Annotated in this window: 227 protein-coding genes, 3 tRNA genes, 4 rRNA genes and 3 pseudogenes (2 of these 237 running past the window's edge); 85 read left to right on the forward strand and 152 right to left on the reverse strand. The window is 53.5% G+C overall.

Going from position 1 to position 228,361, the window contains the following annotated elements; translation table 11 throughout:
• Window positions 1–59 carry the final stretch of a helix-turn-helix domain-containing protein gene (locus tag B1H58_RS05055; protein ID WP_085068303.1) on the forward strand. The gene continues 217 nt to the left of window position 1, outside the view, so the window shows 59 of its 276 coding nt (coding positions 218–276); its start codon lies off the left edge, out of view; it ends in the stop codon at window positions 57–59.
• Window positions 60–145: 86 nt separating this feature from the next.
• Here B1H58_RS05055 and murA read toward each other — a convergent pair whose 3' ends face one another.
• From murA to mlaF, 7 genes are all read right to left on the reverse strand, one after another.
• Window positions 146–1,405 (reverse strand): UDP-N-acetylglucosamine 1-carboxyvinyltransferase, encoded by a 1,260-nt coding sequence (murA, locus tag B1H58_RS05060; protein WP_085068304.1) that lies wholly within the window; start codon window positions 1,403–1,405, stop codon window positions 146–148.
• A gap of 68 nt (window positions 1,406–1,473) precedes the next feature.
• The gene (gene ibaG, locus B1H58_RS05065; protein ID WP_085068306.1) at window positions 1,474–1,728 is read right to left on the reverse strand and encodes a BolA family iron metabolism protein IbaG; all 255 of its coding nucleotides are present in this window, start codon (window positions 1,726–1,728) and stop codon (window positions 1,474–1,476) included.
• 117 nt (window positions 1,729–1,845) lie between these two features.
• Window positions 1,846–2,151, reverse strand: a complete 306-nt coding sequence (gene mlaB, locus B1H58_RS05070) for a lipid asymmetry maintenance protein MlaB (RefSeq protein WP_085068307.1) — start codon at window positions 2,149–2,151, stop codon at window positions 1,846–1,848.
• Window positions 2,144–2,782, reverse strand: a complete 639-nt coding sequence (gene mlaC / locus B1H58_RS05075) for a phospholipid-binding protein MlaC (protein ID WP_085068310.1) — start codon at window positions 2,780–2,782, stop codon at window positions 2,144–2,146. The genes mlaB and mlaC overlap by 8 nt, the downstream gene beginning before the upstream one ends.
• A 12-nt stretch (window positions 2,783–2,794) precedes the next feature.
• Window positions 2,795–3,334, reverse strand: a complete 540-nt coding sequence (gene mlaD / locus B1H58_RS05080) for an outer membrane lipid asymmetry maintenance protein MlaD (protein ID WP_085068312.1) — start codon at window positions 3,332–3,334, stop codon at window positions 2,795–2,797.
• A 4-nt stretch (window positions 3,335–3,338) separates the two neighbouring features.
• The gene (gene mlaE / locus B1H58_RS05085; protein WP_085068315.1) at window positions 3,339–4,121 is read right to left on the reverse strand and encodes a lipid asymmetry maintenance ABC transporter permease subunit MlaE; all 783 of its coding nucleotides are present in this window, start codon (window positions 4,119–4,121) and stop codon (window positions 3,339–3,341) included.
• A 4-nt stretch (window positions 4,122–4,125) separates the two neighbouring features.
• Window positions 4,126–4,941 carry a phospholipid ABC transporter ATP-binding protein MlaF gene (mlaF, locus tag B1H58_RS05090; RefSeq protein WP_085068317.1) on the reverse strand — a complete coding sequence of 272 codons (816 nt, stop codon included), beginning with the start codon at window positions 4,939–4,941 and terminating at the stop codon, window positions 4,126–4,128.
• A 225-nt stretch (window positions 4,942–5,166) separates the two neighbouring features.
• On the opposite strand from mlaF, the gene B1H58_RS05095 reads away from it, so the two are divergent.
• From B1H58_RS05095 to npr, 11 genes are all read left to right on the forward strand, one after another.
• Window positions 5,167–6,147, forward strand: a complete 981-nt coding sequence (locus tag B1H58_RS05095) for a calcium/sodium antiporter (RefSeq protein WP_085068319.1) — start codon at window positions 5,167–5,169, stop codon at window positions 6,145–6,147.
• Window positions 6,148–6,161: 14 nt separating this feature from the next.
• Window positions 6,162–7,148, forward strand: coding sequence for an arabinose-5-phosphate isomerase KdsD (gene kdsD, locus B1H58_RS05100; protein WP_085068322.1), 987 nt, complete (start codon window positions 6,162–6,164; stop codon window positions 7,146–7,148).
• A 17-nt stretch (window positions 7,149–7,165) separates the two neighbouring features.
• Entirely contained in the window at window positions 7,166–7,732 is a 567-nt protein-coding gene (kdsC, locus tag B1H58_RS05105) for a 3-deoxy-manno-octulosonate-8-phosphatase KdsC (RefSeq protein ID WP_085068325.1), read from the forward strand.
• Complete coding sequence (lptC, locus tag B1H58_RS05110) at window positions 7,729–8,304, forward strand: LPS export ABC transporter periplasmic protein LptC (RefSeq protein ID WP_085068328.1); 576 nt, start codon at window positions 7,729–7,731, stop codon at window positions 8,302–8,304. The genes kdsC and lptC overlap by 4 nt, the downstream gene beginning before the upstream one ends.
• Window positions 8,285–8,830, forward strand: coding sequence for a lipopolysaccharide ABC transporter substrate-binding protein LptA (gene lptA / locus B1H58_RS05115; RefSeq protein ID WP_418304148.1), 546 nt, complete (start codon window positions 8,285–8,287; stop codon window positions 8,828–8,830). The genes lptC and lptA overlap by 20 nt, the downstream gene beginning before the upstream one ends.
• Before the next feature lie 5 nt (window positions 8,831–8,835).
• Window positions 8,836–9,561, forward strand: a complete 726-nt coding sequence (gene lptB / locus B1H58_RS05120) for an LPS export ABC transporter ATP-binding protein (RefSeq protein WP_085068332.1) — start codon at window positions 8,836–8,838, stop codon at window positions 9,559–9,561.
• A gap of 48 nt (window positions 9,562–9,609) precedes the next feature.
• Entirely contained in the window at window positions 9,610–11,043 is a 1,434-nt protein-coding gene (gene rpoN / locus B1H58_RS05125) for an RNA polymerase factor sigma-54 (protein WP_085068333.1), read from the forward strand.
• Window positions 11,044–11,066: 23 nt separating this feature from the next.
• Window positions 11,067–11,354, forward strand: coding sequence for a ribosome hibernation promoting factor (gene hpf / locus B1H58_RS05130; protein WP_085068335.1), 288 nt, complete (start codon window positions 11,067–11,069; stop codon window positions 11,352–11,354).
• A 191-nt stretch (window positions 11,355–11,545) separates the two neighbouring features.
• Window positions 11,546–12,028: a PTS IIA-like nitrogen regulatory protein PtsN gene (gene ptsN, locus B1H58_RS05135; protein WP_208615348.1), complete on the forward strand. Its 483-nt coding sequence runs from the start codon at window positions 11,546–11,548 to the stop codon at window positions 12,026–12,028.
• 70 nt (window positions 12,029–12,098) lie between these two features.
• A complete protein-coding gene (gene rapZ / locus B1H58_RS05140; RefSeq protein ID WP_085068339.1) occupies window positions 12,099–12,953 on the forward strand; it encodes an RNase adapter RapZ in 855 nt (284 codons plus the stop codon).
• Window positions 12,950–13,222 (forward strand): PTS phosphocarrier protein NPr, encoded by a 273-nt coding sequence (gene npr, locus B1H58_RS05145; protein WP_085068341.1) that lies wholly within the window; start codon window positions 12,950–12,952, stop codon window positions 13,220–13,222. The genes rapZ and npr overlap by 4 nt, the downstream gene beginning before the upstream one ends.
• Window positions 13,223–13,230: 8 nt before the next feature.
• On the opposite strand, the gene mtgA is transcribed toward npr, so the two are convergent.
• Together mtgA and arcB are read right to left on the reverse strand one after the other, a co-directional pair.
• Complete coding sequence (gene mtgA / locus B1H58_RS05150) at window positions 13,231–13,917, reverse strand: monofunctional biosynthetic peptidoglycan transglycosylase (RefSeq protein ID WP_237172453.1); 687 nt, start codon at window positions 13,915–13,917, stop codon at window positions 13,231–13,233.
• Window positions 13,918–14,833: 916 nt separating this feature from the next.
• Window positions 14,834–17,170, reverse strand: coding sequence for an aerobic respiration two-component sensor histidine kinase ArcB (gene arcB, locus B1H58_RS05155; RefSeq protein ID WP_085068345.1), 2,337 nt, complete (start codon window positions 17,168–17,170; stop codon window positions 14,834–14,836).
• 858 nt (window positions 17,171–18,028) lie between these two features.
• Here arcB and gltB point away from each other — a divergent pair.
• The gene (gltB, locus tag B1H58_RS05160; RefSeq protein WP_085068347.1) at window positions 18,029–22,498 is read left to right on the forward strand and encodes a glutamate synthase large subunit; all 4,470 of its coding nucleotides are present in this window, start codon (window positions 18,029–18,031) and stop codon (window positions 22,496–22,498) included.
• A 10-nt stretch (window positions 22,499–22,508) separates the two neighbouring features.
• Window positions 22,509–23,927, forward strand: a complete 1,419-nt coding sequence (locus B1H58_RS05165) for a glutamate synthase small subunit (protein WP_085068349.1) — start codon at window positions 22,509–22,511, stop codon at window positions 23,925–23,927.
• A 52-nt stretch (window positions 23,928–23,979) separates the two neighbouring features.
• Here B1H58_RS05165 and sspB read toward each other — a convergent pair whose 3' ends face one another.
• From sspB to zapE, 5 genes are all read right to left on the reverse strand, one after another.
• Entirely contained in the window at window positions 23,980–24,468 is a 489-nt protein-coding gene (gene sspB, locus B1H58_RS05170) for a ClpXP protease specificity-enhancing factor (RefSeq protein ID WP_085068351.1), read from the reverse strand.
• Window positions 24,469–24,473: 5 nt separating this feature from the next.
• Entirely contained in the window at window positions 24,474–25,115 is a 642-nt protein-coding gene (gene sspA, locus B1H58_RS05175) for a stringent starvation protein SspA (protein ID WP_085068353.1), read from the reverse strand.
• 298 nt (window positions 25,116–25,413) lie between these two features.
• Complete coding sequence (rpsI, locus tag B1H58_RS05180) at window positions 25,414–25,806, reverse strand: 30S ribosomal protein S9 (RefSeq protein WP_085068355.1); 393 nt, start codon at window positions 25,804–25,806, stop codon at window positions 25,414–25,416.
• Window positions 25,807–25,821: 15 nt separating this feature from the next.
• The gene (gene rplM, locus B1H58_RS05185) at window positions 25,822–26,250 is read right to left on the reverse strand and encodes a 50S ribosomal protein L13 (protein ID WP_006121722.1); all 429 of its coding nucleotides are present in this window, start codon (window positions 26,248–26,250) and stop codon (window positions 25,822–25,824) included.
• 225 nt (window positions 26,251–26,475) lie between these two features.
• Window positions 26,476–27,603: a cell division protein ZapE gene (gene zapE, locus B1H58_RS05190; protein ID WP_085068357.1), complete on the reverse strand. Its 1,128-nt coding sequence runs from the start codon at window positions 27,601–27,603 to the stop codon at window positions 26,476–26,478.
• A gap of 174 nt (window positions 27,604–27,777) precedes the next feature.
• On the opposite strand from zapE, the gene zapG reads away from it, so the two are divergent.
• The 3 genes from zapG to degS all read left to right on the forward strand — a co-directional run bounded on the left by zapG (window position 27,778) and on the right by degS (window position 30,807).
• Window positions 27,778–28,179: a Z-ring associated protein ZapG gene (zapG, locus tag B1H58_RS05195; RefSeq protein ID WP_085068359.1), complete on the forward strand. Its 402-nt coding sequence runs from the start codon at window positions 27,778–27,780 to the stop codon at window positions 28,177–28,179.
• A gap of 108 nt (window positions 28,180–28,287) precedes the next feature.
• Window positions 28,288–29,658, forward strand: coding sequence for a serine endoprotease DegQ (degQ, locus tag B1H58_RS05200; protein WP_085068361.1), 1,371 nt, complete (start codon window positions 28,288–28,290; stop codon window positions 29,656–29,658).
• A 93-nt stretch (window positions 29,659–29,751) separates the two neighbouring features.
• The gene (degS, locus tag B1H58_RS05205) at window positions 29,752–30,807 is read left to right on the forward strand and encodes an outer membrane-stress sensor serine endopeptidase DegS (protein ID WP_085068363.1); all 1,056 of its coding nucleotides are present in this window, start codon (window positions 29,752–29,754) and stop codon (window positions 30,805–30,807) included.
• Window positions 30,808–30,906: 99 nt separating this feature from the next.
• Here the strand turns inward: degS and mdh are convergent, their stop codons facing one another.
• Complete coding sequence (mdh, locus tag B1H58_RS05210) at window positions 30,907–31,842, reverse strand: malate dehydrogenase (RefSeq protein ID WP_085068365.1); 936 nt, start codon at window positions 31,840–31,842, stop codon at window positions 30,907–30,909.
• A 441-nt stretch (window positions 31,843–32,283) separates the two neighbouring features.
• Between mdh and argR the strand changes: the two genes are divergently transcribed.
• The 3 genes from argR to yhcN (B1H58_RS05225) all read left to right on the forward strand — a co-directional run bounded on the left by argR (window position 32,284) and on the right by yhcN (B1H58_RS05225) (window position 33,917).
• Window positions 32,284–32,754: a transcriptional regulator ArgR gene (gene argR, locus B1H58_RS05215; protein WP_085068367.1), complete on the forward strand. Its 471-nt coding sequence runs from the start codon at window positions 32,284–32,286 to the stop codon at window positions 32,752–32,754.
• Window positions 32,755–33,263: 509 nt separating this feature from the next.
• A complete protein-coding gene (gene yhcN, locus B1H58_RS05220; protein ID WP_085068369.1) occupies window positions 33,264–33,527 on the forward strand; it encodes a peroxide/acid stress response protein YhcN in 264 nt (87 codons plus the stop codon).
• 120 nt (window positions 33,528–33,647) lie between these two features.
• Window positions 33,648–33,917 (forward strand): peroxide/acid stress response protein YhcN, encoded by a 270-nt coding sequence (gene yhcN / locus B1H58_RS05225; RefSeq protein ID WP_085068371.1) that lies wholly within the window; start codon window positions 33,648–33,650, stop codon window positions 33,915–33,917.
• Between the two features lie 153 nt (window positions 33,918–34,070).
• Here yhcN (B1H58_RS05225) and B1H58_RS05230 read toward each other — a convergent pair whose 3' ends face one another.
• From B1H58_RS05230 to aaeX, 5 genes are all read right to left on the reverse strand, one after another.
• Window positions 34,071–34,358 carry a barstar family protein gene (locus tag B1H58_RS05230; RefSeq protein ID WP_085068373.1) on the reverse strand — a complete coding sequence of 96 codons (288 nt, stop codon included), beginning with the start codon at window positions 34,356–34,358 and terminating at the stop codon, window positions 34,071–34,073.
• 47 nt (window positions 34,359–34,405) lie between these two features.
• A complete protein-coding gene (locus B1H58_RS05235; RefSeq protein WP_085068375.1) occupies window positions 34,406–35,857 on the reverse strand; it encodes an NAD-dependent succinate-semialdehyde dehydrogenase in 1,452 nt (483 codons plus the stop codon).
• Window positions 35,858–35,988: 131 nt separating this feature from the next.
• Window positions 35,989–37,953 carry a p-hydroxybenzoic acid efflux pump subunit AaeB gene (gene aaeB / locus B1H58_RS05240; RefSeq protein WP_085068377.1) on the reverse strand — a complete coding sequence of 655 codons (1,965 nt, stop codon included), beginning with the start codon at window positions 37,951–37,953 and terminating at the stop codon, window positions 35,989–35,991.
• Window positions 37,954–37,964: 11 nt separating this feature from the next.
• Window positions 37,965–38,897 (reverse strand): p-hydroxybenzoic acid efflux pump subunit AaeA, encoded by a 933-nt coding sequence (gene aaeA, locus B1H58_RS05245; protein WP_085068379.1) that lies wholly within the window; start codon window positions 38,895–38,897, stop codon window positions 37,965–37,967.
• 8 nt (window positions 38,898–38,905) lie between these two features.
• On the reverse strand, window positions 38,906–39,109 hold the full coding sequence (gene aaeX, locus B1H58_RS05250) for a p-hydroxybenzoic acid efflux pump operon protein AaeX (RefSeq protein WP_085068381.1): 204 nt from the start codon (window positions 39,107–39,109) through the stop codon (window positions 38,906–38,908).
• Between the two features lie 271 nt (window positions 39,110–39,380).
• Here aaeX and aaeR point away from each other — a divergent pair, with 271 nt between their 5' ends.
• Window positions 39,381–40,301 carry an HTH-type transcriptional activator AaeR gene (gene aaeR / locus B1H58_RS05255; RefSeq protein ID WP_085068383.1) on the forward strand — a complete coding sequence of 307 codons (921 nt, stop codon included), beginning with the start codon at window positions 39,381–39,383 and terminating at the stop codon, window positions 40,299–40,301.
• Between the two features lie 33 nt (window positions 40,302–40,334).
• Here aaeR and tldD read toward each other — a convergent pair whose 3' ends face one another.
• From tldD to csrD, 8 genes are all read right to left on the reverse strand, one after another.
• Window positions 40,335–41,780: a metalloprotease TldD gene (gene tldD, locus B1H58_RS05260; RefSeq protein WP_085068385.1), complete on the reverse strand. Its 1,446-nt coding sequence runs from the start codon at window positions 41,778–41,780 to the stop codon at window positions 40,335–40,337.
• Between the two features lie 64 nt (window positions 41,781–41,844).
• Window positions 41,845–45,675 (reverse strand): AsmA2 domain-containing protein YhdP, encoded by a 3,831-nt coding sequence (yhdP, locus tag B1H58_RS05265; RefSeq protein ID WP_085068387.1) that lies wholly within the window; start codon window positions 45,673–45,675, stop codon window positions 41,845–41,847.
• 178 nt (window positions 45,676–45,853) lie between these two features.
• Window positions 45,854–47,323 (reverse strand): ribonuclease G, encoded by a 1,470-nt coding sequence (rng, locus tag B1H58_RS05270; RefSeq protein WP_085068389.1) that lies wholly within the window; start codon window positions 47,321–47,323, stop codon window positions 45,854–45,856.
• Window positions 47,323–47,910, reverse strand: coding sequence for a Maf family protein (locus B1H58_RS05275; RefSeq protein WP_157130151.1), 588 nt, complete (start codon window positions 47,908–47,910; stop codon window positions 47,323–47,325). The genes rng and B1H58_RS05275 overlap by 1 nt, the downstream gene beginning before the upstream one ends.
• Before the next feature lie 8 nt (window positions 47,911–47,918).
• Window positions 47,919–48,407: a rod shape-determining protein MreD gene (mreD, locus tag B1H58_RS05280; protein ID WP_085068391.1), complete on the reverse strand. Its 489-nt coding sequence runs from the start codon at window positions 48,405–48,407 to the stop codon at window positions 47,919–47,921.
• A complete protein-coding gene (gene mreC, locus B1H58_RS05285; protein WP_085068393.1) occupies window positions 48,404–49,462 on the reverse strand; it encodes a rod shape-determining protein MreC in 1,059 nt (352 codons plus the stop codon). The genes mreD and mreC overlap by 4 nt, the downstream gene beginning before the upstream one ends.
• 69 nt (window positions 49,463–49,531) lie before the next feature.
• Window positions 49,532–50,575 carry a rod shape-determining protein MreB gene (gene mreB, locus B1H58_RS05290; protein WP_003855260.1) on the reverse strand — a complete coding sequence of 348 codons (1,044 nt, stop codon included), beginning with the start codon at window positions 50,573–50,575 and terminating at the stop codon, window positions 49,532–49,534.
• A gap of 305 nt (window positions 50,576–50,880) precedes the next feature.
• Entirely contained in the window at window positions 50,881–52,830 is a 1,950-nt protein-coding gene (gene csrD, locus B1H58_RS05300) for an RNase E specificity factor CsrD (RefSeq protein WP_085068395.1), read from the reverse strand.
• A 213-nt stretch (window positions 52,831–53,043) separates the two neighbouring features.
• Between csrD and acuI the strand changes: the two genes are divergently transcribed.
• From acuI to B1H58_RS05385, 17 genes are all read left to right on the forward strand, one after another.
• Window positions 53,044–54,027 (forward strand): acrylyl-CoA reductase (NADPH), encoded by a 984-nt coding sequence (acuI, locus tag B1H58_RS05305; RefSeq protein WP_085068397.1) that lies wholly within the window; start codon window positions 53,044–53,046, stop codon window positions 54,025–54,027.
• A gap of 118 nt (window positions 54,028–54,145) precedes the next feature.
• Window positions 54,146–55,150: a protein-methionine-sulfoxide reductase catalytic subunit MsrP gene (gene msrP / locus B1H58_RS05310; protein ID WP_085068399.1), complete on the forward strand. Its 1,005-nt coding sequence runs from the start codon at window positions 54,146–54,148 to the stop codon at window positions 55,148–55,150.
• Window positions 55,151–55,756, forward strand: coding sequence for a protein-methionine-sulfoxide reductase heme-binding subunit MsrQ (msrQ, locus tag B1H58_RS05315; protein ID WP_085068401.1), 606 nt, complete (start codon window positions 55,151–55,153; stop codon window positions 55,754–55,756).
• 234 nt (window positions 55,757–55,990) lie between these two features.
• The gene (gene aroQ / locus B1H58_RS05320) at window positions 55,991–56,443 is read left to right on the forward strand and encodes a type II 3-dehydroquinate dehydratase (RefSeq protein ID WP_085068403.1); all 453 of its coding nucleotides are present in this window, start codon (window positions 55,991–55,993) and stop codon (window positions 56,441–56,443) included.
• A gap of 21 nt (window positions 56,444–56,464) precedes the next feature.
• Complete coding sequence (gene accB, locus B1H58_RS05325; protein ID WP_085068405.1) at window positions 56,465–56,932, forward strand: acetyl-CoA carboxylase biotin carboxyl carrier protein; 468 nt, start codon at window positions 56,465–56,467, stop codon at window positions 56,930–56,932.
• Between the two features lie 11 nt (window positions 56,933–56,943).
• The gene (gene accC, locus B1H58_RS05330; protein ID WP_085068407.1) at window positions 56,944–58,293 is read left to right on the forward strand and encodes an acetyl-CoA carboxylase biotin carboxylase subunit; all 1,350 of its coding nucleotides are present in this window, start codon (window positions 56,944–56,946) and stop codon (window positions 58,291–58,293) included.
• A gap of 60 nt (window positions 58,294–58,353) precedes the next feature.
• Window positions 58,354–58,614 carry a YhdT family protein gene (locus B1H58_RS05335; protein ID WP_237172454.1) on the forward strand — a complete coding sequence of 87 codons (261 nt, stop codon included), beginning with the start codon at window positions 58,354–58,356 and terminating at the stop codon, window positions 58,612–58,614.
• Window positions 58,604–60,055, forward strand: a complete 1,452-nt coding sequence (panF, locus tag B1H58_RS05340; protein WP_085068409.1) for a sodium/pantothenate symporter — start codon at window positions 58,604–58,606, stop codon at window positions 60,053–60,055. Before B1H58_RS05335 ends, panF begins: the two co-directional genes overlap by 11 nt.
• 11 nt (window positions 60,056–60,066) lie before the next feature.
• Window positions 60,067–60,948: a 50S ribosomal protein L11 methyltransferase gene (prmA, locus tag B1H58_RS05345; protein WP_085068411.1), complete on the forward strand. Its 882-nt coding sequence runs from the start codon at window positions 60,067–60,069 to the stop codon at window positions 60,946–60,948.
• Window positions 60,949–60,967: 19 nt separating this feature from the next.
• Window positions 60,968–61,441, forward strand: a complete 474-nt coding sequence (locus B1H58_RS05350) for a carbonic anhydrase family protein (protein ID WP_237172455.1) — start codon at window positions 60,968–60,970, stop codon at window positions 61,439–61,441.
• A gap of 278 nt (window positions 61,442–61,719) precedes the next feature.
• Complete coding sequence (gene dusB / locus B1H58_RS05355; RefSeq protein ID WP_085072236.1) at window positions 61,720–62,685, forward strand: tRNA dihydrouridine synthase DusB; 966 nt, start codon at window positions 61,720–61,722, stop codon at window positions 62,683–62,685.
• Between the two features lie 24 nt (window positions 62,686–62,709).
• A complete protein-coding gene (gene fis, locus B1H58_RS05360) occupies window positions 62,710–63,006 on the forward strand; it encodes a DNA-binding transcriptional regulator Fis (protein ID WP_000462905.1) in 297 nt (98 codons plus the stop codon).
• Between the two features lie 193 nt (window positions 63,007–63,199).
• Window positions 63,200–64,120, forward strand: coding sequence for a kdo(2)-lipid IV(A) palmitoleoyltransferase (gene lpxP / locus B1H58_RS05365; RefSeq protein ID WP_085068415.1), 921 nt, complete (start codon window positions 63,200–63,202; stop codon window positions 64,118–64,120).
• 347 nt (window positions 64,121–64,467) lie between these two features.
• Entirely contained in the window at window positions 64,468–65,493 is a 1,026-nt protein-coding gene (locus B1H58_RS05370; RefSeq protein WP_085068417.1) for an amino acid ABC transporter substrate-binding protein, read from the forward strand.
• Window positions 65,494–65,559: 66 nt separating this feature from the next.
• On the forward strand, window positions 65,560–66,738 hold the full coding sequence (locus tag B1H58_RS05375; RefSeq protein ID WP_085068419.1) for an amino acid ABC transporter permease: 1,179 nt from the start codon (window positions 65,560–65,562) through the stop codon (window positions 66,736–66,738).
• A gap of 15 nt (window positions 66,739–66,753) precedes the next feature.
• Window positions 66,754–67,854 (forward strand): amino acid ABC transporter permease, encoded by a 1,101-nt coding sequence (locus tag B1H58_RS05380; protein ID WP_085068421.1) that lies wholly within the window; start codon window positions 66,754–66,756, stop codon window positions 67,852–67,854.
• Window positions 67,855–67,865: 11 nt separating this feature from the next.
• Window positions 67,866–68,621, forward strand: coding sequence for an amino acid ABC transporter ATP-binding protein (locus B1H58_RS05385; protein WP_085068423.1), 756 nt, complete (start codon window positions 67,866–67,868; stop codon window positions 68,619–68,621).
• A 146-nt stretch (window positions 68,622–68,767) separates the two neighbouring features.
• Here B1H58_RS05385 and rrf (B1H58_RS05390) read toward each other — a convergent pair.
• From rrf (B1H58_RS05390) to B1H58_RS05420, 7 genes are all read right to left on the reverse strand, one after another.
• Window positions 68,768–68,883, reverse strand: a 5S ribosomal RNA gene (gene rrf / locus B1H58_RS05390).
• 86 nt (window positions 68,884–68,969) lie between these two features.
• A tRNA-Thr gene (locus tag B1H58_RS05395) sits at window positions 68,970–69,045 on the reverse strand.
• 14 nt (window positions 69,046–69,059) lie between these two features.
• Window positions 69,060–69,175, reverse strand: a 5S ribosomal RNA gene (rrf, locus tag B1H58_RS05400).
• Window positions 69,176–69,272: 97 nt separating this feature from the next.
• A 23S ribosomal RNA gene (locus tag B1H58_RS05405) occupies window positions 69,273–72,177 on the reverse strand.
• 172 nt (window positions 72,178–72,349) lie between these two features.
• Window positions 72,350–72,425 (reverse strand) — tRNA-Ala (locus B1H58_RS05410).
• 112 nt (window positions 72,426–72,537) lie between these two features.
• Window positions 72,538–72,614, reverse strand: a tRNA-Ile gene (locus B1H58_RS05415).
• 72 nt (window positions 72,615–72,686) lie between these two features.
• Window positions 72,687–74,228, reverse strand: a 16S ribosomal RNA gene (locus tag B1H58_RS05420).
• Together the 16S, 23S and 5S rRNA genes with 3 tRNA genes alongside form the textbook arrangement of a ribosomal RNA operon.
• A 472-nt stretch (window positions 74,229–74,700) precedes the next feature.
• On the opposite strand from B1H58_RS05420, the gene B1H58_RS05425 reads away from it, so the two are divergent.
• Window positions 74,701–75,270: a gamma carbonic anhydrase family protein gene (locus B1H58_RS05425; protein WP_085068424.1), complete on the forward strand. Its 570-nt coding sequence runs from the start codon at window positions 74,701–74,703 to the stop codon at window positions 75,268–75,270.
• Here B1H58_RS05425 and B1H58_RS05430 read toward each other — a convergent pair.
• The 6 genes from B1H58_RS05430 to dprA are packed head-to-tail and all read right to left on the reverse strand — an operon-like array spanning window position 75,231 to window position 79,011.
• A complete protein-coding gene (locus B1H58_RS05430) occupies window positions 75,231–75,479 on the reverse strand; it encodes a DUF1488 family protein (RefSeq protein ID WP_085068426.1) in 249 nt (82 codons plus the stop codon). The two genes, B1H58_RS05425 and B1H58_RS05430, sit on opposite strands and share 40 nt — an antisense overlap.
• On the reverse strand, window positions 75,476–76,294 hold the full coding sequence (aroE, locus tag B1H58_RS05435) for a shikimate dehydrogenase (RefSeq protein ID WP_085068428.1): 819 nt from the start codon (window positions 76,292–76,294) through the stop codon (window positions 75,476–75,478). Before aroE ends, B1H58_RS05430 begins: the two co-directional genes overlap by 4 nt.
• Window positions 76,295–76,297: 3 nt before the next feature.
• Window positions 76,298–76,870, reverse strand: coding sequence for an L-threonylcarbamoyladenylate synthase type 1 TsaC (gene tsaC / locus B1H58_RS05440; protein ID WP_418304140.1), 573 nt, complete (start codon window positions 76,868–76,870; stop codon window positions 76,298–76,300).
• Window positions 76,863–77,417 (reverse strand): DNA topoisomerase family protein, encoded by a 555-nt coding sequence (locus tag B1H58_RS05445; protein ID WP_085068432.1) that lies wholly within the window; start codon window positions 77,415–77,417, stop codon window positions 76,863–76,865. Before B1H58_RS05445 ends, tsaC begins: the two co-directional genes overlap by 8 nt.
• A gap of 24 nt (window positions 77,418–77,441) precedes the next feature.
• Window positions 77,442–77,915: a DUF494 family protein Smg gene (smg, locus tag B1H58_RS05450; RefSeq protein WP_085068435.1), complete on the reverse strand. Its 474-nt coding sequence runs from the start codon at window positions 77,913–77,915 to the stop codon at window positions 77,442–77,444.
• Window positions 77,887–79,011 (reverse strand): DNA-protecting protein DprA, encoded by a 1,125-nt coding sequence (gene dprA, locus B1H58_RS05455; RefSeq protein ID WP_085068437.1) that lies wholly within the window; start codon window positions 79,009–79,011, stop codon window positions 77,887–77,889. Before dprA ends, smg begins: the two co-directional genes overlap by 29 nt.
• A gap of 127 nt (window positions 79,012–79,138) precedes the next feature.
• On the opposite strand from dprA, the gene def reads away from it, so the two are divergent.
• The 5 genes from def (at window position 79,139) to mscL (ending at window position 83,897) form a co-directional block, all read left to right on the forward strand.
• Complete coding sequence (gene def / locus B1H58_RS05460; RefSeq protein WP_085068439.1) at window positions 79,139–79,651, forward strand: peptide deformylase; 513 nt, start codon at window positions 79,139–79,141, stop codon at window positions 79,649–79,651.
• A gap of 14 nt (window positions 79,652–79,665) precedes the next feature.
• On the forward strand, window positions 79,666–80,613 hold the full coding sequence (gene fmt / locus B1H58_RS05465; protein WP_085068441.1) for a methionyl-tRNA formyltransferase: 948 nt from the start codon (window positions 79,666–79,668) through the stop codon (window positions 80,611–80,613).
• Window positions 80,614–80,660: 47 nt separating this feature from the next.
• Window positions 80,661–81,950 carry a 16S rRNA (cytosine(967)-C(5))-methyltransferase RsmB gene (gene rsmB / locus B1H58_RS05470; RefSeq protein WP_085072237.1) on the forward strand — a complete coding sequence of 430 codons (1,290 nt, stop codon included), beginning with the start codon at window positions 80,661–80,663 and terminating at the stop codon, window positions 81,948–81,950.
• A 39-nt stretch (window positions 81,951–81,989) separates the two neighbouring features.
• Entirely contained in the window at window positions 81,990–83,366 is a 1,377-nt protein-coding gene (gene trkA, locus B1H58_RS05475) for a Trk system potassium transporter TrkA (protein ID WP_085068442.1), read from the forward strand.
• Window positions 83,367–83,486: 120 nt separating this feature from the next.
• Window positions 83,487–83,897, forward strand: a complete 411-nt coding sequence (mscL, locus tag B1H58_RS05480) for a large-conductance mechanosensitive channel protein MscL (protein WP_085068444.1) — start codon at window positions 83,487–83,489, stop codon at window positions 83,895–83,897.
• Here mscL and B1H58_RS05485 read toward each other — a convergent pair.
• From B1H58_RS05485 to rpsJ, 31 genes are all read right to left on the reverse strand, one after another.
• Window positions 83,894–84,157 carry an alternative ribosome-rescue factor A gene (locus tag B1H58_RS05485; protein WP_085068446.1) on the reverse strand — a complete coding sequence of 88 codons (264 nt, stop codon included), beginning with the start codon at window positions 84,155–84,157 and terminating at the stop codon, window positions 83,894–83,896. The genes mscL and B1H58_RS05485 overlap by 4 nt on opposite strands.
• Before the next feature lie 54 nt (window positions 84,158–84,211).
• On the reverse strand, window positions 84,212–84,649 hold the full coding sequence (zntR, locus tag B1H58_RS05490) for a Zn(2+)-responsive transcriptional regulator (RefSeq protein WP_085068448.1): 438 nt from the start codon (window positions 84,647–84,649) through the stop codon (window positions 84,212–84,214).
• Between the two features lie 2 nt (window positions 84,650–84,651).
• Window positions 84,652–85,020, reverse strand: coding sequence for a DnaJ family domain-containing protein (locus B1H58_RS05495; RefSeq protein ID WP_085068450.1), 369 nt, complete (start codon window positions 85,018–85,020; stop codon window positions 84,652–84,654).
• 121 nt (window positions 85,021–85,141) lie between these two features.
• Complete coding sequence (gene rplQ, locus B1H58_RS05500) at window positions 85,142–85,528, reverse strand: 50S ribosomal protein L17 (RefSeq protein ID WP_003850180.1); 387 nt, start codon at window positions 85,526–85,528, stop codon at window positions 85,142–85,144.
• 40 nt (window positions 85,529–85,568) lie between these two features.
• Window positions 85,569–86,558 (reverse strand): DNA-directed RNA polymerase subunit alpha, encoded by a 990-nt coding sequence (locus B1H58_RS05505; RefSeq protein WP_085068452.1) that lies wholly within the window; start codon window positions 86,556–86,558, stop codon window positions 85,569–85,571.
• Window positions 86,559–86,583: 25 nt separating this feature from the next.
• Entirely contained in the window at window positions 86,584–87,204 is a 621-nt protein-coding gene (gene rpsD / locus B1H58_RS05510; protein WP_085068454.1) for a 30S ribosomal protein S4, read from the reverse strand.
• A 31-nt stretch (window positions 87,205–87,235) separates the two neighbouring features.
• Entirely contained in the window at window positions 87,236–87,625 is a 390-nt protein-coding gene (gene rpsK, locus B1H58_RS05515) for a 30S ribosomal protein S11 (RefSeq protein WP_004160563.1), read from the reverse strand.
• Between the two features lie 16 nt (window positions 87,626–87,641).
• Window positions 87,642–87,998 (reverse strand): 30S ribosomal protein S13, encoded by a 357-nt coding sequence (rpsM, locus tag B1H58_RS05520; protein ID WP_008457189.1) that lies wholly within the window; start codon window positions 87,996–87,998, stop codon window positions 87,642–87,644.
• A gap of 146 nt (window positions 87,999–88,144) precedes the next feature.
• Window positions 88,145–88,261: a 50S ribosomal protein L36 gene (gene rpmJ / locus B1H58_RS05525; RefSeq protein ID WP_004160566.1), complete on the reverse strand. Its 117-nt coding sequence runs from the start codon at window positions 88,259–88,261 to the stop codon at window positions 88,145–88,147.
• A gap of 31 nt (window positions 88,262–88,292) precedes the next feature.
• Window positions 88,293–89,624 (reverse strand): preprotein translocase subunit SecY, encoded by a 1,332-nt coding sequence (gene secY, locus B1H58_RS05530; RefSeq protein WP_085068456.1) that lies wholly within the window; start codon window positions 89,622–89,624, stop codon window positions 88,293–88,295.
• A gap of 7 nt (window positions 89,625–89,631) precedes the next feature.
• Complete coding sequence (gene rplO / locus B1H58_RS05535) at window positions 89,632–90,066, reverse strand: 50S ribosomal protein L15 (RefSeq protein WP_085068458.1); 435 nt, start codon at window positions 90,064–90,066, stop codon at window positions 89,632–89,634.
• A gap of 3 nt (window positions 90,067–90,069) precedes the next feature.
• Window positions 90,070–90,249, reverse strand: a complete 180-nt coding sequence (gene rpmD / locus B1H58_RS05540; protein WP_002438695.1) for a 50S ribosomal protein L30 — start codon at window positions 90,247–90,249, stop codon at window positions 90,070–90,072.
• Window positions 90,250–90,255: 6 nt separating this feature from the next.
• The gene (gene rpsE / locus B1H58_RS05545; protein ID WP_085068460.1) at window positions 90,256–90,756 is read right to left on the reverse strand and encodes a 30S ribosomal protein S5; all 501 of its coding nucleotides are present in this window, start codon (window positions 90,754–90,756) and stop codon (window positions 90,256–90,258) included.
• 14 nt (window positions 90,757–90,770) lie between these two features.
• Complete coding sequence (rplR, locus tag B1H58_RS05550; protein WP_038629765.1) at window positions 90,771–91,124, reverse strand: 50S ribosomal protein L18; 354 nt, start codon at window positions 91,122–91,124, stop codon at window positions 90,771–90,773.
• Window positions 91,125–91,133: 9 nt separating this feature from the next.
• Window positions 91,134–91,667: a 50S ribosomal protein L6 gene (gene rplF / locus B1H58_RS05555; RefSeq protein WP_085068462.1), complete on the reverse strand. Its 534-nt coding sequence runs from the start codon at window positions 91,665–91,667 to the stop codon at window positions 91,134–91,136.
• 11 nt (window positions 91,668–91,678) lie between these two features.
• Window positions 91,679–92,071 carry a 30S ribosomal protein S8 gene (gene rpsH / locus B1H58_RS05560; protein ID WP_017374146.1) on the reverse strand — a complete coding sequence of 131 codons (393 nt, stop codon included), beginning with the start codon at window positions 92,069–92,071 and terminating at the stop codon, window positions 91,679–91,681.
• Window positions 92,072–92,104: 33 nt separating this feature from the next.
• Window positions 92,105–92,410: a 30S ribosomal protein S14 gene (rpsN, locus tag B1H58_RS05565; RefSeq protein ID WP_085068464.1), complete on the reverse strand. Its 306-nt coding sequence runs from the start codon at window positions 92,408–92,410 to the stop codon at window positions 92,105–92,107.
• Between the two features lie 14 nt (window positions 92,411–92,424).
• A complete protein-coding gene (gene rplE, locus B1H58_RS05570; RefSeq protein ID WP_038629762.1) occupies window positions 92,425–92,964 on the reverse strand; it encodes a 50S ribosomal protein L5 in 540 nt (179 codons plus the stop codon).
• A 14-nt stretch (window positions 92,965–92,978) separates the two neighbouring features.
• Entirely contained in the window at window positions 92,979–93,293 is a 315-nt protein-coding gene (gene rplX, locus B1H58_RS05575) for a 50S ribosomal protein L24 (RefSeq protein WP_038629761.1), read from the reverse strand.
• A 10-nt stretch (window positions 93,294–93,303) separates the two neighbouring features.
• Window positions 93,304–93,675, reverse strand: coding sequence for a 50S ribosomal protein L14 (gene rplN / locus B1H58_RS05580; RefSeq protein WP_038629760.1), 372 nt, complete (start codon window positions 93,673–93,675; stop codon window positions 93,304–93,306).
• A gap of 441 nt (window positions 93,676–94,116) precedes the next feature.
• On the reverse strand, window positions 94,117–94,371 hold the full coding sequence (rpsQ, locus tag B1H58_RS05585; protein ID WP_003850147.1) for a 30S ribosomal protein S17: 255 nt from the start codon (window positions 94,369–94,371) through the stop codon (window positions 94,117–94,119).
• A complete protein-coding gene (gene rpmC, locus B1H58_RS05590; protein WP_085068466.1) occupies window positions 94,371–94,562 on the reverse strand; it encodes a 50S ribosomal protein L29 in 192 nt (63 codons plus the stop codon). The genes rpsQ and rpmC overlap by 1 nt, the downstream gene beginning before the upstream one ends.
• Entirely contained in the window at window positions 94,562–94,972 is a 411-nt protein-coding gene (gene rplP / locus B1H58_RS05595; RefSeq protein ID WP_008927134.1) for a 50S ribosomal protein L16, read from the reverse strand. The genes rpmC and rplP overlap by 1 nt, the downstream gene beginning before the upstream one ends.
• A 12-nt stretch (window positions 94,973–94,984) precedes the next feature.
• Window positions 94,985–95,686 (reverse strand): 30S ribosomal protein S3, encoded by a 702-nt coding sequence (gene rpsC / locus B1H58_RS05600; RefSeq protein ID WP_085068468.1) that lies wholly within the window; start codon window positions 95,684–95,686, stop codon window positions 94,985–94,987.
• A gap of 17 nt (window positions 95,687–95,703) precedes the next feature.
• On the reverse strand, window positions 95,704–96,036 hold the full coding sequence (rplV, locus tag B1H58_RS05605) for a 50S ribosomal protein L22 (RefSeq protein WP_007891659.1): 333 nt from the start codon (window positions 96,034–96,036) through the stop codon (window positions 95,704–95,706).
• Between the two features lie 14 nt (window positions 96,037–96,050).
• Window positions 96,051–96,329 carry a 30S ribosomal protein S19 gene (rpsS, locus tag B1H58_RS05610; protein ID WP_004929772.1) on the reverse strand — a complete coding sequence of 93 codons (279 nt, stop codon included), beginning with the start codon at window positions 96,327–96,329 and terminating at the stop codon, window positions 96,051–96,053.
• 16 nt (window positions 96,330–96,345) lie between these two features.
• Window positions 96,346–97,167, reverse strand: coding sequence for a 50S ribosomal protein L2 (gene rplB, locus B1H58_RS05615; protein WP_085068470.1), 822 nt, complete (start codon window positions 97,165–97,167; stop codon window positions 96,346–96,348).
• A 17-nt stretch (window positions 97,168–97,184) separates the two neighbouring features.
• On the reverse strand, window positions 97,185–97,487 hold the full coding sequence (gene rplW, locus B1H58_RS05620) for a 50S ribosomal protein L23 (RefSeq protein ID WP_085068472.1): 303 nt from the start codon (window positions 97,485–97,487) through the stop codon (window positions 97,185–97,187).
• Window positions 97,484–98,089 (reverse strand): 50S ribosomal protein L4, encoded by a 606-nt coding sequence (gene rplD, locus B1H58_RS05625; RefSeq protein ID WP_085068474.1) that lies wholly within the window; start codon window positions 98,087–98,089, stop codon window positions 97,484–97,486. Before rplD ends, rplW begins: the two co-directional genes overlap by 4 nt.
• A 10-nt stretch (window positions 98,090–98,099) precedes the next feature.
• Entirely contained in the window at window positions 98,100–98,729 is a 630-nt protein-coding gene (gene rplC / locus B1H58_RS05630) for a 50S ribosomal protein L3 (protein ID WP_085068476.1), read from the reverse strand.
• A 32-nt stretch (window positions 98,730–98,761) separates the two neighbouring features.
• The gene (gene rpsJ / locus B1H58_RS05635) at window positions 98,762–99,073 is read right to left on the reverse strand and encodes a 30S ribosomal protein S10 (protein WP_001181005.1); all 312 of its coding nucleotides are present in this window, start codon (window positions 99,071–99,073) and stop codon (window positions 98,762–98,764) included.
• 383 nt (window positions 99,074–99,456) lie between these two features.
• On the opposite strand from rpsJ, the gene B1H58_RS05640 reads away from it, so the two are divergent.
• On the forward strand, window positions 99,457–100,239 hold the full coding sequence (locus tag B1H58_RS05640) for a prepilin peptidase (protein WP_085068478.1): 783 nt from the start codon (window positions 99,457–99,459) through the stop codon (window positions 100,237–100,239).
• On the opposite strand, the gene bfr is transcribed toward B1H58_RS05640, so the two are convergent.
• The 11 genes from bfr to fkpA all read right to left on the reverse strand — a co-directional run bounded on the left by bfr (window position 100,223) and on the right by fkpA (window position 108,430).
• Entirely contained in the window at window positions 100,223–100,699 is a 477-nt protein-coding gene (gene bfr, locus B1H58_RS05645) for a bacterioferritin (RefSeq protein WP_085068480.1), read from the reverse strand. The two genes, B1H58_RS05640 and bfr, sit on opposite strands and share 17 nt — an antisense overlap.
• Before the next feature lie 84 nt (window positions 100,700–100,783).
• Window positions 100,784–100,978, reverse strand: coding sequence for a bacterioferritin-associated ferredoxin (bfd, locus tag B1H58_RS05650; RefSeq protein WP_085068482.1), 195 nt, complete (start codon window positions 100,976–100,978; stop codon window positions 100,784–100,786).
• Between the two features lie 174 nt (window positions 100,979–101,152).
• Window positions 101,153–102,337, reverse strand: coding sequence for an elongation factor Tu (tuf, locus tag B1H58_RS05655; RefSeq protein WP_085068484.1), 1,185 nt, complete (start codon window positions 102,335–102,337; stop codon window positions 101,153–101,155).
• Window positions 102,338–102,406: 69 nt separating this feature from the next.
• A complete protein-coding gene (fusA, locus tag B1H58_RS05660; protein WP_085068486.1) occupies window positions 102,407–104,515 on the reverse strand; it encodes an elongation factor G in 2,109 nt (702 codons plus the stop codon).
• Between the two features lie 93 nt (window positions 104,516–104,608).
• Entirely contained in the window at window positions 104,609–105,079 is a 471-nt protein-coding gene (gene rpsG, locus B1H58_RS05665) for a 30S ribosomal protein S7 (protein WP_038629748.1), read from the reverse strand.
• Between the two features lie 96 nt (window positions 105,080–105,175).
• On the reverse strand, window positions 105,176–105,550 hold the full coding sequence (rpsL, locus tag B1H58_RS05670; protein WP_003852912.1) for a 30S ribosomal protein S12: 375 nt from the start codon (window positions 105,548–105,550) through the stop codon (window positions 105,176–105,178).
• A 126-nt stretch (window positions 105,551–105,676) separates the two neighbouring features.
• Complete coding sequence (gene tusB, locus B1H58_RS05675; RefSeq protein WP_085068488.1) at window positions 105,677–105,964, reverse strand: sulfurtransferase complex subunit TusB; 288 nt, start codon at window positions 105,962–105,964, stop codon at window positions 105,677–105,679.
• 9 nt (window positions 105,965–105,973) lie between these two features.
• Window positions 105,974–106,333, reverse strand: coding sequence for a sulfurtransferase complex subunit TusC (gene tusC / locus B1H58_RS05680; protein WP_085068490.1), 360 nt, complete (start codon window positions 106,331–106,333; stop codon window positions 105,974–105,976).
• The gene (gene tusD / locus B1H58_RS05685) at window positions 106,333–106,716 is read right to left on the reverse strand and encodes a sulfurtransferase complex subunit TusD (RefSeq protein WP_085068492.1); all 384 of its coding nucleotides are present in this window, start codon (window positions 106,714–106,716) and stop codon (window positions 106,333–106,335) included. Before tusD ends, tusC begins: the two co-directional genes overlap by 1 nt.
• Complete coding sequence (locus tag B1H58_RS05690; protein ID WP_085068494.1) at window positions 106,716–107,438, reverse strand: helix-turn-helix transcriptional regulator; 723 nt, start codon at window positions 107,436–107,438, stop codon at window positions 106,716–106,718. The genes tusD and B1H58_RS05690 overlap by 1 nt, the downstream gene beginning before the upstream one ends.
• A gap of 176 nt (window positions 107,439–107,614) precedes the next feature.
• Window positions 107,615–108,430, reverse strand: coding sequence for an FKBP-type peptidyl-prolyl cis-trans isomerase (gene fkpA, locus B1H58_RS05695; RefSeq protein ID WP_085068497.1), 816 nt, complete (start codon window positions 108,428–108,430; stop codon window positions 107,615–107,617).
• 274 nt (window positions 108,431–108,704) lie between these two features.
• Here fkpA and B1H58_RS05700 point away from each other — a divergent pair, with 274 nt between their 5' ends.
• Window positions 108,705–108,923 (forward strand): protein SlyX, encoded by a 219-nt coding sequence (locus tag B1H58_RS05700; RefSeq protein WP_085068499.1) that lies wholly within the window; start codon window positions 108,705–108,707, stop codon window positions 108,921–108,923.
• A 298-nt stretch (window positions 108,924–109,221) separates the two neighbouring features.
• Here B1H58_RS05700 and slyD read toward each other — a convergent pair whose 3' ends face one another.
• The 4 genes from slyD to kefG form a co-directional block, all read right to left on the reverse strand.
• Entirely contained in the window at window positions 109,222–109,785 is a 564-nt protein-coding gene (slyD, locus tag B1H58_RS05705) for a peptidylprolyl isomerase (protein ID WP_085068501.1), read from the reverse strand.
• A 198-nt stretch (window positions 109,786–109,983) separates the two neighbouring features.
• Window positions 109,984–110,178 (reverse strand): YheV family putative zinc ribbon protein, encoded by a 195-nt coding sequence (locus B1H58_RS05710; protein WP_085068503.1) that lies wholly within the window; start codon window positions 110,176–110,178, stop codon window positions 109,984–109,986.
• Window positions 110,179–110,221: 43 nt separating this feature from the next.
• Window positions 110,222–112,027 carry a glutathione-regulated potassium-efflux system protein KefB gene (gene kefB, locus B1H58_RS05715; RefSeq protein ID WP_085068504.1) on the reverse strand — a complete coding sequence of 602 codons (1,806 nt, stop codon included), beginning with the start codon at window positions 112,025–112,027 and terminating at the stop codon, window positions 110,222–110,224.
• Entirely contained in the window at window positions 112,028–112,579 is a 552-nt protein-coding gene (gene kefG, locus B1H58_RS05720; protein WP_085068506.1) for a glutathione-regulated potassium-efflux system ancillary protein KefG, read from the reverse strand. It abuts the gene before it with no gap.
• A 123-nt stretch (window positions 112,580–112,702) separates the two neighbouring features.
• Here kefG and B1H58_RS05725 point away from each other — a divergent pair, with 123 nt between their 5' ends.
• Window positions 112,703–114,604 (forward strand): ABC transporter ATP-binding protein, encoded by a 1,902-nt coding sequence (locus B1H58_RS05725; RefSeq protein ID WP_085068508.1) that lies wholly within the window; start codon window positions 112,703–112,705, stop codon window positions 114,602–114,604.
• A 289-nt stretch (window positions 114,605–114,893) separates the two neighbouring features.
• Entirely contained in the window at window positions 114,894–117,080 is a 2,187-nt protein-coding gene (locus B1H58_RS05730) for a sensor domain-containing phosphodiesterase (protein WP_085068510.1), read from the forward strand.
• 5 nt (window positions 117,081–117,085) lie between these two features.
• Here B1H58_RS05730 and B1H58_RS20980 read toward each other — a convergent pair.
• The 3 pseudogenes from B1H58_RS20980 to B1H58_RS05740 all read right to left on the reverse strand — a co-directional run.
• Window positions 117,086–117,409, reverse strand: a pseudogene (locus B1H58_RS20980) (TauD/TfdA family dioxygenase); the annotation flags it as partial.
• A gap of 54 nt (window positions 117,410–117,463) precedes the next feature.
• A pseudogene (locus B1H58_RS20985) lies at window positions 117,464–117,700 on the reverse strand (hypothetical protein); the annotation flags it as partial.
• Window positions 117,633–117,917, reverse strand: a pseudogene (locus B1H58_RS05740) (glycine betaine ABC transporter substrate-binding protein); the annotation flags it as partial. The pseudogenes B1H58_RS20985 and B1H58_RS05740, both read right to left, overlap by 68 nt.
• Window positions 117,918–118,151: 234 nt before the next feature.
• On the opposite strand from B1H58_RS05740, the gene B1H58_RS05745 reads away from it, so the two are divergent.
• Window positions 118,152–119,132 carry a LacI family DNA-binding transcriptional regulator gene (locus B1H58_RS05745; protein WP_085068512.1) on the forward strand — a complete coding sequence of 327 codons (981 nt, stop codon included), beginning with the start codon at window positions 118,152–118,154 and terminating at the stop codon, window positions 119,130–119,132.
• On the opposite strand, the gene B1H58_RS05750 is transcribed toward B1H58_RS05745, so the two are convergent.
• Window positions 119,133–119,735, reverse strand: a complete 603-nt coding sequence (locus B1H58_RS05750; protein WP_085068513.1) for a LysE family translocator — start codon at window positions 119,733–119,735, stop codon at window positions 119,133–119,135. It lies immediately after the preceding gene.
• Between the two features lie 79 nt (window positions 119,736–119,814).
• Here B1H58_RS05750 and B1H58_RS05755 point away from each other — a divergent pair, with 79 nt between their 5' ends.
• The 5 genes from B1H58_RS05755 (at window position 119,815) to B1H58_RS05775 (ending at window position 125,108) form a co-directional block, all read left to right on the forward strand.
• On the forward strand, window positions 119,815–120,804 hold the full coding sequence (locus B1H58_RS05755; RefSeq protein WP_085068515.1) for a hydrolase: 990 nt from the start codon (window positions 119,815–119,817) through the stop codon (window positions 120,802–120,804).
• A 3-nt stretch (window positions 120,805–120,807) separates the two neighbouring features.
• Window positions 120,808–121,029: a YheU family protein gene (locus B1H58_RS05760; RefSeq protein ID WP_085068517.1), complete on the forward strand. Its 222-nt coding sequence runs from the start codon at window positions 120,808–120,810 to the stop codon at window positions 121,027–121,029.
• Between the two features lie 123 nt (window positions 121,030–121,152).
• The gene (locus B1H58_RS05765; RefSeq protein WP_085068519.1) at window positions 121,153–122,022 is read left to right on the forward strand and encodes a phosphoribulokinase; all 870 of its coding nucleotides are present in this window, start codon (window positions 121,153–121,155) and stop codon (window positions 122,020–122,022) included.
• 315 nt (window positions 122,023–122,337) lie between these two features.
• Window positions 122,338–122,970, forward strand: a complete 633-nt coding sequence (crp, locus tag B1H58_RS05770; RefSeq protein ID WP_017803012.1) for a cAMP-activated global transcriptional regulator CRP — start codon at window positions 122,338–122,340, stop codon at window positions 122,968–122,970.
• A gap of 62 nt (window positions 122,971–123,032) precedes the next feature.
• The gene (locus B1H58_RS05775; protein ID WP_085068521.1) at window positions 123,033–125,108 is read left to right on the forward strand and encodes a YccS/YhfK family putative transporter; all 2,076 of its coding nucleotides are present in this window, start codon (window positions 123,033–123,035) and stop codon (window positions 125,106–125,108) included.
• Between the two features lie 29 nt (window positions 125,109–125,137).
• Here the strand turns inward: B1H58_RS05775 and argD are convergent, their stop codons facing one another.
• The 5 genes from argD to ppiA form a co-directional block, all read right to left on the reverse strand.
• Window positions 125,138–126,361: a bifunctional acetylornithine/succinyldiaminopimelate transaminase gene (argD, locus tag B1H58_RS05780; RefSeq protein WP_085068523.1), complete on the reverse strand. Its 1,224-nt coding sequence runs from the start codon at window positions 126,359–126,361 to the stop codon at window positions 125,138–125,140.
• A 91-nt stretch (window positions 126,362–126,452) separates the two neighbouring features.
• Window positions 126,453–127,040 carry an aminodeoxychorismate synthase component II gene (locus B1H58_RS05785; protein WP_085068525.1) on the reverse strand — a complete coding sequence of 196 codons (588 nt, stop codon included), beginning with the start codon at window positions 127,038–127,040 and terminating at the stop codon, window positions 126,453–126,455.
• 40 nt (window positions 127,041–127,080) lie between these two features.
• Window positions 127,081–127,674 (reverse strand): putative adenosine monophosphate-protein transferase Fic, encoded by a 594-nt coding sequence (locus B1H58_RS05790; protein ID WP_085068527.1) that lies wholly within the window; start codon window positions 127,672–127,674, stop codon window positions 127,081–127,083.
• Entirely contained in the window at window positions 127,664–127,834 is a 171-nt protein-coding gene (locus tag B1H58_RS05795) for a YhfG family protein (RefSeq protein ID WP_085068529.1), read from the reverse strand. The genes B1H58_RS05790 and B1H58_RS05795 overlap by 11 nt, the downstream gene beginning before the upstream one ends.
• 98 nt (window positions 127,835–127,932) lie before the next feature.
• Entirely contained in the window at window positions 127,933–128,505 is a 573-nt protein-coding gene (gene ppiA / locus B1H58_RS05800) for a peptidylprolyl isomerase A (protein WP_085068531.1), read from the reverse strand.
• Window positions 128,506–128,779: 274 nt separating this feature from the next.
• Here ppiA and tsgA point away from each other — a divergent pair, with 274 nt between their 5' ends.
• Window positions 128,780–129,961 (forward strand): MFS transporter TsgA, encoded by a 1,182-nt coding sequence (tsgA, locus tag B1H58_RS05805; RefSeq protein ID WP_085068533.1) that lies wholly within the window; start codon window positions 128,780–128,782, stop codon window positions 129,959–129,961.
• 217 nt (window positions 129,962–130,178) lie between these two features.
• Here the strand turns inward: tsgA and B1H58_RS05810 are convergent, their stop codons facing one another.
• A complete protein-coding gene (locus B1H58_RS05810; RefSeq protein ID WP_085068535.1) occupies window positions 130,179–131,465 on the reverse strand; it encodes a cytosine deaminase in 1,287 nt (428 codons plus the stop codon).
• Window positions 131,466–131,692: 227 nt separating this feature from the next.
• Here B1H58_RS05810 and nirB point away from each other — a divergent pair, with 227 nt between their 5' ends.
• The 3 genes from nirB to cysG all read left to right on the forward strand — a co-directional run bounded on the left by nirB (window position 131,693) and on the right by cysG (window position 136,044).
• Entirely contained in the window at window positions 131,693–134,236 is a 2,544-nt protein-coding gene (gene nirB / locus B1H58_RS05815) for a nitrite reductase large subunit NirB (protein WP_085068537.1), read from the forward strand.
• Complete coding sequence (gene nirD, locus B1H58_RS05820) at window positions 134,233–134,562, forward strand: nitrite reductase small subunit NirD (RefSeq protein ID WP_085068539.1); 330 nt, start codon at window positions 134,233–134,235, stop codon at window positions 134,560–134,562. Before nirB ends, nirD begins: the two co-directional genes overlap by 4 nt.
• 111 nt (window positions 134,563–134,673) lie before the next feature.
• On the forward strand, window positions 134,674–136,044 hold the full coding sequence (gene cysG, locus B1H58_RS05825; RefSeq protein ID WP_085068541.1) for a siroheme synthase CysG: 1,371 nt from the start codon (window positions 134,674–134,676) through the stop codon (window positions 136,042–136,044).
• 132 nt (window positions 136,045–136,176) lie between these two features.
• Here the strand turns inward: cysG and trpS are convergent, their stop codons facing one another.
• The 12 genes from trpS to pilM form a co-directional block, all read right to left on the reverse strand.
• Window positions 136,177–137,181, reverse strand: a complete 1,005-nt coding sequence (trpS, locus tag B1H58_RS05830; protein WP_085068543.1) for a tryptophan--tRNA ligase — start codon at window positions 137,179–137,181, stop codon at window positions 136,177–136,179.
• 18 nt (window positions 137,182–137,199) lie between these two features.
• Window positions 137,200–137,877, reverse strand: a complete 678-nt coding sequence (locus tag B1H58_RS05835) for a phosphoglycolate phosphatase (protein ID WP_085068545.1) — start codon at window positions 137,875–137,877, stop codon at window positions 137,200–137,202.
• Window positions 137,861–138,547: a ribulose-phosphate 3-epimerase gene (gene rpe / locus B1H58_RS05840; protein WP_085068547.1), complete on the reverse strand. Its 687-nt coding sequence runs from the start codon at window positions 138,545–138,547 to the stop codon at window positions 137,861–137,863. Before rpe ends, B1H58_RS05835 begins: the two co-directional genes overlap by 17 nt.
• Before the next feature lie 66 nt (window positions 138,548–138,613).
• Entirely contained in the window at window positions 138,614–139,426 is an 813-nt protein-coding gene (gene dam, locus B1H58_RS05845) for an adenine-specific DNA-methyltransferase (RefSeq protein WP_085068549.1), read from the reverse strand.
• A 176-nt stretch (window positions 139,427–139,602) separates the two neighbouring features.
• Window positions 139,603–140,586, reverse strand: a complete 984-nt coding sequence (locus B1H58_RS05850; protein WP_085068551.1) for an SPOR domain-containing protein — start codon at window positions 140,584–140,586, stop codon at window positions 139,603–139,605.
• 59 nt (window positions 140,587–140,645) lie between these two features.
• On the reverse strand, window positions 140,646–141,734 hold the full coding sequence (gene aroB / locus B1H58_RS05855) for a 3-dehydroquinate synthase (protein ID WP_085068553.1): 1,089 nt from the start codon (window positions 141,732–141,734) through the stop codon (window positions 140,646–140,648).
• 40 nt (window positions 141,735–141,774) lie between these two features.
• Window positions 141,775–142,296, reverse strand: a complete 522-nt coding sequence (aroK, locus tag B1H58_RS05860; RefSeq protein ID WP_085068555.1) for a shikimate kinase AroK — start codon at window positions 142,294–142,296, stop codon at window positions 141,775–141,777.
• 359 nt (window positions 142,297–142,655) lie between these two features.
• Window positions 142,656–143,879, reverse strand: a complete 1,224-nt coding sequence (hofQ, locus tag B1H58_RS05865) for a DNA uptake porin HofQ (protein WP_085068557.1) — start codon at window positions 143,877–143,879, stop codon at window positions 142,656–142,658.
• On the reverse strand, window positions 143,824–144,204 hold the full coding sequence (locus B1H58_RS05870; RefSeq protein WP_085068559.1) for a HofP DNA utilization family protein: 381 nt from the start codon (window positions 144,202–144,204) through the stop codon (window positions 143,824–143,826). Before B1H58_RS05870 ends, hofQ begins: the two co-directional genes overlap by 56 nt.
• Window positions 144,185–144,694 carry a HofO family protein gene (locus B1H58_RS05875; RefSeq protein ID WP_085068561.1) on the reverse strand — a complete coding sequence of 170 codons (510 nt, stop codon included), beginning with the start codon at window positions 144,692–144,694 and terminating at the stop codon, window positions 144,185–144,187. Before B1H58_RS05875 ends, B1H58_RS05870 begins: the two co-directional genes overlap by 20 nt.
• Entirely contained in the window at window positions 144,684–145,130 is a 447-nt protein-coding gene (locus tag B1H58_RS05880; RefSeq protein ID WP_085068563.1) for a PilN domain-containing protein, read from the reverse strand. Before B1H58_RS05880 ends, B1H58_RS05875 begins: the two co-directional genes overlap by 11 nt.
• Before the next feature lie 109 nt (window positions 145,131–145,239).
• Window positions 145,240–146,064 carry a pilus assembly protein PilM gene (pilM, locus tag B1H58_RS05885; RefSeq protein WP_085068565.1) on the reverse strand — a complete coding sequence of 275 codons (825 nt, stop codon included), beginning with the start codon at window positions 146,062–146,064 and terminating at the stop codon, window positions 145,240–145,242.
• Window positions 146,065–146,185: 121 nt separating this feature from the next.
• Here pilM and mrcA point away from each other — a divergent pair, with 121 nt between their 5' ends.
• Window positions 146,186–148,735 carry a peptidoglycan glycosyltransferase/peptidoglycan DD-transpeptidase MrcA gene (gene mrcA, locus B1H58_RS05890; RefSeq protein WP_085068567.1) on the forward strand — a complete coding sequence of 850 codons (2,550 nt, stop codon included), beginning with the start codon at window positions 146,186–146,188 and terminating at the stop codon, window positions 148,733–148,735.
• Window positions 148,736–148,789: 54 nt separating this feature from the next.
• Here the strand turns inward: mrcA and nudE are convergent, their stop codons facing one another.
• A complete protein-coding gene (gene nudE / locus B1H58_RS05895) occupies window positions 148,790–149,356 on the reverse strand; it encodes an ADP compounds hydrolase NudE (RefSeq protein WP_085072238.1) in 567 nt (188 codons plus the stop codon).
• 407 nt (window positions 149,357–149,763) lie between these two features.
• On the opposite strand from nudE, the gene B1H58_RS05900 reads away from it, so the two are divergent.
• The 4 genes from B1H58_RS05900 to hslO are packed head-to-tail and all read left to right on the forward strand — an operon-like array spanning window position 149,764 to window position 153,955.
• The gene (locus B1H58_RS05900) at window positions 149,764–151,902 is read left to right on the forward strand and encodes an intracellular growth attenuator family protein (protein ID WP_085068569.1); all 2,139 of its coding nucleotides are present in this window, start codon (window positions 149,764–149,766) and stop codon (window positions 151,900–151,902) included.
• Between the two features lie 49 nt (window positions 151,903–151,951).
• Window positions 151,952–152,623: a GMP/IMP nucleotidase gene (yrfG, locus tag B1H58_RS05905; protein ID WP_085068571.1), complete on the forward strand. Its 672-nt coding sequence runs from the start codon at window positions 151,952–151,954 to the stop codon at window positions 152,621–152,623.
• Window positions 152,624–152,648: 25 nt separating this feature from the next.
• Window positions 152,649–153,050, forward strand: a complete 402-nt coding sequence (gene hslR / locus B1H58_RS05910; RefSeq protein WP_085068573.1) for a ribosome-associated heat shock protein Hsp15 — start codon at window positions 152,649–152,651, stop codon at window positions 153,048–153,050.
• A 26-nt stretch (window positions 153,051–153,076) separates the two neighbouring features.
• Window positions 153,077–153,955, forward strand: coding sequence for an Hsp33 family molecular chaperone HslO (hslO, locus tag B1H58_RS05915; protein WP_085068575.1), 879 nt, complete (start codon window positions 153,077–153,079; stop codon window positions 153,953–153,955).
• A gap of 655 nt (window positions 153,956–154,610) precedes the next feature.
• Here the strand turns inward: hslO and B1H58_RS05920 are convergent.
• Window positions 154,611–154,826, reverse strand: a complete 216-nt coding sequence (locus B1H58_RS05920) for a hypothetical protein (protein ID WP_085068577.1) — start codon at window positions 154,824–154,826, stop codon at window positions 154,611–154,613.
• Window positions 154,827–155,405: 579 nt separating this feature from the next.
• On the opposite strand from B1H58_RS05920, the gene pckA reads away from it, so the two are divergent.
• The gene (gene pckA / locus B1H58_RS05925; RefSeq protein WP_085068579.1) at window positions 155,406–157,025 is read left to right on the forward strand and encodes a phosphoenolpyruvate carboxykinase (ATP); all 1,620 of its coding nucleotides are present in this window, start codon (window positions 155,406–155,408) and stop codon (window positions 157,023–157,025) included.
• 67 nt (window positions 157,026–157,092) lie between these two features.
• On the opposite strand, the gene envZ is transcribed toward pckA, so the two are convergent.
• Complete coding sequence (envZ, locus tag B1H58_RS05930; protein ID WP_085068582.1) at window positions 157,093–158,469, reverse strand: two-component system sensor histidine kinase EnvZ; 1,377 nt, start codon at window positions 158,467–158,469, stop codon at window positions 157,093–157,095.
• Window positions 158,466–159,185 (reverse strand): osmolarity response regulator transcription factor OmpR, encoded by a 720-nt coding sequence (gene ompR, locus B1H58_RS05935; protein WP_038629697.1) that lies wholly within the window; start codon window positions 159,183–159,185, stop codon window positions 158,466–158,468. Before ompR ends, envZ begins: the two co-directional genes overlap by 4 nt.
• Before the next feature lie 538 nt (window positions 159,186–159,723).
• Between ompR and yjbE the strand changes: the two genes are divergently transcribed.
• Window positions 159,724–159,963 carry an exopolysaccharide production protein YjbE gene (gene yjbE, locus B1H58_RS05940; protein ID WP_085068584.1) on the forward strand — a complete coding sequence of 80 codons (240 nt, stop codon included), beginning with the start codon at window positions 159,724–159,726 and terminating at the stop codon, window positions 159,961–159,963.
• Window positions 159,964–160,097: 134 nt separating this feature from the next.
• On the opposite strand, the gene greB is transcribed toward yjbE, so the two are convergent.
• Entirely contained in the window at window positions 160,098–160,598 is a 501-nt protein-coding gene (gene greB, locus B1H58_RS05945; RefSeq protein WP_085068586.1) for a transcription elongation factor GreB, read from the reverse strand.
• 201 nt (window positions 160,599–160,799) lie between these two features.
• Between greB and B1H58_RS05950 the strand changes: the two genes are divergently transcribed.
• The 4 genes from B1H58_RS05950 to B1H58_RS05965 all read left to right on the forward strand — a co-directional run bounded on the left by B1H58_RS05950 (window position 160,800) and on the right by B1H58_RS05965 (window position 167,630).
• Complete coding sequence (locus tag B1H58_RS05950) at window positions 160,800–163,124, forward strand: Tex family protein (protein WP_085068588.1); 2,325 nt, start codon at window positions 160,800–160,802, stop codon at window positions 163,122–163,124.
• Window positions 163,125–163,257: 133 nt separating this feature from the next.
• The gene (gene feoA / locus B1H58_RS05955) at window positions 163,258–163,491 is read left to right on the forward strand and encodes a ferrous iron transporter A (RefSeq protein WP_085068590.1); all 234 of its coding nucleotides are present in this window, start codon (window positions 163,258–163,260) and stop codon (window positions 163,489–163,491) included.
• Window positions 163,488–165,800 carry a Fe(2+) transporter permease subunit FeoB gene (gene feoB, locus B1H58_RS05960; RefSeq protein WP_085068592.1) on the forward strand — a complete coding sequence of 771 codons (2,313 nt, stop codon included), beginning with the start codon at window positions 163,488–163,490 and terminating at the stop codon, window positions 165,798–165,800. Before feoA ends, feoB begins: the two co-directional genes overlap by 4 nt.
• A gap of 141 nt (window positions 165,801–165,941) precedes the next feature.
• Entirely contained in the window at window positions 165,942–167,630 is a 1,689-nt protein-coding gene (locus B1H58_RS05965; protein WP_085068594.1) for an alpha-amylase family glycosyl hydrolase, read from the forward strand.
• A gap of 30 nt (window positions 167,631–167,660) precedes the next feature.
• Here the strand turns inward: B1H58_RS05965 and B1H58_RS05970 are convergent, their stop codons facing one another.
• Both B1H58_RS05970 and bioH read right to left on the reverse strand, forming a co-directional pair.
• Window positions 167,661–167,930, reverse strand: a complete 270-nt coding sequence (locus tag B1H58_RS05970) for a YdgH/BhsA/McbA family protein (RefSeq protein ID WP_085068596.1) — start codon at window positions 167,928–167,930, stop codon at window positions 167,661–167,663.
• Between the two features lie 174 nt (window positions 167,931–168,104).
• On the reverse strand, window positions 168,105–168,878 hold the full coding sequence (gene bioH, locus B1H58_RS05975; RefSeq protein ID WP_085068598.1) for a pimeloyl-ACP methyl ester esterase BioH: 774 nt from the start codon (window positions 168,876–168,878) through the stop codon (window positions 168,105–168,107).
• Window positions 168,879–168,917: 39 nt separating this feature from the next.
• Here bioH and gntX point away from each other — a divergent pair, with 39 nt between their 5' ends.
• Both gntX and nfuA read left to right on the forward strand, forming a co-directional pair.
• Window positions 168,918–169,601 carry a DNA utilization protein GntX gene (gntX, locus tag B1H58_RS05980; protein ID WP_085068599.1) on the forward strand — a complete coding sequence of 228 codons (684 nt, stop codon included), beginning with the start codon at window positions 168,918–168,920 and terminating at the stop codon, window positions 169,599–169,601.
• Window positions 169,602–169,659: 58 nt separating this feature from the next.
• Entirely contained in the window at window positions 169,660–170,235 is a 576-nt protein-coding gene (nfuA, locus tag B1H58_RS05985) for a Fe-S biogenesis protein NfuA (protein WP_085068601.1), read from the forward strand.
• An 891-nt stretch (window positions 170,236–171,126) separates the two neighbouring features.
• On the opposite strand, the gene B1H58_RS05990 is transcribed toward nfuA, so the two are convergent.
• Window positions 171,127–171,366 carry a hypothetical protein gene (locus tag B1H58_RS05990; protein ID WP_085068603.1) on the reverse strand — a complete coding sequence of 80 codons (240 nt, stop codon included), beginning with the start codon at window positions 171,364–171,366 and terminating at the stop codon, window positions 171,127–171,129.
• On the reverse strand, window positions 171,366–172,373 hold the full coding sequence (locus B1H58_RS05995) for a DUF8093 domain-containing protein (protein ID WP_085068605.1): 1,008 nt from the start codon (window positions 172,371–172,373) through the stop codon (window positions 171,366–171,368). Before B1H58_RS05995 ends, B1H58_RS05990 begins: the two co-directional genes overlap by 1 nt.
• A 613-nt stretch (window positions 172,374–172,986) precedes the next feature.
• On the opposite strand from B1H58_RS05995, the gene B1H58_RS06000 reads away from it, so the two are divergent.
• Both B1H58_RS06000 and B1H58_RS06005 read left to right on the forward strand, forming a co-directional pair.
• Window positions 172,987–173,835: a DUF3289 family protein gene (locus B1H58_RS06000; RefSeq protein ID WP_085068607.1), complete on the forward strand. Its 849-nt coding sequence runs from the start codon at window positions 172,987–172,989 to the stop codon at window positions 173,833–173,835.
• A complete protein-coding gene (locus B1H58_RS06005) occupies window positions 173,832–174,299 on the forward strand; it encodes a DUF943 family protein (protein WP_085068609.1) in 468 nt (155 codons plus the stop codon). Before B1H58_RS06000 ends, B1H58_RS06005 begins: the two co-directional genes overlap by 4 nt.
• Window positions 174,300–174,419: 120 nt before the next feature.
• Here the strand turns inward: B1H58_RS06005 and malQ are convergent, their stop codons facing one another.
• Together malQ and malP are read right to left on the reverse strand one after the other, a co-directional pair.
• Window positions 174,420–176,498: a 4-alpha-glucanotransferase gene (malQ, locus tag B1H58_RS06010; protein WP_085068611.1), complete on the reverse strand. Its 2,079-nt coding sequence runs from the start codon at window positions 176,496–176,498 to the stop codon at window positions 174,420–174,422.
• 50 nt (window positions 176,499–176,548) lie between these two features.
• Window positions 176,549–178,954 (reverse strand): maltodextrin phosphorylase, encoded by a 2,406-nt coding sequence (malP, locus tag B1H58_RS06015; RefSeq protein WP_085068613.1) that lies wholly within the window; start codon window positions 178,952–178,954, stop codon window positions 176,549–176,551.
• 371 nt (window positions 178,955–179,325) lie between these two features.
• On the opposite strand from malP, the gene malT reads away from it, so the two are divergent.
• Window positions 179,326–182,043: an HTH-type transcriptional regulator MalT gene (gene malT / locus B1H58_RS06020; RefSeq protein ID WP_085068615.1), complete on the forward strand. Its 2,718-nt coding sequence runs from the start codon at window positions 179,326–179,328 to the stop codon at window positions 182,041–182,043.
• A gap of 29 nt (window positions 182,044–182,072) precedes the next feature.
• On the opposite strand, the gene B1H58_RS06025 is transcribed toward malT, so the two are convergent.
• From B1H58_RS06025 to glpE, 3 genes are all read right to left on the reverse strand, one after another.
• Window positions 182,073–182,831, reverse strand: a complete 759-nt coding sequence (locus tag B1H58_RS06025) for a DeoR/GlpR family transcriptional regulator (protein ID WP_085068617.1) — start codon at window positions 182,829–182,831, stop codon at window positions 182,073–182,075.
• 85 nt (window positions 182,832–182,916) lie between these two features.
• Window positions 182,917–183,741 carry a rhomboid family intramembrane serine protease GlpG gene (gene glpG / locus B1H58_RS06030; RefSeq protein ID WP_085072239.1) on the reverse strand — a complete coding sequence of 275 codons (825 nt, stop codon included), beginning with the start codon at window positions 183,739–183,741 and terminating at the stop codon, window positions 182,917–182,919.
• A gap of 38 nt (window positions 183,742–183,779) precedes the next feature.
• Window positions 183,780–184,109: a thiosulfate sulfurtransferase GlpE gene (gene glpE, locus B1H58_RS06035; RefSeq protein ID WP_085068619.1), complete on the reverse strand. Its 330-nt coding sequence runs from the start codon at window positions 184,107–184,109 to the stop codon at window positions 183,780–183,782.
• A 280-nt stretch (window positions 184,110–184,389) separates the two neighbouring features.
• Here glpE and glpD point away from each other — a divergent pair, with 280 nt between their 5' ends.
• A complete protein-coding gene (gene glpD / locus B1H58_RS06040) occupies window positions 184,390–185,898 on the forward strand; it encodes a glycerol-3-phosphate dehydrogenase (protein ID WP_085068621.1) in 1,509 nt (502 codons plus the stop codon).
• A gap of 78 nt (window positions 185,899–185,976) precedes the next feature.
• Here the strand turns inward: glpD and glgP are convergent, their stop codons facing one another.
• The 6 genes from glgP to asd all read right to left on the reverse strand — a co-directional run bounded on the left by glgP (window position 185,977) and on the right by asd (window position 196,903).
• Window positions 185,977–188,424, reverse strand: coding sequence for a glycogen phosphorylase (glgP, locus tag B1H58_RS06045; protein WP_085068623.1), 2,448 nt, complete (start codon window positions 188,422–188,424; stop codon window positions 185,977–185,979).
• Between the two features lie 20 nt (window positions 188,425–188,444).
• Window positions 188,445–189,878, reverse strand: coding sequence for a glycogen synthase GlgA (gene glgA, locus B1H58_RS06050; RefSeq protein ID WP_085068625.1), 1,434 nt, complete (start codon window positions 189,876–189,878; stop codon window positions 188,445–188,447).
• A gap of 67 nt (window positions 189,879–189,945) precedes the next feature.
• Complete coding sequence (gene glgC / locus B1H58_RS06055; protein ID WP_085068627.1) at window positions 189,946–191,238, reverse strand: glucose-1-phosphate adenylyltransferase; 1,293 nt, start codon at window positions 191,236–191,238, stop codon at window positions 189,946–189,948.
• A 10-nt stretch (window positions 191,239–191,248) separates the two neighbouring features.
• On the reverse strand, window positions 191,249–193,234 hold the full coding sequence (gene glgX, locus B1H58_RS06060) for a glycogen debranching protein GlgX (protein ID WP_085068629.1): 1,986 nt from the start codon (window positions 193,232–193,234) through the stop codon (window positions 191,249–191,251).
• Window positions 193,231–195,417 (reverse strand): 1,4-alpha-glucan branching enzyme, encoded by a 2,187-nt coding sequence (gene glgB / locus B1H58_RS06065; RefSeq protein ID WP_085068630.1) that lies wholly within the window; start codon window positions 195,415–195,417, stop codon window positions 193,231–193,233. The genes glgX and glgB overlap by 4 nt, the downstream gene beginning before the upstream one ends.
• 379 nt (window positions 195,418–195,796) lie before the next feature.
• Window positions 195,797–196,903, reverse strand: coding sequence for an aspartate-semialdehyde dehydrogenase (asd, locus tag B1H58_RS06070; protein WP_085068631.1), 1,107 nt, complete (start codon window positions 196,901–196,903; stop codon window positions 195,797–195,799).
• 241 nt (window positions 196,904–197,144) lie between these two features.
• Here asd and B1H58_RS06075 point away from each other — a divergent pair, with 241 nt between their 5' ends.
• Window positions 197,145–197,738, forward strand: a complete 594-nt coding sequence (locus B1H58_RS06075; RefSeq protein ID WP_085068632.1) for a YhgN family NAAT transporter — start codon at window positions 197,145–197,147, stop codon at window positions 197,736–197,738.
• A gap of 59 nt (window positions 197,739–197,797) precedes the next feature.
• Here B1H58_RS06075 and gntU read toward each other — a convergent pair whose 3' ends face one another.
• The 7 genes from gntU to ggt form a co-directional block, all read right to left on the reverse strand.
• Window positions 197,798–199,138 (reverse strand): gluconate transporter, encoded by a 1,341-nt coding sequence (gntU, locus tag B1H58_RS06080; RefSeq protein ID WP_085068633.1) that lies wholly within the window; start codon window positions 199,136–199,138, stop codon window positions 197,798–197,800.
• 9 nt (window positions 199,139–199,147) lie between these two features.
• Entirely contained in the window at window positions 199,148–199,684 is a 537-nt protein-coding gene (gene gntK / locus B1H58_RS06085; RefSeq protein WP_085068635.1) for a gluconokinase, read from the reverse strand.
• Window positions 199,685–199,823: 139 nt separating this feature from the next.
• Complete coding sequence (gntR, locus tag B1H58_RS06090; RefSeq protein WP_085068637.1) at window positions 199,824–200,819, reverse strand: gluconate operon transcriptional repressor GntR; 996 nt, start codon at window positions 200,817–200,819, stop codon at window positions 199,824–199,826.
• Window positions 200,820–200,973: 154 nt separating this feature from the next.
• Entirely contained in the window at window positions 200,974–201,669 is a 696-nt protein-coding gene (locus B1H58_RS06095) for a pirin family protein (protein ID WP_085068639.1), read from the reverse strand.
• Between the two features lie 276 nt (window positions 201,670–201,945).
• Window positions 201,946–202,425, reverse strand: coding sequence for a putative T6SS immunity periplasmic lipoprotein (locus B1H58_RS06100; RefSeq protein WP_085068641.1), 480 nt, complete (start codon window positions 202,423–202,425; stop codon window positions 201,946–201,948).
• A gap of 2 nt (window positions 202,426–202,427) precedes the next feature.
• Window positions 202,428–202,964 (reverse strand): type IV secretion protein Rhs, encoded by a 537-nt coding sequence (locus B1H58_RS06105; RefSeq protein WP_085068643.1) that lies wholly within the window; start codon window positions 202,962–202,964, stop codon window positions 202,428–202,430.
• A 519-nt stretch (window positions 202,965–203,483) separates the two neighbouring features.
• Window positions 203,484–205,232, reverse strand: a complete 1,749-nt coding sequence (gene ggt, locus B1H58_RS06110; RefSeq protein WP_085068645.1) for a gamma-glutamyltransferase — start codon at window positions 205,230–205,232, stop codon at window positions 203,484–203,486.
• Window positions 205,233–205,434: 202 nt separating this feature from the next.
• On the opposite strand from ggt, the gene B1H58_RS06115 reads away from it, so the two are divergent.
• Window positions 205,435–205,731 (forward strand): DUF2756 domain-containing protein, encoded by a 297-nt coding sequence (locus B1H58_RS06115; protein ID WP_085072240.1) that lies wholly within the window; start codon window positions 205,435–205,437, stop codon window positions 205,729–205,731.
• Window positions 205,732–205,734: 3 nt separating this feature from the next.
• Here the strand turns inward: B1H58_RS06115 and ugpQ are convergent, their stop codons facing one another.
• From ugpQ to B1H58_RS06165, 10 genes are all read right to left on the reverse strand, one after another.
• Complete coding sequence (ugpQ, locus tag B1H58_RS06120; protein WP_085068647.1) at window positions 205,735–206,472, reverse strand: glycerophosphodiester phosphodiesterase; 738 nt, start codon at window positions 206,470–206,472, stop codon at window positions 205,735–205,737.
• Window positions 206,469–207,542: a sn-glycerol-3-phosphate import ATP-binding protein UgpC gene (locus B1H58_RS06125; RefSeq protein WP_085068648.1), complete on the reverse strand. Its 1,074-nt coding sequence runs from the start codon at window positions 207,540–207,542 to the stop codon at window positions 206,469–206,471. Before B1H58_RS06125 ends, ugpQ begins: the two co-directional genes overlap by 4 nt.
• Before the next feature lie 3 nt (window positions 207,543–207,545).
• Entirely contained in the window at window positions 207,546–208,391 is an 846-nt protein-coding gene (gene ugpE / locus B1H58_RS06130; RefSeq protein ID WP_085068650.1) for a sn-glycerol-3-phosphate ABC transporter permease UgpE, read from the reverse strand.
• Window positions 208,388–209,275, reverse strand: coding sequence for a sn-glycerol-3-phosphate ABC transporter permease UgpA (gene ugpA, locus B1H58_RS06135; protein ID WP_085068652.1), 888 nt, complete (start codon window positions 209,273–209,275; stop codon window positions 208,388–208,390). The genes ugpE and ugpA overlap by 4 nt, the downstream gene beginning before the upstream one ends.
• 84 nt (window positions 209,276–209,359) lie before the next feature.
• A complete protein-coding gene (gene ugpB / locus B1H58_RS06140; RefSeq protein ID WP_085068654.1) occupies window positions 209,360–210,679 on the reverse strand; it encodes a sn-glycerol-3-phosphate ABC transporter substrate-binding protein UgpB in 1,320 nt (439 codons plus the stop codon).
• A 353-nt stretch (window positions 210,680–211,032) separates the two neighbouring features.
• Entirely contained in the window at window positions 211,033–211,746 is a 714-nt protein-coding gene (gene livF, locus B1H58_RS06145; RefSeq protein ID WP_085068656.1) for a high-affinity branched-chain amino acid ABC transporter ATP-binding protein LivF, read from the reverse strand.
• Between the two features lies 1 nt (window position 211,747).
• Window positions 211,748–212,515: a high-affinity branched-chain amino acid ABC transporter ATP-binding protein LivG gene (gene livG, locus B1H58_RS06150; protein WP_085068658.1), complete on the reverse strand. Its 768-nt coding sequence runs from the start codon at window positions 212,513–212,515 to the stop codon at window positions 211,748–211,750.
• Window positions 212,512–213,786 carry a high-affinity branched-chain amino acid ABC transporter permease LivM gene (locus B1H58_RS06155; protein WP_085068660.1) on the reverse strand — a complete coding sequence of 425 codons (1,275 nt, stop codon included), beginning with the start codon at window positions 213,784–213,786 and terminating at the stop codon, window positions 212,512–212,514. Before B1H58_RS06155 ends, livG begins: the two co-directional genes overlap by 4 nt.
• Entirely contained in the window at window positions 213,783–214,709 is a 927-nt protein-coding gene (livH, locus tag B1H58_RS06160) for a high-affinity branched-chain amino acid ABC transporter permease LivH (RefSeq protein WP_085068662.1), read from the reverse strand. Before livH ends, B1H58_RS06155 begins: the two co-directional genes overlap by 4 nt.
• A 128-nt stretch (window positions 214,710–214,837) precedes the next feature.
• The gene (locus B1H58_RS06165) at window positions 214,838–215,953 is read right to left on the reverse strand and encodes a branched-chain amino acid ABC transporter substrate-binding protein (RefSeq protein ID WP_085068664.1); all 1,116 of its coding nucleotides are present in this window, start codon (window positions 215,951–215,953) and stop codon (window positions 214,838–214,840) included.
• 403 nt (window positions 215,954–216,356) lie between these two features.
• On the opposite strand from B1H58_RS06165, the gene panM reads away from it, so the two are divergent.
• Window positions 216,357–216,752, forward strand: coding sequence for an aspartate 1-decarboxylase autocleavage activator PanM (gene panM, locus B1H58_RS06170; protein WP_085068666.1), 396 nt, complete (start codon window positions 216,357–216,359; stop codon window positions 216,750–216,752).
• A 91-nt stretch (window positions 216,753–216,843) separates the two neighbouring features.
• On the opposite strand, the gene rpoH is transcribed toward panM, so the two are convergent.
• The 4 genes from rpoH to ftsY form a co-directional block, all read right to left on the reverse strand.
• Complete coding sequence (gene rpoH, locus B1H58_RS06175; protein ID WP_085068668.1) at window positions 216,844–217,701, reverse strand: RNA polymerase sigma factor RpoH; 858 nt, start codon at window positions 217,699–217,701, stop codon at window positions 216,844–216,846.
• A gap of 262 nt (window positions 217,702–217,963) precedes the next feature.
• The gene (gene ftsX, locus B1H58_RS06180; RefSeq protein ID WP_085068670.1) at window positions 217,964–218,947 is read right to left on the reverse strand and encodes a permease-like cell division protein FtsX; all 984 of its coding nucleotides are present in this window, start codon (window positions 218,945–218,947) and stop codon (window positions 217,964–217,966) included.
• Window positions 218,940–219,605, reverse strand: coding sequence for a cell division ATP-binding protein FtsE (gene ftsE / locus B1H58_RS06185; protein ID WP_085068672.1), 666 nt, complete (start codon window positions 219,603–219,605; stop codon window positions 218,940–218,942). Before ftsE ends, ftsX begins: the two co-directional genes overlap by 8 nt.
• Window positions 219,606–219,610: 5 nt before the next feature.
• On the reverse strand, window positions 219,611–221,248 hold the full coding sequence (gene ftsY, locus B1H58_RS06190; RefSeq protein WP_085068674.1) for a signal recognition particle-docking protein FtsY: 1,638 nt from the start codon (window positions 221,246–221,248) through the stop codon (window positions 219,611–219,613).
• A gap of 187 nt (window positions 221,249–221,435) precedes the next feature.
• Between ftsY and rsmD the strand changes: the two genes are divergently transcribed.
• Together rsmD and B1H58_RS06200 are read left to right on the forward strand one after the other, a co-directional pair.
• Window positions 221,436–222,038 carry a 16S rRNA (guanine(966)-N(2))-methyltransferase gene (gene rsmD / locus B1H58_RS06195; RefSeq protein WP_085068676.1) on the forward strand — a complete coding sequence of 201 codons (603 nt, stop codon included), beginning with the start codon at window positions 221,436–221,438 and terminating at the stop codon, window positions 222,036–222,038.
• Window positions 222,028–222,297: a DUF1145 family protein gene (locus B1H58_RS06200; protein ID WP_085068678.1), complete on the forward strand. Its 270-nt coding sequence runs from the start codon at window positions 222,028–222,030 to the stop codon at window positions 222,295–222,297. Before rsmD ends, B1H58_RS06200 begins: the two co-directional genes overlap by 11 nt.
• 4 nt (window positions 222,298–222,301) lie before the next feature.
• Here the strand turns inward: B1H58_RS06200 and B1H58_RS06205 are convergent, their stop codons facing one another.
• On the reverse strand, window positions 222,302–222,661 hold the full coding sequence (locus B1H58_RS06205) for a DUF2500 domain-containing protein (RefSeq protein ID WP_085072241.1): 360 nt from the start codon (window positions 222,659–222,661) through the stop codon (window positions 222,302–222,304).
• Window positions 222,662–222,849: 188 nt separating this feature from the next.
• On the opposite strand from B1H58_RS06205, the gene B1H58_RS06210 reads away from it, so the two are divergent.
• The 3 genes from B1H58_RS06210 (at window position 222,850) to trpC (ending at window position 226,693) form a co-directional block, all read left to right on the forward strand.
• Entirely contained in the window at window positions 222,850–223,479 is a 630-nt protein-coding gene (locus B1H58_RS06210) for a lysoplasmalogenase (RefSeq protein ID WP_085068680.1), read from the forward strand.
• Between the two features lie 85 nt (window positions 223,480–223,564).
• Complete coding sequence (locus tag B1H58_RS06215) at window positions 223,565–225,823, forward strand: zinc/cadmium/mercury/lead-transporting ATPase (RefSeq protein WP_085068682.1); 2,259 nt, start codon at window positions 223,565–223,567, stop codon at window positions 225,821–225,823.
• 84 nt (window positions 225,824–225,907) lie between these two features.
• Window positions 225,908–226,693, forward strand: coding sequence for an indole-3-glycerol phosphate synthase TrpC (gene trpC, locus B1H58_RS06220; RefSeq protein WP_085068684.1), 786 nt, complete (start codon window positions 225,908–225,910; stop codon window positions 226,691–226,693).
• Between the two features lie 3 nt (window positions 226,694–226,696).
• Here the strand turns inward: trpC and tusA are convergent, their stop codons facing one another.
• Window positions 226,697–226,945, reverse strand: coding sequence for a sulfurtransferase TusA (gene tusA / locus B1H58_RS06225; RefSeq protein ID WP_085068686.1), 249 nt, complete (start codon window positions 226,943–226,945; stop codon window positions 226,697–226,699).
• 296 nt (window positions 226,946–227,241) lie between these two features.
• Here tusA and B1H58_RS06230 point away from each other — a divergent pair, with 296 nt between their 5' ends.
• Complete coding sequence (locus tag B1H58_RS06230) at window positions 227,242–227,907, forward strand: 7-cyano-7-deazaguanine/7-aminomethyl-7-deazaguanine transporter (RefSeq protein ID WP_085068688.1); 666 nt, start codon at window positions 227,242–227,244, stop codon at window positions 227,905–227,907.
• A 122-nt stretch (window positions 227,908–228,029) separates the two neighbouring features.
• Window positions 228,030–228,361 carry the 5' portion of a DcrB family lipoprotein gene (locus B1H58_RS06235; protein ID WP_085068690.1) on the forward strand. The gene runs 223 nt beyond the window's last position, so only the first 332 of its 555 coding nucleotides appear in the window; it begins with the start codon at window positions 228,030–228,032; its stop codon lies off the right edge, out of view.

The following is a 228,361-nucleotide window of genomic DNA, read 5'->3' on the forward strand; positions in this document are numbered from 1 at the left end:
ACGATCCCATAACCGGGAAGCTGATTGATCGTAAAAAGTTGATTCGTTCCCGCTCCTGACCCCGCTTAAATAAAAAAAAACAGCCCCCGAAATCGGGCGCTGTTTTTAACAAAAACGTCTTCAGAACGCGCTACAGCAGCGAGATTTATTCGCCTTTAACCCGTTCGATTTTCGCGCCCATGGCGATCAGCTTATCTTCGATATGCTCATAGCCACGATCGATATGATAAATACGATCGACCATTGTGGTTCCTTCAGCAATACAGCCAGCCAGTACCAGGCTGGCGGAAGCGCGTAAATCCGTCGCCATCACCTGCGCACCAGAAAGCTTCTCTACGCCGTAGCAAATCGCCGTATTGCTTTCGATCTCTGCATGCGCGCCCATACGTATCAGCTCAGGAATATGCATAAACCGGTTTTCGAAAATGGTTTCGGTAATGACGCCGGTTCCTTCTGCAACCAGGTTTAGCAATGTAAACTGCGCCTGCATATCGGTAGGAAAACCCGGATGCGGCGCGGTACGCACGTTAACGGCTTTCGGACGTTTACCGTGCATATCAAGGCTGATCCAGTCTTCACCCGTTTCGATTTCCGCACCGGCTTCACGCAACTTCGCCAGTACCGCATCCAGCGTATCAGGCTGCGTTTTATGACACACAACCTTGCCGCCAGAGATCGCTGCAGCAACCAGAAAAGTTCCCGTTTCAATACGATCAGGCAATACGCGGTAAACGCCGCCGCCCAGGCGCTCAACGCCCTCAATCGTAATACGATCGCCGCCTGCACCGCTGATTTTTGCGCCCAGGGTATTCAGGAAGTTCGCGGTATCCACGATTTCCGGTTCACGCGCGGCGTTTTCAATGATGGTCGTGCCGGTCGCCAGGGTCGCCGCAGACATGATGGTAACCGTCGCGCCAACGCTGACTTTATCCATCACTATGTGCGCGCCCTTCAAACGCCCATTGACCGAGGCTTTAACATAGCCCTCTTCCAGCTTGATTTCCGCGCCCAGTTGCTCCAGCCCGGTAATATGCAAATCAACCGGTCGCGCGCCGATGGCGCAGCCGCCAGGTAAAGAGACCTGCCCCTGACCAAAACGCGCTACCAGCGGTCCCAGCGCCCAAATCGAGGCGCGCATGGTTTTCACCAGCTCATAAGGGGCGCAGTAAATATCTACTTTACTGGCATCAAGATGCACAGAGCCATTGCGCTCCGCTTTTACACCCAGCTGGCTGAGCAGCTTCATGGTGGTATCAATGTCCTTCAGTTTCGGGACATTCTGAATCTCCACCGGCTCTTCAGCCAGCAGAGCGGCGAACAGGATCGGCAGGGCGGCATTTTTAGCGCCGGAGATGGTGACTTCACCGCTTAGCCGGGTCGGACCCTGTACACGAAATTTATCCATTGCAACTGCTCTCTGTTGTCAGAACTTAAAAGGCCATCGAGTCGCGGACCATAAACCGCCTCAACAGCTTAAAAACCGTTTAGCTTACGATCCCGTTCCCACTCTTCAGGGGTGTAGGTTTTGATGGATACCGCATGAATACGGTTATCAGCGATATATTCCATCAGCGGCGCATAGACCGCCTGCTGTTTTTTCACGCGACTCAGCTCAGCGAACAATTCGCCAACGGCGATAACCTGAAAATGGCTGCCGTCACCGCTGACATGTACTTCTTTTAACGGCAGTGCGTTCATTAGCACTGTCTGAATTTCACTATTTTCCATGATTTTTTTACATTCGGTTGATGATAAACAGGCAGTCATATTAGTTGAAAGCGCATTTATCTTAAACAAACAAAAAGCCCCCGGCTGGGCAGGGGCTTATACAAAAATCCAGCGCGATTAGTCGCAATTTTCAGCAGAAACAATAATCTGCTGTAAATTGTACAGCATGATCAGGGAGTGTAATTTATCCGTGATACCGCTGAAAACGGGGCTGGCACCCTGCTGTTGCGCTATCTGACGCAGATGCACCAGTAACGCCAGACCGGCAGAGTCTACGCGCTGCAGCCCGGAAACATCGATAACCTCAATTTTTTGCATTGCGGTTTCGCGCTGCTGCCACAGGCCGAGCAGTGTTTCCCGGTCAAGCTCCCCGCGAAGGTAAAGCGTTTTTGCCTCAACCTGCCAGCTCAGAAGATCAGCCATTATTTTTCTGATCCAGAGTAATAGGCTGCGCCGCATAGTTTTTCAGCTGCTGCGTCATACCGTCGATGCCTTTGGTACGCAAAATATCGCTCCACTCATTTTGTTTGGTGGTGATCATACTGATCCCTTCAGCGATCATGTCGTAGGCCTGCCATTCGCCGGTACGGCTGTTTTTACGCCACTGAAAATCCAGGCGAACCGGGGGTCGTCCGTTGGGGTCGATAATGCTGACGCGGATGGCAATGATATTCGCATCGCCCAGCGGCTGCTCCGGCGCGATTTGATACGTTTGTCCATGGTAAAGCGCCAGCGCCTGGCCATAAGCCTGCGCCAGATAATCGCCAAACGCGTTGAAATAGGCTTCGCGCTGCGCCGGCGTCGCTTCACGGTAGTAGCGGCCCAGAACCAGCGCGCCAGCATATTTAATTTGTACATAAGGCAGCAGTTCCTGACGAACAATCTCGCGCAGATAATTGGGATCCTGCTTGATTTTCGGCTGTTCATTTTTCAGACGGGTGAATGTCTTCGCCGCTGCCTCATTCATCAGCTTATAAGGATTGGTTTGATCTGCCGCGTTTGCCGCCAGCGGCGCGATAACCAGCATAGCGACCATCAGTAAACGTTTAAACATACGTGTAGCCTCTTAAGGTTGTTCCGGGTTAGCAGAAGTCGGTGCTGCAGGTGCATTTTGTTCCTGCGCAGGGCTTTGATTACCATCGCCGCTCTTATACAAGAACTGACCAATCAGATCTTCCAGCACCAGCGCCGATTTCGTATCCTGGAGCGTATCGCCATCCTTCAGAATAGCCGTGCCCATATCAGGATCGTCAAAACCAACATTTAACGCCAGATACTGTTCGCCCAGCAGCCCCTGAGTACGAATCGCCAGTGAACTGGTATCGGGAAGATGGTTATATCTGTCTTCAATTTCCATGGTTACGCGTGGCGACAGAGATTTCTCATCCAGGGAAATATCCGTAACGCGACCAATCACCACGCCGCCAATTTTAACCGGAGAGCTAATCTTCAACCCGCCGATATTGTCAAAAGACGCGTAGAGTCTCCATGTCGGCTCGGTGCCCAGCGATTTCACATCTGCAACGCGCAGACAGAGAAACAGGATGGCGATCAGCGCCAGCAGCATGAATGCCCCTACTCCAATTTCACTTTTTTTTGTTTGCATTGTCCTAGTTCCCAAACATCAGTGCCGTCAGCACAAAATCTAACCCCAGTACCGCCAGTGAGGAATGTACTACCGTACGCGTGGTGGCCCGGCTGATCCCTTCAGAGGTCGGAATCGCATCGTAGCCGTTAAATAACGCAATCCAGGTTACCGTAATGGCAAACACCGCGCTTTTAATCAGGCAGTTAATAATATCGGTACGGAAATCTACCGCGTTCTGCATCGCCGACCAGAAGAATCCAGGGTCGATACCTTTCCAGCTGACGCCTACCAACGCCCCGCCCCAAATGCCCACGGCGGTAAAAATCAGCGTTAATAGCGGCATACTGATAAAGCCCGCCCAGAAGCGCGGTGAAATTACCCGACGCAGCGGATCTACCGCCATCATTTCCATGCTGGAAAGCTGCTCCGTCGCTTTCATCAGGCCGATTTCCGCCGTTAACGCCGAACCGGCGCGTCCGGCAAACAGCAACGCCGTGACCACCGGCCCCAGTTCGCGCAGCAGCGACAATGACACCAGCATGCCGAGGCTGGTTTCAGCGCCGTAGGTCGTTAGCACCAAAAACCCCTGCAGCCCCAGCACCATGCCGATAAACAGGCCAGAAACCAAAATGATCAGCAAGGACATCACGCCTACGCTGTATAACTGTTTGATCAGCAGCGGGGCGTGTTTGCGAAATTGCGGTTTACCGGCCAGCGCGTGAAACAGCATCAGACCGGCACGGCCAAACGAAGCACAGGTTTGGATCCCCTGGCGACCCAGTAGCGCCAGCGCATTTAAAAACATCAGCTTATTGACTCCCTGAACCGGTAAGATCGGCAAAATAGTCGCCAGCCGGATAACGGAAAGGCACCGGCCCATCAGCAATCCCATCGATGAACTGGCGTACACGTGCGTCAGGATTATCCTGAAGCGCCTGCGTTGTTCCCTGAGCAATGATTTTTTGCCCTGCAACAATATAGGCGTAATCGGCAATGCTCAAGACCTCAGGCACATCATGTGAAACCACGATACAGGTCATGCCCAGCGAATGATTCAGCTCATCAATCAGCTTAACCAGTACGCCCATGGTAATGGGATCCTGACCGACAAAAGGCTCGTCGAACATGATCAGATCCGGTTCCAGCGCAATCGCTCGCGCCAGTGCGGCGCGGCGCGCCATCCCGCCCGAAAGCTCTGAGGGCATTAATTTCGCTGCTCCGCGCAGACCGACCGCTTCCAGCTTCATCATCACGGTGCTGTGCAGTAGCGGCGCGGGCAAGCGCGTATGCTCCCGCAACGGCCAGGCGACATTCTCGTAAACATTAAGATCGGTAAACAGCGCTCCGGACTGAAACAGCATGCTCATACGCTTGCGTGTCTCATACAGGCGCGAGCGCGACAATTGGGGAATATTTTCGCCGTCGAACCAGATATCACCGGCATCTGGCTGCAGTTGGCCGCCAATAAGACGCAGCAGAGTCGTTTTACCGATACCGGAAGGCCCCATGATGGCGGTGACTTTCCCTTTTGGCACCGTTAACGAGATATTGTCGAAAATGGTGCGATTACCACGGGTAAAGCTAACGCCGTGGACTTCGACCAGATTCGTGGATGGCTGGTGCATTGATACCTCTGTTATCCATTTTAGGCGATTCAAAAGATTTATGTTAATCGCATCTAAGTAACCGTTGCCGCGAGTTTTACAGAAATCGGATGCTACTTCGTAGCGAAAACCGGCATACGTTTTACTTTTTGCTCGCAGACGGTCAAAATCATCGCCATTCTTTATATCGCCTGCAAAATGACGAGTCTGGCAAACCGACGAGTATAACCGATCCAAGGATTTTTCATGCTTTTAGCCGCTGCACTGTTAGTTATCGGTTTAGTTTTACTGGTCTATGGAGCCGATCGTTTAGTGTTTAGTGCCGCCATTCTCTGTCGTTCGTTGGGCATTCCTCCGCTGATTATTGGTATGACCATTGTGGGCATCGGCACCTCGCTGCCTGAACTGATCGTCTCTTTTACTGCCGCCACGCATGGGCAGATGGATATGGCCGTCGGCACTGCAATGGGTTCCAATATTACTAATATCTTGCTGATTCTTGGCGGTGCGGCACTGCTACATCCCCTTACGGTCCATTCGAACCTGGTGCGGCGTGAACTGCCGTTAATGCTGCTGGTAACCTTGTTAAGCGGCATCATCCTGTGTGACCACCAGTTGAGTCGCGTTGATGGCGTCGCGCTGATCGCCTTTGCCCTGCTCTATCTGCTGTTTATTATTCGTATCGCCCGCCGCGCCGAACGGGATAATAGCGATACGTTAACGCGGGAACAGCTGGCTGAACTGCCGCGTGACGATTCAGGCAACACGGTTGCTTTTCTGTGGCTGGCGGTTGCGCTGATTATTCTACCAATGTCGACCCGCATGGTAATCGATAACGCAACGGTGATTGCGGACTACTTCGGCGTAAGCGAGCTGGTGATTGGGCTAACGATTATTTCCGTCGGGACCAGCCTGCCGGAGCTGGCGACCGTGATCGCAGGCGCATTAAAAGGAGAAGATGACATAGCCATTGGCAACCTTATCGGCTCCAACATTTATAATCTGGCTATTGTACCTGGACTGCCGGCTCTGCTTCAGCCCGGGGAGTTCGACAGCGCCGCCTTTGAGCGCGATTACTGGGTTATGCTCGGCGTCAGCGCTCTGTTTATGCTTATTTGCCTACAGCGCAGCCGTCGTATTGGTCGTCGCGCCGGGGCGATTTTACTGGCCGGCTTTATAGCCTGGGTAGCCATACTTTACCTGCAGCCATTTAGTCTCAACGGATAAAGGACTGAACATCAATGACGCACATCATGCCCGAGCCGGGATTCGATTTCCAACAGGCCGGTAAAGAAGTACTTGATATTGAACGCCAGGGGCTGGAACAGCTCGATCAATACATCAACGATGATTTTACCCGCGCCTGCGAAATGATGTTCTGGTGCCAGGGAAAAGTCGTGGTAATGGGGATGGGTAAATCGGGGCATATTGGCAAAAAAATGGCGGCCACCTTCGCCAGTACCGGCACACCCGCCTTTTTTGTGCATCCCGCCGAAGCCAGCCATGGCGATTTAGGGATGGTCACCAGCAACGACATCGTGATCGCTATTTCCAACTCCGGCGAATCAAGCGAAATCCAGGCGCTGATCCCGGTGTTAAAACGGCTTAAAGTGCCGCTGATTTGCATCACCAGCCGCCCGGAAAGCAGCATGGCGCGTGCAGCAGATCTTCATCTGTGTGTTAAAGTGCCGCACGAAGCGTGTCCGTTGGGCCTGGCACCGACCTCCAGCACTACGGCAACGCTGGTGATGGGCGATGCGCTGGCGGTTGCCCTGCTGAAGGCGCGCGGCTTTACCGCCCAGGACTTCGCTCTTTCTCACCCTGGCGGCGCGCTGGGACGCAAACTGTTGCTGCGCGTCAGTGATATTATGCACACCGGCGATGAAATTCCCCACGTTACCCGCGAAGCCTCGCTACGCGATGCACTGCTGGAAATTACACGCAAAAATCTGGGTATGACGGCAATCGTAGACGATTTAATGCATATTCAGGGCATTTTTACCGACGGTGATTTACGCCGCGTTTTTGATATGGGCATCGATTTTCAAAAAGCGTCTATCGCCAGCGTGATGACGCCGGGCGGCATTCGCGTACGCCCCAATATGCTAGCGGTTGACGCTCTGAACCTGATGCAAAGTAAGCATATCACTGCCGTCATGGTTGCCGACGGCGACCAGCTTATTGGTGTTGTTCATATGCATGACATGCTGCGCGCAGGCGTAGTATAAACCGGATGGAAACAAGAATGACGCAAGAAAAAAACGTCGTGGAAACCTGCTACGGCGAGGTAAGCCAGGACGTAATACAACGCGCCAGCGAGATTCGCCTGTTGATCTGCGATGTTGATGGCGTAATGTCCGATGGCCTGATTTATATGGGCAATAGCGGCGAAGAGCTAAAAGCGTTTAACGTTCGTGATGGTTATGGCATTCGCTGCCTGCTGACCTCCGACATTGAGGTGGCGATTATCACCGGCCGCCGGGCCAAACTGCTGGAAGATCGTTGCCAGACGCTGGGCATTACACATCTTTACCAGGGGCAGTCTGATAAGCTTTTGGCCTTCAGGGAACTTCTGGATAAACTGTCGTTAGCCCCCAATCAGGTCGCCTACGTCGGCGACGATTTGATTGACTGGCCGGTGATGGCCAAAGTGGGTTTAAGTATCGCCGTAGCTGATGCTCACCCGCTGCTGCTGGGGCGCGCCAACTATGTGACCCGTATTGCCGGTGGGCGCGGCGCGGTACGCGAAGTCTGCGATCTGATTTTGATCGCCCAGGATAAGTTTGATGATGCCAAAGGGCAATCGGTATGAGTAAAACCAGGCGTTGGATAACGCTATTGTTGGCGTTGATTGCCATTATCTTGATCGGCTGGAATCTTGCCGGTAACGAAGATGAACAGGGTCAGGTGGAAACAAACGATCGGGAACCGACCTATACCAGCGCGAATTCCAGTACCGTGGTATATAACCCAACCGGCAGCCTGAGCTACAAGCTGGTGTCGGATAAGGTGACCTACTTTTCCGCCGATGAAATCAGTTGGTTTGACAGGCCGCTGATGACCACTTATGACGAAAACAAGATCCCTGCCTGGTCAGTACGGGCCGACAAGGCCAAACTGACGAAAGATCGCATGCTTTATCTTTACGGTCACGTTGAGGTCAATAGCCTGGCTAAAGATACCCAGATTGAGCGGATCAAAACCGATAATGCGCAGGTGAATCTGGTTACGCAGGATGTGATGTCTGATGACCAGGTCACTCTTTATGGCCGCAGCTTTAACTCCACTGGTATGAAGATGCGCGGTAATTTACGGACGAAAACGGCCGAGCTGATTGAAAAGGTCAAAACAAATTATGAAATCAATGCACAACAACAGCCTTAAACTACTGCTTATCAGTACCCTGCTGGCCGCCAGCGTTCCGGCTTTTGCCTTAACCGGCGACTCTGAAAAGCCGGTTAACATCAATTCGGCCAATCAGGCGCTGGATATGCAGGGCAATGTCGCGACCTTTACCGGCAACGTTATCGTTACTCAGGGTTCGATAAAAATTACCGCAGATAAAGTGGTGGTTACACGTCCCGGCGGCGACAGCAAAAAAACCGTGGTCGACGCCTATGGCAATCCGGCCACTTTTTATCAGCTACAGGACGATGGCAAACCGGTAAAAGGCCATGCGGCAAAGATGCGCTATGAGCTGGCGAAGGATTTCGTTGAGCTTACCGGCAATGCTTATATTGAGCAGCTGGACAGCAACGTGAAAGGCGATCGCATTACCTATCTGGTTAAAGAGCAGAAGATGCAGGCCTGGAGTGAAGGCGATAACAAACGCGTCACCACGGTGCTGGTTCCTTCGCAGTTGCAGGATAAACCCGCCTCCTCATCCACTAGCCAACAGAAGAGCCGCTGATCCCTATGGCAACACTAATCGCTGAAAATCTGGCAAAAGCCTATAAAGGCCGCCGCGTGGTGGAAGATGTCAGCCTGCAGGTTAAATCAGGCGAGATCGTTGGCCTGCTCGGTCCAAACGGGGCCGGCAAAACCACAACGTTTTATATGGTCGTTGGTATTGTGCCGCGTGATGCAGGCCGCATCGTTATTGATGATGAAGATATCAGTATTCTGCCGCTGCACGCTCGCGCCCGACGCGGGATTGGCTATCTGCCACAGGAAGCCTCTATTTTCCGTCGTCTGAGCGTTTATGACAACCTGATGGCGGTGCTGCAGATACGGGAAGATCTCACCACCGAGCAGCGTGAAGATCGCGCCAAAGAGCTGATGGAAGAGTTCCATATTGCGCATCTGCGCGATAGCCTCGGCCAGGCGCTGTCAGGCGGCGAGCGCCGTCGTGTTGAAATTGCCCGAGCGCTGGCGGCAAATCCCAAATTTATTCTGCTGGATGAGCCTTTTGCCGGCGTCGATCCCATATCTGTGATTGATATTAAAAAAATCATTGAGCATCTGCGCGACAGCGGGCTTGGCGTCCTGATCACGGACCACAACGTCCGTGAAACGCTGGCCGTCTGCGAACGCGCTTATATCGTTAGCCAGGGCCATTTAATCGCGCACGGAACGCCGGAAGCTATCCTGGCCGATGAGCAAGTAAAACGTGTCTATTTGGGTGAAGAGTTCAGACTCTGATATGGTGTCAGTTATGACGGTGTTTTATCAGGAATCTTTATTCTGAATATGAAGCAAGGTTTGCAACTCAGACTCAGTCAACAGCTTGCAATGACTCCGCAGCTACAGCAGGCAATCCGTTTGCTGCAGCTTTCTACGCTGGAACTTCAACAGGAGATACAGCTGGCGCTGGAGAGTAATCCGTTGCTTGAGCAGACCGATATCCATGAGGAAGTAGATTCTCTCGAATATGCTGAAAGCGAAGCGCTTGATACGCGTGAGGCGCTTGAGCAAAAGGATATGCCGGAAGAGTTGCCGCTTGATGCAACCTGGGATGAGATCTATACGGCCGGTACGCCCTCAGGCACCGGCAATGACTATCGCGATGATGAACTACCGGTTTATCAGGGCGAAACCACCCAAACCTTGCAGGATTACCTGATGTGGCAGGTAGAGCTAACGCCGTTTAGCGATACCGACCGCGCGATTGCCACCTCGATCGTCGATGCCATTGACGATACCGGCTACCTTACCGTTACGCTGGATGATATCCGCGACAGCCTTGGCGACGAGGATGTGGCGCTGGATGAGGTTGAAGCGGTTCTGAAGCGAGTCCAGCGTTTCGATCCGGTTGGGGTGGGCGCACGTAACCTGCGTGATTGTCTGCTGGTACAGCTTTCACAATTTGCGCGCGATACGCCCTTTCTGGCCGAGGCGCAGCTGATTGTCGATCAATACCTCGATCTGCTGGCCAACCATGATTTCCGCAGTCTGATGCGCGTGACGCGTTTGAAAGAAGAAGTGCTGAAAACGGCGCTGGCGCTGATTCAGTCACTGGATCCACGACCCGGCCAGTCAGTTAACACCCGCGAACCGGAATATGTCATCCCTGATGTGCTGGTGCGTAAAACAGGCAATCGCTGGACGGTTGAGTTAAACAGCGACAGCGTGCCGCGCCTGCAGATCAATCAGCAATACGCCGCGCTGGGCAATTCGGCGCGTAGCGACAGCGATAACCAGTTTATTCGCACCAATTTACAGGATGCGAAATGGCTGATTAAAAGCCTGGAAAGCCGTAATGATACGCTGCTCAAAGTGACGCGTTGCATTGTGGAACAACAGCAGGCTTTTTTTGAGCAGGGTGAAGAGTTTATGCGCCCGATGGTGCTGGCGGATATTGCCCAGGCCGTTGATATGCATGAGTCGACCATTTCCCGCGTTACCACTCAAAAATATCTGCACAGCCCACGCGGCATTTTTGAACTGAAATACTTTTTTTCCAGCCATGTTAATACCGAAGGCGGGGGCGAAGCCTCATCAACTGCCATTCGCGCGCTGGTGAAAAAGCTAATCTCGGCGGAAAACCCCGCCAAACCGCTGAGCGACAGCAAGCTCACTACCCTGTTGTCTGAACAAGGCATTATGGTGGCGCGCCGTACCGTCGCGAAGTATCGCGAGTCTTTATCCATCCCGCCATCAAACCAGCGTAAGCAATTGGTTTGATCATCACTGAGAAGGAAGACGCTATGCAACTCAATATTACCGGGCAACACGTTGAAATCACGACCGCTTTACGTGAGTTTGTGAACACCAAATTTGCCAAACTGGCCCAATATTCTGACCGGATAACCCAGGTTCATATTGTGCTAAAGGTAGAAAGAGTGCAGCAGATAGCGGAAGCGACGCTGCATGTCAGCGGCGGCGAACTGCACGCAACGTCTGAAGCCAGTGATATGTATGCGGCGATCGATGGTTTAATCGATAAGCTGGCGCGCCAGCTAACCAAGCATAAAGATAAGTTAAAACAACACTAATCACCTCGCGGCTTAAGGAAAAACAGGCCGTCAGGTTGCCGGATACGGTAACATGCACAGACCGGGGGCGAGCTTTTTCGCCCCGTTTTTCCATTCACGCCGGCTGGCGAAGTTTTTGCTGCTGTTCTCGTCGCAAGACGCGTAAAGTAGCGTGATGTGCCAGTAAATGTGAACACGCAAGTGAAACTATGATGAACAACGAACTCTCACTGGAACTCAGCTCTGTACTTAGCCTTGACTGTACCCGCAGCGGCGTGCATTGCCAGAGCAAAAAGCGGGCACTGGAAATCATCAGTGAACTGGCTGCCAAACAGCTTAACCTGCCCCATCAGACGGTTTTTGAAGCTATTCTGACGCGCGAACGCATGGGCAGTACCGGTATCGGGAACGGTATTGCGATCCCGCACGGCAAGCTGGAGGAGGATACGCTACGCGCGGTCGGCGTTTTTATCCGTCTCGATCAGCCTATCGCTTTTGATGCCATTGATAACCAGCCGGTGGATTTGCTCTTTGCCTTGCTGGTGCCGGCGGATCAATGTAAAACACATCTACATACCCTTTCGCTGGTAGCAAAGCGACTGGCTGACAAAACCGTTTGCCGTCGTCTGCGGGCTGCGCAAAGTGATGAAGAGTTATATGAAATCATCGCCGCGATGCCAGAAGAAAATCACTAAATAGTCAGCTTGCACTTTTGCCCGTACCGGGACAGCCCGGTATTCACGGGTTAAATGGGGAGATAACTTAATGGTGCTGATGATCGTCAGCGGTCGTTCAGGCTCAGGGAAATCTGTCGCGTTACGCGCGCTGGAAGATATGGGTTTTTACTGTGTAGATAACCTGCCGGTAACGTTACTGCCCGATCTGGCAAGCTCGCTGGCCGCGCGCAATATTTCTGCGGCGGTCAGTATTGATGTCCGCAACATGCCGGAATCACCGGACGTGCTGGAAAAAGCCTTAACCGGCCTGCCCAACAGCTTTTCACCTCAGCTGCTGTTTCTGGACGCCGATCGTAACACCCTGATCCGCCGCTATAGTGACACCCGCCGTCTGCATCCGCTTTCCAGTAAAAACTTATCGCTGGAAAGCGCCATTGATGAAGAGAACGATCTTTTAGAACCGTTGCGCTCACGTGCCGATCTGATTGTTGATACTTCCGAAATGTCCGTGCATGAACTGGCAGAAATGCTGCGTACCCGCCTGCTGGGCAAACGTGAACGCGAACTGACGATGGTGTTTGAATCGTTCGGCTATAAGCATGGTATTCCTATCGATGCCGACTATGTGTTTGACGTGCGTTTTCTGCCGAACCCTCACTGGGATCCCAAGCTGCGTCCAATGACCGGCCTCGATCGCCCGGTAGCGGCCTTCCTCGATCGCCATACGGAAGTACATAACTTTATTTATCAGACGCGCAGCTATCTGGAGCTGTGGCTGCCCATGCTGGAGACCAATAATCGCAGCTATTTAACTGTCGCCATTGGTTGTACCGGCGGTAAGCACCGTTCCGTTTATATTGCCGAACAATTGGCCGATTACTTCCGTTCACGCGGTAAAAATGTTCAGTCCCGTCATCGTACGCTGGAAAAACGTAAATCATGACCGTCAGACAAACCGTTGAAATCAAGAATAAGCTGGGCATGCATGCGCGCCCGGCCATGAAGCTGTTTGAACTGGTGCAAAGTTTTGATGCTGAAGTGCTGTTACGCAATGAGACAGGCACCGAAGCCGAGGCCAGCAGCGTCATTGCGCTGTTGATGCTCGACTCGGCAAAAGGCGGTCATATAGAAATTGAAGCCAGCGGCCCGCAAGAACAGCAGGCGCTGGCGGCGGTAATCGAGCTGTTTGAAGCCGGCTTCGACGAAGAGTAAGCGTGCCTCTACAGATTATGCTGCCGGATAAAGCCCATGCCGCCCAGCTGGCTCATCTGGCGCATAATCCACGCCTGACGCTGCCGTACATAGCCTGAAGGCGCATCGGCGCGAAAGCGCAGCGGGTTGGGCAGTACCGCAGCCAAAAGCGCCGCTTCTGACATAGTCAGCCTGCTGGCGGGCTTATGAAAATAGCGCTGCGCAGCGGCTTCAACACCAAAGATTCCGTCGCCAAACTCAGCAATATTCAGATAGACCGTCAGAATACGTCTCTTGCTCCATACGCCTTCCAGCCCCAGTGTTAAACCTGCTTCCAGGCCTTTACGCAGCCAGCTGCGCCCATCCCACAGAAACAAATTTTTTGCCGTTTGCTGCGTCAATGTAGAGGCGCCACGCAGCCGGCCGTTCTGGTTATCGAGTACCGACTCAATGGCTTCGACATCAAATCCCCAGTGAACCGGGAATTTTTGATCCTCAGCGGCAATCACCGCCAGCGGTAACCAGGGAGATATCTCATCTCTGGAAACCCAGTCAGAATGTGCCACCCATGCGAAATCCCCCGTTAGCCATGCAGAAACCTGCCGCTCTGCCATCACGGCTGAAAACGGTACCGGCAAAAAGGCAAAAAGCGCAATCCCGGCCAGCCAAAGCCCCCCAACAAGCAGGACTGTTCGCGCCAGCCAGCGCCGAGTCATGCTTAAGAACCCCCCTTTATTTTTCCTCATTTCTCTCTTCCATTACTGGTTTTATAACTTATTAATCACGGTTGTTACTGACTTTTTTTGTGTGGCAATCAAGGGCAAAAAAGCTGATAAAAAATGGCCTTTATTGATTCAATTTTCTGAATCACAACTTTAGAATTTGTAAAATTCTTCCTACATCAATGGTTTCCCTGTCAGCGGAATCGGTTCCAAAGTTTAGTCTATTTGTTGTTTAACGCAGTTTTACTCAAACATACCGCTGAACACCCATAAGGAAAAACATTCAAATAATTTATAAACAGAACGATAATCCAACACCTAAAAGATGAAAATGGCAAAATTAATTGAAGTAATCTTCTCTTTCATCCTCTTGCCAGTTACTGATTTTCATTTTTTAAATGCCTTTTATCCCCTGTTGTATGCGTTTCCACCACCAGTAAACAACCAGGCCACTTAAAGGGGTAGCCGCTACTTTTCTTCAGCCAGTTCCGGCCTAAAAAATTATCCACTAAAATTTAGTAATATTAAGGCTTTAATGACAAATGTTATGCTGACCCGGTACGAAGAACAGTTAAAAAACAGGAGGCGAGCTACAGCTTCTCAAAGCGAAAAGATTTTTGTAATGAAAACCTTTACAAAAGCTTAAACTGACGCCAATATAGGGCTTCAGTTAATTCCTTGCTTGACTGTGTCAGTAAATTAATGTTTTCTGTATATGAACGCTGGCGCACATCACATATTTTAATGAATCATTTAACAGATACGTTGAGATTTGCTAAGGTGTGTCAAAGCGTTAACCAATACCATGCTTGTGCCGCTTGTGAACTCTTCAAAGAAATGGCGTGAGCAACCTTTTCCCTGGTGTTGGCGCAGTATTCGCGCACCCCGGCACAAGCCGGGGTCATTTTTTTCAGCGTCCTGCTTCCTGTTGTTCAATCCATTCCCGCAATACGGCCACATCATGCCGCCATTCTTGTTTGAGCTCGTCGATCCATTCCTGCACGTTATCCCACCATGCTGGCAGTTCCGGACTCTGAATTTGCTTCGCTAGCTGCTGTAGGTGCTGTAAGCCAACCGAGCCCGCAGCGCCTTTGATTTTATGCCCTTCCTCAGCAATTCCCTTTTGATCGCGCGCCATCATGTTGGAATCCAGCACCGCCAGATAGCCGGGCAACAGCTGCTCAAACATATCAAGGCTGCGGGTAATAAGTGACGGGCCGACCAGCTCGGCATATTGCTCCAGCATTGGCAGGTCAAGTAACGCCAGTTTCTTTTCATCCAGTTGAGCGTGCGGCTCGATCGGAGCGCTCTCCTGATAGTCCCAAAACTTTTTGATCATTGCCGTTAATGCCGGCACCGCCAGCGGTTTACTGAGTACGTCATCCATGCCCGCATCCAGATACTCTTTTTTGTCTTTCAGGACATTGGCCGTCAGCGCGATCAGCGGCGGCAGGCTCTGCCCGCTAAAGCGCTGATGAATGGCGCGCGCCACATCCAAACCCGTCATATCCGGTAGCTGAATATCCAGTAACACCAGATCAAATTCATCGGGATCAAACATATCCAGCGCCGCCTGTCCGGTCATGGCGACCTCAACGCTATTCCCCAGCTTCTCCAGTACAGAACGCGCAACGACAACGTTTAACTCAATATCCTCAACCAGCAGCACATGTAGCGCAGGCAGCGGCATCTCGTCGGCCAGCATCTCATCTTCTACCTCTTCAGCGATTTGCGGCGCGTTTAGCGTCACCGTAAAGCACGCTCCTTCGCCTGGCTGGCTGCGCACGGTGATATCCCCGCCCATGGCCTGCGCTAAACGTCGGGATACCGCAAGGCCGATACCGGTGCCGGTAGCGGGTTTGCCGCCGAGCTGGTCTTTAACCTGATAATACATCGCAAAGATTTTATCCTGCTCATCAAGCGGGATCCCCATCCCGGAATCTTCCACTTCAAAGCGTAGTTTCTCTGCCTCATAGGCAACCCGCACGATAATCTCACCCTGTTGAGTGAATTTCACCGCGTTACCAATCAGGTTCCACAGGATCTGACGCAGGCGTGTGCCGTCGGCGACGATTTTATGAGGCAGCGGCAGCTGAGGTTGCAGGACAAACTTCAATCCTTTCGGCTGGGCCAGCAGGCCGGATAAATTCTCTAAATCTGCAAGAAAGCCGGTAAAATCGAGCGGCTGATTATCCAGCTGTACCTTACGGCGCTCGATCTTATCCATCTCGATCACATCATTAAAAATATTGCCCAGCGTTATCGCAGAAACATGAATGGTTTTGAGATATTTAAGCTGTTCCTGATTCAGCTCGGTATCCAGCAAAATACGGCTGAGGCCAACAATGCCGTTAAGCGGCGTACGCAGCTCGTGGCTGATGGTTGAGATAAAAGTGGTCTTCTCACGGCTGGCGTTCTCCAGCGCGTCCTGATAGCGCTTACGCTCGGTAATATCGCGACCAAAACCCATCAGGCCGCTGCGTTTGCCTACGCGGTCGTAATAAGGCACTTTACGGATCTCAAAGCAGGCTTTGCGTCCGTCGGGATATTGCAGCCACTGCTCATAGGTTAGCGAAACGTTATGCCGGAAAACTTTTTCATCCGTTTCCAGCACTTTTGTCGCGGCTTCTTCATCGTAAACATCTTTTGGCGTCAGGCCGATCAACTGTTTTTCACTTTTTCCTGTTAGCAGCTCCATTGCCCGGTTACAGCCGGAAAATTGCTGATCGATATTGCGGTAAAAAACCAGATCCGGTGAGGCATCCAGAAAGGATCTCAGGAAAGATGATTGTTGCTCCAGTTCGATTTGCGCCTGCTCGCGACGCGCCATCTCCTCTTTTAACTTATCCACTACCAGCAAACGCGCCTCTTCCGCTTTAATACGGTCGGTAATCTCCTGATTGAGCTGGCTAATGGTCTCCTTCATCTGCTGATTAAGCTCCAGATCGCGATGGCGCATCTCTTCCAGCTTCTCTACCAGCCGCGAAAGCCGCTGTCGCGACTCTTCCAGTTGTTCAACAACAACCGACAAAAAATAGACGGCCCACGGCGTAATCAGCAGCCCAAAGAACACGGAGCGCACCATATCAATACTTTCAACATGGCCGCGCAGCAGCATGGTGACCGCCATCTGCACTACCATTGCCAGTACCACCAGCGCCGAGGCTAACAGCAGGGAAAAGCGAATCAGCCCCAGCTTTACCATTAAATCGACATAATATTGCGCCAACAGACGAATTTGTTTCATATCAGCTTCCTTTGGGGTCTCTTTTTCCATCATACCCCACTTTAATGTCAACGGGACGTGACAAGCTCAAACGCGTCTTTAACAGAGAAATAGCCGAAGCTGCACTATTAAAGTGCAAATAAACCCGTTTTAGCCAGTAAAGAAGGTTAGCGGGTCAAAAGCATTGACTATTTTATTAACTCGCATACATTGAAGGGCCCTGTTGATAACAGGTTTATTTCCCGACATCTGATGCTTTTCAAGGCAATGCCTGCGCAATGTCTTTGTCCTTCCATTACCTTAACGAATAATCATTCAAATTAAGCAGCTATTTAGTCACTATTCGCTTGATTAATTTTTCTTATAACTCCGCCGTGCTTTATACAAAAAAGACGCCATAAGAAAAACAGATGCATCCTGCAGTTCATGGGGATTTAATAGCAGATAATGCTGCAATACGCGCCAGCACTAGCATGGTGCAGAGATTTGGCCACTGCACTATAGTGAGACAGCTCACACTATGCGGGTATAGATACCGTTGCCGTCTGCCACCAAAACCCCGTTAAAAACCATATTTAACAATAGCTTAATCTAAAAAACCGTAAAAAAGCACAAGCAAGAACGCTATTTGACCTCTTTGCGCTTTCCCGATAAGTTGGAAATCCGCTGGAAGCTTTTCGGATGAGTGTTCCACTCATCATATTTATGCAGTAATTGAGATTCCCTCTGAAACAAGTCCGCAATACTTGTGACACCGATGCCTGAGGCCATGAATGGGAGCACGCGACCGGTAGCGTATGATGCGCAATCCTGCCGCCCGCCCTTTCTACGCCCGCCGTCGGCGCCGGGAATCCGCAGAGCCTGGGGAGGTTCACTGAAATGTTGTACGATAAATCCCTTGAAAAGGATAACTGTGGTTTCGGCCTGATCGCTCATATTGAAGGCGAACCCAGCCATAAAGTAGTGCGCACCGCGATTCACGCCCTGGCTCGCATGCAGCACCGCGGCGCAATTCTTGCTGATGGCAAAACCGGTGACGGCTGTGGCCTGCTATTACAAAAGCCCGATCGTTTTTTCCGCATCATTGCGGAAGAACAGAACTGGCGCTTAGCCAAAAATTACGCGGTCGGCATGCTGTTCCTGAGCAAGGACGATGAGCAAGCCCGCGCCAGCCGTCGCATTGTCGAAGAAGAAGTGCTGCGCGAAACCTTATCGATTGTTGGCTGGCGCGAAGTGCCAACCAATCAGGACGTGTTGGGCGAAATCGCCCTCTCCTCTCTGCCGCGCATTGAGCAAATTTTTATTAACGCCCCCGCTGGCTGGCGTCCACGTGATATGGAACGCCGCCTGTATATGGCGCGTCGTCGTATTGAAAAGCGTATCGAAGCGCTGGGCGATAAAGAGTTCTATATTTGCAGCTTCTCCAACCAGGTCAATATCTATAAAGGTCTCTGTATGCCGGCGGACCTGCCGCGCTTCTACCTTGACCTGGCGGATCTGCGCATGGAATCGGCCATCTGCCTGTTCCATCAGCGCTTTTCCACGAATACCGTGCCGCGCTGGCCGCTGGCGCAGCCGTTCCGCTATATGGCGCATAACGGTGAAATTAATACCATTGCCGGTAACCGGCAGTGGGCACGCGCACGCGCCTATAAATTCCAGACGCCGCTGATCCCCGATTTGCAGGATGCCTCACCGTTTGTGAATGAAACCGGCTCTGACTCCAGCTCCATGGATAATATGCTGGAACTGTTCCTGAATGGCGGGATGGATCTGATCCGCGCGATGCGTCTGCTGGTGCCGCCTGCCTGGCAAAATAATCCAAATATGGATCCTGAGCTGCGCGCCTTTTTTGACTTTAACTCCATGCATATGGAACCGTGGGACGGCCCGGCCGGCATTGTAATGTCTGATGGTCGCTATGCAGCCTGTAACCTCGACCGTAACGGTCTGCGGCCGGCGCGCTATGTGATCACCAAAGATAAGCTGATCACCTGCGCCTCTGAAGTCGGTATCTGGGATTATCAGCCAGATGAGGTGCTGGAAAAAGGCCGCGTTGGGCCCGGCGAACTGATGGTTATCGATACCCGAGCGGGCCGTATTCTGCACTCCGCCGAAACCGATAACGACCTGAAAAGCCGTCATCCCTACCAGTCATGGATGGAGAAAAACGTTAAGCGCCTGATCCCGTTTGAGGATCTGCCTGACGATCAGGTTGGCCGCCGCGAGCTGGATGACACCACGCTTGCCACTTACCAGAAACAGTTCGCCTACAGCAGCGAAGAGTTGGATCAGATTATTCGCGTGCTGGGTGAAAACGGTCAGGAAGCGGTGGGCTCAATGGGCGATGATACCCCGTTCGCCGTGCTTTCCAGCCGTCCACGCATTATTTATGACTATTTCCGCCAGCAGTTCGCACAGGTCACTAACCCGCCGATCGATCCGCTGCGTGAAAATCATGTTATGTCGCTGGCGACCAGCATCGGTCGCGAGATGAATGTCTTCTGCGAAGCGGAAGGCCAGGCACATCGCGTCTCGTTTAAGTCGCCTATCCTGCTCTATTCCGACTTCCGTCAGTTGACAACGATGGAAGGCGAATACTATCGCGCCGATACGCTTGACTGCACCTTTAATCCCGCAGAGCAAACGCTGGAAGCGACGATGCATCAGCTTTGCGATCGGGCTGAAAGCATGGTGCGTAACGGTACCGTACTGCTGGTGCTCTCCGATCGGGCTATTGCAGAAGATCGTCTGCCGGTGCCGGCACCGATGACGGTGGGGGCGATTCAGGCGCGCCTGGTTGAGAAAAACCTGCGCTGCGATGCCAATATCATTGTCGAAACCGCCAGCGCGCGCGATCCGCATCACTTCGCCGTACTGCTGGGATTCGGCGCGACCGCTATCTACCCTTACCTTGCCTATGAATCACTGGCGAAAATGGCGGATAGCGGCGTGATTGAGAAAGATTACCGTACGCTGATGTTGAACTACCGTAACGGTATCAACAAAGGCCTGTATAAGATCATGTCCAAAATGGGCATCTCAACCATCGCCTCTTACCGCTGCTCCAGGCTGTTTGAAGCGGTTGGCCTGCATAAAGAAGTCTCTTCGCTCTGCTTCCAGGGCGTGGTTAGCCGTATCAATGGCGCCAGCTTCGCGGATTTCCAGCAGGATCTAATTAATCTGGCAAAACGCGCCTGGCTTCAGCGCAAGCCGCTGGAACAGGGCGGTCTGCTGAAATATGTGCATGGCGGGGAGTACCATGCGTATAACCCCGACGTGGTGGCAACGCTGCAAAAAGCGGTGCAGAGTGGAGAATATAGCGATTACCAGCTCTATGCCCGCGAGGTAAACGAGCGTCCGGTCGCTACGCTGCGCGATCTGCTGGCGATCCAGCCAGGCACCCAGCCGGTAAGGCTGGATGAGGTTGAGCCTGCCAGCGAACTCTACAAGCGTTTTGATACCGCTGCGATGTCCATTGGCGCGCTGAGCCCGGAAGCCCATGAATCGCTGGCTGAGGCGATGAACAGCCTGGGCGGCTACTCTAACTCCGGCGAAGGCGGTGAAGATCCGGCGCGTTACGGAACCAATAAAGTGTCGCGCATCAAACAGGTTGCTTCCGGCCGCTTTGGCGTTACGCCCGCTTATCTGGTTAACGCAGATGTTATCCAGATCAAAGTGGCGCAGGGCGCGAAACCTGGCGAAGGTGGACAGCTGCCGGGCGATAAGGTGACACCTTATATCGCTAAGCTGCGTTATTCCGTACCGGGCGTGACCCTGATTTCACCGCCGCCGCATCATGATATCTACTCGATTGAAGATTTGGCGCAGCTGATTTTCGATCTGAAGCAGGTTAACCCGAAGGCGATGATTTCCGTGAAGCTGGTTTCAGAACCGGGCGTGGGAACGATCGCTACCGGCGTGGCAAAAGCCTATGCCGATTTGATCACTATCGCTGGCTATGATGGCGGTACCGGTGCCAGCCCGCTCAGCTCGGTGAAGTATGCTGGCTGCCCATGGGAACTGGGGCTGGTGGAAACGCAGCAGGCGCTGGTGGCCAACGGCCTGCGCCATAAGATCCGTCTGCAGGTTGATGGCGGTCTGAAAACCGGGCGCGATATCATCAAAGCGGCGATTCTCGGTGCAGAGAGCTTTGGCTTTGGCACCGGCCCTATGGTGGCGCTCGGCTGTAAATATCTGCGTATTTGCCATCTGAATAACTGTGCAACCGGTGTGGCAACCCAGGATGAAAAGCTGCGTAAGAATCATTACCACGGTCTGCCGTATCGCGTAACCAATTACTTCCAGTTTATCGCACAGGAAACGCGGGAAATTATGGCGGAGCTGGGTGTTAAACGGCTGGTGGATCTGATTGGCCGCACTGACCTGTTAACCGTGCTGGAAGGCTTCACAGCGAAACAGCAGAACCTGGATCTCTCTTCATTGCTGGTAACGGCTACGCCGATGCCGGGTAAAGCGGTGTACTGCACTGAAAGCAGTAACCCGCCGTTTGATAATGGCGACCTTAACAAAGCGCTATTGCAACAGGCGATGCCTTACGTAGAAGCGAAGCAGAGCAAAACTTTCTGGTTTGACATTCGCAATACCGATCGCTCCGTTGGCGCGACGCTCTCCGGCGCTATCGCCGCAATCCATGGCGATCAGGGACTGGCAGCCGATCCAATCCGAGTGCACTACAGCGGCACAGCAGGACAAAGTTTTGGCGTATGGAACGCCGGCGGCGTTGAGCAGATCCTTACCGGCGACGCCAATGACTATGTGGGCAAAGGGATGGCTGGCGGCACACTGGCTATCCGTCCGCCAGTGGGTTCAGCATTCCGCAGCCACGAAGCCACCATTGCCGGCAATACCTGCCTGTATGGCGCGACCGGCGGTAAATTGTTTGCGGCAGGCCGCGCAGGCGAACGTTTCGCCGTGCGTAACTCAGGTGCGATTACTGTGGTAGAAGGCATCGGCGATAACGGCTGTGAATATATGACCGGCGGCATTGTTTGCATCCTGGGTAAAACCGGCGTCAACTTTGGCGCAGGGATGACCGGTGGTTTTGCCTACGTACTGGATGAAGATGGCGAATTCCGCAAACGGGTTAACCCGGAGCTGGTAGAAGTGCTGAATGTGGACGAGCTGGCGATTCATGAAGAGCATCTGCGTGGTTTAATCACCGAGCATGTTCAGTATACCGGATCGGCGCGCGGCGAAGAGATCCTGGCTAACTGGCCGGAGTGGGCTTCCCGGTTTGCGCTGGTCAAACCAAAATCCAGTGATGTCAAAGCCTTGTTGGGGCATCGCAGTCGTTCCGCAGCCGAGCTGCGGGTGCAGGCGCAGTAAGAGGTAATCAATGAGCCAAAACGTTTATCAGTTTATCGACTTGCAGCGCGTTGATCCGCCGAAAAAACCGCTCAAGATCCGTAAAATTGAGTTTGTAGAAATCTACGAACCTTTTTCGGGAAGCCAGGCGAAAGCCCAGGCGGATCGCTGTTTGTCATGCGGTAACCCCTACTGCGAATGGAAATGTCCGGTACACAACTACATCCCGAACTGGCTTAAGCTGGCCAATGAGGGAAGAATTATCGAAGCGGCTGAGCTATCGCACCAGACAAATAGTCTGCCTGAAGTATGTGGGCGTGTTTGCCCGCAGGATCGCCTGTGCGAAGGCTCCTGTACGCTTAACGATGAGTTTGGCGCTGTCACCATCGGCAACATTGAGCGTTATATCAATGACAAAGCGATGGAGATGGGCTGGCGTCCCGATTTGTCGCACGTTAAGCCCACCGGTAAACGCGTAGCGATCATCGGTGCGGGTCCGGCTGGCCTGGCCTGCGCTGATGTCTTAACCCGCAATGGCGTCAAAGCGGTGGTTTACGATCGTCATCCGGAAATCGGCGGCCTGCTCACCTTTGGTATCCCGGCTTTCAAGCTGGAAAAAGAGGTTATGACGCGTCGCCGTACAATGTTTACCGAGATGGGCATTGAGTTTCAGCTGAATACTGAAGTTGGCCGTGATGTTCAGCTAAGCGATCTGATCAGTGATTTTGATGCGGTGTTCCTGGGCGTTGGCACCTATCAGTCAATGCGTGGTGGACTGGAAAATGAAGATGCGCCGGGCGTGTACGATGCCCTGCCGTTCCTGATCGCCAATACGCGTCAAATCATGGGCTTTGACGAGCTGGCTGAGCAACCTTATATCAATATGCAAGGCAAACGCGTGGTGGTATTGGGCGGCGGCGATACGGCGATGGACTGCGTACGCACCTCTATTCGTCAGGGCGCTACGCACGTAACCTGCGCCTATCGCCGGGATGAAGAGAACATGCCGGGCTCACGTCGGGAAGTTAAAAACGCGCGTGAAGAAGGTGTGGAATTCCAGTTCAATCTGCAGCCGTTAGGCGTGGAGATAAACGGTAACGGTCGCGTCTGTGGCGTCAGGGTTGCCCGCACTGAAATGGGCCAGCCCGATGCGCAAGGCCGTCGTCGTGCTGAAATTGTTGCCGGTTCTGAGCATATTCTGCCCGCCGACGCGGTAGTCGTCGCCTTTGGCTTCCGTCCGCATAAAATGGAATGGCTGGAGCAGTTTAGCGTCGAGCTTGACGCACAGGGCCGAATCATTGCGCCGGAAGCAGAAGAAAATGCTTTCCAGACCACTAACCCGAAAATTTTTGCTGGCGGTGATGCGGTACGCGGCTCTGACTTAGTGGTGACTGCGATTGCTGAAGGGCGTAAAGCTGCTGAAGGGATTATGAACTATCTTGAAGTTTGACCGGACAGCCCAATAAAAAAAGCCCGCCTGATTATTGGCGGGCTTTTTATTTTTATTTAACGACGCGTAATGCAGGACGGCCACCGCGTGGCGGCGGATCGTCATCAGGATTATCGCCTTCGGGTTCGGCATCATCAGGACGGTCGCCGTCAATCACGGACATGACCGTCTCTTCCTGTCCCTGAGACAGCTCATCCATATCCTGCAGCTCATAAGCGGGCTCTGGCTCAAACATGGTGCCAGCGCCATTCTCACGCGCATAGATAGCCAGCACTGCCGCAATAGGCACGCTAACCTGGCGAGGAACGCCGCCGAAGCGCGCGTTAAAGCGCACCTCATCATTACCCAGCTCCAGATTGCCGACAGCACGCGGCGCGATGTTCAATACAATCTGTCCATCGCGTGCATACTCAAGCGGCACTAACACGCCAGGCAGATTGATATCCACCACTAAATGCGGCGTGAGCTGGTTGTCCAACAGCCACTCATAAAAAGCGCGCAGCAGGTAAGGACGGCGAGCGGTAAGCTGAGACATTTCCATAGCCGTTAGCCCCGGGCTTGCAGGCGCATTTCGCGTTCTGCTTCGGTCAGCGAAGCGAGGAAAGAGTCACGCTCAAATACGCGCGTCATATAGCCTTTAAGTTCTTTCGTTCCGCTGCCCACCAGTTCCACGCCAAGCAGCGGTAAACGCCACAGCAGCGGAGCCAGATAGCAGTCGACCAGGCTGAACTCTTCGCTCAGGAAGAAAGGCGTGCGCGTAAACAGTGGCGCAATCGCCAGCAGCTCTTCACGCAGCTGCTTACGTGCCGTTTCCGCCTGCTGAGCGGAGCCGATTTCGATAGTGCGCATCAGGCTGTACCAGTCTTGCTCAATACGATGCATCATCAGACGGCTTTCACCACGTGCAACCGGATAAACAGGCATCAGCGGTGGATGCGGGAAGCGCTCGTCGAGGTATTCCATAATGATGCGTGATTGATACAGCGTCAGCTCACGATCGACCAGCGTAGGTACGGTACGATACGGGTTGAGGTCAATCAGATCCTGCGGCAGATTATCCATTTCAACCTGCTCGATCTCAACGCTGACACCTTTTTCTGCCAGTACGATACGCACCTGATGGCTGAAAATGTCAGTCGGACCAGAAAACAGCGTCATTACCGAACGTTTGTTGGCAGCGACAGCCATGAAAACCTCCAAGTTTATCCAGAATACAGTGCGAATAGCCAACCGCGCGGCGACTAACCTGCTTGACGAAACCACCCGCAGCGGAGCGACGCCAATCCTTTCCTGTCAGGACGCTCTCCGTTTAACGGGCGCAAAGTGACAGTCAGTTTACCAGATTTTAGGCAGCTTGTGGGGATGGGCAAAAAGAATTGCCGGTAAAAAGGCGGGATTTACCTCTGTTTTACGGCTTTTTACGCATAAAAAAACCCAGCGCAAAGCGCCGGGTTTTTTGTAACTGTTGCTGCCGAAGCAGAAACAATTAACGTTTGGAGAACTGCGGACGACGACGTGCTTTACGCAGGCCGACTTTCTTACGTTCAACTTCACGAGCATCACGAGTAACGAAGCCAGCTTTACGCAGTTCGCCACGCAGGGACTCGTCGTACTCCATCAGAGCGCGGGTGATACCGTGACGGATCGCACCAGCCTGACCAGAGATACCACCACCTTTAACGGTGATGTAGAGATCGAATTTACCAACCAGATCCAGCAGTTCCAGCGGCTGACGAACTACCATGCGGGCAGTTTCACGACCGAAGTACTGTTCCAGAGAACGCTGGTTGATAACGATGTTACCGCTACCCGGCTTGATAAAGACGCGAGCGGAAGAGCTTTTGCGGCGACCAGTGCCGTAGTTTTGATTCTCAGCCATTGCCTGTAATCCCGATTAAATGTCAAGAACTTGCGGTTGCTGTGCCGCATGGTTGTGCTCGTTGCCCGCGTAAACTTTCAGTTTACGGTACATAGCACGACCCAGCGGGCCCTTCGGCAGCATACCTTTAACCGCGATTTCAATTACGCGCTCAGGACGGCGAGCAATCATCTCTTCGAAGGTCGCTTGCTTGATACCACCGATATGACCGGTGTGATGGTAATAGATCTTATCGCTACGCTTGTTACCGGTTACGGCAACTTTTTCTGCGTTCAGAACGATGATGTAATCACCAGTATCAACGTGCGGAGTGTATTCCGCTTTATGCTTGCCACGCAGACGGCGAGCCAGTTCAGTCGCTAAACGACCTAAAGTTTTGCCCGTCGCGTCAACGACATACCAGTCACGTTGGACGGTTTCTGGCTTAGCTGTAAAAGTTTTCATCTAAAAGCTTACCCAAATTAAGTTACACGTTGGTGAAATCCCAAACGCTTGAATAAACGGTTGAGGCTCACACGACCTTATCGACCAGCAAGCCACCCCCTCGGACAGTTTTGCCGGTGCTACAAAGTTTCTGGGAAAAAAAACTTTGCCGTAACGTGGGGTCGCAAGATTATAGAGAAGTCGCCGCCAAAGATCGATCACTTTTCAACAAAAAAAGCGCCAGGCTCAGGTGAGATGCTTTAAGCGCAAATACTCTTCGCTTTGCATCTCCTGCAGACGCGACAGGCAGCGCTGATACTCGAATTTCAGCCGCTCGCCCTGATAAATATCAAACAGCGACGCCTCAGCGGAAACCACCAGCTTTACGTGCCGTTCGTAAAACTCATCCACTAACGCCAGAAAACGCCGCGCACGGTCTTCGCTGCGCGCCTGCATAACCGGGACATCCAGCAGTAGCACGCTATGAAAACGCCGCGAAAGTTCAATGTAATCATGCTGGCTGCGCCCTTCTCCGCACAGCGTGGCGAAGTCGATCGCCAGTACGCCCTTTTCCACGCCCTGCGTCGGTAACTGACGGTGATTGATTTCCAGCACCGGCCGCTCTTCGGCAGCCTGCCCTGTCAGCGCGATAAACATGCGGCTCATTGCCTGACGCGTTTCTTCACTTAACGGCGACATCCAGAGATGCGCTGACGTTAACGTACGCAGGCGGTAATCGATGCCTGCATCGACGTTCATGATTTCGCAATGCTGCTTGATCTGCTCAATAGCAGGTAAAAAGCGCGCGCGCTGCAGGCCGTTGCGGTAGAGCTCATCAGGCGGGATATTGGAGGTGGCGACCAGAGTAATGCCACGGGCAAACAGGGCTTCCATCAGGGTGCCCAGCAGCATGGCATCCGTAATATCAGAGACAAAAAACTCATCGAAACAGAGCACATCCGCCTGGGCTTTAAAGCGGTCCGCCACAATTTCCAGCGGATCGCTTTCGCCCTGCAGCGCGGTTAACTCTTCATGCACCCGCAGCATGAAACGATGAAAATGAAGCCGCAGCTTGCGCTCGCCAGGAATAGACTGAAAAAAGAGATCCATCACCCAGGTTTTGCCGCGCCCGACGCCGCCCCACATATAGAGGCCGCGCACCGGCGGCTGATGACTGTTTTTCTCTTTTCCCAGCAGCTTATTGAGCTTGCCGCGCCAGCCTGAAATGGGTTGCTGCTCTGAAGGTTGACGGGCGATAAGCGCCTGCTGAATCGCATCCAGGCGGCTTATCGCCGTATGCTGAACTTCATCAGGCTGATATTCACCTTTATCCAGCGCCTGCTGATAACGCGCCAGCGGAGACATCGTTTGCATTCTTGATCCTGCTTCCCTAAAAAATGTCAGGCAACTGCCTGTTTGTCGAAAAAAAGTTCGTTCTACACTAAGCGATGCTGCCGCAGGATTCCACTTCCATTAGATTAACGGTTATAGTGGCTACTATTGAAGTGGAACGCCCTACGGAACAACGAGGACAATACGGGAGTCATTATGACCTGGGAATACGGGCTAATTGGTTTAGTTGTTGGCATTATTATCGGCGCTGTCGCCATGCGTTTTGGTAATAAGAAATTGCGCGAGCAGCGCAGCCTGCAGTATGAACTGGAGAAATCCAAAGCGGAGCTGGCGGATTACCGCGAAGAGTTGACCAATCACTTTGCTCATAGCGCAGAGCTACTGGATAACATGGCGCGTGATTATCGTCAGCTTTATCAGCATATGGCGAAAGGTTCTAACGATCTGCTGCCTGACCTGCCGGGTGAGAAAAACCCGTTCTCTTATCAGCTTACCGAAGCGGAAGCGGATAACGATCAGGCACCGGTGCAGATCCCGCGTGATTATTCAGAAAATGCGTCCGGTCTGCTGCGTGGTGAGCGCACGCCACGCAATTGATTCACGGGGCGCGCCAGCGCCCTGTTTTCTTTTGCTTTTTCAGGCCAGCTACCTGAGCTGGCAAGTCACTCTGTCAATCCCCTGTTAAGCAGCGAGAGCGTCGTAACGATGAAGAAAAAATCATTATTGTTGAGCGCGGTAGCCTTATCCGTTGGTTTAAATTTCAGCCTGGCACCTTCAGCCATGGCTTCGCTGCCTTCCCAGGTCCAGAATCAGGCCCTGCCCAGTCTGGCACCTATGCTGGAGAAAGTGTTGCCGGCCGTGGTCAGCGTTCATGTTGAAGGCACGGCGACCGAAAACGCGGCGCAGGACCTGCCTGAGCCGTTAAAACGCTTTTTCGGTCAGGGACAGGGGGATGCGCAGCCTCAGCCTTTCGAAGGACTGGGTTCGGGCGTGATTATTGATGCCCAGAAAGGCTATATCTTAACCAATAACCATGTGGTTAACGGCGCTGATAAAATCAGCGTTCAGCTGAGCGATGGCCGTGAATATGACGCTAAACTGCTGGGCCGCGATGCTCAGACTGACATTGCGCTTATTCAGGTGTTGAATGCAAAAAACCTGACGCAGGTTAAAATCGCAGATTCAGACCAGTTACGGGTCGGCGACTTCGCTATCGCCATCGGCAACCCCTTTGGCCTCGGTCAGACAGCAACTTCAGGCATTATCTCTGCGCTGGGTCGTAGCGGGCTGAACCTGGAAGGCCTGGAGAATTTTATTCAGACCGATGCTGCCATTAACCGCGGTAACTCCGGCGGCGCGCTGGTAAATCTTAACGGTGAGCTGATCGGCATCAATACCGCTATTCTTGCCTCCAGCGGCGGCAACATTGGCATCGGCTTCGCTATTCCGGGCAATATGGCTATGGAGCTGGCTAAGCAGCTGATTGAGACCGGCGAAGTAAAACGTGGTCAGCTGGGCATTAAAGGCACGGAAATGACCGCTGATATGGCGCGCGCCTTTAATGTGGATGCCCAACGCGGCGCCTTCGTCTCTGAAGTGCTGCCTAAATCTGCGGCGGCGACCGCTGGAATCAAGTCTGGCGATATTATTACTTCTGTAGACGGCAAGCCGATTACCAGCTTTGCTGAACTGCGGGTGAAAATCGGTACCACGCCGCCGGGCAAAGAGGTAAAAATCGGCCTGCTGCGCGAAGGGAAACCGCTTAGCGTCACGGTGAAGCTTGATGCCAGCGCGCGTACCATGACCAGCGACGAACTGATGACGCCTGCGTTACAGGGCGCGTCGCTCAGCGATGGTCAGTTGCCTGACGGTAATAAAGGCGTTAAGGTAGATAGCGTACAAAAGGCGACGCCAGCCGAGCAGATCGGTTTGCAAAAAGATGATATCATCATTGGCGTTAACCGCACGCGCGTTCAGAACCTGGATGAGATGCGTAAGGCACTGGCCAGCAAGCCGCCTTTCCTGGCACTAAATATCGTACGCGGCGGGGAAAGCCTCTATCTGCTGCTGCGCTAAAAAGCGCCATATCATGTTGCGGACACAAGCCCGTGTGTGTCCGCGCAACTCATGATATTCTGCCCCAGTTCTTTTCCGATATAGCTTAACATCATGTTTCTTAAACTCTTGCGCTCGGTAGTTCTGGGGCTGATCGTCGCAGGTATTTTACTGGCGGTGATGCCCGCGTTGCGCATCGGCAGCAGCCTGCTTTCTGTGCCGGAAAGCAGCGCCGATCAAACGCCTTTTAGCTTTAATCAGGGAGTACGCCGCGCCGTTCCGGCCGTGGTAAACGTCTATAACCGCAGCGCGTCTAGCAGTAACGGACGAGGCATTACTACGCTTGGCTCCGGCGTAATAATGAATAATAAAGGTTATATCCTGACCAACCGTCACGTTATCAACGGTGCCGATCAGATTATTGTCGCGTTACAGGACGGGCGTTTTATTGAGGCTATGCTGGTTGGCTCTGACAGCCTGACCGATCTGGCGGTACTGAAAATCACCGCCACTAACCTGCCGGTTATTCCCATTAACCCGGAACGCATCGCGCACGTGGGCGATATCGTGATGGCTATCGGCAACCCTTACAATCTTGGGCAAACCGTCACCCAGGGCATTATCAGCGCCACTGGCCGCGTTGGCTTAAGCCCTTCCGGGCGGCAAAACTTTCTGCAAACCGATGCCTCGATTAACCGGGGCAACTCTGGCGGCGCGCTCATTAACTCACTGGGCGAGCTGATGGGCATCAATACGCTTTCGTTTGATAAAAGTAACGATGGCGAGACGCCGGAAGGGATCGGCTTTGCAATCCCTACCGCGCTGGCGACAAAAATCATGGATAAGCTTATTCGTGACGGGCGCGTTATTCGCGGCTACATCGGGATTACCGGTCGTGAAGTGCCACCGCTGCATGGACAGAATGCCAGTGTGGATCATATTCAGGGAATTGTAGTGAATAACGTTGCGCCGGAAGGCCCGGCAGCCAAAGCCGGTATTCAGGTGAATGATCTGATTACCAGCGTTAACGGCAAGCCCGCCGTTTCTGCGCAGGAAACCATGGATCAGGTGGCCGAGATACGTCCCGGTTCGGTGATTGATGTGCAGGTTATTCGTAACGACAGGAAACTGACGCTGAAAGTCACCATTCAGGAATATCCGGCGCAATAGCGACGCCGTAACAAGACGTTCGAAGGCTCCTTTTAAAACGGTCTTCTGCTGCGTAATAAAAAAGGGAGCCCTGTGGCTCCCTTTTTAACATCAGTGATATTACTTAACGAACTCTTCGCCCAGCTGAATATCTTTCTTCAGTGTCTCCAGCATGCCTTCCAGCGCTTTTTGCTCAAAGTCGCTCAGTTGGCCAATGGGACGATACTCGGCCACGCCCTCTTTGCCCAGCAGCAGCGGCTGCGAGAAGAATCGTGCATATTCACCATCACCCTCAACATAGGCGCACTCTACCACATTGCTTTCACCCTGCAGCGCACGTACCAGTGACAGACCAAAGCGCGCAGCCGCCTGTCCCATTGACAGCGTAGCGGATCCGCCGCCCGCCTTGGCCTCAACCACTTCCGTACCCGCGTTCTGAATACGTTTGGTCAGATCGGCTATTTCTTGTTCGCTGAAAGAGACGCCAGGCACCTGTGAAAGCAGCGGCAGAATGGTGACGCCGGAGTGTCCGCCCACTACCGGTACATTCAGTTCGGTCGGCTGTTTGCCTTTCAGCTCTGCCACAAAAGTGTTTGAGCGGATAATATCCAGCGTAGTCACGCCGAACAGACGATTTTTATCGTAAACGCCGGCTTTTTTCAGCACCTCTGCGGCAATGGCAACGGTAGTGTTTACCGGATTGGTAATGATACCAATCAGCGCTTTAGGAGAGGTTTTAGCCACCTGCTCGATCAAATTGCGTACGATACCGGCATTAACATTAAACAGATCGGAGCGATCCATACCAGGCTTACGTGCCACGCCGGCAGAGATCAATACCACATCGGCGCCCTGCAGCGCAGGCGTTGCATCTTCACCGCTGAAACCTTTGATTTTAACCGGCGTAGGAATGTGGCTTAAATCAACGGCCACACCGGGCGTTACGGGAGCAATATCATACAGAGAGAGTTCTGAACCCGCAGGTAACTGGGTTTTCAGCAGAAGTGCGAGTGCCTGGCCGATACCACCAGCCGCACCGAGAACTGCAACTTTCATCCTAAACTCCTTATTATTGTGAGCATAAAAATGTCGGAATCCAGCGGGGTACTATGCTGGACGACCTGAGAAGTAATAGCGAGGACGTTGTCATCGTTTTACCTGGCCGATAAAAGCCAGCAGAAACGGGTGAAAATGACCGCATTACGTACAGGCCTGACACTGGGCGTAACCGGATACAGATAAATTAATCAACAATACCTTACACCGTCCGCGCTTAGCAGAACAACATCAATTTTATAACAATCCCTTCACTTCGTCTGCCATAGCTATGCGCTTCGCGTAAATTTTATCTGCGCCGAAAGTCTGGTAAAATGCGCGCCCACTGCGCGGTAACGCCACTGTTCACCGCAGCGTATTTGCATAAACATTCATTTAAATGCATAATAATGTATTGCCTGCTGGACGGGCTTCACAGCATTTTTATATTATCGGTAGCCTATGCGTAACCCATCGAAACAAGAAGATCTGATTAAAGCATTCAAGGCTTTATTGAAAGAGGAAAAATTCAGCTCGCAGGGTGAAATTGTGACAGCCCTGCAGGATGAAGGCTTCGACAATATCAACCAGTCGAAAGTCTCTCGTATGCTGACCAAGTTTGGTGCGGTGCGTACCCGTAACGCGAAGATGGAAATGGTTTACTGTCTGCCAGCCGAACTGGGGGTGCCCACCACAACCTCTCCGCTTAAAAACCTGGTGCTGGATATTGATTACAACGAGGCGCTGGTGGTGATTCATACCAGTCCCGGCGCAGCACAGTTGATTGCCCGCCTGTTGGACTCATTAGGCAAAGCGGAAGGGATCCTTGGTACGATTGCAGGCGACGACACCATTTTTATCACGCCAGCGCGCGCCTTTACCGTGAAACAACTTTATGAAGCTATCCTGAATCTGTTTGAACAGGAACTGTAAGCAAAGCGGGATCGCTGGCTTTTAGTAGGCGATCCTGTTTTTCTGTTAATTCGGCATGGTTGTGTTCTGCGCTTATTATCCTCTACCCGTTCTTCTCTTGCTTTCTGCCTCTCTGTGTTTCAAACGTCACTGTCAGCGTTAAATGGAATAAGAGCGCCTTGTTTTATTGGCTGCCATCTCAACACATTCGCATATCGTGCTGCCTTCCTCATAACAATACAGGAGATATGACTGCCTGAGAATTTTTACTGGCTGATTCGACCAGAAGGCAAAGCACAAATAGATAAAGTCACTTATAACACTGTTTTAATTAAAAAATAACCAATTCTGCACAATAAATAACCTCCCTATATAACTTCTGGTTATAAAAAAAGCGCCATTAGCTAAAGCGTAACAACAAAACATTATTAGCAGAATATTAATTTCATACGTGATTAGATCTATACTTGTTTTCGTGATGTGGATCACAGAGCAAACAAAGACAAAAATAGAAGACGAGGAACAGATCAATGAACATTAAAACTATCATCGCAACCGTAGGACTTGCTTCTACTCTCTCATTCAGTGCTTTTGCAGCAGAATCTATCAACGCCGATCAGGCGCAGAATCTGCAGCCAATCGGTACGGTAAGCATTAGCGGCATTGCAGGTACGCCGATGGATATTCATCAGGCGCTGCAGGCAAAAGCTGAGCGTCAGGGTGCCAGCGCTTATCGCATTATCGAAGCGCGTAACAACGACAACTATCACGTTACTGCTGAGCTGTATAAATAAGCGCAATGTGACTGCCGGGTGCATACCGGTTTAATGCATGAACGACTCAGGCAGCCTCAGAAATAATAATCGCTATCAAGCCATCCCGGCTGCCGTAACATCGATATTCAGGAGTAAGAAATGAAAACTACATTTACCTTTGCTGCTTTAGGTCTGGCTTCCGTCCTTTCATTCGGCGCAGCTGCAGCCGATCTGGTTACTCAGCAAGACGTCGCCAGCCAGAATCTGCAACCCATCGGCACCATTTCCGTAAGCGGTATTGATGCCAGCCCAACAGCTATTCGTCAGCATCTGTCCCGGAAAGCAGATAAAGAAGGCGCTTCTGCCTATCGCGTTGTTGAGGCTTATACCAACGGTAACTATCACGCGACTGCTGAAATCTACAAATAATTACCGGGCCGACGGCCTCAACGTGATATCCAGTAAAAATACCTGAATTATTAGCGGGTCTGACAGGCTGAACGTGACATTGAATAAAGCGCTATAAATAATTCCTCGTCAGCTGTTTGACGAACCCCTTGGCCCTGCTGTTTAGGGCCTTTTTTATTGGCTTTTTTGCGTCTGACGGACATTAAAGCGAAGCTGACCTTCCAGCTCCTCTTCTGCTTCATCGAACAGCAAAATCAGCGCACCATAGCGGCGTTTTTGCCCGGCGCCTAAATGGATAAACTCAATTTCTACCGGTAATGGCAGTTGCGATTGCGTAACAGCGTCCCATAATGAATCCAGATCAACAATTAACCGATCGTTAAGCGCAAAGCGTTCGCTAAACTGGCGATAAAAGTGCGCCTGATCGACGATCTCATTAAAGTCAAAAATCTCTTTCTTCATGCCGGTTGCTCCTTACCAGGATATTGGGCGCCACGCGCCCAATCTGCTTACAGGCCACCAATATGCAGGGCTTTTACTTCCAGATACTCTTCCATACCTAATACCGAGCCTTCACGTCCCAGGCCGGACTCTTTTACGCCACCGAAAGGTGCCAGTTCGGTTGATACTGCACACTCATTGATACCGATCATGCCGCTTTCCAGCGCGGAAGATACGCGAAAGATCCGTTGCAGGTTTTGCGTATAAAAATAGGCTGCAAGGCCATATTCCGTGGCGTTTGCCCGACGGATAACCTCATCTTCATCAGTAAAACGAAAACAGGCTGCTACCGGGCCAAAAGTCTCTTCATGCGCTAACTTCATCTCTTCACTGGCCTCGGCGATAACCGTGGGCTGCCAGAAATTACCGCCTAAAGCATGCCGTGCGCCGCCGGTCACGATACGTCCGCCCTTCGCCTGCGCATCTTTTACATGCTCCTCAACTTTTTCTACCGCAGCATGATTGATTAACGGGCCAACCACTACGCCCTCCTCCATGCCGTTGCCGACCTTGAGTTTGTTAACCTCCTCTGCCAGCCGCTCAACAAAGCGCTCATAAACCGCATCGTGAATAAAAAAGCGATTCACGCTAACGCAAACCTGGCCGGCATTACGGAATTTATTGGCGATCGCCCCTTTAACCGCAGCCTCAATATCCGCATCCTCAAACACGATATAAGGCGCGTTGCCGCCCAGCTCCATAGAAATTTTTTTCATGGTTTCTGCAGCGTTACGCATCAGGGTTTTGCCTACGGCAGTGGAGCCGGTAAAGGAAATTTTACGCACCGCGCCGCTGGCCATAATGGCATCGCTGATAGCATGGGTATCACCAGCAACGCCGTTCAGCACGCCATCGGGTACGCCTGCCTTTTGCGCCAACGCCAGCAACGCAAAAGCGGAAAGCGGCGTATTATTGGCAGGCTTGATAATGCCGGTGCAGCCTGCTGCCAGCGCGGGGCCCAGCTTCCGCGTCAGCATTGCCATTGGAAAATTCCACGGCGTAATGGCAGCTACCACGCCCACCGGTTCCCGGGTGACCAGAATGCGCGCGCCGCTTTTGGCCGGTGGAATGATTTCGCCATTGACGCGTTTGGCCTGCTCGGCAAACCACTGAATAAAGCTGGCGGCATACTCCACTTCACCTTCAGCCTCTTTCAGCGGTTTGCCCTGTTCAGCGGTCATCAGCTGCCCGAGCCAGCTTTTATTCTCAATAATCAGCTGATACCAGCGATAAAGAATCTCCGATCGCTGTTTCGCGGCCAGGGCACGCCAGGCGGGAAAAGCTTGCCCGGCTGCCGCGATCGCCTGTTCGGTTTCGCGCTTGCCGCCTTTAGCTACGCGCGCGATCGCCTCGCCGGTAGCCGGATTTAGCACCTCAAAGGTTTCGCTCAGGTTTTGCCACTGGCCGTTAATCAGACAGCCCGTCTGGAAAAGTTCATGATCTTGCAGGGAATGGGTCATTTTACGCTCCTGTTTTCACTGTCCTGTTGTGCCAAGTATAGTTGGCAAAGCGTGGGCCTTCGGTTTCAGCACGGCAGGAAAACAGGGAAAACGGGCGCAAAGGCCGGTGCCTGAGGGCACCGACGGCAGGATTAAATATTGATCAGGGTATTCTGATATTTTTTCAGCATATCGGCCAGGCGCTTAACCGGCTCGGTAACGCTTAGCGGCGCCTGATAGAGCTGGAGCTTTTCCTGATAGGTATCAAACTCGCGCAGTAGCTTTTGATAATAATAACGTCGCTTGTCATCGCTACGTGAAGCGATCACCCGGTCAGCGGTATAACGCAGCTGCTTATGAAACGCCGAGAGATCGGCATTCACCGGGATCTCTGCATTCCGCAAACGCTGATGACCAATAATCAAAGTCAGTGCCAGACGGTACTTATCAATATCGCCAGGGAACAGATTCAACAGTAAAAACAGCTGTTGATAAAGCGCAGGCAGATGGTTCTCTTTACGTCGCGCCTGATTGGTCGTCAGAGCCGATACTGCTGCATACATAAACCGATTCAGCAAGGTGCGTCCGGTGCGGGCGCGTGAGTTGTCGCGAATAATCAGGATCACCATCAGCGCCACAAAACAGCCGATAACCTGGCCCAGCGCATTATCAAGGAAGGAATTTACCGAGAACGTCATTGGATTATCCAGCACCAGAATATTCAGCGTGCCGACAAATGCACCGAGCGTACCCAACTGACGCCGCTGGATAAAGATACCGGCGACAAACGCCAGTGTACCGAGCGCGATACAGAGCAGCAGCATACTCTGCTGCGTAGAGGGCATAATCACCATAAAATAGAGCGCCCCCAGCGGTACCGCCACCGTCATCCCGTAAAGAAAGTCTTTCGCCATCATCAGCGGATTCGGTGCACGCATCGCCAGCGCGGTAATCACCGCCAGCATCAGCATACAGCCGCTGCCGGACGTCCAGCCGCTATAGAGCCAGAAGAGCGTCCCCAGCGCCGTAGCAACGAAAGTACGGATGCCGTTAATCATCGCATGATGGGTTTCCGCTGAGCGCGCGCGCACCACTTCCACTTCATGGTTCAGCAAAGCCTCTTCCTGCTGACTCATGCTGCTATTGGTTTGTACGCCCTTTAACAGCATCAAATATTGCGTCGCAGCGCCTGTCCAGCTCACCAGCGTCATCGGCGTGCTTTTACTGCCGGATGCGCTTATCACGCGTCGCAGATTTTTCAGATGCTTGTGCAGATCGCTAAGGTTGTTGACCTCTTTTTCCAGCAGAACACGATACTGCGGCGGTATAAATTCAGGACGCGAGTTTTGGATCAGGAACGTTTCCGCTGCCTGCGTAATCAATGTCAGCGAAAGCGTGTGTATCCCTTTCAGGCGGCGGTTTGCCCGCTGCCAGCGTGACGACTCCATATTCAGCTGGCTGCGCATGCCGTTAAGGGTCGTGGTGCGCCGCACCAGGTTGCCCCACGCCTTATCCACCTCTTCTTTATCGCCATGAGCCACGCAGAGCTGCAGCAGGCGATACTGCTCTAACAGCAGAGTTTCGATCTCTTTATCGATCACCTTTTTGATCGAGCGCGGCGAGAACACCATATCCGCCAAAATTGCTGAGATGATGCCAATAATAATCTCACTGCAGCGTTCTACCGCAAACTGCGGAGCCAGCATCGGCGTGCTAGCGGTTAAATCCACGCTGATCACAATAATCAATGCGGTGTAACCCGCCAGCCCCAGCGCATAGGAGTTTTCTACACGCATCAAAGAGGAAACCCAAACGCAGAACCCAGCCCAGATACAGCAGAGCAGCATCATGACCACCGGCGCGCGAATGGTGGCGATCATAATCACCAACGCCGCCAGACAGCCCAGGAAGGTGCCGATGATACGCAGCATACCGCGATGGCGCAGCGCGCCAGAGTAAGGGTCGCCGCCTGCGGCAAAGGCGGTACCGCCGGCGACGATCCCGGCAGTCATCACCGCCCAGCGCGGCGTTTCCAGATTAAAATGAAAGCCAATCAGTAGCGCGGTAAGAATGGCAAAAGTCAGCTTAACCGGAAAGCGTAATCGTTCGAGTTGCATCACGCCCTCGCTTAGCCGAACTCACGCAGGCGATGCAGCAGCCGGGTCAGAGGATTTTCCGGTTTCTGCTCGCGATCTTTCTCGCCGGTGATAACGATAGTGGCAGTAGTGCCCGCAGGATAGAGGTTACCCTGCTGCCGATCGAGGCGGATCTTGACCGGCACGCGCTGCGCCAGACGCACCCACTCCAGATTCGAATCGATGGTAGCCATACCTTTGCTGTCGACGCTGCTGCTGCTGTTGGTCACGCCAGCAGCCACCGAATCAACCGTACCACGCAGCACGCGATCGCTGCCCAGCGGTGTGATCTCAGCACGATAGCCGGGACGAACACCTTCCAGCTTGGTCTCTTCCATGTAGGCCATCACGTAGTAGGAGTTCTGTTTTACCAGCGCCACGGAAGTTGTGCCGCGCGTAATAAACTCACCGGTAAATACATTGAGGTTGGTAACCCAGCCATTAGCCGGCGCCCGGATAACCGTACGTTCCAGATCCAGCTTCGCCAAATCGCGCGAGGCCTGCGCCTTCGCCAGCTGATGTTCGGCAGTTTGCAGATCGTTATTGGATTGTTCGATCGCTTCGCGTGACATGGCGATCACGCCCAGCTTGTTGCGGCGGGCCGCTTCACGACGTTTCTCATTAACCAACGCCTGGTAATACTGAACATCCGCATCCGCTTCCGCGAGCGCTTTCTCGAAACGCGGCTGGTCGATGGTAAACAGCACGTCGCCCTTTTTTATCAGCTGGTTATCATGCACGCGCACGTCAGTAATCAGACCGGTGACGTCAGGGGCGATAGCCACCACGTCAGCGGCGAATTTAGCATCTCGTGTCCAGGGCGATTCGGTATAAAAAGCCCAGGCGCGGAAAACAACCACCACGGCGATAACAACCAGAATCAGGGTAATGGCATAGCGCGCAATTTTTCTTATTAGAGCTTTCACTTAAAACCTCAGACGAACAGACAGGATACTAAATAGAACAGGCAACAATAGAGTGCGGTATTAAACAGCGCCGGATGCCAGACAAAATCATACAAACCAACCGGCTGCAATACGCGACGTACCAGCCAGAACAGCAAGAGCGAGACAATGATTTCAAAAAATATGGGCGGAAAAGAGAGCCCAAATATGACAATAACCGGTAACACACTCATCTTTTATCCTTGTTGATACGTAACCGGGCCATACCGTGATGCCAGCGCGAAACGGCCTGCATATACAGGTAGTTTCATATTACGGGTTGATGATGATCGGACGACAGGTACACTGTCAGACGAATATCAGCACCTAAAGCATAGCGTGTACTTAAGTGTCCTGGCACAAAAGGTGAGTCACCAGACGGCAACCCGGCGTCATATAGTAACGCGCCTGACTATAAGTTATCTACATAATGTGATCTAAATCACTTTTAAGCCAGAGTGAATAATGGAACGACTCAAGGGTATGTCGGTTTTTGCCAAAGTGGTTGAATTGGGGTCGTTTACTGCCGCTGCGCGTCAGTTACAGATGAGCGTTTCCTCAATAAGCCAGATTGTCTCTAAACTGGAAGATGAACTGCAGGTTAAATTACTCAATCGCAGCACCCGCAGCCTTGGGCTGACCGAGGCGGGCCGCATCTACTATCAGGGGTGTCGCCGGATGCTGACGGAAGCGCATCAGGTACATGAACAGCTGTATGCTTTTAATAACTTGCCGATCGGCACGCTGCGCATCGGCAGCTCATCCACCATGGCGCAAAACGTGTTGGCGAATATGACGGCGGAAATGCTGCAGGAATATCCCGGCCTGACGGTGAATCTGGTAACCGGTATTCCGGCACCCGATCTGATTGCCGATGGGCTGGACGTGGTGATCCGGGTCGGGGCGTTACAGGATTCCAGCCTGTTTTCGCGCCGCCTGGGCTCAATGCCGATGGTGGTTTGCGCCGCGAAACACTACCTTGAGCAGCACGGTACGCCCGAGAAACCCGCCGATATTGCTAACTTTTCATGGCTGGAATATAGCGTGCGGCCAGACAGCGATTTCGAACTGATCGCGCCGGAAGGGATCAGCACGCATCTTTCGCCGCAGGGGCGCTTTGTTACCAATGACTCACAAACGCTGATCCGCTGGCTGAAGGCAGGCTGCGGCATCGCCTATGTTCCGCTGATGTGGGTGATCGAAGAGATTAAGGCGGGTGAAGTGGAGATACTGTTTAGTCGCTATCAGTCAGATCCGCGTCCGGTCTATGCTCTTTATACGCAGAAAGATAAGCTGCCGTTGAAAGTACAGGTGTGTATTGATTATCTCAGCGTCTGGTTTAAAAAGGTGGCGGAGATCTATCAGGAACATCGCAACAGCGGTTAAATCCCTGGCAGAGAACCTGCCAGGGAAGGCAAATCAGGCGGTGCCGCCTACGGTCAAACGATCCAGTTTCAGCGTTGGCTGGCCGACACCTACCGGCAGGCTCTGCCCTTCCTTGCCGCATACGCCCACGCCTTTATCCAGCGCCAGATCGTTGCCGACCATGGAAATTTGCTGCATCGCTTCAATACCCGATCCAATCAGCGTCGCGCCTTTTACCGGACGCGTCACTTTTCCTTTCTCGATCAAATAGGCTTCTGAAGTAGAGAAAACAAACTTGCCGGAGGTGATATCCACCTGCCCGCCGCCAAAGTTAGGCGCGTAGAGGCCATACTCCACGCTTTCAATAATTTCCTGCGGCGTCGACTGCCCCGCCAGCATATAGGTATTGGTCATGCGCGGCATTGGCAGATGCGCATAAGATTCACGGCGACCATTACCGGTGGGCTTAACCCCCATCAGGCGCGCGTTAAGCTTATCCTGCATATAGCCTTTCAATATGCCATTTTCGATCAGCACGTTGTACTGGCCCGGTACGCCTTCATCATCAATGGCTAACGAACCGCGCAGGCCATCCAGCGTACCATCATCTACCACCGTACAGAGTTCAGATGCCACCAGTTTGCCCATCTGCCCACTGAACATAGAGGTGCCGCGTCGGTTGAAATCACCTTCCAGCCCATGCCCGACCGCTTCGTGCAGCAGCACGCCAGGCCAGCCTGCGCCCAGCACCACCGGGATTGAGCCCGCAGGCGCCGCAACGGCGGAGAGGTTAACCAGCGCCATGCGTACCGCTTCGCGCGCCCAGCGCTCGGCCCGCACTTCGCCCGCTTCATCAGCAAGGAAGAAATCATAGCCGGTACGTCCGCCGCCGCCGCTGGAACCGCGCTCGCGTTTGCCATCCTCTTCCACCAGTACGCTGACCGACAAGCGCACCAAAGGACGCACGTCTGCCGCCAGCGTGCCGTCGGTCGCCGCCACCAGCACCAGTTCATATACGCCGGTCAGGCTGGCGCTGACTTCCTGCACGCGCTTGTCCGCCATACGTGCCGCGCTATCGACGCGGTGCAGCAGAGCGATTTTTTCTTCGCGCGACAGGCTTTGTAAAGGATCGAAAGCGGGATAAAGCGCCTGATGCGATACCGCAGCCAGCGCCTGCGCCTTGCCGTTGCCCTGCTCACGAACAATGCTGCGGGCAGCCTGCGCGCTTAGCTGCAGTGCGTTCAGGGTAATTTGGTCAGCATAGGCGAAGCCGGTTTTCTCACCGCTAACGGCGCGTACTCCAACGCCCTGATCGATATTCCAGGAGCCATCTTTAATGATGCGATCCTCCAGCACCCAGGACTCATGGTAGCTGGACTGGAAATAGAGATCGGCATAATCCAGGCGACGTTCTGAAAGCTGCCCAAGCAGGGTGAACAAATCCTGCTGATTGATGTTGTTCGCAGTTAGCAATTGCTCACTTACCAGATTCAGACTCATCGTTTCTCACTCGTTGTGTGACATTATTGCTATAGCCTGCGGTAATTCCCCTGCGGCGTCAAATTCACTTCGCGCTCTTTTCACGCGGTTTGCGCAACACTTCGTTAATTTCCGGTTTATCGATGGGGCCGCTGATGTGATAACGCAGCAGTGAGATTTTGTTCCATAACGGTCCCAGCACCTTGCTGGCAGCAAAAACCGCTGCGCCGACCACCGGATTGATCACAAACGCGGTCGCAACCCCCACCGATGCTGAAATTTCAGGGGCAACAACGGCTTCCATATCAATCTGCCGCTTCACCAGATCCAGCTTGCCCTGCATGGCGATATCCGCTTCCAGCCCATCTACCAGCAGATTGTCGGTTTGCATCACGCCATCTTTGATCCATGCCGTGCCGTTAATAGAGTCAAACCAGAACCCTTCGCTAAAGGTATCGCTAAAATCGAGGCGCAACTTGCGCAGCAGTGCGTCGAAGCTAACCAGCCGCAGCAGCTGACCGGCACGTCCACTGCTGACATCAGCGATTTGCCCTCTGCCAAAATGGGTTTTCAGCACGCCGCTTAGCGACGATTCCGATGGCTGCCAGGGCGCAGCACGCCAGTGCAGATCATAATCGAGCGCGAAAGGCGCATCGCGTAGCGGCGTATTCACGCCAAACCAGTTGGTGGCATTATTGATATTGCTGCCGCTGAGTTTGCCTTTCAGCGAGGTACGCTGTTCGGCGGAGCGATTAACCCACTCGCCGCTAACGGTCAGGCGCGAGCTGCCGGTATCCACCAGCCCGTTGGTCAGCATTAGCGTATCCTTCTGCGGCGTCAGGTATGCCTGGATGCGTCCGAACTTTTGTCCGCGCAGCCAGCAATCGTCACAGTTGATTTGCAGCGCCGGCCAGCCGGCAAAGTTAATCGCGCTGCTTTCCTGCGGCTGAGTGGGTGAGGCCTCTTCGCTGCCGCTTTGCCATTCCGGGTTGTAATAAAGCCAGCCAAGATGCGCGCGCCATGGCCCACTGGGGGGAATATCTAACTTGCCGTTGATTTCACGGCTCTGCGCCTCGACCTGCATTCCCCCAGCCATCAGCTGGCGCAGCGTAATCTGCGTATCGCGCCACTGCTGTCCTGCCAGCTGGAGAGCGGGCGTACTCAGCGTGATATCGCCAGGTAGCCGGTTACCGGTTATCGCACCGCCGCCGCCGGTTTTTGAGGCGGCTTTCTGCGTTCCGCCATCGGCCATCAGCAGTTTCAACCAACTGTCGCCGTCCAGCGGCGGTAGCTGCAGCACCATACCGCGCGCATCCGGCAGGGCTGGCGTGCTTTTCGCCTCGTTCAGCCAGATACCGCGATCGAGACGCAGCTGTTTACCAGGCAGCCAGCGGCTGTTAAAGCGCTGCTGATCACCTGCTACGCCCTGTAAGTCAAAGTGCTGCAGATCGCCGCTTGCCGTTATCTTTAGCGGCAGCGCTTCGCCGCGCTTTTTAGCCAGCGGAGAAGGTAAGTTACTGCTTACATTCTTCAGGTCGCCAGCAAGATCAATTTTATATTTCGCTCCGCCCTTATTTGGCAACGTGATAGCAACATCGCCCTGCCAGGGAAGCGTGCCCCTCAGCTGCTGGCTCACGCCTGCGGGCAGCGCCGCAAGTTTATTAACCTGCCACTCAGCCGCCAGACTAACGCCAATTTGATAATCCTGCGGCCGCTCTTCGGTATGAAAATTAACGCTAACCGGCTGCCCAAACCAGTTGGCCCGCAGCGTATCGCTGTGCAGGTTGCCATTATCGTAGGTAAAACTGCCGTTAAGCGCGGTAAGACGACTATTCAGCGGGGCGATAAGCAGCGTGTTATTCGCCAGCTGCACATCACCGCGCGCATGAACCTGCTCGCCATCCAGCGGAATATCCAGTTGCAGGTGCCCGCCGGTTTCTCCGCCCAACTGCAGTTCATCCAGCGCGGCACCCAGCGAAGATCGCAGCGGCGTCTGGTTAAAGTAAGCGCGGATGTCAGCCGCCTCGCCGCGCAGATCGCCATTAACGATCAGCTTCTCTTTCAGGTAATCCGGTATCACGGCGCTGACGTTGTTTGCCTGAACCTTGCCGAGCATCGCCTGCTTCGCTGTCATCCACAGGCCATCGTTAACAAAATCGAGATCGATATCCAGATTTTCAAGCGCCGGCCAGCCTGGCTGAAAAGCGTAGCTTGCGCGACGCAGCGGCACAGAGACTTCAAACATGCCTTCGTTATGGCGGAAGGGGAATAGTTTTGGATTGCCGGCAAACAGTAGCGTAGCGTTAGCGGCCTGCCCGCCTTTAATCGCCCCGCTGAGATAATCGGTTAAGTGAGTGCCCATCAGCGGTTCAGGGAAGTAACGCCAGGCATCGCCAGCATTGGTGACATGGATCCCGGCCAGAATATCGAGGCGCGGCGCCAGTCCGGTGCCCTGACGGTAGCTGAAATCCCCTTTGGCCCACAGCGAGCGCGCCTGTACATCAAGGTTTTTGCCCTGCAGCGCCAGCGCATTTTTACTTTGCTGCCAGCTCAGGGTGCCGGTGGCGCTTTTGATCTCCAGTGGTGCCCGAAACATGGTGCCGTAAGGCATTACCGCGTCTTTGATGCCAATATCCAGCCGACCATCCGGCAGGCTACCGCTCAGTGTGCCGGTAACATGCTGCGCGCCCGGCAGCAGCTGCCAGTGTTGCCAGCTTAAATCGCGCCAGCGCGCCTGAAAGCGACTTTGATCCGGCTGCTGCAGCGGAATATCCAGCGCCAGCGCATCAATTTGCCCGTGCGGCTGCAGGGTGCGCCAGTTCTCCAGCATCTGCGGCGACAGGCGGGAGAATAACGGAATTAGCGGTTCCAGCCGCTGGAGATTAAGCCCGGTGGCGCGTACGCGCAGCTCTTCCACGCTTTGCGGCTCCGGGCCGATAGCATGCTGCGGCAGCCAGGCCAGAGAAAAGTGCCCTTTTGGCCATGGCTGGCCATCGGTGCGTAAGCTGTTTTGCGGCACGGTTACCGTCCAGCCGCTGCGCCAGCGCGCCAGATGCATCGTCAGGTTATCCACCTCCAGCCGATGCGGTTGCTTATCGCCCTGCCAGCGTGCGCCGCCCTGTTTCAGCCAGACATCGCCATCATACACTTCGCCCTCTTTCAGGCTAAGCCAGGCGGCCAGGCTGAAACGCGCGCTCTGAAGCGTGGTATTATCGCGCATCCACTGCCCCAGCCAGGGCTTAACATCCACGTCGTCCGCCTGTAGCCAGATGCGTCCGTCATTCAACAGACCATTCTCATCATGCAGATCTAAGCGTACCTGTACCACGCCATGCTGGCCGGTAAAGCTGGAGAGGCTGACTTCCCCTTCTGCCCGATGGCGCGCTTTTTCATTCAGCCAGCTCAGCCGCGGTATCGCCAGCTCGGCGCGCTGCCCGGAAAGCGTTTGAAAACGAATACGGCTATCGCGCAGATCAAAATGGTCGAACTGACGCAGGAACAGATCGTTGATCTGACCCGCTTTTAGCGTGTGATTATTTTTATCATTACTGATCAGCGGCGAACGGCTATCGAGGTCGAGCTGCCAGAAAGTCAGCTCACGAAACTGCCAGCGGGCGTGCAACAGGGATTGCCAGACATCCAGCGCCAGCGTCACGCGGCCAATATCCAGCGAGCCGCCGTCGGGCAGGGAAACGGCCAACCGGCGCACATCCAGCGTCGGGCCGAAGTTTTCCCAGCGCCCCTGCAATGAGGCAGCATCCATTTTTAAACCGGTCGCGGAGGAAACGGCGCCAAGCAGCGCGCTGCGATGATGATTTAACTGCGGCATCACCAGCCGCAAGCCACTGACCAGTAGCGCAACGATAACGATTACCGCAACGCCTGTAAGTAACAGGATCCTGGGCAGTTGCCTCACACTCCTCTCCTTGTCTTGCGCAAACTGAACGGATGAATAAGCTGGCTCATATTCCCGAACGTGCCGTTGCAGCAGCCAGGGAGAATCAGGTCAGCAGAGTTTACCTGAAACAGAGGCGCATTTTTAGCGCTTGACCGGAGTGAAATCTTCAAATACAGACCAAAATATTAACCAGATTTTACATCATCACCACGTCAAACTGCTCCTGGGTATAGAGCGGTTCGATCTGCACCTTTACCTGCTTGCCGACAAACAGCTCCACTTCAGCCAGCGCATGCGACTCTTCGCTTTTCAGCGCTTCGCCAACGGTGGGTGAAACATAGACCAGAAAGCGGTCGGAGTCATAAGCATGATGAACACGTACAATTTCACGCATGATCTCGTAGCAGACGGTTTCCACCGTTTTCAGCGTGCCGCGTCCTTTACAGACCGGGCAGTCCTGACATAACACATGCTCAATGCTTTCGCGGGTACGCTTACGCGTCATCTCCACCAGCCCCAGCGCGGAAAAACCGTTGATGCTGGTTTTCACCCGATCTTTACTCAGCGCGCTGTCCAGCGAGTGCAGTACGCGACGGCGATGTTCTTCATTACTCATATCGATAAAATCGATAATGATGATGCCGCCCAGGTTACGAAGCCGCAGCTGACGTGCGATCGCCTGCGTCGCTTCGATATTGGTGTTAAAAATGGTCTCATCCAGATTGCGATGACCCACAAAAGCGCCGGTATTGATATCGATAGTCGTCATTGCTTCCGTCTGGTCGATAATCAAATAGCCGCCCGATTTCAGCTCAACCTTACGATCGAGCGAACGCTGGATCTCATTTTCCACATCATAAAGATCGAAAATCGGCTGACGACCGCTGTAATGTTCCAGCTTGGCCGTCATTTCCGGCATATATTCTGAGGTGAACTCCAGCAACAGCTCATAGGTCAGCCGTGAATCAACGCGAATGCGATCGAGCGCGGCGCCTGCGAAATCACGCAGTACGCGCTGCGCCAGCGCTAATTCGCCATACAGACGGCAGCGCGTTTTATTACGCTTTTTTCGCTCAATGACTTTGGTCCACAGGCGCTTGAGAAAAGCGGCATCCTGCGCCAGCTCCTCTTCGCCAATGCCTTCCGCCGCCGTGCGAATGATAAATCCGCCCTGCTCATCGCAATAGGCGGAAACCACGGCTTTCAGACGGTCGCGCTCGGCTTCGCTTTCAATGCGCTGTGATACACCAACGTGAGAGGCACCCGGCATAAAAACCAGATAGCGCGAAGGCAGGGTGATATCGGTAGTCAGACGTGCCCCTTTGGTGCCAAGCGGATCTTTTACCACCTGCACCATCAGATCCTGGCCCTGACGCACCAGCTCTGCGATATCGCGGACGCTGAAATTCTTCTGTTCTTCGCCAGCCACGCATTCGGTATGCGGCATAATATCGGAGGCATGCAGAAACGCCGCTTTGTCCAGGCCGATATCCACAAAAGCAGCCTGCATGCCTGGCAAAACCCGACTTACGCGACCTTTGTAGATATTGCCGACGATGCCGCGCTTCGCTTCGCGCTCAATATGGATTTCTTGCAGGATACCGCCGTCAATATAGGCCACGCGTGTTTCTGATGGCGTGACGTTAACCAGTAGCTCAGCCGTCATCATCTCCCCTTACTTACCTCACGCAACGATTGAAAATGGCTGAGCAGTTCGCTGGTTTCCACCAGCGGCAGGCCAACCACGGCGTGATAGCTTCCGTTAATTTTTCTGACAAAATTGCCGCCAAGCCCCTGTATACCGTATGCGCCGGCCTTATCCATCGGTTCGCCGCTGGCGATGTACGCCTGAATATCCTGCGGCGTCAGCAGCCGGAAGGTCACATCCGTAGTCACCAGACAGTCAAGCTCACGCTGACGATCCGCCAGCGCCACGGCCGTCAGCACCTGATGCGTCTGGCCGGAGAGACGCGTCAGCATCTCTGCAGCATGTAGCGCATCGCGCGGTTTTTCCAGCACTTCACCGTTCAGTACCACAATCGTATCAGCGCCCAGCACCGGCAGATCCTGCGGTGCCACAGCCACGCCCGCCTGCGCTTTTTCACGCGCCAGCCGACGCACATATTGCGGCGCGCTCTCGTCCTCCCGGCGCTGCTCTTCTACGTCGGTAATAACACGTTCAAAATGCAGGCCAAGCTGCGTCAGCAGTTCACGACGACGCGGTGAACCGGAGGCAAGATAAAGGGATAACATAGTTGTCCTTACTGAACAGCGAATTGACGACGAATCTTTCTCATCAATAAGAATAGCCAGGGCCACAAAATACCGTCTACCACGCTACTCCAGAAAATCTCTGGCCGAAACGAAATATTGATAACTAAAAACTCAGCCCAGAAAACAATGACATCCATTGCCAGCGACAGCACCATAACCATTAACGCCTGTTGCCACAACGCCAGGTTACGGAAAAGCTGAAATTTGAAAGCGACCAGATAGGCGATAATGCTCAGCGCCAGTGCCCGTACCCCCAGCGTGGAGCCGGAGATCAGATCCATAATGCCGCCCATGACAAAACCGGTGCCGACGCTCACCCGATGCGGTAGGGCCAGCAGCCAGTAAATCAGGATCAGCAGCAGCCAGGAGGGACGAAACATATAAAAATTGTCCGGCCACGGCATAATTTGCAGGATCAGCGCCACCAGAAAGGATAGCCAGATAACCCAGCGGCCATGGCTGCGATAACGACTCAAGGACGGCCTCCCTGCGCGGCAGGCTGGCTGCCCGGTACGGCAGTGCGGCTATCGGTTGAAGGCGTCGCTGAGGCAGGCGTTGAAGGATTTGCCTGCGCCGGCGCGCCTTCAGCGGCTGGCGGCAACGGCGGCCCCATCTCTCCGGCTGGCGGCAGCACCTGCGGCATCATCTGCATCAGGCGCTCGTTCGCTACCCGATGCACTTCATCCGGTGCCATTGGCATATCGCCGTTACGATCTGCGCCCCACAGCAGCAGTAAATAGCGCAGACGCTGCAGCCCTGCCGTTGGACGCGCCTGAATCACCGTATAGGCGCGCTGCGTATCCACTTTCACGGATGATACTACCGCGACCGGATACCCTTCCGGGAAACGCCCGCCGAGGCCGGAGGTGACCAGCACGTCGCCAACGCGAATATCAGTATTGCCCGGCAGATGCTCCAGTTGCAGATCTTCGGTGCAGCCGTTGCCGGCAGCGATAACGCGAATATCATTACGCAGCACCTGAATTGGCAGAGCATGAGACGCATCGCAAATCAGCAGCACGCGGCTGGTCATCTGCCCCACCGCAATCACCTGCCCAACCACGCCCTTATCGCTGATTACCGGCTGCCCTTCATAGACGCCATTGATGCTGCCTTTATCAATCACCACCTGATCGGTATAGGGATCGGTGCCGGTAGAAATCACCTGAGTCACCATTTTATGCTCATCCTGACGCAGCGGCGATCCTAACAGCTCGCGCAGACGCGCATTTTCCTGCCGGTATTGTCCCAGCATCAGCAGCTCAGTGTTTTTCAGAAAGAGTTCGCGCTGCAGCGCTTTATTCTCCTTTTCAAGCTGCTGGCGAGAGGCCAGCGTTTCAGCAACGCTGTCCAGAATTTGTCGTGGCCCATTGGCCAGAAAATAGAATGGACTTACGGCCGTGTCCATATAGTTACGGATTTGGGTAAACGAACCCACGCGGCTGTCGGCGATAATGATGCCGATGGCCACAATAACCGCCAGAAAAAGGCGGAGCTGCAGGGAGGGCCCCCTGCTGAAAATTGGCTTCATAAACTCTGCGTATTCCCCGACATCAAAAAAAGGGAGTGTTGCTTTCGCCGCGCACTCCCTTCTGGCAGATTATTCTTCGCTGAACAAATCGCCGCCGTGCATGTCGATCATTTCCAACGCTTTACCGCCGCCACGAGCGACACAGGTCAACGGATCTTCCGCTACCACGACCGGAATGCCGGTCTCTTCCATCAGCAGGCGGTCAAGATTACGCAATAGCGCGCCGCCGCCGGTCAGGACCATGCCGCGCTCTGAAATATCGGATGCCAGCTCTGGCGGACACTGTTCCAGCGCAACCATTACAGCGCTAACGATACCGGTTAGCGGCTCTTGCAGGGCTTCCAGGATTTCGTTGGAATTAAGGGTAAAGCCACGCGGTACGCCCTCAGCCAGATTACGGCCGCGCACTTCGATTTCGCGAACCTCATCACCCGGATAGGCAGAACCGATTTCATGCTTGATACGTTCTGCGGTTGCTTCACCAATCAGTGAGCCGTAGTTACGGCGTACATAATTAATAATAGCTTCATCAAAACGATCGCCGCCGATACGCACGGAGGAGGAGTAGACCACGCCGTTAAGAGAAATCACCGCGACCTCGGTGGTACCGCCACCAATATCCACTACCATAGAACCGGTTGCTTCAGATACCGGCAGGCCTGCGCCGATTGCGGCAGCCATTGGTTCTTCGATCAGGAAAACTTCACGCGCGCCTGCTCCCTGAGCAGATTCGCGGATTGCGCGGCGCTCAACCTGAGTAGCGCCGACCGGAACGCATACCAGCACGCGCGGGCTGGGACGCATAAAACTGTTGCTATGCACCTGCTTAATAAAGTGTTGCAGCATTTTCTCAGTAACAAAGAAATCAGCGATTACGCCATCTTTCATTGGACGAATAGCGGCAATATTGCCTGGCGTACGACCAAGCATCTGTTTTGCATCATGACCGACAGCCGCAACGCTCTTGGGAGAGCCGGCACGATCCTGGCGGATGGCAACGACTGAGGGCTCATTCAGCACGATACCCTGGCCTTTGACGTAGATCAGGGTATTCGCGGTACCCAGGTCAATGGACAAGTCGTTGGAAAACATGCCACGAAATTTTTTAAACATACTAAAGGATAATCCTGCAAGCTGGGGGCGGAAAATAAAATCCGCTTACTTTACCAACCACGCGAAGCCGCCACAAGGCGCAAAAACGTTCTACTTCGGTGAAAAATCATGCTATCTCGCGCTTGTTACCACCTCATCGAACGGATGCAGCAATATTCGGCCGAAAAAGCAGCTGAATACCCGCGAAATCGGGCTGATAAGCGGACATAACAGTTATAAAATCTAACATTTAAATTCCACGGCGGTTGGCAGCCGCAACTAGCCGCTGGCTCCTTAACCGCGCGCCATTATGTCAAATCATCCGGCTAAACCCGAACTCTTTGCGAATATTTTTTCACATTACTATTAACCAGTTGTGAAGTAGAGAAAAAGTCGCCCTGGCCACCTGCAACACCAAGCGCTGACAGCGTTTGCCACTCTTCCCGCGTTCTGACGCCTGCGGCGAAAACCTGCGCCGGCGTCATGCTACACACCTCAATTAAGCTTTTCACAAACAGCTGATTTTCAGTTCGTCGTTCAATATTACGCACCAGACCCGGATGAAGCTTAATAAGCTCAACGCCCGCCTGGGTAATATAGGCGGTGCTGACTACCGTTAAGCCAGCCTGGCTGACCGCCAGACGACAGCCAAAACCTTTAAGCAATCGCAGCGCCGGTTGCAAACGATTGAAGTGTTGACACACTTCTGCCTCAGCAAGTTCAAATAAAAAACGTTGCCGCTGCGATTTAGTACACTGCAGCAGCATATCACGCAGCGTTCGCTGAAATGTCGGCTGTAATAATGAATCAATCGTCATCGGCACCGCCAGCGTCTCTTCCGGCCAGCAGGCAGAGAGCGTCATAATACGCTGCATCAGCTGATGGTCGTACGCCTCAGCCAGTCCCATCTGCTGTACTAACGGCATAAACTCTGCTGCCTGCAGCTCTTTTTCGCCGTCAAAAATGCGCGGCAACATCTCACGATGATGCACCCGACCATCGCGCAGTACGGCCGGCTTTTGATAGAGCCGTGGGCCGCCGCGCTTCAGCGTATGCTCCAGCAGCGTACGCCATTTAACGCTGCCGCGTCCGCCATCCACATCCGTTCCTTCCGCCGTCACCCATGTGTTGCCGCCCTGCAACGCAGCATGGCGTGTGGCCTGCTCAACGCTCTCCATCACCTGTTGTGTGGTTTGTCCGCTACGCCAGGCGCTAATGCCGATATGAATCATATTTTGCCGATCGATCATTACCGTCGGCGGCAGCGCATCAACCGCTTTGATTAGCTGAGCCGCGATGCCGTCCGCCTCTTTTAGCGTGCGGTGCGGCAACAGCACCATAAAATCACTGCGAAAATAGCGCGCCAGAAGAGCGCCGGAATAGCGCATAACAAACGTCGAAAGCATATTGACCAGGGAAAAGAGATAATCCTGTACCGCCCCGCTACCCCATCTTTCACTCAGGCTGTCGAAATCGGGCAGACGGATCATCATTACCACACCGTGCGTGCCCACTTTTTCCTGATCTTCTAATAGGGTCGCCAGTTGATTATCAAAAAAGAGCCGATTATTCAGGCCGGTCGCCGCATCCTGCGCAGTAAAGGCGCGGATAAGGGTATCAATGCGGGTACGCTGCTCGCCCGCTTCCAGGAGATCGTCCAGCAGCAGATCGATAGCCGTGGAGGCTTTCGATGGCCACTCATTGACGTTGCCGCGGCCAATCCCACGCCGTTCGCCGTCAATAATGCGTTCTGCTCGCTTTTCCAGGCTCTCCATTCCTTTGAGCTGACGCCATAACCAGCGCTGTGTAGGCACCAGCAGCAGCAACATAAATGCCGCTACCAGCACAACGGCAATAATCACCGAGGAACCGATAAAAGATTTAAACCAGGTATTCGCCGGATCAAGTACCTCAACACGCAATACCCAGCCGGGCTGATGCATTAGCGGCAGATCGTAACGGCGGAAGCGATTGGGAACGTCATCAAGTAGAGGATACTGACGGTGAGAAAGCGCAAGAATGGCTTTTTCTTTCCCGAGGATCTGTAAGCGTTCTATATCCATAAGCGGCATTGTACGCCGTAGCCATGGCGTCAGCTCGGCAGGACTTTGGGTCAGCAGCGCCTGATCCACTTCTGTTTTCAGCGTCTCTATCTGCTGCTCAGCCCATTCGCTACGTAGCCAGAAAAAGCTCAGCGTGCTGCCCGCCAACATTAATACTATTGCCAGAGTAATAAGCAGCGTTACAAACGCTGAGAGTTTTGTGGTTGATCGCATCCCTGTGCCTTTTTCACTGCGTTATGACTACGCCGCCACGATGAGAAGCGGGTGTCAGAGGGTAAACATATGGAGGTTATTCGCCCGGCCAGCGCTAAAAAAATCAATAGCCTGCGATTTATTTGCGGCGGGTCAGCCTCTGCTACCATTCGGCGAGTATAGTTGCCAAAGACTTTATCGTTACCATCGACTAACAAAATTCAGGAGAATCTCATGCAGGCTTTACTGATTGAACAAGCTGACGGCGCTTATCACGCAGCGCTGAGCGATATTTCGCCACAGCAGCTGCCGCCAGGTAATGTGACCGTAGATGTTAGCTGGTCGGGCATCAACTATAAAGATGCGCTGGCAATTACCGGTAAAGGCAAAATTATTCGCCAGTTTCCGATGGTGCCCGGCATCGACTTTGCAGGCACCGTGCACCACAGCGAAGATCCACGCTTCCATGTGGGACAGCAGGTTTTACTAACCGGCTTTGGCGTGGGTGAAACGCACTGGGGCGGCCTGGCGGAACAGGCGCGAGTCGATGGCGACTGGCTGGTGCCGCTGCCGGAAGGACTGACGGCGCGTCAGGCCATGATTTTGGGCACGGCGGGTTTTACTGCCATGCTGTGCGTTATGGCGCTGGAGGAAGGCGGCATTACCCCGGATAAAGGTGATGTACTGGTGACCGGTGCCAGCGGCGGCGTCGGCAGTACGGCAGTGGCTCTGCTCAGCGCGCTGGGCTATCAGGTCACCGCCGTCAGCGGCCGGGAAAGCAATACGGATTACTTGCGTCAGCTTGGTGCTGTAAAAGTCCTGCCGCGCAGCGAGTTTGCAACTGAAAGCCGCCCGCTGGAGAAACAGCGCTGGGCAGGCGCGATCGATACCGTTGGTGATAAGGTGCTGGCCTCGGTGCTGGCGCAAATGCACTATTCCGGCGTGGTGGCCGCCTGTGGTTTGGCTGGCGGATCAGCGCTGCCCACCTCTGTCATGCCTTTTATTCTGCGCAATGTTCGTTTGCAGGGTGTGGATTCGGTGCAAACGCCAGCGCCCCGACGGATTGAAGCCTGGAAACGCCTGGTGAAAACCATACCGGCCAGTTTCTTTCAACAGGCCACCACCGAGGTGACTTTATCGGCAGCGGCTGATGCCGCCCAGCGCCTGCTGGATAATCAAGTCACGGGTCGTACGCTGGTGAAAATCGCTCAGGGATAAAGCACGCCAGGAAATTTCATATTTTCACCTGAAAAACTGCGCTGGTTCGACGTTTTGCTTCATGCTTAGTTATCTGCTCTCCGCCAGCGCTGCGGAGAGCCTGCACAGGAGTAGAACCATGAAGCCGGTAAATAAGCTCACCGAAGCGGATGTCACCCCCGAAACGATTTTCCACCAGCAGCGTCGTCAGGTGCTTAAGGCGCTGGGTTTGGGCGCGGCGGCGCTCAGCGTGCCGGGAGGCGCACGTGCCGATGTGCTTTCCTGGTTCAGGGGCAACGATCGTCCGCCTGCGCCCGCTGGCCGCCCGCTGGATTTCAGCAAACCCGAGGCGTGGCAGGCCGCGTTGCCGCTCACGCCAGAAGACAAAGTCAGCGGTTACAACAATTTTTATGAATTTGGTCTGGATAAAGCGGACCCTGCCGCCAACGCCGGCACGCTGAAAACTGAAAACTGGAAAATCCGCATCGACGGTGAAGTGGCGAAACCGCTCACGCTGGATATGGACGATATCTTTAAACGCTTTCCCCAGCAGCAGCGTATTTACCGTATGCGCTGCGTGGAGGCCTGGTCGATGGTGATCCCCTGGGTCGGCTTCGAGCTGGGCGCGTTGCTGAAAGCCGTTGAACCCACCAGTCATGCGCGCTATGTCGCTTTCCAGACGCTTTATGCGCCCGACCAGATGCCAGGTCAAAAAGATCGCTTTATTGGCGGTGGACTGGATTATCCCTATGTTGAAGGACTGCGTCTGGATGAAGCGATGCATCCGCTGACGCTGCTTACCACCGGCGTTTACGGCAAAGCGCTGCCGCCGCAAAACGGCGCTCCGATCCGCCTGACGGTACCGTGGAAGTATGGTTTTAAAGGCATTAAATCGATTGTTCATATCAGGCTAACGCGTGAGCAGCCGCCAACGACCTGGAATCAGCTGGCGCCGAATGAGTACGGCTTCTTTGCCAACGTCAACCCGCATGTGGACCATCCGCGTTGGTCGCAGGCCAGCGAACGCTTTATCGGCAGCGGCGGCATTCTGGATGTGAAACGTCAGCCGACGCAGCTCTTTAACGGCTATGCCGGGCAGGTTGCTTCGCTCTACCGCGGGCTTGATTTAAGGGAGAATTACTGAGTGCGCCTGACGTTAAAACAGATAACGGGGCTGAAGGTTCTGCTGCACCTGGCGGGATTACTGCCCTTGCTGTGGCTGATATTTTCCATCGTGCAGGGCACAGGATTTAGCGCCGATCCGGCAAAAGATATTCAGCATTTTACCGGGCGTATGGCGCTAAAGTTTTTGCTGGCTACGCTGCTGGTGTCCCCGCTGGCGCGCTATGGCCGTCAGCCGCTGCTGATTCGTGTACGCCGCCTGCTGGGTTTATGGTGCTTTGCCTGGGCTACGCTGCATCTGGTGAGCTATGCGCTGCTGGAACTGGGGATCAGTAATCTGTCGCTGCTGGGTTCAGAGCTTATTTCACGTCCCTATTTAACGCTGGGCATTATCAGCTGGGCGATTCTGCTGGCGCTGGCGGTAACCTCGTTACAAAAATTCCAGCGTAAAATGGGGACTCGCTGGCAAACGCTGCATAACTTTGTCTATCTGGTGGCGATTCTCGCGCCAGTTCACTATATCTGGTCGGTAAAAGTGATCTCTCCGCAGCCGCTTATTTACGCATTACTGGCAATAATCCTGCTGGCCTGGCGTTATAAGAAACTTCGCCGATGGTGGTCTAAATAGCGGCATAATTTGTGCCGCATCCCACATATCTGTCTAACTCCCAGGAAACTTTTGCCACCCGCGTTGATAATCTCCGCAGATACGACCAGTATTTAGCTGCGAAAAGTAACGAAATAGATATAATGCCCGGCTTCGGTTGCTATGAAAGACTCTTTTCACTTCAGAAAGGTGACAAATGGCTTTTCACGAGGTATTTTACGCGATGCCTCACTTATTGCAGGAGATAGCAGCAAAATGGCGCATGATTTTCATATTCTGCTCTTGAATGGCCCCAACCTCAATTTATTGGGGACGCGTGAGCCAGACAAATATGGGCACGACACGCTGTCCGGGATCGTAGACGATCTGACATCGCAGGCCAGCGCGTTAAATGTGAAATTAAGCCATTTACAGTCGAATGCAGAACACGTTCTGATTGATCGTATTCACGAGGCGAAAGGCAATGTTGATTACATCATTATCAACCCGGCGGCGTTCACGCATACCAGCGTAGCGCTACGTGATGCGTTGCTGGCGGTGGATATTCCCTTTATTGAGGTACATATCACCAACGTGCATGCCCGTGAGTCTTTCCGCCACCATTCCTGGCTTTCTGATATTGCTGCCGGCGTAATCTGTGGACTTGGCGTCGACGGTTACTCCTGGGCTTTACAAACGGCAGTAAAACGCCTGTCAAAATCAAATTAAACAGAGTACGGAACCACACTCATGGATATTCGTAAGATTAAAAAACTGATCGAACTGGTTGAAGAATCCGGTATCGCTGAACTTGAAATTTCCGAAGGCGAAGAATCAGTTCGTATCAGCCGCGCACCTGCAGCCGCTCCTTATCCCATGATGCAACAGGCTTACGCCGTACCGGCTCCGCAGCCGGCGCTGGCGACCGCCGTTGCCCCAGCCAGCGCGCCGGCTATCGAAGCGCCTGCCGCCGCTGAACTGAGTGGTCACATTGTTCGCTCACCAATGGTCGGGACGTTCTACCGTACCCCGAGCCCGGACGCTAAAGCGTTTGTTGAAGTGGGCCAGAAGGTGAATATCGGCGATACCCTGTGCATCGTTGAAGCCATGAAAATGATGAACCAGATCGAAGCAGACAAGGCGGGCGTGGTTAAAGCTATCCTGGTCGAGAGCGGTCAACCTGTTGAGTTTGACGAGCCCCTGGTCGTCATCGAATAACGAGGCGAACCATGCTGGATAAAATTGTTATTGCCAACCGTGGTGAGATTGCCCTGCGTATTTTGCGTGCCTGCAAAGAATTAGGCATCAAAACCGTTGCAGTACACTCCACCGCGGATCGTGATTTAAAACATGTGCTGTTGGCAGACGAGACTGTTTGTATCGGTCCGGCGCCGTCTGTAAAAAGCTATCTGAATATTCCGGCATTGATCTCCGCTGCGGAAATCACCGGCGCGGTAGCGATTCACCCGGGCTACGGCTTCCTGTCAGAAAACGCTGATTTTGCCGAGCAGGTTGAGCGCTCCGGCTTTATTTTCATCGGTCCTCGTGCCGAAACGATTCGTCTGATGGGCGATAAAGTTTCCGCGATTAACGCGATGAAAAAAGCGGGCGTGCCTTGCGTACCTGGCTCTGACGGCCCGCTGGGCGATGATATGGATAAGAACCGGGCGATCGCGAAACGTATCGGCTATCCGGTTATTATCAAAGCCTCCGGCGGCGGCGGCGGACGCGGTATGCGCGTTGTCCGCAGCGATAAAGAACTGGAAAACTCCATCAGCATGACGCGTGCGGAAGCGAAAGCCGCTTTCAACAACGACATGGTTTATATGGAGAAGTACCTGGAAAACCCGCGCCACATCGAAATTCAGGTGTTGGCTGACGGCCAGGGCAACGCGATCTATCTGGCTGAACGCGACTGTTCTATGCAGCGCCGTCACCAGAAAGTCGTGGAAGAAGCGCCAGCACCAGGTATTACCGCTGAAATGCGCCGTTATATCGGTGAGCGCTGCACCCAGGCCTGCGTTGAGATCGGCTATCGCGGCGCGGGTACTTTTGAATTCCTGTATGAAAACGGCGAGTTCTACTTTATTGAGATGAACACCCGTATTCAGGTTGAGCATCCGGTGACCGAAATGATTACCGGCGTGGATCTGATCAAAGAGCAGCTGCGTGTCGCTGCAGGTCAGCCGCTGTCGATCAAACAGGAAGAAGTGGTGGTGAAAGGCCACGCGGTGGAGTGCCGTATCAACGCGGAAGATCCGAATACGTTCCTGCCAAGTCCGGGCAAAATCACGCGCTTCCATGCGCCGGGTGGTTTTGGTGTACGTTGGGAATCGCATATTTATGCCGGTTACACCGTGCCGCCGTACTATGACTCCATGATTGGCAAGCTGATCACTTACGGTGAAAACCGTGATGTGGCGATTGCCCGCATGAAAAACGCGCTGGCTGAGCTGATCATCGACGGGATTAAAACCAACGTCGAACTGCAGATGAAGATCATGTGCGATGAAAACTTCCAGCACGGTGGTACCAATATCCACTATCTGGAGAAAAAGCTGGGTCTGGCAGAGAAATAATTTTTCTGTTGTCCTGTCTGAGGCCGGCTTGTCCGGCCTTTTTTCTTTCTGGTTTTGCTGATGATGAAAAGCACTTCTCTCGATACGCGCTTTATTCAGGCACACCGTGAGGCCCGCTGGTCCTTCTGGCTGGCAGTGGCTTATCTTACCGTCTGGGCGCTTTCAGCCTGGCTGGGCGGTGTACAACCCGGCTTTACCGGCCTGCCGCGCTGGTTCGAGCTTTCCTGTCTGTTTGCGCCCCTGCTGTTTATTTTCCTGTGCTGGTTGATGGTTCGCGTCTGCTTCCGTGATATTCCGCTGGAGGATGAGGATGCAAACTGAAGTTATTCTTCCCCTGCTTGGTTACCTGCTGCTGATTGCCCTGCTCTCGGTCTACGCCATGCGTAAACGCCGTCAGGGAAACTTTCTTAACGAATATTTTCTTGGCGGGCGCTCTATGGGCGGCTTCGTACTGGCGATGACGCTGACCACTACCTATATCAGCGCCAGCTCCTTTATTGGCGGGCCTGGCGCAGCATATAAATATGGGCTGGGCTGGGTACTGCTGGCGATGATTCAGGTTCCCGCCGTCTGGTTATCGCTTGGCGTGCTGGGTAAAAAGTTCGCCATTCTGGCGCGACGTTACAATGCGGTAACCCTTAACGATATGCTTTACGCGCGCTACCGCAGCTCGCTGGTGGTTTGGCTGGCCAGTATTAGCCTGCTGGTGGCGTTTGTTGGTGCCATGACCGTACAGTTTATCGGCGGCGCCCGGCTGCTGGAAACCGCAGCAGGCATTCCATACGATACCGGTTTGCTGATTTTCGGCGGCACCATTGCGCTCTATACCGCGTTCGGCGGTTTTCGTGCCAGCGTGCTGAACGATGCGATGCAGGGACTGGTGATGCTGATCGGCACCTTTTTGCTGCTGTTCGCCGTGATACATGAGGCAGGCGGTATGCATGCGGCGGTGAGTAAACTACAGCATATCGATCCGCGTCTGGTCACGCCGCAGGGCGTCGATAATATTATTACGCCCACTTTTCTCTCTTCCTTTATTGTTCTGGTCTGTTTTGGCGTTATCGGCCTGCCCCATACCGCCGTGCGTTGCATCTCTTATAAAGACAGCAAAGCGGTGCATCGCGGCATTATCGTTGGCACGATTGTGGTTTCGGTGCTGGTTTTTGGTATGCATCTGGCCGGTGCGCTCGGTCGTGCGCTGTTGCCCGATCTGACTATCCCGGATCGGGTTATTCCCACCCTGATGCTGACCGTCCTGCCGCCCTTTGCCGCCGGGATCTTTCTGGCCGCGCCGATGGCGGCAATTATGTCGACGATCAATGCTCAGCTGCTGCAATCCTCTGCAACGATCGTTAAAGATCTCTATCTGCGGCTTTATCCACAGCAGCTGGAGAACGAGCCACGGCTGCGCCGTCTTTCCGGCATCGTTACGCTGGTGCTGGGAATGCTGCTGCTGCTGGCGGCGTGGAATCCGCCCGATATGCTGATCTGGCTGAATCTGCTGGCGTTCGGCGGGCTGGAGGCGGTCTTTCTCTGGCCGCTGGTGTTAGGCCTCTATTGGGAAAAAGCCAATGCCGCTGGCGCTCTGAGCGCGATGATTGTCGGCGCGACCTGTTATACCCTGTTGGCAGCGCTGCAGCTGCAGCCAGCAGGCTTTCATCCTATCGTGCCGGCCCTGCTGTTAAGCCTGCTGGCATTTATTATCGGTAACCAGTTTGGTCGCCCGGCTTCAGCGTCGGACGCCTCCTCACTGTATGAATAAAGAGAATCGCTATGCCCTGGATACAAATCAAGATCAACACAACCGGCGCGGATGCAGAAGCGCTGGGTGACCTGTTAATGGAACAGGGAGCCGTGTCGGTAACCTTCCAGGATACTCACGATACGCCGGTGTTTGAGCCGCTGCCGGGCGAGACGCGCCTGTGGGGCGATACCGATGCTATCGGCCTGTTTGATGCCGAAACGGATATGGCGGAAGTGGTTAGCCTGCTGGAACAGGATCCGCTGCTGGGCCAGGGCTTTCGCCATAAGATCGAACAGATCGAAGATAAAGACTGGGAACGCGAATGGATGGAAAATTTCCACCCGATGCGCTTTGGGCAACGTTTATGGATCTGCCCAAGCTGGCGCGACGTGCCCGATCCCACTGCGGTTAATGTGATGCTCGATCCGGGTCTCGCTTTTGGAACCGGTACGCATCCTACGACCGCTATGTGCCTGAGCTGGCTTGACGGGCTGGATTTACAGGGCAAAACCGTGATCGATTTCGGCTGTGGCTCCGGTATTCTTGCTATCGCGGCCCTGAAGCTTGGCGCTGCGCAGGCGATCGGGATCGATATCGATCCGCAGGCCATTCAGGCCAGCCGCGACAATGCTGAGCGCAATGGCGTATCCGGGCGCTTATCGCTCTATCTGCCCCACCAGCAGCCAGATAACCTGAGCGCCGATGTGGTGGTCGCGAATATCCTTGCCGGACCGCTACGTGAGCTAGCACCGCTTATCAGCGTCCTGCCGAAAACGGGTGGCCACTTAGGTCTGTCGGGTATTCTTGCCAGTCAGGCAGACAGCGTTTGTGAAGCTTACAGCGAACGCTTTGAGCTTGACCCTGTGGCGGAAAAAGAGGAGTGGTGCCGCATTACCGGTATTCGCCGCTAAGCCTGCCTGCCCGCGCGTTGTGAGTGGCTATCGCAACGCGCCATTTCCTTTTTCCTCTTTTCTGCTTACAGATAGCTGTCTGTTTTTTGTACTATCAGCACGGATTAAAGACGCCTCTGATAAACAAAAAAGGGATAGCATGATGCAAAAAACAATAGCCGTGCTGCTGAGCTTGCCGCTGGCCTGGGCGGCATCGGTCCTTGCAGAAAATCAATGGTCCTATAAAGGGAGTGCTTCACCAGGGCACTGGAGCGAACTCAACGAGCAGTGGTTTTTCTGCAATAAAGGACGATACCAGTCACCCATTGATATCAGCGATCCTGTCGCGGGAAATCTGCCGAAAAACCTCTCTTTAGCGTTGCTTTTTCCGCAGGATAAACATTATTACCGGTTCAGCGGTTCCCTGACCACGCCGCCCTGTACGGAAGGCGTGATATGGCCGGCAAATCGTGGAATAAGATGGTGCCTTAACGCTATCCAGATAAAGCCATAGCGGGTTGCAGAGGCGTTATTGATGTCATATCTGTGGTTTTAAGCGCCGGAAAGACGCTTTTATCCTGTGGATGAGATCACATTTTAATAAAAATCTTTGCACACAATTTAATCGAGAAATTTTAAATGCATGTTTTTAAAGGACAAAGTTTTGAGGGTCATGGAGTAACCGACTTTTCTATGATTTTTACCCAATGATTGTTCAAAGTTTGGCCTTTCATCTTCAGTAAAAAATGCGTAATATACGCCGCCTTGCGAGTAGATACGGTCACTTCTTTCATGCGCATTGGACAACACCAGCTCCGTAATCAACTGATAGCCGCTCCGATGGCCGGTATTACTGACAGGCCTTTCAGAACGCTCTGTTATCAGATGGGGGCCGGAATGGCCGTTTCCGAGATGATGTCGTCAAACCCAGAAGTTTGGGCCAGCGATAAGTCTCGTTTGCGTATGGTACATAGTGACGAGCCCGGAATTCGCGCCGTGCAGATTGCCGGTTGCGATCCTGATGAAATGGCTGAAGCGGCACGGATTAATGTTGCGTCCGGCGCTCAGGTTATTGATATCAATATGGGCTGCCCGGCCAAAAAAGTTAATCGTAAGATGGCAGGCTCTGCGCTGCTGCAATATCCCGACGTGGTGAAGAATATTCTTACCGCTGTGGTTAATGCAGTAGAGGTGCCGGTTACCTTAAAGATTCGTACCGGCTGGGATAGAGATAATCGTAATTGCACTGAAATTGCCCAATTGGCTGAACGTTGTGGTATCCAGGCTTTGACCATTCATGGCCGAACCCGCGCCTGTTTGTTCAATGGCAACGCTGAATACGACAGCATTCGGACAGTTAAGCAGAACGTTTCCATTCCGGTTATCGCGAACGGAGACATTACTGACCCGCACAAGGCCAGGGCGGTGCTCGACTATACGGGAGCTGATGCTCTGATGATAGGACGCGCCGCTCAGGGAAGACCGTGGATCTTCCGGGAAATCCAGCATTATCTGGACACTGGGGAGTTGCTCCCACCCATGCCGCTGGCAGAAGTGAAGCGCTTGCTCATCGGGCATATACGGGAACTGCACGACTTTTACGGTCACGGCAAGGGATACCGTATTGCACGAAAACACGTTTCCTGGTATCTCCAGGAAAACGCCCCAAACGACCAGTTTCGGCGCACATTCAACGCCATTGAGGATGCCAGCGAACAGCTGGAGGCGTTGGAGGCATACTTCGAAAAACTTGCGTAAACGAAATAAAGAGCTGACAGAACTATGTTCGAACAACGCGTAAATTCTGACGTACTGACCGTTTCTACCGTTAACTCACAGGATCAGGTGACGCAAAAGCCGCTGCGTGATTCGGTAAAACAGGCACTGAAGAACTATTTTGCTCAACTGAATGGTCAGGATGTTAATGATCTGTATGAGCTGGTACTGGCTGAAGTAGAGCAGCCTCTGTTGGACATGGTGATGCAATATACCCGTGGCAACCAGACCCGTGCAGCCCTGATGATGGGTATCAACCGCGGTACGCTGCGTAAGAAACTGAAAAAATACGGCATGAATTAATTTCTTCGCTGTGAAAAAAGGCGCTCCATTCGGATGCGCCTTTTTTAATGTCTGGACCTCAAGAATTGTCCGTTTTTTGTAAATCTGGCCTGCCCGGCCTAACTTCTGTTTACCATCGTTGTCTGAGAAACTGTACCGCGACTGATTGCCATCTTTATGCGTTACATCTTTTTTTTACGCATATGAGAGCGTCATGAAATCATCACCACGTTTTACCCTTGATATGCTGCATCCCCGCCACTGGCTTACCTGGTTTGGTCTTGGCGTTCTGTTTCTGTTGGTTCAGCTTCCCTTTCCGCTGCTTGAGAAGCTGGGTGTCTGGATGGGTCGTACCTCGATGCGCTTTTTGCCGCGCCGGGTACGTATTACACGTCGTAATTTAGAGCTCTGCTTCCCTGATCTTAGCTCATCCGAGCTGGAACAACGCATCATCCATAATTTCGAATCGTTAGGTATGGGCCTGATGGAAACCGGCATGGCGTGGTTTTGGTCCGACGCACGCGTGAAGCGCTGGTTTACCGTCAATGGTTTACATAACCTCCAGGCAGCACAGAAAAACAAACGCGGCGCGCTGATTATTGGCGTGCATTTTATGTCGCTGGAGCTGGGCGGCCGCACGATGGGCCTGTGTCAGCCGATGATGGCGATGTACCGCCCGCATAACAACAAACTGATGGAATGGGTGCAAACCAAAGGCCGTATGCGCTCTAATAAAGCCATGATCGACCGTCGTGACCTGCGCGGTATGGTAAAAGCGCTTAAGCAAGGCGAGGCCGTATGGTTTGCTCCCGATCAGGATTACGGCCCGAAAGGCAGCGTATTTGCTCCGCTTTTTGCGGTTCCGCAGGCGGCGACCACTAACGGTACCTTTATGCTGGCCCGCATGGCGAAACCGGCGATGATCACCGTGGTGTTGATTCGTAAAGAGCGTGGCCAGGGATATGAACTGGTTATTCAGCCAGAGCTGGAAAACTATCCGCTGGAAGATGAACAGGCTGCCGCTGCCTATATGAATAAAATTATTGAACGGGAAATTCTGCGCGCACCAAGCCAATATCTATGGCTACACCGTCGTTTTAAAACCCGTCCGGTAGGCACTGCCTCACTCTATTAGTTAACCCGATCGATGAAAGCCCGTTAGTGGTAACACTAACGGGCTTTTTTTATGCAGATCGCGGCACAGGTGTAATGTGCGCGCCAGTTCACATTCCAGTCATCCTCTTTAACTCTTTGCACTCTTTGTGATCGCCACACCTTACGTCGCCTCATACTGGTGCGCGATAGTAGCCAAACTTTTCCGTTACCTTCCGTTATTAATCGCTTTTCTACAAAGAACCAGGATCCTGCAACTCTGGCACTCTCTTTGCACAGTTGTGAATGGCTAACCGCCGCAGACAGGAAAAGCGCAGCACAAGCGCTCGTCACCCCATAACGATATGATCACGCCACACAGGATGATTTATGAATAAAACGATGCTTTCCGCTGTGTTAGCTACCGCGTCGCTGCTGGCTATCGCAAATCAGGCTCATGCCGGCGCTACGCTTGACGCCATTAAAAAGAAAGGGTTTATTCAGTGCGGGATTAGCGATGGCCTGCCAGGATTTTCCTATGCTGATGCCAACGGTAAATTTACCGGGCTGGATGTCGATTTGTGCCGGGCCACCGCCGCCGCGCTATTTGGCGACGCAACCAAAGTAAAATATACCCCGCTTACCGCTAAAGAGCGCTTTACTGCCTTGCAATCGGGCGAAGTTGATATTTTATCGCGCAACACCACCTGGACATCCTCACGCGACGGCGGTATGGGCTTCCTGTTTGCTGGCGTCAACTACTATGACGGCATCGGCTTTCTTACCCATAACAAAGCCGGGCTGAAAAGCGCGAAAGAGCTTGATGGCGCCACCGTATGTATCCAGGCCGGGACCGACACCGAGCTAAACGTGGCGGATTACTTTAAAGCGAACAAGATGCAGTACACGCCCGTTACCTTCGATCGCTCCGATGAGTCAGCGAAGGCGCTCGACAGCGGTCGCTGCGATACGCTGGCTTCCGATCAGTCACAGCTCTATGCCTTGCGCATCAAGCTGGGCAAGCCTGACGAATTTATTGTCCTGCCTGAAGTGATTTCAAAAGAACCGCTTGGCCCGGTTGTTCGTCGAGGCGATGATGACTGGTTCACTATCGTAAAATGGTCTTTCTATGCCATGCTGAATGCCGAAGAGATGGGTATTAACTCGAAAAACGTCGACCAAATGGCGGCCAAACCCAGCACGCCGGATATGGCACATTTGCTGGGTTCAGAAGGCGATTTCGGTAAGGATCTGAAGCTGGATAATAAATGGGCTTATAACATCATCAAGCAGGTCGGCAACTATCAGGAGAGTTTCGATCGCAACGTAGGTAAAGATAGCCCGCTTAAAATAGCGCGTGGGCAAAACGCGCTCTGGAAAGATGGCGGCATCCAGTACGCACCTCCCGTACGTTAATTCCTGCCAGTACACCGGGCACCGCTTACGGTGCCCTCGCCAGAATTTTCGCTTTTGAGGTCGATCATGTCTCAACGCCCAACCGTGAAAAGGGACTTTTCATTCTCTAATCCTGCGGTTCGCGCCTGGCTTTACCAGATTTTCGCCGTTGTCGCCGTTTTCGCCGTAGTGGGATACCTCATCCATAATACCGTTCTCAATCTGGCCAACCGGGGCATTACCTCCGGCTTCGGCTTCCTGGAACGCAGCGCTGGCTTCGGGATTGTTCAGCACCTTATCGAGTATTCTGATGGTGATACCTATGCGCGTGTTTTTCTGGTTGGCTTAACCAATACGCTGCTGGTCTCTGCGCTTTGTATTGTTTTTGCTTCCGTACTGGGCTTTTTTATCGGCCTGGCGCGCCTTTCTGATAATTGGCTGCTGCGTAAAATCTCAACCTTCTATATCGAAACCTTCCGTAATATTCCGCCGCTGCTGCAAATATTCTTCTGGTACTTCGCCGTGCTGCGAAATTTGCCCGGGCCCAGACAGGCGCTGAATGCTTTAGATCTGGCGTTTATCAGTAATCGCGGGCTTTATATTCCCTGGCCGGAGTATGCTCCAGGGACGTGGCCTTTTATCGTTGCCCTGCTGTTGGCCACTATCGCTACCGTTGCCCTGTTTCGTTTTAATCGCAACTATCAGCTGAAAACCGGCAGGCTACGCCGCACCTGGCCCGCAGCTGTGGCAATGCTGGTTATTTTACCGCTGATCGCCCATTTGCTGTTCGGCGCGGCGATGCACTGGGATATTCCTGCACTGCGTGGTTTTAACTTTCGTGGCGGTTTTGTATTGATACCTGAACTGGCTGCGCTCACCCTGGCGCTCTCTATTTATACCTCTTCGTTTATCGCCGAGGTGATCCGTTCAGGCATTGAGTCAGTACCGCATGGACAACATGAAGCTGCCATGTCGTTGGGTTTGCCTAATCCGGTTAGCTTGCGACAGGTCATCCTTCCGCAGGCGATGCGGGTCATTATTCCACCGCTAACCAGCCAGTATCTGAATATCGTAAAAAACTCCTCGCTGGCGGCTGCCATCGGCTATCCCGATATGGTTTCGCTGTTTGCCGGCACGGTTCTTAACCAGACCGGCCAGGCAATAGAGACGATTGCCATGACGATGGCGGTTTATCTGACAATCAGCCTGTTGATCTCGCTGCTTATGAACATCTACAACCGCAAAATCGCTCTGGTTGAACGTTAAAAGGTACGACTTACCATGACAGTAACCACACACGATCCGTCTCCCGTCCCGACAAATGTTGTTATGCGCATGTCGCGTTGGGCACATAAAAATCTGTTTTCCAGCTGGTTCAATACGCTGCTGACTTTGCTCTGCTTATGGATTATATGGAGCGTTATTCCGCCTGCGCTGAACTGGTTGATTTTCCAGGCTAACTGGTTTGGCGAAAGCCGTGCCGACTGTACAAAAGAAGGGGCATGCTGGGTATTTATTCACGCCCGTTTTGGCCAGTTTATGTATGGGCTTTATCCGCATGAACTGCGCTGGCGTATCAATATTACATTAATCATCGGGCTGCTTTCTCTTATACCGATGTTTATCAGGCGGATGCCACGCCGTGGTCGCTATATTGCCGTCTGGGCTATGGTATTTCCCCTTTTTGTCTGGCTGATGCTCTATGGCGGTCTGTTTGGCCTTGAGCGCGTAGAAACGCGTCAATGGGGTGGTTTAACGCTGACGTTGATTATTGCAGCTGTTGGGATTGCCGGCGCTTTACCGCTGGGCATTTTACTGGCTCTGGGACGCCGCTCCACCCTGCCGGTGGTACGGGCACTGTCAGTGATTTTCATTGAGTTCTGGCGCGGCGTGCCCCTGATTACCGTACTGTTTATGTCATCCGTTATGCTGCCGCTGTTTATGGCTGAGGGAACATCGATAGATAAGCTGGTACGGGCCCTGGTGGGCGTTATTCTCTTTCAGTCGGCCTATGTTGCAGAAGTGGTACGCGGCGGATTACAGGCGTTGCCAAAAGGACAAACTGAAGCGGCGGAATCTTTGGCGCTCGGCTACTGGAAAACCCAACTGTTAATTATTCTTCCTCAGGCCCTCAAACTCACCATCCCTGGCCTGGTCAATACCATTATCGCCCTGTTCAAAGATACCAGTCTGGTCATCATTATCGGTCTGTTTGATCTGTTCAGTAGCGTACAGCAGGCTACTGTCGATCCAGCCTGGCTCGGTATGTCGACTGAAGGCTACGTTTTTGCTGCGCTGGTTTACTGGATCTTTTGCTTCGGTATGTCACGTTACAGTCAGCACCTTGAGAACCGTTTTAACACCGGGCGTAAAGCACATTAAGGAATATTCTAATGAAACCTGTGACTCATTCTGCAGATACAATGATTACGCTTGAAAATGTGAACAAGTGGTACGGGCAGTTTCATGTGCTGAAAAATATTAATCTTACGGTAAAACCGCGTGAACGTATCGTGCTGTGCGGCCCTTCCGGCTCCGGAAAATCAACGACAATCCGCTGCATTAATCATCTTGAAGAGCATCAGCAGGGACGAATCATTGTGGATGGCATTCATTTAAATAACGACCTGCGCAATATTGAAAAAGTCCGTACTGAAGTCGGCATGGTATTCCAGCATTTTAATCTTTTCCCGCACCTGACAGTGCTGCAGAACTGTACCCTTGCGCCAATCTGGGTGCGAAAGACGCCCAAAAAAGAGGCTGAGGCGTTGGCGATGCATTACCTGGAGCGGGTTCGTATCGCTGAACATGCTCATAAATTTCCCGGACAGATTTCTGGCGGTCAGCAGCAGCGGGTAGCGATTGCTCGTTCACTTTGTATGAAGCCTAAAATTATGCTGTTCGATGAGCCGACATCAGCGCTTGATCCTGAAATGGTAAAAGAGGTTTTGGATACCATGATTGGTCTGGCAGAAGATGGTATGACGATGCTTTGCGTTACGCATGAGATGGGCTTTGCCCGTACCGTAGCCGATCGGGTGATCTTTATGGATCGCGGGGAGATTGTAGAACAGGCACCCCCTGAAGAATTCTTCGCGCATCCTAAATCAGAGCGTACGCGTATGTTTTTATCGCAGGTTATTCATTAAGCCAGTTTGGAACTCTACTCCGGGCTGGGGTAGATAGTGTATAACTGCCTAACAGAGATATATCTATTAACGGCCAGCAAAAATTTCTTTGATAATCAGAAACGAAAAAGCCTCAGCTTTCGCTGAGGCTCTGTCGTTTATTTGATGCCTGGCAGTTCCCTACTCTCGCATGGGGAGACCCCACACTACCATCGGCGCTACGGCGTTTCACTTCTGAGTTCGGCATGGGGTCAGGTGGGACCACCGCGCTCTTGCCGCCAGGCAAATCTTTTTATAAGTTGTCTAAGACGACTTATTTAAACTGTTGCTTTTTAAGCATGGGCCACATTACTGCCGCCCTGATAAAACTGGTGCTGATACCCAGAGTCGAACTGGGGACCTCACCCTTACCAAGGGTGCGCTCTACCAACTGAGCCATATCAGCACACTAAATTTGATGCCTGGCAGTTCCCTACTCTCGCATGGGGAGGCCCCACACTACCATCGGCGCTGCGGCGTTTCACTTCTGAGTTCGGCATGGGGTCAGGTGGGACCACCGCGCTCTCGCCGCCAGGCAAATTCTGTTTCCGCACGCCGCCCGCAGGGCCACGCACGCATATCCGTCAACAAGGCTGAAAATACTCTCAGTTCCCAAAACGCTTCCGGCGTTGTAAGGTTAAGCCTCACGGGTCATTAGTACCGGTTAGCTCAACGCATCGCTGCGCTTACACACCCGGCCTATCAACGTCGTCGTCTTCAACGTCCCTTCAGGGGGCTCAGGGCCCCAGGGAAGACTCATCTCGAGGCAAGTTTCGTGCTTAGATGCTTTCAGCACTTATCTCTTCCGCACTTAGCTACCGGGCAGTGCCATTGGCATGACAACCCGAACACCAGCGGTGCGTTCACTCCGGTCCTCTCGTACTAGGAGCAACCCCTCTCAGTCTTCCAGCGCCCACGGCAGATAGGGACCGAACTGTCTCACGACGTTCTAAACCCAGCTCGCGTACCACTTTAAATGGCGAACAGCCATACCCTTGGGACCTACTTCAGCCCCAGGATGTGATGAGCCGACATCGAGGTGCCAAACACCGCCGTCGATATGAACTCTTGGGCGGTATCAGCCTGTTATCCCCGGAGTACCTTTTATCCGTTGAGCGATGGCCCTTCCATTCAGAACCACCGGATCACTATGACCTGCTTTCGCACCTGCTCGAACCGTCACTCTCGCAGTCAAGCCAGCTTATGCCATTGCACTAACCTCACGATGTCCGACCGTGATTAGCTGACCTTCGTACTCCTCCGTTACACTTTGGGAGGAGACCGCCCCAGTCAAACTACCCACCAGACACTGTCCCCACGCCGGATTACGGCGCCAGGTTAGAACATCAAACATTAAAGGGTGGTATTTCAAGGATGGCTCCGTGCGAACTGGCGTCCGCACTTCACTGCCTCCCACCTATCCTGCACATCAAGGCTCAATGTTCAGTGTCAAGCTGTAGTAAAGGTTCACGGGGTCTTTCCGTCTTGCCGCGGGTACACTGCATCTTCACAGCGAGTTCAATTTCACTGAGTCTCGGGTGGAGACAGCCTGGCCATCATTACGCCATTCGTGCAGGTCGGAACTTACCCGACAAGGAATTTCGCTACCTTAGGACCGTTATAGTTACGGCCGCCGTTTACCGGGGCTTCGATCAGGAGCTTCAGGTTGCCCTTAACCCCATCAATTAACCTTCCGGCACCGGGCAGGCGTCACACCGTATACGTCCACTTTCGTGTTTGCACAGTGCTGTGTTTTTAATAAACAGTTGCAGCCAGCTGGTATCTTCGACTGGCTTCGGCTCGGGGAGCAAGTCCCTCGACCTACGCGCCAGCGTGCCTTCTCCCGAAGTTACGGCACCATTTTGCCTAGTTCCTTCACCCGAGTTCTCTCAAGCGCCTTGGTATTCTCTACCTGACCACCTGTGTCGGTTTGGGGTACGATTCGTTGTTACCTGATGCTTAGAGGCTTTTCCTGGAAGCAGGGCATTTGTTGCTTCAGCACCGTAGTGCCTCGTCATCACGCCTCAGCCTTAACTTTCCGGATTTGCCTGGAAAGTCAGCCTACACGCTTAAACCGGGACAACCGTCGCCCGGCCAACATAGCCTTCTCCGTCCCCCCTTCGCAGTAACACCGAGTACGGGAATATTAACCCGTTTCCCATCGACTACGCCTTTCGGCCTCGCCTTAGGGGTCGACTCACCCTGCCCCGATTAACGTTGGACAGGAACCCTTGGTCTTCCGGCGAGCGGGCTTTTCACCCGCTTTATCGTTACTTATGTCAGCATTCGCACTTCTGATACCTCCAGCAGACCTCACAGTCCACCTTCAGCGGCTTACAGAACGCTCCCCTACCCAACAACACACAGTGTTGCTGCCGCAGCTTCGGTGCATGGTTTAGCCCCGTTACATCTTCCGCGCAGGCCGACTCGACCAGTGAGCTATTACGCTTTCTTTAAATGATGGCTGCTTCTAAGCCAACATCCTGGCTGTCTGGGCCTTCCCACATCGTTTCCCACTTAACCATGACTTTGGGACCTTAGCTGGCGGTCTGGGTTGTTTCCCTCTTCACGACGGACGTTAGCACCCGCCGTGTGTCTCCCGTGATAACATTCTCCGGTATTCGCAGTTTGCATCGGGTTGGTAAGCCGGGATGGCCCCCTAGCCGAAACAGTGCTCTACCCCCGGAGATGAGTTCACGAGGCGCTACCTAAATAGCTTTCGGGGAGAACCAGCTATCTCCCGGTTTGATTGGCCTTTCACCCCCAGCCACAGGTCATCCGCTAATTTTTCAACATTAGTCGGTTCGGTCCTCCAGTTAGTGTTACCCAACCTTCAACCTGCCCATGGCTAGATCACCGGGTTTCGGGTCTATACCCTGCAACTTAACGCCCGGTTAAGACTCGGTTTCCCTACGGCTCCCCTATACGGTTAACCTTGCTACAGAATATAAGTCGCTGACCCATTATACAAAAGGTACGCAGTCACCTAACGAGTAGGCTCCCACTGCTTGTACGTACACGGTTTCAGGTTCTGTTTCACTCCCCTCGCCGGGGTTCTTTTCGCCTTTCCCTCACGGTACTGGTTCACTATCGGTCAGTCAGGAGTATTTAGCCTTGGAGGATGGTCCCCCCATATTCAGACAGGATACCACGTGTCCCGCCCTACTCATCGAGCTCACAGCACATGCATCTTCGTGTACGGGACTGTCACCCTGTACCGTGCGCCTTTCCAGACGCTTCCACTGACACACATGCTGATTCAGGCTCTGGGCTGTTCCCCGTTCGCTCGCCGCTACTCAGGGAATCTCGGTTGATTTCTTTTCCTCGGGGTACTTAGATGTTTCAGTTCCCCCGGTTCGCCTCATGCCACTATGTATTCATGACATGATAGTGCAACGGATTGCACTGGGTTTCCCCATTCGGGTATCGCCGGTTAATAGCGGTTCATATCACCTTACCGGCGCTTATCGCAGATTAGCACGCCCTTCATCGCCTCTGACTGCCAGGGCATCCACCGTGTACGCTTATTCGCTTAACCTCACAACCCGCAAGCGTCTTGCGACACTCGTGAGTGCGAGAATTGAGAGAATCGTGAACAACAATAAAGTTGTTCCGTTTTCAATTTTCAGCTTGTTTCCGGATTGTTAAAGAGCAAAACTTCACAGTACATTCGCAAATGCACTCTGGAGTGTTCATCAACCAGCGGTTGATGGTGGAGCTAAGCGGGATCGAACCGCTGACCTCCTGCGTGCAAGGCAGGCGCTCTCCCAGCTGAGCTATAGCCCCAGATGTGTTGTAAAACCCGCGAAGAACCGAAATTCTTTTTCAGGCAAGGCGTACGTTCGGGAAGTTTACTGTGGTAAACGACCGGGCGTATAACGCAGCTTGAGAAAGAATTTGGTAGGCCTGAGTGGACTTGAACCACCGACCTCACCCTTATCAGGGGTGCGCTCTAACCACCTGAGCTACAAGCCTGCCGGGGTTTTACTGCTCATTACTTCTATCAGACAATCTGTGTGAGCACTTCACGGTCGGGATTCAGCATGGTAAGGAGGTGATCCAACCGCAGGTTCCCCTACGGTTACCTTGTTACGACTTCACCCCAGTCATGAATCACAAAGTGGTAAGCGCCCTCCCGAAGGTTAAGCTACCTACTTCTTTTGCAACCCACTCCCATGGTGTGACGGGCGGTGTGTACAAGGCCCGGGAACGTATTCACCGTGGCATTCTGATCCACGATTACTAGCGATTCCGACTTCACGGAGTCGAGTTGCAGACTCCGATCCGGACTACGACGCACTTTATGAGGTCCGCTTGCTCTCGCGAGGTCGCTTCTCTTTGTATGCGCCATTGTAGCACGTGTGTAGCCCTGGCCGTAAGGGCCATGATGACTTGACGTCATCCCCACCTTCCTCCGGTTTATCACCGGCAGTCTCCCTTGAGTTCCCGACCGAATCGCTGGCAACAAAGGATAAGGGTTGCGCTCGTTGCGGGACTTAACCCAACATTTCACAACACGAGCTGACGACAGCCATGCAGCACCTGTCTCACGGTTCCCGAAGGCACTTCCGCATCTCTGCAGAATTCCGTGGATGTCAAGGCCAGGTAAGGTTCTTCGCGTTGCATCGAATTAAACCACATGCTCCACCGCTTGTGCGGGCCCCCGTCAATTCATTTGAGTTTTAACCTTGCGGCCGTACTCCCCAGGCGGTCGACTTAACGCGTTAGCTCCGGAAGCCACGAGTCAAGCTCACAGCCTCCAAGTCGACATCGTTTACGGCGTGGACTACCAGGGTATCTAATCCTGTTTGCTCCCCACGCTTTCGCACCTGAGCGTCAGTCTTTGTCCAGGGGGCCGCCTTCGCCACCGGTATTCCTCCAGATCTCTACGCATTTCACCGCTACACCTGGAATTCTACCCCCCTCTACAAGACTCTAGCCTGCCAGTTTCGAATGCAGTTCCCGGGTTGAGCCCGGGGATTTCACATCCGACTTGACAGACCGCCTGCGTGCGCTTTACGCCCAGTAATTCCGATTAACGCTTGCACCCTCCGTATTACCGCGGCTGCTGGCACGGAGTTAGCCGGTGCTTCTTCTGCGGGTAACGTCAATGAACCAGGTTATTAACCTTGCTCCCTTCCTCCCCGCTGAAAGTACTTTACAACCCGAAGGCCTTCTTCATACACGCGGCATGGCTGCATCAGGCTTGCGCCCATTGTGCAATATTCCCCACTGCTGCCTCCCGTAGGAGTCTGGACCGTGTCTCAGTTCCAGTGTGGCTGGTCATCCTCTCAGACCAGCTAGGGATCGTCGCCTAGGTGAGCCGTTACCTCACCTACTAGCTAATCCCATCTGGGTTCATCCGATGGTGTGAGGCCCGAAGGTCCCCCACTTTGGTCTTGCGACGTTATGCGGTATTAGCCACCGTTTCCAGTGGTTATCCCCCTCCATCGGGCAGATCCCCAGACATTACTCACCCGTCCGCCACTCGTCAGCAGAGCAGCAAGCTGCTCCCTGTTACCGTTCGACTTGCATGTGTTAGGCCTGCCGCCAGCGTTCAATCTGAGCCATGATCAAACTCTTCAATTTAAAAGTCTGATGCTCGAGAAAAACGTCGTAATGAATTACGTGTTCACTCTGAGACTTGATACTGCAATAGTTTTTGCGATATCCCGTCCGTGAGTGCCCACACAGATTGTCTGATAAATTGTTAAAGAGCAGTGCGACCGGCGCTTCGTGCCGTTGTCGCGAGGTGGCGTATATTACGCTTTCCTCTTTCAGAGTCAACCCCTTTTTTCAGAAGTTTTTCTCCGGCGATTCAGACTTCGCTGAACCGCTCAACACCGCGTGGCGTAAGCCGTTGTGCCGTGTCGATGGAGGCGCATTATAGGGATCCGAATTCATTGCACAAGCCTTTTTTCGATCTTTTTTGCCGGTTGCTGACTTTTCATTCTTTTCGCTGTGATCTTATGCGATCGGCTTAAAATTACCGCACAATATCAAAGATGGTTTCATCTCTTATTCGCTACGCTGCATGACCTCACATCAAAGGAGCAATATCATGACTACTGCTTTACGTCCTTATAAGCATTTTTTTCCCCGTACAGGTAATCGTGTGATGGTTGATGCCACCAGCGTAGTCGTTGGTGATGTAACGCTGGAAGATGATGTCAGTATCTGGCCATTAGTGGCGATACGGGGAGATGTGAATAGCGTGGTTATCGGTAAACGCAGCAATATTCAGGATGGCAGCGTTTTACATGTGACGCATAAATCAGCCGCACGTCCGGAAGGCTTTCCTCTTATCATCGGAGAAGATGTGACGGTCGGTCACAAAGCGATGTTGCATGGCTGCACTATTGGCAACCGTGTGCTGGTTGGCATGGGTTCGATTCTTTTAGATGGTGTGATAGTAGAAGATGACGTGATGATCGGCGCAGGCAGCCTGGTCCCGCCAGGTAAGCGACTCGAAAAAGGCTACCTCTATCTTGGCAGCCCGGTTAAACAAATCCGCCCGCTAAATGAAAAAGAGATCGAAGGGTTACGCTATTCCGCAAACAATTATGTCACCTGGAAAGATGACTATCTGGATCAGGAAAGCCAGATCCAGCCCTCATCATCTTCTTTATGAGCTTCTATTAGCTCTTGCGCCTGATCTTCCAGATCCCAGCGGTTAGCACGGAAAAGATCCAGCGGTTCGCCTTTGCCGAACCGCTGGCAAAGTAGCTCCCCTTTAATTGCACAGGTTAATTGAAAGCCGTTCACCATGGCGGGAAAACAGACGGCCCGGCGTGTCTCATTCCACTCTTCTCTGTCGGGAAACTGAATCGCCTGATTCATGATGCCAACTCCGCCTGCAAGCGACTCAGTACTGGCGCGACGTCCGGTAATATGCCATGCCAAAGCAGGAAAGCATGTGCCGCCTGCCCCACCAACATGCCTATTCCATCTGCCGTAGCCGTTGCGCCTGCGTGCTGACACCAGTTCAGGAAAGGTGTCGCTGCCTGCTGATAAAACATATCGTAGCAGCGCGTGCCGGGAGTAATGAGTGAAGCGGGCAGCGCCGGGACAGCACCATCAACGCCACTGGAGGTAGCATTGATAATCAGATCAAACTTTTTGCCTGCCAACTCCGTCATGGCTAACGCTTCAATTTCGCCGGTATGTGCAAAAATAGCGGCCAGCTCGTTGGCTCGTGCTGGAGTGCGATTTGTTAATGTCAGAGAGCATCCAAAGGAAAGCAAGGGCAAAATGACGCCGCGCGCCGCGCCGCCAGCGCCCACTAACAGAATATTATCGCCAGGCTTAATAAAAGATAATCGTTCCAGATCGCTCAATAAACCGATCCCGTCAGTATTATCTCCCACTAATTTTCCATCCTGACGCATGTATAAGGTATTGACGGCCCCCGCCAACGCTGCCCGCTCCGTTAGCACATCAGCAAGCTCATAAGCCTGCTGCTTAAACGGTAACGTCACATTGGCTCCCTTCCCGCCCTGGCGTAAGAAGTCATGCAAACTTGCAGCAAAGCTATCGAGCGGTGCGAGCAATCTCCCATAACGATGCTCAATGCCCGTCTGTTTCGCAAATTCATGGTGGATCAAAGGCGACTTGCTGTGAGCAATCGGGTTGCCAATAACCACGAAGTTATCCATATCCTATCCCTGACGAATAATATCGCCGCTGATAATATCGCGAATCTCAGAAGGATTAAGCCGGCCACCGGTTTCACCCTGTAATACAGGAAAACTATCGCCAAACTGCTGCACAACTTCTGTAACGTTACGGCAAGGAGGCTGGCCGCTCAGGTTAGCACTGGTTGAAACCAGAGGTTTACCAAACTGACGGCAAAGTTCCTGTACTGCAGGATGATCGCTGACCCGTACCGCCAGCGTATCGAAACGCCCTGTTAACCAGCGTGGCGTATGCGGTAGCGCTGGCAATACCCAGGTTACCGGGCCAGGCCAGGAGGCAAACATTTTTTCGCGCTGCGTGACAGAAAGTTCATGGTCGGCAATATAGGGCATAAGCTGCTGATAATCAGCGGCAATTAAAATTAACCCTTTCTCTACCGGACGCTGCTTGAACGCCAGTAACTGCATAACGGCTTCTTCACTGTCCGGATCGCAACCCAGACCAAATACCGCCTCTGTGGGATAGGCAATAACCGCTTGCTGCTGAAGTTGTTCAACACACCAGCCAACTGTTCCGGGAATGATTTCTTTATTCACTTCTGTTTCCTGCATCAACGGGTTTACCGCACGCTTTGCTGGCGCAAAAACGTTTCAAACCTTGTGCTGTCTTTTTTTCGATTAATAAGGGGAAATGACAATACAGGCACGTTCCCTCTTTTGGCGTGAAATTCACTGCAAACTGGCAATCAGGATAACGATCGCAGGCGTGAAAACTCTTACCAAAACGCGAACGCCGTTGTACCAGATGCCCTTGCTCGCACTGTGGGCAAGCAATAGAGGTTTCATCTGGGCGATCGATCACTTCAGTATGCTCACATTCAGGATAGCGGCTACAGCCGATAAACATGCCATAACGCCCCTGCCGTAATACCAGATCAGCCTGGCACAGCGGACAGTGTTGCCCTTCCAGAACTTTAACAATATGCCCATCCGTCTGATTTTTCAGGGGGCGGACATAGTCACACTCTGGGTAATGTGAACAGCCAAGAAAAGGACCATGCTTTCCGGAGCGAATAACAAGATTTGCCCCACAGGTGGGGCAGGATTCATGTTTTCGCACTGTGAAAAGTGCTGGTTTACTCATTCTGTTATGTCACTGTGAAACAACTCAGTGCAGCATTCCTTCATTGACGTCGAAAAGTAACTCTTCCATTTGCTGATAAGCATTTTCACATCCTGGAATGTTGAACAGCACCATCAGCACCACCCATTTAAGATCATCCAGATCAAATTCAAACGTATCCAGGGCCATAACCCGTTCGATAACCATCTCACGCGTCTCCAGGTTCAAAACCTGAATCTGCTCCAGAAACAGAATGAAGCCGCGGCAGCTGGCATCAAGGCGCTGACTCTCTTCCTCTGTATAGATACGCATTGAGAGCGGATCGGTGGTAAGCAGTATCGGAGCGACAAGCCCGTCCTGATAGTCTGCTAATTTTTCCAACCAGTTCAACGCATTATTGATATCGTCACGATGAAAACCAGCATCAGCCAGATCATCAGTCAGTTTATCCTGGTCAACGCGCATCTCTGCTTCGCTGTGGATATAAGTTTCAAACAAGTACATTAGTACGTCGAACATGGCATGCCCTCCTCAATCGGACATAGCCGCCGGGTACAGCTGCGATCCATCCTGCTAACTCCAGCTCAAGCAGTTTAGCTATGATGGCTGGCACAGGTTGGCCGGCACGTTCAGCGACGACGTCAACAGGTGTAACCTCATCTCCTACGTTAGCCAACACCTCGGCAAATGGCAATGGACCATCAGCATTGTCTGAAGAATTAATTGTATTCTGCGCGGAAAGCGGTAGCCACTGTAGCTCACTGTTGATCTGTTCAAGAATATTATTGGGATGGGCCACTAATAACGCACCCTGCTGAATAAGCCAGTGCCCTCCCGCGCTAACGTCACTTCCCAGGGGGCCTGGCAAGGCATAAACCTCCCTGTTTTGCTCCAGCGCATAGCGTGCCGTAACCAACGAGCCACTCTTAAGTGAAGCCTCAACCACCAGAACGCCCAGGCTAAGGCCGCTGATGATACGGTTACGACGTGGAAAGTTATACGCATGCGGTAGGGTATTCAGCGGAAACTCGGACACCAGCGCGCCACCAGCCATAACAATCTCATCCGCGAGTCGTTGATGATTAGCCGGATACAGTTGTTCCAGTCCGCTTCCCAGCACAGCGACCGTTTTGCCTTTTACCGTTAAGGCGGCGCGATGGGCTACGGCATCAATTCCGCGTGCCAGACCGCTGGTGATGGTCAGCCCGCTTGCGGCCAGGATTTGAGTAAAATAATCCCCCCATTGCCGACCATAATGTGAAGCGTTGCGGCTACCCACTACTGCCAGCTGTGGTGTAGCAAGGAGATGCGGATCGCCGCGCAGCATTAAGACTGCGGGATAGCGCGCAACGTTTTTTAACAGGGGCGGGAACAAGGCATCCTCAGCCGTAATGAGATGATGATCCGGCTGTTCAAGCCAACGCACTGCCTGTTCGAGAACGGGTTCGGGCACTGACTGAAACGCCTCAATCTGTATGGCGTCGAAGCCTGCTGCGATATAATTTTGCGGTTCGTTATGGCCGCCGTGACTTAACAATTTTGCGGCTCTTAGCATTTTTTCGCCGCACAGCCCTTTTACGTTCATCAGGCGTAACCACACTTCTTCTGAAGTCATTTCGTATTCCCTGTCAATGTGCGCCAGTAGCCGCTTTCCCTGGTGCGCAATGCTGTCAATCAAGGAGTGAAATGTCTACAATAAGAGGTAACGATGGTTACTTCTCTGAATACAGATCTGGAAAGTTATGTCAGTTTTACAAGTATTACATTATCCCGACGATCGTCTGCGCATTGTCGCGAAACCGGTCGCAAAAGTGGATGCGGAAATCCAGCGCATTGTCGATGATATGTTCGAGACGATGTACGCTGAGGAAGGTATTGGCCTGGCAGCTACGCAGGTAGACATCCACCAGCGTATTATTGTTATTGACGTCTCCGAAAATCGTGATGAGCGTCTGGTGCTGATTAACCCTGAACTGCTGGAAGAAAGTGGTGAAACAGGCATTGAGGAAGGCTGCCTTTCTATTCCTGAACAGCGTGCGCTGGTTCCTCGTTCAGAGCGGGTAAAAATTCGCGCGCTGGATCGTGAAGGCAACACATTTGAACTGGAAGCGGATGGCCTGTTGGCAATTTGCATTCAGCATGAAATGGATCACCTGGTCGGGAAGCTGTTTATCGATTATCTCTCCCCGTTAAAACGCCAGCGTATTCGCCAAAAACTGGAAAAGCTGGCTCGCCTTAATACCCGAGCCTCCTGACAGTAAGGAATAGCGTGTCCGAATCACTAAAAATAATTTTTGCCGGCACCCCTGACTTTGCAGCGCGTCATCTTGCCGCGTTGCTTACGTCTGAGCATCAGGTAGTGGGTGTTTTTACCCAACCCGATCGCCCTGCCGGACGCGGTAATAAACTCACGCCCAGCCCGGTTAAGCTCCTGGCTCAGCAACATCATCTTCCGGTATTCCAGCCGAAATCGCTCCGCCCGGCAGAAAGTCAGCAGCTTGTGGCCGATTTGCAGGCGGATGTGATGGTGGTGGTCGCCTATGGCTTGATCCTGCCGCAGGCGGTACTGGATATGCCACGCCTCGGCTGTATTAATGTTCATGGTTCTCTGCTTCCTCGCTGGCGCGGCGCGGCGCCCATTCAGCGTTCGCTTTGGGCTGGCGACAGCGAGACCGGCGTCACCATTATGCAAATGGATATTGGCCTGGATACCGGTGCTATGCTGCTGAAACTGGCATGCCCTATCACCGCTGCGGATACCAGCGCAACGCTGTATAGCCGGCTGGCGGAATTAGGCCCGCAAGGATTACTGGAAACGCTGACGCATTTAAGTCAGGGTAGCGCGCAGCCACAACCGCAGGATGAGGCTCTTGCCACTTACGCAGAGAAGCTCAGTAAAGAAGAAGCTCAGCTCGACTGGTCTCTTTCAGCCGCTCAGCTTGAACGCTGTATCCGCGCGTTTAATCCCTGGCCTGTTAGCTATTTTTACATTGAAGAGCAGCCGGTGAAGGTATGGCAGGCCAGCGTACTGCCGCATCAGGCGGGTTATCAGCCAGGCGAAATTGTACAGGCTGATAAAAATGGCATTCAGGTTGCCACCGCTGAAGGCATCTTAAATATCCAAATCCTGCAGCCTGCAGGTAAAAAAGCCATGTCGGCCCAGGATATCCTGAACTCACGCCGCGAGTGGTTTACGCCAGGAACGCGCCTCGCCTGATTCACAGCCCGGTAATCACTCCGGGCCTGTTTATTGATGATCCAAATATGAAAAAAACGGTTAATCTCCGCAGTCTTGCGGCCCAAACACTTGAGCGCGTGGTAGAACAGGGACAATCACTGAGCAACCTGCTGCCGGTGGCGCAGAAAAATCTCTCCGATAAAGATAGTGCGTTGTTACAGGAACTCTGTTTCGGCGTATTGCGCACGCTACCGCTTCTTGAAGCAGCGATTAAGCAGCTTATGTCTCGCCCGTTAACCGGTAAACAGCGCTCCCTGCATTTCCTGATTATGGTCGGCCTGTATCAGCTGCTTTATACGCGTATCCCGGCTCACGCCGCGCTGGCTGAAACGGTTGAAGGCGCCACCGTATTGAAACGGCCCCAGATGAAAGGCCTGATAAATGGCGTTTTGCGTGAGTTTCAGCGCCAGCAGCCCGATTTGATGACGCAGCTTGAGCAATCTCCACAGCGCTTTTTACATCCGGCCTGGCTGTTAAAACGTCTGCAACTGGCATGGCCAGAGCAATGGCAACAAATTGTGGAGGCGAATAATCAGCGTCCTCCAATGTGGCTGCGCGTTAATCGTCAGCATCATAGCCGTGAACAGTGGCTGGCATTGCTGCAGGAAAGCGGCAACAATGCGACACCTCATCCCGTTTATCCCGATGCTTTAATGTTAGAGGCCCCTACATCGGTAGGTCAGCTACCCGGTTTTGAGCGGGGTTGGGTCACGGTACAGGATGCTTCAGCTCAGGGCTGCGTTACCTGGCTTGCGCCACAAAATGGAGAGCGTATCCTTGATTTGTGCGCTGCGCCCGGCGGCAAGACTACCCATATTCTTGAAGCAGCGCCGGATGCGCACGTTATGGCTGTAGACATCGATGCGCAGCGATTGCAGCGTGTTTATGAAAATCTTAAGCGGCTGAATATGCAGGCAGAAGTAAAACAGGGCGATGGGCGCTTCCCGGATCAATGGTGCAACGATACGCAGTTTGACCGCATTTTGCTGGATGCTCCCTGCTCTGCAACCGGCGTCATTCGTCGTCATCCTGATATTAAATGGTTACGGCGCGACCGTGATATATCCGAACTGGCCGCGCTGCAGCGCGAAATCCTGGATGCCATCTGGCCTCATCTGAAAGCTGGCGGCACGCTGGTTTATGCCACCTGCTCCATCCTGCCGGAAGAGAATCATTTGCAGATTGCAAGCTTCCTGGAGCGTCATCAGGATGCTGAACATATTCCACTTAGTGATGATTCAACCATCGGCCTGCAGTGTTTCCCGCATCCACAGGATGGCGATGGATTCTTTTACGCTAAGCTAATAAAAAGATAACGTAGTATGCGCTGCGACAACCTATAAGTTGAAACAACGATGAAAATAATCATTCTCGGAGCAGGCCAGGTAGGCGGCACGCTGGCAGAAAACCTGGTGGGCGAAAATAACGATATTACCGTGGTGGATAAAGACGCCACACGTCTGCGTCAGCTACAGGATAAGTTCGATTTACGCGTGGTTCAGGGACACGGTTCCCACCCGAGGGTATTACGTGAAGCGGGTGCGCAGGATGCCGATATGCTGGTTGCGGTCACCAGCTCTGATGAAACGAATATGGTTGCCTGCCAGGTCGCTTATACGCTGTTTAATACGCCAAACCGAATTGCGCGCATTCGTGCTGCCGACTATATCCGCGATGCAGAGAAGTTATTTATACCGGAAGCGGTGCCTATCGATCACCTGATTTCACCCGAGCAGCTGGTAATAGATAATATTTATCGTTTGATCCAGTATCCCGGCGCGTTACAGGTGGTGAATTTTGCTGAAGGTAAAGTGAGCCTGGCTGTGGTGAAAGCCTATTATGGCGGGCCGCTGATTGGTAACCCGTTATCGATAATGCGTGAACATATGCCCCATATCGATACGCGTGTTGCAGCCATATTTCGTCAGGATCGCCCTATCCGTCCGCAGGGTTCAACCATTGTCGAAGCTGGCGATGAAGTCTTTTTTATCGCTGCCAGCCAGCATATCCGCGCAGTGATGAGCGAAATGCAACGGCTGGAAAAGCCCTATAAAAGAATAATGCTCGTTGGCGGAGGCAATATCGGTTACGGCCTGGCGCTGCGGCTGGAAAAAAACTACAGCGTGAAACTGATTGAACGTAATCAGCAGCGTGCTGCCGAGCTGGCAGAGCTGTTGCAGGATACGATCGTTTTTTATGGTGATGCTTCAGATCAAGAGCTGTTAGCAGAAGAGCATATCGATCAGGTGGATCTTTTTATCGCCGTTACTAACGACGATGAAGCAAATATCATGTCTGCGATGCTGGCTAAAAAAATGGGTGCCAAAAAGGTTATGGTGCTTATTCAACGGCGCGCCTATGTCGATTTAGTCCAGGGCAGCGTAATTGATATCGCCATCTCCCCACAGCAGGCAACTATCTCAGCCCTGCTTAGTCATGTTCGTAAAGCCGATATTGTTAGTGTGTCATCGCTACGCCGCGGTGTTGCTGAAGCTATCGAAGCGATTGCACACGGAGACGAAACAACATCCCGCGTTGTTGGCCGTCTGGTTGAAGATATCAAACTGCCTCCGGGTACCATTATCGGTGCCGTTGTACGCGGTGACGACATTATGATCGCAAATAATAATCTCCGTATTGAGCAAGGCGATCATGTCATTATGTTCCTGACGGACAAAAAGTTTGTGCCTGATGTGGAACGTCTTTTCCAGCCCAGCCCGTTTTTCCTGTAAACCATCAGCAGCAAGGAAGCTGCTGATACGTTCTGCTCTGCTCCCGCTGCGTTAATTGCCGATGGCAAACACTGATTCGTTTGTTAGACTTTATGGTTTGGCAATGGAAAGGAGCTGTTTATGAGTTTTTTAAAAGAATTTCGTGATTTTGCAATGCGTGGCAACGTTGTCGATCTGGCCGTTGGTGTGGTTATCGGTGCTGCCTTTGGCAAGATTGTTTCATCTCTGGTTGCAAACATTATTATGCCGCCACTGGGATTGCTGATCGGTGGGGTAGATTTTAAACAATTCAAATGGATATTAAAGCCAGCTCAGGGAGAAACGCCACCGGTCGTGATGGAGTACGGCATCTTTTTGCAGAATATTTTTGATTTCATCATCATCGCGTTTGCGATTTTCATTGCTATCAAATTGATGAATAAACTGCACAAGAAAAAGGAAGTAGAAAAGCCGGTCGCTAAACCCAGCGCAGAAGCAACGTTGTTGACTGAAATCCGTGATTTAATGAAAGAACAGAATAATAAAGGCTAAATCCCGGCGCTATGCTGAATAAATGCATAAGTCTTCGCCGGCAGTATCGCGCCAGATGCATTCTCGCCAACTAAAAGGCCAGTGGTAAAGTCTGCTTTACCACTGGCCTCCCAGCCTGCTTTATTGTGTTTTGCTTTACGCCGATAGCTGCCTTTACCTTTTACATTCACCTCGACCCGCGTTTTGAACAGAGGGTCATGCAGTAAAGCCTCTATGGCATTGTTTTTGATTTTACCTTTTTTATGCTGATAACCAGACATAACGTCTCCTTTGATGAAAGTCGGATATGTATATAGATCTAATTTTTGCTGAAATCAATGTTTGCCAGGGTTCAGCTCACCTTTTTTTACCGTTCCCCGTTCCAGGCTTTCCAGGATAGAACAGTCAAGGCTGGTATGTGCCGAACCGCAGCAGGCATCACTTAAACATTGCAGGGAACGTTGCATCATCTGTAGTTCCGCAATACGAATTTCAACTTCATGCAGGCGAGCCTGTACGATATTTTTAGACTCCTGACAGGTATGGTGTGCCGGATCGATACGGATCGAGAGTAAATCCCGGATCGCATCTAACGTTAACCCTAGCTGCTTAGCGTGCCGGATGAATTTAAGACGCCGCAGGTCATCATCGTTATATAACCGGAATCCCCCAGCCGAGCGGGCTGGCGCATCCATCATATTCTCTTTTTCATAATAACGAATGGTATCTGGCGTGACGGCAGCCAACCGGGCAAGCTCACCGATACGGTACATATTTACTCTCCTGCAAAACGTTGGGCAATCGCATTACGATACTCCCCGGAAAGAAAATCGGTGTTCAAACCTGCCTGCAACAGTTTTATTTCAAGCAGGCGCAGGCGTTTTAGATGGTCACTTTGGGCTATCTCGTCGGGATCAAGCTGTTTCAATAAGTCATTGAGTTCCAGCGCTTCACGCCGTATTTCCAGTTCCGGCGGTAAATAACCGGCATTCTTTAACATGCGGTAGCCAGCACGAAGCTCTGGTGGAACATGACTGTCATCATCCAGTATGAGTGGAGCACCTTCTCCAGGCAAACCTTGAAGCTCGCCCCTCTGCTGTGCTTCGCGAATATGTTGTTCAGCCAGTTGATCGATTAGCCACATGTCATGCTCCGGAAAATATCAGAGCTTCAGGATAGCGCAGATGAGTGGGAGGTAAAGCAGAGATAAAATGAGAATATAAAAAAACCGGGCACCAGGCCCGGTTTCTTTAACATACAGCAGATTACTCTGCTGCAGCTTCTGCTTGAGCTTCTGGACGATCAACCAGCTCGATGTAAGCCATCGGAGCGTTGTCACCAGCGCGGAAGCCACACTTCAGAATGCGAGTGTAACCACCGGCACGGCTCGCGAAACGCGGGCCCAGCTCGTTAAACAGTTTTGCCACGATCTCGTTATCACGAGTGCGGGCGAATGCCAGACGACGATTAGCTACGCTGTCGGTCTTGGCAAGAGTAATCAGCGGCTCAACTACGCGACGCAGCTCTTTCGCTTTCGGCAGGGTCGTCTTGATGATCTCATGACGAACCAAAGAGCCGGCCATGTTGCGGAACATAGCCTGACGATGGCTGCTGTTGCGGTTCAGTTGACGACCACTCTTACGATGGCGCATGACCTTATCCTTCTCAGTAAAACCTTAACCTGCGATCTGGTTATTCATCAGCAATGCTTGCCGGCGGCCAGTTTTCCAGGCGCATGCCCAGAGACAGACCACGCGAAGCCAGCACGTCTTTAATCTCAGTAAGAGATTTTTTACCAAGGTTAGGCGTTTTAAGTAGCTCAACCTCGGTACGCTGTACCAGATCACCGATGTAGTGGATAGCTTCTGCCTTAAGGCAGTTAGCAGAGCGGACAGTCAATTCCAGATCGTCAACAGGGCGCAGCAGGATCGGATCGAATTCTGGTTTCTCTTCTTTAACTTCCGGCTGACGCACATCACGCAGGTCAACGAAAGCTTCCAGTTGTTCAGCCAGAATGGTAGCCGCACGACGAATCGCCTCTTCAGGATCGATTGTGCCGTTGGTTTCCATTTCGATGACCAGCTTATCCAGGTCGGTACGCTGTTCCACGCGCGCAGCTTCAACATTGTAGGCGATACGGTCTACAGGGCTATAGCAAGCGTCGACTAACAGACGACCGATTGGGCGCTCATCTTCTTCCGAATGAATTCGGGCAGAAGCCGGCACATAACCACGGCCACGCTGAACTTTGATACGCATATTAATAGATGCGTTTTCATCGGTCAGATGGCAGATCACGTGCTGCGGCTTGACGATTTCGACATCACCATCATGGGTAATGTCGGCTGCAGTCACAGGGCCAATGCCAGATTTATTCAGCGTAAGGATGACTTCATCTTTACCCTGAACTCTTACCGCCAGCCCTTTCAGGTTAAGCAGGATTTCCAGGATATCTTCCTGTACGCCCTCTTTTGTGCTGTACTCATGAAGTACACCATCAATCTCAACCTCGGTCACCGCGCAACCCGGCATGGATGACAGCAGAATACGGCGCAGTGCGTTACCAAGAGTATGGCCAAAGCCACGCTCTAAAGGCTCAAGGGTCACCTTGGCGTGCGTCGAACTCAGTTGCTCGATATCTACCAGGCGCGGTTTTAGAAACTCTGTCACAGAACCCTGCATTGTGTCCTCTCTTTGGTACTAAGCTTTACTTGGAGTAAAGCTCGACGATCAGGTGTTCGTTAATGTCCGCAGACAGATCAGTACGTTCAGGAATACGTTTGAACACACCTTCCATCTTAGTTGCATCAACTTCCAGCCAGGTTGGCTTTTCACGCTGCTCAGCCAGCTCCAGAGCGGCTTTCACGCGAGACTGCTTTTTGGCTTTCTCGCGGATGCTGACTACGTCATTCGGAGATACCTGATAAGAAGCGATGTTAACAACGCGACCATTTACCATGATGGATTTATGGCTAACCAGCTGACGTGCTTCTGCACGAGTGGCACCAAAGCCCATACGATAAACTACGTTGTCCAGACGACCTTCCAGCAGTTGTAACAGGTTTTCACCGGTGTTGCCTTTCAGACGCGCTGCTTCTTTGTAATAGTTACGGAACTGACGCTCAAGCACGCCGTAGATACGACGAACTTTCTGCTTTTCACGTAACTGACCGCCGTAGTCAGACAGACGCGGTTTACGCGCACCGTGCTGGCCAGGGGCTTGTTCAATCTTACACTTGGAATCAATCGCGCGAACGCCAGACTTCAGGAATAAGTCTGTGCCCTCACGACGGCTCAGCTTGAGCTTAGGACCCAAATATCTTGCCATTTTCTTTCTCCAACTATCCTAAAAACGGGCGTTATACGCGACGTTTTTTCGGCGGACGACAACCGTTGTGAGGGATCGGAGTCACATCAGTAATATTAGTGATGCGGAAACCTGCGGCGTTCAGAGCACGAATGGTAGATTCGCGACCCGGACCCGGACCCTTAACCATAACTTCCAGATTCTTGATACCGTAATCTTTCACGGCCTCTGCGCAACGCTCAGCAGCAACCTGTGCAGCGAACGGCGTAGATTTACGAGAACCACGGAAACCGGAACCACCGGCAGTTGCCCAACCCAGTGCGTTACCCTGACGGTCAGTAATGGTAACGATGGTGTTGTTAAAAGAAGCATGGACATGAGCCACGCCATCTGAGACTTGTTTTCTTACACGCTTACGTGCACGAACTGGTGCCTTTGCCATTATTCAATCACCCCGATTATTTCTTGATCGGTTTGCGCGGACCCTTACGGGTACGGGCGTTGGTCTTGGTACGCTGACCGCGCACTGGCAGACCACGACGATGACGCAAACCGCGATAGCAACCAAGGTCCATCAGACGCTTGATGCTCATGCTCACTTCACGGCGCAGATCACCTTCAACGACAAATTTGGCAACTTCGTCACGCAGCGTGTCGATTTGTTCTTCAGACAGCTCACTGATCTTAACATCTTCAGCGATACCCGCAGCAGCACAGATGGCCTTGGAGCGAGTTTTGCCGACACCGTAGATCGAAGTTAATGCGATTACGGCATGTTTCTGATCAGGAATGTTAATGCCTGCTATACGGGCCACTATGCACTCCTACTATTTAATATGTACGCACCATGCTGAAAAGCCCGTTTTCAGGATACTCAAATGGAAACGTACAGACATACAAAAGATTGGCTGGCTAATCTAGCCAGCTCAACCCAACTTTGCAAGAAAAATATGCGAGAAAATCAGCCCTGGCGCTGTTTATGCTTAGGCTCGGCACTGCAAATCACACGAACGACGCCGTCGCGACGAATGATTTTGCAGTTACGACATAATTTCTTGACGGAAGCACGAACTTTCATTTTTACTCTCCGTAACTTCTCAAGCGCCTGATTAGCGGCTATAGCCTTTCAGGTTTGCTTTCTTCAATGCAGACTCGTACTGACTGGACATCATCAGAGTTTGCACTTGAGCCATAAAGTCCATGATGACCACAACGACGATAAGCAGTGAGGTTCCACCGAAGTAGAACGGTACTTTCATCGCATCACGCATGAACTCCGGGATCAGGCAGATGAAAGTAATGTAGAGCGCACCAACTAGCGTCAGACGCGTCATCACTTTATCGATGTACTTCGCCGTTTGCTCTCCCGGACGAATTCCTGGTACAAATGCACCAGACTTCTTCAGGTTATCTGCTGTTTCTCGCGGATTGAAAACCAACGCCGTATAGAAGAAACAGAAGAAGATGATTGCAGTCGCATAGAGTAGCACATAAAGCGGCTGTCCTGGCTGCAAATACATCGAAATAGTTGTCAGCCAGTTCCACCCTGTACCGCCACCAAACCATGAAGCAATGGTAGCTGGAAACAGAATAATGCTTGAGGCGAAAATTGCCGGGATAACCCCTGCCATATTCACTTTCAATGGTAAATGTGTACTCTGTGCAGCATAGACACGACGGCCTTGCTGACGTTTCGCATAGTTCACCACAATGCGGCGTTGACCACGCTCAACGAAAACAACGAAGAAGGTCACTGCAAATACGAGAACTGCAACCAACAGCAACAGAAGGAAGTGCAGGTCGCCTTGCCGCGCTTGCTCGATGGTATGGCCAATGGCCGGCGGAAGCCCCGCAACAATACCAGCAAAGATTATGATCGAGATACCGTTACCAATACCTCGTTCAGTAATCTGCTCGCCCAGCCACATCAGGAACATCGTCCCTGTAACCAGACTCACAACAGCGGTGAAGTAGAAAGCAAAGCCTGGATTGATTACCAGGCCCTGCATTCCAGGCATATTCGGTAAACCGGTAGCAATACCGATCGACTGGAATATAGCCAACACCAGAGTACCGTAACGGGTGTACTGACTAATCTTACGACGGCCAGCCTCCCCTTCTTTCTTTATTTCTGCCAGGGCGGGATGAACCACCGTTAACAGCTGGATAATAATTGATGCCGAAATATACGGCATAATACCCAGAGCAAAGATAGAAGCACGGCTTAATGCACCACCAGAGAACATGTTAAACATTTCAATGATGGTGCCACGCTGTTGTTCAAGCAGTTTGGCAAGTACAGTGGCATCGATACCAGGGATCGGAATAAAAGAGCCAATGCGGAATACAATCAGCGCACCGATGACAAACAAAAGTCTGCGTTTCAGTTCGCCGAAACCGCCCTTGGCACTTTGAAAATCTAATCCTGGTTGCTTAGCCATCTGCTACTTATTCCTCAATTGTACCGCCAGCAGCTTCGATTGCAGCACGAGCGCCTTTAGTGACACGCAGACCGCGAACCGTAACCGGTGCAGAAACTTCGCCAGACAGAATCACTTTCGCGAATTCGATCTGAGTACCGATGATGTTTGCTGCTTTCAGCGTATTCAGGTCAACGATACCGCCTTCCACTTTCGCCAGCTCGGACAGACGAACTTCCGCTGTTACCATTGCTTTACGAGAAGTGAAGCCGAATTTCGGCAGACGACGGTACAGCGGCATCTGGCCGCCTTCGAAACCACGACGTACGCCACCGCCAGAACGAGAGTTCTGACCTTTGTGACCACGGCCGCCGGTTTTACCGAGACCAGAACCGATACCACGACCCAGGCGTTTACCCGCCTGTTTTGAGCCTTCGGCGGGAGACAGAGTATTCAAACGCATCTGTTACTCCTCCACTTTAACCATATAGGAAATAGCGTTAACCATACCGCGTACAGCAGGCGTGTCTTCACGCTCAACGGTATGACCAATGCGACGCAGACCCAGGCCAAGCAGCGTTGCCTTATGCTTAGGCAAACGGCCGATTGCACTACGGGTTTGTGTAATTTTGATCGTCTTTGCCATGGTCAATTACCCCAGAATGTCTTCAACGGATTTACCACGCTTGGCAGCGACCATTTCCGGAGATTTCATATTTTCCAGGCCATCAATAGTTGCACGAACCACGTTAATCGGGTTGGTGGAACCATAGGTTTTAGCCAGAACGTTATGAACTCCAGCGACTTCCAGGACGGCGCGCATTGCACCACCGGCAATAATACCGGTACCTTCAGAAGCCGGTTGCATGAACACACGGGAACCTGTGTGTGCACCTTTAACCGGGTGCTGCAGGGTGCCGTTAGTCAGCGCGACGTTAATCATGTTGCGACGGGCTTTTTCCATCGCTTTCTGGATCGCTGCCGGTACTTCACGCGCTTTACCGTAACCAAAACCTACGCGACCGTTACCATCACCCACTACAGTCAGTGCGGTGAAGGAGAAAATACGGCCACCTTTAACAGTTTTAGATACACGGTTTACCGCGATCAGTTTTTCCTGCAGTTCGCCAGCTTGTTTCTCGATGTGTGCCATCTTAGACCTCTACCTTAGAACTGAAGGCCAGCTTCACGGGCAGCTTCTGCCAGTGCCTGGACGCGACCATGATATTGGAAACCGGAACGGTCGAAAGCAACGTCTTTGATGCCTTTTTCCAGCGCGCGCTCAGCGATAGCTTTACCTACAGCAGACGCAGCGTCTTTGTTGCCGGTGTACTTCAGTTGTTCAGAGATAGCTTTTTCTACAGTAGAAGCAGCAACCAGAACTTCAGAGCCGTTCGGGGCGATGACCTGTGCGTAAATATGACGCGGGGTACGATGTACCACCAGGCGAGTAGCACCCAGCTCTTTGATCTTGCGACGTGCGCGGGTCGCACGACGGATACGAGCAGATTTCTTATCCATAGTGTTACCTTACTTCTTCTTAGCCTCTTTGGTACGCACGACTTCGTCGGCGTAACGAACACCCTTGCCTTTGTAAGGCTCAGGACGACGGTAGGCGCGCAAGTCAGCCGCAACCTGGCCGATCAGCTGTTTATCAGCACCTTTCAGTACGATTTCAGTCTGAGACGGACATTCTGCAGTGATTCCCGCAGGCAGAGCGTGTTCAACCGGGTGAGAAAAACCCAGTGACAGATTCACGACATCGCCTTTAACGGCTGCACGATAACCTACACCAACCAGCTGCAGCTTCTTAGTGAAGCCTTCGGTAACACCGATAACCATTGCGTTCAGCAGCGCACGGGCAGTACCCGCCTGCGCCCAGCCATCAACGAAGCCTTCGCGCGGAGCGAAAGTCAGAGCGTTGTCAGCATGCTTAATTTCAACAGCATTATTGATAGTACGAGTCAGCTCGCCGTTTTTACCTTTGATCGAAATTTCCTGACCGTTGAGTTTTACCTCTACGCCGGCAGGAACAACGACAGGTGCTTTAGCAACACGAGACATTTTTTCCTCCGTTAAGCTACGTAGCAGATAATTTCGCCACCAAGACCAGCCTGGCGCGCTGCACGATCAGTCATAACACCTTTAGAGGTAGAAACAACAGCAATACCCAGTCCAGCCATTACCTTCGGCAGCTCATCTTTTTTCTTATAGATGCGCAGGCCAGGACGGCTAACACGTTGAATGCTTTCTACCACAGCTTTACCCTGGAAATACTTAAGAGTCAGTTCCAGTTCCGGCTTGATGTCGCCTTCGATTTTGAAATCTTCAATATAACCTTCTTCCTTCAGCACGTTGGCGATTGCCACTTTCAGCTTGGAGGAAGGCATGGTGACCGCAACTTTGTTCGCGGCCTGACCGTTACGGATACGGGTCAGCATATCCGCGATCGGATCTTGCATGCTCATCTGTCTTTACTCCCGTGATTCAATTGGTGACAATTACCAGCTAGCCTTTTTCAGACCCGGGATTTCACCGCGCATAGCGGCTTCACGGACCTTGATACGGCTCAACCCGAACTTCCGCAGGAAACCATGCGGACGACCTGTTTGACGGCAGCGGTTACGCTGACGAGACGGGCTGGAATCACGCGGCAGACTCTGCAGCTTGAGAACAGCATTCCAACGATCTTCGTCGGAGGCGTTCACATCAGAAATGATCGCTTTCAGTTCAACGCGTTTTGCGAAGAATTTGTCTGCTAATTTCTCACGCTTGACTTCGCGTGCTTTCATTGATTGCTTAGCCATTAAGTAACCCTACCTTACTTGCGGAACGGGAAGTCAAAAGCAGCCAGCAGAGCACGGCCTTCATCATCAGATTTCGCAGTAGTGGTAATGGTAATATCCAAACCACGAACGCGATCGACTTTGTCATAGTCGATTTCTGGGAAGATGATCTGCTCACGGACGCCCATGCTATAGTTACCACGACCATCGAAAGACTTCGCAGACAGGCCACGAAAGTCACGAATACGCGGTACAGCAATAGTGACCAGACGCTCAAAGAACTCCCACATGCGTTCGCCACGCAGAGTTACTTTACAGCCGATCGGATAGCCCTGACGGATTTTGAAGCCTGCAACTGATTTGCGTGCTTTGGTGACCAGCGGTTTTTGACCGGAGATTGCTGCCAGGTCAGCTACTGCGTTATCCAGCAGCTTTTTGTCAGCGATCGCTTCACCAACACCCATGTTCAGGGTGATCTTCTCGACCCGAGGGACTTGCATGACAGAATTGTAGCCAAACTCAGTCATGAGTTTTTTAACTACTTCGTCTTTGTAGTAATCATGCAGTTTCGCCATCGTACTACTCCAAATTACTTGATAGTTTCGCTGTTAGACTTGAAGAAACGGACTTTTTTGCCGTCTTCGAATCTAAAGCCTACACGGTCAGCCTTGCCGGTAGCCGCATTGAAGATAGCAACGTTAGAAACCTGAATTGCAGCTTCTTTTTCAACGATGCCGCCCGGTTGGTTCAGAGCCGGAACCGGCTTCTGATGTTTCTTCACCAGGTTGATACCTTCAACAATGACCTTGCCAGAAGACAGGACATTTTTTACTTTACCGCGCTTACCTTTATCTTTACCGGTCAGCACGATAACTTCGTCATTACGACGGATTTTCGCTGCCATTGCTCGCTCCTTAGAGTACTTCTGGTGCCAGGGAGATAATTTTCATGAACTTTTCATTACGAAGTTCACGAGTTACCGGCCCAAAAATACGCGTTCCGATAGGCTGCTCGCTGTTATTGTTCAGAATAACGCATGCATTACCATCGAAGCGAATGACAGAACCGTCAGGGCGACGAACACCCTTCCTGGTGCGCACCACTACCGCCTTAAGCACATCACCTTTTTTCACTTTACCACGCGGAATTGCTTCCTTGATGGTAACTTTGATGATGTCGCCTACGCCTGCGTAGCGACGGTGCGAGCCACCCAGAACCTTGATACACATTACGCGACGTGCACCGGAGTTGTCGGCGACGTTCAGCATAGTCTGTTCTTGGATCATTTTAGTGCTCCGCTAATGTCAACTACTACTTCGGGACCCAAACAGAGGGTCGTTAGAAAGCCCCATAATTGAGGGCGCGGCATTATAACACCGGTCCCCGCAGATGGGTAGAAAAAATAAACGGCTCATGTCGAGCCGATATTTGAACCTGTAAATTAAGGAACGCGACATTCTAAGGAATTGTTCACTATGTAGCAATCGTAATCTGCACACTTCTTCATCTTATTGCTGGTTATTCTTCAACGCGGGGCTTGATAAGGGGATTAAGGCACTGAGTAAACGCTAAATGTTAACCACAGCGTTAACTTCGCCATGTTAAACGGCAAGTACAACCTTGCTAATTAAGATCATTAGGTCGTGGGCAGCGGACAGATACACAATCGCAGGCAAAAAAAAACCCTCTGCCAGAGGCAGAGGGTTTCAATAAGAAAGGAGATTCTATTACAGAACCGCTTTCTCAATAACGCGAACCAGAGTCCAGGACTTAGTCTTGGACAGCGGGCGGCATTCGCGGATTTCTACCACGTCGCCGATACCGCATTCGTTGTTCTCGTCATGGATGTGCAGCTTAGTCGTACGCTTAATGAATTTACCGTAGATCGGGTGCTTCACGAAACGCTCGATAGCAACAACTGCAGATTTCTGCATTTTGTCACTAACAACACGACCTTGCAGAGTACGAATTTTATCGGTCATTACGCACCCGCCTTCTCAGTCAGTAAAGTTTTAACGCGTGCAACATCACGGCGCACATTCTTCAGCAGATGACTCTGCTGCAGCTGGCCAGATGCTGCCTGCATGCGCAGGTTGAACTGCTCGCGCAGCAGGTTAAGCAGCTCAGTGTTCAGCTCTTCAACGCTTTTTTCACGCAGCTCTTTTGCTTTCATTACATCACCGTCTTAGTAACAAAGGTGGTTTTGATAGGCAGTTTTGCTGCTGCCAGCTTGAATGCTTCACGGGCCAGCTCCTCCGGTACGCCGTCCATTTCATACAGGACTTTACCCGGCTGGATCAAGGCAACCCAATACTCCACGTTACCTTTACCTTTACCCATACGCACTTCCAGCGGCTTCTCGGTGATCGGTTTGTCCGGGAATACACGGATCCAGATCTTACCTTGACGCTTAACTGCACGGGTCATAGCACGACGTGCTGCTTCGATCTGACGAGCAGTCAGACGACCACGGCCAACAGCTTTCAGACCGAAAGTACCGAAGCTCACATCCGTACCGGCAGCCAGACCACGGTTGCGGCCTTTATGCACCTTACGGAATTTTGTACGCTTTGGTTGTAACATCAGCGACTCTCCTTACTTACGGCCTTTACGCTGCTGCTTTTTCGGTTGAGCAGCCGGTTTTTCCGGTTGTTCAACAGCAGCCATACCACCCAGGATCTCACCTTTGAAGATCCATACCTTAACGCCGATTACACCATAAGTGGTGTGCGCTTCTGAGGTGTTGTAGTCGATGTCAGCACGCAGGGTGTGCAGCGGTACGCGACCTTCGCGGTACCATTCGGTACGTGCGATTTCTGCGCCGCCCAGACGGCCACTAACTTCAACTTTAATACCTTTAGCGCCCAGACGCATTGCGTTCTGTACAGCACGCTTCATCGCACGACGGAACATCACGCGACGCTCCAGCTGAGAAGTGATGCTGTCAGCAACCAATTTCGCGTCCAGTTCCGGTTTACGGACTTCGGCGATATTGATCTGCGCCGGTACGCCAGCGATATTCGCTACGACGTTACGCAGTTTTTCTACGTCTTCGCCTTTTTTACCGATAACGATGCCCGGGCGAGCGGTGTGAATGGTCACACGGATGCTTTTAGCCGGACGTTCGATAACGATGCGCGAAACAGACGCTTTAGCCAGTTCTTTAGTCAGGAACTGACGCACTTTAAAATCGCTGTCCAGGTTGTCAGCGAATTCTTTGGTATTAGCGAACCAGGTAGAGTTCCAGGGTTTAACAATACCCAGTCGAATACCATTAGGATGTACTTTCTGACCCATTGCTAGTCTCCAGAGTCTCAGCGATCGGACACAACCACAGTAATGTGGCTGGTGCGCTTCAGGATGCGATCTGCACGACCTTTCGCACGCGGCATAATGCGCTTCATGCTTGGGCCTTCGTCGACGAAAATTTTCGCGACTTTCAGATCGTCGATATCAGCGCCATCGTTGTGTTCTGCGTTAGCAATGGCAGATTCCAGAACTTTCTTGACCAGTACAGCCGCTTTTTTATTGGTGTAGGTCAGGATGTCCAGAGCCTGCGACACTTTCTTACCGCGAATCAGGTCAGCCACCAGGCGAACCTTTTGAGCAGAAGAACGAGCGTGGCGATGTTGAGCAATAGTTTCCATCTCTTCCTCCTGCCTTAGCGTTTCTTGGCTTTTTTATCAGCCGCGTGACCGCGATAAGTACGAGTCGGCGCGAATTCACCCAGTTTGTGACCAACCATTTCGTCGGAAACAAAGACAGGTACGTGCTGACGACCATTATGGACAGCGATGGTCAAACCGATCATATTTGGAAAGATCGTTGAACGACGGGACCAAGTGCGCAGGGGCTTCTTGTCACCGCTTTCCACCGCTTTCTCTACCTTCTTCAGCAAGTGCAGGTCAATAAATGGACCTTTCTTGAGAGAACGTGGCATGGCTTATCCTCTAATATTATTTGCTACGGCGACGTACGATAAATTTATCAGTACGCTTGTTGCTACGGGTCTTCTTACCTTTGGTCTGAACGCCCCACGGAGTTACCGGGTGCTTACCAAAGTTACGACCTTCACCACCACCGTGCGGGTGATCAACTGGGTTCATCGCAGTACCACGAACGGTCGGACGAACACCACGCCAGCGGGCAGCACCTGCTTTACCCAGAACGCGCAGCATATGCTCAGCGTTACCGACTTCGCCCAGAGTAGCGCGGCAGTCAGATTCGACTTTACGCATTTCACCTGAACGCAGACGCAGGGTTACGTAGGAACCTTCACGCGCAACGATCTGCACGTAAGCACCAGCAGAACGAGCAATCTGACCGCCCTTGCCTGGTTTCATTTCTACGTTATGAACAGTGGAACCAACTGGGATGTTACGCATCGGCAGGGTGTTACCTGCTTTGATCGCAGCATCAACGCCAGACTGAATCTGGTCGCCAGCTTTCAGGCCTTTAGGGGCCAGGATATAACGGCGTTCGCCATCTTTGTACAGAACCAGCGCGATGTTCGCGGAACGGTTCGGATCGTACTCAAGACGTTCAACAACTGCCGGGATACCGTCTTTGTTGCGTTTAAAGTCAACGATACGGTAAGCCTGCTTATGACCACCACCAATGTGACGCGTGGTGATGCGGCCATTGTTGTTACGGCCACCGGATTTGCTGTTTTTTTCCACCAGCGGAGCAAATGGTTTGCCCTTGTGCAGCTCTGGGTTCACCACTTTAACTACGTGGCGACGACCCGGAGATGTCGGTTTACATTTAACAATTGCCATTGTTCTTCTCCTCCGACTTACTCTGCGCCGCCGACGAAGTCCAGATTCTGGCCTTCTTTCAGGGTGACGTAAGCTTTCTTCCAGTCGCTACGACGACCAATACGCTGTCCATGACGCTTAACCTTGCCCTTAACGACCAGGGTGTTTACGTCTTTGACTTCAACTTCGAAAAGTTTCTGCACAGCGGCTTTGATTTCTGCTTTGGACGCGTCTTTCGCAACTTTGAGAACGATGGTATTGGTTTTTTCCATCGCGGTAGACGCTTTTTCAGAAACGTGCGGTGCGCGCACTACTTTCAGCAGACGTTCTTCACGGATCATGCCAGCATCTCCTCAACTTGCTTAACTGCGTCAGCAGTCATAACGACTTTGTCGAAGGCGATCAGGCTAACCGGATCGATACCCGCTGCATCGCGCACGTCAACCTTGTACAGGTTACGCGCAGCCAGGAACAGATTCTCATCCAGTTCACCGGTGATGATCAGCACGTCTTCCAGCGCCATATCTTTCAGTTTCTGTACCAGCAGCTTGGTTTTCGGCGCTTCTACAGAGAACTGCTCGACAACGATCAGACGATCCTGACGTACCAGCTCGGACAGAATGCTTTTCAGCGCGCCGCGGTACATCTTTTTGTTAACTTTTTGACTGTGATCCTGCGGCTTCGCAGCGAAAGTCACACCACCTGAACGCCAGATTGGGCTCTTAACAGAACCTGCACGCGCACGGCCGGTGCCTTTCTGGCGCCACGGTTTTTTACCGGAACCAGTTACTTCAGCACGGGTTTTCTGGGCACGAGTACCTTGACGGGCACCAGCTGCATAAGCAACAACAACCTGATGTACCAGCGCTTCGTTGAAATCACGACCGAAGGTAGTTTCGGAAACAGTCAGCGCGCTTTGCGCGTCTTTCAATACTAATTCCATTGCTATCCCCTTACGCCTTCACAGCTGGTTTAACGATCAGGTCGCTACCGGTAGCACCGGGAACTGCACCTTTAACCAGCAGCAGGTTGCGCTCAGCGTCAACACGTACTACGTCCAGGCTCTGAACGGTTACGCGCTCATTACCCAGCTGACCTGCCATTTTTTTGCCTTTGAACACTTTGCCCGGAGTCTGGTTCTGACCGATAGAACCCGGAACGCGGTGAGACAAGGAGTTACCGTGTGTAGCATCCTGGGTACGGAAGTTCCAGCGCTTAACAGTACCGGCGAAACCTTTACCTTTGGAGGTACCAGTCACGTCAACTTTCTTAACTTCAGCGAAAATTTCAACGCTGATGTCCTGGCCAACGGTATATTCTTCACCTTCAGCGGTGCGGAATTCCCACAGACCACGGCCAGCTTCTACGCCAGCTTTAGCAAAATGACCTGCTTCAGGTTTGGTCACACGGTTTGCTTTTTTAGCACCGGTGGTAACCTGGATGGCGCGGTAACCGTCGCTGTCCAGACCTTTAACCTGAGTAACGCGGTTTGCTTCAACTTCGATAACGGTTACAGGGATAGAAACGCCTTCTTCAGTGAAGATGCGGGTCATACCCACTTTTTTACCGACTAAACCAATCATTGTTTCAACCTCTCAATCGCTCGATGACCTGATTAACCCAGGCTGATCTGCACGTCTACACCGGCAGCCAGATCCAGACGCATCAGAGCATCAACGGTTTTTTCAGTTGGCTCAACGATGTCAACCAGACGCTTGTGAGTGCGGATTTCATACTGATCGCGCGCGTCTTTGTTAACGTGCGGGGAGATCAGAACGGTAAAGCGCTCTTTGCGGGTCGGCAGCGGGATCGGACCACGTACCTGCGCACCAGTGCGCTTGGCAGTCTCAACGATTTCCGCGGTTGATTGATCGATCAGACGATGATCAAACGCTTTAAGACGGATACGGATTCTTTGGTTCTGCATGAGACCAGAGCTCCAATTATTTTATAAACGAAAAAAATTACTCCTCACACCCATTACGATTGATGGGGGAGTGTAATCGTTCAGCATATAACTCCCCAATCGGGAGTATTGTCAGGCCAGGCGAGATCCGACCAGCCTGCGATTCTGCTCGAATCGCGCTTGCAATATTAGCAGGCCCGCGCATTATACGGGAATTCGCTCAGATAGCAACCCATCGAACAATATTGCCCTAAAAAAGTGGAAGCCAAAGCGCATGCTTATTGGGTGCAGCGCAACCGTCGCTTTTTCTTTGCGACTCCACTTCAGTGTCAGGTAAGCGGCAGGAGACAGCATTTGTGTCAGGCCTTATCCTGAAATAACTATCAGGGATAAAAGGGAATTTTATGTTGGCGCTTTTTCTTTCAGGGCTGGCTGGGCTCGCTACAGGAAGCTTTCTCTGCCTGGCTGCCGATCGCTATCAGCCCGGCTTTACCTCACGGCAATGGCTATCAACGCTTGCCCTCCCCGCTTCGCACTGCGCCGGGTGTGGCCACCGTCTTCAAATCAGCGAGCTGGTGCCGGTTTACAGTTGGTGCAGATACCGGGGCAAATGCCGTTACTGTCAGATAACGCTTCCGCTGCGTTTGGTTATCACGGAGGCGCTAACCTGCCTGCTCTTTGTCTTACTGGCAGGTTGTCAAAGTTCTCTGGTCCCGCTGATGTTTCTACTGCTGTTCAGTGCAGCACTGATTGTGCTCAGCCTTATTGACCAGCGTCATTTCATATTGCCTGACGCAGTTACGCTTCCTCTGTTATGGCTGGGCCTGCTATATCATTTGACGCTGTGTCAGGAGCGGTTAGCCTCGGCGGTAGCAGGCGTTTTACTCGGCTGGCTTTCCCTGTGGGCGCTCTACTGGGGATTTTTGGCATTATGTCGTCAGGAAGGGATTGGATATGGCGATATAAAACTCTTTGCTGCATTAGGCGCGTGGAGCGGCTGGCAAACGCTGCCTTTGATTGCAACCATTGCAGCATTATCTGGCCTGACGCTTTTTGTCTGTTGTGGTCTGTGTAACAAAGCTGCCGGCTGGCAACGCCGACAGCCATTTGGCCCTTGTCTGGCTATAGCTGGCTGGGCTGTACTCTTCTGGCAAACGCAGGCGGGTAACGTTACTCCTCTTCCCTGATTTGCGCCTGAAGATAGTTCTGGATACCCATTTTTTGGATTAAATCCAGTTCGGTTTCCAGCCAGTCGATATGCTTCTCTTCATCTGCCAGGATTTCAATCATCATATCCCGGCTGACGTAGTCATAAATCTTATCTGCCCAGGCGATGGCTTCACGCAGATCTTTTGCCCCTTCCATCTCAAGCGCCAGATCGGACCGCAGCATCTCCTCTACATCTTCACCAATGCGTAAACGGCCCAAATCCTGAAGGTTTGGAACACCCTCCAGAAAAAGTATGCGTTCAATGTATTTGTCCGCATGCTTCATCTCATCAATGGACTCGTGATACTCCACATCATTCAAGCGCATCAGTCCCCAGTTTTTGAACATTCGCGCATGAAGAAAATACTGATTAACCGCAACCAGTTCATTTCCTAATAGTTTATTCAAATGGCTTATGATTTTTGCATCGCCTTTCATTACGCTTCCTCCGCTTCCAGTTAATTAGAGCGTAGATGCGGTTAGAAAGAAGTCAAAAAGGCAACGGAAAAACTGTGGGTATACTCAGGCGATCTCTTTATACATCGGCGGATTCTTCAGCTCTTCATCCATGATTTCACGTACTGCACGAATACACTTACCGCATTGCTTACCAACCGGCACCAGATGACGCAGTTGTTGAATAGATTTTGGCTGATAACGCCGAACAACTTCACGTACGGTTTTATCGCTTATCGCATTACACAGGCAGACGTACATTTATATGCTCCAGTACAAATACTGAACGCATTTTAAATGAGAATGATTTTTATTTCAAACCTGCACTTTGTGGGGATTAAGAGGGGAACTAACGAAGGGAAGGGATAAAAAAAGGGCGCCGAAGCGCCCTTTTCATTGAATAAATACCGAAGCATTTATTCGCATTAAAGCTTATTAAGCAATAATTTTAGCAACAACGCCCGCGCCTACGGTACGGCCGCCTTCACGGATTGCGAAACGCAGACCGTCGTCCATCGCGATCGGGTGGATCAGGGTAACAACCATTTTGATGTTGTCGCCCGGCATTACCATCTCAACGCCTTCCGGCAGTTCAACGGAACCAGTCACGTCAGTAGTACGGAAGTAGAACTGAGGACGGTAGCCTTTGAAGAACGGAGTGTGACGGCCGCCTTCGTCTTTGGACAGAACGTAAACTTCTGATTCAAAGGTGGTGTGCGGCTTGATGGAGCCCGGCTTAGCCAGAACCTGGCCACGCTCGATCTCTTCACGCTTGATACCACGCAGCAGAACACCAACGTTCTCACCAGCCTGGCCCTGATCCAGCAGTTTGCGGAACATTTCAACGCCGGTACAGGTAGATTTCGCAGTATCTTTGATACCAACGATTTCAACTTCTTCACCAACTTTGATCACGCCACGCTCAACACGACCGGTAACAACGGTACCACGGCCAGAGATTGAGAATACGTCTTCGATCGGCAGCAGGAACGGCAGATCGATAGCGCGCTGCGGGTCAGGGATGTAAGAATCCAGGTGACCAGCCAGCTCGATGATTTTCTCTTCCCACTCTGCTTCGCCTTCCAGCGCTTTCAGCGCGGAACCGCGAACGATCGGAGTGTCGTCGCCCGGGAAGTCGTACTGTGACAGCAGGTCACGCACTTCCATTTCAACCAGTTCCAGCAGCTCTTCATCATCAACCATGTCGCATTTGTTCAGGAACACGATGATGTAAGGAACGCCAACCTGACGACCCAGCAGGATGTGCTCACGGGTCTGCGGCATCGGGCCGTCAGTCGCAGCAACAACCAGGATAGCGCCGTCCATCTGAGCAGCACCGGTGATCATGTTTTTCACATAGTCGGCGTGGCCCGGGCAGTCAACGTGCGCGTAGTGACGGGTCGGGGTTTCATATTCAACGTGAGAGGTGTTGATGGTGATACCACGAGCCTTCTCTTCCGGCGCGTTATCGATCTGATCGAATGCACGAGCCTGGCCACCGTAAGTTTTAGACAGAACGGTGGTGATAGCTGCAGTCAGAGTGGTTTTACCGTGGTCAACGTGGCCGATAGTACCAACGTTAACGTGCGTTTTGTTACGCTGAAATTGCTCTTTCGCCATGGCGATATTCCTTACTGTTATGCCCTCATCCATGATGAGGGCATCTGTTCAATATTCTAAAACCGTAGCTTATTTGCTACGAGATTCAATAACGGCCTGAGCGACGTTGTTCGGCGCTTCCGCGTACTTCAGGAACTCCATGGAGTAAGAAGCACGGCCCTGGGTCTGAGAACGCAGGTCAGTAGCATAACCAAACATTTCAGACAGCGGTACCTGAGCGCGAACGGTCTTACCGGTAGCGGTGTCATCCATACCTTCGATGATACCGCGACGACGGTTCAGGTCACCGATTACGTCACCCATGTTCTCTTCCGGCGTTTCAACTTCAACCTTCATGATAGGCTCAAGCAGAACCGGCTTCGCTTTCTTAAAGCCATCTTTAAACGCCAGAGAAGCAGCCAGTTTAAATGCCAGTTCAGAGGAGTCCACATCATGGTAAGAACCGAAGTGCAGACGAACGCCAAGGTCAACTACCGGATAACCAGCCAGCGGACCAGATTTCAGCTGTTCCTGGATACCTTTGTCAACCGCAGGGATGTATTCACCAGGAATCACACCGCCTTTGATGTCGTTGACAAATTCGTAGCCTTTGCCGCCCGGCTCCAGCGGGTACAGGTCGATCACAACGTGACCGTACTGACCACGACCACCAGACTGTTTCGCGTGTTTACCTTCGACATCCTTAATGGTGTCGCGGATAGTTTCACGGTAAGCAACCTGCGGTTTACCTACGTTCGCTTCAACGTTGAACTCACGCTTCATACGGTCAACGATGATGTCGAGGTGCAGCTCACCCATACCAGCGATGATGGTCTGGTTAGATTCTTCATCAGTCCATACGCGGAATGACGGGTCTTCTTTCGCCAGACGGCCCAGAGCCAGACCCATTTTTTCCTGGTCAGCTTTGGTTTTCGGTTCAACCGCGATAGAGATAACCGGCTCCGGGAACTCCATACGTTCCAGGATGATCGGGTTGTTCGGATCACACAGGGTATCACCAGTGATCACATCTTTCAGACCGATCGCCGCTGCGATATCGCCCGCGCGAACTTCTTTGATCTCTTCACGTTTGTTGGCGTGCATCTGTACGATACGACCAAAACGCTCACGCTGTGATTTCACAGAGTTCAGTACGGTATCACCTGAGTTAACCACGCCTGAGTAAACGCGGAAGAAGGTCAGGTTACCAACGAACGGATCGTTCGCAATTTTGAACGCCAGAGCAGAGAACGGCTCTTTATCGTCAGAGTGACGCTCTGCCGGAGTATCTTTACCGTCGTCCAGAATACCTTTGATAGCCGGAACGTCGGTCGGTGCTGGCAGGAATTCAACTACTGCATCCAGCATCGCCTGAACACCTTTGTTCTTGAATGCAGAACCACAGGTAACCAGGATGATTTCGTTGTTCAGCACGCGCAGACGCAGTGCTTTTTTGATCTCTTCTTCAGTCAGCTCTTCGCCGCCGAGGTATTTCTCCATCAGCTCTTCAGAGGCTTCTGCTGCAGATTCGATCAGGTTCTGATGCCATTCTTCAGCCAGGTCAACCATGTCAGCCGGGATCTCTTCATAAGTGAAGGTCACGCCTGCATCTTCTTCGCTCCAGTTGATGGCTTTCATTTTAATCAGGTCAACAACACCGGTGAATTTCTCTTCTGCACCGATAGCCAGTTGCAGAGGAACCGGGTTTGCACCCAGACGGGTTTTGATCTGACCAACAACTTTCAGGAAGTTAGCGCCCATGCGGTCCATTTTGTTAACGAACGCGATGCGCGGAACTTTATATTTGTTAGCCTGACGCCATACGGTTTCAGACTGCGGCTGAACACCACCAACCGCACAGTAAACCATTACCGCGCCATCAAGAACACGCATGGAACGTTCAACTTCGATGGTGAAGTCAACGTGTCCCGGGGTGTCGATGATGTTGATGCGGTGCGGCTCAAACTGCTTGGCCATACCTGACCAGAACGCGGTGGTTGCAGCAGAAGTAATGGTGATACCACGTTCCTGCTCCTGAGCCATCCAGTCCATGGTTGCAGCGCCATCATGTACTTCACCGATTTTGTGGTTAACGCCGGTGTAGAACAGGATACGCTCGGTGGTAGTGGTCTTACCGGCGTCGATGTGAGCACTGATACCGATGTTACGGTAACGTGAAATGGGTGTTGTACGAGCCATTTGATTCCTCTGATTCTCGGACGTTCAAAATAAGTCATCCCCAGCGGGTTGGCTAATTGAGCGCCCGCTGGGTTAACAATAACTACGCGGTTATTACCAGCGGTAGTGAGCGAACGCCTTGTTGGCTTCGGCCATACGGTGAACGTCTTCACGTTTCTTCACTGCAGTACCTTTGTTCTCAGCAGCATCAGAAAGTTCGTTCGCCAGGCGCAGAGCCATCGATTTATCACCGCGTTTACGAGCAGCTTCTACGATCCAACGCATTGCCAGAGCATTACGACGGACCGGACGGACTTCAACTGGTACCTGATAAGTAGAACCACCAACGCGACGAGACTTAACTTCTACAGTCGGGCGTACGTTGTCCAGAGCTACTTCGAAAGCTTCCAGTTCGGTTTTACCTGAACGCTGAGCCAGGGTCTCCAGCGCGGTATATACGATTGCTTCAGCGGTAGATTTTTTACCGTCTACCATCAGGATATTTACAAATTTGGCCAGCAGCTCAGATCCGAACTTAGGATCCGGCAGAATTTTACGTTGACCAATGACGCGACGACGTGGCATGGAAATACTCCGTTGTTAATTCAGGATTGTCCAAAACTCTACGAGTTTATTTTGACATTTAATTTAAAACGTTTGGCCTTACTTAACGGAGAACCATTAAGCCTTTGGCTTCTTCACGCCATACTTGGAGCGAGCCTGCTTACGGTCTTTAACACCAGAGCAGTCAAGCGCGCCACGAACGGTGTGGTAACGCACACCTGGCAGGTCTTTAACACGACCGCCACGAATCAGGATTACGGAGTGTTCCTGCAGGTTGTGGCCTTCACCACCAATGTAGGAAGTCACTTCGAAACCGTTGGTTAAACGAACACGGCATACTTTACGCAGTGCGGAGTTCGGTTTTTTCGGGGTAGTGGTGTACACACGGGTACAAACACCACGTTTTTGCGGGCAAGCTTCCAGCGCCGGCACGTTGCTTTTAGCAACTTTGCGTACGCGCGGTTTGCGAACCAGCTGATTAACTGTTGCCATTAAATAGCTCCTGGGATTTAGCTTTTGCTTCGTAAACACGTAATAAATCGCCTCGTATTAATACGAGGACGCAGAATTTTAGGGCTGAGCAGAAAAGGTGTCAAGAAATAACCAGGCGTCTTATGTTCACCAGGGCATTTGTTGTTGCTGTTTTACCGTCAGCATGACGAAATCATTATAGTCGATAACGGTGATTTTGGATGAAATTTGCGCAGCCAATCCACGCGCGTCAACATCCTCTTTCAGCGCCCACAGCCGCGCTGGCGCTTGCAACAGCTGTGGTAGCAGACGATTATTTTGCAGACCGGCCAGCACACCATCCTGCATCAACAATAGATCGTCATCCGCCTGTAGCATGCGCAGTAATAAATTATAATCGCACTGCCAGGGAGAACTCATCAGCGTATGCAACATTAGCGCTCCTTAAAAGGTCAGGATATGGTCAGCCTGCGACAGACGCGCACGTAGCGCAGCGCTATCAAGGACCTCAGCAGGCAGCACGCGTGGGCTCTCCGGCGTTAGCCCGCGCTCCGCAAGCGAGTCCGCGCAAATATAACATTCCTCAACGTCATACAGCGGCAGTACGCCAAACGTGGCGATATAATTACGCGCCAGCACTTTTTCCGGCTGTTGATGTTCGCTTAGCTGTAGCACGCCATCACCGATAAAAAAGAGTGAAACCTGTTCACACAGGGCCGCAGTAGCCAGCGCCGCGTCCAGCCCTTCTCTTCCGCTGCTGTTGCCGTGAGGCGCGCGGGTAAAAACAAAGGCAATCGATTTCATCAGAACTGCACCACTCTGTCACTGGTGAGCATCGCTTCAGCTAATGCGCCAAGCCCTGCCAGCGTAAAACCAGGCTGAAGATTCGCCGCAGCTAATCCCAACCCAGTGGCCTCCTGCTCATCGGTTACGCCGCGCCTTAATGCTGCCGCCACGCAGATGTTCAGCGTCACGCCCTGCTGCTGCAACGCCTGCCAGGCGCGCACGATATCAAATTCATCGCCAGCGGGAGCGGTAAGCTGATTACCGTTGAGCACGCCTTCCCGATAAAAAAAGATGCTGTTCAGCTGATGGCCGGCTTTCAGCAGCGCACGTGCAAAAAGCAGCGCACTGCTCGCTTGCTGCGTGCCGTAAGCGGGCCCCGTTACCAAAAGCGTGTAATGCATTAACGTTCCTGCCCCTGCATATCGCCACTTTTAAACTGGCGGATATAGAGGTAGACCGTATGTTTGGAAATATTCAGACGGTCGGCGACCTGGTTAATCGCATCTTTAATATCGAAAATGCCTTTTTCGTACAGATTAAGAACAATCTGACGATTCTTCATATTGTTTGCTACGTTGCGATCGGCGCTAACTTCTTCAATGGTGAACTCCAGCGTTTGCGTCACCAAATCCTCTACTGAGGAGGCGAAGTTAACCTGTGAAGCAACATCCGGCGTTTCCGGCGGCATAAAGGTCGACATAATCTGTGAGAATGGAACGTCCAGATTCATGTTGATGCACAGCAGGCCGATCACACGTTGCTGGCGATTACGGATAGCGATGGTTACCGACTTCATCAACACCCCGCTTTTCGCGCGGGTGAAATAGGCCCGGGAGACATTACTGTCGGCCCCGGTCATATCATGCAGCATACGCAACGCCAGATCGGTAATCGGCGAGCCGACTTTACGGCCAGTATGTTCACCATTGGCGATACGCACTGCGGAACATTTCAAATCTTCCAGCGAGTGCAGCACGATTTCACAATGAGAGCCAATCAGCATCGCAAGGCCATCAACGACGGCTTCGTAAGATTTCAGGATATCGTAGTCCGTTTGATCGAACGGATGTTGCTCCAGTAAATCGATATCGGTCAGATCGCCTGGATTGAATGGATTAGACATGAAAGACATTACCCTAATTGGCTGGAGCCTGTCTCAGCGCGGCCAGGGCAGACTCATCATACAAATTTGCGCAGCGCTAGTCTGGCAAATGTCTGCAGGTTATGCCAGATTTTTGTCCAGCCGGGGAGTACGAGTCATACAAATAAAACCGCCGCGTTAACGCGGCGGTTGCAGAATTACTGTGCTTTCTCGTCGGCGACCGGGGCCTGCGCTTTCGCGTCAGCTTTCGGTGCCGGTTTGATATCCAGTAATTCAACATCAAACACCAGCGTGGAGTTAGCCGGAATTCCCGGCACGCCGTTTTTACCGTAAGCGAGCTGCGGTGGAATAACCAGCTTGATTTTCCCGCCTTTCTTCACGTGCTTCAGGCCTTCGGTCCAGCCTGGGATCACGCCGTCAAGACGGAAAGAGAGCGGCTCGCCACGCGTGTAAGAGTTATCGAACTCCGTACCATCAATCAGCGTGCCTTTATAGTTAACCACAACGGTATCGCTATCTTTCGGCGCGTCGCCGCTACCCGCTTTTTCTACCAGATAGAGCAGGCCGCTGTCAGTTTTCTTCACGCCCTTCTGTTTAGCGAATTTTGCGGTGTAGGCATCCCCTTTCTCCGCGTTTTCTTTCGCATCTTTTTCCATCTTCGCCTGAGCGGCACCCTTCACACGGCCTTCAAAAGACTGCAGGGTTTGTTCAATTTCCTGATCGGATAATTTGCTCTTACCGGCGAAGGCGTCCTGAACGCCAGCAATCAGCTGTGCTTTATCTAACTGAATGCCCAGTTTTTCCTGTTCTTTCAGCGAATTTTCCATATAGCGGCCCAGCGATGCGCCCAGTGCATAAGCGGACTGCTGGTCTTCGTTGTTGAAAGCCGCATTTTTAGGGGCCTGAGGCGCAGCTTGTTCAGCCGGTGCGGAGTCTGCTGCCAATGCCACAGATGCATTGAGCGTGGCGGCCATCGTGGCGGCTAACAGCGTAATTTTAAACAGTGATTTCATCCATTATCTCCAAAACCGAAGCCTCTCACCTCGGCAATCGTTGCAGACCATCAGGCCTGTACTATAACTGTGCGGAACAACTTATCATGCCCGCCCGGCAAACTTAAGTGTACATCCGACCCTTTTTTGTGTCGGGAAGTTCCAACAGATATGACGATAAGGCTGTGCTTTTTCAACCATCGCGGGCAAAATCGGACAATCTAACGTCGGATATGCGGTTTTATCTTACACAAGGCAAGCCGACATGTCTGGCACGGGCAACAGGGGAACAGCTATGCAGCAATATACCTTTGAACAACAGTTGGAACGGCTGGAAAGCAAACTCGCCTTTCAGGAACAAACCATTGAAGATCTGAACCAAACGGTTGTACAGCACGAAATGGAAATGGCGAAGATGCGTGAGCAAATACGGCTGCTGATAGATAAACTAAAAGCTGCGGCACCTTCAATGGTCGCACATCCATCGGAAGAAACGCCGCCACCGCACTATTAACTGTCCCGCAGTCACTAACGCTGCGGCACCTTATTGGGGGTCGCTGCGTAGCTCGCTTGCTGCCAGCTCTGTTAGTTAGTCATGGTGGGTTTTCTTTCAGAGAAGGCCAACGCGGGCATAAAATGGAAGGATCGATGCGGCCTGACGCATTTTATTGCGTTTAATGCCAGGGATAGACTGAAGGGAAACCATACTATCAGGCTGTGCAAAATGCATCCGCTCTGGAAAGCATTAAGGCGCAAATAATAAGGGCAGAGAGCGCACCGCTCCCTGCCCCACTATCATGCTGTACGTACGATTAGTGACAGCCGCAGCCGCCAGTACCGCAGCCGCCTTTACCATGTTCATGACCGTGGTCATGATCATGGTCATGGTCATGGTCATGGTGGTGATCGTGTTCGCCGTGTACATGACCATGAGCCAGTTCTTCCGGCGTCGCTTCACGGATAGCAACCACTTCTACGTGGAAGTTCAGGTTCTGGCCCGCCAGCATATGGTTACCATCAACCACAACGTGTTCGTCTTCCACTTCGGTGATTTCTACCGGTACCGGACCCTGATCGGTTTCAGCCAGGAAGCGCATGCCAACCTGCAGTTCATCCACGCCCATAAACACATCTTTAGGCACACGCTGAACCAGGTTGTCATCATACTGGCCGTAAGCGTCATTGGCGGCAATATGCACGTCAAAGTTGTCGCCGACTTCATGATCTTCCAGTGCCTTTTCCAGACCAGAAATCAGGGAACCATGACCGTGCAGATAGTCCAACGGTGCGCTCACCGGAGACTCGTCGACCAACACACCGTCTTCTGTACGTACCTGGTAAGCCAGGCTGACCACCAGGTCTTTTGCTACTTTCATGATATCTCCTAACCGTTGAGAGCTTTGATCCCGACTCATTGGTCTATTTTTGCGTGCAATAACACCAACCAGAAAGATCCAGATGCTGACCCTTTGCGTGCCATACAGGCAATACGCTCAGGCAATGTTAACGATGCCGATTGTAACGGAATTCAGTGCCGCTGTAAGGGTAAGCTTAAAAAAAGCTGCGCTGTTCCGCTACTCTGGATGAAAAATTCCGATGACTTGCTCCTGACTGCGGATCTGATCGCGTACCTGCTTATCCGCCTCGCGCATTTGATGACCGCATTTCACGCACTCCACCACATCGACATTATTTTCACGCCACATTGCCAACGTATCTTTCTGTTGGCAGTGCGGGCAGGTTGCATCAGCAATAAAACGTTTACGCATTTTTCTTTCCTGCATTTTGGGTCAACGCGCTCAGCGGCGCCAGTTATTCAAATTCATCCCAGCTGTCCAGCTGGCGCTTCTCCTGCTGCATTTCGCGCTGGAAAATATCTTCAAGCTCGCGCCGCGCCTCACGCGCACGGGAGATTTGCGCATTATCCGTATGGACAGGCATCAGTTCGCGCAGCATACGCATATCCAGCCGCCGGAAGTGCTGCTGCGCGCGGTGCGCCTGATGCGGATGCATGCCCAGCGACATCAATGTTTTACGTCCCAGCTCCAGTGCGCTGGAGAACGTCTCGCGGGAAAATTGCGTTACCCCCGCCTGCAGCAGTTCATGGGCCTCAACGCGCCCGCGCGCGCGCGCCAGAATATGCAGATGCGGAAAATGCTGCTGACAGAGATGAACAATATTCATGGTATCTTCTGGTGTGTTACAGGTAATCACGATCGACTGCGCGCTGGCAGCGCCTGCGGCCCGTAGCAGCTCCAGTTCTGTTGCATCTCCATAGTATACTTTATAACCATACTTGCGCATCAGACTTACGGCGCTGATGTCCCGTTCAAGCACGGTAATGCGTTTTTTATTCGCCATCAGCAGACGTCCAATCACCTGACCGAAACGACCAAATCCCACCACAATCACCTGCGGCTGATCGTCATCTACCCAGGGTTTTTCCGTTTGCTCATCCCCATCGTTAAAACGCCGCACCAGAATGCGGTCTACGCTCCGCATCAGTAACGGCGTGGTCATCATAGAGAGGGTAACGGTCACCAGCAGCAGCGGCAGTTGATCGTCATGAAACAGCCGCACTGCCGAGGCGGCAGAAAACAGTACAAACGCGAACTCACCGCCCTGACTCAGCACGCTGGCGAACTGTAAACGCTCTGAGCTACGCAGACCATAAATCCGCGCCAGCAGATAAAGCACCAGCGTTTTGACTGCCACCAGCACCAGCACGCCAAGCAGCACCGTGAAAATATGCGTATAGAGCACACCCAAATTCAGCGCCATGCCAACGGAAATAAAAAACAGCCCAAGCAGCAAGCCTTTGAATGGCTCAATGGCGATCTCCAGTTCGTGGCGATATTCGCTTTCCGCCAGCAGAATGCCGGAAATAAAGGTGCCCAGCGCCATCGACAGCCCCAACGCATCCATAAACAGCGCCGAGCTGAGCACCAGCAGCAGCGCCGCAGCGGTAAAAACTTCGCGTACGCCGGAAGCGGCGATATAGCGGAAGATGGGTCGCAGCAGTAGCCTGCCGCCAATCAGCATGCCCGCAAAAGCCAGCACCTTAATGCCTACCTTCATCCAGTCGGTATGGCCGCTATCAGTGCCAGCCAGCAGCGGCACCAGCGCCAGCGCTGGGATCACCGCCAGGTCCTGAAACAGCAGTACGGAAAAGCCCAGTTGCCCCGCCTCGCTGCGATTCATTCCCTTATCGCGCATTAGCTGTAAAGCCATCGCCGTTGAGGACATCGCCAGGCCGATCCCGCCAACCAGTGCCGCCTGCCATGAAAAATCGGTTAACAGCAGCAGCCCGGCCAGCACCGCAGCGCTAAAGATAACCTGAGCGGCACCTACGCCGAAAATCGAGCGGCGCAGCGCCCATAGCTTCGAAGGATTCAGCTCCAAGCCAATCAGGAACATCAGGAATACTACGCCGATTTCCGAAAAGTGCAGGATCTCGTCAACGTCACTGATAAAGCCCAGGCCCCAGGGGCCAATTGCAATACCCGCCAGCAAATAGCCCAGTACCGCGCCAATTCCCAGCCGGGCGGCGATGGGGACCGCGACCACGGCGGCAAACAGATAGACCACGCCTGCCGACAGTAAAGTATGCCCTTCCATTTATAACGCTCCAGCAGACAAAGGAGAGGAAAGCCAGCTGCCATAGGCCTCGGCATAATTTTTCATAATTTCCGGCGGTTGACGACGCGCCCAGTAAACAATCATCGGCGATAACCAGTGCATACGACACATCTGTGCCGTCAGCTCAAAGGGCCGCATAATCTCCGTCATGGGATAGCGATTAAGGCCATCCTGATGATAGGCCGCCTCCGGTTCGCCGGTAGTAATCACGCTGCGCCAATATTTTCCCTTCAGCGCATCACCGCCGACGCCGCTGGCAAAGCCACGCGAAAGCACGCGATCCAGCCACTCTTTCAGCAATGCCGGACAGCTCCAGGTATAAAGAGGATGCTGGAAAATAATGATCTGATGCTCCCGCAGCAGCTGCTGTTCAAAATGAATATCGATAAAAAAATCGGGATAGTGTGCGTACAGGTCGTGTACGGTAACGTGGGATAATTGCTGCGCCGGCTGCAGCAAGATCCGATTGGCTATCGAATCTTGTGATTCCGGATGGGCATACAGCAGCAAAACCTTAGGCGGCTGCGCCATCTCTCTCCTCCAAATCGTCGTCATGATGCAGGATTTCCGCTACCATGCACGACATAACGGAATCTATGATTCCTGACTGATTATGATGACAATAAATTAACATATTCTGACAATACGGCGCTTATGATTGTATTCTCTTCGTTACAGATCCGACGCGGTACCCGCGTGCTGCTGGACAATGCCACTGCCACCATCAATCCTGGCCAAAAAGTTGGGCTGGTGGGTAAAAACGGCTGTGGCAAATCGACGCTGCTGTCGCTGTTAAAAAATGAGCTCAGCGCCGATGCGGGCAGCGTCACCTTTCCCGGCACCTGGTCGCTGGCCTGGGTTAACCAGGAAACGCCAGCGCTGGCGGTGCCCGCCATTGAGTACGTTATTGATGGCGATCGTGAATATCGACAGCTTGAAGCCGAGCTACAGCGCGCCAATGAAAAAAACGACGGCAACGCAATCGCGCTGCTGCACGGCAAGCTGGATGCGATACAGGCATGGAGCATACAGGCGCGCGCAGCCAGTCTGCTTCACGGTTTGGGCTTTAGCCAGCAACAGCTGCAGCGCCCGGTCAGTGACTTTTCCGGCGGCTGGCGCATGCGTCTCAATCTGGCGCAGGCGTTGATATGCCGTTCCGATCTGCTGCTGCTGGATGAACCCACTAACCACCTCGACCTGGATGCGGTTATCTGGCTGGAGCGCTGGCTGAAGAGTTACGACGGTACGCTGCTTCTGATTTCGCACGATCGCGATTTTCTTGATCCGGTGGTGGATAAAATCCTGCATATCGAACAGCAGTCCCTGTTTGAATATACCGGCAACTACAGCTCTTTTGAGCAGCAGCGTGCCACCAGACTCTCTCAGCAGCAGTCGCAGTATGAGCATCAGCAGCGTAAAGTGGCGCATCTGCAAAGCTATATCGATCGTTTCCGCGCCAAAGCCAGTAAAGCGAAACAGGCGCAGAGCCGTATTAAAATGCTTGAGCGCATGGAGTTTATCTCCCCCGCACATGTGGATAATCCTTTCAGTTTCAGCTTCCGCGCGCCGGAAAACTTGCCCAACCCGATACTGAATATGGAGAAGGTTACCGCTGGCTATGATGATCGCGTTGTGCTGGATTCGATCAAACTGAATCTGGTGCCCGGTTCGCGTATTGGCCTGCTCGGCCGCAACGGTGCGGGGAAATCCACGCTAATTAAACTGCTGGCGGGCGAACTCGCGCCGCAAAAAGGGGAGATCGGCCTGGCGAAAGGAGTCCAGCTGGGTTATTTCGCACAGCATCAGCTGGAATTTTTACGCGCCGGAGAGTCTCCTCTGCAGCATCTGGCACGTCTGGCGCCAAAACTGCCGGAGCAGCAGCTGCGCGATTACCTTGGCGGCTTCGGCTTCCAGGGCGATAAAGTCAGCGAACCGACCGAGCGTTTTTCCGGCGGCGAAAAAGCGCGTCTGGTGCTGGCGCTAATCGTCTGGCAGCGTCCCAATCTGCTGCTGCTGGATGAACCAACCAACCATCTCGATCTTGATATGCGTCAGGCATTAACCGAAGCGCTGATCGATTTTGAGGGCGCGCTGGTGGTGGTTTCGCACGATCGTCATTTGCTGCGTTCCACCACTGACGATCTTTATCTGGTGCATGACGGCAAAGTGGAAGTGTTCGCCGGCGATCTGGATGATTATCAGCAGTGGTTAAGCGATTTACAAAAACGGCAGACGCAAGTGAGCGAGCCAAAACAGGATAACGGCAACAGTGCTCAGGCGCGTAAAGATCAGAAGCGCCGCGAAGCCGAGCTGCGTGCGCAAACGCAACCGCTGCGTAAACAGATCGAAAAGCTGGAAAAAGAGATGGAGAAGTTTAACGCTCAGCTCTCCGCTGCAGAGGCGAAGCTGGCCGATGCGGCTATTTACGATGCGAGTCGTAAAGCCGATCTGACCGCCGCGTTACAGCAGCAGGCCGCAGCGAAATCGGCACTGGAAGAGTGCGAAATGGCCTGGCTGGATGCTCAGGAACAGCTGGAAATCATGCTGACTCATTAACTCTCGCTCCGGCCTTATTCTGCTGAGGTTGTTAAATGCAAAATAAGGCCGGGCTTTTAACTGGCGAGCAGCGCCTGTTAACAATTTAAAGCGGCGAAGTGCTTTTCAAATAAAAAGAAACGGTTCGCCGAACTTCACCTGGCTGCGTTGTACTTTTTCCGCATCATTTTCTTCATAAACAACCAACGTTTATCGAATTTTTTACGTTCTGTTTCCTTGTGCGCAGAGTTCAATGTTTTTACTATTGCGCCCTGCATAAGTTGCTTATTTTTTGAACTCAGGGTAAACCGTGTCAGAGCGTTGCGTAAATTTACTGAAAAAAAACCTGACGGCTTTTGGGCTGTTGGTTTTTTTCACGCCACTTGCCCATTTTTTATCACCCTTGTACCTGGTTGCGGATCGCACTGTTTACCTTTGCTATTTGCCCTACGGTTTGGCGATCGCCGCCATTTATATTTTCGGCCGCTCGGCCGTGGTTCCCCTTTATCTGGCTTTCTTTATTACTTTCCAGCTCTGCTTTCCGCTATTCTCGCTGGCGGCGGCGCTCGCCTTTGCTTTTTTAACGCCGTTGTTTGTTAGCTGTTGGCTGACTCGCCGCTGGCTTGGTCGCCGCTGGCGCTATAACCTTGGAAACCAGGGACTGGGTGTCCGGCTGCTCCTGCTGAATACGCTGGCCCCTGTCCTGACAATGCTGCTGCTGGCAGCGCTCGGGCAAAAACTGCCGGCGATCCCGGAGATGCCCGGCAGCTATTTTACCGGCAGGCTGGATATGTTCAGCGTACTCAGTCTGCAAAACCTGATGCTCTCCGCGACGCTGTTTACCATTCTGTTTTACTTTCCGCTGCGTATGCTGGCCGCGCCGCGCAGCGGCTTTACTTTCTGTCGTCGGGCCAGTCAAGCCCTGCATGGAAACTGCCTGAGCGCGCTTTGGTGGGGCTGCCTGCTGGCCGCGCTGATGCTGATGCTTTGCTTTCCGGTGCGCCATATGCTGATTTCCAGCTATCTGGTCCCGCTGGTTTTCGTTATCTTCACTTACGGCATTATGCGCTTCACCTCACGGAGCGTGCTCTGGCTCTGGGCACTCTGCTGTCTGTTGCTGATGCACTTTAACCTTGATGTGCTGCCGTTAAGATCCATCTTTTCCGCCACCTTTTTATCCTCAGCGTTTATCGCTTTTACCATCAGCCTGCTTTATATCGCGGCGGGATACTGGAAAAGCCGTCGCCTGCAGCGCATTGCGCTTAACCTTGCCGTGACCGATCCGGTGGTCCAGCGGCTTAATCTGCGAGCGCTACAGAAAAAACTTAAACAGCATCCATCGGGCACCCTTTGCTATCTCCATCTGCATCAGCTGAAATTTCTTGGCTGCCATTATGGCCTGATGATGAAAACCTATACCAAACGCTGCATTATTGATGAGATCGGCACGCATCTGCAGCAAAATGAAGGGGTTTACCAAATCACCTGCGATGGCGTTATTGTGCTGCTACAGGGTGAAGGCATCGGCGAGCGTCTGTCGCAGCTACGCACGCGCCTAAAACAGCAACGGATTTTCTGGCACAACCAGCTGATAGATATCGATTATGCTTTTGCCGCCGGTAAATTCACCAGGGAAAACAGTAATCTTTATCGTCTGGCAGGGCAGCTAAATTATCTGGCGGAACAGGCCCTGATGGCGGGCGGCGTAGCGCTGCTGGATGAGGATAATTCACGCTTGCTTGGTCATGTCTCCGCCCAGGTTTTACTGCTACAAAAAATCAAACAGGCGCTAACCGGGCAGGATATCGTGCTGTTTGCACAGCCGATTGTCCCCTGTAAACAGGGTTGTCTTTATTACGAAGTGCTGGCGCGGCTACGTTCGGCAGACGAACTTATTATGCCGGATCGGTTTATTCCGCTGATTGCAGAGTTTCGCCTTAGCGCCCAGTTTGATCGCCTGGTAGTAAAGGAAACCGTGGCGTTTATTCATCAGCGTCAACGCGTGAATAACCCGCCGCCGCGCCTGGCCATTAATCTGTTGCCAATGACGCTGACCGAGCCGGGAGTAGCGGAGGAGATCATTGCCCTTTTTCAGCGCTTTTCCGTCTCCTCTGAAGCGGTTATTTTCGAAGTGACCGAGGAGCAGGGATTGATCAATAACCCGCAGGTCAATAATGCGATTGCCACGCTGCGTCAGGCAGGCTTTCGTATTGCGATAGATGATTTCGGTACCGGTTTCGCCAACTATGAGCGCGTAAAACACCTTAGCGCCGATATTATTAAAATTGACGGCCTGTTTGTTAAAAACAGCCTTGATGACAATATCGATCGCATTATTATTAAATCGATCTGCGCCATCGCCCGGGAAAAACGCGTATCCGTTGTAGCGGAGTATGTGGAAACCGAGGCGCAAAAAGCGCTGTTAACCGAGCTGGGCGTTGATTATATACAGGGCTGGCTAACCGGTCAGCCAGCCCCGCTGCTTTCCCTGCCCTGATCGGCTCAGGTGGGACGATAAAACGGCTTATCACCCAAAATGGTGGCGCGGTGCATGATGCGTCTGGCGGGCAGGTAGTCGGCGTTCGCATAGTGCTGCGTGACCCGGTTATCCCAGATGGCAACATCGTTAGCCCGCCAGCGCCAGCGTACCTGGAACTCCGGCTTGTTTATATGGGCAAACAGAAAGCCCAGCAGCGCGTCGCTCTCTTTCGGTGTTAAATCAACAATTCTTGTTGTAAACCCCTGATTTACAAATAAGGCCTGCTGGCCGCTAACCGGATGGGTGCGTACCACCGGATGCAGCAGCGGTGGATGGTTCGCCGCCGCCAGCGTTGACCAGCCGACGCCTAAACCGATGCGCAGACCGGTAAGGATTTCCGGCAGCGCGCCGGGCAAAATAACCAGACGTAGCAGCTGCCAGCGGCTGGCTCCCAGCGACAGCGCCGCCCGCAGCCGTACCTGCTGCGGCGGCGATAAAAACAGCGGCGCAATCAGCTGCAGCGCGGTAACCAGCCACCACAGCGCCAGCAGCAACGCTAAGGTTGTCAGGCTCAGCGTCAATTGACGGGAAAGCGGCGACCGCCAGCGGACTGGAGCCGATATTGCCGATTTGTACATCACCGGATGCCAGCGCACGGACTACACTGGAGCCACTGTCGAATTTACGCCAGTTGACCTGCGCGCCGCTTTGCTGAGCGAAAGTGTTATCCGCCTGAGCGACTTTCGCGGGTTCCGCCGAGGTCTGATAAGCCACCGTAACCTCAACGGCGTGCGCCTGGGTCGCCAGCAGCAATAACGACACTGCCCATGCCAAAAACCGCGTGATCCTCACCATCTTACGTTCCGCCTGTTGTTATCATCGTGATGGCTCAGTTGTAGCTGAGAGGCGGATACAGCATGAAGTAATTAAAAATTATGTTTAATCGCTAAATTGCCTTAGAAGAGATATCGCTATCTTTATCTCAAAATTAAAAAAGTCTGATTTTTCTGATGAAAAATGGACCTGAATCGGCCACTGTATAACGATGTTCTACAGGCTATTCATTGGTGAGTTGTCAGAGGGTTTTCCATGTCGATTGAGAAAGTTGCCCGTTTCGCTGGTGTATCGACCGCGACCGTTTCACGTGTGCTGAACGGTTATAAGGGCGTTCGGCCTGCAACCCGTGAACGCGTTTTAGCCGCTATTGCCGCCTGTCAATACCAGCCTAACCTGCTGGCGCGCCAGCTACGTACCTCTCAGAGCCATATGTTGCTTGTGCTGGTTTCCAATATTATCAATCCTTTCTGTTCGCGCGTGGTGCGCGGCATCGAGGCAGAAGCGGAGGCGCACGGCTACCATATTCTGCTGTGCAATTCCGATTCACAAACCCAGCGCGAATCTGCTTATCTCACGCTGCTGAGCGGCAAAGTGGTGGATGGCGTTATTACCATGGATGCGGCAAGCAATCTGCCTGAACTGCGCCAAATGATTGGCGATTCCCCCTGGATACAGTGTGCCGAAGGCGATCCTGATGTCGCTGGCTCATCGGTCACTATTGATAATCAACAGGCCGCGCGGGCGGCAGTGCAGCATCTGGCGCAGCGCGGACGACGACGGATTGCGATGATCAATGGCGATCCGCGCTATCTCTATGCGCAACAGCGTGAGTTGGGATATCGGGCGGCGTTAGCCGAACTGGGTTTGTCATGGTCCGGCGTTGAGTATGCTAATGAAGTAGAGTGCGAGGCGGGCTTTGCGGCCATGAAACGGCTGCTGGAAGCGAAAGAGCCGCCAGACGCCGTGTTTACCGTATCTGATGTACTGGCAGTAGGCGCGATACACTGCGCACGTCAGCACCAGCTCGCCATCCCTGAGGATATTGCCGTGCTGGGCTTTGACGGCCTTCCATGGAGCGCAATGCTTTCGCCGCCGCTCAGTACGCTGGAACAGCCAATGCATCAGTTGGGCACGCGCAGCGTACAGCTGCTGTTACAGCGCATTCAGGATCCGCTGGCACCACAGGTTCATGAGCGGCTCCCCTGTGAGCTGGTGGTACGCGCCTCCAGCTAATCAGTGCCATATCAACAGTACACAGGCGGCAGTCAGCACGCCCATCGTCAAATTAAAAATTTTCCATGCGCGGCGGCTACGCAGCAGACGGCCTATCAGGGTGCCGAAGCCAAGCCAAAGAATGCCAGCGACCAGATTAACCAGCGCCATACCAATGCTGATAGCCACAACTGAACTGCGATAGGCTTCACCTGCCAGGCTAAAGCTGGCCACGGCCCCCAACGCCATTAACCAGGCTTTGGGATTAACCAACTGCAGCAGTCCTCCCTGCCATAAAGGCATGGGACGAGGCGGCGCTTCACCCATCTCAATTTTTTCATAGGCCGCCGTTGCAATTTTCCACGCCAGCCACAGCAGATAGAGACTACCCACAATTTTCAAAAACAGATGCAGAGAGGGGTAAACCAGAATCAGCCCGCCCACGCCAAATGCCACCAGCAACAGCATAAGCTGCATACCGAGCATAATTCCTGCCATTAAGGGGAGCGAACGCAGAAAACCAAAATTGGCGCCGGCCGTGGTCAATAGCGTATTATTTGGCCCTGGCGTAATCGCCGCCACCCAAAGAAAACCAAGCATCGATAAAAACAGACTGAGTTCCATAAAATGGGTGCTCCTCACCCGGTAAAATGTTAACCCGTTTAAACTAACAGTGCGCCTGAATGCGTACAAGCGTGAAACGATGAGCTTTGATCACAGTCAGGAATCCTTTATTCCCCTGAAAGGACTGCATAATCCCCATCTGCAAACGGTGCTGCCGCGTCTGTTTCGCCGCCGGATCTCTTTACGCCCTCACTGGCAGCGTCTGGATCTGCCGGACGGCGATTTTATCGATCTTGCATGGAGCGAAGATCCTATGCAGGCGCGGCATAAACCGCGTGCGGTGTTGTTTCACGGACTGGAAGGAAGCTTCCATAGCCCCTATGCGCACGGCCTGCTGCAGGTGTGGCAACAGCGCGGCTGGCTGGGCGTGGTGATGCACTTTCGCGGCTGCAGCGGCGTGCCTAACCGCATGGGGCGTATTTATCACTCCGGCGAAACCGGGGATGCCAGCTACTTTTTACGCTGGCTGCGAACCACTCTGGGCCATGCGCCGACCGTGGCTGTCGGCGTGTCGCTGGGCGGAAACATGCTGGCCTGTTTGCTGGGCCAACAGGGCGATGATTGTCCGCTGGATGCCGCCGTTACGGTTTCGGCGCCGCTAATGCTGGAACCGTGCAGCGCCAAACTTGAGCAGGGATTTTCCCGCGTCTATCAGCGTTATCTGTTAAGCCAGCTCAAGCTCAACGCCCGCCGCAAACTACAGGCCTGGCCCGGCACGCTGCCGGTAGATCTGTTGCAGCTTAACGCGTTAAAGCGCCTGCGTGACTTTGATGATGCCATCACCGCCCGCGCCCACGGTTTTGCCGATGCCGGTGACTATTACCGACGGGCCAGCGCCATGCCGCTGCTGCCCGGCATACGTAAGCCGCTGTTAATTATCCATGCGCAGGACGATCCCTTTATGACCGATGAGGTGATCCCTGATATGGCGCGATTACCTGCTAACATTGAATATCAACTAACGGAATATGGTGGCCATGTCGGCTTTGTCGGCGGCACGTTACGTCGCCCGCAAATGTGGCTGGAGCAGCGTATTCCTCAATGGCTATCACCTTATCTGGATAACTAAGCTGTGATTATTCCCTGGCAAGATCTCTCCCCGGAAACCCTGGATAACCTGATTGAAGGTTTTGTACTGCGCGAAGGCACGGATTATGGCGAGCAGGAGCGCTCCCTGTCGGAAAAGGTGGAAGATGTCCGACGTCAGCTGAAAAGCGGCGAAGCCGTGCTGGTCTGGTCGGAACTGCATGAAACGGTCAATATTATGCCGCGCGGTCAGTTTCGCGAAGGATAGTGATGCGGTCAGCTCTGTGCGGCTCGTCACATTAACGTGGTCTGGCGGGCCTGCCCGATGATGACACCTCTGACCGAAACGTGATAACAATGCTCATCGCCCGATTTAATCCAGAGAGTATTTATGTCAGCCAGACATCCGATCATCGCGGTGACCGGCTCCAGCGGAGCGGGAACCACCACCACCAGCCTTGCCTTTCGTAAGATTTTTCAGCAGCTTAATCTGCATGCCGCTGAACTGGAGGGTGACAGTTTCCATCGCTATACGCGCCCGGAAATGGATATGGCGATCCGCAAAGCCCGCGATTTGGGGCGTCATATCAGTTACTTCGGACCAGAAGCCAACGACTTTGGCCTGCTTGAGCAAACCTTTGTTGAATATGGCGAAAATGGCCGTGGCCAGTCACGTAAATACCTGCATACCTATGATGAGGCGGTGCCGTGGAATCAGGTGCCAGGTACCTTTACGCCGTGGCAGCCGTTGCCGGAGCCAACGGATGTGTTGTTTTATGAAGGACTGCACGGCGGCGTGGTGACGCAGCAGCATAACGTGGCAGAAAAAGTGGATTTGCTGGTTGGCGTGGTGCCCATCGTGAATCTGGAGTGGATCCAGAAGCTGGTGCGCGATACCAGCGAGCGCGGCCATTCCCGCGAAGCGGTGATGGATTCCGTGGTGCGCTCAATGGAAGATTATATTAATTACATTACGCCACAGTTCTCACGTACCCATCTTAACTTCCAGCGCGTACCCACCATAGATACCTCAAACCCTTTTGCCGCACGTGCTATTCCTTCGCTGGATGAAAGCTTTGTGGTGATTCATTTTCGCGGGCTGGAAGATATCGATTTCCCCTACCTGCTTGCGATGCTGCAGGGCTCCTTTATTTCTCATATTAATACGCTGGTGGTGCCGGGCGGAAAAATGGGACTGGCGATGGAGCTGATTATGCTGCCGCTGGTGAAACGCCTGATAGAAGGCAAAAAAATCGAATAAGAGGCATGCCACTCTCTCTTGCCCGGCCCCTGATAAGTAAGCAAATTGTCAGCCGGGGCGTTCATCAGCTAAACGGCAATTGTCCGATTCAGCACAAGCTGAAGCGAGACAACAGGAGACAGTAAGATAAAGCTGTGCTACAAACAAAGCTGTAATATTTTCGTTCTATGAAACGAAAACGGGACGACGGCACGCCTTGAGGCCTCGCAGTTGCCCGTATAAATTTCCAGCAGGAAACGCTTGAAGATTTCAACGCCTGACAGGGAAAACTGCCCCCTGTATTTAGGGCACGATTACAACAGAGGATAATAGCGAATGGTTCTCGGCAAACCGCAAACAGACCCTACACTCGAATGGTTCCTGTCACATTGCCATATTCACAAATATCCATCAAAAAGCACATTGATTCATCAGGGTGAAAAGGCCGAGACGCTCTATTACATCGTAAAAGGTGCGGTTGCGGTACTGATCAAAGATGAAGAAGGCAAAGAGATGATTCTTTCCTATCTTAATCAGGGTGATTTCATTGGCGAGCTTGGCCTGTTTGAAGAAGGCCAGGAACGCAGTGCATGGGTACGCGCGAAAACCGCCTGTGAAGTGGCTGAAATTTCGTATAAAAAATTCCGTCAGCTGATTCAGGTTAATCCTGACATTCTGATGCGTCTCTCTTCCCAGATGGCTCGTCGCCTGCAGGTGACTTCAGAGAAAGTAGGCAATTTAGCTTTCCTTGACGTGACCGGCCGTATTGCACAGACGCTGCTCAACCTTGCTAAACAGCCGGATGCGATGACGCACCCGGACGGGATGCAAATCAAGATTACCCGTCAGGAGATCGGCCAGATCGTCGGCTGCTCACGCGAGACGGTGGGCCGTATTTTGAAAATGCTGGAAGATCAAAACCTGATCTCCGCTCACGGTAAAACAATTGTCGTTTACGGCACCCGTTAAGCTACTCTGAAGACACGGCGTGGTGCCTGGCATCACGCCGTGTCTGTTTTGGTGATGTAGCGATGTGGCGGAGAATTATTTATCATCCCGAAGTGAACTATGCCCTGCGTCAGACGCTGGTGCTCTGTTTACCGGTGGCCTTTGGCTGGCTACTGGGGGATTTGCAAAAAGGATTGCTCTTCTCGCTGGTTCCCGCCTGCTGCAATATTGCCGGACTCGATACCCCACACCGCCGCTTCTTTAAACGCCTGATCACAGGCGGCTCGCTGTTCGCACTCAGCAGTTTTCTTCTTCAGTGGCTATCGCTACAGCAGGTGCCCCTGCCCGCGACGCTGTTTGTCATGGCGTTAGTGCTGGGCGTAACCGGCGAAATCGGCCCGCTTCATGCACGTCTGCTGCCAGCTTCCTTAATTGCCGCTATTTTTACGCTCGGCCTGGTGGGCAATATGCCGATCTGGGGGCCGCCGTTGCTCTATATCGGCGGTACATTCTGGTACGGGCTGTTTAACTGGTTCTGGTTCCGGCTGTGGAAAGAGCAGCCGATGCGGGAGACGCTCAGCCTGCTCTATCGCGAACTGGCGGATTACTGCGAAGCCAAATATACCCTGCTGACGCAGCTTACTAATCCGGAAAAAGCCTTGCCCCCGTTGCTGGCGCGCCAGCAAAAGGTGGTTGATCTGATTAACACCTGTTATCAGCAAATGCATATGCTGGCCGCTAACCGCGATCATAACCATCGACGCCTGACGCGTGCTTTTCAGGTGGCACTCGATCTGCAGGAGCATATTGCCGTTAGTCTGCATCAGCCGGAAGAGGTGCAAAAGCTGGTAGAGCGAAGCCATGCGGAAGCGGTTATCCGCTGGAACGCGCAAACCATCGCCGTACGGCTGCGCGAGCTGGCGGACGACATGCTTTATCACCGGCTGCCATCACGTTTCACCATGGAAAAACCGCTGCTGGGACTGGAGAAAATTGCGCGTCGGCATCCGGAGAATCCGGTCGGCCACTTCTGTTATTACCATTTCAGCCGCATCGCCCGCGTGCTGCGTACCCAGCGCCCTCTTTATCGTCGCGATCTTATGGCCGATCGCCAGCGTCGGCTGCCGCTGCTTTCCGCGCTGCGCAGCTATCTGTCATTTAAATCTTCCGCTCTGCGTACCGCGGCACGCTTTGCGGTGATGCTGGTATTCGGCAGCGTACTGGCGCTGGCGTTCAACGTACCGAAACCCTGGTGGATCTTAATGACCATCATGTTCGTCAGTCAGAATGGCTACAGCGCAACGCGTGTGCGTATCCAGCACCGCGCGCTTGGCACGCTGGCAGGGCTGATTATCGCCGCTGCAGCCCTGCGTCTTGCGGTACCGGAATCGCTGGTGCTGTTAATCATGCTGATCATTACCTTAGTCAGCTATCTGTTTATCCGTAAATATTACGGCTGGGCAACCATCGGTTTTACCGTGACCGCCGTTTATTCATTACAGCTGCTGTCGTTAAACGGCGCGCATTTCCTGTTGCCGCGTCTGATGGATACGCTGATGGGATGCTGCATCGCTTTTGGCGGCATGGTCTGGCTGTGGCCGCAGTGGCAAAGCGGGCTACTGCGGCAGAATGCGCATGATGCACTGGAAGCGTATCAGGATGCTTTACGGATGCTGCTGGGGAGCGAGGCATCACCGCAGAAGCTTGCCTGGCAGCGGGTACGCGTTAATCAGGCGCATAATGCGCTGTTTAACTCCCTGAGCCAGGCGATGCAGGAGCCAGCGTTTAATACCCGCTATCTGAACGATATGAAACTTTGGGTCACGCACAGCCAGTTTATCGTTGAGCATATCAATGCAATGACTATTCTGGCCCGTGAGCACACCATGCTGACGCCTGCGCTGGCGCAAAGTTATCTGCAGTCGTGTGAAATTGCACTGCAGCGCTGTCAGCAGCGGCTGGCATATGACGGGCCGGGACAGGATACCAATATTCTGCAAGGAGAAGCAGAGAACCAGGAAGGGCCGATGACCATTATGGAGCGTCATGTAAAGCGTATCCTTGAGCACCTTTCAGTGATGCATACTATCTCATCTCTGGCATGGAGCCAGCGGCCGCACCACGGTAAATGGCTGGTACGCCGCCTGCGTAAAGGATAAGCGCGCCCTGACATCGGGCGCGCCCTGAATCATGCGGGTTTTAATACTTTTTCGGCAGCCCTGGCCAGACGCGCCATGCCATCACCAATATCCGCCAGCGGGATCACCAGCGAAGGCGCAAAGCGCAGAACATCGGTACCCGCCGTTAAAATCATCAGGCCTTCCGCAGCGGCGGCATTAAGAATATCGCGCGCTTTGCCCTTATGCTGCGGCTGAAGCTCCGCCCCGATCAGCAACCCTTTGCCACGGATCTCGCTGAAGAGATCCAGTTTGGCGTTGATGGCTTCCAGCGCCTCAATAAAGCGCTGACGGCGTTGCTCAATGCCATCCAGCACCGAAGGAGTATTAATCACATCCAGCGCCGCTTCCGCTACTGCGCAGGCCAGCGGATTACCGCCATAGGTGGTACCGTGTACGCCAGGCGTCATCGCCGAGGCGATCTCATTAGTGGTCAGCATCGCACTAATGGGGAAGCCGCCGCCCAGCGCTTTCGCTGAGGTCAGAATATCGGGCTGCACGCCATAATGCTGATAGGCAAACAGCTTACCACTGCGCCCCATCCCACTCTGGACCTCATCCAGTACCAGCAGCGCCTGATATTGATCGCACAGCTGGCGCAGCCCCTGCATAAATTCCTGCGTGGCGGGCATAACGCCACCCTCGCCCTGAATCGGCTCAACCACAATGGCACAGGTGTGATCGTCGATCACTGCCTTCACCGCCTCAAGATCGTTAAAAGGTACGTGGACGATATCGGCCGGTTTGGGTCCAAAACCATCAGAGTATTTCGGCTGCCCGCCGACGGAAACGGTAAACAGCGTGCGGCCATGAAACGCGTTATGGAATGCGATAATTTTACTTTTATAAGGGCTATGGCGCGTGGAAGCATAGTAGCGCGCCAGTTTGAAGGCGGCCTCGTTGGCTTCAGCCCCTGAGTTCGCAAAGAAAACGCGCTCGGCAAAAGTCGCGTCAATCAGCTTGCTGGCAAGACGCAGCGCGGGTTCATTAGTGAAAACGTTGCTGGTATGCCACAGCATTTCTCCCTGAGTTTTCAGCGCCTCTACCAGCGCCGGATGGCAGTGGCCCAGCGCGGTTACGGCAATGCCGGCGGTAAAATCGATATATTCTTTGCCCTGCTGATCCCACACCCGGCTGCCTTTGCCTTTTACCGGCACAAACTGTGCTGGTGCATAAACCGGCAATATAACCTCATCAAAGGTCTGCCGCGTAACCGCCATTTTTTCCGCTGCCATTCGCTACCTCATTTAATTTTACACTGATACGCTGTGAAAAAATAATCATTAAATATGCATAATAAGTCAAACGGAATCGCAGCGTACGGAATTAAACAGCGGCTTGTCTACGCAAAAAATTAGCCAGCAACGCATGCCCCTGCTGGCTCAGGATGCTTTCCGGATGAAACTGCACGCCCTCAACATCCAGCGTCTTATGACGTAACCCCATGATTTCATCCGGCTTACCATCACGCAGGCTCCATGCGGTGACCTCCAGGCAGGCTGGCAGCGTCTCTTTTTCCACAATCAGCGAGTGATAGCGCGTTACAGTCAGCGGCTGCGCCAATCCGGCAAATACGCCAGCCTGCTGATGAGCAATCGCGGAGGTTTTACCGTGCATAACCTGACGCGCGCGAATCACGCGTGCGCCGAAAACCTGCGCCAGCGCCTGATGGCCCAGGCAAACGCCAAGCAGCGGCAGCCGCCCGGCAAACGTGCGGATAGCGTCCAGAGAGATACCTGATTCATCAGGCGTGCAGGGACCAGGAGAGATGACCAGATGCGTCAGCGGCAGCGCGTGCATTTCCGCCAGCGTAATTTCATCATTGCGGCGCACCAGTACTTCCGCTCCCAGCTCGCAGAAGTACTGGTACAGGTTCCAGGTAAAAGAGTCGTAGTTATCAATAAGCAGCAGCATTGTTACTCCGGGCTGACCAAAACGCCGCTATTCTACGCGCTTACTTCGGCTCGCTCACTACGTTACTAAAGATATCGGTCAGCCCCTGCAGATCGCCATTCACGCTCTCTTCATTTGCCCGCAGCCAGGCTTCGCGTTCAGTCTTGCTCCAGTCAATGTCATAGCCTGCATGAATAATTAACTGTTCAAAGAAGAGGCGCTGCGCGCGGCCGTTGCCGTCGCGAAATGGATGCAGCATATTGATTTCGCAGTAATAATGCGCCAGCCGCGCCACAAACTGTTCAAAAGGAAGATCGGCCAGGCCATTCTCTTCCTCAAGCGCTTCCATCAGGGCGTTACCCTCCTTCTCAATATATTCAAAGTGGCAGAAAGGCGTATCGCCGAGATAGAGATCGATCTCGCGAATTTCTCCAGCCCAGTCATAGAGATCCTGAAATAGCGTCCGGTGGATAGCACACAGATAAGGAAACCCCAGATTGCGCGGCCCCAGCTCAATGGTTGCCGCCCGCAGCGAAGTAAATGCGACCTCCGCTTTTTGCAGTTGGGCGGTATCATGTAAATTGAGCCGGTTGCGCAGTACGTCATCGTTCTGCCAGTAGTAAGGATCGCGCCCGTTCATTGCATTAGCCGCCATATTGCCTCCGTAATGCCTCTAAACGCTGTGCGGCCTGCTCAGCATCCAGCGTCACTTCCGCAAAAGACAAGCCTTCCAGTTTACTACTGGCCAAAAAATTCGCGTTGCGCCGCTGTTGCCATAATGTGGCTTTCTGCTTTTCGGTCAGTTTTGTTGGCATACCGCCTCCGGTCAGAGAATAGGTGACCTAAGTATAAGCAGCAAATTACCGCTCTGCAGGAAGGGTGGCGTGCCGCCGCAGACGCGACGGCAGAGAAATCAGGGCAGGACTTTCGCGGAAAGGATAACAACCGGCTTGCTGGGGACATTTTGATAAGGCCCGATATTTTTGGTCGGCACCTGAGATATTTTGTCGGCTACATCCATGCCTTTCACTACTTTACCAAACACGGCATAGCCAAAATCACGCTGCCCATGATCCAGGAAAGCGTTATCGGCAACGTTGATAAAGAACTGGCTGGTAGCGCTGTCTTTTTCAGCGGTACGCGCCATAGCAATCGTGCCGCGCGTGTTACGCAGGCCGTTATCCGCTTCGTTTTTGATGGGCGCGTTGGTGGGCTTCTGCTGCATATCGGTCAGGAAGCCGCCGCCCTGGATCATAAAGCCGGGGATCACACGGTGAAAAGTCGTATTGTTATAAAAACCGTTATTAACATAATCAATAAAGTTCTTAACAGAGACCGGTGCTTTCTGATTATTCAGTTCAAGTTCAATATTACCGGCTGACGTGGTCAGGAGGACGTGCGTATCGCCCTGCGCAGCGAAAGTTGGGGCAGAAAAAGTGGACAGCGCCAAAAGTGCCGCGACCGCTGTCAAAGTACGTTTCACCATGAATAATTCCTTACTGAGGCCACAAAAACTAAACGAAATTGATTGTAAAGAGCATGCCAGGCAAGAGCCAGCATTTTACCTTTATTTACGTAAACAAACCTGATAAGCAAACGTTAACGTCGAACAAATAAAGGGTGATTTAAATCACATTATTGATGAAATCAATGAATGTGATTTCATCGTTGGTTTGATCGCGGCTGAAATTTCTTTACACTTCCGTCGACAACTCCTGCGCTGCTTCAGCCAGGCCCTTTGGCTCAAGGTTTCCCCAACTATGACTAATCGTAACCGCATTGGACTGACGTGGATCAGTTTCTTTTCCTATGCGCTCACCGGCGCACTGGTAATTGTCACCGGGATGGTTTTAGGCGATATCGCTAACTATTTCCAGCTTCCGGTCTCTGAAATGAGCAACACCTTTACTTTCCTCAACACCGGCATCCTGGTGGCGGTATTTTTAAACGCCTGGCTGATGGAAATCGTGCCGCTGAAACGCCAGCTGATTTTTGGCTTTGTGTTGATGGTGTTAGCGGTGCTGGGCCTGATGACCAGCCATAGCCTGAGCGTTTTCTCGCTGTGCATGTTTGTGCTGGGCGTGGTCAGCGGTATTACGATGTCGATCGGCACCTTCCTGATCACCCATCTTTATGAAGGGCGTCAGCGCGGATCGCGCCTGCTTTTTACCGACTCCTTTTTTAGCATGGCCGGTACGATTTTCCCGGTTATCGCCGGGATGTTGCTGGCGCGTCATCTGCCCTGGTACTGGGTTTATGTCTGCATCGGCGTGATCTACCTGGCGATCTTTGTGCTGACGCTGAGCGTTGAGTTCCCGGTATTAGGCAAGAAACAGCATAATGCACAGCCGGTAGCTAAAGAGAAATGGGGCGTGGGCGTACTGCTGCTCTCCATTGCCGCGCTCTGCTATATCCTCGGCCAGCTCGGCTTTATTTCATGGGTGCCGGAATACGCCACTAAAACCATGGGCATGGATATTAGCGCCGCCGGACAGCTGGTGGGTAACTTCTGGACCTCCTATATGATCGGCATGTGGGTGTTCAGCTTTGTGCTGCGTTTCTTTGATTTGCAACGCATCCTGATGGTGCTGGCTGCGCTGGCGACGCTGCTGATGTATTGGTTTGTCAGCAGCAGCGAGCCTGACATGCTGAAGTGGATCATTATCGCCCTTGGCTTCTTCTCCAGCGCGATCTATACCACCATTATCACGCTCGGCTCGCAGCAGACCCGCGTTTCCTCGCCGAAACTGGTAAACTTTATTCTGACCTGCGGCACCGTTGGCACCATGCTGACCTTTGTGGTCACCGGCCCGATTGTGGCAAAAGGCGGCGCCCATGCCGCACTGTTTACCGCTAACGGGCTTTACGCCGTGGTGTTTGTAATGTGTCTGCTGCTGGGCTTTGTCACTAAGCATCGTCAGTTCGGTCACGCTGACCATTGATCTTTACGGGCGGAACGGATGTTCCGCTCACAGGCGGTGAATAAACTCAAGGCGCGAACAGCCCAGGCAGAAGAGTAAAGCGTCCCGCGCTATGAACAGCGCGGGCCGAGCTGTCAGGGATGACGTTTTTTGCATCTTTACGATCGGCCTGGGCTCCCTGCGCAGGCTCCGTTACCTTCCTTTCGGCGAAACCTTGATTACGTTGGCGCTGACTTTCTTAATCACGTTTAAAATTCACCTCTTGCGCCTCATTGAGCCAGATCTGCGTACGCGCCGGTTCGGTGGCGGCAATCACCCTTCCCTGCCGGATTGAGTAACGCACCGGCACCTGACGCCGTACCGCATCAAAGCCGTTTTCCGCTGGCAAAATAATCAGGCTGGCGCTGTTGCCGACCCGGATGCCGTAATCGGTCAGCTGCAGAGTTTTTGCACTGTTGTGGGTAATTAAATCGAGTCCCTGTTCTATTTGCTCATAGCCCATCAGCTGACAAACATGCAGCCCCATATGCAGCACCTGCAACATGCTGGCGGTGCCAAGCGGATACCAGGGATCAAACACATCATCATGGCCAAAACAGACATTAATGCCTGCCTCCAGCAGCTCTTTTACCCGCGTCACGCCGCGTCGTTTGGGATAATCATCAAAGCGCCCCTGCAGATGAATATTCACCAGCGGGTTGGCGACAAAATTAATACCGGAGAGCGCCAGCAGCCGAAACAGACGCGAAGTGTAAGCGCCGTTATAAGAGTGCATTGCCGTCGTATGGCTGGCGGTAACGCGTGCGCCCATGTTTTCCCGGTGCGCCAGCGCCGCCACGGTTTCTACAAAGCGCGACTGTTCATCATCAATTTCATCACAGTGAACGTCGACCTGGCGCTGATATTTCTGTGCCAGCGCAAAGGCGATATGCAGTGATTCAACGCCATACTCGCGAGTAAATTCAAAATGCGGAATAGCGCCTGCCACATCGGCACCCAGTCGCAGCGCCTCTTCCAGCAGCTTCGCACCGTCGGGATAAGAAAGAATGCCCTCCTGCGGAAAGGCGACAATCTGTATATCGACCCACGCCGCCATCTCCTGCTTTAATGCCAGCATCGCTTTCAGTGCCGTCAGGCTGGGATCGGAGACATCCACATGCGTACGCACATGCTGAATACCGTTGGCGATTTGCCATTTCAGCGTCTGGGCGGCCCGTTGTTTCACATCTTCCGACGACAGTAGCGCCTTACGCTCGGCCCAGCGCTCAATGCCTTCAAACAGCGTGCCGGATTGATTCCAGGCGGGCTCACCGGCGGTTTGCGTGGTATCAAGGTGGATATGCGGCTCGACAAAAGGTGGCAGAGCCAGTCCGCCTTCCGCATCAAGGGCGTTAGCGCTACGATCGGCCAACGCCGGCTGCGGCCTGATTGCGGCAATTTTCCCGCCAGCGATTTCAATTTGCCACAGACCTTCACGCTGGGGCAGACGCAGATGATTAATCCATTGCAGTTCAGTGGAAGTCATGCCGGACTCCTGAAGAAAAGTGGGGGGACATTCAGGCTAGCATGGATTAGGACCAACGACGTAGATAACCCCTCACTAAGTTGCAGATATTACAAAGATTCCTGAAAAATCCCATAATTCAACCACATACCACCTTGTAGGTATATTGCTCCTCAATTGATGCATATCAATAAGCTTGCTAACAATCGCGTTATTGTGGCGCCAATTAGATCAATTTTGAGGCAAAAATGAGCACTGTCAAACTCGCCATCATTGGTAATGGCATGGTTGGCCACCGCTTCATTGAAGAACTGATCGATAAAGCCGAGCCTGGCCAGTTCGAAATCACTGTCTTCTGTGAAGAACCTCGTGTGGCATATGACCGCGTCCATCTCTCCGCATACTTTTCCCATCACACCGCTGACGAACTCTCGCTGGTTCGCGAAGGCTACTATGAAAAACATGGCGTCCGCGTGCTGCCTGGTGAACGCGCCATCACCCTGAACCGTCAGGAAAAGGTAATTCACTCCAGCAGCGGCCGCGCCGTTCAGTATGACAAGCTGATTCTGGCGACCGGTTCTTATCCGTGGATCCCACCGATTCAGGGCTCCGATGGCCCTGACTGCTTCGTCTATCGCACCATTGAAGATCTCAATGCCATTGAAGAGTGCGCGCGCCGCAGTAAAAGCGGCGCGGTCATCGGCGGTGGTCTGCTGGGTCTGGAAGCGGCCGGTGCGTTGAAAAACCTTGGTATTGAGACCCACGTTATCGAATTTGCGCCAGTTCTGATGGCTGAACAGCTTGATGTGCAAGGCGGCGGCCAGCTGCGTCAAAAAATCGAACAGATGGGCGTGCGGGTGCATACCAGCAAAAACACTAAAAATATTGCTCATCATGCGTCAGGCAAAACCCTGGAGTTTGCCGACGGCACCAGCCTGGATGTCGATTTTATCGTGTTCTCTACCGGCATTCGCGCGCAGGACAAACTGGCGCGCCAGAGTGAACTGCCGGTAGGGCCACGCGGCGGCGTCCAGATTAATGATTGTTGTCAGACCGCCGATCCGGATATTTATGCCATCGGCGAATGCGCATCCTGGAACGGGAAAATTTTCGGCCTGGTAGCACCAGGTTATAAAATGGCGCAGGTCGCCAGCGATCACCTGTTAGGCCGTGAAAACCAGTTCAGCGGTGCGGATCTCAGCGCCAAACTGAAGCTGCTGGGCGTTGACGTAGGCGGCATCGGCGATGCGCATGGCCGTACGCCGGGCGCACGCAGCTACGTTTACCTGAATGAGCAAAGCGGCGTCTACAAACGTCTGGTAGTCAGCCCGGATAATCAATATCTGCTGGGTGCGGTGCTGGTTGGCGATACCAGCGACTATGGTCAGCTGCAGCAACTGGTGCTTAACCAGATCACGCTGCCGGAGCATCCGGATAGCCTGATTCTGCCTGCGCACGCTGGCAGCGAGAAACCGGCGCTGGGTGTGGAATCGTTACCGGACAGCGCGCAGATCTGCTCCTGCTTCGATGTCTCGAAAGGCGATATCATTCAGGCCGTGGCGAAAGGTTGCCATACCGTTGCCGCTATCAAAGCGGAAACGCGTGCCGGTACCGGCTGCGGCGGCTGCATCCCACTGGTTACCCAGGTACTGAATGCCGAACTGAGCCGTCAGGGCATTGAAGTTAACAATCATCTGTGCGAACACTTCGCCTGGTCGCGTCAGGAGCTGTATCACCTGATTCGTGTGGAAGGCATTAAAACCTTCGATGAGCTGCTGAAAAAATATGGTAAAGGCTACGGCTGTGAGGTCTGTAAGCCCACCGTGGGCTCTCTGCTCGCCTCCTGCTGGAACGACTATGTGCTGCAACCCCAGCACGCGCCGCTGCAGGACAGTAACGATAACTTCCTCGGCAATATCCAGAAAGATGGTACCTATTCGGTGATCCCGCGCTCGCAGGGCGGCGAGATCACGCCTGAAGGGCTGATGGTGATTGGGCAGATTGCACGTCAGTATAACCTTTACACTAAAATCACCGGCTCACAGCGTATCGGCCTGTTTGGCGCGCAGAATGATGATTTGCCTGCGATCTGGCGTCAGCTGATTGACGCCGGATTCGAAACCGGCCACGCCTACGCGAAAGCGTTGCGTATGGCGAAAACCTGTATCGGCAGCACCTGGTGCCGCTATGGCGTTGGCGACAGCCTTGGCTTCGGGATTGAACTGGAAAACCGCTATAAAGGCATCCGTACCCCGCACAAAATGAAGTTCGGCGTCTCCGGCTGTACGCGTGAATGCGCCGAAGCCCAGGGCAAAGATGTCGGTATTATCGCTACCGATAAAGGCTGGAATCTCTATGTGTGCGGTAATGGTGGGATGAAACCGCGTCATGCCGATCTGCTGGCGGCCGATCTCGATAAAGAAACGCTGTTACGCTACCTCGACCGCTTTATGATGCTCTATATCCGCACCGCCGATAAACTGCAACGCACCTCAACCTGGCTGGAAAGTCTGGAAGGCGGCATCGGCTATGTACGCAGTATCGTTATTGATGACAAGTTAGGCCTGAATGAACAGCTGGAAAGCGATATGGCCCAGCTACGCAGCCGCGTTATTTGCGAATGGAAAGCCACGCTTGAACAGCCTGAAGCGCAGAACCGTTTCGCTCACTTTATCAATAGCCCGCAGCGTGATCCTTTGGTGCAGGTTGTTGAAGAACGTGGACAGCATCGTCCGGCGCGTCCTCACGAGCGTATCGCGATTAAACTGGTTGAAGAGGAGGAACAGGCATGAGCCGCTGGCAAACCGTCTGTAAATTAGAAGCGATCCTGCCTGCTACCGGCGTCTGCGCTCTGGTTGATGGCGAACAGGTTGCGATTTTCCGCCCGCGTGCGGACGAAGAACTGTACGCTATCAGCAATATCGATCCTTTCGCCAAAGCCAGCGTGCTGTCGCGTGGCATCATAGCTGAGCATCAACAGGATTTATGGGTCGCCAGCCCGCTGAAAAAACAGCGGTTCCGTCTGCGCGATGGTCTCTGCATGGAAGACGCCAGTCGTTCTGTACGCAGCTGGCCGGTGCGGGTGCGTGAAGGCCAGGTCGAAGTCGCCTGCGGCTAAAGCTTCGGCTCAGCGCAAGTCGTTAAAATAAGTTTGTTCCTGCCCGCGGCGCACCCTGTGCGCCGCATCACCTGCGAATCACGATAAAAACCGGCAAACCGGGAGAACACCATGGATTACCTACCGCTATTTTGTCAGCTGCGCGGCAGAACCTGTCTGCTGGTCGGCGCAGGCGATGTTGCCGCACGTAAAGCGCGGCTGCTACTGGATGCCGGCGCCCAGCTTCGGGTTTGCGCGCTCGATTTCAGTACGCCATTTTACGAGTGGCAGCAGGCTGGCGAAGTCACGCTGTTGCCCCAGCCTTTTTCCGCCGAGCTGCTGGATGAATGCTGGCTGGTTATCGCCGCAACCAGCGATGAACAGGTTAATCGGCTGGTGAGCGAGGCAGCAGAAGCGCGTCGTCTGTTTTGTAACGTTGTGGATGCCCCCGCGCAGGCCAGTGTGATTATGCCTTCAATTATCGATCGTTCTCCGCTAATGATTGCCGTTTCCTCTGGCGGGCGAGCGCCCGTGCTGGCCCGTCTGCTGCGGGAAAAGCTGGAAGCGTTGCTGCCACAGCATTTAGGCCGGTTGGCCGCGCTGGCGGGATCGCTGCGTCAGCGGGTTAAACAGCAGTATACAACCGGAGCTGAGCGCCGTCGCTTCTGGGAAAAGCTCTTTGTCAGCGATCGTCTGGCGCAATCGCTGGCAAATAATGATACAGAGCGGGCAGCTGCATTAACCGATGAACTCTTTAGTCAGCCGCTGGATAAGCGTGGCGAACTGGTGCTGGTGGGCGCCGGTCCGGGCGATGCTGGCCTGTTGACGCTGAAAGGGTTACAGCAAATCCAGCAGGCGGACATTGTGGTTTACGACCGACTGGTTTCCGATGATGTCCTGCAACTGGCGCGTCGCGATGCAGAGAAGATTTTTGTCGGTAAGCGCGCTGGTCATCACTGCGTGCCGCAGGAAGGGATCAATCAGATCCTGCTGGAGCAGGCGCGACGTGGTAAACGCGTAGTGCGGTTGAAAGGCGGCGATCCCTTTATCTTTGGGCGCGGCGGAGAAGAACTGGAGGCGTTAAAGGGCAGTAATATCCCCTTTTCCGTCGTGCCCGGAATTACCGCCGCCTCCGGCTGCTCCGCTTACAGCGGGATCCCATTAACCCATCGCGATTACGCTCACAGCGTGCGCTTTGTTACCGGCCACCGTAAGCAGGATTACCAGCCCGACTGGGCCAACCTGGCGGCAGAACAGCAAACGCTGGTGTTTTATATGGGGCTGGCACAGGCGGGTGAGATTCAGCGTCAGCTGCAGGCGCACGGCATGGCTGCATCAATGCCGGTCGCGCTGGTTGAAAACGGCACCAGCACGCGCCAACGTGTGGTAAGCGGTGAGCTGGCCCAGTTGGATACGCTGGCGACACAGGTGGTCAGCCCCAGCCTGATTATCGTTGGGCAGGTGGTTGCGCTACGCGATAGCCTGAACTGGTTCTCTTCATAGTCAAACATTCGTTCAGCTACGCTTTCTGATATGACATAAATTGTCAGCGGTCTTGCAAAGTGCCCTTTGCAAGACCCTGTTTTTTAGTGATGCCCTGCCCGCCAGTAAGATCACGCAGGCAGGGATTTTTACTTAAGGCTGAGCGACGAAGCCTACCGCTTCATAAACTTTCTTCAGCGTTTCCTGTGCGTGCGCGCGTGCTTTTGCCGCACCATCACGCATCACCTGCTCAAGGAAAGCTTCATCTTCGCGATAACGCTGGTAGCGCACCTGAAGCTCGGTCAGCATGCCGGAAACCGCCTCTGCCACCTCGCCCTTGAGATGACCATACATCTTGCCTTCAAATTCCTGCTCAAGCTGGCTGATGCTTTTGCCTGAAATGGCGGAGAGAATGTCCAGCAGGTTAGAAACACCCGCTTTGTTCTGCACGTCGTAACGCACCACCGGCGGCTCGTCGGAATCGGTAACCGCACGCTTGATCTTTTTCACTACTGCTTTCGGATCTTCCAGCAGGCCGATAACGTTATTGCGGTTATCGTCCGATTTGGACATCTTTTTCGTCGGCTCAAGCAACGACATCACGCGCGCGCCCGATTTGGGAATAAACGGCTCTGGCACCTTAAACACGTCGCCATACAGCGCATTAAAGCGCTGGGCGATATCACGGCTCAGCTCCAGATGCTGCTTCTGATCTTCGCCAACCGGCACCTGATTAGTTTGATACAGCAGAATATCCGCTGCCATCAGTACCGGATAATCAAACAGCCCGGCGTTAATGTTCTCTGCGTAGCGAGCAGATTTATCTTTGAACTGGGTCATGCGGCTCAGTTCGCCGAAATAGGTGTAACAGTTCAGCACCCAGCTCAACTGGGTATGTTCTGGCACATGTGACTGGACGAAGATCGTGCTTTTTTCGGGATCGATGCCGCAGGCAAGGTAAAGCGCCAGCGTATCCAGCGTCGCTTTACGCAGCGCGGTCGGGTCCTGACGTACGGTGATGGCGTGCAAATCGACAATACAGTAGATGCAGTGATAATCGTCCTGCATCTGTACCCACTGACGCATCGCACCCATGTAGTTACCAATGGTCAGTTCGCCGGAGGGCTGTGCGCCGCTAAATACGATGGGTTTGCTCATGCTTTTAAATCCTGATAATTACCGCCCCAATGCGGGCAAAAGGTCGTTGAAATCGTCCAGAACAAGGTTTGGTTCACTGGTCGCAATCGGCTCGCCATAGTTATAGCCGTATGACATCCCCACGCAGGGACAACCCGCCGCCTGCGCCGCCTGGATATCATTGCGTGAATCGCCAACAAACAGCAACTCCTGCGGCAGCAGACCAAACTTGCCTAACACTAAAAACAGCGGCGCCGGATGCGGCTTTTTCGCCGCCACGTCATCGCCGCCAATCACCAGCGAAAAGTAGCTTTCTATACCAAGCGCGCTTAGCAGCGGCGCAATAAAAGGCGTCGGCTTGTTGGTCACCAGCGCCAGCGGCAGCCCACTGGCGCTCAGCTTTTCCAGCGTCTGCGCCACGTGCGGGAATAGCGTCGTGCCCGTCTCCGCCGTTTCGGTATAAAACCGATCAAACAGCGCTCTGCCGTCGCGCAGTTCGTTCGCTTCGGGCTGACGATGCAGCGCCCAGCTTAGCGCTCGCTGCACCATAATATCGGCGCCGTTTCCTATCCAGGTGGTAACGCGCGGGACGCCAGCTGCAGGCAAATTTAAAGCAACCAGCGCCCGATCCACTGCCGCTGCCAGCCCCGGCACGCTATCAACCAGCGTGCCGTCAAGATCAAAGGCCAATGCGCGAATATTAGTGAAAGGCGCCATGACGACTTTTCTCCAGTTCATTACGCATATCATCAATCACTTTTTTATAGTCTGGCTGTCCAAAGATGGCCGACCCGGCAACAAACATATCCGCGCCAGCGGCAGCGATTTCGGCAATATTATCCACTTTCACGCCGCCATCAACTTCAAGCCGAATATCGTAACCGCTATCGTCAATGCGCTTACGCGCCTCGCGCAGTTTATCCAGCGTACCGGGAATGAAAGACTGACCGCCGAAGCCCGGATTGACCGACATCAACAGGATGATATCCAGCTTATCCATCACATAATCGAGATAGCTCAGCGGAGTGGCAGGATTAAAGACTAAACCGGCTTTGCAGCCATGCTCTTTAATCAGCTGCAGGCTACGGTCGATATGTTCGCTGGCTTCAGGGTGGAAGGTAATAAAGCTGGCGCCCGCTTCGGCAAACTGAGGGATCAGGCTGTCGACCGGCTTCACCATCAGATGAACATCGATCGGCGCGGTAATACCATAATCGCGCAGGGCTTTTAACACCATCGGCCCCATGGTCAGGTTGGGAACATAATGGTTATCCATAACGTCGAAATGCACCACGTCTCCTCCCGCTGCCAGGGCTTTCGCCGTGTCTTCGCCCAGACGGGCGAAGTCTGCAGAGAGGATTGAGGGGGCCAGCAAAAATTGTTTCATCCGTATCTCCCACTGTATGCGCCAGTAAAAATACTGACAGATTGCGCTGGTCGCGGACGAAACTGCCTAGCAAAAAAGGGCCAGTAGCTCGTCCACTTTAGTACGACCGCTAATGCTTCTGCTGATCGAGCGGCGCGCTTTAACCACGTGCAGCACCGCATCCTGATACCACAGCCGGGTCAGCTCGGTATCGTGGTTAGAAATCAGTACTGGAATCGCGCTTTCCTGCGCCAGTTTTACCGCCAGCTCAGCCAGATGTTGCTGCTCGCGCAGGCTAAAGCTGTTGGTATGATAGGCGGTAAAGTTCGCCGTTGTCGAAAGCGGCGCATAAGGCGGATCGCAGTAAACCACCGATCCTGCCTGCGCTTTACTCAGGGTAACATCGTACGATTCACAAACAAAAACCGCTTTTTGTGCGCGTTCGGCAAATCCGTAGAGCTCTTCTTCCGGAAAATAGGGCTTACGGTAACGCCCGAAAGGAACGTTAAACTCACCGCGCAGGTTATAGCGGCACAGACCGTTGTAACCGTGACGATTCAGATAAAGAAACAGCAGCGCCCGGCGATAAGCATCGTCGCTGGCATTAAATTCGCTGCGGTACGCGTAGTAAGCATCCGCCTCGTTGCTGCGTGGCGTAAAGAGCTGGCGTGCATCGCTGACAAACTCGACGGTGCGCCCTTTTACAATGTTATACAGACCGATCAGATCGTTATTGATATCGGCCAGCACATAGCGCGGATAATCGGTGTTAAGGAACACGGAGCCGGCGCCGACAAAAGGCTCGACTAAGCAGTCGCCTTGCGGCAAATGGCGGCGGATATCCTCCAGAAGAGGATATTTACCGCCAGCCCATTTCAGGAAAGCGCGATTTTTTTTCATGCCGTCGTTTTGGTTACTTCTGTTCATCTGGCTGTGGCTATAGCGACAGCATATCTGCGCTTATGAATCTGACTTACGACAAAAATGGCAACCAGGTTGCCATTTTAAAGCCGTTGCAACGGCTGAGATAATTCGCTGCCAGAGCGCACTATCACAGTAATATGGAGGTGAACGGCTTAGCGTCCCGCCTCTTTTTTCACCTGGCTAACCGGCTTAACCCAGGGCTTTTTCGCCTGGACTTCCGCTGGCAGCGAGGCGACAGCACGTTTAGCATCGGCTGGCGTAGCATAAGAACCACTTACCAGCACATACCACGGCTGCCCGTTGCGTGTGGTCTGATAGACATGGTAGTTACTCAGGTTCTGTTTCTTCGCCCAGGCATTCAGCGTATCTGAACGCGAGGCGCTGCTCAGCTGTAACGTATAGCTGCCGCCGGGCACACTTTGTTGCGCAGCAGGTGCAGCATGATCAGTGGCAGGCTTGCTGCTCTGCTTAGCCGCTGGCTGATGACTCTGTTTAGCTGGCGGCTGGCTGGCAACCGGCTTGCGCGTCGGCGCTGGCTTGCTGCCTGGTACGGTCGGCGCAACGTGAGCATTGCTGGTATCGACGCTGCTCCCGCTCACCGTGGCGGGCACAGTCGGCAGCGAACTGCCGTTCAACGCATCCTGGGCTGCAGAATCAATCTGCCCCTGTTGATTGGTCAACGCGCTGTTAAGATCGCCCGGCAGCTCTACGCGCTGCTGGTTTTGCGGCGTCTCAATCGGAGCAGCTTGCGTTGGCGTAGAAGAGACTGGCGGAACGGAAACCGACTGCGGCGCCTCGTTTGTTGCGCCACTGTTCACTGCAGCCTCATTACTGCCAGCCGCGCTACCGTTCTGACCGCTCATGGCTGATGAGCCAGAAAGATCGATATTCTTTTCATTGCCGCTGGAGGTAGCTGCGCCATTCTCCGTCTGAGCGGATGGCTTTTTAGAATCAGGCCCGTTTAAAGCTGAACCAATGCCAATAACCAGCAGCAAAAGGACCAGCACACCGATGCCCATCATCATACGCTGGCGCGATACCGGCGTTTTAGGTGCAGAAGACGTTTTGCGAGGCCGCGTCGGACGGCGATCGCTGGTATCAGGTTTTAACTCGTCTTCCGGTTTAAACTCATCCATTCAACCTCCCCGTCTTACGGCAAACGCCGCCAACATCCCGTTTGCGGCAGACATCACTATCAGGCCTTACGGCAATCATCAATTGCGGCAAGCACAATATCATGCGACACGCCGCTACGCACCTCGGCTTTGCCTAACGCCAGTGGCAAAACCAGACGCAGCTCTCCCGCCAGCACTTTTTTATCCCGCATCATATGCGGCAAATAGTCCTGCGCGGTCATTTCCTGCGGCCCAGTTACCGGCAGCCCGGCACGGACAAGCAACGCGATAATACGGTCAGTATCAGCAGAGCTGAACTGCCCCAGCCTTTCAGCAGTACGTGCAGCCATCACCATCCCGGCGGCTACGGCCTCGCCGTGTAGCCAGTTACCGTAGCCCATCTGCGCTTCAATCGCATGGCCATAGGTATGACCCAGATTTAACAGCGCCCGTAGTCCGGTTTCGCGTTCATCGGCGGCAACAACCTCCGCTTTCAGCTCACAGCAGCGGCGAATACAAAAGGCCAGCGCCTCCCCATCCAGCGCCATCAGCGCATCCAGGTTCTGCTCCAGCCAGTTAAAAAAGTTGCCGTCAAGGATAATGCCATATTTGATCACTTCAGCCATGCCGGATGCCAGCTCGCGAGGCGGCAGGCTACGCAGGCAGTCGAGATCGATAACCACTGAAGCAGGCTGATAGAACGCGCCTATCATATTTTTGCCCAGCGGATGATTGACGGCGGTTTTACCGCCAACGGAAGAGTCCACCTGCGATAACAGCGTGGTTGGCACCTGAATAAAGCGTACGCCGCGCTGATAGCTGGCGGCGGCGAAACCGGTCAGATCGCCAATCACACCGCCGCCCAGCGCGACCAGTGTGGTATCACGCCCGTGGGGCTTTTGCAGCAGAGCGGTAAAGACCTGATCCATTACCGCCAGAGTTTTGTACTGTTCGCCATCGGGAAGGATAACCTGATCCACTTTAACGCCCGCCGCCTCCAGCCGCTGTCGCAGCGGCGCGAGGTAAAGCGGAGCCAGCGTCTCATTGGTTACCAACATAGCCTGGTCACCTGCTTTCAGCGGCCAAAAGGCAGCCGCATCATTGAACAGACCGGCGGCGATGGTGATCGGGTAGCTGCGCTCCCCAAGGGTAACGGTGATCCTCTCCATGACGCTGTATAACCTTTTCGCTATGCCCTAAGGCGATGGATTAATTCTTTTCCAGTAAATTAATGATTTGATTAGCGACGACTTTCGCACTTTGATCATCAGTGCGGATGGTAACATCAGCGATCTCTTCATACAGGGGATTGCGTTCATCCGCCAGCGCTTCCAGCACTTCACGTGGCGGTGCATCGACCTGTAATAAAGGACGCTTTTTATCGCGCTGCGTACGCGCCAGTTGCTTCTCAATAGTGGTTTCAAGATAGACCACAACGCCACGGGCGGAGAGACGATTACGGGTTTCGCGGGATTTTACAGAGCCACCGCCGGTAGCCAGCACGATGCCCTGTTTTTCTGTGAGTTCATTAATGATTTTCTCTTCACGTTCGCGAAAACCTGCTTCGCCTTCAACGTCAAAAACCCAGCCCACATCCGCTCCGGTACGTCGCTCAATTTCCTGATCGGAATCATAAAATTCCATATTGAGTTGCTGAGCTAACTGACGACCAATAGTGCTTTTGCCGGCACCCATAGGCCCAACCAGAAAGATATTGCGTTTCTCTGCCATTTTTTCGGTATTACTAAGACAATGCGTTGATGATACCCCGTCTGCAACGGCCGAGCCGCTGGCGGGACATGAACTGAAACCTCATGAGCGATAGTGCGAGAGTCAGATGAAAAATTATCTCAACACTCAAGGTCGTTTGGCAACCGAATAAATTGCCCGGCTCAGAACGCGCAGTCTGCGCGTCACACAGTTCGCTAAGAGTCAAAACCGCCGCCCTTCAGGCAGCGTCCTGTCACGGTATCCTGGCAACAAACCATAAGTCTGTGCTGCCATAAGTCAAAATCGCTAAACCTTGTAAGCTAATTCCGCTCCTGCGTCAAACGCATATGATACCCGGTCGGGAAAAAAAACGCTGCTGGTTACTCTTCATGCACCAGGCGCGGGGTGATAAAAATTACCAGTTCCCGGCGCTTGTCATTCTGAACTTCATGGCGAAAAAGCGCACCCAGCAACGGTATATCGCCCAGGAGAGGGACTTTATCACGATTACGCGCTGATTCCTGTTGAAATATGCCGCCCAGCGTTAACGTCTGACCATCTTTCAGCGTAACCTCAGTGCTAATTTCTTGCTTATTAATAGTCAGAATTTCTCTTTCGCCGTTGTTAATGTTGCGTCCGGGCACGTTTTGACTGATGTGCAACGCCAGACGAATACGCCCGTTGGGCTGCACCGTCGGCGTCACCTCCATCCCTAAAACCGCCTCTTTAAATTCGATGCTGGTTGCGCCGTCGCTGCCGCTGGAAACTTCATAGGGTATTTCAGCGCCCTGCTTGATGCTGGCCGGTTGCTGGTGTGAGGTAATAAGATGCGGGCTGGCAATAATATCAATTTGGTTCTCCTGCTCCAGCGCGCTAAGCTCCAAATCAAGCAGCCGACCATCTACCCGCGCCAGCGTTAAGCCAGCCGCCAGCGAGGGCGAAGCCGCGGCAAGGCCGATATTGATTGTAGGGTTACGCAACGCCTGGGTGATCACCTCTTCGCCAGAGAGTTGCCAGCTGACGCCCAGCTCATGCAAATGCTCTGCGCTGATGCTAACGATATGGGCTGTCAGCTCAACCTGCTCCCGCGCCACATCCAGCGCCTGCACCCAGGTCTCAACATTTTTTAACGCCGCTGGCGTATCACGCAACAGCAGCATATTCGCACGTGCATCAAGGGTGATGCTGCCGCGCGGCGTCATTAATTTGCCGCGCTCGGCCTGCAGGCTGGCGCTGACGGCCGCGACATCCGCATGCTGCAGGGCTAATGCCAGATCCTGTAAAGGCTGCTGCTGCATTTTTTCCTGCGCTTCTTTCTGCTCCCAGCCCTGCGGGAAAACCAGCAGCACCGCATCTTCCCGCGTAATTTCCAGCCTGGCCATACGCGCCACCAGCGATAACGCCTGCTGCCAGGGGACATCCTGCAGGCGCAGCGTAATGTTGCCTTCCACGCCTGGTGCAACCAACAGATTAAACTGCTGATAATCTGCCAAAGCCTGTAAAACTTGCTCAACCGGCGCATCCTGAAAGGCCAGTGAAAGCGGCTCGTCACTGGCCTGTACCACGGTGCTCAGCAGCAGCAGCGCGACTCCGATCCTTGTCATGATATTTCCCTGTAATGTGCAACGTGACCCGCTGCGGCACGCAACTATGCGGCGCGCTAAGCGTTAAACGAAATGGGGTAAAGGCATCAATCTGCCACGCCATAAAAGGCGAAGGCTGGTCACTGGCGATTGCCACCCGCTCGCCCTGCGTTGAACGCAGCCATCCCCGATAACGGTTTCCCTTCCCCACCATGCCCTGAAGCTGCCAGCGATCTAATGACATCACTGACAAAGCACAGGGAGCCTGTAACTGAGCAAAGGGATCGCGTGCTATAGCTGGCGGCAGGCAGGCGAAAAACAGCCCACTAATCAAGAGGTGTTTCATTATCAAACGCCAGATGGAAGGTGGCGTACAGGCGATCGGCCTTACGCTGCACAATAAAAGAGGTCAGGATGGGGGCTGGTTCACAGCTCACCAGATAAGCAAACAGCCGCTTTAGCTGAGACCAGTCCAGCCAGAGCTCAAGCTGGCTGGTTCGCCGATCAGGATGCCAGTTCGCCAGTTCGCCGCCGCTCTGTTTTAGCAGGGTATAGAGGGAAAAGGGCTCTCCCTGGCGAACAATCTCTGCCAGCATCTGCTGGTTTCGCATCTCTATCTTCTGCAGCGCAGGCTGTTGCCACAGCGGCGTCATCAGCCGTTGATAGTGCAGCTGCTGTTGCTGCGTTTTATCCTGCAAACGCAGCTGCCCGGTGCGCGCTGGTGCTATCCACAAATAAACAGCCAACAGCACCATGCTGGTCAACAGACCCATCAGACTCAGCCAACGCCATTTCGCCGGCATCAGCAGCCAGCGCAGCACAATGTCACGGTTCATGACTATCGCCCTCCGCTTTTCTCGTGATTAGCGTAAAACCATATGGCCCCTCAGCGCTCTTCTTTAACGCTCCCGGCAGCCAGATCTGAAAAAAGCGCGATTTCCTGAGCCGATGATGTAACAGCTGCGTTGCCTCTGGTCGCAGGCTTAACCCATCCAGCCGTAATGTTCCCTGCTGGTGGGTTAATGAAGAAAGCCAGGCGTCATCCGGTATATCGCTCTCCAACTGCAGCATAAAGGCCTGCCACTCTGCCAGCCGTTGCTGCTTCTGCTGACGCAGCTCCGCCTGATTACGCAATGCCTGCTGCTGTTTTTGCGCGTCGTTATAACGCTGATCAAGCTGCTGTGCCTGCCGTGCCGCCTGCTGCCACAGCGTAAACTGGGCTTGCCACCGCTGCGTATTCTCTGCCAGCCCTTGCCACCAGCACAGCAGCACAGCAGCGCAATATGAACCAATACCAACAGCGCTCCGCTTAAACCCAGCCAGCGCCTTAGCTGACGTTTTCTGGCCTCCTGTCGCCAGTTCAGCAGGTTAACCGCAATCATCAGCTCTCCTCCGGGCGCAGCGCTAACCCCAGCGCCAGCGTGAACATTCCGCCATTAGCAGGCAGCGGCGGCTGCATAAACTGCAGCAGGCTTAGCGGCTGAAGAGGCTGCATTCCTGTCAGCAGTTCGCCGGAGATGTTTGTGCTGAACCAGAGGTCATGCGCGTCGGGCAGATGCTGTCGAAGCTGCTCGCTATCGGTTGATAACAGGCCGGGCACCCAGCCAGAGGCTGTTTCTTGCTCTCCCGGCAGATACCATAACCAGTGGTCGCTGAGCTGATGAATCAGCGCCGCCTCATCAGAGAGCTGCATGGCTTTGCCGACCTGCGCCAGCGCCCCACAGGTTAGTTCGACGACATCAGGGATCAGCCCGGCCAGAGCCAGCGTAGATAACCATTGCTGCAGTACGCTCTGACGCGCGGCGGTCAGATAAAGACGCGACTGCTGCTGAACGGCGACCCGATAATCCAGCGCCAGTTCGTTGACGGAAAGCGGAAAGAGCCGTTCGGCCGCCGCCGCGGCATAACGCCCCAGCTCAGGTTCGCGCAGTTGCAGTGAGGGGGCCGCCAGAGCGCGCTGCATAACCGCCTGCGGCGGAAAGCCGACGCGTAATGAGATGCTACAGGGAAGCTGTTTACGCCAGCGGCGCAAAACGGCAAGCAGCGTTGGCGAGCATTGCAGCACGCCATAAGATAACGTATCGTGCGGCAGCGCATGCTGCCACCAGTGACGCAGCTGCCAACCGTTACGGCGACGTTGAATACCTAAAGCACAGAGCTGACCATTCTGAATATCCAGCCCTACTTGCCATTTCTGAAAAGCCATGTTCGCGCGATCTCCATATCCACGTAAAAATAAAAGGACGTATCAAAGCGTCTGGCTTGCATTTATACTACCGCGCGATTGTTTATAAACTGCCCAAACGACATTAAATGGGAAATCTCAGGTGAAGTTCGTAAAGTATTTATTGATTCTTGCAGTGTGTTGCATTTTGCTGGGCGTCGGCTCGGTTTACGGGTTGTACAAATACATTGAGCCGCAGCTACCGGATGTGAACACGCTGAAGGATGTTCGTCTGCAGACGCCAATGCAGGTCTACAGCGCTGATGGCGAGCTGATCGCGCAGTATGGCGAAAAGCGCCGTATTCCTCTGACGCTGTCGCAGATGCCGCCTGAGCTGGTGAAAGCTTTTATCGCTACCGAAGATAGCCGCTTCTATGAGCATCACGGCGTCGATCCGATCGGCATCTTCCGTGCCGCCAGCGTGGCGCTGATTTCAGGTCACGCTTCTCAGGGGGCGAGTACCATCACGCAGCAGCTGGCGCGAAACTTCTTCCTCAGCCCTGAGCGCACGCTGATGCGTAAAATCAAGGAAGCGTTTCTTGCTATTCGCATCGAGCAACTGCTCAGTAAAGATGAAATTCTTGAGCTTTATCTAAATAAAATTTATCTGGGCTACCGCGCATATGGCGTTGGCGCTGCCGCTCAGGTCTATTTCGGCAAGAGCATCGATCAGCTAACGCTGAGCGAAATGGCGATGATCGCCGGGCTGCCGAAAGCGCCCTCCACGTTTAACCCGCTCTATTCTCCTGCGCGTGCTCAGGCGCGCCGTAACGTCGTGCTGTCCCGCATGCTGGATCAGAACTACATTACGCAGCAGCAGTATATTGAAGCGCGTAGCGAGCCGCTTGAAGCCAGCTATCATGTGCCGGAAATCGCTTTCTCCGCCCCTTATCTGACGGAGATGGTGCGTCAGGAGATGCTGAAGCGCTACGGCGAGAACGCCTATAGCGATGGTTTTAAGGTTTACACCACCGTGACCCGTAAGCTGCAGCTGGCGGCACAGGAAGCGGTGCGCAACAACGTGCTGGATTACGATATGCGTCACGGCTATCGTGGCCCGGCTAATGTTTTATGGCGCGTGGGTGAGTTAGCCTGGGATCATACGCGCATTCTGAAAACCCTGAAGGCGCTGCCGGTTTATGGCCCGCTGTGGCCCGCCGTTGTGACCACCGCCAACAGCAATGAAGCTACGGCGCTGATGCGTGACGGCAGCAGCGTCTCGCTGACGATGGAAGGCGTACGCTGGGCGCGTCCTTATAAGTCCGATACGTTGCAGGGCCCGACGCCGCGCAGCGTGACGCAAGTGCTGCAGCCAGGCCAACAGATCTGGGTACGCAAAGTCGAAAACAGCTGGTGGCTGGCGCAGGTGCCGGACGTTAACTCTTCGCTGATCTCTCTCGACCCGCACGATGGCGCCGTTCGCGCGCTGGTTGGCGGTTTTGATTTCAACCAGAGCAAATTTAACCGCGTAACGCAGTCGCTGCGTCAGGTCGGTTCGAATATCAAGCCTTTCCTCTACACCGCAGCCATGGATCGCGGCCTGACGCTGGCTTCGATTCTTAACGATGTGCCGATTTCGCGCTGGGACGCGGGAGCGGGCTCTGACTGGCGACCAAAAAACTCACCGGCGACCTACGATGGCCCGATCCGCCTGCGTCAGGGACTGGGACAATCGAAGAACGTTGTCATGGTTCGTGCGATGCGAGCAATGGGCGTTGATTATGCCGCAGAGTATCTGCAACGTTTCGGTTTCCCGGCGCAGAATATCGTGCATACCGAATCGCTGGCGCTGGGCGCGGCCTCCTTTACCCCGCTGCAAATGGCGCGCGGCTATGCGGTTATGGCGAACGGCGGCTTCCTGGTTGACCCTTATTTCATTAAGAAGATTGAAAATGAACATGGCGAAACGCTGTTTGAAAACCAGCCGCGCATCGCCTGCCCGGAATGCAATCTGCCAGTGATTTACGGTGAAACGAAAAAATCGGTGGCGCTGGGTGAAGAAAGCGTAGAAAACGTGGCGGTCTCTCAGGAAAATCACAATCCAGCCGTGCCGCAGCCAGTGCTGCAACAGGTAGGGGCCGGTAAGCCTGATGTCACCCAGCAGTATGCGCCGCATGTGATTAATACGCCGCTCTCCTTTTTGATTAAAAGCGCGCTGAACTCGAATATCTTTGGCGAACCGGGCTGGATGGGCACCGGCTGGCGTGCCGGCCGCGATCTGAAGCGGAAAGACATTGGCGGCAAAACCGGTACGACCAACAGTTCGAAAGATGCCTGGTTCTCTGGTTATGGTCCCGGCGTAGTGACCACTGTCTGGATTGGCTTTGACGATCATCGCCGCGACCTGGGCCGTTCGAGCGCGTCCGGCGCGATTGACGATCAGATTTCAGGTTACGAAGGCGGTGCCAAGAGTGCTCAGCCCGCGTGGGATAACTTTATGAAGGCAGCGCTGGATGGCGTGCCGGAGCAGCCGCTAACGCCTCCGCCGGGCATCGTGACTGTCACTATCGATCGTACTACCGGTAAGCTGGCTAACGGCGGCGGCAATACGCGTCAGGAGTATTTTATTGAAGGGACGCAGCCCACCGAGTATTCCGTACAAGACGTGGGGACCACGCTAATGGATAACGGCGAAGCACGCGAACTCTTTTAACAGCAAGCAGGGGCGATTTTCGCCCCTTTTACTTTTCCGCTACGATCGTCCCGCTCAGTAATCAATTCGCTGCTGCTTTGCCAGCCACTCCCGCACCAGGAACAGCGCGCTAACATTGCGAGCCTCGTTAAAGTCAGGCTCTTCTAACAGCGACATCATGTTTTCCAGCGGCCAGCGGATCACTGGCAGTGGTTCCGGCTCATCTCCTTCCAGCTTTTCAGGATAGAGCCCTTCCGCCACCACAATATTCATTTTGCTGGAAAAGTAAGAGGGAGCCATAGTGAGCTTGCTGAGCGCTTCCATCTGCTGCGCGCCAAAGCCCGCTTCTTCTTTGAGTTCGCGATTAGCCGCCTCGAATACCGTTTCGCCAGGATCAATCAAGCCTTTTGGAAAGCCCAACTCATAGGTTTCCAGCCCGACCACATACTCCTGAATCAACAACAGATGATTATCGATGATTGGCACGATCATCACCGCTTCGCGCTCTGAAGGACGCATACGTTCATAAACGCGCTGTGCGCCGTTACTGAACACCAGATCTACCGATTCAATGGTAAACAGGCGAGAGTGGGCCACAGGCTCAACGTTTAAAATTTTAGGTTTCTCTAATTTTCTTGGCATGGGGGCCCCAGATAAAGCGCGGTTGATCATCGCCTGCCTGTCATTGTCCTGAACAAAAAGCGGCAAAGAGACATTGTGCGACAGGCCTTACGGGAATCCAATCATCAGATGATTTAATTTACTTTTTTATAACAATCGTTTGCAATGTTCGGGAAAAAACTTTATGACAAAGTCAATAAGTGACAAGGAAATAGGATAATGCCGATATTCACCTTGACACTCGCCAGCTAATATTCCGGCAAGGAATTCTGTATAGTAGTTCTAATTTTATGATTTTGTGCGCTATTTTAATTATCAGGTTGGTTGCCACCACTGCCCAATCCCGCCAAAATTAGTGAACTCCCTATAACTTAGCCCGGAGCGAGCAATCACAGTGACGGCAGCAGTTTGGCTGGAATGAGCATAGCATGAGCACAATTATCATTATTCTGGGTGTAATGCTTACCTGCTCAATTATTGCAGGTATCTGTTTTTGGTACGCTATGCGGCATCGTCCGCCGTTGGCGAAACCGCTGCCGTTTATTAATCCGCCCCATCGTCTTCTGACGGGTGAAGAGCGCGATGCCGTAGAGCGCTATCTTGATATGCTGGCAAAAAAGCAGCGCGTTATTCAGCCGGGCGGCGCCAGCGCCGCGCCGGAAATGCTGACGCTTAGCTCGCAGAGCAACAAAGTTTATCCTGTTACCCGCGCCATCACCCGCTATGGACTTTCCACCGACGATCCGCAGAAATGGCGTTACTATCTTGACGCGCTTGAGGTGCATCTTCCTCCGCTGTGGGAACAGTATATCGCCGAAGAAAACTTCGTGGAGTTAATCAAAACCCACTCTATTCCGCTGGTGATCTCCCTTAACGGTCACTCGCTGGTGAACTATGCCGGTGAGCAAAGCATGCTGCCAACGGCGGTGCATCCCAGCGCTACTAATGCCTCGATCCGGCAAGAGCAGAGCGAAAACGTTGAGTTGCTTCAGGTACGTAAAGAGACGCCGGAAGAGCATTGCCTGTCACGCAGCGACGGCACCCGCGAAGCTGCGGTGATCTGCTGCGGCCTGCTGCTGTTTTTTATTAGCCTGTTAACTCCGCTGCTTCTTATGCCGTGGCTGGTCAGCGCCAGCATGGTGATGATTCTGGTTAGCCTGTGGTTTATGTATCGTCGTCCCAGCGAAAAGGATTTGCGTGAAATTCATTGCCTGCGCGGCGCGCCGAAACGCTGGGGGCTGTTTAGCGAATCCAATCAGGGACAGGTCAACAACATCTCGCTTGGGATTATCGATCTGGTTTATCCGCCGCACTGGCAGCCTTATGTTACTCACGATCTTGGCCAGACCACCGAGGTGGATATCTATCTGAACCGTCAGGTGGTACGCCAGGGGCGTTTTCTGTCGCTACAGGATGAGGTGCGCAACTTCCCTATCCAGCGCTGGAAGAAAAATATGGTGCTGGCCTGTGGCTCTCTGTTGGTGCTGGCCTTACTGATTAGCTGGGTGCCTCTGGCGATGCCGCTAAAGCTCAGCATGGCGTGGCTGACCGGCTCTGAACGCATTGAAGTTAACTCGGTGGCCGCGCTGGAGCAGGCAACGCTGCATGTGGGCGACAGCCTGAAAGTCAGCGGCACCGGGATGTGTTCCGTGCCTGCCAGCTATCAGAGCAACCGCAGTTACGCTTTTATGCCGTTCGACTGTTCAGCCATTTACTGGAATATGGCGACGCCCCTGCCGCTGCCGCAGTCGGAAATCATTGATAAAGCGTCTGCGCTGTTGAATTTGACCAATCAGCAGCTGCATCCGCAAAATAATATCGATAGCAAGCTTAACCCGCAGCTTGCTACGGCGATTGAAAAGTCAGGCATGATCCTGCTGGATGATTTTTCTGATCTGGTGCTGAAAACCCAGGAGTTATGCAGCCAGCAGCAGGACTGCGTACGACTGAAAAACGCCCTGGTTAACCTCGGTAACGCAAAGGACTGGGATACGCTGGTCAGCCGCGCCGCCTCAGGTTCGTTAGATGGCATGAACGTGCTGTTGCGTCCGGTCAGCGCTGAGGCGCTGGAAAATCTGGTGAATACCGCGACTTCAACCTTTTTTTATCGTGAAACCCATCGCGCCGCCGAGGCGCTCAATAGCCCTCCGCCTGGCGGATTTCTGATTGTCAGCGATGAGGGACGTCAGCTGGTTAGCCATCCTCAACCCACCGTTTCGCTGTTTGACTTCAACGCGCCGGATCAGTGGGACGAACTCCAGCGCCTGGCTGGCATGCTGCTGCATACGCCTTTCAGTGCCGCCGGGATCATCACCAGTATCCATACGGATGCCAACGGCACCCAGCATATCGCCCTGCACAGCGAGCCGGATATGCTGACGCTGTGGCGCTATCTGTGCACTTCGCTGCTGCTGGTTATTCTTAGCCTGAGCGTAGTGGTTAACGGTCTGCTGGCGCTGAATCGCATCCACCGCAACCGCAAACGCATCGTGGAAATTCAGCAATATTACGATAAGTGCTTTAACCATACGCTGTCGCCGATGCCGGATATGCGCCCGCTGTTCTGAGCCACTTTCAACTGTGCTACCCTGTCGCCGTTCTTTTTGGGAGGGTGGCATGGCAATCAACATTAACTGGCGCGATATTGATACCGTGCTGCTGGATATGGACGGTACGCTGCTCGATCTGGCGTTTGACAGCTATTTCTGGCTGACGCTGGTGCCTGAGAGCATCAGTCAACAGCGCGGCATCTCGCTGGAGGAAGCCAGCCAGTTAATCATGGCGAAGTATCAGGCGGTTCAGCATACGCTAAACTGGTATTGTCTGGATTACTGGAGCCGTGAACTGGATTTGGATATCCGTACCATGACCTGGGAAATGCGCAGCCGGGCGCGTTTACGCGATGATACCCTTCCCTTGCTGCAGGCGTTACGCGCCAGCGGCAAGCGCACCATTCTGCTTACCAACGCGCACCCCTGGAATCTGGAAGTAAAGCTAAAGCAAACTGGCCTTGGGCAGCACCTTGATTTATTACTTTCGACCCATACATTTGGCTTTCCGAAAGAAGATCAGCGCCTGTGGCAGGCCGTGCAGCAGCATACCGGTTTTGAAAACCAGCGAACGCTGTTTATTGATGACAGCGAGCCGGTGCTGGATGCGGCAAAGCGCTGGGGAATTGCCTGGTGTCTTGGCGTCAGCAACCCCGACTCCGGTATGCCGACCAAAACCTTCGCCCACCATCAGAGCGTGAGCGATTACCGAACGCTTCTCGGCGCGCTGGCGCTGTAGGCGCGGTAAACCGACGGGAGCAGTGATGAAAGAGAAAACCGCAGAAGGCGTCCGACTCGACAAGTGGCTGTGGGCCGCGCGCTTTTATAAAACCCGCGCGCTGGCGCGTGAAATGATCGAAGGCGGAAAGGTTCACTATAACGGCCAGCGCAGCAAACCCAGCAAACTGGTTGAGCTGAATGCCGAAGTGAAATTACGTCAGGGCAATGATGAGCGCACGGTGGTCATCTGTGCCGTTACCGATCAGCGTCGCCCCGCCGCTGAAGCACAGCTGCTGTATAGCGAAACGGCAGAAAGCGTGGAAAAGCGCGAAAAGATGGCGCAGGCGCGCAAGCTGAATGCGCTGACTATGCCGCATCCGGATCGACGGCCTGATAAAAAAGAGCGCCGCGACCTGATCAAATTCAAATTTTCTGGCGACGAATAACGCGCCGCCAATACGAGAGAAAAACTATGGCTCATCAAGACCAAATGCATCGTTACCTGTTCGAAAACCACGCGGTCCGTGGCGAACTGGTTAATCTGTCCGCGACATGGCGCGAGATTGTCGCTGGCCACGATTACCCGCAGCCGGTACAACAGCTGCTGGGCGAACTGCTGGTGGCAACCAGTCTGCTTACCGCCACGCTGAAGTTTGAAGGCGATATTACCGTGCAGCTCCAGGGCGACGGCGCGTTAACTCTGGCGGTGATTAACGGTAATAACCGTCAGGAAATGCGCGGTGTTGCGCGCGTTCAGGGTGAGATCGCCCCTGGCAGCTCGCTGAAAGAGATGGTGGGCAACGGCTATCTGGTGATCACCATTTCGCCGGAAAAAGGCGAACGCTATCAGGGCGTCGTTGGGCTGGAAGGCGATACGCTGGCAGCCTGCCTGGAAGATTACTTTATGCGTTCTGAGCAGCTGCCGACGCGTCTGTTTATCCGTACCGGCGAACATGAAGGCCAGGCGGGCGCTGCGGGTATTTTGTTGCAGGTGTTGCCGGCGCAGGATACTGATAAAGAAGATTTCAACCATCTGGCCACGTTGACGGAAACCATCAAAACCGAAGAGCTGATCGGCCTGCCGGCGAATGAGGTGCTGTGGCGTCTCTATAACCAGGAAGAGGTGACCATCTATGAACCACAGAACGTCAGCTTCAAATGTACCTGTTCGCGCGAGCGCTGCGGTGAAGTGCTGAAAACGCTGCCTCAGGAAGAAGTGGATCAAATCCTGCAGGAAGATGGCCAAATCGATATGCACTGTGACTATTGCGGCAGCCACTATATTTATGATGCGGTAGATATTGCGGCAATTCGTAATGACTCCGGTAGCGGCAGCGATCAGATTCATTAAGATATCCGGCAAATTTATAAAGGCGACGCAGGTCGCCTTTATTTTGTGTTAAAGTCCATTCGTCACCTTCCCTTCTTATTGACTCGCCTTACTGATTAACTCCACTGCGCCAGGTAGGCGTTAATGATGAAAAACTACTAGCGGCGGCGCATATAGGGAGGATCAATCTTTCTTTTACGGTTCAGTCTCCAGTGTAGAATAAAGGCGGCGATTGCCAATACAATGAGGAATACAATAACTATTAATTTAATCATTATAACCTGTTTCTTTAAGAGTTTATTGAAAGGTTTTAAATAGCATTAAAACGCCTGAGTTGGAATTAACCTTTATTTAATCACAATCAAAAATTATGACATCACTCTGGTGTTTATTCACCAGCTCACTTTCTGGCAAAAGAGAGAGGGTGCGGCAACGCGCGCTGAAGCCTCCTGTCTGAGAATATTTTTGTTGTTAACAGTAAACGTTAGCCTTCCCACTTAGTGCCAGTTTTATCGCCGAGCAAATCGATGGTGGCCTGAAAGAAGATTACCGCATGAAATTTAATCTGATTAATTTGTAGAGCAGCAAAAACTTAAGGATGCTTATCTCAACGATTTTGAGGATTAAGCCTTATGACGAAGAGCAGAAACAGCATCAATAGCCCCTGCCAAATAGATCACCAATCCTCGGGGCTTTCATCATAAATTTTACGCACAGCAAATTTAAAGATGTAGTAACCCATAACAAGCCCCAACAGGGAAAAGACAGAAAACAAATATCGGTATTCGCTGTATGAGAAAAACAGAAACCAGCCCGCATAAAGCAGGGCCAAACCACATATGCCTATGCCCTGCACTAAGCGAGATGAAATAACAAGCAGTAATTTTTTCATATTTTAACTTTCTCAAAAAAATAGCAGCAGGTTTGGTGAAATTTTTCTCCGTCAGTAAACCATAACTGTGCAGCGTCATTTAAAGCAAAGATTCCAGATTTTTTCACAGCATTCGTAAACCGGCTCAAAATAGTACAATTAACTAATATTAGTGATGCAGGCTGATATAAGCGCATCACTTACATTTGCTCAAATTTGTTAAGCTCATCAGTAAAACGGGTAGTCTGGCTCGCGTTTTTCATTAACAAACTTCAACGGCGCGGCCAGCAGAGTCTTAGCCAGGCGGATCGGTTGGAGATTGCGCTTAACGCAGCGGACAAACGCCGCTTTTCGCTGGAAAAATAAAATGATGTTTCATAATCCTTCGGCAATAGTCATAACTTTTTATCAGATTTTGACGAATTTCTATAAAAAAACGTTTCGTCTCTCATTTCTGTCACTCTCTCCTTCCGCTGCTTGTTCACAGTAGTAGACTGCCGCAATTGTAAAGCAACGTGAATCGCTTCTCGCTGCTTTACGGCAAGTGGCAGCAAGTCACCCAACATTTGTTGCAGTACAAACCGATAAAGGAACAGTAATATGCGCCCTAATGGCCTGACGCCACAGGACCTCGTCGCTTATGGCATCACTGATACGGTTGAAGTCATCCATAATCCCGATTATGAAACTTTATTTAAGGAAGAAACCCTGCCCGGCCTCACCGGTTATGAGCGCGGCACGCTAACGCAGTCCGGGGCGATCGCCGTGGACACCGGCATTTTTACCGGCCGCTCGCCGAAAGATAAATATATTGTGCGTGACGACACGACGCGCGATTCCTTGTGGTGGAACGACCAGGGCAAAGGCAAAAATGATAATCAGCCTTTGTCGCAGGAAACCTGGCAAGCGCTAAAGCGTTGTGTAACACAGCAGCTTTCCGGTAAACGCCTGTTTGTGGTTGACGCCTGGTGCGGTGCCAATCCTGATACCCGCCTGAGCGTGCGCTTTATTACCGAAGTCGCCTGGCAGGCACACTTCGTCAAAAACATGTTTATTCGCCCTGATGAAGCCAGCCTGGCCAGCTTCACGCCTGATTTTATCGTGATGAACGGCGCAAAATGCACCAACCCCAACTGGCAGCAACAGGGCCTGCATTCAGAAAACTTTGTCGCCTTTAATCTCACCGAAAAGATGCAGCTCATCGGCGGTACCTGGTACGGCGGCGAGATGAAGAAAGGCCTGTTTGCAGTGATGAATTATCTGCTGCCGCTGAAAGGCGTGGCCTCGATGCACTGCTCGGCTAACGTTGGCGAGCAGGGTGACGTCGCAGTGTTCTTTGGCCTTTCCGGCACCGGGAAAACCACCCTGTCCACCGATCCGAAACGTCAGTTGATTGGCGATGATGAGCATGGCTGGGATGATGACGGCGTGTTTAACTTCGAAGGCGGCTGCTACGCAAAAACCATTAAGCTGTCAGAGCAGGCGGAGCCGGAGATTTATCATGCCATCCGTCGCGATGCGCTGCTGGAAAACGTGGTGGTACGCAGCGATGGGTCTGTCGATTTTGATGACGCCAGCAAAACGGAGAATACGCGCGTCTCCTATCCGATTTACCATATCGATAATATCGTTAAGCCGGTATCGAAAGCGGGTCATGCGAAAAAGGTTATTTTCCTGACCGCCGATGCGTTTGGCGTACTGCCGCCGGTTTCGCGCCTCTCTTCCGATCAAACGCAGTATCACTTCCTGTCAGGCTTTACCGCCAAGCTGGCGGGCACTGAGCGCGGTATTACCGAGCCAACACCAACCTTTTCCGCCTGCTTTGGCGCGGCGTTTTTAACGCTGCATCCAACAAAATATGCCGAAGTGCTGGTGAAGCGTATGCAGGATGCGGGCGCGGAAGCCTGGCTGGTCAATACCGGCTGGAACGGCACCGGGAAGCGTATCTCACTGAAGGATACGCGAGCGATTATCAACGCGATTCTTAGTGGCGAGCTGGCACAGACGGAGACGCAGACGCTGCCTGTATTCAATCTACAGATGCCGGTCGCTGTGCCAGGCATCGATCCGCATATTCTCGATCCGCGCAATACCTGGCAAGATCCGGCGCAGTGGGAAAGTCGCGCGCTGGATTTGGCGCAGCGCTTTATCACTAATTTTGAGAAGTATACCGATACGCCTGCAGGCGCCGCGCTGGTGTCAGCCGGACCGCAAATTTAATCCTGTCGCAGTAAAGAAAACCCCCGCCGTTTGGCGGGGGGTTTTATTTTCTGACGCAGGCGTTCAGCTATTCGCTCTTAGGCAATGGCAACGGGCTCACCGGGCCGCCAGTTGGTGACGTCGATGCAGATAAGGGCAGCCAGGCGCGAATGCGTAGGCCGCCGCGCTCACTGACGCCCATCTCCAGCGATCCCTGATGCGCATCGATAATACGCTGCACAATCGCCAGTCCCAGTCCGGTGCCGCTGGTACTGCGGGCGCTGTCGCCGCGAACAAAGGGCTGTAGCAGATGCTTTAACTGTTCCGGCTTAATGCCCGGCCCATCATCTTCCACCTGGAACCAGGCGCGCTGTAGCTCATAGCCGCTGCTGACCTTAATCCAGCCGTTGCCGTAGCGCGCCGCGTTCACCACCATATTCGCCGCCGCTCGCTTGATCGAAAGCGGATTGATATCCAGTATGAGTTCTTCAGGCATGATGGCATCTTCAATTTCACGCTCGTAGCCGCTCTCCGCCGCAACAACTTCGTTCAGCACCGCGTTCAGATCGGCGCGTTCGGTCTGCATCTCCTGCCCGGTACGCAGATAATCGATGAACTGTTCGATAATCGCATTGCACTCTTCAATATCCTTATTAATCGATTCCGCCAGATAGCCATCTTCTGCGCTCATCATCTCCGTGGCCAGGCGAATACGCGTCAGCGGCGTACGCAGATCGTGACTCACGCCTGCCATCAACAGTGTACGATCGTCTGCCAACTGTTTTACGCCTGACGCCATCTGGTTAAAGGCGCGCGTCACCGAGCGCACCTCCGATGCGCCATATTCCCGCAGCGGCGGCGGAATAATGCCTTTCCCTACCTGTAACGCCGCATGCTCCAGATCCACCAGCGGACGGTTCTGAATACGGATAAACAGCCAGGCGCCGCCTATCGCCAATAGCATAATCGCCAGCGTATAACGGAACAGCGGCGAGAAGTCGCCCTGATGAATTTCGGTCAGCGGCACGCGTACCCAGATATCGGGTGAGAGCCAGGTTTTCAGCCACACTACAGGCGAGTTTTTATTGACCTCGACCCGTACATCCGTTGGCCCGCCGAGCTGGCGCGCCATCTGATCGCTTAAAAACTGGTAATGCTGTGCCCAGCGTAATCCGCTCTCCTCCGCCGCCGCGTTGGTATAGAGAGAAATTCCCAGCTCGCGGTAAATTTCACGCCGAAACGCGGGCGGCACTTCCAGTTGCGTGCCATCTTCTAACTGCAGCCGGTCGGTCATTAACATGCGCACTTCATACGCCAGCACCTTGTTAAACTGCTGCAGGCTGGGAAGAATGGCAAAGTTAAGTACCACCAGATAGGTGGTTACCAGGCTGACAAACAGTAACGTGACGATCAGCAGCAGCGTGCGTGCAAAGGAACTGCGGGGAGAAAAGCGGAGCCGCCTCATGCTTTAGTGCCGTCCGGAACAAACACGTAGCCCAGGCCCCAAACGGTCTGGATATAGCGCGGATGCGCAGGATCTTCTTCCACCATGCGGCGCAGGCGTGAAATCTGCACGTCGATGGAGCGTTCCATCGCGCTGTACTCGCGGCCACGGGCAAGGTTCATCAGCTTATCGCGTGACAGCGGCTCACGCGGATGGCTCACCAGCGCTTTCAGCACGGCAAATTCGCCGCTGGTTAACGGCATCGGCTCATCTTCGCGGAACATTTCACGGGTGCCGAGATTCAGCTTGAACTTGCCGAAGGCGATAACCGCTTCTTCCTGAGAAGGCGCGCCCGGCAGTTCATTCGCCTGACGACGCAGCACGGCACGAATACGCGCCAGCAGCTCACGCGGGTTGAACGGTTTCGGAATGTAGTCATCCGCGCCGATCTCCAGCCCAACAATACGATCGACCTCTTCGCCTTTTGCCGTCACCATAATGATCGGCATCGGATTACTTTGGCTACGCAAGCGACGACAAATCGACAGGCCATCTTCGCCCGGCAACATTAAGTCGAGCACCATCAGGTGAAAGGATTCGCGGGTTAACAGGCGATCCATTTGCTCGGCGTTAGCGACGCTGCGCACCTGAAAACCCTGTTCGGTCAGATAACGCTCCAGCAGTGCGCGCAGGCGCATGTCATCATCGACGACCAGAATTTTGTAGTTTTCTTGCATTTCGATACTCCCAAAGGCGCTATTGCCCGAGCTGGTATTGTTAAAAAAGAAGCGTAACTGTGACAGCCATTAATGGTTTATATTCTAGCCGAAATTGTTACAAAGCATATTAAACAGCAGCTTATATCGCATTTATTTTGCTTTTACCCTGCCCATTGGCCCGCCATCGGCCGATCCGTCTTTTCTGAAATACGTCCATAAACTCTGCTCATCGCTGGCTCAGAATAGCGAATGTAAACTTTTGTCATGGCAAAACAGCGGGTTAACTTAATGGCGCTTGCCGGTTTGATTGTGATGCTGCTTTAACAGGCTATTAAGTGCCAGATTACTGCGCCCTGAGTCCAACTATTAGCAGAAAAAACTGGCATTTATTTTTTTCTCTTTACGCTAAGCCAGGAATATTCGCAGCGCACAAAGGATCGATCCATTAATAAATCAAGTTAACCTTATTCGTTAGAAAACAACGCTTTTCAGCGCTGCCCTGGCAAACCTATATTCTCCCCGACAAACGTTGTTTATTTATCAGCCGGGAATAAATATGAACAAGATAATGTTGATTTGCTCGCTGGCACTGTTTATCAGCGGATACGTAATGGCTAACGAACCCACAGGCGGCGTGGCCGCAGGGGCTCAGGCAACCACCGAAGCGAAAGGCGCTTCTGATGCGGAAGGCGTTGCCGTTGTGGGCGCGCTACTGGGTCTGGCCCTTGCCACTGCAGGCGGCGGCGATGGCTCCAGCACGGCAACCACCACCACAACCAGCACCATTCCACATTAAAATTTATTAAGGCACTACCTCAGGTCAAAAATTATAAGAACTTTGTTGCTGTTGTCTTTCGCCACCGGAGAATAAGCGTTGCCCGGGCTTTCTTAAAAAAGTCATTATTCTCCGCTTCTTTTTTCCAGCGCCGGTTACACGGCGTCGCTGTCATTTTGATCCTGACGATAATCAATCCGGTTAATAAACCAGATTTTTTCCCCTTCCGGCGTATTCACGCTAACTTCGTCATCCACTTCTTTTTTAATCAACGCGCGCGCCATCGGCGAATCAACAGAGATATAATTTTTTGCGTCCCCATAGATTTCATCCGGGCCAACAATACGAAAGCACTTTACCTCACCCTGTTCGTTTTCCACCTCCACCCAGGCACCAAAAAAGACCTTGCCCTCCTGCTGTGGTGAATAATCGACAATCTTTAGCTCGGCAAGACACTTACGCAGATAGCGCACCCGTCGATCGATCTGACGCAGCAGGCGCTTGTTATAGGTGTAGTCTGCGTTTTCGGAACGATCGCCCAGACTGGCCGCCCAGGAGACAATTTTGGTGATCTCCGGGCGCTTTTCTTTCCACAGATAATCGTGTTCCGCCCTGAGCTTGTTATAACCTTCACGGGTAATCAGTTGCGTCTTCACACACCCATCCTGTCAGCTAAAACTAATGGTCCGGCAGCCTTACGCCGCCCTCTGGCGCTAATGGTACAACATCAAAAACCACCTGTGGTAAAACGCGCTCGGAATATGGCCTAAAGCGCGCCGCATCGCTGGTAATTTCGCCCTCCAGTCCGTATAACTGTCCGCTATTTCTCAAACTCTGTTAGCAAGATAGTTGAACCGATGATGAATGATTCACTGAACCGCATTATTGCAGGTGAACTTCAGGCGCGGGCTGAACAAGTTGATGCCGCAATCCGCCTGCTGGACGAAGGGAACACCGTGCCGTTTATTGCACGTTATCGTAAGGAAGTCACCGGCGGGCTTGATGATACCCAGCTGCGACAGCTGGAGACCCGCCTCGGTTACCTGCGAGAGCTGGAAGATCGCCGCCAGGCGATCCTGAAATCCGTTGCGGAACAGGGCAAACTCAGCGATGAACTCGCCGCCGCAATTAACGGTACGCTGAGCAAAACCGAACTCGAAGATCTTTACCTCCCCTATAAGCCGAAACGCCGTACCCGTGGACAGATCGCTATTGAAGCCGGGCTGGAACCGCTGGCGGAGACGCTGTGGCAGGATCCTTCTCATGAGCCAGAGCAGCTGGCCGCCCGCTTTGTGGATGCCGGTAAAGGCGTAGCCGACGTGAAGGCGGCGCTGGATGGCGCGCGCTATATCCTGATGGAGCGTTTCGCGGAAGATGCCGCTCTGCTGGCGAAAGTGCGCGACTACTTGTGGAAGAACGCGCATCTGGTGTCACGCGTGGTGGAAGGCAAAGAGGAAGAAGGCGCGAAATTTCGCGACTATTTTGATCATCACGAAGCGCTGGCAACGGTGCCTTCACATCGTGCGCTGGCGATGTTCCGTGGCCGCAACGAAGGCGTGCTGCAGCTGGCGCTCAATCCCGATCCGCAGTTTGATGAGCCACCGCGTGAAAGTTACGGCGAACAGCTTATCAGCGAGCATCTGAACCTGCGTCTGAACAACGCGCCGGCAGACAGCTGGCGTAAGGCCGTGGTGAGCTGGACGTGGCGTATTAAAGTGCTGCTGCATCTGGAAACCGAGCTGATGGGCAGCGTGCGCGAGCGGGCGGAAGAAGAAGCGATCAACGTCTTCGCCCGCAACCTGCACGATCTGCTGATGGCGGCACCGGCTGGTATGCGCGCCACAATGGGTCTCGATCCGGGCCTGCGCACCGGGGTAAAAGTTGCCGTAGTGGATGCCACCGGCAAGCTGGTCGCCACCGACACCATCTATCCGCATACCGGCCAGGCGGCGAAGGCAGCGGCGGCGGTCGCAGCGCTCTGTATCCGTCATCAGGTTGAACTGGTGGCGATTGGCAACGGCACCGCGTCACGTGAAACTGAGCGCTTCTTCCTGGAGGTGCAAAAACAGTTCCCCCAGGTCACGGCGCAAAAAGTTATCGTCAGCGAAGCGGGCGCATCGGTTTACTCAGCGTCTGAGCTGGCGGCGCTGGAGTTTCCCGACCTTGATGTTTCCCTGCGCGGCGCGGTTTCTATCGCGCGTCGTCTGCAGGATCCGCTGGCAGAGCTGGTGAAAATCGATCCGAAATCGATCGGCGTCGGCCAGTATCAGCATGACGTCAGCCAAAGCCAGTTGGCGAAAAAGCTGGATGCGGTGGTGGAAGACTGTGTAAACGCCGTTGGTGTCGATCTGAATACCGCCTCCGTGGCGCTGCTGACGCGCGTAGCCGGACTGACGCGCATGATGGCGCAAAATATTGTGAACTGGCGTGATGAAAACGGTCGCTTTCGCAGCCGTCAGCAGTTGCTGAAAGTCAGCCGTCTCGGTCCAAAAGCCTTTGAACAGTGTGCTGGCTTCCTGCGCATTAACCAGGGCGATAATCCACTGGATGCCTCAACGGTGCATCCGGAAGCCTATCCGGTGGTAGAGCGTATTCTGGAGGCAACCCGCCAGTCGCTACGCGAGCTGATGGGTAATTCGAATGAGCTGCGCAACCTGAAAGCGGTCGACTTTACCGACGAGCGTTTCGGCGTGCCGACGGTCAGCGATATTCTTAAAGAGCTGGAAAAGCCAGGCCGCGATCCGCGTCCGGAATTCAAAACGGCACAGTTTGCTGAAGGCGTAGAAACCATGAACGATCTGCTGCCGGGCATGGTGCTGGAAGGCGCAGTGACTAACGTTACTAACTTTGGTGCATTCGTGGATATCGGCGTGCATCAGGATGGACTGGTTCATATCTCCTCGCTCTCTGACAAATTTGTCGAAGATCCACATACCGTGGTGAAAGCGGGCGATATCGTTAAGGTCAAGGTGCTGGAAGTGGATTTGCAGCGTAAGCGTATTGCGCTGACCATGCGTCTGGATGAGCAGCCGGGTGAAACCGCTTCGCGCGCTGCGCCACGTAGCCAGGAGCGTACTAATAACCGCCCGGCGGCGAAACCACGCGCGCGTGGCAATAGCACTCTCTCTGGCAACAGTGCGATGGGCGATGCGCTGGCCGCGGCGCTGGGAAAAAAACGCTAACAACTTTAAGGGCGGCCAGGTGCCGCCCTTTGTATTATGTTTGTTCTAAATCAACATTAACGATAATCGTTCTCATTAATATGGTGCCGTTTTGTTCTTGCCGCCTTAAGCGACAGTCAATGAGGTGCACCCTATGCCACTATTTGCCCGCCAACACTATAAAATTCTTGGTTTTTCTTCCGCCGTCAGCCCGGCTTACCGGCAAAAACTCCTCTCTCTTGGGCTGTTGCCCGGCGCCTGCTTCCAGGTGTTGCGTATTGCACCGCTGGGCGATCCGCTCCAGATCCAGACAGGACGCGTTAGCCTGATGCTGCGCAAAAAGGATCTGTCGCTGCTGCAGCTACAGCCGATGGCGGAGGTGGCATGAAAAACTGCACTATTGGTCTGCTGGGTAATCCGAACGCCGGGAAAACCACCCTATTTAATCAGCTCACCGGCGCTCGCCAGCGTGTGGGCAACTGGGCCGGCGTCACCGTAGAGCGTAAAGAGGGCTTCTTCACCGCTGGCGAGACGCGGGTAAATTTAATTGATCTTCCCGGCACCTATTCACTCACCACCATTTCACAGCAGGCGTCGCTCGACGAACAGATCGCCTGCCACTTTGTTTTAAGCCAGCAGGCGGATCTGCTGATTAATGTTGTGGACGCCTGTAATCTTGAGCGCAACCTCTATCTTACGCTGCAGCTGCGTGAGCTGGGCGTGCCCTGCATCGTCGCGCTCAATATGCTGGATATGGCAGAAAGCCAACGCATTAACATCGATATACCCACGTTGGCGCAGCGCCTCGGCTGTCCGGTAGTGCCCGTGGTTTCAACGCGCGGCAGCGGGCTGGATCGCCTGAAACAGCTGATTGACGAAGGCATTCCTGCCTGCGCGCCGCTGGAAGTCTGCTATCCGGCTGAATTGAACAGCGCCATCGATCGGCTGGCGGCTGCGATGCCGGTCAACGAAAGCCGTCAGCAGCGGCGCTGGCTTGCGCTACAGCTGCTGGAAGGCGATGTCTACAGCCGCCAGCAGATAAGCGATGTGACGCAACAGCATTTAACCGAGCTGGAAACCCAACTCTCATCAGATATTGCGATAAATATCGTCGCCGCACGCTATGAAAAGCTGGCGTCGATTTGCGCTGAAGTCAGCAATCAACATTTGATGGCGCCGCATCGGCTGTCGCAGCGTCTGGATAATCTGGTGTTGAACCGCTGGCTGGGCTTGCCGATCTTTTTGCTGATGATGTATCTGATGTTCGTGCTGGCGATCAATATCGGCGGCGCAATCCAGCCGCTGTTCGACATCGGTTCAACGGCACTGTTTATTCATGGTATGCAGTGGCTTGGCGCTACGCTGCATTTCCCCGTCTGGCTGACGCTGTTTCTTGCTCAGGGCATCGGCGGCGGGATTAATACGGTGCTGCCGTTGGTGCCACAGATTGGTTTAATGTATCTGTTTCTCTCCTTTATGGAGGACTCCGGCTATATGGCGCGCGCTGCCTTCGTGGTCGATCGGCTGATGCAATCGCTTGGCCTGCCGGGCAAATCTTTTGTGCCGCTGATTGTTGGCTTTGGCTGTAACGTCCCTGCGGTAATGGGCGCACGCACGCTGGATGCCCCACGCGAACGGTTGATTACGGTGATGATGGCGCCTTTCATTTCCTGCGGGGCCAGGCTGGCGATTTTTGCCGTGTTCTCTGCCGCCTTCTTTGGCGCACACGGCGCGCTGGTGGTGTTTAGCCTGTATCTCACTGGCATCGTGATGGCGGTGTTAACCGGTCTGTTGCTTAAGCATACGCTGCTGCGCGGTGAAGCCTCGCCGTTCGTAATGGAGCTGCCAAGCTGGCACGTTCCGCATCTGAAAAGCCTGCTCTTGCAAGCCTGGCAGCGGCTGCACGGCTTTGTGCTGCGCGCCGGGAAAGTAATTGTGATCGCCAGCATTTTTATTGGCGGGCTGAATAGCTTCTCGTTTAATGGTCAGCCGGTTAACAGCATCAATGATTCGGCGCTGGCCAGCGTTAGCCGGGTGATCACTCCGCTGCTGGCGCCTATCGGCATCCAGCCGGATAACTGGCAAGCCTCGGTCGGCCTGCTGACTGGCGCAATGGCCAAAGAGGTGGTGGTCGGTACGCTGAATACGCTCTATACCGCCGAGGCGCTGCATGAAGAGCCGTTCAACGTCTACGACTGGAGCCTGAAGGCGGAACTTGCCGATGCGGTAACGGAAACCTGGCAGGGCCTGAAAGAGACGCTGACTTTCAGCGTGCTGGCTAACCCTATTGAGGCCAGTAAAGGCGATGGCGAAATGGCGGGCGGCGCGATGGGTAAAATGAGCCGCCAGTTTGGCAGCGATGCCGCCGCTTTCAGCTATCTGCTGTTTGTGCTGCTTTACATTCCCTGCGTCTCGGTGATGGGCGCGATTGCGCGTGAAAGCAGCCGCCGCTGGATGGGCTTTTCAATTCTGTGGGGGTTAAACGTTGCTTACTCCCTTGCCACGCTGTTCTGGCAGTTTTCGCGTATCAATGAACAGCCGCTTACCAGCAGCCTGATTATTTTACTGGTGCTGCTATTTAACAGCGCCCTGCTGCTGCTGTTACGGCGGGTTAAACTGCCGCCGCAGCGCATTCCGATTCGGGTGTTGCCGGTGGAAAGCTATCAAAAGCCGTTAAGAAGCGGAGAATGCCATTAGCCAACGAAGCGATGGCAATTTTAGCCAGGCGGCTCCCATCCTGAGAAAGGGAGTCGCTGTAGCGGTTGCGATTTTAGCCTGGCGGTCTACAGTAAAAACTAACGCCCTTGCGAACCTAACGCTGCAGCCCGCCGGATAAACATGGATATTATCAATAACTTAATCGATAAGATCTACCAGGACACTTTTCCAATGGCCGCGCGGGAGCGCCTGCTGTCACACATTCGCGCCGCCCGTGATGCGATAAAAAAACCGCGTAAGCCGCACTGGGATGAAAAAGATGTGGTGCTGATAACCTATGCCGATCAGTTCCGCGAGCCGGAAGCGCCGACGCTTGCCACTTTTTCACGCTTTTATCAGCAGCATTTGCAGTCCACTTTTAACCTGGTTCACCTGCTGCCTTTCTTCCCCTGGTCATCCGATGACGGTTTTTCCGTGATTGATTATCATCAGGTCAATCCCATATGCGGCGAATGGCGCAACGTGGCTGAACTGCATACGCATACGCGTTTGATGTTCGATTTTGTTTGCAACCATATCTCTTCACGCAGCGCCTGGTTTAAACATTATCTGGCCTGCGATCCCGGCTGGGACGATTTTTTTATCAGTATGCCGCCCGGCACCGATTTAAGCAGCGTGACCCGCCCGCGTACTTCACCGCTGCTGACCCCTTTTGAGCGTGGCGATGGCAGTACCCACTATATCTGGACCACCTTTAGCGCCGATCAGATAGACCTGAACTTCGCCAGCCCGGAAGTGCTGATTCGTATGGTTGACGTGCTGCTGGAATACCTGAAAAAAGGGGCCGATTACGTCAGGCTGGATGCGGTGGGCTATATGTGGAAAACGCCTGGCACGCGCTGTATTCACCTGGAAAATACCCATCTGCTGGTGAAGCTGTTCCGCGCCATTGCCGACGTAGTCGCGCCTGGCACCGTGATCATTACCGAAACCAATGTGCCGCATCAGGACAATATCAGCTACTTTGGCAACGGTCAGGATGAAGCGCAGATGGTTTATCAGTTCTCGCTGCCGCCGCTGGTATTGCATGCTATTCATAACGGCTCCGCGCGCGCGCTGCGCCAGTGGGCGGCGGGCCTCGATTTGGGTGGCGGCACCACGACCTTTTTTAACTTTCTCGCCTCACACGATGGCATCGGCCTCAACCCGGCGCGTGGCATTCTGCCGGAAGTCGAGATCGTTTCGCTGGTGCGTGACCTGGCGCTGGAAGGCGCACTGATCTCTTATAAAAATAATCCGGACGGCACCACCAGCCCGTATGAGATTAATGTCACCTACATGGATGCGTTGAACAAGCAGAACGATGACGATGACACGCGCATCCGACGTTTTATGCTGGCACATGCGATTCTGCTGGCTTTCCCCGGCGTTCCCGCTATCTATATCCAGAGCATTCTTGGCTCGCGCAACGATCAGGAAGGCGTCAAAGTCGCCGGTCATAACCGCGCCATCAATCGGGAAAAATATGCGCTCTCAGCGATCGAAAAAGCGCTGTCCGGCGGCAATTATCTCCGACAGCAGGTTTTTAACCGCCTCAGCGCGCTGATACAGCTGCGTACGCGTCAGCCTGCGTTTCATCCTGATAATCCAATGGAGATCCTCGACAGTGAAAATACGCTGTTAATGATGCGGCGCTATTCACCAACGGGCGATAACAGCCTGCTGTGCGTGTTTAATCTGAGCGGCAAAAACGTGGAGGCGACGCTGCCGGAAGCGAAGAAATATCGCGATATTGTTGAGCAGGCGCTGATTGATGGTTCGCAGCCGGTAACGCTGCCGCCGTGGCACTATCTGTGGCTGAAAGGTTAAGCAGGCATAACCGGTATGCCTGCTTAAAGATTACTTATAGACGTCCGCCGTAGCGCTGAAACGACCATGTTCGCGTCCGGCTATCACCAGAAAGTATTTGCCGCCCTTCTCATCCGCCAGTTTTGAAAGTTCACGTTTGGCATCCATTGGCGAGGTGGTTTCCGCCGTGGTATTCACCGTGCCGATTTTCTCCAGATTCATTTTCTGCACATCTTCTTTCGTCACTTCCTGTGCCGCGAGCGCAGAGAATGAGAGACCACCCAGCAGACAGGTTACAGCAATCGTTTTAATGATATTCATAGTACACCTTCGTCATAAGTTAACTGAAAAACTCAGACCGCCGAAGAATACAATGAGATAGGGGAATACAGCGCCCTGCTCCCTGGCAGACTCATACAGTCATGATCAGCGGCCTTGCTCAGTTACAATTATTAACGCCAGGTGATATTTTGCCAGCTAAAGGGATAAAGTTTCTTAAACTGACTCGCTGAACGCTTTGACCGCCGTACAAAATTCCTGCGTATGCGAGATAAAAGGCGCATGAGCGGCTTTTTCTATAATCAGAGAGTCGCTGGCAGGCCAGCGCTGATCCAGCAGCGTAGCGACTTTACGTGGTACCAGCCCATCCAGATAGCCATAAATACGCAGCAGCGGAACCTGAAGCCTGTCCATTTCATCGCGTAAATCCGTACTCCGTAAAATCTCCAGCCCACCCGCCAACACCTCCACCGTGGGTATCGGCTGTGACAGCACCACCTCTTTTAACGCCCGGGCATCTTGCCTGGCGCTTTGCGTGCCCAGCGTTTGCAGCGCCAGAAAACGTTCAACGGTGCGCTGATAATCCTCGCTAAGCTGTTGCTGGAAGCCGGCCAGCGTCTCTGGCTTAATCCCCGGCCAGCTCTCTTCATCGGCGGTAAAACGAGGCGATGAGGCGACGGTAATCAGGCCAGTAACCTGTTGCGGATAACGCAGCGCCAGCCAGCTGGCAACCAGACCGCCTAACGACCAGCCCAGATAGAGTGCTTTTTCCGGCAGATGTGGCAACAGAGCGTCGATCATCCCATTCAGCGTTAACGCGCCAAATCCCTGACTGCGGCCAAAACCCGGAAGGTCCACCACATGCAGCCGAAAATGCGCGCTGAGCGGCTCCGCAATGCAACGCCATACTTCCGCGTTCAGTCCCCATCCGTGTAACAGCACAAGATCGCGATTGCCGGTGCCGGTTGTATGCCAGTAAAGCTGCGCCATCGGTTATTGTCTCATCGTTGCTTAATTAAGGAGGTCGCTATGCTACCAATGCAGGGAGGCTGTTGGCTATGCCAGATACCGCTGGCGCTGCCGGTGCAGGGATTATGCAGCTACTGTTTACGCGCGCTGCCTCCGTTACCGCTTTGTTGCCCGCGCTGCGGCTTACCTGCAGGTGATGCGCTTGTCGCCTGCGGACGCTGCCTGCAGCGCCCACCGCCCTGGCAGCAGCTGATCGCCGTAAGCGATTACTGTTCGCCCTTAAGCTTGCTGAGTGCCCGTTATAAATTCTCTGGCCGTACCGCACTCTCTGTGATGCTGGCGCGGCTGATTTTGTTAAGCTGGTTAGCGGCCAGACGTCAGCGCGGCCTGCCTCGTCCCGATTTAATACTGGCCGTGCCGCTGCATCATCAGCGCGCCTGGCGACGCGGTTTTAATCAGGCTGACCTGCTGGCCCGTTCGCTGGCTCGCTGGCTAAGCTGCACTTATGACCCTCAGGCTTTAACGCGCCGCCGCGCTGCTCTTATTCAGCATCGACTTGGGGCGCAAGCGCGTAAGCGCAACCTGCGCGGCGCTTTTCAACTTGAAATCACCGTTCAGGATCGCCATATCGCCCTGATTGATGATGTGGTGACGACCGGTAACACGGTCGCGGAAGTGAGCCGTCTGCTGATGCGCGCCGGAGCCGCCAGCGTCCAGATTTGGTGCCTTTGCCGTACCTTGTAGAGCGTCGGCGATGGGCGTATTATAACCAACTAAATTAGTCAACTATTGAGCAACTGCCATGATCCGAATTACCGATGCCGCCCAGGACCATTTTGCAAAACTGCTTTCAAATCAGGAAGAAGGCACTCAAATCCGCGTGTTCGTGATTAATCCGGGCACCCCAACGGCCGAATGTGGTGTGTCATATTGTCCACCGGATGCGGTAGAGCCGAGCGATACCGAACTGAAATTTGAAAAGCTTTCCGCCTATGTGGATGAGCTGAGCGCGCCCTACCTGGAAGATGCCGAGATCGATTTCGTTACCGATAACCTTGGCTCTCAGCTGACGCTGAAAGCGCCAAACGCCAAAATGCGTAAAGTGTCTGATGACGCACCGCTGCTGGAGCGCGTTGAATATCTGCTGCAGGCACAGATTAACCCGCAGCTGGCCGGACACGGCGGCCGCGTAACGCTGATGGAAATCACTGACGAAGGCTACGCCATTCTGCAGTTTGGCGGCGGCTGTAACGGCTGTTCCATGGTCGACGTGACGCTGAAAGAAGGGATTGAGAAAGAGCTGCTGGCTGCGTTCCCTGAGCTGAAAGGCGTGCGCGACCTGACTGAACACCAGCGCGGCGAACACTCATACTATTAAGCGTGGCCTGACGGCTGCGCTGCGTTTGTTCGCCTGAAGCAGAGAAGCGTAACGTGACGAAAGGCGGCCATTGGCCGCCTTGTTAATTACCGCCAGGTTGCTGCATCGTCAGTCACATAGTTTCAGGTTTCGGTTTAATGGCTGGCAGCTCAAAATAATGGCCTCCTGACCACTCTTTTATGGAAGATAAACGTGCTGAAAGCTGTGAAATTTTTACTGCCTGTGAAATATGGGTCTGCAATCTTTCATCAATTTATTTTAAAAATATTTCGTTGCTTTTCATGAACAACCCTCTTTCTATTGAGAGTATATTAATTAGATTGCATACTCTTTCAAAGCTATTTATTGCATATTCCATAACAGATAAATAAAGGTAGTTAAACAGGATAACTGTTTATACCTGTCATAAAACCAAATGGAACATCGGTCCTGTTATCGCATCCAGAAATGAAAATACAGAAAAGGCTTCTTCACACTCCCTCTCATAGATAATATTTTGGAGTGATCCTGTTCGGTAGATTATGCTGGTGGCAATAAAAAACCGGGAATCCCCGGCTTTCCTGACTACTAAGGGATTTTTATCTCCCAGTCGGTACTGTCATAAATACCAGTGAAACCAATAATCCCATCGCCTGATCCATCATCAAGTGATTCATAATTCACTGGCTTACTCACAGCGGTATACCGCCTGCGGCAAGCAACCGGCCAACGTTTTTACTGTTAAGGGTTTCGTAAACAGCCGGCTGGTAGCACAGAGATATCATTCAGGCATACAACCTCACCACGCTCCGTCAGGGCTTTCAGTTGTTCCTTTGAACGCCTTCCGTATTCGGGAAGCGTTGCGGATGGGCGGATTTAAAATAAAATTCCGGCCAAGTGGTGGGGATGTTACTAAATAAGATCCTGCTCTTTTATTTTATCTAATCCTATCTTATCTAAAGGAATTTCATATATATCTGCTTGTTGCTGCATTAAAGTGATTACTCGATGAAAAGCAGACAAATAACCTGTTTGGAAATTTTCCTTATCTGTACCTATAGATGCAACTTTCTTAGCTTTTGCTTCTATGGCAAGTTCCTGCATTGCTTCGCCTAAAGTAACAACAAGCGCTTCATATTCGTTAAAATTCATTATTTCCTACCCTTTATAATGCCTTCAGCAATAGTTTTATATGCTTCATGCCTTTTTATATCTTGCTGCCAATGGTGAAGTAAGTTTTCCTGATGTTGATGACTTAATCTTTCCCAGTCAGGAACATGCTCCAGGCGCTTCACAGGATCATTCAAATAACCTTGATGCTCAATGATTTGCTTCTCATGTTTATAGATGGCTTTTTCCAAATTTTTATCAGGAAGTTTGTTATATTGCTCGTATTGTTTAGGATAACGATCCTTCGCAGCTTCAAAACTAATCTTATTCTGCTGTAATGCCTCCAGCTCCCGGGCGGTGTTTAGTCGCCTTATCCCCAGACCGACGGCAATGGATGCCCCGGCAATGGCCACGCCTCTGGTGGTTTCATTCAGCACCTGATTATAGCCCGCAGGCGCATCCCCACCAAGTTGTTCAGCCGTTTTACGGAACCCCTCAACGTTACCGTTGTAGATACCGCCTGCGGCCAGTAACCGGCCAACGTTTTTACTGTTAAGGGTATGGTAAACAGCCGGCTGGCTTCCTCCCCTGAGCTGCCCTGAAGAGGTGGGAGTGGGTTTTCCACCAGAATACCGGTAGTCGCGCTTACTCACCGCAAGATTGAACGCGGCGATGATGCTGTTTGCCCCGTCAAATCTGAACAGCGTCCTATCCCGGCAAATAAGCATACCGTTATCGTCGATGTAAAACAAACCGGCGGGCAGCACAGAGACATCATTCAGGCAGACAACCTCACCACGCTCCGTCAGGGCTTTCAGTTGTTCCTTTGAACGCCTTCCGTATTCGGGAAGCGTTGCGGCAAGCGGATGGGCGGATTTGGGGAAGATGTTGACGATGTAGAGCGAATTGTTCCAGCGGTCATCAAACCGGTAGTCCTGTTCGATGTGTCGCCATGCCGCAAGAGGGCTGATAATCCGTTCAAATGATTCAGGGGCAAGGGTATCCCGAGACAGACAGATAAGGCGGTTCCCTGGCAGACTCGCTCCCATATTAAACATCCTGTTTAATTTATGTGCGCGGGGAGTTTACGCCAGCCCTGGGCAAGAAATCAGTTGGTATTCTGTTTTTATATTATTTATTATATTTCATTAACTCAGGGTTATTTTGAAGCCGAAAAATTAAGATGTACACTCACGCTCTGTTATTTCTTTCCATATTAAAAACCACAAAGGCATACACAAAAATATATGAAAGGTGTCTCTCAAAAAAACGCAGCCAACCTTTTTTATCCTTACGCCTTACAAAAACAGTAAACACACAATATAAAAATAATCCAGCTTAGATATAACAGCCTCTGAGGAGGATAATTCACATACAATTTCAAAAACAACCACAGATACAACCACAAAAAGCAAAAAAACAGATAATTTCAAGAAACTTCCTCTTCATAACACCCTTCTCGCTGGCATTATTTTTATTAATTAACGGAAAACGTTACGCTGAAATACCAGCGTAACGCTATTGCGTGCTAATTCGCAGGTGGAAAATCTTCTTTTCTAAATTTAGAATTAAATTTGCCTTCATCATCCGCTACCATAGCCATGGTTAAATAAAGACTCAAATGGAAGAGTCAAGGATCGGTGTCTACAAGGAGTTAGTGACATGATTAAACTCACCTTCCCGCAAAAGCTTTATGCCACAGAACATCAATTCAACGACTATGGGACAGATGATATGCGGTATGGCGACATCACCGCCGCACGTCTTAAAAAAGAGTTCAGGCTTACCAATATCTCTAATGTGGTCGATCCCTGGACCATGACCCGGCTAACGGTTTTTGATAATCCCCAGTCGCGATTTTTCGGCGCGTATGGCAATAACCAACGCAGCACCAGGCTCAGTGCGAAACAGTGCGCCAGTCTATTATTTGAAGAGATGCAGGTGACCTCATTGCCTTTTGCATGCGTAGGCCCCTGGAAGTATCTTATTAATCGGATGCTTCAGCATTTCCAGAGTGCTAACGGTATGCCCTTTAACGATATGGCGTTGAATGCGGCCTATCAGGCGCAAATTATTAATGATAATACAAAAAACAGTACTCTGACCGCCATTCGGGAGGAGATAAGTACGCGTATCGATTACGAGAATGGTGTTTTACCATTAGATAACATCCCGTTTATATCGAAGCAGATTAAAGACAGGATTTTACCTAAGTTTGACTCAACAATAGTAGATAAAATTAATGGGTTAGGTATCACCGTACATGATGTCTACGCTACGCGCATAAATTTATTAAGTCTGGAAATCAGTAAAAAAGGCTGGTGCGCGCAAATAAAGTATAGCGGGCAGGATCATTTTGGGCTGGATGTTAACGACATTCAAAAGGTTAAATTTAATCAATTCCAGTTTTTCAGAATATGGTTTATTCTACAGCGTTTTGATCAATTCGGTTTCCGCCCCTTCTTAACCAATATGGAAGCGACTATAACTCTCGAGGGAAAGCGCTCATGAGCAGAAGAAAATCATTTAACTTTCTCATTTGCATCGTGATTGCTGCTGTGGGCTTTTATCTCTATCTGGATAACCGCAGCGTTAACATTATTAGCGCGCATCATGACCGTTACAGTGCCGAAGTATTAGTCGATCATTTACCTGTTACCGCCTCATCGGCGATTAACTGGTGGCTGGAAAACCAGAACGCTATCCGGGAAAAATATCATATTCCCTCTGAAGAGGCGGGCGGGCCATCCAACTTTACCGTTTTTGCTTTTGGCGACGGCTACCAGAAAGAGGATGAGAACGATATGCTCTGTTTTGATGATGTGCCTCCCCCTGAAAACTGCATCGTCAAAGAGATACTGTTAACGGTTGGCCGCAACCGTGAGGGTAATATCCGATTCGCTTTTGGTAATTCAGCCTATATTCGTTATGCCGATGGCCGTATTATTAAATTAAAAAAAGAAACATATCACTGACGGTAGCTGGCTTCCCATTCCGGACCCATAACGCTTTACCGGTATGATAGTAATGCTGTACTCGGGCTGCACCCGAATAGATACCCGACCCGCCTTTATCTGACCGGTCGGGCTTGATGGTTAATTGCCTTCAGCCTTGCGTCGTCGATCCAGATCCTTAATCAGCTGATTGATGCGTTCATCGCTAAACATCTCATCCAGCGTGTGGCTCAGCTTACGCCGCCAGTTGGGATATTGATCCACCGTGCCCGGCACGTTCACCGGCTGCTCCATATCCAGCCAGTCTTCCGGCTGCAGGCCCAGCAGCGCGCTGCCGCTATCAGCAATATAGCGCAGCATACCGCGATTCAGCTCCGGCGACATCACCAGCTTCTCCGCACGCTTGCCCAGCTTCTTCGGTACGCAGCCCTGCTCATGCAGCGCATTCAGCAGCGCCTGCTTCTGCCGCTCACGGTTTTCATACAGCCCTTTCAGCACCACCTTATCCGGATAAAGCCCCAGCTCCTCGCCCAGCGTCAGATCGCCCGCGCTCCAGAAACCGCGCAGCGTTGGCAAATCGTGGGTGGCGCCGCTGGCCATCGACTGGCGCGGCCACTGCTGCGGCGCGCGATAGCGATCGGCGCTCTCCTGCTCGAAATAGAGCACCTTCCAGGAGTAGATCCCGCTGCGGCGCAGCTTGCCAATGATCTCCTGCGGCACTGTTCCCAGATCCTCCCCGATCACCATACAGCGATTCCGCCGGCTTTCCAGCGCCAGGATCGCCAGCAGATCGTCAACCGGATAGGAGATATAGGCACCGTGATTCGCCGTCATCCCATAAGGGATCCACCACAGGCGCAGCAGCGACATCACATGATCGATACGCAACGCGCCGCAGCTGGCCATATTGGCGCGCAGCATCTCAATAAATGGCTGATAGGCCCGCGCTGCCATAACGTGCGGATCCATCGGTGGCAGCCCCCAGTTCTGTCCCAGCGGCCCCAGAATATCCGGCGGTGCGCCAACCGAGGCTTGCAGGCAGTAAAGCTCAGGATCGCACCAGGTTTCCGCCCCGCCCTCCGCCACGCCAACCGCTAAATCGCGATACAGACCCACCGACATGCCGCGCTGCTGACAAACCTGCCAGCACTCATCAAACTGGCGATTAGCCAGCCACTGCAGCCACAGCCAGAAATAAATCTCATCCTGATTTTTACGGCAAAACTGCTGTACCGCCTCGCTGTCGGCCCGGCGATACGCTTCCGGCCAGGCAGGCCAACCCCAGCTTTGCCCGTCTTGCTGCAGCATTGCCGCATGAAGCGCATCGTATGCTGCCTGGCTGTAAAGACTCTCACCGCCAGCGCTGACAAAATCAGCAAAATGACGCCGCGTTTCATCCTGCTCGTCACGCTCAGAGAACTGCGCCCATGCCAACCGCAGACCTTCAATTTTTAACTGATTAACCGCGCTATAGTCCACCCAGTCAGACTGGCGCGCCGCCTCTACCCGGCGCTGCGTCTCTTTCTTTTTCCACCAGCGTTGCGCCGCTGCGCTCTGCTGGAAATCGGGCACACGCTCTACGTCGATATAGATGATATTCATCCAGCGACGCGATGAAGGGCTGTAAGGACTGGCACTTTCCGGAATGGCGGGATAAAGCGAGTGAATTGGATTGAGGCCGATAAAATCGCCGCCGCGATCGGCTATCTGCATCAGCATTTCGCTTAAATCGCCAAAATCACCGATGCCCCAGTTGCGGGCGGAGCGCAACGTATACAGCTGCACGCAGGCCCCCCAAAGTTTTTTGCCCTCCAGCAGCGGCTGCGGTTCATAGCAGCGTTGCGGCGCAATAATCACCCGGCAGGCCCACTGTTTTTTGCCCTGCGTCAGCGTCAACTGGTGATAGCCCTGCGGCAGACGCGGCGGCAGGGCAAAGGCTTCACCGCCCTGCGCCTCGCCCTGATACATTTTGCCCTGCTCGGTCTGCAGCTCCCAGTGGAACTGGCCGCTGCCGTCAGGCGCCATCACGCGCTTTTGCCGTCCGCTGAATACCTTTACCGGCGGCAGCGGCGCCTGACTGGCCGCGCGCGGAAATCCCATTGCCTTTAGCAACAGCTGGCGGGTTTCTGCGCCGATCGCTTCCGGCTCCCCTTTGGCATTGATATAGCTGGCAGCAATCCCGGCCGCGTTGGCGTCCTTCTCAAGCTGAGTTAAATCCATAACGCTTCCTGAATCCGTCTTCTGTCCTGAGCGGCCTGCGCCGCTCGCCCTTAACGTTTGCTCTGCCAGATGCGCTGTTGATAATCGCGGATGGAGCGGTCGGAGCTGAACATACCGGTACGCGCTGTATTAAGAATCGCGCTACGTGTCCAGGCGTCTTGATCGCGCCACAGCGCTTCGACGCGCTCCTGCGCCACGATATAGTCGGCAAAGTCCGCCAGTACCATCCAGGGATCGCCATTTTTGGTCAGGCTCTCCAGCAGCAGATCAAAAGCATGTTTATCGCCCTGGCTGAAATGGCCTTTTTCCATCTCTTTCAGTAACCCGTCGAGATGCTTGTCTTTCTTACGCAGCTTTTTCGGATCGTAGCCTTTGGCTTTTAACGCCTTTACTTCATCCACGGTATTACCGAAGATAAAGATATTCTCTTCGCCCACCTGCCCGGCAATTTCCACGTTCGCGCCGTCAAGGGTGCCGATGGTCAGTGCGCCATTCAGCGCCAGCTTCATATTGCCGGTGCCGGACGCCTCATAACCCGCCGTCGATATCTGTTCCGAGAGATCCGCCGCCGGGATCATCAGCTCCGCAACGGTTATGCGATAATCCGGAATAAATACCACCTTCAACCGATCGCCGATCAGCGGATCGTTATTGATCACCTCCGCTACTTTATTAATGGCATAGATAATATTTTTTGCCAGGTAGTAGCCGGGCGCGGCTTTGGCACCAAATAGGAAAACGCGTGGCACTTTATCCCGTTGTGGGTTGTCGCGCAGCTGACGATAGCAGTGCAGAATATGCAGTAGCCCAAGGTGCTGACGTTTGTATTCATGCAGACGTTTGATTTGCACATCAAACAGCGCCCCGGGATTGACCTCAATGCCGGTCACCTGGCGAATGTAATCGGTCAGGCGCTGTTTATTATCTTGTTTAATCTGGCGATAGCGCTGGCGGAACGCTTTATCCTCCGCATACGGCTCCAGCGCTTTTAGCGCATCCAGCTGCGTGACCCAGTCGCTGTTGCCCAGCGTCTCGTCAATCAGCGTAGCCAGCGCCGGGTTGCACTGTTTCAGCCAGCGGCGCGGCGTAATGCCGTTGGTGACATTATGGAATTTATGCGGCCACAGCTGATGATATTCCGGGAAGAGATCCTTTACTACCAGATCGGAGTGCAGCGCCGCGACGCCATTCACCGCAAAACCGCTGACCACGCAAAGGTTCGCCATGCGCACCTGTTTATCGTACAGCACCGCCACTTTTTCCCAGATTTTCTCATCGCCGGGCCACTGCTTATTCACCAACTTTTTAAAGCGCTGATTGATCTCTTTGATAATCATGAAATGACGCGGCAGCAGCGAGCGCACCAGACGTTCATCCCAGCGCTCCAGCGCTTCCGGCATCAGCGTATGGTTGGTATAGGCGAAGACGTTACTGGTGATCTGCCAGGCCTCATCCCAGCTCAGCTGATGCTCATCCAGCAGAACACGCAGCATTTCCGGAATAGCGATAGTCGGGTGGGTATCGTTAAGCTGGATGACCTCATAATCGGGCAGTTCCGCCAGCTGGCGTCCCGCCTGATGATGGCGGCGCAGAATATCCGCCACCGAGCAGGCGCACTGAAAATATTGCTGCATCAGGCGCAGGCGCTTGCCTTCCTGATGGTTGTCGTTGGGATAGAGCACTTTAGTCAGCTTCGCCGCATCGATCCCATGCTGCTCCGCCTGCAAAAATTTACCGTTATTAAACAGTGTTAAATCAAAGGGCTCTGCATGAGACGCCTGCCACAGACGCAGCGGCTGTGCTAAACCGTTGCGATAGCCGATAACCGGCAGATCCCAGGCTTCGCCGCGCAGCCTAAATGCCGGTTCCCAGCACAGGGAGCCGTCACTGTTTTTTACCACTTTACCGCCGATGCCAACGTCAACATCCAGCGCGGCGTTATGGCGAAACCAGGGGTAGCTGGCACGCTGCCAGTCATCTGGCGCTTCGCGCTGTTGGCCGTGATCGAAGGACTGACGGAACAGGCCGTACTGATAGTTAAGCCCGTAGCCGTGAGCTGCCTGGCCCACCGTCGCCATTGAATCAAGATAGCAGGCCGCCAGCCGGCCCAGACCACCGTTGCCCAGCGCCGGATCCACTTCCTGCTCCAGCAGATCGCTAAGCGCGATGCCCTGCTGCGCAAGCAGTGCCTTTACATCGTCATACCAGCCAAGGTTAATCAGGTTATTGCCGGTCAGACGTCCGATCAGAAACTCCATCGACAGATAGTTAACGTGGCGTTGTTGTTCGTCTGGTTTCGCTACCGGCTGTTCCGCCAGAAGTTCTGCCAGCGCTGCGCTGACCGCTTGCCACCACTGATGTCGGGTCATCTCGCTGGCGCTGCTCAGCCCGAGATATTGCCACTGGCGTGTTAACGCCGCCTCAAAACGTGTGTGACTGAATTTTTGCTGCGACATACGTGTCTCTTCCGCTAAGTGAATGGTTTCGCAAATAATTGATACACATGCTGACGTTAACCCCCTGCGGCGGCATCCTCCTGTAGCCAGATTCATCAGGGAGGAGCCGCAGGGCGTAGGAAAAAGTGTGACCGATGGCAGGTTAACTTAAGATGTTATAGCGGAAAAAAACGCATGTTCAGCTGCGTTCTGTGGCTTTTTTTACAAGAAAGCGTCAAAAAACAATAAGGAAATGTGATGAGGTGCAACTTAATGGAATCTGGTCGGAGGCCATTCTTGCATTAACGCGCGGCAGCACAGAAAGTACTTAATTACGCGGCGTAAAATAATTCCCTTTGTTTCCTTCTATTTCACCACAGTGAAGTGTCGCCATGCTGATACCATCGAAACTCAGCCGTCCTCTGCGGCTTCAGAACACCATTGTTCGGGAGCGTTTGATAGCCAGGCTTGCGAACATTGCGCACTACCGTTTAGCACTGATCAGTAGCCCTGCCGGCTATGGCAAAACCACGCTGGTGGCGCAGTGGGCGGCGGATAAAAGCGATCTGGGGTGGTATTCGCTGGATGAGAGCGATAACTATCCTGAGCGTTTTGCTAACTATTTTATGGCTGCAGTACAGCAGGCCACTGACGGGCACTGCGCGCGTAGCGAAGCGCTGGCGCAGAAACGTCAGTATGCCAGCCTTAGCGCGCTCTTTTCCCAGCTGTTCGTGGAACTTTCCGAATGGCATCGCCCGCTTTACCTGGTGATTGACGACTACCATCTGCTGACCAACGATGCCATTCATCAGGCGATGCGCTTTTTTATTCGTCATCAGCCTGACAACCTGACGCTGATTATCCTTTCGCGTAATTTGCCCTCGCTGGGCATCGCTAACCTGCGCGTACGCGAGCAACTGCTGGAGATTAACAGTCAGTCGCTGGCCTTTACGCCACATGAGGCGAAACAGTTTTTTGATTGCCGCCTGCAACGCCCTATCGGCGCAGATGATTCTCAGCGGCTGTGCGATGAAGTCGCAGGCTGGGCGACCGCACTACAGTTGATCGCCTTGACGGAGCGTCAGTCCAATACCCCAACTCATCACTCCGCGCAGCGTCTGTCAGGCATTAACGCCAGCCATCTTTCCGACTACCTGGTGGATGAAGTGCTGGACTGCGTGGATGCGGCGACGCGTAACTTTTTGTTACGCAGTTCCGTGCTGCGTTCGATGAACGATATGCTGATTGCCCACCTGACCGGCGAAGAAAATGCACAGCTGCGGCTGGAAGAAACAGAGCGTCAGGGCTTATTTCTTCAGCGCATGGACGACAGCGGAAAATGGTTTAATTTTCACCCACTGTTTGCCACCTTTTTACGCCAGCGCTGTCAGTGGGAGCTGAGCAGCGAACTGCATAAGCTGCATCGGGCGGCAGCAGAGGGCTGGATGGCGCTCGGCTACGCCGGAGAAGCGATTCATCATGCGTTGGCGGCGGAAGATACCCATCTGCTGCGCGACATTTTGCTGCATCATGCCTGGTCCTTGTTTAACCATAGCGAACTGGCACTGCTGGAAGAAGGGCTTAAAGCGCTGCCGTGGCAGCTGCTGGTCGATAATCCCCGTTTGATTCTGTTGCAGGCCTGGCTGGCGCAAAGCCAGCATCGCTACGGCGAAGTGAATCTTTTACTGGCACGTGCCGAAGAAGAGATGACGCGGCAACAGATCGCTATCGATGCGGTTCTGAGCGCTGAATTTGATGCGCTGCGCGCGCAGGTGGCGATTAACGCCGGGAAGCCCGAAGAAGCGGAGCGGCTGGCTAACCAGGCGCTGGTGAACCTGCCGCTGGCAAACTACTACAGCCGTATTGTCGCCACCTCGGTAAAAGGAGAGGTTCTGCACTGTCAGGGGCAGCTGGAAGCCGCGCTGGTCACCATGCAGCAGACCGATGAGATGGCGCGCCACTATAACAGCTGTCATTACGCGCTCTGGGCGCTGCTGCAACAGAGCGAGATCCTGTTGGCGCAGGGCTTTTTGCAGACCGCTTACGATATTCAGGAAAAGGCCTTTGCGCTGATTAACGAAGAAGGGCTGGAACAGTTGCCGATGCATGAGTTCCTGCTGCGTATTCGCTCGCAGCTGCTCTGGTCCTGGGCGCGCCTCGATGAGGCAGAAGCCACCGCCCGTAAAGGGCTGGAGGTGCTGGCAAACTTTCAGCCGCAGCAGCAGCTACAATGTCTGGCGATGCTGGCGAAATGCGCGCTGGCGCGAGGCGATCTGGACAATGCGCGTCGTCACTTGATCCGCTGTGAGAATCTGCTTGGCAACGGTCAGTATCACAGCGACTGGGTGACCAACGCCGACAAACCGCGCGTGATTTACTGGCAACTGACTAACGATAAGGTCGCCGCAGCTAACTGGCTGCGGCTAACGCCAAAACCGCCTACTGCCGATAACCACTTTTTGCAGGGCCAGTGGCGGAATATCGCGCGTGTGCAAATTTTGCTGGGCCATTATGAAGAAGCCGAAGTGGTGCTGGATGAACTGAATGAAAGCGCGCGGCGGCTACGCCTGACCAGCGATCTGAATCGTAATCTGCTGCTGCTTAATGCGCTTTACTGGCAAACCGGACGTAAAAGCGAAGCCCAGCAGACGCTGATTGAAGCACTGACGCTGGCAAACCGCACCGGCTTTATCAGCCACTTTGTAATTGAAGGCGAAACCATGGCGCAGCAACTGCGTCAACTGTTGCAGCTGCATACGCTGCCGGAGCTGGAACAACACCGTGCGCAGCGCATTTTGCGCGATATCAATCAGCATCATCGCCACAAATTCGCCCATTTCGATGAGAGCTTTGTCAGCCGCCTGTTGACACACCCGCAGGTACCGGAACTGATCCGCACCAGCCCGCTTACGCAGCGGGAATGGCAGGTGTTGGGTCTGATTTACTCCGGTTACAGCAACGATCAAATTGCCGGGGAGCTGGAAGTGGCGCAAACCACCATCAAAACCCATATCCGCAATCTCTATCAGAAGCTGGGCGTTATGCATCGGCAGGAAGCCGTGCAGCAGGCACAGCATTTGCTGCACCTGATGGGCATGAGCGTGGCGTAGCGGTTAACAGGCGCGGTGAAAAAAATTACTCAGCACAGCTCCAGATGGACTTCGTGCTGTTCAATCACTTTCATCACGCTGGCGGGCGGCATTTCATTGGTAAACAGATAGTCCACCAGGCTCATATTGCCTAAGTTCACCATCGCGTTGCGGCCAAATTTAGAGTGGTCGGCAACCAGCATCGCACAGCGTGAGTTTTCGATAATCGCCCGTTTGGTACGAACTTCGTGATAGTCGAACTCCAGCAGCGAGCCATCCATATCGATGCCGCTAATGCCAAGAATGCCGTAATCCAGCCGGAACTGAGAGATAAAATCGAGCGTGGCTTCGCCCATAATGCCGCCGTCACGCGTGCGCACCTCGCCACCGGCGATAATCAGGCGAAAATCGGGCTTCGTCATCAACAGCGTGGCGACATTCAGGTTGTTGGTTACGATGCGCAGATCGTTATGGTTCATCAATGCATGCGCTACCGCTTCCGGCGTGGTGCCGATATCAATAAACAGCGTCGCGCCGTCGGGGATTTGGCTGGCTACACGCTGAGCGATGCGCGCCTTTTCCACCGACCACATCATTTTACGATCTTGCCAGGCGGTATTTTCCGAACTGGAAGGCAGCGCCGCGCCGCCGTGATGACGCTGGATTTTGTTTTGATCGGCCAGATCGTTTAGATCGCGGCGAATAGTTTGCGGACTGACGTCAAAATGCTCAACCAGCTCTTCAGTACTCACATATCCCTGACGCCGAACCATATCGATAATAGCGTCATGACGTTGCGTCTGCTTCACATAAATCTCCTGTTAATCGCGCGGCATCAGACCACAGCAACATTATTTTTTGACGGCGCCCCGCGCCAGCCTGATGCTTCTGCCATCAGCCCTTCCTCACCCGGCGCGTATCAACAAACGCCATCGCCAACCCTACCGCCAGGCCGGTGGCGTGTGCGGTGTTAGCAATTGGCAGGCCAAATGCGCCAAAATAACCAATGACCAGCCACAGAATAGCGAAAGCCATCAAACCGCGCTCCAGGAAAATCCCACTTTCGGGATCGCGCTCGCCTCGCAGCCATGCATAACCCATCAGCGCATAGACCACGCCGGAAAGCCCGCCAAACCAGGGGCCGCTAAATTTGGCCTGCATCCAGCCGCTTAACAGGGCGGAGATCAGGGTGATCACAAACAGTTTGCCGCTGCCCAGCCGCTTTTCTACCGCGCCGCCGATATACCACCACCAGAGCAGATTAAATACCAGGTGCAGCAGAGAGAAGTGCAGCAGGATATGGCTAAACCAACGCCAGGGCTGAAAAAAGGGTGAAGCATCCAGCCGCCAGGCCAGCCAGCCGAGCATAGTAAAATCGCCGACAAGCAGCATCAGGATATAAACGGCGATACAGGCAATGGCCAGCAGGATAGTGAGTGGCCCGGCACGCTGACGCAGATTAGTCAGCAGGCTGTCACGCTGATAGTGTAATTTGCTATCCGTGGTGCCGCTCTGCCAGCTGGCTGCCTGATAGCGCGGATGAAAAGGATCGCGAACAAACTGTTCAAGTTCGTTTTCGACCATTTGCTGTTTCGTCTCATCCTCCAGCAGCAGGATAAGCTGATCTTCCTTTTTGATATGCAGCGTAACGCCGCGCGTGGCCATATAGTCAACAAACGCCTGCGCCATACGCGGATTATTGAACTGAGTCAGTTGTATCATTGCCCATTTCCTGAGGTGTGATCGTAAGGCGACGCTTATTCCGTTTGCGTCTCAACCAGCTGCGGGAAGGCCGCACGCCAGGCGTCAAAGCCGCCGTCAATGCTGTAAACCTGCTCAAAACCCTGCTGGATTAAATATTGCGCCGCGCCCTTGCTGCTGTTGCCGTGATAGCACATGACCAGCACCGGCTTATCAAAATCGGCCTGCTGCATAAAGGTATTTAACGTGCCGTTTGTCAGGTGGAAAGCCCCTCTGGCATGACCTGCCGCAAAACTTTGCGGATCGCGAATATCGACCAGCAGCGCTTCGTCTTCAGCCAGACGTTGTTGCGCCGTATCGACGCTGATGCATTCAAATTGTTCCATACCGGGTTCCAAATCAACAAAGTGCGGTAAGCCGATTGCGGGGCCGCATGTGATACCTGTGCCGCCTTTCAGCCATGAAGATCTCTATTGTAACGCGAAGCGGATTAACTATAACCCAACTAACAGAAAGGTTAACGCCGCCTGGCGCGGTAAATTATGTTAACTGAATCACGCTAAGATGTTTTTATTGGGTTAAAGCTGGCATCAATGTTGGTTTACGATTATTATTATGCTCGAAAACGAACATAGACGAACTATTCCGAACATCGGGGGAGATGACGTGGAAACCAAAGATCTGATCGTTATCGGCGGCGGCATCAACGGTGCCGGTATTGCGGCCGACGCCGCAGGACGCGGACTGTCAGTGCTGATGCTGGAGGCGCAAGATCTGGCATGCGCGACCTCCTCCGCCAGCTCGAAACTGATTCATGGCGGCCTGCGCTACCTGGAACATTATGAATTCCGTCTGGTCAGCGAAGCGCTGGCCGAGCGTGAAGTGTTGCTAAAGATGGCTCCGCACATTGCCTTTCCCATGCGTTTCCGCCTGCCGCACCGCCCGCATTTACGTCCGGCATGGATGATCCGCACCGGCCTGTTTATGTATGACCACTTAGGCAAACGCACCAGTCTTCCGGGCAGTAAAGGGCTGCGTTTCGGCGCAGATTCCGTAATGAAGCCGGAAATCACGCGCGGTTTCGAATATTCTGACTGCTGGGTCGACGATGCGCGTCTGGTGGTGCTGAACGCTCAGGAGGTGGTAAAACGCGGCGGCGAAGTTCGTACCCGCACACGGGTGACTCGTGCATGGCGTGAAAACGGCCTGTGGATGGTGGAAGCGGAAGATGTCGATAGCGGTAAAACCTTTACCTGGCGCGCCAAAGGCCTGGTCAATGCCGCTGGCCCGTGGGTTAAACAGCTGTTTGACGACGGCCTGAAGCTGAAATCTCCTTACGGCATTCGCCTGATTAAAGGCAGCCATATTGTAGTGCCGCGCGTTCACACGGAAAAACAGGCTTATATTCTGCAGAACGAAGACCATCGTATCGTTTTCGTGATCCCGTGGATGGATGAGTTTTCCATCATTGGCACCACCGATGTGGAATACAAAGGCGATCCGAAACAGGTAAAAATTGACGATAATGAAATCGCCTATCTGCTGAAAGTGTATAACGCACACTTTAAAAAGCAGCTGGATCGTAGCGATATTGTCTGGACCTATTCCGGCGTGCGTCCGCTGTGTGATGACGAATCTGACTCACCGCAGGCGATTACCCGTGATTACACGCTGGATGTCCGTGACGATGCGGGTAAAGCGCCGCTGCTGTCGGTGTTCGGCGGCAAGCTGACCACCTACCGTAAGCTGGCTGAACATGCAATGGAGAAACTGGCGAAGTACTACTCCAATATTGGCCCGGCCTGGACCAAAACAGCAGTGTTGCCGGGCGGTGATATTGCCGGTACGCGTGAGGATTACGCCGCCAGCCTGCGTCGTCGTTATTCCTTTATTAGCGAAGGCATGGCGCGCCATTATGCCCGCACCTACGGCAGCAACAGCGAGCGGATCTTACAGAACGCCACTTCCCTGAGCGATCTGGGTGAAGATTTCGGCCACGGTTTCTATGAGGCTGAGCTGCGCTACCTGATGGAAAACGAGTGGGTGCGCGAACTGGATGACGCGATCTGGCGTCGCACCAAACTTGGCATGTGGCTGGATGAGGCTCAGCAGGCGCGCGTGGCGCAGTGGCTGGACGCGCACGGCAAAAAGCCGACACTCTCGCTGGCGTCATAAGCCAGCACTGTAAAGAGCATAAAAACAATCCCCTGCCAGCACTATGCTGGCGGGGGATTTTTATTGCCGATGCGGAAATTAAAGCCTGACAGGTGATATATGCCAAATCTCGTCAGCGTATTCCTGAATGGTACGATCTGAAGAAAAGTAGCCCATATTAGCGATATTCAGCGCCGCACGTCGCTGCCACTCTTCCGGCTGACGATACAGTTCATCCACTTTATCCTGCGTATCCACGTAGCTGCGATAATCAGCCAGCAGCTGATAGTGATCGCCCAGCCCAATCAACGAATCGTAGATATTGTGATAGCGTCCCGGCTCTTGCGGGCTGAACACGCCGGTAGCAATCTGTGTCAACGCCTGACGCAGCTCTTCATCCTTTTCATAATACTGGCGCGAGTTGTACCCTTCCCGCCGCAGCTTTTCCACCTGATCGGCAGTATTACCGAAGATAAAGATGTTCTCTTTGCCCACGTGTTCACGCATTTCAACATTCGCGCCATCCAGCGTACCGATGGTTAACGCGCCGTTGACGGCAAACTTCATATTACTGGTGCCGGATGCTTCGGTGCCAGCCAGCGAGATCTGTTCAGAGAGATCGGCGGCCGGAATAATGATCTGCGCCAGGCTTACGCTGTAATTAGGAATAAAGACCACCTTCAGCTTGTTCTTCACCTGCGGATCGTTATTGATCACCTGCGCTACATCGTTAATCAGATGAATAATATGCTTCGCCATATAGTAGGCGGAGGCCGCCTTACCGGCGAAGATATTGACGCGCGGAACCCAGTTGGCGTTGGGATCGGCCTTGATGCGGTTATAGCGGGTGATCACGTGCAGCACGTTCATCAACTGGCGCTTGTATTCGTGGATACGCTTGATCTGCACATCAAACAGCGCATTAGGATCCAGCACGATATCCATGTTTTTCGCCACCCAGGCCGCCAGACGCTTTTTATTCTCCAGCTTGGCATCAGCTATTTTTTCTATAAAAGCAGGGTAATCGATTTGCGGTTTGATCTCCGCCAGCTGGCTAAGATCGGTGCGCCAGTGACGTCCAATGCTTTCATCCAGCACTTCAGAGAGCGCCGGATTAGCCAGCGCCAGCCAGCGACGCGGGGTAATGCCGTTGGTTTTATTACAGAAACGCCCCGGGAACAGGCGGGCAAAATCAGCAAACAGCGACTGTACCATCAGATTCGAGTGCAGTTCCGACACGCCATTCACTTTGTGGCTGACCACCACCGCCAGCCAGGCCATACGTACCTGGCGTCCGTTGTTTTCATCAATAATCGAAATACGTGACAGCAGCTCCCACTCGTCCGGATAGTGATCCTGAATGGTTCGCAGGAAATAGTCGTTGATTTCAAAAATAATTTGCAGATGGCGCGGCAGGATCTTGCCGATCATATCTACCGACCAGGTTTCCAGCGCCTCACTCATCAACGTGTGGTTGGTATAGGAGAAGACCTGGCACACCACTTCAAACGCATCGTCCCAGCTGAACTTATGCTCATCGATCAGCAAGCGCATCAGCTCCGGGATCGCCAGCACCGGATGGGTATCGTTCAGGTGAATGGCAATTTTATCGGAGAGGTTATCGAAGGTCTGATGCATTTCCCAGTGACGGTTCAGAATATCCTGGACCGTTGCCGAAACGAGGAAATACTCCTGACGCAGTCGCAGCTCGCGGCCAGAGTAGGTAGAGTCATCCGGATAGAGCACGCGCGATACGTTTTCCGAATGGTTTTTATCTTCTACCGCAGCAAAGTAGTCGCCCTGGTTAAATTTCCCCAGGTTGATTTCATTACTGGCCTGCGCGCTCCACAGCCGCAGCGTATTGGTTGCATCGGTATCAAAGCCGGGAATAATCTGATCATAGGCCATCGCCAACACTTCTTCGGTCTCCAGCCAGCGCACCTTCGCGCCCTCATGCTGTAAACGTCCACCGAAACGCACTTTATAACGAGTGTTATAGCGCTGAAACTCCCACGGGTTGCCATATTCCAGCCAGTAGTCCGGCGACTCCGCCTGGCGTCCATCCACAATGTTCTGTTTAAACATGCCGTAATCGTAGCGGATGCCATAGCCGTGTCCGGGCAAGCCTAAGGTGGCCAGCGAATCAAGGAAACAGGCTGCCAGGCGCCCTAAACCGCCATTACCCAGCCCCGGATCGTTCTCTTCCTCAATCAGCTCCGCCAGATCCAGCCCCATCTCTTCCAGCGCGCTGTTGAGATCGTCATAGATCCCCATCGCCAGCAGCGCATTGGAGAGGGTGCGCCCCATCAGAAACTCCATTGACAGGTAATAAACCTGACGCACATCCTGCGACAGCTGAGCACGGCTGGAGCGCAGCCAGCGCTCCACCATGCGATCGCGCACCGCCAGCAGCGAGGCGTTCAGCCATTCATGCTTGTTGGCGGAAGAGGGATCTTTACCTAGCGTAAACATCAGCTTATAGGCAATAGAGTGCTTTAACGCTTCGACCGTTAGCGTAGGTGATGCATAGGTAAAAGGTGCGTTCATAGCAAGTATCCTAAATCAGGTTACAACAACCGTTGATAAAGATCCCGGTAGGCCTGTGCAGCCACCTGCCAGCTAAAATCCATCGCCATTGCCTGACGCTGCACGTAGCGCCAAAGAGAAGGACGAGACCACAGCACAAACGAACGTCGGATAGCGCGCAGTAGCGACCAGGCATTGCTGTCCTCAAAGGTAAAACCGCTGGCGATGCCGTCTGCCAGGTTCTCCAGAGAACTGTCATTAACCGTGTCCGCCAGCCCGCCGGTGCGTCTTACCAGCGGCAGCGTGCCGTACTTCAGGCCGTAAAGCTGCGTCAGGCCGCAAGGTTCAAAGCGGCTCGGCACCATAATCACATCCGCTCCGCCCATAATGCGGTGGGAGAACGCTTCGTGATAGCCAATCTGTACCCCGACGCTGCCGGGGTTTTCCGCCGCCGCCGCCAGGAATCCCTGCTGCAATACCGCATCGCCTGCCCCCAGCAGCACCAGCTGTCCGCCCTGCTCCAGCAAACTTGGCAACGCCTCCAGCACCAGATCCAGCCCTTTCTGCTTGGTCAGACGACTTACCACCGCAAACACCGGCACGCTGTCGTCAACTTTCAGCCCCATCGCAATCTGTAGCTGACGCTTGTTCTCCGCCTTGGCATCCAGCGTGTCGCGGTTGTAACGCGCGTTAAGCAGCAGATCATGCGCGGGATCCCAGATCAGCGGATCGACCCCGTTCAGAATGCCGCTCAGCCGCCCTTCCCGCATCCGCTGTGCCAGCAGCGCCTCCATGCCGTTACCATATTCCGGCAGGGTGATCTCGCGCGCATAGGTCGGACTGACCGCCGTAATATGATCGGCAAAGAAGAGCCCGGCCTTGAGATAAGAGATCTGACCGAAAAACTCCAGCCCATGCATATCGAAAAACGACCACGGCAGCTGGATTTCATCCATATGATGTGCGTAGAACAGCCCCTGATATGCCAGGTTATGCACGGTAAATACCGACTTCGCCGGACGTCCGCGCGCCGCCAGATAGGCACAGGTTAAACCGGCGTGCCAGTCATGGGCGTGCACAATATCCGGACGCCAGTTGGTATCCAGCCCGCAGGCCATTTCACATCCCATCCAGCCGAGCAATGCAAAGCGCAGATAGTTGTCCGGATAATCGAACTGGTTTTCATCGTGATAAGGGCTGCCAGGCCGATCGTACAGGCCCTCAGCTTCAATCAGATAAATGCCAACCCCATTAAAATGTCCAAAGTGCAGCCTGACCGGGCCTGCGAAAGTTTGCAGCTCAGCGACGACTTCCGTGTCGGTAATTCCCTTACGCAGATCCGGAAACGCCGGGAGTAAAACGCGCGTGTCCGTTCCATCTGCAATCTGTGCTGCCGGTAATGCCCCCACCACATCAGCTAACCCGCCGGTTTTCAGCAGCGGGAAAAGTTCTGAACAGACATGTAAAACCTGCATTCTCGGCTCCTTTAACGGAAATCTGGCGCGATCCTCGCGCAGATTGCGTGTGTTACTGTTTTGCCGGTCAGGCGGAAGTGACGGCCAGCCTGGCCAGCATTTCGCGCGTTACCAGCACGATGCCCTCTTCGGAACGGTAAAAACGGCGGCTGTCTTCATCAGGGTTTTCGCCGATTACCATGCCTTCTGGAATAACGCAGGCGCGATCGATGACGCAGCGGCGCAGACGACATGAGCGTCCAATCACCACGTCAGGTAGCAGCACTGCAGAATCAATATTGCAAAATGAGTTCACGCGTACGCGTGAGAACAGCACAGAATGAACCACCACCGAACCAGAGATAATGCAGCCGCCAGAAACCAGCGAGTTCATGGTCATGCCATGACTGCCGGAGCGATCCTGAACAAACTTAGCCGGCGGCAGAGGCTCCATATAGGTGTGAATCGGCCATTCATGGTCATACATATCCAGCTCCGGCGTTACGGAAGCAAGATCGAGATTGGCGCGCCAGTAGGCTTCCAGCGTTCCCACATCACGCCAGTAGGGCACTGCCTCATCATCGTTTTGCACGCAGGAGAGGGTAAAGGAGTGCGCCAGCGCTTCGCCGCTGGCGACAATTTTCGGCAGCAGGTCTTTACCGAAGTCATGGCTGGAACCTGGGATCTCCAGGTCTTCTTCCAGTAGCTGGTAAAGGTAGTCGGCGTTAAAAACGTAGATACCCATGCTGGCCAGCGCTTTGCTGTCATCGCCAGGCATACAGGGTGGCTGCGCCGGTTTTTCCACGAAATCCACTACGCGATTTTGCTCGTTTACCGCCATAACGCCGAATGCGGTGGCCTCATGCAGCGGCACCGGCAGGCAGGCGATAGTGCAACGCGCATTGTTATCGACATGGTCAAGCAGCATGCGCGAATAATCCATTTTGTAGATATGGTCGCCCGCCAGGATCACGATATATTGCGCATCGTAGCGGCGAATAATATCCAGGTTTTGGGTTACCGCATCGGCGGTGCCGCGATACCAGTGCTCGGTGCTAAAACGCTGCTGAGCCGGCAGCAGGTCAACAAACTCGTTCATCTCTTCATTGAAGAAAGACCAGCCGCGTTGAATATGCTGCACCAGCGAGTGGGACTGATACTGCGTAATCACCCCAATGCGCCGGATGCCGGAGTTGATGCAGTTCGACAGGGCAAAATCGATAATGCGAAATTTGCCGCCAAAATGCACCGCAGGTTTCGCGCGCGTCGCGGTCAAATCTCTCAGGCGCGTACCGCGTCCGCCTGCAAGAATGAGGGCCACAGTTTGCGTTGGCAGCTGTCTCGCCAGCATCAGGTGATCGGTACGTTCTAACTTGACCATGTCTGACTCCTTATACTTGCTTCTGGAACACACACGCGCCGTGCGCAGGCCCATGCCAGACAGTGGACGGAACAGGATTATCTTCCCCGGCAAAAGGAGGAACCGCGCGCCACTCTCCATCTGGTAGAAATAATTCGCTTACGTCTTGCGTGGCATTAATCGTGATCAACCAGCGTCCGGACAGCAGGATTTGCAGTTTATGCTCATCCCGCTCCCACTGTTGCTCATCCAGCGGCTCTCCCTGACTGTTTAGCCACTGAACATTGCCATCACCTTCCCTCCACCAGCGATCCTGCGTCAACGCAGGGATCTGCTGGCGCAAATGAATCAGCGCGGCGGTAAAGGCGTACAGCCCTTCATCCTGGTTTTCCCAGTCGAGCCAGGTGAGTTCGTTATCCTGACAGTAAGCGTTATTGTTGCCGTGCTGGGTATGCCCATGTTCATCACCGGCCAGCAACATCGGCGTGCCCTGCGCCAGCAGCAGTGAAGTCAGCAAGGCGTGCGCGCTGCGACGGCGGCGCTCCAGCACGTTAAGCGAGACCGTTAGCCCTTCGCTGCCGTGATTATGGCTAAAGTTGCCGTTATGTCCGTCACGGTTATCTTCGCCGTTGGCCTCATTGCGTTTACGCGTGAAGCTCAGCAGATCGCGCAGGGTAAAACCGTCATGGGCGGCGATCAGGTTCACCGTGGCGGATGGCAGGCGGTCGCTATGCTGGAAGGCGTCGCTGGATGCGGCGAAACGGCGCGCAAAGTCGGCGGTGGTCACCCCGCCAAGCAGCCAGTAGCGGCGCATATCGTCACGGAAGCGATCGTTCCAGTCAGCAAACGGCGACGGAAAACTGCCCACCTGATAGCCGTTCGGCCCGATATCCCACGGTTCGGCGATCAGCTTCACTTGAGAAAGAATCGGACAGGCTTTTAGCGCCGTGAAGAAAGGCGCATCGGCACGAAAATCGGGCGTTCTTCCCAGCACCGGAGCCAGATCGAAGCGGAAGCCATCGACATGGCACACCGTAACCCAGTAACGCAAGCAGTCGAGCGCCCAGTTCACTACCTGCGGATGGCGGAAATTGAGCGTGTTACCGCAGCCGGTCCAGTTGTGATAATGGCCGTCATCGGTTAACCAGTAGTAGCTGGCGTTGTCGATACCGCGCATTGAAAGCGTCGGACCGATCTCTTCCAGCTCGGCGGTATGATTCAGCACGATATCCAGCACCACCTCAATGCCCGCCGCATGCAGCGTTTTCACTGCCTGCTGAAACTCCTGTAGCGGGCTCAGGCCGCCAACGCCGGAGGCGTAACGCGGTTCCACTGACCAGAGCGCATAAGGGTTGTAGCCCCAGTAGTTACGCAATCCCAGCTGCTGCAGGCGTGGCTCATCGGCAAACTGCGCCACCGGCTGGAGTTCCAGCGTGGTGATACCGAGCTGTTTGAGATAATTGACAATAGCAGGATGCCCCAGCGCAGCGTAAGTACCACGCTGCGTTTCCGGAATTTCCGGATGCCGCTGGGTTAATCCACGCACATGCGCTTCATAGATCACCGTATTGCCCCAGGGCACACGCGGCGCGGCGTCATCACCCCAGTTAAAGGCTTCCGCAACCACCACGCTTTTCGGCGCAATCGCTGCATTATCCTGCTCATCGCGCTGCCATTCGCCACCGTTAAACAGCGGGCTGTCCACCACCTTGCCCTCAACGGCGCGGGCGCAAGGATCAACTAACAGCTTAGCCGGATTGAAGCGATGCCCCTGCTCCGGTGCCCAGGGACCATGTACCCGGTAGCCGTAGCGCTGGCCCGGCTGGAGATCGGGTACGTAGCCATACCAGATGTTATTGGTGCGTGACGGCAAGTCATAGCGTACTTCCTGCTCCTTTTCATCGAACAGGCAAAGCTCCACGCGTTGAGCGTGTTGAGAGAACAGCGTGAAGTTAACCCCGTTACCATCCCAGGTTGCGCCGGGGGGAGCAGGATTACCCGTACGCAAATGACTCATTCCGCCTCCCGAACCAGCCAAATCGTCGCCAGCGGCGGTAATGTCAGCATCAGCGAATGCTCACGGTTGTGGCTGGGTAGCGGATCGCTCCACACCACGCCGCCGTTGCCGGTATTGCTGCCGTGGTAATGAACAGAGTCGGTATTCATGATTTCGCGCCAGGCGCCGGGCTGGTTAATACCGAACCGGTAGTTGTAGCGCGGCACCGGCGTAAAGTTACTGGCAACGATGATTTCGTTACCGTCACGATCGCGGCGCGCAAAAATAAATACCGAGTTTTCGTAATCATCCACCACCAGCCATTCAAAGCCGTTACCCTCGAAATCGCACTGGTGCATGGGCGCATGATGCCGATAGGTAAAGTTAAGATCGCGTACCAGGCGCTGTACGCCGTGGTGCCAGTTGTCTTCGCCTTCCAGCAGGTGCCAGTCAAGGCTGGCGTCATGATTCCACTCACGTCCCTGCGCGAACTCGCCTCCCATAAACAGCAGCTTTTTGCCAGGGAAAGCCCACATCCAGCCGTAATAGGCGCGCAGGTTGGCAAATTTCTGCCAGGTATCGCCCGGCATGCGATCGAGGATCGAACGCTTGCCGTGTACCACTTCATCGTGCGAAAGCGGCAGCACAAAGTTTTCGGTGTAGTTGTACAACATGCCGAATGTCATCAGGTGATGGTGATGACTGCGGTAAATCGGGTCGTGCTTCATGTAATCCAGCGTGTCGTGCATCCAGCCCAGGTTCCATTTGTACCAGAAGCCCAGACCGCCGGTTTCCGGCGGACGTGATACGCCGTGAAAATCGGTGGATTCTTCAGCGATGGTGACCGCGCCCGGTGCGGTGTTGCCCAGCATCCGGTTGGTGTAGCGGATAAAATCGATCGCTTCGAGATTCTCACGCCCGCCAAAGTGGTTCGGCACCCATTCGCCCTGCGGACGGCTATAGTCGCGGTAGATCATTGACGCCACCGCATCCACGCGCAGGCTATCGATGCCAAAGCGTTCTACCCAGTAGAGCGCGTTACCGGCAAGATAGTTACTGACTTCACGTCGTCCGTAGTTATAGATCAGCGTGTTCCAGTCCTGATGAAACCCTTCGCGCGGATCTTCATGCTCATACAGCGCGGTGCCGTCAAACTGCGCCAGGCCGAAGTCATCGGAAGGGAAGTGGCCGGGCACCCAGTCAAGGATCACATTCAGGCCGGCAGCGTGCGCAGCAGCGACAAAATGGCGGAACTCATCACGCGTGCCGAAACGTCGGGTCGGCGCATACATCCCCACCGGCTGATAGCCCCAGCTACCGTCAAACGGATGCTCGTTAATCGGCATCAGTTCAATATGGGTAAAGCCCATCTCTTTAACGTAGGGGATCAGCTGCTCTTCCAGCTCTTTGTAACTCAGCCAGAAATTGTTATCGGTGTGACGACGCCAGGAGCCGAGGTGCACTTCATAGATGGAAATCGGCGCGTCAAAGGCGTTGGCCGCTTTGCGGTCCTCGCGCATAACCACCTTTTCCGGTAGCCCGCAGATTACCGAGGCGCTGTCAGGGCGCATTTGCGATTCAAAAGCAAACGGGTCCGATTTCAGACGCAGCTGCCCTTTATTATCAATAATTTCAAACTTATAGAGCTGTCCGGTGCGTGCTGCCGGCACAAACAGCTCCCAAATGCCGATTTCCTGACGGAAGCGCATCGGATGGCGGCGGCCATCCCAATAGTTAAAATCACCCACCACCGAGACACGGCGAGCGTTAGGCGCCCAAACCGAGAAGCGGGTGCCGCTAATACCGTCAATCACGTCGGCATGCGCGCCCAGCGTTTCGTAGGGGCGTAAATGGGTGCCTTCCGCCAGCAGCCAGCTGTCCAGCTCTTGCAGCAGCGGGCCGAAGCGATAGGCATCGTCAATCAGGTTCTGCTCGCCATGCCAGGTGACGGCAAGCTGATAGCGAAACGGGTTTTTACGACGGGGGATAACACCGTTAAAAAAGCCGCGTGAGTCGAGACATTTCAACTGAGCGCATTTACGCCCGGTGCTGGTTTCAATCACCCACACTTCTGAGGCGTCAGGCAACAGCGCCCGCACCTCAAGTCCGTTACTGGTCTGATGCATTCCCAACAGTGAAAACGGGTCAGCGTAGTGACCTTCAATAATCGCATTGATCGCCTGGCGATCCGGGAGCTCTGACATGACTTTCTTCCTGTGATGTATGGTAGCCGAAACGTTACGTTTAAGGACGTTAGCCTGACTACTCTTCAATGAGCCATGCGCACGCTGGCAGAGCCGCACCTTTCCCTGGAAAAAGCATTGCCGCGCGCATCAACTTTTAATCTTCAAAGCAGAAAAACAAAACAGTCCTGCTAAGCATAGACAAGGCCAACAATAAGCCTGCGAACTTTGTATAAAATAATTAGCACAATGCTAAAAAAGAGGATACGGATCACCCAGCGGTTAATTTTTGCGCCAGCCTGATGAAAAGACAGGGAAAGGAAGAGAGTGTGAAATTTCGGATTAAGGACGGAACGTTAGCCTCTTGCCCCATTCGGTCGTAGAATGGGGCAAGAGCCGATTAATCTACCAGCAAACGCAGCATGCGACGCAGCGGCTCGGCAGCGCCCCACAGCAGCTGATCGCCAACGGTAAAGGCGGAAAGATATTCCGGCCCCATATTCAGCTTACGCAAACGCCCCACCGGCGTGGTCAGCGTACCGGTTACCGCCGCAGGCGTCAGTTCACGCATTGTCAGCTCACGGTCGTTGGGCACCACTTTCACCCACTCGTTATGCGATGCCAGCAGCTGTTCAATTTCCGCCAGCGGCACATCCTGTTTCAGCTTCAGCGTGAAAGCCTGGCTGTGGCAGCGCAGCGCGCCAACGCGTACGCACAGGCCATCAACCGGGATAGTTTGCTGCGTACCCAGGATCTTGTTGGTCTCCGCCTGGCCTTTCCACTCTTCGCGGCTCTGGCCGTTTTCCAGCTGCTTATCAATCCACGGAATCAGGCTGCCTGCCAGCGGCACGCCGAAATTATCCACCGGCAGCGTGCCGGAACGGGTAAATTCGGTGACTTTACGTTCGATGTCCAGAATCGCCGACGCCGGATTTTGCAGCTCTGGCGCAACGTGATCGTGCAACATCCCCATCTGCGTCAACAGCTCACGCATATGACGCGCACCGCCGCCGGAGGCCGCCTGATAGGTAGCGACGGAAGCCCATTCAATCAGATTGTGCGCAAACAGACCACCCAGAGACATCAGCATCAGGCTCACGGTGCAGTTGCCGCCGACAAAAGTTTTGATGCCTTTATCCAGCCCTTCGCGGATGACCTGCTGGTTAACCGGGTCGAGGATAATGATGGCGTCGTCCTTCATGCGCAGCGTGGAGGCCGCGTCAATCCAGTACCCCTGCCAGCCGCTGGCGCGCAGCTTCGGGTAGATCTCACCGGTATAATCGCCGCCCTGGCAGGTGATGATAATATCCAGCGCGCGCAGCGCCTCAATATCATACGCATCCTGCAGCGTACCGCTGTGAGCGCCCACCGTCGGTGCAGCCTGCCCGTGCTGTGAGGTTGAGAAAAAAAACGGACGAATTACGTCAAAATCACGCTCTTCGCTCATGCGCTGCATCAGCACTGAGCCGACCATACCGCGCCAACCAATAAGACCTACATTTTTCATTAAACACCTGCTACAGGCTTCCGGCTGATGACTGCGTCACCAGGATAGCGCCTGACTGTCTGAAGAGTAAAAATACCGGCTCGCCAGAAAGCGAAGCCTGCCAGAGAAAATGGGTTTACCTGTGACCCTCAACTCTACAAAATGCAGCTCTGCTGGCAAGTGAATTAATTCGATTGCGTTAATCTTTTCAACAGCATTGCTAATAACGGCGCTGCTGAATTAAAAGTAAAGAGCAAAATAAATGACTGAAATGATCTCCGCGACCATATTATTGTTGTTGATTATGGATCCTCTCGGCAATTTGCCGATATTTATGTCGGTTTTAAAGCATCTGGAGCCGAAACGGCGGCGTATCGTTTTGATCCGCGAAATGCTGATTGCGCTGGCGCTGATGCTGCTTTTTTTATTTGCTGGCGAAAGAATTCTGGCGTTTCTTAACCTGCGTACTGAAACGGTCTCGATCTCCGGCGGCATTATTCTGTTTCTGATCGCCATCAAAATGATCTTCCCGTCGCCGGAAAGCAGCAGTACCGGCCTGCCGGTCGGTGAAGAACCTTTTCTGGTACCGCTGGCGATCCCGCTGGTAGCCGGGCCTTCGCTGCTGGCAACGCTGATGCTGCTTTCGCACCAGTATCCGCATCAGATGGGTTATCTGGTCGGCGCGCTGCTGTGCGCGTGGGGCATTACGGTGGTGATTCTGTTGCTTTCCGGCCTGTTTCTGCGGCTGCTGGGCGACAAGGGCGTCAATGCGCTGGAGCGTCTGATGGGGCTGATTTTGATTATGCTGGCGACGCAGATGTTCCTTGATGGCATTCGCGCCTATCTGAAGATTTAGTCTGGCGGGCGATAAAGGGCGTCAGAAGCGGGCGGATATCGGGTATCCGCCCGTAACGATCAGGAGAGCAGCTGAAAAGCGATCATGCCGACAATGGCGCCGGTGGTGCCCAGAATGGTTTCCATCAGCGTCCAGGTCTTTAGCGTTTGCGCCTCGGTTGCGCCGGTAAAGCGGCCAAACAGCCAGAAGCCCGCGTCGTTGACATGGCTGACCACAATCGAACCGCCAGCGATGCACAGCGACAGCGCCGCCATTTGCGCGCCGTTGTAGTGCAGCGGCTCAATCACCGGCATCACCAGCCCTACGGCCGTTAAACAGGCTACCGTCGCCGAGCCCTGAATAATGCGCACCGCGGCCGCAAGGATAAAGCAGGCCAGCGCAATCGGCAGGCCCGCGCCGGTTAAGGCATTGCCCAGCGCCGGGCCAACGCCGGAATCTACCAGCACCTGCTTAAACACGCCGCCCGCGCCGATTACCAGCAGAATAATGCCCGCTGGCTGCAGCGCACTGCCGCAAACCTGCATCACTTTTTCTTTATCCATCCCCTGCCGCCAGGCCAGGCCATAAATCGCCAGCAGCAGCGCCAGCAGAATTGCGGTAAACGGATGGCCAATAAACTCCAGCCACTCATACAGGCGTGAACCTTCAGAAGTAAAGCGCGCACCGATGGTTTTCAGCCCCACCAACACCAGTGGGAAAAGGATCAGCGACAGGCTGAAGCCAAAGGAGGGCAGCTTATGCGCTTCCACTTCCGGCTGCGCCACGTCTTCCGGCACGTTAAAGCTGACATGGCGGCTGATAAAGTTGCCAAACAGCGGACCGGCGATCAGCATACCGGGCAGCGCCGCGCATAGCCCCAGCAGGATCATCCAGCCGAAATCAACATGCATCTGCGACGCCAGCAGCATCGGTGCCGGACCCGGCAGCAGAAACGCCGCCGCCGCCGCTACGCCGGCAAACAGCGGGATCACCAGCCTGACGAGGTTATCGCCGGTGCGTCTGGCCACGGCGAAAGCGATGCTGATCAACAGCACCACCGCCACTTCAAAAAACAGCGGCAGCGCGCAAATCAAGCCCGCTATCCCCATCGCATAATGCGCCCGGCTTTCGCCAAATGATTTCAACATGCGAATAGCGATTTGATCGACCGCGCCGGTTTCATGCAGGATTTTGCCAAACATAGCGCCCAGCGCTACCACCACGGCGAGAAAGCCGAGCGTACCGCCCATGCCTTTTTCCATGGTTTCGGCAATTTTATCCAGCGGCATCCCGGAAAACAGGCCAGCGCCAAAAGAGACTAATATCAGGGCGACAAAGGCGTGCATACGCGCCTTCATCACCAGAAACAGCAGCAGAACAACCGAACCTGCTGCGGTTAAAACCAGGGTTGCGGTACTCATCAGAAACAACTAATCCTTTTTGATCGCACCCTCAATGGTCGCGATGGTGGCGGCAACGACATCCGGCAGGGGGTGATTGATATCCACCACCAGCACATCGCTTTCATCGGCGTCTGGCTCTTCCAGCGTATCGAACTGGGAGACCAGCATTTGCGGCTTAAAGAAATGGCCTTTGCGCGCCTTCAGGCGGCTTTCAATGGTGGCAAACTCACCTTTCAGATAGATAAAGGAGAGGTTGTTATTCCCCTGACGCAGGATATCGCGATAGCTTTTTTTCAGGGCAGAGCAGACGATGATCGAAACGGCCTGAGTACGCTGCATTGCAAATGCCGCATCGTTAACCGCCTTTAGCCAGGGACGACGATCGTCATCGTTCAGCGGATGGCCTTCCGCCATTTTTTCAATATTCGCGCGGGGATGCAGAAAATCGCCGTCGAGAAACGCGGTTTTCAGCTGGTGCGAGACTTCATAAGCAACGGCAGATTTGCCGCTGCCTGATACGCCCATCAAAATGAATACGTGATGTGACGGCGACTGATTTTGCATTATTGTTAGCTCCGGCAGATGAAGATAGCAATGTTACCGATAACATTGCCATCCCCATTCTCAGTACGTGCGTTCATCAGCGCAACCTGTCTGGCAGGAAAAGCCTGGAATTGTGAGCGAGTTCAAAAAAAGCGCAGATTCAGATGCTCTCCCCTTCCTGGATCTCAAATCCCACATCGACAGGCTGATGTTCGCGGCTTTCACCGCCAATACGCGCTAACAACAGCGCGGCGGCTTCACGCCCCATACGATCGCGCGGCGTCAGCACGGTTGCCAGGCGTGGCGTCACCACATGCGCAATGTCATGCCCGTGAAAGCCGGCAATTGCCATTTGCTGCGGCACGCGCAATCCCTGACGCTGACATTCAAACATAGCACCTATCGCCAAATCGTCATTGGTGCAGAACAGGCTGTCGGTTTGCGGGTAACGCCGCCGCGCCTCACACAGCAGCATCGCGCCCGCGCTAAAAGAAGAGGCTTCTTCCATCATGACGCTACGCGGTTCCAGCTCCGCCTCACGCATTGCCAGTTCATAGCCCCGTTGTTTTTGCAACGTGCGCTCATCCAGCCGTGCGCCCAGATAGACGGTATGTCGATGCCCTTTCGCCAGGATCGCCTGGGTCATTTGCCGCGCCGCCTCAACGTTATCAAAGCCCACTGCCATATCCAGGCAGGGTGAAACGCTGTCCATCATTTCAATCACCGGGATCCCGGCGGTTTCAATCATGCGCAGGCTGGCTGGCGTATGGGTACGTTCGGTAAGGATTAGCCCGTCAATGTTCCAGCCCAGCAGCGAACGCAGCTGTAGCTCTTCTTTTTCCGGGTTATAACCGAAGTGGCCGACCAGCGTCTGATAACCTGCCGCATCGGTTACGCTTTCAATGCCGCGCAGCACATCGGCGAATACCTGGTTAGTTAATGAAGGCAGCAGCACGCCAATTGCACGGCTGGTGGCGTTAGAAAGCATATCGGGGGCGCGGTTGGGAATGTAGCCCAGCTCATCCAGCACCACAGCAATTTGCGCGCCCAACGCAGCGGAGACCTGCTGCGGATTACGGAGGTAGCGGCTGACGGTCATTTTTGTCACGCCAACACGATCGGCAACATCCTGAAGCACGGGTCTTTTCTTTTTCATTATTATTCGCAGGCCAGAGGGAGATGGTGTGAGTTTACAAAAAAAGCGCGGCAGTAACGAGCGGGGAAAACGCGCCTTATCGGACACTTATCGCGTATTGATAAATTACAAACAGAAAAAGCCGCCGTCGGGTTGCGACAGCGGCCTGGGAGGCTTAAACCGGGGGCAGATCGAACAGCAGGATCTCTGCGTCGCTGCTCGCCTGTAGCATCAGCGCGCTCTCTTCCCAGATTGCCAGCGCGTCGCTGGTGGCGATCGGTTGGTCATTGACCTTCACCTCGCCTTTTACCACCTGGATCCAGATGCGGCGTGACGGATCCAGCGCAATGGTGTCGCTTTCACCCGCTTTCAGTACCCAACGCGACAGCGTCATATCCTGATAGACCTTCAGCGAACCCTCACGGGCATCCGGTGAAAGTATCAGCTGCCGCCCCGTGACATCGGCAAAGCGTCGCTGGTCGTAGCGCGGTTCAATACCGGTGCTTTCCGGGATAATCCAGATCTGATACAGATGCAGCGGCTCGCTGCTGCTGGCGTTATATTCAGAATGACGCACGCCGGTACCGGCGCTCATAATCTGGAACTCGCCCGCCGGGATCTGCTCTTTATTACCCATGCTGTCCTGATGCTCTACGGTGCCGGAGAGCACGTAAGTCAGGATTTCCATATCTTTATGGGGATGCGTACCAAATCCCTGACCGCCAGCAATAACATCTTCGTTAATTACCCGCAGCGCCGAGAAGCCCATGAAATTGGCATCGTAGTAACTGGCGAATGAAAAAGTGTGCCAGCTGTCCAGCCAGCCGTGGTTAGCATGTCCGCGCTCTTCAGCTTTGCGTAAATAAATCATGTTCAATGCTCCTCAACGTTTTTTTCTAGTCTGGGGCCGGAGCGGATGGAATGATAGCTGAAAAACTTCACGCCTCTGTTCAAAAAAAATGAATGGGTATGCGAAGAAGCTTAAGCACTTTGGCAAATGCAGGGCAAAAAAAAGCCAGCTTATGGCTGGCTAAAAAAATACTGGAAGCAATGTGAGCAATGTCGTGCTTTCGCAGGGAGTCCGATACCGGTCTCGCTGGAGTGCATGGCAATAATAATCATTATCATTCGTATCTGTAAAGCTTTTTTATTGCTGCTCTGGTGAGATGAGCCCGAACTCATCTGACGATCTCGCAGGCAGATTCCAGTTTGGCGGCTCCGGCTCAACTTCTTCGACCTGCAATCCGTGTGCGCCCTCAGACAGACGGAAGCGGGTAACAAAGCCTCTGCCCCAGGGAAAACGCTTCTTTTTGAATTTCTTTTCTGAACTCAGAACAACCGAAAATACATAAGCAGTATCAAGCCGAAACGGGTAAGCGGCGATATCCAGACACTCATCTGCACGAACAGTGTAAGACTTAGGTATAAAAAGCTTTTCACGGGCCATGCCTGCCATTTCATAGATGTGTATAGCGTAAACCTCCTCGTCTCCCTCCGGCTGTACGGTTACACATGGTTTATTATCTTTAATCGTCACTTGAGCAGGATAGTCAGGATGGTAATAGTCGCCCGGACCAGGGCAGCCGCTTAGCAGCAAGGCGGCTGCTATAAAGAGTAATTTTCGCATGATTATCTCTGCCTGAGAAAATGGGTTAACACACGCTCATAATCCGCTTTGATGTTTGGGTGAGCTTTACCTGTAAAAGTCCCAACAGATGGAAGTAACTTAAGCCACAGGCCATAGCCATATCGATAAAGCAAAAAATAATCAGCCACTATCTGCGCTTGCTGTTCCATAGTGTAATCATGTAAATATTTATTTTCATTAAAATCATAATGATAACTGGCTGCCCAGCTAAAAAGTCCGCGGGTTCTGACCCACATCCCTTTCTGATATTGCCAGACATGGGTCAGCTCATGGATAAACGTATGCTGTTTACCAATGTCGGAAATCGCTGAGAAGTCATGCGCATAGAGATAGTCACGCATGTATATCTCCCCGTTGGGCGCCATCGCTACATTTTGGCTCTGCAGGCCAAAAGGAAAGTAGCTGTCATAGTGGATCCAAACTCGAGAGTAAATAATCGCATTACCAAATATTGTTTTAGCCATGTTGATTTCGCCCGGTGTCATCAGGCGTAAGCTTCCTTGCTTTCCATTTTTCATTAGCGGTTGTCCATACTTTGCAGTTAATGAAATATATAACGTGAATGATTATGATTTAAATAATTCAATCTAATGGGAATGTTATTTTCTTAAAGTGTTAATAACATCCTTTAGCGCCCGGTTAATTAATAGCAAATAAACATTCAGGTGAATTTTATTTTATTCATTTAATTTCAATAGGTTACAACACAAAAAAATATCGAAATGCGGTTAATTGGCATGAACCATTACTCGTTGCCTTAATTAATCTGAAATTTGACTTTTAAAATTTATTTCATGCATCCAGAAAAACCAATAACGATTTTAACACACAAGATCAATATATATTTTCTGTTATTCGACCCCTGCCTCATTTTTTTACAATCAAAGGTTCCACTAAAAAGGCGATTAATTTTATTTATTTTTTAACGCAACTACGTGAATGTAATAGATAAAACAGCCAGATAACGGAGGGATAATATGAGCAATATTGTTGTACGTTACGCCGTGCCGAAATTCAGCTTTCGACACGGCGTACCATTAATACCCTGCCGTTAAGTCATCGACCGTACGCGGATCGGACGCGCCGTACAGCATGCCGTCAGGCCCGATCATAATGCTTTGCGTACTGCCCATCGCTGGCATTACTTCGACGTTCTGTGCTTTCGCGCTCAGCAATTTGAGCGTATCCGGGCTGAAACCTTTCTCAACGCGTAGCTGATCCGGCAGCCACTGATGATGGAATCGCGGCGCATTGGTGGCTTCAGCCACGTTCATCCCAAAATCGATGCTGTTAACCACCATTTGCAGCACGGTTGTGATAATGCGGCTGCCGCCCGGACTGCCGGTAACCAGCCAGGTTTTGCCATCTTTCGCCACAATAGTTGGCGACATTGATGACAACGGACGCTTGCCTGGCTGAACGGCGTTGGCTTCTCCGCCGACCAGGCCATAAACGTTTGGCGTGCCCGGACGAGCGGAAAAGTCATCCATCTCATTGTTCAGCAGAATACCGCTTTTGCCTGCCACGATACCGCTGCCGAAATTAGTATTCAGCGTATAGGTCACCGCGACCGCATTGCCCTGCTTATCCACCACCGAAAAGTGCGTGGTCTGGTTGCTCTCATACGGCGCCAGTTTGCCCGGCTTGATCTCTGTTGAAGGCCGCGCTTTGGCGATATCAATCTGCTGCGCCAGCGATTTCGCATAGGCTTTGCTGGTGAGCGCCTGCCACGGCACCTTAACAAAATCGGGATCGCCCAGATATTCCGAGCGGTCGGCGTAGGCATATTTCTCTGCTTCAGCCATTACCTGCATCGCGTCGGCGCTGCCGAAGCCCATTTTTGCCAAATCGAAGTTTTCCAGGATATTCAGGATCTGCACAATATGGATACCGCCGGAAGAGGGCGGCGGCATGGAGAAGACCTGATAGCCGCGATAGCTGCCGCTAATCGGCTGGCGCTCTACGGCGCGGTAGCTGGCTAAATCCGCTTTGCTAATCAGTCCGCCGTGCTGCGCCATCTCTGCGGCGATCTGATCGGCAATCTCCCCTTTGTAGAAGGCGTCCGCGCCCTGTTGTGCAATCAGCGACAGGCTGTGTGCCAGATTCGCCTGCACCAGACGTTCGCCTTTCTGGTAAGGCGTGCCGTCCGGCTTAAAGAAAATAGCTTTGCTGTTTTCATGCGACAGCAGCACCTCTTTGCCATAACTATTCAGATCGTCAGCCAGCGCATCGTTCACAATGATGCCCTTGCGCGCCAGCTCAACGGCGGGCTGTACCAGCTGGCTTAGCGGCAGCGTACCGTACTTTTGGGCCGCCAGCGCAAAGCCCGCCACCGTGCCGGGCGTACCGGAAGCCAGCGGTGAGGTCAGGGAAAGTTTACTGTCCGCATTACCCTGTTTATCCAGAAACATATCCCGGCTGGCACGAGCGGGTGCCACTTCACGAAAATCGATAGCCGTGGTACGGCCAGAAGCGGTGCGCAGCAGCATAAAGCCCCCGCCGCCCAGGTTGCCCGCCTGCGGATGGGTTACCGCCAGCGCAAAACCCACCGCCACGGCGGCATCCACCGCATTGCCGCCCTGACGCAAAATATCCACGCCAATTTGCGTGGCGGTCTCATCCACTGACGCTACCATCCCCTGCTTCGCCCGAACCGGATGGAAGGTATCCGCTTCGATACCATAGGAAACCGGTGGGGCATTTTGTACCAGCGCCAGCACCGATCCGCCCCAAAGCAGCGTCAGCAACGCAGCGGTGAGCCGCCATCCCTTTACTTTTTTCTGCATATCATCACCTTTGTTGTTGTGTTTACATTGTGTTTACTTTTCTTAAACTTGCACAAAATAAGCACAAAAAGCGAGCCTTAACGCAAATTAGCATTCAGTGACAGGCCGATCGCGGAAGGTGAGTTAAACTTAGACTGGGCAACACACAGCGATGCCGCTCTGGCGTCGTCTCCGCCGCGTTGCTAATGAAGGAGAACAGCAAGTGAAAAAACTACTGATGATTTTTATCGCTCTGCTGCCGCTAAGCGGCATGGCGAATACGCTGAACAACAACAACCCTAACCAGCCGGGTTACAACCCAAGCCAGCAGCGTCTGCAAACCCAGATGCAAACGCGTCAAACGCAGCAGCAAAACAAGTTACGTATGGATCAGCAGCAGCAGACACAGCAAATGCAGCGTCGCATGCAAGAACAGCGGAACAGCACGCAGCAGCGCGTTTTACAGTCGCAGCCCGGCAGCAATACTCCGCCGCCGGTTTATCAAAATAACACGCAGTAATATTTAAAAATCGGGGCCAATAATATCGATGCGATCGGTACAGATCGCATCTACGCCCCACTCCAGCAGCGTCCGCGCACGTTCGGGTTGATTCACGGTATAAACCAGAATTCTCAGCCCGGCCTGTTTAATCGCGGCAGTACGCTCCGCATCCAGCAAACGATGATTCAGGTGAACAGAGACACAATCCAGCGCCCGGGTCATTGCCTGCCAATCTTCATGCCATTCGTCCAGCAGCAGTCCACGCGGCAGTTCCGGCGCGGCCTGCCTCGCTGCCTCCAGCGCCACCACCGAAAATGACGAAAGCAGTGGCGCGGTTTCCCCCTGCCACAGCTCACGCGCCGCCAGCGCGATCGCTTTTCCGGTCTGCGCCTCATAACCGGTGGTAGGCTTGATTTCAATATTCGCCATCAGATGATGCTGGCGGCAACGCGCCGCAACGGCCTCCAGTAGCGGCAGGCGCTCGTTGCTAAAAGCTGAGCTAAACCAGCCGCCGGCATCCAACTGAGCCAGCTGATGCCACGGCATCTCACCCGCGATGCCCCAGCCGTTGCTGGTGCGATCGAGCGTATCGTCATGCAGCAGGAAAATATGCTCATCGCGCGACAGTTTGGCATCAAACTCAATCATGGTATGACCGTAACGCGCACCAGTATCAATTGCCGCCAGCGTGTTTTCCGGTGCCAGCTTGCCGCCGCCGCGATGGGCAACAATACGAGGATAAGGCCACTCTTTATTCATTCCAGACGCGCTCCCTGTTTAGCTGAAAAAAAGTGCAGCGCCTCCACAGGCAGATGCAGCCATAGGGTGCTGCCTGGTGCGGGACGCTCAAGATGCGGCAAGCGTACCACAAGGCGCTGTTCGCCCCACTTTCCGTGCGCCAGATTATCTGCGCCAAGGATCTCCAGCGTTTCGACAACCAGCGGAATACCGCCCGCCTCGCGACTGCTGAGCCTGATATGTTCCGGACGAATGCCCAGCGTCGCCGCCTGATTCGCCCACTGGGTTTTCGCCACGGCCAGCGGCAGCGCCAGATTATCGCCCAGCACAAACGCATTGCCGTCGCGACTGAAGCTGCCTTCCAGCAGGTTCATCGCTGGCGAGCCGATAAAGCTGGCGACAAAGCGCGTTGCCGGACGCTCATAAACCTCAACCGGCGTGCCGACCTGTTCGACAACGCCTTTATTCATCACCATCACGCGTTCCGCCAGCGTCATCGCTTCCACCTGGTCGTGGGTGACATACAGGCTGGTGGTGCGTAGCCGACGATGCAACAGCTGCAGTTCCAGGCGCATCTGAACGCGCAGCCGCGCATCCAGGTTAGAGAGCGGCTCGTCAAACAGAAACACCGCCGGTTCGCGCACAATTGCGCGTCCCATCGCCACGCGCTGACGCTGACCACCAGAAAGCTCGCGCGGTCGCCTTTTTAGCAGCGCATCCAGCTCCAGGCTGCGTGCCGCTTCCAGCACCCGCTGGCGGATCAGTTCACGTCCCATGCCGCGAATTTTCAGGCCGTAGGCCATGTTCTCTTCAACCGTCATATGGGGATAGAGCGCATAGTTCTGGAAAACCATCGCAATGCCGCGATCTTTTGGTTCCAGCTCCGTGACCCGCTGCGTATTGATATAGATGTCGCCGCTGGTGACGCGCTCCAGCCCGGCGACCATACGCAGCAGCGTCGATTTACCACAGCCGGAAGGCCCTACCATCACCATAAATTCGCCGTCGCCTATCACCACATCCAGCGGCTGAATAATTTGCTGCTTGCCGTCATAAGACTTGGTAACGGCCTGAAGGGTTACTGCTGCCATAGTTTATTTCTCACTCTCGACTAAACCACGGACAAACGCCCGCTGCATCACCATAACCACCACTACCGGCGGGATCAGCGTTAGCAGCATCGCCGCCATTACCAGATTCCATTGGGTCGTGCCTTCGCCTGAGGAGATCATGCTGCGAATGCCCGCAACCGCCGTGCCCATTTTTGTCTCGCTGGTAATCAGAATCGGCCACAAATACTGGTTCCAGCCGTAGATAAAGGTGATCACAAAAAGCGCCGCCAGGTTGGTACGCGACAGCGGCAGCACAATGTCACGGAAGAAACGCATCGGGCCTGCGCCATCGATGCGCGCCGCCTCCATGAGCTCATCCGGCAGCGACATAAAGAACTGACGGAACAGAAAAGTGGCGGTCGCTGAGGCCATCAGCGGCAGCGTCAGGCCGCTGTAGCTATCGAGTAGCTGAAGGTTAGCTACCACCTCCACCGTAGGGAAAATACGCACCTCGACCGGCAGCATCAGCGTGATAAAAATCATCCAGAACACCAGGTTACGTAGCGGAAAGCGAAACCAGACCAGCGCGAAAGCGGAAAGCATCGAGACGGTGATTTTACCGAAGGTAATACCCAGCGCCATCAGCGTACTGTTAAACAACAGCACGCTCATTGGCGCGCTGTTGCTGCTGACGCCGTACAGCCAGATCTCACGCAGGTTGTGCCATAACTGAGTACCCGGCACCAGGCTCATCGGCACCTGAAAAATCTGTTGGTTATCCAGCGTGGCGGCCACAAAGGCGACCCAGAGCGGGAACAGAATGGTCAGAATGCCCAACGCCAGCATAACGTGGCTGAAAATATCCAGCCCGCGACGATTCTCAATCATTGATAACGCACCTTACGCTCGACATAGCGGAACTGAATAATGGTTAAGACAATCACCAGGAACATCAGCACCACCGACTGCGCCGCCGATGAAGAGAGATCGAGACCGGCAAAGCCTTCCCGGTAAATCTTATAAATCAGCGTGGTGGTGGCCTGTACCGGACCGCCCTGCGTGGCGGCGTCAATCACCGGGAAGGTGTCAAAGAAGGCGTAAACCAGGTTTACCACCAGCAGAAAGAAGCTGACCGGCGCGATCAGCGGCAGCGACAGATGAAAGAAGCGGCGTACCGGCCCAGCGCCATCAATCGCGGCCGCTTCAACCAGCGAACGCGGGATCGATTGCAGCGCAGCGAAGAAAAACAGGAAGTTGTAGCTGATCTGCTGCCATACCGAGGCCAGCACCACCAGAAACATCGCCTGGCCGCTGTTCTGTGCGTGGTTCCAGTTGTAACCGATGCTCTGCAGGAAGTGGGTGATCAACCCGATGCCGGGGTTAAATAAAAACATCCACAGCACGGCGGCGATAGCTGGCGCAACCGCATAGGGCAGCAGCAGCAGCGTCTGATAAAAGCGTTTCAGGCGCAGCACATGATCCGTCAGCGCGGCGAACAGTAGCGAAATGACCAGCCCAAAGCCGGTCACCAGCGCACTAAAGATGAGTGTGGTCCAGAAGGATTCAAGATAATAGTCGTCATCCAGCAATCGGCTAAAGTTTTCCAGCCCGACAAAGGTACTGGAAAAGCCAAAGGGATCCACGCTTTGTACCGAGTACCAGAGCGCTTCGCCGGCTGGCCAGATAAAAAAGATCAGGGTAATAAGCAGCTGAGGGAAAACCAGTACCCAGGGAAGCCAGCGTGACTGGAAAACGGGACGAGAACTCGACATGCGGTAATTCCATAACAGATCGGCACAAGCGGTGCGTGACAGGATGAGGTGATAGCCGGACCGCCGCAGCGGCCCGGCATCTGCTTACTTCACCTGTTGTTCGAAACGACGCAGCAGCAGGTTGCCGCGCTGGACGGCAGAATCCAGTGCGGCCTGCGGCGTTTTGCTGCCGCTCCAGACGCCTTCCAGCTCTTCATCAACAATGGTGCGGATCTGCGGCATATTGCCGAGGCGTAAACCTTTGGTGAAAGGCAACGGCGGCTTATTCAGCATCTGACGCGTGGCGATATCCGCGCCTGGGTTCTTCTCATAGAAGCCCTGCTGGCGCGTCAGATCGTAAGCGGCGCGGGTAATGGGCAGATAGCCGGTTTTCTGATGCCATTCGGCAGCGTTTTCCGGCAGAGCGAGATACTGTAAAAACTCCGCCACGCCTTTGTAGGTGGCGCTGTCTTTGCCCTGCATTACCCACAGGCTGGCTCCGCCGATAATGGCGTTCTGCGGCGCGGAAGGCACGCTTTCGTCATACGGCATCATGCCGACGCCATAATTGAATTTGGCATGCTGACGTATATCCGCCAGCGAACCGGATGAGGCGGTGGTAATCGCACAGTCGCCGTTATAGAACTTTTCAGTAGACTCATCCTTACGGCCAAAGTAGGTGAAGTCCCCTTTTTTGTTCATCTCTTGCAGCATGGCGATATGGCGCACCTGTTCCGGCTTATTGAAAATCAGCTCGGCGCTGGTGCCACCAAAACCATTGTCCTCGGTGGCCACCGGCAAACCGTGCCAGGCGCTGAAGTTTTCAATTTGGATCCAGCCCTGCCAGCCGCTGGCGTAGCCGCACTTCATGCCCGCTTTTCGCAGCGCCGCCGTATCTTTTGCCAGCTGCTGCCAGGTTTTAGGCGGCTGTTCGGGATCTAAGCCCGCTTTCTTAAAGGCGTCTTTGTTGTAATAAAGCACCGGCGTGGAGCTGTTAAACGGCTGCGAAAGCAGGTGTCCGCTTTTCGCATCGGTATAGTAACCCGCGACCGTCGGCACAAACTGCGATTCATCGAATTTGATGCCTGCATCGTTAAACACTTCATAGACCGGCTTGATCGCTTTAGAAGCCATCATGGTGGCAGTGCCGACCTCGTAAACCTGCAAAATCGCCGGTGCTTTGCCGGTACGTACCGCAGCGATACCGGCCGCCAGGCTCTGTTCATAGTTGCCTTTATAAACCGGTACGATTTTATAATCGGGGTGCGCCTGGTTGAAACGTTGTGCCAGTGAGTCAACTTCTTTGCCTAATTCGCCTTCCATAGAGTGCCAGAACGGAATTTCCGTCGCGGCCAGGGCCTTGCCGCTCAGTGCCAGCCCCAGCACAATGCTGAGAGCGGTATGACGAAACGTAAAGGAGGACATAGCGTTTTCCTGTGACATTGTAGGTGTGCGTAACAACACGCTTTTTTAGTTCGCAACGTAACATGACACGGAAAAATGACGGTGAGATAACCAGCAGATGACAGAAAGATGACGGCGAGATTGCACTGGGCGGGCGGAGACGGGCGCTGAACGGCAAGGATTTTGCGGGACAGGCAGAGACGCAAGCGAGGCCGCAGGACGAGCGGGGAAGCAAGCGGGATTCCGGCCTTACGTAAAGACGCAACTGCCGTCATCCATGACCGGCTCGACCCGCGCCTTCCATGGCGCGGGACGCTTTACTCCTGGCCGGAACCCCGCTTGCCCTGGGCTTCGGCGTCGCCTGCGGTACGATATCAGGCACCCAGGTAAGCGCTGCGTACCGCCTCGTTAGCCAGCAGCGCATCGCCGCTGTCTTCCAGCACCACGTGACCGTTCTCCAGTACGTAGCCGCGATCGGCCAGCTTTAACGCCTGATTGGCGTTTTGCTCCACCAGGAAAATAGTCATGCCCTCCTGGCGCAGTTGCTCAATGGTATCGAAGATCTGTTGAATGATAATCGGCGCCAGCCCCAGCGAAGGCTCATCCAGCAGCAGCAGTCGCGGCTGGCTCATCAGCGCACGGCCAATCGCCAGCATTTGCTGTTCGCCACCCGACATGGTGCCCGCGCGCTGAATACGCCGCTCATGCAGACGCGGAAACAGCGCGTAAACCTGCGCAATTCGCTGCTGGTATTGCTGGCGGCTGGCGAAGAAGCCGCCCATCGCCAGGTTCTCCTCCACCGTCATCCGCGAGAACACCCGGCGTCCTTCCGGCACGATAGCAATCGCCTCACGCATAATGCGTGCCGTTTGCCAGTCGGTGATCGCTTTACCATCAAAGGTAATGGTGCCTTCAGACGCGCGCGGCTCGCCGCACAGGGTGCCCAGCAGGGTAGTTTTTCCCGCTCCGTTCGCGCCAATCAGCGTGACAATTTCGCCCTGGTTAATCTCCAGACTAACCTGATGCAGTGCCTGAATTTTGCCGTAATGCGCGCTGACCTTGCTAAGCGTTAACATCGGATTCGCCATTTTATGCCTCACCTAAATATGCGCGGATCACGTCCGGATTATTACGGATCTCTTCCGGCGTGCCGTTTGCCAGCGGCGTTCCCTGGTTAACCACATAGATGCGATCGGAAATACCCATTACCAGCTTCATATCATGCTCAATAAGCAGCACCGTGACCTTATGCTCGCTGCGCAGCTCCGCAATCAGCTCATCCAGCTCATGGGTCTCTTTCGGGTTCAGGCCCGCCGCAGGCTCATCCAGCATCAGAATTTCCGGACGCGTTACCATACAACGGGCAATTTCCAGCCGACGCTGCTGACCGTAAGCCAGATTGCCCGCCTGCCGGTTAGCCATCTCCAGCAGCCCAACGCGCTGTAGCCAGTTGGCAGCCTGATCCAGCGCCTCGTTTTCGCTACGCCGGAAAGCAGGCGTTTTCAACAGGCCAGCAAACAGGCCGCTTTTCAGATGCTGATGCTGCGCCACCAGCAGGTTTTCAATCACTGTCATTTCGCGAAACAGGCGGACATGCTGGAAGGTACGCACGATGCCCATGCGTGCAATCTGCTGGCCCGGCAACCCGGCCAGCTGGCGATCGCCTAAGCGAATCGATCCGCCGGTCGGCTTATAAAAACCGGTCAGGCAGTTAAACACCGTGGTTTTGCCCGCCCCGTTCGGGCCAATCAGCGACACGATCTCTTGTGGATGCAGCTCCAGCGCCACGTTATTGACCGCCAGCAGGCCGCCAAAGCGCATCATCAGGCCTTCCACCGTTAATAAAGGCTGACTCATGCCTGCTCTCCTTGTTGATCGCGCTTCAGCTTCAGATGCGGACGCTGCATCGGTAATAATCCCTGCGGACGCCAAATCATCATCAGCACCATCAGCGCGCCCAGCACTAACATGCTGTATTCATTCAGGTCACGCATCAGCTCACGCGAAACCACCAGCAGGATCGCCGCCAGAATCACCGCAAACTGCGAGCCCATGCCGCCCAACACCACAATCGCCAGCACAAAGGCCGATTCGGCAAAGGTAAAGGATTCCGGGCTGATAAAGCCCTGACGAGCGGCAAACAGGCTGCCGGCAAAACCAGCAAACGCGGCGCTGATAGTGAAAGCGGTGAGCTTGATGCGCGTTGGGCTGAGGCCCAAAGAGCGACAGGCGATTTCATCTTCACGCAGCGCTTCCCAGGCGCGGCCCAGCGGCATGCGCAGTAAACGGTTGATAACAAACAGCGTCAGCACCACCAGCAACAGCGCTACCAGATAGAGGAAGATAATGCGGTCGCTGGGATCATATTTCAGGTTGAAGAAGTGGTGAAACGTATCCCAGCCGCCGTCACGCGGGCTGCGGTTAAACTCCAGGCCAAAAAAGGTGGGCTTCGGGATCTGGCTGATACCGTTCGGACCGCCGGTAATAGCGGTGTTGTTCAACAGCAGAATACGGACAATCTCGCCGAACCCGAGCGTAACGATTGCCAGATAATCGCCGCGCAGGCGCAGCACCGGAAAGCCCAGCAGCAGGCCAAACAGCGCGGAAACCAGCCCCGCCAGCGGCAAACATTGCCAAAAGCCCAGCCCGTAATAGTGGTTAAGCAAGGCAAAGGTATAAGCACCGATGGCGTAAAATCCGCCATAGCCCAGCACCAGCAGGCCGGAAAGCCCTACCACTACGTTCAGTCCCAGCCCAAGCATGACGTAAATCAGCGTCAGCGTGGCAATGTCCACCGTGCCGCGTGAGACGATAAATGGCCAGATAACCGCCGCCGCGATAAGCAGCAGCGCCAGCAGCTTCTGCTTTGGCGTACTGCCGTCAAAGCTCGGCAGCACAAAACCGCTATGGCCGCTGCGTTTCAGGCGACGTCCCACCAGCGGACGCAGCAGCTGGAAAACAAACACCACGGCGCAGCCGATGGCGATCCAGTTCCAGCGCACGCTGCCCGCATTGTTGACCACCAGCCGCGTACCGTCGAGATTAAGACGCATGCCCATAAAGAATGCGGCAAGAATCAACAGCATCAGCGCCGAAATAACGGCATTAAAAAAGTGAGCGGGCTTCATACTTTTTCTACCTCCGGACGACCCAGGATCCCCGTCGGCATCACCAGCAGCACCACAATCAGCAGCGCAAAAGAGACCACATCTTTATATTCAGTGCTGAGGTAGGCGGAGGTCAGCGCCTCGGCGATGCCTAACACCAGGCCGCCCAGCATCGCGCCGGGAATACTGCCGATGCCGCCCAGTACCGCAGCGGTAAAGGCCTTCATGCCCGCCATAAAGCCGATATAAGGGTTAATGACGCCATAAAACTGCCCCAGCAGCACGCCTGCAACCGCCGCCATCGCCGCGCCGATCACAAAGGTCAGGGAAATCACCCGGTCGGTGTTGATCCCCAGCAAACTGGCCATTTTTAGATCTTCCGCGCAGGCGCGACAGGCGCGACCCATGCGTGAATAGCGGATAAACAGCGTCAACGCCAGCATGGCGAGGAAGGTTACCAGCCAGATAATCACCTGCATGGTGCTGATGGTAGCGGCAAACCCATTGCTCTCGCCCAGCGTTATTTGCCCGCTGACCAGGCCCGGCAAGGCGAGATCGCGCGAGCCCTGCGTCAGGCTGACATAGTTTTGCAGGAAGATAGACATACCGATGGCAGAGATCAGTGCAATCAGGCGTTTCGAGGAGCGCACCGGCCTGTAGGCGACGCGCTCGATGCTCCAGCCATAAGCGCTGGCGATCACGATTGCCGCCAGGAAACCGGCACCAATCAATACCCAACCGACATCGATGCCAGCCATCATCAGGGCGGCAATCACAATAAACGAGACATAGCTGCCGATCATATACACTTCGCCATGCGCGAAGTTGATCATGCCGATAATGCCGTACACCATGGTATAGCCAATGGCGATCAGCGCGTAGGTGCTGCCTAAGGTCACGCCATTAAGCAACTGCTGAAGAAAATAGAGAAACTGCTCGGACATAAGATAAACCCCAACAAAACTGCGCAGATCACTCCCGCAGCGAAAAAACGTCCGTCTTCACAAAGTGCAGGATAGAACCGGGGTTAGGCACGCCTGACCCCGGACTGCCCGCTCTTACAGAGTACGCTTTATTTCACGGCAGTTGAGGTGCCGTCGGCGTGCCATTTGAATACGCCAAATTCAAACCCTTTCAGGTCACCTTTCTGATCCCAGCTCAGGTTGCCCATAACGGTCGGCACCGGCTGGCCCTCTTTCAGGTTTTTAGCGATATCCGCAGGCTCTTCGCTTTTGCTACGTTCTATACCGGCAACCAGCGACTGCAGCGCCGCGTAGGTTGTCCAGACGAACGGACCGGTAGCGTCCAGCTTTTTAGCTTTAATCGCGTTAACAATCGGCTGGTTTGCCTCTACCTGGTCATAGCGTTTCGGCAGGGTAACCAGCATCCCTTCGGACGCTGCGCCAGCGATATTAGAGAGAGAGGCGTTGCCGACCCCTTCCGGTCCCATGAACTGCGTTTTCAGACCAGCTGCACGTGCCTGACGCAGGATCTGGCCCATTTCCGGGTAGTAACCGCCAAAGTAAACGAAATCGATATTTTCTTTTTTCAGGCGCGCAATCAGCGTAGAGAAATCTTTATCGCCTGCGGTGATCCCTTCAAACATCGCAATCGGCGCATTGGCTTTTTTCAGGCTCTCCTGTACCGAGCGCGCCAGCCCTTCGCCGTACTGCTGTTTGTCATGCACAATGGCAATGCGCTGGGGTTTAAGCGTGTCGAGAATATACTTGGCGGCAGTCGGTCCCTGATCGGAATCCAGACCGGTGGTGCGCATAATCAGCTGATAGCCACGGGAAGTCAGATCGGCTGCGGTGGCGGCAGGCGTAATCATCAGGACGCCTTCATCTTCATAGATATCGGAAGCGGGCTGCGTGGAAGAAGAGCAAAGATGACCAATGACATAACGGATGCCTTCGTTGATCACTTTGTTAGCAACCGCGACCGCCTGCTTGGGATCGCAGGCGTCATCATATTTCACCGCCACCAGCTTATTACCATTTATGCCACCTTTGGCGTTGATGTCGGCAATCGCCTGGGTAGCACCGGTAAATTGCATATCGCCGTACTGTGCGACCGGGCCGGACATCGCACCAACGATCGCGACTTTGATATCTTCCGCCAGCGCAGCCTGACTCATAGCCAGCGCCATACATCCTGCCAGCATTATGCGACCTTTACTTATTTTCATCCTGACTTCCCCATCTGTTGTGACTGTTGTGATGTGCGTTATGGTTATTTTTGGCGGGTTATAGAGCAAAACTTGTTTAATGTTAACGAGTTAGGAATACACTCACGCCATTTTTATAAATAAGGCTTTATTTTTCAGTCCATTAAACAGGAATTTTATTCTGTAAATCAACTGAGATAATCAAAATATCGCCTTTGCTACAGGACAATCATCTGGCAGTTATGGTGGCATTTTAGCCGTTCGCCCAGCGCATTATGCTGGCACTGTCGCTGGTATTAAGTGTTTACCCGGAATATCCGGGCGGCAACAAACAGATTGCTTTGTTTTCGTACAGAAAAAGTTACACGTCATTTTTTGAACATTTTCGCTACAATATGCCTTTTAACCAGGGGCCGGTTATTTTATGAAATTGACAATTATTCGCCTGCAACATCTGGGCGCGCAGGATCGTATCGATCTCGGCAAGATTTGGCCTGGCGTTGACTGTGATGCGCTGGAAAAAAAGCTAAACGAAAATCATCGGCTCTACGCCGCGCGTTTTAATGAGCGGTTGCTGGCAGCGGTGGAGTTAAACATTCGCGGTACGCAGGGCGAGCTGTCAAAGCTGGAAGTCAGGGAGGTGACCCGTCGTCGTGGCGTTGGCCACTATTTGATCGAGGAAGTGATAGCGCAGAATCCGTCGCTGACGCACTGGTGGATTGCTGATGACGGCAAGGCCGATCAGCAGGTTATTGCTGCCTTTATGCAGGCCTGCGGCTTTCGTACTCAGGCTGACGGCTGGGTATATAACGTTGAGTAAAGCCGTGCTTTTTGCTGAAGGCGGTTAATACCACCGAAAAATACCCATAAAAAAGGGCGGCCTGTTAAGCCGCCCTGACCGCAACAGAGCATTACGCTTCTATTGCCATCCGCAATTTCTTCATTGCGTTTTTCTCAAGCTGACGCACGCGCTCCGCCGAAACGCCATATTGATCGGCCAGCTCCTGCAGCGTGGTTTTATTGTCATCATCCAGCCAACGTGCACGAATAATATGCTGGCTGCGCTCGTCCAGTCCCTGTAGCGCGTCGCTCAGTTTATCAGCCGCATGGTGTTCCCAGTTATCTTCCTCAATGCCGTCGGCAAAGTCAGATGTTTTATCCTGGAGATAAAGCACCGGGGCCATGCTTTTGCCTTCGCCTGACTCATCTTCAGAAGTCAGATCGAAAGTCATATCCTGAGCGGCCATGCGCGATTCCATCTCACGCACGTCTTTACTGCTCACGCCCAGCTCACGCGCCACCATTTCCACTTCATCCTGATTAAACCAGCCCAGACGCTGCTTGGTTTTACGCAGGTTAAAGAACAGTTTGCGCTGTGCCTTGGTGGTCGCGACCTTCACGATGCGCCAGTTACGCAGCACATATTCGTGAATTTCCGCTTTGATCCAGTGAACAGCAAACGAGACCAGGCGAACCCCAACTTCAGGATTAAAGCGACGTACCGCTTTCATCAGGCCGATATTGCCTTCCTGAATCAGATCCGCCTGCGGCAGGCCGTAGCCCGCGTAGTTACGAGCGATATGAACAACAAAGCGGAGGTGAGACAGGATCAGCGTTTTAGCCGCATCCAGATCGCCCTGGTAATGCAGCCGTTCAGCCAGCGCTTTTTCCTCTTCTGCCGTTAGCATCGGCCAGGTGTTGGCAGCCCGAATATAAGATTCCAGGTTACCAAGAGGAGCAATAGCTAAAGTGTGCATTTCTTTGGTCATTCAAACCCTCACATGATTATTAAAATTGCCGCACGATTCCCTTTTGCGCGATTCACCAGGTTACAGGAATCAGCAAGGAAACCCCAAAGCAATCTGTGCTGCCTCATTAGATAATGAAGTTATCCACAAGTTCAATTTACAACGTGAATATTTTACACACAAGATACGGACGATATGATTGTGACAGACAGGGAGAAATCCGAGCGGATTTCCTCTGCAGCACAAACGTCATGCAGCAGAGGAAGATTATACCAAAAAATCGCTACTGTGGCGTAAAACGACGTAAATGTTGTACCGTCGCCAGCCAGGCCGCTATCCAGCCAATCATCGCCGACAGCAACAGCAGCAGCAGGCTCTCATCCCACGACAGCCCGCTCAGGCGGAAAGTCGTGCCAAACACCGCAGCCACCTGGGCAACCACCGACTCAAGGCGGAAAACCAAAATTTCAGACAAAATCAGTGACAGCAATGCCCCGCCGAACCCCAGCAGCGCCCCGCCATACAGAAAAGGACGCAGGATAAAGCCGTCAGTCGCGCCGATTAGCTTTTGCACGTTAATCGTATCGCGTCGGGCAAAGATGCTGAGGCGCACGCTGTTGCCGATCACCAGAAATACCGCCACCAGCATCAGGATGCCGATCATGGTCGCAACCTGCCCGACCAGGCCCGTCAGCGCAGCCAGACGCGCAAACCAGCTATCGTCCATGCGCACCTCATCCACGCCTTCAACATGCTGTACGCGATCGCGCAGCGTTTGCAGCGTTTTCTCGTTCTGGAAATTCATTTCCGGGGTAATGATCACCACCGCCGGCAATGGATTCTGCTCCAGCATATCGAGCGCGCCGCCAAAGCCTGACCAGTTACGAAATTCGCCCAACGCCTCTTCGCGCGACAGATAGTTAACTTTCGCTACGCTCGGCTCTTTCTTCAGCGTCGCCACGACATTTTCCGCCGCGCTGTCATCCAGCGTTTTTGACAGGTAAAGCGTCAGCTGCGGTGCCGGATACCATTGCTCCGCCGCCTGGCTGACGTTTTTCCATACCATATAGCAGACGCTGGGCAGCGTCAGCGAGATGGCAATTACCATTACCGTTAACAGCGTGGCCAACGGCTGACGCCACATATCGGAGAGCGTGCCGCGCCAGGCGTAACGCCACTGCTCCTGCCAGCCGCCCTTCAGCGCTTTGCTTTTCGACGGCTGTTTGGTTTTTGGCGCCGGTACGCGCTTGTTGCGTTTATTAGCCACGATCGCCTCCGTGCAGTCTTCCATTGCTGAGCGTCATTACCCGATAGTTGCGGCGACCAATTAAGCTCATATCGTGCGTAGCCATCAGCACCGTTACGCCCACGCGGTTGAACTCTTCAAACAGCCGCAAAATATCATTCGACAGCGCATCATCCAGGTTACCGGTCGGCTCATCAGCCAGCAGCACCGCAGGCTTGTTAACCACGGCGCGTGCTATCCCAACGCGCTGCTGCTCGCCGCCCGAAAGCTGAATCGGAAAGTTTTTCGCTTTGTCGAGAAGGCCAACCTTATCCAGCGCCGCTGAAACGCGACGGCGAATATCTTCCCCGCTCGCCCCGGCAATAATCAGCGGGATCGCCACATTGTCATAGACCGTGCGGTCCATCAGCAAATGGTGATCCTGAAAGATCATGCCGATCTGACGGCGCAGAAAAGGCACCTCGCTATTTTTCAGGCGGCTAATATCGTGGCCGCTAAACCAGATATGGCCCGCGCTGGGACGTTCAATGCCACAAATCAGCTTCAACAGGGTACTTTTCCCTGCGCCGGAATGGCCGGTCAGAAACGCCATCTCGCCCGGATGCAGATGAAAATCTACTCCTTGCAGCGCTTGCCGACCGCCGAGATAAGCCTTACTGACCTCTTCAAAGCGAATCATCCTGGTTAATCCTCTCGGGCAAACAGTGCCTCAATAAAATCTTCGGCCTTAAATGGCCGTAAATCATCGATGCCTTCTCCAACACCGATAAAACGAATCGGGATGCCAAACTGGTCCGCGACAGAGAAGATGACGCCACCTTTTGCCGTACCATCCAGTTTAGTCAGCGTAATCCCGGTCAGACCTACTGCCTCATGGAACAGCTTAGTCTGACTCACCGCATTTTGGCCGGTGCTGGCGTCAATCGTCAGCATCACCTCGTGCGGCGCGTTTTCATCCAACTTCTTCATTACGCGCGTGATTTTTTTCAGCTCTTCCATCAGGTGCGCTTTATTCTGCAAACGACCTGCGGTGTCGGCGATCAATACATCTACGCCACGTGCTTTAGCCGCCTGAATCGCATCGAAAATCACCGAGGCGGAATCCGCGCCGGTATGCTGCGCCACCACCGGAATATGGTTGCGTTCGCCCCATACCTGTAGCTGCTCGACCGCCGCCGCGCGGAAAGTATCGCCCGCCGCCAGCATCACCGACTTGCCTTCGGCCTGGTACTGACGCGCCAGCTTACCGATCGTGGTGGTTTTACCCACGCCGTTCACGCCAACCATCAAAATAACAAATGGCGCTTTGCCCGCCATATCCAGCGGCGCTTCAACCTTATGCAGAATCTCAGCCATTTCCGCTTTTAACAGGCCATAGAGCGCCTCGGCGTCGCGCAGCTGTTTGCGGTTTGCCTGCTGCGTAAGACTGCTGATAATGCGCTGCGTGGTATCGACGCCAACATCCGCAATGAGTAGCTGTTCTTCCAGCTCTTCAAACAGCTCGTCATCGATTTTTTTGCCCCGGAACAGACTGATAAAGCCGGAACCGAGGTTCTGCCGCGTTTTTACCAGGCTGCGCTTTAAGCGGGCAAAGAAGCCCTCTTTGGTCGGACGCTCCTGCTCAACGGGCGCGGCAACGCTCTCCGCTTCTTCTTCCGGTGCTGCAGCCAGCGCCAGCGCGGCTAATTCCTCATCGGAAAGCGGCGCCTCATCCCGTTCTTCTTCGGTTGGGGCCAGCTCTACCGCTGCTGCAACTTCCGCAGCAACCACGGCATCTTTCTCTTCGGCAGGCGCGGTTTCCTGCGCCAGCACTTCGTCTACCTGATCAACCCGTGCCTCTTCCGGCAGGATCTCTTCCTCCACCGGCGCAACAGCATCCATCGGCTGCGTCTCTTCCGGCAGGATCTCTTCCTCCACCGGCGCAACAGCATCTACCGGCTGCGTCTCTTCCGGCAGGATCTCTTCTTCCACCGGCGCAACAGCATCTACCGGCTGCGTCTCTTCCGGCAGCATCTCTTCTTCCACCGGCGCAACAGCATCTACCGGCTGTGTCTCTTCCGGCAGGATCTCTTCTTCCACCGGCGCAACAGCCTCTGTTTTCGCTTCTTGCGGCTGCGCTTCGCGCGCTACGGCTTCGGTTGTCGCCACGATCCCGGCAGCCAGCTTTTCGGCGTCCGGTTTTTCGGCCGCAGACTCTGGGTTTTCGGCCGCGTTTTCCGCTTGATCCGTTAACGTCTCTTTTTGTTCTTCTGACTGCGCAGGCGTTTCTTCACGACCAAAACCCAGCCAGGAAAAAAAGCCACGCTTTTTCTCTTTTGCCATTGTGTGACTACACTCCTCGATGGCTTTCATCCGGTCGTCTGTTGCGCCGGGCTGAAAAAATAACCTGATAAAGAATTCATTAGTCTAACACTTTCCAGCGAGCGCAACACCAGCACCCTTTTTAACGTTTCCTCAACCGCTTTCGCCCGTTAAACTACGCAACAAATTATGACGAGTTGTGAGCATCATGAATAAAAAACCCCAGGGCGGTGCCGGACAAATCCGCATAATTGGCGGACAGTGGCGTGGTCGAAAACTGCCGGTTCCGGACAGCGCCGGATTACGGCCTACCACCGATCGGGTACGCGAAACGTTGTTCAACTGGCTGGCACCCGATATTCAGCAGGCGCGTTGCCTGGACTGTTTCGCGGGTAGCGGCGCGCTCGGGCTGGAGGCGCTATCGCGCTATGCCGGTTCAGCAACGCTGCTGGAGCTGGAAAAGCCGGTAGCCCGGCAGTTAACGCAAAACTTGCAGACGCTGAAAGCCAGCAATGCCCAGGTGATCCAGACCAACGCGCTCAGCTGGCTGGCGCAGCAGGGAGAACCCTACCACATCGTGTTTATCGATCCGCCTTTCCGCAAAGGTCTGCTGGAGCAGACGCTCCAGCTGCTGGAGAACAACCACTGGCTGGCTGATGAGGCGTTGATTTACGTCGAAAGCGAAGTGGAAAACGGCGCGCCGCCGGTGCCGGTTAACTGGCAGCTGCATCGGGAAAAAATCGCCGGGCAGGTTGCCTACCGCTTATATCGCCGAGCAGGCGTCTCACAGGAGCAGGAAGATGTGGCTTAATCTGGGTCGATTGTTAATGGTGTTCGTTTGGGCGTTTCTGTTGCTGAATATCGTGCATCCTTTTCCCAAACCGCTGACATATTTTGTTAACGTTGCGCTGATTTTTATGGTGTTGATGCATGGCCTGCAGCTGGTATTGCTGAAAGCCACACAGCCGAAAGAGGGCGTTAAGCTAAGCCGCATCACCCAGATTAAGATCTTCTTTTTCGGCGTGTTTGAGCTGCTCGCCTGGCAGAAAAAACACTATCCCGGGCAATAACACCTTAAGGATGGTCAGGCGTAAAAGAGATAAAGCGGGTGCCCTGCACTTCGAGCTCGCCTTTTGCGCCTTTATCCAGCTGATGATAATCACCTTCTTTTAGCGTGAGTTTAATATCGCTATCGCCGTTTAATGGCTGAAACCAGGCCTCATAGCGCATCTCCTCTCCGGCAATCACTTCACGCTGACGTGAACGTCGGTTCGGTGCCGGAAACTCACGTTTACTTTTCACTTCTACCGACAGCTGGCGTACCGGCGCAGCGGCATTAGCCGCGTTTTCGCGTCGTTGCTTAATGAACTGACGCGAAGCCAGCACCGCAATGATCGCCAGCACAATGATAAAAATTAATGGGGGCTTACTCATCTCAGCCTCTGCCTCTGGTAATTGCGCTTTTTCTTGCAGGCAAGGATACAACCAGCGCCCTTCCATTGTCACATTACGCCCCGCTAACCTAAACTGATTGCAGGATGTTGTTAACACAACGGTGGACAGGCAGATCGCTGCGCCTGCAGGCTGATGCGGAAACCGCCCCTTTCAAAAAGGACAACGTAATGATTTGGTCGTTTCTTGCAGTACTTTTTTCCGGCTGGCTGTATGTCGATGCGTCCTATCGCGGGCCGCAATGGCAGCGCTGGCTGTTTAAACCGGTTACCCTGTTACTGCTGCTGGCCTGGGCCTGGCAGGCACCCACACGCAACCCCACCGACTACCTGATCCTGCTCGGTCTGCTGGCAACCATGGTAGGTGATGCGCTAACGCTGTTGCCGCGTCAGCGCATGATGTATGCGCTGGGAGCATTTTTCCTTGCGCACCTGCTGTATACCATCAATTTCGCCAGCCATATGACCATGAGCTTTTTCTGGCCTATCCCGCTGACGCTGCTGATCGTGGGCATTGTCTGGATCGGTGTGATCTGGTCGCGGCTGGAAGAGCTGCGCTGGCCGGTATGTACTTTTATCGGCATGACGCTGGTCATGAACTGGCTGGCAGCGGAGCTTTATTATTTCCGGCCTACCGATTACAGCTTCTCATTGATGGCGGGAGCGACACTGCTGACGCTGGCTAATCTGGTTTGGTTTATTAGCCACTATCGCAAGCGCTTTACGGCGGATAACGCCATTGTCGCCGCCTGCTATTTCGCCGGTCACTTTATGGTTGCCCGCTCGCTTTGGCTGTACTGACCATGATATTGCCTCTTGACTCTGGAGGTAGCTCCAGAGTGTAGGATGCAGCTAAGTTTATTTGCTGCATCATTAAGGAGGCGTAATGAGCAAACCTTCTACCTGCGGTCCCGGGCCATCCAGAGCCGCCCTCCGCCTTAACGGCAGACAAGGCAAAGCTCCGCTGCAGGCGGGCCAGTTTACCCTATCCCCGGCTTTGTCCACTTCAGACGCCGCGCCATCCTGCCAACAGAAATGCTGTGCCGACAGCCCGGCTGGCGCGCCAGCGCCAGGTCCGGCAACCGGTTCGCGCTATCGCTGGATCATTAACGGAATGGACTGCCCCAACTGCGCACGCAACGTGGAAAACGCGGTCCGCGTGTTGGCTGGCATACATGATGTGCAGGTGCTGTTCGCCACGCAGACGTTATTGATTCATGCAGAAAGAGATGTCAAAGCCGAGGTGGAACACACGGTAAAGCAGGCTGGTTTTCATTTGCAGGATGCCTCCGCTCCTGCAGAGAAATCAGCAGGGTTCTGGCAGGAAAATCGCCTGCTGCTGGTAATAAGCCTACTGATGCTGGCGAGCTGGCTACTGCACGCTATCTGGCCGACATGGAGTCAGACGGCGTTTATCTCTACCACGCTGGTCGGGCTCTGGCCGATTAGCCGAAAAGCCTGGCAACAGGCGCGCAACGGCAGCCCTTTCGCTATTGAGACCTTAATGACGGTTGCGGCAGTCGGCGCGCTGTTTATCGGCGCCAGCGCTGAAGCGGCAATGGTGCTGCTGCTCTTTCTGCTGGGCGAGCGGCTGGAAGGCATCGCCGCCAGCCGTGCGCGGCGCGGCGTTACCGCACTGATGGCGCTCAAGCCGGATAAAGCGATTCGCGTACGTAACGACCTGCGGGAAGAGATTGCCGCCAGCATGCTGCGTCCCGGTGATGTTATTGACGTTGCGGCGGGGGAACGTCTGCCTGCCGATGCCCGCCTGCTTTCCCCGTTTGCCAGCTTTGATGAAAGCGCGTTAACCGGCGAATCCATTCCCACAGAACATCAGCAGGATGATGTGATTGCGGCAGGCTGTATCAGCATCGATCGTCAGGTCAGGCTTTCAGTGGTCTCCCTGCCAGGTGAAAGCGCCATTGACCGCATTCTACAGCTGATCGAAGAGGCCGAGGCGCATCGGGCGCCGCTGGAACGCTTTCTCGATCGCTTCAGTCGCATCTATACACCGCTGGTTATGCTGATGGCGTTGCTGGTGGCTCTGCTGCCGCCTTTGCTGCTGGCTGCCGACTGGCAAACCTGGATCTATAAAGGGCTGACGCTGTTATTGATTGGCTGCCCGTGCGCGTTGGTTATCTCTACGCCCGCTGCGATTACTTCTGGCCTGGCCGCCGCAGCCCGACGCGGCGCGCTGATTAAAGGCGGCGCGGCGCTGGAAAAACTGGGCGGCATCCGTCTGCTGGCCTTTGATAAAACCGGCACCCTGACCCAGGGCAAACCAGAACTCACCGACATCATCCCGCTGGACGGTATTGATAAGGCGCAGCTGCTGCTGCATGCTGCCGCAGTTGAACAGGGCGCGACACATCCGCTGGCGCTGGCGATTGTCGCGCAGGCTCGTCAGCTAAATCAGCCGCTGCCGCAGGCACAAGATCAGCGGGTTCTGGCAGGACGCGGTATCGAAGCGCATATCAACGGACAACACTGGTTATTAACAGCACCCTTGCCGGGCCTGACGGATACGCTGGCAGCGCGGATTGACGCGCTGGAGCGCTCCGGCAAAACGGTAGTGGTGATTTATAAAGAACAGCAGCCGCTTGGCCTGCTGGCGCTACGCGATACGCTACGGGAAGATGTGCGGCCAGCGCTGGCCGAGCTGCAACAGCTTGGCGTAAAAGCAGTGATGCTGACCGGTGATAACCCTCGCGCCGCCGCCGCAATTGCCACAGAGATCGGGCTGGAGTATCGGGCGGGGCTGTTACCCGCAGATAAAGTTGCAGCGATCCGGCAGCTCAGTCAGGCTCACGCGGTGGCGATGGTTGGTGACGGTATTAACGATGCGCCCGCGATGAAAGCGGCAACGCTGGGCATTGCAATGGGCAGCGGCAGCGATGTGGCGCTGGAAACAGCCGATGCCGCCTTAACGCATAATCGCTTAACCGGGCTGCCCGCAATGATTCGCCTGGCGCGCGCGACTCAGGCCAATATTCGGCAAAATATCGCCATCGCGCTTGGACTGAAAGCGCTGCTGCTGGTGACCACGCTGCTTGGCCTGACCGGCCTGTGGCTGGCGGTGCTGGCGGACAGCGGCGCGACCGCGCTGGTCACCGCCAATGCGCTGCGCCTGTTGCGCAAGCGCTGAAGCTTGCGCCTGGCATGGGAAAGCATTAAAACATCGTAGCGGCCTGCATGAACCAGGCCATCACATCAGTTAAGGAAGCGCCTCATGTCTGACATTTTAAATAAAATCCTGGCGGTGAAGCGTGAGGAGATCGGCGCGGCAAAGCGTGTTTCCTCGCTTAGCACGCTGCGCGATCGCGCCCGTGCGCAGACTCAGCGTGATTTTATCGCTGCGCTGCGTCAGCATAACCAGCAGGGCAAGCCGGGCATCATCGCCGAGGTAAAAAAAGCCAGTCCGTCGAAAGGGCTAATCCGTGCGGATTTTAATCCCGCCGGAATTGCTGAAAGCTACCAGCAGGGCGGCGCGGCCTGTCTCTCCGTGTTAACCGACGTGCAGTTTTTTCAGGGCAGCGAAGACTATTTACAGCAGGCGCGCACGGCGTGCTCGCTACCGGTGCTGCGTAAAGATTTTATGATTGATAGCTGGCAAGTTGAAGAAGCGCGAGCCATGGGCGCCGACTGCATTTTGTTAATCGTCGCTGCACTGGAAGATAGCCAGATGCAGGAGCTGGAAGCGCACGCGCATCAGTTGGGCATGGCGGTGCTGGTTGAAGTACATGATGGTCATGAGCTGGAGCGGGCGCTAAACCTGACCACGCCGTTGATTGGCATTAACAACCGCAATCTGCGCACTTTTGAAACCTCCATTGATACCACGCTTGGCCTGCTGTCGCAGCTGCCGGCGGATCGTCTGGTTGTAACTGAGTCGGGCATTGGCACTGTCCAGGATGTTCAGCGGCTACGTCAGGCGGGCGTCAATAACTTCCTGGTTGGTGAAGCCTTTATGCGCGCCGCCGAACCGGGCGCGGAGCTGGCGAAGCTGTTTTTCTGACCGTCAGGAAAGGCCCTTACGCAGCAGATAGCGATAGGGCTTTTCATCCGTTTCCTGCGCCACCAGCGTATGCTCCATAAAGCGACAGAAGCCTGGGATGTCACGGGTGGTCGCCGGATCGTCAGCGATAATCAGTAGCGTTTCTCCGTCCTGCATATGGCGTACGGTTTTGCGCACCATCATTACCGGTTCCGGGCAGCGTAGCCCAAGCGCATCCAGGGTTTGATCTGGGTTATCGAAGCGATCGCTCATAGTTGTCTCAATAGTGGAAATCTGTTGCGTCTTATTCTACCCCCGGCATTCTGTTGCGCAAGCGATCGGCTAAAGGTGAACGTTTGCGTTAAAATTAACCATTGCAATGCGGAAACAACGCGGTAAGATGCCGCCGCTCTCCTGTATCGACAGGCGAGTAATATTTTCAGCGTACAGGTAACCAGGCTTTTGGAAGCCTGAGCATAAAAGTAACGCGTTCCGCTGCGTCAGCAGCAAAAAAGCGATTACGCTGATTTAACAATGGGTTCCCTCACCCCAACGTAAAAAGGTAAATTATGATCTCCTTTACACCGCGCCAGCGGAAGCATGCGCTTGTCTGGCTTTCCCTGTTTCATATTCTGGTTATCACCTCCAGTAATTATCTGGTACAGCTGCCTATTTCTGTTTTTGGCTTCCATACGACCTGGGGCGCTTTCAGCTTTCCCTTTATCTTTCTGGCTACCGATCTGACCGTGCGTATTTTTGGCGCGCCGCTGGCCCGCCGCATTATTTTATCGGTCATGGTTCCGGCGCTGTTTATCTCCTATGCCATTTCTGCACTGTTTTATAACGGTAGCTGGCAGGGAGTAAGCGCGCTGCATGAGGTAAACCTGTTTGTTGCGCGTATCGCCTGCGCCAGCTTTATGGCCTATGCGCTGGGACAGGTGCTGGACGTTCATGTTTTTAACCGACTGCGTCAGCTTCCCCAGTGGTGGATTGCGCCCGCCTGCGCCATGTTTTTAGGCAATATCAGCGATACCATCGCCTTTTTCTTTATTGCTTTTTATAAAAGTACCGATGCTTTTATGGCTCAGCACTGGGTGGAAATCGCGCTGGTGGATTACAGCTTTAAAGTGTTGATCTGCATGGTTTTCTTTTTGCCCGCCTATGGCGTACTGCTTAACGCGGCGCTGAAGCGCATGGCGGAACGCTCACAGCGTGCACAATACAATTTCGGCTAAGCGGCAATAGCCAGCTGGCGTCAGCGCGTCTAAGATCGTGACATACGATTGGTTGCTTTTATGCGCTGATTCGGTTTGTATTAAGCTTTGTATTGCCAGGCAAATAAATAATAGGGAACCTGATGCGTCAACTTACAAAATATCTTGGAATAGGTTTACTGGTAGTCGGCCTTGCCGCTTGCGATCAGCAGGATAAGGCCACGGCAGACGATAACGGTGCCAGCGCCAGCACCGCTGCGCAGACGGTATCGTTAATGGATGGCAAACTAAGCTTTAATCTGCCTGCGGGAATGTCGGATAAAAGCGGCAAGTTGGGCACTCAGGCCAATAATATGCACGTTTATGCCGATGAAAGCGGTCAGCGTGCCATTATCGTGATTGAAGGCGACGCGACAAATGAGGGGCTGGACGTTCTGGCTCAGCGTCTGGAACAGCAGCAGCGCAACCGCGATCC

This window comes from Pantoea alhagi (assembly GCF_002101395.1).
In the GTDB taxonomy this organism is placed as follows: domain Bacteria; phylum Pseudomonadota; class Gammaproteobacteria; order Enterobacterales; family Enterobacteriaceae; genus Mixta; species Mixta alhagi.

Coding starts and splice junctions, on each gene's coding strand:
- ppiA (WP_085068531.1), bottom strand. CDS start 128,505: ATGGTGAAACGTACTTTGACAGCGGTCGCGGCACTTTTGGCGCTGTCC.
- yrfG (WP_085068571.1), top strand. CDS start 151,952: ATGGCAATCAACATTAACTGGCGCGATATTGATACCGTGCTGCTGGAT.
- npr (WP_085068341.1), top strand. CDS start 12,950: ATGACCGTCAGACAAACCGTTGAAATCAAGAATAAGCTGGGCATGCAT.
- asd (WP_085068631.1), bottom strand. CDS start 196,903: ATGAAAAATGTAGGTCTTATTGGTTGGCGCGGTATGGTCGGCTCAGTG.
- livH (WP_085068662.1), bottom strand. CDS start 214,709: ATGTCCGAGCAGTTTCTCTATTTTCTTCAGCAGTTGCTTAATGGCGTG.
- B1H58_RS06000 (WP_085068607.1), top strand. CDS start 172,987: ATGATTAAACTCACCTTCCCGCAAAAGCTTTATGCCACAGAACATCAA.
- livF (WP_085068656.1), bottom strand. CDS start 211,746: ATGGCGAATCCGATGTTAACGCTTAGCAAGGTCAGCGCGCATTACGGC.
- tusC (WP_085068490.1), bottom strand. CDS start 106,333: ATGAAATCGATTGCCTTTGTTTTTACCCGCGCGCCTCACGGCAACAGC.
- zapG (WP_085068359.1), top strand. CDS start 27,778: ATGACCTGGGAATACGGGCTAATTGGTTTAGTTGTTGGCATTATTATC.
- ggt (WP_085068645.1), bottom strand. CDS start 205,232: ATGCAGAAAAAAGTAAAGGGATGGCGGCTCACCGCTGCGTTGCTGACG.
- slyD (WP_085068501.1), bottom strand. CDS start 109,785: ATGAAAGTAGCAAAAGACCTGGTGGTCAGCCTGGCTTACCAGGTACGT.
- glgX (WP_085068629.1), bottom strand. CDS start 193,234: ATGAGTCATTTGCGTACGGGTAATCCTGCTCCCCCCGGCGCAACCTGG.
- B1H58_RS05785 (WP_085068525.1), bottom strand. CDS start 127,040: ATGCTGCTGCTTATTGATAACTACGACTCTTTTACCTGGAACCTGTAC.
- tusD (WP_085068492.1), bottom strand. CDS start 106,716: ATGCATTACACGCTTTTGGTAACGGGGCCCGCTTACGGCACGCAGCAA.
- arcB (WP_085068345.1), bottom strand. CDS start 17,170: ATGAAACAAATTCGTCTGTTGGCGCAATATTATGTCGATTTAATGGTA.
- rpsC (WP_085068468.1), bottom strand. CDS start 95,686: ATGGGTCAGAAAGTACATCCTAATGGTATTCGACTGGGTATTGTTAAA.
- B1H58_RS05370 (WP_085068417.1), top strand. CDS start 64,468: ATGAATAAAACGATGCTTTCCGCTGTGTTAGCTACCGCGTCGCTGCTG.
- B1H58_RS06165 (WP_085068664.1), bottom strand. CDS start 215,953: ATGAAAATAAGTAAAGGTCGCATAATGCTGGCAGGATGTATGGCGCTG.
- csrD (WP_085068395.1), bottom strand. CDS start 52,830: ATGCGATCAACCACAAAACTCTCAGCGTTTGTAACGCTGCTTATTACT.
- rplO (WP_085068458.1), bottom strand. CDS start 90,066: ATGCGTTTGAATACTCTGTCTCCCGCCGAAGGCTCAAAACAGGCGGGT.
- bfd (WP_085068482.1), bottom strand. CDS start 100,978: ATGTACGTCTGCCTGTGTAATGCGATAAGCGATAAAACCGTACGTGAA.
- lptA (WP_418304148.1), top strand. CDS start 8,285: ATGCACAACAACAGCCTTAAACTACTGCTTATCAGTACCCTGCTGGCC.
- sspA (WP_085068353.1), bottom strand. CDS start 25,115: ATGGCTGTCGCTGCCAACAAACGTTCGGTAATGACGCTGTTTTCTGGT.
- mreB (WP_003855260.1), bottom strand. CDS start 50,575: ATGTTTAAAAAATTTCGTGGCATGTTTTCCAACGACTTGTCCATTGAC.
- rplP (WP_008927134.1), bottom strand. CDS start 94,972: ATGTTACAACCAAAGCGTACAAAATTCCGTAAGGTGCATAAAGGCCGC.
- acuI (WP_085068397.1), top strand. CDS start 53,044: ATGCAGGCTTTACTGATTGAACAAGCTGACGGCGCTTATCACGCAGCG.
- B1H58_RS06210 (WP_085068680.1), top strand. CDS start 222,850: ATGATTTGGTCGTTTCTTGCAGTACTTTTTTCCGGCTGGCTGTATGTC.
- B1H58_RS05790 (WP_085068527.1), bottom strand. CDS start 127,674: ATGGCGGCTAATGCAATGAACGGGCGCGATCCTTACTACTGGCAGAAC.
- sspB (WP_085068351.1), bottom strand. CDS start 24,468: ATGGAAATGTCTCAGCTTACCGCTCGCCGTCCTTACCTGCTGCGCGCT.
- B1H58_RS05335 (WP_237172454.1), top strand. CDS start 58,354: ATGATGAAAAGCACTTCTCTCGATACGCGCTTTATTCAGGCACACCGT.
- mreC (WP_085068393.1), bottom strand. CDS start 49,462: ATGAAGCCAATTTTCAGCAGGGGGCCCTCCCTGCAGCTCCGCCTTTTT.
- rsmB (WP_085072237.1), top strand. CDS start 80,661: ATGAAAAAAACGGTTAATCTCCGCAGTCTTGCGGCCCAAACACTTGAG.
- B1H58_RS05970 (WP_085068596.1), bottom strand. CDS start 167,930: ATGAATATCATTAAAACGATTGCTGTAACCTGTCTGCTGGGTGGTCTC.
- rplW (WP_085068472.1), bottom strand. CDS start 97,487: ATGATCCGTGAAGAACGTCTGCTGAAAGTAGTGCGCGCACCGCACGTT.
- prmA (WP_085068411.1), top strand. CDS start 60,067: ATGCCCTGGATACAAATCAAGATCAACACAACCGGCGCGGATGCAGAA.
- rpmJ (WP_004160566.1), bottom strand. CDS start 88,261: ATGAAAGTTCGTGCTTCCGTCAAGAAATTATGTCGTAACTGCAAAATC.
- malQ (WP_085068611.1), bottom strand. CDS start 176,498: ATGGATTTAACTCAGCTTGAGAAGGACGCCAACGCGGCCGGGATTGCT.
- rplC (WP_085068476.1), bottom strand. CDS start 98,729: ATGATTGGTTTAGTCGGTAAAAAAGTGGGTATGACCCGCATCTTCACT.
- dam (WP_085068549.1), bottom strand. CDS start 139,426: ATGAAAAAAAATCGCGCTTTCCTGAAATGGGCTGGCGGTAAATATCCT.
- mtgA (WP_237172453.1), bottom strand. CDS start 13,917: ATGACTCGGCGCTGGCTGGCGCGAACAGTCCTGCTTGTTGGGGGGCTT.
- ugpE (WP_085068650.1), bottom strand. CDS start 208,391: ATGATTGAGAATCGTCGCGGGCTGGATATTTTCAGCCACGTTATGCTG.
- ftsY (WP_085068674.1), bottom strand. CDS start 221,248: ATGGCAAAAGAGAAAAAGCGTGGCTTTTTTTCCTGGCTGGGTTTTGGT.
- rpsD (WP_085068454.1), bottom strand. CDS start 87,204: ATGGCAAGATATTTGGGTCCTAAGCTCAAGCTGAGCCGTCGTGAGGGC.
- rpsI (WP_085068355.1), bottom strand. CDS start 25,806: ATGGCTGAGAATCAAAACTACGGCACTGGTCGCCGCAAAAGCTCTTCC.
- glpE (WP_085068619.1), bottom strand. CDS start 184,109: ATGGAACAATTTGAATGCATCAGCGTCGATACGGCGCAACAACGTCTG.
- ugpA (WP_085068652.1), bottom strand. CDS start 209,275: ATGTCGAGTTCTCGTCCCGTTTTCCAGTCACGCTGGCTTCCCTGGGTA.
- degQ (WP_085068361.1), top strand. CDS start 28,288: ATGAAGAAAAAATCATTATTGTTGAGCGCGGTAGCCTTATCCGTTGGT.
- B1H58_RS05710 (WP_085068503.1), bottom strand. CDS start 110,178: ATGCGTAAACGTTTTATTGCTGATGCAACCTGCCCGCACTGCCAACAG.
- B1H58_RS05990 (WP_085068603.1), bottom strand. CDS start 171,366: ATGAATTTTAACGAATATGAAGCGCTTGTTGTTACTTTAGGCGAAGCA.
- malT (WP_085068615.1), top strand. CDS start 179,326: ATGCTGATACCATCGAAACTCAGCCGTCCTCTGCGGCTTCAGAACACC.
- rpoN (WP_085068333.1), top strand. CDS start 9,610: ATGAAGCAAGGTTTGCAACTCAGACTCAGTCAACAGCTTGCAATGACT.
- secY (WP_085068456.1), bottom strand. CDS start 89,624: ATGGCTAAGCAACCAGGATTAGATTTTCAAAGTGCCAAGGGCGGTTTC.
- rpsE (WP_085068460.1), bottom strand. CDS start 90,756: ATGGCACACATCGAGAAACAAGCTGGCGAACTGCAGGAAAAACTGATC.
- trpS (WP_085068543.1), bottom strand. CDS start 137,181: ATGAGCAAACCCATCGTATTTAGCGGCGCACAGCCCTCCGGCGAACTG.
- nirB (WP_085068537.1), top strand. CDS start 131,693: ATGAGCACTGTCAAACTCGCCATCATTGGTAATGGCATGGTTGGCCAC.
- envZ (WP_085068582.1), bottom strand. CDS start 158,469: ATGAGGCGGCTCCGCTTTTCTCCCCGCAGTTCCTTTGCACGCACGCTG.
- tldD (WP_085068385.1), bottom strand. CDS start 41,780: ATGAGTCTGAATCTGGTAAGTGAGCAATTGCTAACTGCGAACAACATC.
- rplB (WP_085068470.1), bottom strand. CDS start 97,167: ATGGCAATTGTTAAATGTAAACCGACATCTCCGGGTCGTCGCCACGTA.
- rplR (WP_038629765.1), bottom strand. CDS start 91,124: ATGGATAAGAAATCTGCTCGTATCCGTCGTGCGACCCGCGCACGTCGC.
- rpsG (WP_038629748.1), bottom strand. CDS start 105,079: ATGCCACGTCGTCGCGTCATTGGTCAACGTAAAATTCTGCCGGATCCT.
- dusB (WP_085072236.1), top strand. CDS start 61,720: ATGCGCATTGGACAACACCAGCTCCGTAATCAACTGATAGCCGCTCCG.
- feoB (WP_085068592.1), top strand. CDS start 163,488: ATGAAAAACTGCACTATTGGTCTGCTGGGTAATCCGAACGCCGGGAAA.
- B1H58_RS05870 (WP_085068559.1), bottom strand. CDS start 144,204: ATGAAACACCTCTTGATTAGTGGGCTGTTTTTCGCCTGCCTGCCGCCA.
- aaeX (WP_085068381.1), bottom strand. CDS start 39,109: ATGAGTGTGTTACCGGTTATTGTCATATTTGGGCTCTCTTTTCCGCCC.
- aroB (WP_085068553.1), bottom strand. CDS start 141,734: ATGGAGAGGATCACCGTTACCCTTGGGGAGCGCAGCTACCCGATCACC.
- rplE (WP_038629762.1), bottom strand. CDS start 92,964: ATGGCGAAACTGCATGATTACTACAAAGACGAAGTAGTTAAAAAACTC.
- lptC (WP_085068328.1), top strand. CDS start 7,729: ATGAGTAAAACCAGGCGTTGGATAACGCTATTGTTGGCGTTGATTGCC.
- B1H58_RS05755 (WP_085068515.1), top strand. CDS start 119,815: ATGAGCTTTGATCACAGTCAGGAATCCTTTATTCCCCTGAAAGGACTG.
- B1H58_RS05235 (WP_085068375.1), bottom strand. CDS start 35,857: ATGACCCATTCCCTGCAAGATCATGAACTTTTCCAGACGGGCTGTCTG.
- B1H58_RS05165 (WP_085068349.1), top strand. CDS start 22,509: ATGAGCCAAAACGTTTATCAGTTTATCGACTTGCAGCGCGTTGATCCG.
- B1H58_RS05995 (WP_085068605.1), bottom strand. CDS start 172,373: ATGGGAGCGAGTCTGCCAGGGAACCGCCTTATCTGTCTGTCTCGGGAT.
- B1H58_RS05950 (WP_085068588.1), top strand. CDS start 160,800: ATGATGAATGATTCACTGAACCGCATTATTGCAGGTGAACTTCAGGCG.
- argR (WP_085068367.1), top strand. CDS start 32,284: ATGCGTAACCCATCGAAACAAGAAGATCTGATTAAAGCATTCAAGGCT.
- B1H58_RS05725 (WP_085068508.1), top strand. CDS start 112,703: ATGATTGTATTCTCTTCGTTACAGATCCGACGCGGTACCCGCGTGCTG.
- rpoH (WP_085068668.1), bottom strand. CDS start 217,701: ATGACCAAAGAAATGCACACTTTAGCTATTGCTCCTCTTGGTAACCTG.
- rpmC (WP_085068466.1), bottom strand. CDS start 94,562: ATGAAAGCAAAAGAGCTGCGTGAAAAAAGCGTTGAAGAGCTGAACACT.
- rplV (WP_007891659.1), bottom strand. CDS start 96,036: ATGGAAACTATTGCTCAACATCGCCACGCTCGTTCTTCTGCTCAAAAG.
- tuf (WP_085068484.1), bottom strand. CDS start 102,337: ATGGCGAAAGAGCAATTTCAGCGTAACAAAACGCACGTTAACGTTGGT.
- smg (WP_085068435.1), bottom strand. CDS start 77,915: ATGTTCGACGTACTAATGTACTTGTTTGAAACTTATATCCACAGCGAA.
- dprA (WP_085068437.1), bottom strand. CDS start 79,011: ATGACTTCAGAAGAAGTGTGGTTACGCCTGATGAACGTAAAAGGGCTG.
- gntK (WP_085068635.1), bottom strand. CDS start 199,684: ATGCAAAATCAGTCGCCGTCACATCACGTATTCATTTTGATGGGCGTA.
- aroQ (WP_085068403.1), top strand. CDS start 55,991: ATGGCGCATGATTTTCATATTCTGCTCTTGAATGGCCCCAACCTCAAT.
- tusB (WP_085068488.1), bottom strand. CDS start 105,964: ATGTTGCATACGCTGATGAGTTCTCCCTGGCAGTGCGATTATAATTTA.
- livG (WP_085068658.1), bottom strand. CDS start 212,515: ATGAGTCAGCCTTTATTAACGGTGGAAGGCCTGATGATGCGCTTTGGC.
- B1H58_RS05795 (WP_085068529.1), bottom strand. CDS start 127,834: ATGCCAACAAAACTGACCGAAAAGCAGAAAGCCACATTATGGCAACAG.
- B1H58_RS05095 (WP_085068319.1), top strand. CDS start 5,167: ATGCTTTTAGCCGCTGCACTGTTAGTTATCGGTTTAGTTTTACTGGTC.
- bfr (WP_085068480.1), bottom strand. CDS start 100,699: ATGAAAGGCGATGCAAAAATCATAAGCCATTTGAATAAACTATTAGGA.
- hofQ (WP_085068557.1), bottom strand. CDS start 143,879: ATGACAAGGATCGGAGTCGCGCTGCTGCTGCTGAGCACCGTGGTACAG.
- B1H58_RS05700 (WP_085068499.1), top strand. CDS start 108,705: ATGCAGCAATATACCTTTGAACAACAGTTGGAACGGCTGGAAAGCAAA.
- trpC (WP_085068684.1), top strand. CDS start 225,908: ATGTCTGACATTTTAAATAAAATCCTGGCGGTGAAGCGTGAGGAGATC.
- rng (WP_085068389.1), bottom strand. CDS start 47,323: ATGACGGCTGAGCTACTGGTTAACGTCACGCCATCAGAAACACGCGTG.
- rplF (WP_085068462.1), bottom strand. CDS start 91,667: ATGTCTCGTGTTGCTAAAGCACCTGTCGTTGTTCCTGCCGGCGTAGAG.
- B1H58_RS05835 (WP_085068545.1), bottom strand. CDS start 137,877: ATGGCGCCTTTCACTAATATTCGCGCATTGGCCTTTGATCTTGACGGC.
- accB (WP_085068405.1), top strand. CDS start 56,465: ATGGATATTCGTAAGATTAAAAAACTGATCGAACTGGTTGAAGAATCC.
- rpsK (WP_004160563.1), bottom strand. CDS start 87,625: ATGGCAAAGGCACCAGTTCGTGCACGTAAGCGTGTAAGAAAACAAGTC.
- gntU (WP_085068633.1), bottom strand. CDS start 199,138: ATGAGTACCGCAACCCTGGTTTTAACCGCAGCAGGTTCGGTTGTTCTG.
- trkA (WP_085068442.1), top strand. CDS start 81,990: ATGAAAATAATCATTCTCGGAGCAGGCCAGGTAGGCGGCACGCTGGCA.
- B1H58_RS05745 (WP_085068512.1), top strand. CDS start 118,152: ATGTCGATTGAGAAAGTTGCCCGTTTCGCTGGTGTATCGACCGCGACC.
- ugpB (WP_085068654.1), bottom strand. CDS start 210,679: ATGTCCTCCTTTACGTTTCGTCATACCGCTCTCAGCATTGTGCTGGGG.
- aaeR (WP_085068383.1), top strand. CDS start 39,381: ATGGAACGACTCAAGGGTATGTCGGTTTTTGCCAAAGTGGTTGAATTG.
- fis (WP_000462905.1), top strand. CDS start 62,710: ATGTTCGAACAACGCGTAAATTCTGACGTACTGACCGTTTCTACCGTT.
- ftsE (WP_085068672.1), bottom strand. CDS start 219,605: ATGATTCGCTTTGAAGAGGTCAGTAAGGCTTATCTCGGCGGTCGGCAA.
- hslR (WP_085068573.1), top strand. CDS start 152,649: ATGAAAGAGAAAACCGCAGAAGGCGTCCGACTCGACAAGTGGCTGTGG.
- glgA (WP_085068625.1), bottom strand. CDS start 189,878: ATGCAGGTTTTACATGTCTGTTCAGAACTTTTCCCGCTGCTGAAAACC.
- B1H58_RS06205 (WP_085072241.1), bottom strand. CDS start 222,661: ATGAGTAAGCCCCCATTAATTTTTATCATTGTGCTGGCGATCATTGCG.
- yhcN (WP_085068371.1), top strand. CDS start 33,648: ATGAAAACTACATTTACCTTTGCTGCTTTAGGTCTGGCTTCCGTCCTT.
- rpe (WP_085068547.1), bottom strand. CDS start 138,547: ATGAAACAATTTTTGCTGGCCCCCTCAATCCTCTCTGCAGACTTCGCC.
- kefG (WP_085068506.1), bottom strand. CDS start 112,579: ATGGCGCAGCCGCCTAAGGTTTTGCTGCTGTATGCCCATCCGGAATCA.
- rpsQ (WP_003850147.1), bottom strand. CDS start 94,371: ATGACCGATAAAATTCGTACTCTGCAAGGTCGTGTTGTTAGTGACAAA.
- B1H58_RS05775 (WP_085068521.1), top strand. CDS start 123,033: ATGTGGCGGAGAATTATTTATCATCCCGAAGTGAACTATGCCCTGCGT.
- B1H58_RS05765 (WP_085068519.1), top strand. CDS start 121,153: ATGTCAGCCAGACATCCGATCATCGCGGTGACCGGCTCCAGCGGAGCG.
- panF (WP_085068409.1), top strand. CDS start 58,604: ATGCAAACTGAAGTTATTCTTCCCCTGCTTGGTTACCTGCTGCTGATT.
- nudE (WP_085072238.1), bottom strand. CDS start 149,356: ATGCCAAGAAAATTAGAGAAACCTAAAATTTTAAACGTTGAGCCTGTG.
- rplM (WP_006121722.1), bottom strand. CDS start 26,250: ATGAAAACTTTTACAGCTAAGCCAGAAACCGTCCAACGTGACTGGTAT.
- rpsS (WP_004929772.1), bottom strand. CDS start 96,329: ATGCCACGTTCTCTCAAGAAAGGTCCATTTATTGACCTGCACTTGCTG.
- rsmD (WP_085068676.1), top strand. CDS start 221,436: ATGAATAAAAAACCCCAGGGCGGTGCCGGACAAATCCGCATAATTGGC.
- hpf (WP_085068335.1), top strand. CDS start 11,067: ATGCAACTCAATATTACCGGGCAACACGTTGAAATCACGACCGCTTTA.
- glgB (WP_085068630.1), bottom strand. CDS start 195,417: ATGTCAGAGCTCCCGGATCGCCAGGCGATCAATGCGATTATTGAAGGT.
- ompR (WP_038629697.1), bottom strand. CDS start 159,185: ATGCAAGAAAACTACAAAATTCTGGTCGTCGATGATGACATGCGCCTG.
- kdsD (WP_085068322.1), top strand. CDS start 6,162: ATGACGCACATCATGCCCGAGCCGGGATTCGATTTCCAACAGGCCGGT.
- B1H58_RS05690 (WP_085068494.1), bottom strand. CDS start 107,438: ATGTCTAATCCATTCAATCCAGGCGATCTGACCGATATCGATTTACTG.
- gntR (WP_085068637.1), bottom strand. CDS start 200,819: ATGAAAAAGAAAAGACCCGTGCTTCAGGATGTTGCCGATCGTGTTGGC.
- malP (WP_085068613.1), bottom strand. CDS start 178,954: ATGTCGCAGCAAAAATTCAGTCACACACGTTTTGAGGCGGCGTTAACA.
- mlaF (WP_085068317.1), bottom strand. CDS start 4,941: ATGCACCAGCCATCCACGAATCTGGTCGAAGTCCACGGCGTTAGCTTT.
- gntX (WP_085068599.1), top strand. CDS start 168,918: ATGCTACCAATGCAGGGAGGCTGTTGGCTATGCCAGATACCGCTGGCG.
- tsgA (WP_085068533.1), top strand. CDS start 128,780: ATGACTAATCGTAACCGCATTGGACTGACGTGGATCAGTTTCTTTTCC.
- mlaE (WP_085068315.1), bottom strand. CDS start 4,121: ATGTTTTTAAATGCGCTGGCGCTACTGGGTCGCCAGGGGATCCAAACC.
- rpsH (WP_017374146.1), bottom strand. CDS start 92,071: ATGAGCATGCAAGATCCGATCGCGGATATGCTGACCCGTATCCGTAAC.
- B1H58_RS05445 (WP_085068432.1), bottom strand. CDS start 77,417: ATGAGTAAACCAGCACTTTTCACAGTGCGAAAACATGAATCCTGCCCC.
- B1H58_RS05230 (WP_085068373.1), bottom strand. CDS start 34,358: ATGAAGAAAGAGATTTTTGACTTTAATGAGATCGTCGATCAGGCGCAC.
- glgC (WP_085068627.1), bottom strand. CDS start 191,238: ATGGTCAAGTTAGAACGTACCGATCACCTGATGCTGGCGAGACAGCTG.
- fkpA (WP_085068497.1), bottom strand. CDS start 108,430: ATGAAATCACTGTTTAAAATTACGCTGTTAGCCGCCACGATGGCCGCC.
- ibaG (WP_085068306.1), bottom strand. CDS start 1,728: ATGGAAAATAGTGAAATTCAGACAGTGCTAATGAACGCACTGCCGTTA.
- aroE (WP_085068428.1), bottom strand. CDS start 76,294: ATGGATAACTTCGTGGTTATTGGCAACCCGATTGCTCACAGCAAGTCG.
- yhcN (WP_085068369.1), top strand. CDS start 33,264: ATGAACATTAAAACTATCATCGCAACCGTAGGACTTGCTTCTACTCTC.
- B1H58_RS06230 (WP_085068688.1), top strand. CDS start 227,242: ATGATCTCCTTTACACCGCGCCAGCGGAAGCATGCGCTTGTCTGGCTT.
- rpsL (WP_003852912.1), bottom strand. CDS start 105,550: ATGGCAACAGTTAATCAGCTGGTTCGCAAACCGCGCGTACGCAAAGTT.
- kefB (WP_085068504.1), bottom strand. CDS start 112,027: ATGGAAGGGCATACTTTACTGTCGGCAGGCGTGGTCTATCTGTTTGCC.
- ugpQ (WP_085068647.1), bottom strand. CDS start 206,472: ATGAATAAAGAGTGGCCTTATCCTCGTATTGTTGCCCATCGCGGCGGC.
- B1H58_RS06005 (WP_085068609.1), top strand. CDS start 173,832: ATGAGCAGAAGAAAATCATTTAACTTTCTCATTTGCATCGTGATTGCT.
- cysG (WP_085068541.1), top strand. CDS start 134,674: ATGGATTACCTACCGCTATTTTGTCAGCTGCGCGGCAGAACCTGTCTG.
- mlaD (WP_085068312.1), bottom strand. CDS start 3,334: ATGCAAACAAAAAAAAGTGAAATTGGAGTAGGGGCATTCATGCTGCTG.
- hslO (WP_085068575.1), top strand. CDS start 153,077: ATGGCTCATCAAGACCAAATGCATCGTTACCTGTTCGAAAACCACGCG.
- B1H58_RS05965 (WP_085068594.1), top strand. CDS start 165,942: ATGGATATTATCAATAACTTAATCGATAAGATCTACCAGGACACTTTT.
- crp (WP_017803012.1), top strand. CDS start 122,338: ATGGTTCTCGGCAAACCGCAAACAGACCCTACACTCGAATGGTTCCTG.
- ptsN (WP_208615348.1), top strand. CDS start 11,546: ATGAACAACGAACTCTCACTGGAACTCAGCTCTGTACTTAGCCTTGAC.
- B1H58_RS05750 (WP_085068513.1), bottom strand. CDS start 119,735: ATGGAACTCAGTCTGTTTTTATCGATGCTTGGTTTTCTTTGGGTGGCG.
- nirD (WP_085068539.1), top strand. CDS start 134,233: ATGAGCCGCTGGCAAACCGTCTGTAAATTAGAAGCGATCCTGCCTGCT.
- B1H58_RS06095 (WP_085068639.1), bottom strand. CDS start 201,669: ATGATTTATTTACGCAAAGCTGAAGAGCGCGGACATGCTAACCACGGC.
- rpsJ (WP_001181005.1), bottom strand. CDS start 99,073: ATGCAGAACCAAAGAATCCGTATCCGTCTTAAAGCGTTTGATCATCGT.
- B1H58_RS06125 (WP_085068648.1), bottom strand. CDS start 207,542: ATGGCAGCAGTAACCCTTCAGGCCGTTACCAAGTCTTATGACGGCAAG.
- B1H58_RS05505 (WP_085068452.1), bottom strand. CDS start 86,558: ATGCAGGGTTCTGTGACAGAGTTTCTAAAACCGCGCCTGGTAGATATC.
- B1H58_RS05425 (WP_085068424.1), top strand. CDS start 74,701: ATGACTACTGCTTTACGTCCTTATAAGCATTTTTTTCCCCGTACAGGT.
- zapE (WP_085068357.1), bottom strand. CDS start 27,603: ATGCAAACGATGTCTCCGCTGGCGCGTTATCAGCAGGCGCTGGATAAA.
- nfuA (WP_085068601.1), top strand. CDS start 169,660: ATGATCCGAATTACCGATGCCGCCCAGGACCATTTTGCAAAACTGCTT.
- pilM (WP_085068565.1), bottom strand. CDS start 146,064: ATGGCTTTTCAGAAATGGCAAGTAGGGCTGGATATTCAGAATGGTCAG.
- B1H58_RS05375 (WP_085068419.1), top strand. CDS start 65,560: ATGTCTCAACGCCCAACCGTGAAAAGGGACTTTTCATTCTCTAATCCT.
- B1H58_RS05640 (WP_085068478.1), top strand. CDS start 99,457: ATGTTGGCGCTTTTTCTTTCAGGGCTGGCTGGGCTCGCTACAGGAAGC.
- B1H58_RS05275 (WP_157130151.1), bottom strand. CDS start 47,910: ATGTTATCCCTTTATCTTGCCTCCGGTTCACCGCGTCGTCGTGAACTG.
- B1H58_RS06155 (WP_085068660.1), bottom strand. CDS start 213,786: ATGAAGCCCGCTCACTTTTTTAATGCCGTTATTTCGGCGCTGATGCTG.
- B1H58_RS06100 (WP_085068641.1), bottom strand. CDS start 202,425: ATGCGAAAATTACTCTTTATAGCAGCCGCCTTGCTGCTAAGCGGCTGC.
- fusA (WP_085068486.1), bottom strand. CDS start 104,515: ATGGCTCGTACAACACCCATTTCACGTTACCGTAACATCGGTATCAGT.
- mdh (WP_085068365.1), bottom strand. CDS start 31,842: ATGAAAGTTGCAGTTCTCGGTGCGGCTGGTGGTATCGGCCAGGCACTC.
- accC (WP_085068407.1), top strand. CDS start 56,944: ATGCTGGATAAAATTGTTATTGCCAACCGTGGTGAGATTGCCCTGCGT.
- B1H58_RS05900 (WP_085068569.1), top strand. CDS start 149,764: ATGAGCACAATTATCATTATTCTGGGTGTAATGCTTACCTGCTCAATT.
- bioH (WP_085068598.1), bottom strand. CDS start 168,878: ATGGCGCAGCTTTACTGGCATACAACCGGCACCGGCAATCGCGATCTT.
- zntR (WP_085068448.1), bottom strand. CDS start 84,649: ATGTACCGTATCGGTGAGCTTGCCCGGTTGGCTGCCGTCACGCCAGAT.
- aroK (WP_085068555.1), bottom strand. CDS start 142,296: ATGGCAGAGAAACGCAATATCTTTCTGGTTGGGCCTATGGGTGCCGGC.
- B1H58_RS05850 (WP_085068551.1), bottom strand. CDS start 140,586: ATGGATGAGTTTAAACCGGAAGACGAGTTAAAACCTGATACCAGCGAT.
- mlaB (WP_085068307.1), bottom strand. CDS start 2,151: ATGGCTGATCTTCTGAGCTGGCAGGTTGAGGCAAAAACGCTTTACCTT.
- rpmD (WP_002438695.1), bottom strand. CDS start 90,249: ATGGCAAAGACGATCAAAATTACACAAACCCGTAGTGCAATCGGCCGT.
- B1H58_RS05485 (WP_085068446.1), bottom strand. CDS start 84,157: ATGTCTGGTTATCAGCATAAAAAAGGTAAAATCAAAAACAATGCCATA.
- aaeB (WP_085068377.1), bottom strand. CDS start 37,953: ATGCAACTCGAACGATTACGCTTTCCGGTTAAGCTGACTTTTGCCATT.
- rplX (WP_038629761.1), bottom strand. CDS start 93,293: ATGGCAGCGAAAATCCGTCGTAATGACGAAGTTATCGTGCTGACCGGT.
- B1H58_RS05920 (WP_085068577.1), bottom strand. CDS start 154,826: ATGAAAAAATTACTGCTTGTTATTTCATCTCGCTTAGTGCAGGGCATA.
- kdsC (WP_085068325.1), top strand. CDS start 7,166: ATGACGCAAGAAAAAAACGTCGTGGAAACCTGCTACGGCGAGGTAAGC.
- rplN (WP_038629760.1), bottom strand. CDS start 93,675: ATGATCCAAGAACAGACTATGCTGAACGTCGCCGACAACTCCGGTGCA.
- rplQ (WP_003850180.1), bottom strand. CDS start 85,528: ATGCGCCATCGTAAGAGTGGTCGTCAACTGAACCGCAACAGCAGCCAT.
- B1H58_RS05875 (WP_085068561.1), bottom strand. CDS start 144,694: ATGAACCGTGACATTGTGCTGCGCTGGCTGCTGATGCCGGCGAAATGG.
- B1H58_RS06215 (WP_085068682.1), top strand. CDS start 223,565: ATGAGCAAACCTTCTACCTGCGGTCCCGGGCCATCCAGAGCCGCCCTC.
- murA (WP_085068304.1), bottom strand. CDS start 1,405: ATGGATAAATTTCGTGTACAGGGTCCGACCCGGCTAAGCGGTGAAGTC.
- yjbE (WP_085068584.1), top strand. CDS start 159,724: ATGAACAAGATAATGTTGATTTGCTCGCTGGCACTGTTTATCAGCGGA.
- argD (WP_085068523.1), bottom strand. CDS start 126,361: ATGGCAGCGGAAAAAATGGCGGTTACGCGGCAGACCTTTGATGAGGTT.
- B1H58_RS05380 (WP_085068421.1), top strand. CDS start 66,754: ATGACAGTAACCACACACGATCCGTCTCCCGTCCCGACAAATGTTGTT.
- def (WP_085068439.1), top strand. CDS start 79,139: ATGTCAGTTTTACAAGTATTACATTATCCCGACGATCGTCTGCGCATT.
- degS (WP_085068363.1), top strand. CDS start 29,752: ATGTTTCTTAAACTCTTGCGCTCGGTAGTTCTGGGGCTGATCGTCGCA.
- rapZ (WP_085068339.1), top strand. CDS start 12,099: ATGGTGCTGATGATCGTCAGCGGTCGTTCAGGCTCAGGGAAATCTGTC.
- gltB (WP_085068347.1), top strand. CDS start 18,029: ATGTTGTACGATAAATCCCTTGAAAAGGATAACTGTGGTTTCGGCCTG.
- lpxP (WP_085068415.1), top strand. CDS start 63,200: ATGAAATCATCACCACGTTTTACCCTTGATATGCTGCATCCCCGCCAC.
- rplD (WP_085068474.1), bottom strand. CDS start 98,089: ATGGAATTAGTATTGAAAGACGCGCAAAGCGCGCTGACTGTTTCCGAA.
- B1H58_RS05430 (WP_085068426.1), bottom strand. CDS start 75,479: ATGAATCAGGCGATTCAGTTTCCCGACAGAGAAGAGTGGAATGAGACA.
- pckA (WP_085068579.1), top strand. CDS start 155,406: ATGCGCCCTAATGGCCTGACGCCACAGGACCTCGTCGCTTATGGCATC.
- tusA (WP_085068686.1), bottom strand. CDS start 226,945: ATGAGCGATCGCTTCGATAACCCAGATCAAACCCTGGATGCGCTTGGG.
- feoA (WP_085068590.1), top strand. CDS start 163,258: ATGCCACTATTTGCCCGCCAACACTATAAAATTCTTGGTTTTTCTTCC.
- B1H58_RS06075 (WP_085068632.1), top strand. CDS start 197,145: ATGACTGAAATGATCTCCGCGACCATATTATTGTTGTTGATTATGGAT.
- panM (WP_085068666.1), top strand. CDS start 216,357: ATGAAATTGACAATTATTCGCCTGCAACATCTGGGCGCGCAGGATCGT.
- lptB (WP_085068332.1), top strand. CDS start 8,836: ATGGCAACACTAATCGCTGAAAATCTGGCAAAAGCCTATAAAGGCCGC.
- glgP (WP_085068623.1), bottom strand. CDS start 188,424: ATGAACGCACCTTTTACCTATGCATCACCTACGCTAACGGTCGAAGCG.
- B1H58_RS05385 (WP_085068423.1), top strand. CDS start 67,866: ATGAAACCTGTGACTCATTCTGCAGATACAATGATTACGCTTGAAAAT.
- mscL (WP_085068444.1), top strand. CDS start 83,487: ATGAGTTTTTTAAAAGAATTTCGTGATTTTGCAATGCGTGGCAACGTT.
- B1H58_RS06105 (WP_085068643.1), bottom strand. CDS start 202,964: ATGAAAAATGGAAAGCAAGGAAGCTTACGCCTGATGACACCGGGCGAA.
- rpsN (WP_085068464.1), bottom strand. CDS start 92,410: ATGGCTAAGCAATCAATGAAAGCACGCGAAGTCAAGCGTGAGAAATTA.
- B1H58_RS05495 (WP_085068450.1), bottom strand. CDS start 85,020: ATGTGGCTAATCGATCAACTGGCTGAACAACATATTCGCGAAGCACAG.
- msrP (WP_085068399.1), top strand. CDS start 54,146: ATGAAGCCGGTAAATAAGCTCACCGAAGCGGATGTCACCCCCGAAACG.
- mlaC (WP_085068310.1), bottom strand. CDS start 2,782: ATGTTTAAACGTTTACTGATGGTCGCTATGCTGGTTATCGCGCCGCTG.
- B1H58_RS06200 (WP_085068678.1), top strand. CDS start 222,028: ATGTGGCTTAATCTGGGTCGATTGTTAATGGTGTTCGTTTGGGCGTTT.
- B1H58_RS05810 (WP_085068535.1), bottom strand. CDS start 131,465: ATGACTTCCACTGAACTGCAATGGATTAATCATCTGCGTCTGCCCCAG.